Here is a 212,555-nt window from a genome sequence, read left to right as displayed (position 1 = left end):
GTGCGCGATGGCCGGGGGGCGGCTGAGCATCGTCTTCCACGCGGGGGCCTTCCGTGTGCCGGCACACGGCGGATAGGGAGAGGACGCCTGAGAGCGGGGCATGGGCGGGGAGGCGTCCGGTGGGACGGCTCCCCGCCCGGCCGGGGGACGGTCAGGGGGTGGTCAGACCGAACCAGTACTCGAAGGTGTCGAGCAGGCCGTAGAACGTGTTCAGGTCGGCGATGCTGCCGGTGACCACGGTCAGTTCGCCGTTCGTGACGAGCTCGTCGGGGGTGGCAGCGTCGGTCACGAGGCTGTTCAGACCGTCACGGGTGATGGTGTACGTCGAGGTGGCGGTGTCCGTGTCGGCGGCTTCGGCGGTGTAGACGAGGACTCCGTTGCGGAGTTGGACCGTGACCTGGTCCGGGTCGTCGGCCAGGCCGCCGGAGACGGTGAACCCCAGAGTCAGGGGGTGGTCCGCGGCGTCCGGGCCGTTGAGGCGGATGCCGAGGTAGTCGAAGACCATGTCCAGCGGCATCGCGGCCAGCACGGGCCCGGTGATGATCTGCGGGGCGGGCAGGCCGGGCGGGCTGCCGTCGGCGGCGCGGGTCCGCAGCTCGTGCGCGGCGGCGAGGTAGAAGTTGCGCCACGGGCCGCTCTCGGCCTGGTAGCCGAGCTGTTCCAGGACGTCGGCCTCCAGCTCACGGGCCTCGGTGTCCGAGGAGTCCGCGAACACGGCGTGGCTGAGCAGCTCGGCGGCCCAGCGGTAGTCCTCCGCGCTCTTGGCGTTCTCGTACGCTGCCCTGGCGATCTCCACGACCTTGGCGGAACCGCCCATCGCCTCGACATAGCGGGGGCCGGCCGCCTCGGGCGGGAGGGTGTGCAGATGGGCCGCGTTACCGTCGTACCAGCCCAGATAGCGCTGGTAGACCGCCTTCAGATCGTGGTTCGTGGTGCCGTAGTAGCCGCGGTTGAACCACTGCCCGGACAGCGATTCCGGGACGTTGGTGTCGAGGTCCTCGGCGATCTCGGTGATGGTCCGGCCGTGGTTGGCCAGCCGCAGCGCCTGGTCGTGGAGGTAGCGGTAGAGGTCGGCCTGGCTGAGGACGAAGGAGGTGATCGCGTCCGGCGACTCGTCCGTCTTCCAGCGGGGCCAGAAGTGGGAGGCGAAGAGGGTGTCGGAGCGGTCGCCGAACCACTCGACGGACTGCCGCAGATACTCCGACCACGCCTTGGCGTCCCGGACCTGCGCGCCGCGCAGGCTGTAGAGGTTGTGCAGGGTGGGCGTGGCGTTCTCCGCCATGCACAGGGCCTTGACGTCGGGGAGGTAGAAGTTCATCTCCGCCGGGGCCTCGGTGCCGGGAGTGAGCTGGAACTCCAGGTTCACCGGCCCGAACGGGTACACCTCGCCCTGGATGGCGACGTCCGTGGTGACCGTGAACGTCGGGGTGGCCAGGCCGGACAGACCGGCGGAGTTGGTCTTGCCGAGCCCGGCGTCCACCTGACCCTGCGCGGAACGCTCCAGCAGCGTGCCGTACATGAACAGCGCCCGGCGCTGCATCGCGTTGCCCGCGTAGACGTTCTCGCTGACCGCGTGCTCCAGGAAGCCGTCCGGGGCGATGATGTCCACGTCCGGGGGCACCACGCCGTCCTCGAAGAGACCCAGCACACCGCCGTAGTGGTCCAGGTGGGAGTGGGTGAACAGGACGGCCTTGATGACCCGGTCCTCGCCGCGGTGCCGCCGGTACAGTTCCAGGGCCGCGGTCGCGCACTCCTCGCTGATCAGCGGGTCGACGACCACGATCTCCGGGGACTGCTGGAGGGGGTCCTCCAGGAAGCTGATGTTGGAGAGGTCCATCCCGCGGACCTGGTAGACGGCGTTCTCCACGACCTCGAACAGCCCGGTGTTCATGTTCAGCAGCGCGTTGCGCCACAGGCTCGGATTGACGGTGTCGGGCGCGACCGGGTTCCCCTCCAGGAACTCGGAGTACGGGCCCAGCCGCCAAGCCGGGAGGTGGCCTCCCTCCCGGTACACGGTGAAGTCCGGGGGCAGCGCCTCTACCAGCCCCTTCGCCGCGAGGTCCGCCTCCACGTCCCCGCCGGGGGGCGGAAGGGGGACGGCGGAGTTCAGGTCTCTCGTCAGCGTGGTTGCGGGCTGCGGCGCGGTACGGGATAAAGCGGAATCTGCGGAATCGGCCATGGGCGTCCCTCTCCCTTGCTCCGCCGGACAGAGCCGGCGACGGCGTACACGTGCCCGGTCCGACGCGGGCACGGTCGGCACCGCGGCCCCGGGCATCGGCTGCGCTCGATCTTGACAGTCCGCCGACCGCCCCCGACAGCCCCCGAATCAGCCAGGTCAACACGGCTTACATCGCAGCTCAGAGGCATGATTCCAGCCATCCGAGCCCATGGGTACGGCCGCTCACTCACACATGCACTCGATGCTCTCCGCCCGTTGGTCCCGCTGTTCCCGTCCGACGCACCCGCCCCGTGGAGCACCGCGCTGCACGCTGTCCGGGATCGGATGCTTGACCTGGCGGGCTCACTCAGCGAGGTGAAAACGGAATGACCGCGCCCGGTGACTTGAGGGTCAGACGCCGGGCGCGGTGGGTGCGCGGGGGTCGGTGGTGCCGGGGGTGTCGGAGACGACGGTGTTGTCGAGTTTGAGGTCTCCGAAGGTGCGGTGGTTGGTCTTGAGGGTGAAGGTGATGGTGGCGCTCTGGCCGGGCTGGAGGGCGCCGGTCCAGGTCAGTCCTCGTTGTTGCCCGGGTCGAGGCCGGAGTCTTTGCCCTCGACGACCGCCGTCCGTTCGGCACCGGAAGCGCCCGTAGACGCGCACTCGGCCGGACCCTCCACACTCCGCACCCGGGTCAGCATCACCTGCGCGTACTGTCCCCGGGGCCATGCTGCTGGGACTGCCGGTACTCACGAGGTGTCATTCCGTACGCTCTGCGGAAGGAGCGACTGAACTCGGCGGACGTCAGACACCATCGCGCCGCGATGGCGTGGAGGGGCTCACGCTCCCTGACAGGGTCGGCCAGTTCGGCGCGGGCTCGTTCCAGTCGGGACCGGCGGATCAGGGCGGCGATGGTGACGCCCTCCAGACGGAACAGCCGGTGCAGATGCCTTGTCGACATGCCATGCGCCGTCGCCACGGTGGCCGGGCTCAGTCCGGGATCGCCGAGGTGCCGCTGGATGAACGTCTTGATCTGGCGCACCGTCAGATACTGATGGGTGTGCGGCGGCAGCTCGCCCTCGCGCTCCGCCACATGGGCGAGCGTCGCGGCCAGCAGATCGGCGGCCACCAGCCCCAGCCGGGGCCCGTCAGCGAGCCAGTAGTCGTCGACATTGCGCACCGTGTGCCGGAGGAACTGTGCCAGCAGCGCCCCCGGACCCTCGTCGTCCCGGATCGGCAGACCGATGGCGCGGTCAGCGAACTGTCGGGGCAACGGAACAAGAGATTTGGGTACTTCGATCCCGATGGTGACGATGGCACCCCCCTCATCCCCGGCCTGGATGTCCACGGGACGTGAGCTGTCGGTGCTGTGATAGATCCCTGGCCTCGGCCGGAGGCTGCCGCTGCGCCAGGAGACCTCCGCCTCTCCCTGGAGGACGAGGGAGAGGTGGTAGCGCTCGGGGTCGGAGCGGCGGATCAGCTTGGCTGTGCGCTGGAGTGTCACCGGCGGGAAGGCCGAGTCCCAGACGGCCACATCACCCAGTGAGATGAGGTGTTGGTGGGCCAGGAAGTCGTCGGCGTGCGGGCTCGACACATACATGGGGTTGTGGGGGCTGCCGCACCGGTCCAGCCAGTGTCCCAGCCGGTCCTGCGGGACGGTGTGGAGATTGCTGAACATGACGGAAGGCAGCGGCTGACGCGGGGGAGGCTGAGCCGGCGTCGGGCCGCGCGATGGATGCGGCGACCGCCAGAACAGAACCGCGCAGCACGGTCTTCCTCATCGCGGCTGACCCTGTCGGAGCCACGAACCGACCGCGACCCCGACCGTCGACTGGACACGCCGCATGTGCCCCTACCGAGGGGGAGGTCACTCTGGCACAACGTTCCTGTCTCTTCACGCCAATGACTGGACCTGACCAGCCCGAATAGTCTGTGCACCGGACCGAGGGCCAGGATCGGGCGCCACCTGGACTCCGGTTGGCCATGGTCGCTGGACGGGTGACATGGCCCGAAAGGGGAGCGGCCTCACACCGGCCTGCTGCGGTGTGCACTCGTTCTCGTCCAGAAGCCTGGGCCAGTCTCCCCGGCGTGCGCCCTGGCCCACCCATGGACGCTGATCGGAAACGTTGTTGAGCGCGCTCCCGACGGCGCGCTTGGCATGGGAGTTCAGTGAAGGCGACAAGAGCTACGGGCACGAGGACTGTGGGTGTTCTGGCAGCGGTGGTGACTCTCGTGGCGGCGATGCTGGCCATCGTCCGTACCGAGGAGCGTTCGTCGTGGCCAAGGCGTCGTCCTCCGACCCGGCTACCCGGACGGGCATCGTGGCCCGCGAGGGTGCGGGGGGCACCTGGACCTTTGGCGCCCCCTCCCACCCATGGCGGCTCTGCGACGGCAGCCCATGTGCCGGATGGGTCCAGCCGAACAGCACCTGCTCCGGCACGAACAAGAAGCGTGTCCGGTACATCGCCGAGATCGGCGGCGGTCGGCGCAACACAGAGGAGTACTGGTGCCAGTCCCTGGCCCAGGGCGAGCCCTGCTACACCCATAACTCCCACCCTCGTCCGATGCTCCAGATCATCGACGACTCCGGAGAATTCCAGGGCTGGGTAGGGGTGGAGGCATTCACCCATGTGGCCACCAGCACCGGACTCCCGGACGGCAGTTGGGTCGAAGGCTACTGGGGACTGTTCGACATGGTCTCAGCAGACCTCCGTCCCGAACTCCAGGTATGACGAAATCCAGGTATGACGAAATCCAGGAATGACCACCTTCCGCCGGGACACCTCTCATCAATCGAACCAGACAGTCGAAGGAGATCACGTGAGTAGAGCGGTCAAGCACGGACTTCGCATGCTCCTCGTCTCAGCAATAGCGGCCACATCCGTCAGCGTTCTCGGCTCGCAACCAGCCGCAGCGGCGGGCAGCCCATTCACCGGGTGCAAGTACAGCGGCAGCGGAAACAATCTGAAATGGTCGAACGCCACGACCCGGTACGAGTACTCGAACCCCGGGCAGGTGGCCGTGGAAGCCTGGAACTCCACGTCGACTCAGTTCAACTTCGCCAACGTCAACACCGACGCCAATCTCGTCGTCGCGGACGGAAACTTCGGCGACACTGAATTCGTCGGTCTGGCTGAGATGGTATGCCATGGCGGCTATCACCAAGTGACCGTCAAAACCTGGTGGAATCGCTACCACACGGACAGCTACTCCGGTCAGGCACGCAAGTACGTCATGGTCCACGAGATAGGTCATGCCTTGGGACTGGCGGATCTGGAGGGCCAGTTTACCTGCGCCAACATGCCCATCATGTACGCCAACACCAAGGCGTACGACGAATGCGGCTTCACGGAACCCAGACCGATCGATGTATCTCGCGTCAACTCGCTCTACTGAACGGACCCATAGATAGGAGTGTGAGTATGCGAAGAACAACAGTGACACTGGCCATCCTGCTCGCGACGGTGACGGCGGGCACGGCATGTAGCAGCAGTAAAGGCGAAGACTCCGAGGGAAAGGCGGCCACGACAAGAATCCACCTGAGCAGGGCCGTGGAATACACAGAACTCACCGGGCTGGCCGCGAACAGCAGCGCGGTCGTCAAAGTCACGGCCGGGACCGCGACCGGCGGAGAGATCAACGGCGTTCCCACGACCGTGACGGAGGTCCGCGTCACCCAGCTCGTCTCGGGGGAAATTCCCGGTGACACCCTGTCCGTCCAACAGTTCGGGAACGGCGAGACCATCGTGGAGAACTCCGCTCCGATCCTCAAGCAGGGGAACGAGTACCTCCTCTTCGTGCGACCCTTCCATTTCGAGGAATCGGACGAGACAGGGCTCCACTCCATCACCGGTGGCAGAGGAGAGTACGTCTACGACAAGGAGCGTGACACCTACCGGCTCCAAGGGGGTGAGGACGCCCGGATCCCGCCCACTCTGTCCTCGTCAGAGATAGCGAAGATCAGCAGGCTTCCACTCGCCACGTGATCTCTGCGCTCCGCAGCCCGCTCGTGAAGGGGCCGGTTCCACGGAGTACACCAGGCGTGCTGTAGTCCCGGCGTCGGCGGCCGGGGGCAGGAGCCGATCCGTTCCCGCCCCCGGCCGCACCTCCAGGTTCAGCCCGTCGGCACGTGCTCCGCGTCCACCAGTTCGGCCAGCGCGGACAGCGGGCGGCCGTCCAGGATGTCGGCCGGGGAGACACGTACGCCGTACCGTTTGCGGATCGCCGCGACGATCTGCGTGGCCGTCAGGGAGTCGCCGCCCAGGTCGGTGAAGCGGTCCTCGCGGCCCACGTTGTCCAGGCCCAGCAGTTCGGACCAGATCGCGGCGAGGGCCGCCTCCGTGGTGCCGGTCGGCGCCGTGTACGCGTACGGCAGCTCGGGGCGGTGTCGGGCGGTGGCGGACGGGCGGTGGGAGAGGACCTGTTCCGCGACGAGGAAGTCCGCCTCGCGGGTGGCGGTGCCCCGGCGGCTCACGAGCACCTGTGGGAGGCCGAGGGCGAGGGCCTCGCGCACCGCGCGGGTCCCGGTGGCGTTGGTGATGCCGTCGTCCAGGGGGATGAGACCGCCGGTGGCGGCCGGTTCCGTCTCGTCCGCGCCGGGGCGGGTGACCACGATCTTGCCGATGTGGCGCGCCCCGGCCATGTACTGGAACGCCTCGCCCACCGCGCCCTCGGCGAAGGTGCGGACCGGCAGGGCGGGCAGCTCGCCCGTGCGCAGCAGCCCGGCGACCTCGGCCCAGCCATCGGCGAGGGACGCGCCGAGGAGGTCCGGGTAGTACACGGAGAAGGTCACCCCCCGCTCCAGCAGCCGCAGATCGAGCGCCGTGCCCGCAGCGACGTCCCGTCGGCCGATCTCGATGAACCGGCCGTCGGGGCGGAGCGTGCGCAGCCCGGCCGCGATGCGTTCGCCGCCCAGGGAGTTGAGGACGACGTCGACACCGCCCGCCTCCGTGGTCTCACGTTCGAAGGCGAGGGTGCGGGAGTCCATGACCGTGGTGACGCCGAGACCGGTGAGGTGGGCGCGTTTGTCGGGGGAGCCCGCCGTCGCGAGGATCTCCGCGCCCACCCGCCGGGCGATGTGCACGGCCGCGAGGCCGACCCCGCCGGTGGCGGCGTGGATGAGGACCCGCTCACCGCGCCGGAGCCCGGCCCGCCGCACCAGGCAGTCGTACGCCGTCGTGTACGCCACCGGGAGGGCCGCGGCCTCGGCGAAGGACATGCCGTCGGGCACGGGGTGGGCGAGCCGGGCCGGGAGGGTGATGTGGCGGGAGAAGCACTCCGCGCCCATCACCATCACGCGGTCCCCGACGGACACACCCGTTGTCCCGGGGCCGAGGGCGGTGACGGTCCCGGCCGCCTCCAGGCCGTAGGCGTGGGAGGTCGCGCCACCCGGGTCGGCGGTCTCGGTGTCCAGCATTCCGGCCGCCGACAGCACCTCCTTGAAGTTGAGGCCCGTGGCACGGACATCGACTTCGATCTCGCCGGGGCCAGGGGCCACCCGTTCCCCGGGCACGAACTGGAGCGAGCGGAGGTCCCCGGGCTCGGTGCTGACGAGACGTACGTTCGAGGCGGCGGGGGCCGTGCGCGGTGCCCGCCGCAGCCGGTAGCCGTCGATCTCGACCAGGACACGGCCCTCGTCGTCGGTGATCAGGCTGTCGATACGGACCGTGCCGGTGGCGGGGTCGTCGTGGCCTCGGATGCGGCCGTGGACCCGGGGGCCCAGGCGTCCGTGGACCGCGATCCGCTCGTAGGACAGCGGCAGGTGGTCGTCGTGGTCCCCGTCCCAGAACGGCTCGCCCGCCGCGTTGTCCAGCAGCGCCGGGTGCAGGGCGAACCGTTCGGTGTCCGGGGCGAACCGGGCGTCGAGCGCGCAGGTCAGCAGGGCCTCGCGGGGGCCGGTGCGGGTCGTGTGGCGGATGTTCTGCCAGCGGGGGCCGAAGGTGAGGACCCCGGAGCGGAGCGCGGTCCCGGGGACATCGGTGATCGGCCCGGGGTGGTCGGGAGGGGGTGCCATGGGGGCCGGGGAAGTCGGCGGCAGGGGCCTGACGCGGGCCTGCGCGTGTGTGGTCCACGGGCCCCCGGCGGCGGGGCGGGCCCGCAGGGTGGCCTCCAGCACCGGCCCGGGATCGGGATCGGGATTGGGCGCGGAAGTCGGCTCGTCGAGTCGTACGGCGAACTCGACCGGTGTCCCGGCGGGCACTGTCAGCGGGGCCAGGATGTCGACGCCGAGCAACTCCAGGCGCTCGGTGCCGAGTTGGCGGGCGCCCGCCGCGTACAGGAACTCGACCGCCGCCGAGCCCGGCAGCAGGCCGTCGTCGCCGACGCGGTGGTCCCGTACCAGCCAGGCGGTGTCGTCGTCCGGGGCGAGCGTGCCGCGGTACTCGGTCGAGGGAGAGGACGACGAGGCGGTGTCCGGGTGGGTGTGGGTGAACACCGGGCCCGGGTCGGGGAGCGGCACGCCCTCAGGCTCGTGCCCGCCGGTGGCGCCGTGCGCCGCGTCGACCGCCATGCCCGACTCGCTCCACGCGTCGAAGTCCAGCGAGAGAGTGTGCCGTCCGCGCGCGGTGCGCCACTGGGCGAACGCGTCGAGGAAGGCGCTGGCACCGGTGTAGTCGGCCTGGCCGAGGCCGCCGAAGATCGCGACCATCGAGGAGCACAGGACGAGCCAGCGGGTGTGGTCGTCGGCGACGGCCCGGTCCAGGACGAGGGTGCCGTCGACCTTGGGGGCGAGGACGCGGCGCAGGTGCTCCTCGTCCATCGCTTCGACGAGCCGCCCGCCGGGGACGCCCGCGCAGTGTGCGATGCCGTCGAAGGGGCCGTGGTCGGCGCGTACGCGGCGCATGGCGTCCTCGTCGCAGACATCGGCGCGTACGCATTCCACCGAGGCGCCGGACGCCTCGATCCGGGCCAGCGCCGCCAGCCGGGCGCGGGTGCGGGGCGGGGTCGCGGGGTCGGTGGCGCGGGTGCGCCAGATGTCGCGCGGGGGGAGTGGGGCGCGGTGGGTCAGGACGATCCGTACGCCCTGGGCTGTGCGGGCGGCGTCCTCGGCGAGCGCGAGGCCGATACCGCCGAGGCCGCCGGTGATGAGGTAGGTGCCGCCGTCGGTCCACAGGGCTGCGCCGGAGTCGGTGGCGGTGGTGGCGGGTTCGTGGCCGAGGGTGAGGCGGGTGTCCGCGCGGAGGGCGACGACGGTGTTGGGGGTCAGGGCGTCGAGTTCGGCGGCGACGGAGGCGCCGGTGTCGGTGGCCGGGTCCAGGTCGACCTCGGCGAGCCGGACGTGTGGGTACTCGTGCGGGATCACCTTCGCGGCGCCGTCCAGCAGCGCCAGTTCCGGGCGGGCGTCGCCGCTGTCGGCGGGGCCGGTCCGGTGCCGTCCCCGGGTGAGGACGAGGACGTCGAGGGGGGTGGAGCGGTCGCGCTGGGCCGCCGTGGCGACGGTCCGCAGCAGGGGCAGGAGGCTCGCGGTGAGCGCTTCGGCGCGGGCGGCGAGTTCGCTGCCCGGGGCGGCCGGGGTGAGTCCCCAGGCGCAGACGACGGTGTCGAAGGGCGGACCGGACCGCAGGGCGGCGAGGAGCCTTTCGAGGTCGGCGGTGTTGTGCGGGCGGATCGCCGCCGGGGTCTCCGTGGGGGAGGGGTTCATGGGCTCCGGCGGGTCCCAGACGACCGTGACGACCTGGTGGCCCCGGTCCTTGAGTGTGTCGGCGATGTCGGGGAGGCCGGGCGGGACGAGCGCGAGGACACGGCGGGCGCGGCCGGGTGTCGGCTGGGCGGGGCGCGGCGCGGGGGTCCAGCGGGGGATCTGGAGCCAGCCGCGGGGGGCGGGTGCGGTGCGGTCGGCGTTCGCTTCGTCCGTCACCGATGGCGTCACGGACGGCGTGACCGGTGGGAGCGGTTCGATCCAGTGCGTCCGTCGTTCGAACGGATACCCGGGCAGCGGTACGCGGCGCGGGGCGCGCCCCACGAAACGGACGTCCCAGTCGACCCGGGCGCCCCGCGTCCACAGGCCGCCCACCACGTCCAGGACGGACGAGGCGGAGTCGGCCGGCGAGCCCCAGGGCGAGAGCACGGAAAGCGCGACCTGGGGGCCTCCCTCCGCCGTACCGTGCTGGACGGTCCTGCGCGCCATGTCGCCGAGGCCGTGTCCGGGCCCGGCCTCCAGGAGCACGGCCGGTCCGAGGTCGGCGGCGACGGCGGCGAGGCAGTCCGCGAACCGTACGGCGGCACGGGTCTGCCGGACCCAGTGGCCGGGGTCGGCGAGCGCGTCGGGGTCGGCCCAGGTGCCCGTCGCGTTCGCGGCGACGCGGAGCGTGGCCGGCTCGCGCCGGGCGGTGGCCACGACGTCGCGGAACTCGTCGAGAACCGGGTCCATCAGCCGGGAGTGGAAAGCGTGCGCGGTGCGCAGCCGGGTGAACGGGGTCCCGGCGGCGGCGAGTTCCGCCTCGAAGTGGTCGACGGCGGCCGGGGGACCGGCGACCACGCACCGGCCGGGGGCGTTGAGCGCGGCGATGTCGAGCGCGGGCGGCAGGACGGCGCGCAGCTCCGCCTCACCGAGGGCAACCGCCGTCATCGCGCCGGGCCCGGTGGAGCCCATCAGCCGCCCCCGCGCCTCCACGATCCGCAGGGCGTCCTCCAGCGGGAACACCCCGGCGAGACAGGCCGCCACGTACTCGCCGACGCTGTGGCCGAGCAGCGCGGCGGGCACGATCCCGGCGGCCGTCAGGGCGCGGGCGACGGCGTACTCCAGGGTGAACAGGGCGAGTTGGATCCAGCGGGTCTCCCATGACGCGTCCGGCCGGGCGTCGGCGGGGCGGCCCGGCACCGCGCCGAACATGATCTCGCGTATGTCCTGACCGGTCAGCGAACGGATGACGGCGGCGCAGCGGTCGACCTCGGCGCGGAAGGCCGGGTCGCCCTTGTACAGGGCGCTGCCCATGCCCTCGTACTGGGAGCCCTGTCCGGGGAAGGCGAGGATCACCGGCAGGTCGGGGCCGGGGGCCGGGGTCATGGGGAGGATCGCGGCGGTGAGGCGGGCGGCGGCCTCGCCGGTGGTTCCGGCGGCGACGGCGAGTCGGTACGGGAGGACGGCGCGACCCCGGGCCAGAGTGTGGGCCACCGAGGCGGGCGGGAGGGGGTCGTGGGCGCGTAGGTGGGTGGCGAGGCGGGTGCGTTGGGCGTCGAGTGCGGTGGGGGTGCGGGCGGACAGGATGTACAGCTCGTCGGCGGAGGCGGAGGCGGAGGCGGAGGCCGGGCCCTCCAGTGACATGAGTGACACAGGGGATAGAGGTGACACAGGTGACGCGGACGCCTCTGGAGTCTCCGGGATCGCCCGCAGTCCTGCCGTCCCCGGTATCTCCGGCAGCCCTGCCGTCTCCGACATCTCCGGCACCTCAGATGTCTCAGATGTCTCAGGTATCTCAGACATGCCCAGTACCTCCGGTGCCTGTTCGATCACCGCGTGGGCGTTGGTGCCGCCCAGGCCGAAGGAGCTGACTCCGGCCCGGCGCGGGTTGTCCGGGCCGCCCGGCCAGGGGCGTGACGCGCGCGGGAAGTGGAAGGGCGAGCCTGTGAGGGGGAGGTGGGGGCCGGGCTCGTCGAGATGGACCGCGCGGGGGATGCGGCCGTCCGCGACGGCGAGGAGGGCCTTGATGAGTCCGGCGGTGCCCGCCGCCGTGGTGAGATGGCCGATCTGGGCCTTGACGGAGCCGACGGCGCAGAACGGCCGTTCGACCGGACCGAGCCCGAAAGCGGTGGTCAGTCCGGCGATCTCGATCGGGTCGCCGAGCGGGGTCCCCGTGCCGTGGGCCTCGACATAGCCGATGGTGCGCGGGTCGACCCCGGCGACCCGGTGGGCGCGGGCGATGGCGCGGGCCTGGCCCCCGGCGCTGGGCGCGGAGTACGCCATCTTGTCGGCACCGTCGTTGTTGACGGCGGTGCCCTTGATGACCGCGACGACGCGGTCGCCGTCGGCCAGCGCGTCGGTGAGCCGTTTGAGGAGGACGACTCCGCCGCCGTCGCCGAAGACCGTCCCGGCGGCGGAGGCGTCGAAGGGGCGGCAGTGTCCGTCGGGCGAGGTGATCGACCCCTCCTCGTACAGGTAGCCGCGTCCGTGGCGGGTGTTGACGGCGACTCCGCCCGCGAGCGCCATGTCGGACTCCCCGGCGAGCAGGCTCTGGACGGCCAGATGGACGACCACGAGCCCGGAGGAGCAGGCGCTCTGGGCGCTCAGGGCGGGGCCGCGCAGCCCGAGCCGGTGGCTGACGCGGGTGGCGAGGTAGTCGCCGAGGTTGCCGATGTCGGCCTGGAGCCCGAGGACGGAGCCGTCCTGGCGGGCGGCGGCGCCGAGGGTGGGCAGGACGTGGTCACGGAAGTAGGTGGGGCGTGCGGCGGTCGCGAAGACGCCGATGTCACCTGGGTGGCGGGCGGGGTCGTAGCCGCCGTCCTCCAGGGCGAGCCAGCACAGTTCGAGGAAGATCCGCGCCTGGGGGTCGGTCAGTTCGGCCTCGCGCGGCGAGATACCGAAGAACTCGGCGTCGAAGGCACCGGGGTGCTCCAGGGGACGTCCGGCCGGGATGTACGAGGGATCGGCGCGGAGCGCGTCGGGTACCTGGGCGGCGCGCAGTTCGTCGTCGGTGAAGAAGGTGACGGTGTCGGTGCCCTCGTCGATCAGACGCCGGAAGGCGTCGATGTCGGGGGCTCCGGGGAAACGGCAGGCCATGCCGATGACGGCGATGTCGGTGGGGCGTACGGCGGGGGACTGCGGGGTGCTTCCGGCGGTACGGGGCGCCGGGACCCGGGCGGTCGCGGTGAGGGGCGCCTCGGCGACCGGGACTGCCCCCGGTTCCGCGCGGAGTTCGCCGAGCAGACCGGCGAACGCGGCGGCCGTGGTGTGCCGGAACAGCTCGTGCACGGGGAAGTCGACGTCGAAGGCCCGGCGCAGTGCGAGGTAGAGCCGCATGAGCTGGAGCGAGTTGCCGCCCGCGGCGAAGAAGGTGGTGTGCGGGGAGGTCACCGGCCGCCCCAGCACCTCCTCCCAGGCGCGCAGCACGCGTGCCTCGACAGCGCCGACGGGTTCGCGCGAAGCGGCGGGCGCGGGGCGGGCGGGAGCGGGCAGCGCACGGCTGTCTATCTTGCCGTTGCGGGTGACCGGCATCCGGCCGAGGATCTCGACGTGGGCCGGGACGGCGTACTCGGGCAGCGCGGCGCGGGCGTGTTCCCGCAGCTCGTCAGGGGTGGGGCCGCCGGTTCCCGCGTCCGGTGCCACGGGTTCGACGTATGCCACCAGGTCGAGTCCGCTGTCGCCGAGCGGCAGGGCGCGGACCACGCAGTGCCGTACGCCGGGGTGGCGCAGGAGCACGGTGGCGACCTCGGCGGGCTCGACGCGGTGGCCGCGTATCTTCGTCTGCTCGTCGGCGCGCCCGACGAACTCGACCGCGCCGTCCTCCTCCCTGACCCGGACGATGTCCCCGGTCCGGTAGGTGAGGGCGCCCGTGGCCGGGCCGGGGAGGAACCGCTGCCGGGTACGGGGGTCGAGGCCGGTGGCGGCGGCGTAGCCGAGGGCGACCGCGGCGCCGCCGACGCTCAGTTCGCCGGGGGTGCCGAGGGCCACCGGGCGGCCGAGAGGGTCGAGGACGTGCGCGGTGGTGTTGGGCAGGGCGTGTCCGACGGGCGGACGGTCCGGCCAGGCGGCGGGGTCGGGGCCGAGGCGGTGGCGCAGGACGACATGGGTCTCGGTGGGGCCGTACTGGTTGATCACCTCCGCGCCGGTGGCCGCGCAGAAGCCGCGGACGGCGTCGGTGACGACGAGGGCCTCCCCGGCGGTGACGACGTACCGCAGTCGGCCGGGTGTGACACCGAACGCCTTGTGGGCGAGGGCGAGTTGGGAGAGCGCGACCACCGGCAGGAAGGCGACTTCGATCCGTTCGCGGTCCAGGAAGGAGAGGAGTTCCTGGGGGTTGCGGCGGACGTCGTCCGGGACGGTGACGAGGGTGCTGCCGGAGGCGGCGGCGCAGGCCAGCTCCTGCACGGAGACGTCGAAGGACAGCGCGGCGAACTGACTCATCCGCCGGGGACGGGCGAACTCGGGCTCGGTGAGCTGCCAGGAGACGAGGTTGGCGATGCTCCGGTGCGGCATGTTCACCGCCTTGGGCTCCCCGGTCGATCCGGAGGTGAACAGGACGTACGCCTCGCTCTCCGGGTCGGCGAGCGTCCAGGAGCCGAGGTCGAGCTCGGGATCGGGCGTGCCGGGGGTCTCGGCATCCACGCCGGTGAGGACGGCTTCGGGGCCGTCCCAGGCGAGGGGGCCCGGGTCGATGCCCGGTGAGCGCAGGGCGGCGGCGCAGCCGACCAGGGCGAGCTGGGCGCGACGGCGGGCCGGGGGCAGCGTGGGGTCGACCGGCACATAGGAGGCGCCGACACTCCAGACGGCGAGGAGCGCGACGAGCGGGTCGGGGCCGCGTTCGAGGAAGCAGGCGATCCGGGTACCGGGGCCCGCGCCCATGGCGAGGAGGGCGTGGCGGGTGCGGGTGACGCGGGCGGCGAGTTGGTGGGCGGTCTCGCGGTGGACGGTGGCGGGTTCGCGGAACTCCTGCACGATGTCGGGTCCGGATGCCGTGGCGGGACCGGAGCCGGGGGCGTCCGCGGAGTGGGTCAGGGGACCGGCCCCGGTATCGGTCGCGGCTCTCAGCCGGGCGACGACCCGGGCGAGGACGGGCACGGTGGCGCCCGCAGTGGTCTCCCCGGCCGCCGCGACGGCGGTCAGGCCGTGCTCTCCGGCCCACCGGGCGAGGGCGTCGACGACGGGTTCGCCGGGGGCCGTGACCGCGTGCCGCAGCAGCCTGCCGTACAGCGCGGCATACCGTTCGGCCTGTTCGCGGGGGATCACGGCGGGCGGGTGGTGGAGGGTGACACGAGTGCGTCCGGCCGCGGGTTCCTCCAGTACGGAGACGAGCAACTGGAAGTAGTCGGTGCGCTCGTGGAGGCGTACGTCCGTGATCCGCAGGCCCGTCGCGGGCGGTGGGTCGAGGGGCGGGAGTTCGGTGTGGGAGAACTCGGTGGGGCAGATCCTGGCTCCGGTGTCCGCCTCTATGAGGGCGAAGGGGTAACGGTGGTGAGGCTGGGCGGCTTGCTCGGCGGCGGCCACCGCGCGGATCAGCTCCCGCCAGGTCCGGCGGCCGACGTCGAGACGGCAGGGGACGATGTTGACGAAGAAGCCGGGGGGTGTGACGGGGTCTGTGGCTCGGGCCCCCGGGGTGCCGGGCGGTGTGGCGGCGACCAGGCCGGTCACCACCTCGCGCTCGCCGGAGACGAAGGACAGGAGCGCGAGGTGGGCGGCGGCGTGGACGGTCCGGGAGGGGACGCCCGCGTCGGCGGCGAGGGAGCGGAGGGCGGCCGTCAGGTCGGGCGGGACGGGTACGGTCGCCTCCGCCTCGGCGGTGGTGGGGCGGCCCGGGGGCCGCGCGGGCAGCGGGATCTCGGTGGGCCTCGCGCCCTCCAGGAGGTCTGTCCAGTAGCGGCGGTGGTCGTCGGAGCGCTCCGCCGCGCGCTCGCTGAGGAGGTGGGCACGGTGGGTGCCGGAGGCGTCATCGATGACGACGGTGTCGATGTCGGCGCTGGTGGCGCGGCTGAGGAGTTCGGCGGTCAGGGCGGCGGCGGAACGGGTGTCGAGCAGCGCGTGGTGGTACGCGAGGGACACCACCGACTGCCGGTCCGCGATCCGGTGGACAGCCACTCTGACCAGGCCCGGGACCTCGATGTCGAACGGGTTGGCCCGCTCGGCGGCGACCCACCGCTCCACCGCCGCGGGCCCTTCGTCCCGTGCGTCGTGGAGGACACAGGGAATCTCCGCGACGGCGTAAAGGACCTGGAGGGGACTGCGGGGCCCCTCCACGACGAAAGCCGTACGGAGCGCGGGCCGGTCCGCGACGAGTGAGGCGAGGGCGGTGCGGACGGCTGTCCCGTCCAGCCCGCCGGTCCCCGGAGCGTGGTCGACCGTGCAGCTGAGGACGTCGTGGTAGACGTGCGAGTCCCCCTTGACGTTGTGGTAGAGCACACCGGTCTGGAGCCGCGAGGCGGGCCAGGCGTCGAGGGCGCCCGTGGGCACCCATCGCCTGTCCTCCCGGTCCACGGGAGAGCTGTTCGTTCCGTCGTGAGCAGGCATGTTCCAACCTCCGGCGCCGTTGTCCCGGTGCAAAGCGGAGGGATTATGCTCCGGCGGCGCCGACGACTGCCATGGGGACGCCTGTAGTTGGTCAACTACAGGTCAAAAACGAGAGGCTTCCGCAGGTCGCCGGGGGTTCGCCTGCCGGGCGGCGAGGTGTCGGGGAGTGACAAGACGCGCCGGGGCGGCCGGGGCCGGGTCACGCCCGCCGACGGTCGCTCGCGCGCCGGGGGCTGTTCCGCCGCGCGGCCTGGGGCCTGCCGTGCGCGGGATGGCACGTGCCGGGGGCACGGTCGGCCGCGTGGCGACCGGAAGGGGTGCGGCAGGGGCCTGATGAGCCACAAGTGACAGCGCCTGCACCGAAGGTGAACGGAAAATTTTCATGAGAAGAATGGCGGAAGAACTTGGGTGGGGAGAAGCTGGCAGTTTCTCTGGCGGTCCGATGAATCCCCGGGCCGGGAACGCCCTGACTCCTCCGGTCACCCTCCGGAACCCCTCACGGACGCTGCCACACAGTCACTTTCAGATTCACGTACGTGGGCCCTTCGTCCTGCTCCGCCACCTCAATCAGCGCGACGATCTCGGGACCGGTGAGGCAGAGGATCTGCCCTATGGTGAGGCGGTCGGCATCAACATCGTGTACGAATCGCGTTGAATCTCGGCACCGGGCATACGAGGACGACCCGTCGTTCGTCAGCTTCAGTCCGTCGCCGGGCCGGAAGCGATCTTGAGAGGAATCCCAGTAGAAGTCGGGTGTCCAGCCAGGGGATTCCTCAAAGGGCCGCACGGGGTCATCAGTGACCCTGAACCCGTAGTCCCGGACCATGTCGAACGTGGCGGTCCGGGCAGCCCCGACCGTCTCACTCGCGGGGCTCCCCGATGATGGCGGCGGTTCCGCTTGCCCACTGTCGGTGTCAGGGTTCCCTGCCGGTGTCACGGTGACCGTCGCGGTGACCGTCGGGCCTGGCTCGACCTTGGCGGTGGGGGGCCTCCACACGGCAGGCAGACCAAGGAATCCCACCACGAGGCCCACAACAGCGGCGAGGGCGGAGATGAGTGCTGCGATGTCCCCCATCCGTCGCGGCGTTGTGCCTCCTGGCCCGCTACCCGTGCTGCTGTCCATGACATCTCCCCGTGACCATCAAACGACAGACTGTGTGCATGACACCTTGTCATGACGAGGAGGTGCGGGCACGCGGTTCCGGGACTCGCTCGGCGTCCGCCGTCGCCGGGCGCGATCAGGCCGGCGGCTTCGGCACTGCCCCGGAGGAGTTCGAGGGCCGCACCGATCTCGTCGTCCACGAGGGTCGCCGGCGGGCGGCCCTCACCGAGCGTTTCAGCTCTTCGCCCAGCCCGTCAGCCCGAAAGGGGCTCGGCCTCGGCCATCCGGCAGCGCGTCCTCCAAGTCCCGTCAACTCCCAGGCACCGGCCTGCCACGGCAAGGGCACGACCCGCACCGTCACCGATGCCGCAGCCCCCTGGAAGCACGGCGCTCCCGGCGACCGCACACGCTGAGCGAGCCCCCTCGAACGACGCGCGGAGCGAAGGACCACACCTCCCGGACGGCTTCCCCCACAGTGGTGTCCATGCTGAACCGAGTAGCCGTCCTGTCCGACATTCACGGAGTCCTGCCTGCCCTGGAGGCGGTGCTCGCCGAACCAGACGTCAGCACCGCCGACCGCATCGTGCTCACCGGCGACATCACCGCCGGCCCGCAACCGACGCAGGTTCTCGACCTGCTGACCAGCCTCGGCGACCATGTCGTCTGGATCAGCGGCAACGCCGACCGTGAACTCCTCGAACACCGCAGGGGGCAACGCGACACCATCCCCGACCCGATCGCCCCCTGGGCAGCCGCACAACTGCGCGAGGACCACCTCGACCTGCTCGGCTCGCTGCCACGATCACTCTCCCTGACCCTGAACGGGCTGGGAAAGGTGCTGTTCTGCCATGCCACCCCTCGCGACGACGAGGAGGTCGTCCTGGTCGACTCCCGTCTCGACCGATGGCAGGAAGTCTTCGACGGACTCGACACCGACATCGGCACCGTGGTCTGCGGCCACACCCACATGCCGTTCGTCCGCCTCGCTCACGGCCGACTCGTGATCAACCCCGGCAGCGTCGGCATGCCCTATGGGCGGACCGGAGCACACTGGGCGCTCCTGGGTCCGGGCGTCGAACTCCGCACCACGCACTTCGACCTCCAGGCCGCAGCCACCCGGCTCAGCCAGGAGTCGTCCTACCCCGACATCGCGCAGTGGGCCGACTACTTCCTGTACGCCCGCGCGACCGACGCCGATGCCCTCGCCACCTTCGCCCCCCGGGACGGACGCGACCACGCACCCTGACACCGCCTCCGCGCCGGGAAAGGAAGCCGGAACGACGCCTTCTGTCCCGGACCCCGGCCGCCTCTGGGTCATGCGGGGGGTGTCCCCGTACGGGAGTCGGTGGCCCGCAGCAAGTCCTGGAGGGCGAGGGCCGCCGGGAGCGGGGTCGTGGGCAGGGCGATGTGGAGGGTACGGCGCAGGGCGGGGTCGGTCAGGGGGCGCAGGACGAGGCCGTCGGGCAGGGCGTGGGCGGCGAGGGCCGGGACGAGGGCGACCCCCAGCCCGGCGGTGACGTAGCCGAACTTGGCGGTCCACTCCGCGATGCGGATGACCTTCCGGGGAGTGAAGCCCGCGCGGGCGCAGGCGTCGGCGAGCAGGGTGGGGCGGTCGGCGTAGTCGCCCTGGACCCAGACCTCGTCGCGCAGGGCCCGCAGGTCGATGGCCTCGGCGTCGGCCAGCGGGTGGTCGTGGGAGAGGGCGACGAGGAGTTGGTCGTCGCGGAGCGCGCTGGTGGTGACGCCGTCGGCGGCGGGTAGTCCGCTGGGGTAGTCGCTGACCACCGCGAGGTCCAGCGTGCCGTCCGAGAGCCGGGACATCAGGGACGCGGTGGGGCTTTCGACGGCGATGACCTCGACGTCCGGCCGGGCCTTCCGGAGCGCCCGCAGCGCGGCCGGGACCAGGCGGATGTGGGCGGTGGCGAAGGCGCCGACGTGCAGCAGCCCGCCCTGTCCCGCGTGCAGCACGGCCAGTTCACGCTCGGCCCGCGCCAGGCGGTCGAGTACGTCGAGGGCGTGCCGGTGCAGGGTGTGCCCGGCCGGGGTGAGCCGTACGCCTCTGGGGAGCCGTTCGAAGAGGGGGCCGCCCGCCCGCTGTTCCAGGGTGGCGATACGCCTGGACACCGCGGACTGGGTGTAGTTGAGCCGGGCCGCCGCCCCGGTGAAGGACCGGGTCTCGGCGACGGCCACGAGCAGCCGCAGCGCGTCGGTCTGGAACATGCCGCCCACCCATTCCGTCGAGTCATTGATCCCATGCAATGTAGTCGCTGGTGGAATGGGAGGGGGACTTCTAGCGTCGGTGGCAGGTCCAACGGCGGTGCGTGACCGAGGAGATGGGACCACACCTCGGCCGCCGCCCCCCATCCTTGTCTTCAGATCCTGGAGAGCCCTGTGCCGGTGTCCATGCCTGAGCCCCGACTGCCCGCGATGCTCGATGACCTGCGGGAACTCGTCTGCTGCGAGTCCTTCTCCGCCGACCACGCGGCCGTGGCCCGCAGCGCCGAGGTGGTCGCGGCGCTCGGCGCACGGCTGCTGGGCACCGCACCGCAGACGCTGGTCAGCGGTGGAGTGACCCATCTGCGCTGGCGGTTCGGCAGCCCGCGGGTGCTGCTGCTCGGGCACCACGACACCGTGTGGCCCATGGGCTCGCTCGCTTCGCACCCCTGGTCGCTGGACGGCGGGATCGCCCGGGGCCCCGGTGTCCTGGACATGAAGGCCGGACTGGTGCAACTGTTCCACGCCCTGGCCACGCTGCCCACGCTCGACGGGGTGTGCGTACTGGTCAACGGTGACGAGGAGGTCGGCTCACCCACCTCCCGGCAACTGATCGAGGAGACCGCCCGCGACTGCGCCGCCACCTTCGTACTGGAGGCCGCCGCCGACGGCTCCGGCACCCTCAAGACCGCCCGCAAGGGCACCGGCCGCTACGAGATCGTCGTCCACGGAAAGGCGGCGCACGCCGGTCAGGAACCGCACCGGGGCGTCAACGCCGCCGTCGAGGCCGCCCATCAGGTACTGGCGCTGGCCGGGCTGCGGCCGACGGACACCGGCACGACGGTCACACCCACCCTCCTGACCGCCGGCACCTCCCGCAACACCGTCCCCGCGCGGGCCCGGCTGGCGGTCGACGTACGCGTACCCGACCTCGCGGCGCAGCGGCAGGTCGACGCCCTGCTGCGGGGCCTCGCCGCCCGGACGCCCGGCGCCCGGCTGGAGGTGCTCGGCGGCAGCCGCCGGCCCCCCATGGAACCGGCGTCCTCGGCCGCCCTGTTCGCCCTGGCCGGCGAACTCGCCGCCGCACTGGGCCAAGAACCACCGCGCGGCACGGCCGTCGGCGGCGCCTCGGACGGCAACTACACCGCCGCGGTCGGCTGTCCGACGCTGGACGGACTCGGTGCGGTCGGCGGCGGCCCGCACGCGGACACCGAACATGTCGAGGTGGCGTGGATGGTCCCGAGGGCACGGCTGCTCGCGGCACTCGTCGAACGGACCCGGACGGGGACCGGCGGACGGCACCTCCCGGCGAAGGCGGTCTGACCATGCCGACCGTGCGTCATATGACGGACCGCTTCGGACCCACCCTCGGCGAACGGATCGGGACCTACCCGGTCGCCGGCCAGGCGGGCGCCGTACTCCAGGCGCTGCGCCGCATCCTCGTCGGGTTCCTCGGCACGCTCCTCGTCCTGCTCGTCTTCCGCCGACCTGAGGGGGCGCTCACCTCGGGCGCGATCCTGGCGACCGTCCTGCTCGTCGTGTACGGACTGCGGCTGGCCTGGGGGCGGCTGGCCGCCCGGCTCGGGATCCGCCGCTGCCATCTCTTCACGGGCGGCCTGGTCGTCACCGGCCTGCTCGGCGGAGTGCGGGAGGTGGTGGCGTGGCCGCAGGTGACCGTGGTCAACCAGTCGGCCACCGTGTCCCTCTGGCTCACCTTCCACCGCATCGAGCTGGTACGCGGCTGGACGGCCCCACCGGTCACCCTCCTCGCGCTGGGACGCGCACCGGCACTGGCATCTGACCTGAGGAGGGTGGTGACAGGGGAGTGAGCGGCGGTACGACGGCCATCGCGGGCCGCCGCCATAGGAAACCTGGACCGGCATCGGTGTGACCCCTCGTGGGGCGATGAGGACCAGGTGCCGTCATGCTGCTGATAGGGCTCATACGACGCGGGGGCGGGCCTGTCGGCCTCGCCCCCGCGCCCCAACCTCGCGTCCGGTCCGCTCAGCCGGTCGGCATCAGATGTGGACCTGGTTCGCCGGTACGCCGACGCCGGTGGCGATCGTGCCTGCCGCCGTCCAGCCGCCGCTGAGCGCGGCGCCGTTGTTGGTCCACGCCTGGATCGATCCGTCCGCGGCCACCGCCAGGTAGTCCGCCCGGCCGTCGCCGTTCGTCTCGGCGAACACGGGCTGGGTGCCGGTGGCGCCGAGGGCCGGGGCGTAGGCGCCGAGCGTGGTCCAGCCGCCGTTGCCGTTGCCGCCCTTGTTCAGCCATGCCTTCGCGGAGCCGTCGGCAGCGAGCGCCAGATAGTCGGCCCGTCCGTCGGCGTTCAGGTCGGCGAAACGGACCTGCGGGCCCGCCGTGCCCGTCCCCGACGCGTACGTGCCGAGCGCGGTCCAGCCGCCGTTGCCGTTGCCGCCCTGGTTGAGCCATGCCTTGACGGAGCCGTCGGGGGCGACGGTCAGGTAGTCGGCGCGTCCGTCGGCGTTGAGGTCCGCGAAACGGACCTGGTCGCCGGGGGCGCCGGTGCCCGAGGCGTAGGTGCCCAGCTCCGCCCAGCCGCCGCCTCCGACGCCGCCCTGGTTGAGCCATGCCTTGACGGAGCCGTCGGCGGCGACGGTCAGGTAGTCGGCCCGTCCGTCGGCGTTGACGTCCGCGAAACGGACCTGCGAGCCGGGGGCTCCCGTCGTGGTGGCGTAGGTCCCCAGCGCGGTCCAGCTACCGGGCGTGCCGTTGTTCAGCCAGGCCCGCACCGAGCCGTCGGCCGCGACCGCCAGGTAGTCGTCCCGGCGGTCGGCGTTGATGTCGGCGAAACGCAGGTCGGCGGGGGCCGCGCCGGTACTCGTCGCGAAGGTGCCGACCGTGGTCCAGCCGACTCCGCCGACGCCGCCCCCGTCACCGCCCTTGTTCAGCCACGCCCGCACCGCGCCGTTGGCCTCGACCACCACGTAGTCCGCCCGCCGGTCGGCGTCGATGTCGGCGAAGCGGACCGTGGAGCCCGGGGCGTCGGCGCCCGAGGCGATCTGTCCCGCGGCCGTCCAGCCCGCGGTGCCGGTGCCGCCCTTGTTCAGCCATGCCTGGACGGCGCCCGCCGCGTCGACGGCGAGATAGTCGGCGTAGCCGTCCGCGTTGACGTCGGCCAGCCGGACCTGGTCGCCCGAGACGCCCACGCCCGAGGCGATCCGCCCGGCGTCGGTCCAGCCGGCCGTGCCCGTACCTCCCTTGTTGAGCCAGACCCGCAGGGCGCTGTCCGGGTCGACGACCACATAGTCGGCGTACCGGTCGCCATTGATGTCGGCGAAGCGGACCTGACCCCCGGCCAGTGTCACCCCGGAGGCGATCTGCCCGGCGTCGGTCCAGCCCGCGATCCCGGTGCCGCCCTTGTTGAGCCACGCGCGGACGGCCCCGTTGGGGTCGACCACGAGGTAGTCGGCGTACCGGTCGCCGTTGACGTCGGCGAAGCGGACCTGACCGCCGTTCAGCGGGACACCCGAGGCGATCTGCCCGGCTTCGGTCCAGCCCGCCGTACCCGTACCGCCCTTGTTCAGCCACGCCCGTACGGCGCCCGCCGCGTCGACCGTGAGGTAGTCGGCGTAGCCGTCCGCGTTGACGTCGACCTGGTAGTCACCGAGACCGGCGCGCGGGGGCGCCGGATTGACGGTCACCTGCTCGCTGATCCAGCCGCTGCGGCCCGCGGCGTCCACGCCCCCGGCGAAGGCGGCGGCCATCTTGGCGTAGCCCGCGTCGTTCGGGTGCAGCCGGTCGGCGATGTCGGCGTTGGTCAGTGCGTCCATGCTGACGAGGGTGACCTTGCGGCCCTGGTCCTGCCGTGCCTTCACGATCCCGGGGATCTGCGCGTTGTAGGCGTCGATCCGGGCCTGCACGGCGGGCGAGGTGGAGGGGACGAGCGTGGCCACGACGACGACGGTCTGCGGGGACGCCGTGGTGATCTGGTCGATGAGTGTGGCGAGCCTGGCCGGGGCGGAGGCGACCGCGCTGTTCCGGTCCATGTCGTTGGTGCCGATGTGGAGCAGCACCACATTGGGTCTGGCCGCCGCGAGCCAGCTGTCCACGTTCGCGGAGATGCCGTCGATGAGCCAGCCCGAATGGCCCTCGTGGTCGAGGTCGGGGAGCTGTCCGTCCCGCATGGACCCGACGAAGTCGAGGGTGCCGGCCCGGCCGGTCAGCAGCGGCCACAGCGGCGCCCGGTAGCCGGAGCGGGTGCTGCTGCCCACGCCGAGCGTGATGGAGTCACCGAGCGGCATCACGGACAGCCGCGGCACCTGCCAGTTGGGGCCCTGGACGTCGGGCGTGCCGCCGTAGCCGGGGGTGTCCGGGTGGTAGGTGTACTGGTTCAGCGCGTCGACCGTCGCCCGTACGCCGCCCACGTGGAAGTGGTCCACGGCGAGGAAGTTGGGCTTCTTGCGGGCGGCGGGCTGGCAGAACTTCCGCAGCCGTTCCATGACCTGGGCGTTGTCGGAGGACGCACGGCTGGTGAACGGCATGTCGCGGAAGTGGTTCATCACGAACAGCCGGCGGAAGCCCTTCTCCTCCTTGGCCAGCGGCACCTCGTTCCAGCGGGTCCGGCACGTCCAGTCCGGTGTGTCGGTGGTGCCGGAGCCCATGGACCAGTAGTTCTCGGCCGTCCAGTTGCGCTGGTAGTTGAAGCCCACGTCGAGGCCCGTGTTCTCCGGGAAGAGGTCCTCCTTGTCGCTCCGGTCGGAGAAGAGCACCACGCGGGTCCCGGCGGCGATCAGCTGGGAGATCCGCGGCCAGCCCTCGTTCGCCACGTTCCAGCGGGGCTCGGCCGGGTTGAACACCATCCCGGCCAGCTGACCGCCGGGAGCCAGATCGTCGCCCACCTCCGCGCGCAGATCGGCCAGATCGTCCACCTCGTCCTGGACGAAGACCGTGATGATCTCCTTCTCGTTCCCGGGCGCCTTGAGGAAGCTCGCGATGTCGGTGAACACATCGGACATCGGCCGGCTGTCCAGCGCGCAGGGGCCGTGGCACATCCGGACCCGGCCGTTGTACTGATAGGCGTCGAGCATCAGCCCACGCACGCCCTGCGCGAGCTGGTCCCGGATCGGCATCCACTGGTTCGGCGGGAGGGAGGTCCCGATCCCACCGACATCCGCGCTGTTGTAGAACGCGTTGTGGGCCGTCATGTACGTCATGTCGTCGAAGGTGGGATCCGCGGGCATTGTGCGGGTCGTCGGCTCGTACGGAGTGACGTACCACTGCTGCCGGTCGCCCGGGACCTTGATCGTCGAGAGGGTGACCTCACGCCCCTTGTCCAGCGGGGTCTCCAGGTTCTCCTGGGGGTGGCCGACCGGTTGGATGCGGTAGCGGTCGCCCTTGACCGACTCGAAGATCCAGTCGGTCCCCGGTCCGGCGCAGTCACGGAACGCGAGCCGGGCGTTGCCCGCCGCGTCCGAGTCCCGGCCCATGCAGCCGCTCTTGGTACGGCTCTTGACCTTGTACGCGCCGCCGCTGGAAGCCTCCAGGTACCACAGCTGGTTGTCCTGGTCGCCCTTCGGCTCGGAGGCCCGGAAGAGGAGTTCCGTACCGGATATCTGCAACCCGTTGCCGTCCGCGTACCCGACGTTGCTGTTCTCCTCCGCGCCGTCGCCCACGCTCTGCAGGACGACGGTGGTACCGAGCGGCGGGCCGGTGGGAGCCGCGGCGGCGGGCGTCGGCGCCACGGCCGCCCCCGCCGTACCCGCGACCAGCGCACCTGCCACGGCGAGCGCCACCCTCCGCAGCCCACGCCGCACGCGACCCGGCGACGGGCCTCCCGGCCGACCGGGAGCCCTGGAAAGACGTGTCATCGCGTACCCCTTGTGCGTTCAGGCAGCCCGACGGAGGCACGGCGGCCGTCCGTACACGGCCGCAGCCGAGAATCCCGGCTAGTTCATCACGGGCGACGGCACGGACATGAGGCGGCCCCATCGGTCGAAGTGCGGTTCTGTGTAGGTCTGTTGGGCTTCCGGGTGTCGTGCGGCTCATGGTCGGGTGGGCACGGATTCCGCCGCGTGGGGGAGGCTTGCGCGGTGCGTACGGCCGGTTCCGCCGCCGGGGGTTCCCCTTATCTGCGGTTCTCGTGGTCTGACAGGAGCGCCCGCGTGGCCGTGGGCCCACTGCTCTCCCGCAACCGGGTGCGCAGGTCGAAGGCACAGGGTCATGGGGGCGACAGCAAGATGACGAGGAATTCCTGATCGCGCGTGCCAGAGCAGCGGCTCAGGGCGACTTCAGCACCGGCTGTGGTGTCCTGGCCCCGGATGGCAAGGCAGCGACCATTGGCAGCGGAGCGGAGTCTGAAGCGTGCCGAGTCAGGAGGGCCACTGGGATCAATGCGGAATTGCTGAGCCGGGTTGTCCTCGGAGCACTCGTTCTTGGGTTCGATGAGACTGCGGCCCGGACCTTCACCGACAAGAGTCAGACAGCCGATGCGGTAGCCCGGATGATGCCAGTGGATCTGGATCAGATTCTCACCGACAGGTTCGATGTAGGTGCGAGGCGGAACAGCTTTGGCGCACGAGACCTGGGCCGCGACCGCCGTCGGATAGCGGTTCGTGCGGTCTCGTCCTTCCGCGACGCACAGTCCCGGAGTGCGGGCGGGCTTGATCTGCGCCCAACTGCCGACGGTCAGGATGTCCAACCCGTCCACGAGGTGAGTAGAAGTCGCGGTGCCTTCCGGTGACGAACTCGTCGGCACCAGCGCCCCCACGCCCAACGCAACCCCCGCGCCCAGTATCGCCGCCACGCTGAGATGCCAGTACCCGACCCACCTCACGGAAGTGGAGCGGCCGTCGCTGCCCGCCTTGTCCGATGCCACCGGCTCGACGAGGCCGGGCACATCGGGATCGGCCCGGGGAACAGGTGCCCGTTGCGCCATGGCCAGACTCTGACGGGCTTCGCGCCACTGCCGGATGTCGTCCTCCGCCAGTCCGCAGGCCCGAGTGAACGCGACGACGAACGCTTCGCGAGGAAGCGTGGAACGGCTGAGAGCCGTCGCGATGGTGCTGGCAGGGAGTGAGTCGGCGTGCGCGGTCGCCTTGTCCTCAAGCTGCCGATAGGTCAGTCCGGACAGGATCCGCAGTGAGCGCAGGGCCGCAGTGAACTCGGTAGGAGTCCGGGCCTGTGCCGGCTGTGGCGCACCCTCCGGTAACTCAGCTAAGCCGCCCCCCTTGTCGGTCATTGATTCAGCATGCCGCACAGTTGGTGACCTGGCACTCCTTAAATCGGCCGTGTTCGGAACACTGGTGAGCCCTGTTCCGAACAGACGCGAACGCTGATTCTCCTTGTCACGCCCGTGGCCGTGCGGACAGTCTCGGAATCACCCGGGTTCGGCGAACGCCTCACGCCAAGGACATGCGAGGCAGGGGCAGACCCGATCTCCACACCACATCCGGCACATATCTCGAAGGAGCATCATGCGTACTCGTACATGGATCGCGGGCCTCGCGACGGGAGTCGTTCTGCTGGCCGGCGGTTCCGTCGCCACGGCACAGGCGGCTCCCGAGCCTTCACCGGTCAGCACGACAGCGGCTGTGCCGGGGTACTGGAAGTACGACGGCAGCTACTCGGAGTCGACGTGCTACTCGCTGGCGGCGTCCTACGCTGGCCCCGCCTACTGCACCCCGCACGGCAGCAAGTGGGCCCTGTACATCTGGGTCGAGTAAATCGTCCGTTCCTCATCACAGACACAGGCAGTCCCTTCAGACAGACGGGCCTGTGTCGCGCCGTCCGGAGCACTGAATCACCGGGCGACACCCCATGAGCTGCTGTGGGGGAAGCAGCCACGACCCCGGCCGCCTCGATCACAGGGGAGGCGGCCGGGGTCGTGGCAGTCAGTCTTGGATCAGGGAACGGACCAGCTCAGACGGCCGGCAAGTTGAGCGCGGTGCCCGGACCGGTCTCCTTGGTCAGGAGCACCTGGCCACGCTGATCTCCTTGGTCTGTGAGGTGTCCGCGGTCCGGTTCGGGGAGTCGTTTCCGGCGACGTGGGTCGACGACATCTCGAACTTCCACGTCCCGGTGGAGCAGGGCACGTCAGTGCTGCTCACGGAGTCGAAGAAGTAGGCCCGCTTGTCCTCCATCGATCCGGAGTACTTGGTCGTCTTGTCGGGTGCCGTCAGCCGCCACTTGAGGTCCTTGGCATCGCATTCCGCCCTGGGCCAGTTCCCCCAGTCGTCGTGGTACTTGCACTCCGTCACGAGGATCGGCGTCAGCCTTCCCAACTGCTCGCTCAGACACAGCTCGGTCCGGATCTCGAAGGCCGGATTGGGATAGGTCCACTGGGACTCGGCGCAGGTCCGGACAGGCGCCGCTGCCTGCTCCGGAACGGCCTGGGCGCCTGTCGGCACCGCGGCGGACAGCAGAACCGCCCCCGCGATGAGGAGGGTCCTGTTGATGTGTCGGACAGCCATTGCTGCTCCTTGAACTCAGCACGGAGCGACACCCTGCCGGGGTGCACCGCGCGAGTGGTTACTGTCCGGCTGTGGCTGCCCGTCGCCGTACGGGGCAACCGCATGGCTCCTCAACATCATCCGAGCTAGCGAGCGCTTCCCTTGCGTACACTCCGGCGTGCACTCCCTCCTCCATCCCGCTCGACAGGACTTCGCGGGGTGATGGTGGAGCGGTCCGCGTCGAACCGGCGGGCGGGGACGTCGTGCGTGACGCCTTGGCGCAGCCGGTCGGTGAGGACGAGACGGTGCTTCGCGCGCGACGCGTTCCCCAGCACGCGACCGTGATCCACCATCAGTAACTCGACACTGACGCCGATCAGGTGGGCAGCAGGGGAATCCCGTCGTACGCGGTGACGTCATGGGAGGGCACGATCTCCATCGTGTCCGCGAGCGCGATCATGCGGAGCATGTCCTCACGCACGAGTTTGGGGTCAGTGTCGGCGAGGATCCGCAGTAGGAGCGGTCGTTCGGCGCGTAGCCGGATGGCGTCGAGCTGCCAGGTCAGGTCGCCGATGAAGGCGTACCGCTTACCGGTCGGCAGGGTGACGAAGGTGATCACGGAGCCGGTCGTGTGTCCTCTGGCGGGGACGACGACCACCGAGCCGTCGTCGTACACATCGAGGCTCGACGAGAAGCCGAGATAGGGTCCGCCCTTGAACTCGTATCGGTGCATCGGGTGGCTTGAGGTGACCTCGCGGAAGACTCTGCCGCCCTTGTCCTTGCCCGCGTACTCCAGCTCACCCTCATTGATCCAGACGGGTACCTGGAGATCGTCGAGACCGCTGACGTGATCCCAGTGAGAATGAGTCACCAGCACACCGCGGAGCTGGCCACGGTCGTAGCCGCTGGCCTTGAGCTGCTCGCTCACGGTGCTGCCCAGCCGGTACGGAGCGCGCTCGATCCGGGGGAGGGACTGGATGTGCGCCGCGACCTGTGAGCCAAAGCCCGCGTCGATCAGCAGATCGCCCTTGGGGTGTTGCACCAGGACCGAGGTCGCGGCGAAATCGCGCTTGTCGCTGAACGAGCCGCCCTTGAACGCGAAGACCGCTCGGGTTTCGTAGGTTCCCGTGGGTAGTTGGTGCAGAGCCATCTCCCGGGGCGGGGCGGCCTCGGGGAGGGGTTCCGACCAAGCGGTGGGCAGGTGAAGAGGTGACATACGGATATCGTCCGGCGCTGCCGATCGGCGTGTCCAATACCTGTGTGGAGGGTCTGATACCTCAGGGGTATCGGGCCCTTCACCCGCCGACCCCGAGCACCTCATGCGCCGACTCCGACAGGGTCTCCGCCAGATCCAGAACCACGGGGCGCGCCGGGCCTGGCTATGCCGTGGCGCTGATGACAACGCAGGTCATGCCCAGCGTGCCACCACAGTCACCCTGGTGAGCGTCGGCGGCGGTCGGCCGGCGCCGCGAGTTCGACGAACGAATGGACCAGGGGATTGGCATCCCCGGTGCGCCAAGCGACGATCACCCGGCTTGGCGGCATATCGGCCAGGGGGACGACGGTGAGGCCGTCGGGGGTTTCATGGCCGAGTGATCCCAGCTCATGGCCGAGAGGAGCCAGTCCCAGGGTGCCGTTCCACAGAACGGCCCGGATGCATTCGTGGACGGTGCGTACGACGGGGCCCTCGCGCAGGGGCTCGCCGGGCTTCACGCCGTTCCAGTAGGCGCGCCACAGGGGGTCGGTGCCGTCGGGGAACTGGAACCATGTGCGGTCGTCGAGGTCGGCCAGATGCAGGAGGGGGCGCTCGGCGAGGGGATCGTCGGTGCGCAGGACCACGCCGACGGGTTCGGAGCGGATGACGCGGGTGCTGATTCCGGTGTCGTCGAACGGTGCCCGGGTCACGGCGACGTCGACCAGACCGGCGCGCAGTCCCGTGGTCGGATCGGTGAAGTCGGCTTCCAGGACGCGGACGTTGGCGCCGGGGTGGCGGTGGCGGAACGCGGTGGCGAGGGATGTGCCGGCGTAGGCTCGCTCGATGCTGTCGCCCAGGGTTCCGATGGTGAGGCTCCCGGCGCCCGCTTCAGCGGTGACCCGGGCGCGAGCGTGATCGGCCTGCGCGAGCAGGGCACGCGCCTCGTCGTACAGTGTGCTCCCGGCCGCTGTCAGTGTGATGCCGGAGGCCGAGCGGAGCAGCAGCGGCGTACCCAGGTCCGCTTCCAGTTGCTGGATGGCGCGGGTCAGGGGCGGCTGGGTCATGTGCAGCCGGGTGGCCGCCCGGCCGAAGTGACGCTCCTCGGCGACGGCCACGAAGTACCGCAGTAGGCGAAGGTCCATCGTCAGCCACGATACCCGAAGGGTATCGGGCGTGCTCAAGAGGTATTGGACGCTGAAATCGACGCGGCGGGACACTGCGCTGGGTCCACTGAGCCGCGCGGTGGGAGCAGGGACGCGCCCTGCGCGGGCGACGCGGATCATGAGCCCCCTGACGAGGACTTTCCCATGCGCGAACACACCCAGCTCCTTGACAGGTCCGCCAAGAACCGGGCAAGCCGGGTGAGGCGACCTGAGATCGAACTCGCCTGGCACCGAGCACGCATATCGGGGCTCGACCCTGGGATGGAGGTCCGGGAGTCGGTGTGTGCCGGTGTCGACCGGCGCAGTCGGCTGGCTGTCGCCGCCAAGCCCGTGCTGGACCGTCTCGCGCGGGATCTGACCGACAGCCGGTTCACTGCGCTGCTCGCGGACCGTCAGTCGGTGATTGTCGACTGGCGGCGCGCGCGGATGAGCCTCACTCCGTCGCTGGAGCAGGTCAAAGCGGTGCCGGGCAGCCGCTATCTCGAATCCGTGGCCGGTGCCAACGCCCTCGCCACCGCCTTCGAACTCCGGCAACCGATCGCCGTCACCGGTGGGGAGCACTTCCTCGAAGCACTGCGAGGTTTCGCCTGTTACGCGGCACCGATCTTCCATCCGGTGACTCGGCGCCTGGAGGGGGTTCTCGACATCACGGGGCATGTCGACGACGCGAGCGCGCTCATGGCACCCCTCGTTCGCTGGGCTGTCCGCGACATCCAGCAGAACCTGCTGGACGGGGCGCGCCGGAACGAACGACGCGTCCTGGACGCGTTCCACGAGCACGCGGCCCGTCGCACACACCCGGTGATCGTCCTGGGAGCAGGCATACTCCTGGCCAACGAGCGCGCCAGCGGAGTCCTCGACGGTGACACCGAGACCGCCCTTCGCGCACTGGCGGCCGACGCGCCGCATCGGGGTTCCCGTACCGCGCGCGTCGACCTCGCCACGGGGCGCACGGTCACCGTGTGCGTGCGGCGGATCGAGGACAGTACGGACGGTGTGGTCTTCGACTTCGGGATTTCGGTCCCCGGTGGGCGACCACGGCGGTCCGGGGCAGAAGTGCGGGCGCGGATCGCGAGCGGCGGTTCGGGTCGCGTCAGCACGCCTCGACGGGGGCAGCCGGTGCTCGTCCACGGGGAGCCCGGCAGCGGTCGTACCACCGAGGCCCGTCGGCTCGCGGCGTCGGTACTCGGTCAGCAGGGCGGCGTGCGGATGTTGTCGGCGATCGATGACGAGTCCTCCGTCGGGGAGTGGCTGGGACGGGCTCGGGCGGCGCTGGAATCGGCGGCGGAGGCGGAGGCGGAGGCGGTGGTGGTCGTGGATGATGTGCACCTGTTGTCCGAGCGGTCCGCCGCGGGACTGGCCCAGCTCCTGGCCCGCTGCACCGAGACCGTCGTCGTCCTCACCAGTGACCCTGTCGCAGATCTCACCGGCTCCCGCCGGGGGCTCGCGGCGCGCTGCCCCCGCCATGTCGAGCTGGCTCCGCTCCACCGCCGCGACGACTTCGCCGACGTGGTGCGTGCCATGCTCACCGCCGTCTGCGGGCCCGGACGCCGGATCACTCCGAACGCTCTCAGTACCCTCGCCGCCCAGCCCTGGCCGGGCAACCTGCAAGAACTGCACGCGGTGCTGAGCCAGGCCGCCGCCGCGATGAGCAGCGGCGACATCACTCCGCGGGACCTGCCGGCGGCGTATCGCCGCAGTCCGGCCCGGCGTCGGCTGAGCCCGCTGGAGCAGGCGGAGCATGATGTGATCGTGGCCGCGCTCGCCGCGTGCGACGGGAACAAGTCACGCGCCGCGCTCCGCCTGGAGATCGGCCGGAACACCCTCTACGCGCGGATTCGGCGGCTGGGTATCCCTGGGTGAGTGCGAGGGCCTGTCTCGGTGCCGCGGGGAGAGTTCGACAGCTGGGCATCCCCGGCTGAGCGCCAGAGCCGGGCCCGACGCCACAGGGAGTGTTCGACATCGGAACACCGCGGCGCCCCGTATCACGGTCACTCTGAATCAACGGTATGCGCCTGAGAGGGGAAGCGGGATGGCTCTCACCACGGAATATGCGACAGCACGCATCAGCTTCGACACCGACTACGTATCGACCATCGACGGCACCGCGGTGACGTCTCCCACGACCGCCGATGTGTTCAACCCCGCGACGGGGCAGGTCATCGCCTCCGTACCGGTCACCACCGAGGCCCAGCTCGACGAGGCGATCGGGGCGGCGCGGCGGGCCTTCCCCGGCTGGGCCGCGACCCCGCTCCGGGAACGGCAGGCCATCGTGTCGGCCATCGGCGACCGGCTCGCCGAGCACGCCGAGGACTTCATGGCGCTCCTCACCAGGGAGCAGGGCAAGCCCCGGGCGGGCGCCGAATGGGAGGTCCTGGGGTCGGCCGCCTGGTTCAAGGAGATCGCCACGCAGTCGCTGCCCGAGGAGACACTGCTGGACACCGAGGAGCGGCGGGTCGTCACCCGCGCCACACCGGTCGGTGTCGTGGGGGCGATCGTGCCCTGGAACTTTCCGATCCTGCTCGCCGTGTGGAAGATCGCCCCGGCGCTGGTCGCGGGCTGCACGATCGTCGTCAAGCCGTCGCCCTTCACCCCGCTGTGTGATCTGAAGCTGGTCGAGCTGGTGCAGGACCTGCTGCCGCCCGGTGTCCTGAGCGCCGTATCGGGCGACGACGACCTCGGCAAGTGGATGACCGCACACCCCGGCCTCGACAAGATCGCGTTCACCGGTAGCTCGGAGACCGGCAAGCACGTCATGGCCTCGGCGGCCGGCACCCTCAAACGGCTCACACTCGAACTCGGTGGAAACGACCCGGCGATCGTGCTGCCCGACGTCGACCCGCAGAAGGTCGCCCCCGCGGTCTTCTGGGCCGCGTTCCAGAACAACGCGCAGTTCTGCAACGCCGCCAAGCGCGTCTTCATCCATGAGGACGTGTACGACGCTGTCCGTGACGCGCTCGTCGCCTACGCACGCACCGTCAAGGTCGGAGATGGTGGCGAAGCGGACACACAGCTCGGTCCGATCCAGAACGAGCCGCAGTTCCGCAAGGTCCGTGAGTTCTTCGACGACTGCCACGCTCAGGGGCACACGTTCGCGCTGGGCGGCGAGATCACCGACGGCCCGGGATGGTTCGTCCCGGTCACCCTTGTCGACAATCCCCCCGAGGACTCCCGGCTCGTGGTGGAGGAGCCCTTCGGCCCCATACTGCCGCTGCTGAAGTGGAGCGACGAGCAGGACGTCATCCGGCGGGCCAACGACACGCCCTACGGCCTCGGCGCCTCCGTCTGGGGCAAGGACCTGGCCGCCGTCGAGCGCGTCGGACGGCAGATCGACGCGGGCACGGTGTGGCTCAACGAGGTGCACCAGTACAGCCCGCATCAGGTCTTCGGCGGACACAAGGAGTCCGGCATCGGCGCGGAGAACTCCCTGCACGGACTCGCCGAGTACACCAACTGGCAGACCATCACGCTCAACAAGGCCCCGGACGCCGTCTGAGGCGCCCCATGGGCCCGCCGACCGGGCCCGTCGTCGAACTAGCCCGCCGTACGTACCACCAGGGAGGAATGCGATGGCCATCACCGCGACCGCGGCAGTACTGCGAGCGCCGGGCGGTCCGCTCAGTGTCGAAGAGGTTGTCGTGGAGGATCCTCGGCCGGATGAGGTGCTCGTCCGTATCGTCGGCTCCGGCATCTGCCATACCGACCTCGGCATCGTCACCACGGCGAGTCCCGAGCAACTGCCCCTCATCCTCGGCCACGAGGGCTCGGGCGTCATCGAAGCGGTCGGCGACCGTGTCACCACGCTGGCGCCCGGGGACCATGTCGTCCTCAGCTACGCCTACTGCGGCGAGTGCGACAACTGCCGACGCGGTGTGCAGCGGCACTGCCGGTCGTTCATGGCGGTCAACTTCGGCGGCGGCCGGGCGGACGGCACCACCGCCTACCGGGCCGGCGACGAGGCGGTGCACGGTCACTTCTTCGGACAGTCGTCCTGGTCGCGGTACGTGGTCACCAGCCCGCGCAACGTCGTCAAGGTGGATGCGTCGCTTCCGCTGGAGCTTCTCGGGCCGCTCGGCTGCGGTATCCAGACCGGGGCGGGAGCCGTGCTCAACACGCTCGATCCGGAGCCCGGCAGCTCCCTCGCCGTCTTCGCGGCGGGATCGGTGGGGCTGGCGGCCGTCATGGCAGCCAAGGCGGCCGGGTGCGCCTCCGTCATCGCCGTCGATCCACAGCCCGACCGGCGCGCGCTGGCCCTGGAACTCGGTGCCACCCACGCGCTGGACTCCGCCGGGCCGGATGTCGTGGAGGAGATCAGAGAGATCACCCAGGGCGGTGCCCAGTACTCGGTGGACTGCCTCGGTCTGCCCTCGGTCGTGCGCCAGGCGCTGGAGTGCCTCGCCTCTCCGGGGGTGTGCGCGTCGGTCGGCTTCCAGGGCGTGGACAACGAGGTCACCCTCAACCAGGGGCATCTGCTCTTCGGCCGCACGCTGATCGGTGTCATCGAAGGGGACGCGGACCCGCACACCTTCGTCCCGCGCATGCTCGACCTCTTCCAAGCCAAGCAGTTGCCGTTCGACCGGCTCGTCCAGACCTTCCCGATCGGCGAGATCAACGAGGCGGTCGAGGCGGCGCACCAGGGCCAGGTCGTCAAGGCGGTCATCACATTCGGTCACTGACCGTCGAGCCCGCACGGTCGCTGACTGTCGAGATCGCAGGTTCAGTGACCGTCGAGATCGCACGCTCACCGGCCGTCGATACCGCACGCTCACCGGCCGCCGGCGGGCCCATCCGTCGGCGGCCGGTGACGGCGCAAGGGTGAAAGGAAGGCCCGTACGTGACTGTCCACCCGACCGGCTTCACCACCTCAAGTCCGCACCCGCTGAACGGGCCCGGCGACATCATCCCGGCCGTCTCCCCCGGCTTCGCCACAAGGACGGCGCTGGTCACCGAGACCGCCCGGTTCAGCTACACCGAACTCGACGACCTGACCTCCCGGGCCGCACAGGGACTGCGTGACCGAGGCATCCGCCCGGGGCAGATCGTGTCGCTCTACGGACCCAACTCCTGGCAGTGGGTGGTCGCCTATCACGCGGTGCTGCGGGCCGGTGCCGTCGTGAATCCCATCAACACCATGCTCACCGAGGAGGAAGTCGCCTTCATCCTCAAGGACTGCCGAGCGGCGGCGCTGCTGACCCGGACCGACCGCCTCCCGGCCATGAGAGCGCTGTCCGCCGGCCTGCCGGACCTCTCCCTCCTGCTCGGCCTCGACCACGACGGCGACGGCGGATTCGAGTCGCTGCTGACCACGCGGGCGAGGATCGAGCAGAAGCCGGTCGACCCCCTGGCGCTGTCCACGATCGGCTACACCTCGGGAACCACCGGACACCCCAAGGGAGCGATGCAGTCACAGCAGGCGGTCCTCCTCAACTGTCAGCTGACCGCCCTGATGCACAGCCGGCACAGCGGCGACACCATGGTCACCGCACTGCCCGCACCGCACGTCTACGGCAATGTCGCCATCAACAGCACGTTCCTCAGCGGCGGCACCGTCGTCCTCATGGAACGCTTCTCGCCGGAGCGGGCGCTGGCACTCATCGAGGAGCACCGGGCGACCCTGTTCGAGGGCGTTCCGGCGATGTACTCCATGATGCTGGCGCACGAGCGGCTGCCGTCGACCGACCTCAGCTCCCTGACCAGAAGCACCGTCGGCGGACAGACGATCGCCCTGTCCACGATCGAACGATGGCAGGAACACAGCGGCGCCCCCCTGATCGAACTCTGGGGTATGACCGAACTGTCCGGCCTGGGCACGACCCACCTCCTGGGCGCCGAGGCATGCCCCGGCTCCATCGGGGTGGCCCTGCCCGTCATCGACGTCCGCATCGGCGACCTGGACGACAGCACCCGCACCGCACCCCCCGGCACCCCGGGCGAACTCCTCGTCCGGGGACCACTGGTCATGCTGGGCTACCACGGCAACGCACAGGCCACGGCCGACACCATCGACACGGACGGCTGGCTGCACACCGGGGACATCGCCTATGTCGACGACACCGGTCACTTCTTCATCGTCGACCGGCGCAAGGACATGATCATCACCGCCGGATACAACATCTATCCCGCCGAGATCGAACGAGTCCTGGCCGCGCACCCCGATGTGTCACTGGTGGCCGTCGGCGGGATACCGGACGCCCTCAAGGGCGAAACGGCGCGAGCCTACGTCGTCACGGTCCCCGGAGCGACCGTCACCGGCCCGGAACTGATCGACTTCTGCCGCGCCCGGCTCGCCGCGTACAAGGTGCCCCGGTCCGTGCAGTTCGTCGCGGCGCTGCCCCAGACATCCACCGGAAAGATCATGAGGCGACGACTCATCGACATGAAGACCCCATGAGGCCCCCGGTTCAGCCACTCGCCCAGCAGAGGAGAAGCCCGATGCCCGAAAGAGTGCTCGACGCCCAGCAACTCGGCCACCTGCGACACTTCGACAATCTGTCCCGCCAACTGCCCAACGACTGGTCACTCATGCAAGGCAAGGGCATCGGCCAGGACGACTTCGGCGGCTACCGCTTCCAGCTCGCCTACATGGCCTACGCGCTGGCACTGACCCACGTCCATCGACTGCCGGCCGCCCCCGGACTGTTCCAGCCGACCATGCAGCGACTCATCGAGAAGATACTGCTGCCCGAGGTCTGGATGTACTGGCGTGACGTCAGCCGCGGCGGAGCGGTGTTCAACGCGCAGCTGACGGACTCACTGGGCGAGGAGTGGGACCCCGTCGTCCGGGACAACATCATGTACAGCGCGTACGTCCAGTCGATGGCCTTGACGCACGACCACCTCTTCGCCAGCGACCGCTACGCCGCCACCGGCGCGCTCACGTTCAAGCACTGGTCGTTCTTCTGGGGCGGCCAGGAGAAGCGCTTCTCATACGACCGTGACTCGCTCAACGACCACATCTACTGGCAGATGGTCGAGAACGGCTACCTCGGCGTGGCGTGCGAGCCGAACTGCGTGTTCCAGATCTGCAACCAGCCCGCCATCCTGGGCTTCCGGATGCACGACCTGATCACGGGCGCGGACCGCGCCACCGAGGTGGTCGCCGGGTACGAGCGGGCCTGGGCCGACTTCGGCCGGCTCGACACAAACGGCCACTTCAACACCATGGTCCTTGAGGACTCCAGGACGGTCGCTCCCAACGAAGCGCCCTCGGCATGGGTGGACGCCTGGCTGGGCTCCCTGATGAACATGTGGAACCGCGACTTCGTCCACGAGCACTACCCGCGACAGGTCCAGACGTTCCTCGTGCCCGGCCCCGACGGCACCCTGTCCGTACCCATCAGATCGCGGCGCGTCGTGATGGGCCAGGAGCTGATCAACGACACCTGCGACTTCGGCTGGGTAGCAGCGTGGGCCGCCGAGATGGGCGACCAGCGCACACGCGATGGTCTCCTCGCCCACGCCGACCGGTTCATGAACCCGACATGGCGCGACGGCGGCCTGTACTACCCCCGCAACGACCACGTCCAGGACCAGGACGGGCACCTTGTCGAGATGTACCCCCTGACCGGCAATGTGCTGCTCGGGTACGCCCGCCTCAACGTGCCGGACGGGCTGTGGAAGCTGTACAACGAGCCCTGGGGGCCGGACCACTTCGAGGAGCCAGCGCTGACCACCGTCGACCGTGACGTCGAGGTCAGTCAGGCCGAGGTGGTCGACGGTGTCCTGTCCGCACGGCTGCGCCGCACCCCGGACGTGCCCGGCGACGGCACCGTCGCGATCAGCAGGCTCATCGGCCGCGGCGGCTGGACCGTCGCCGTCGACGGGCAGCCCGTCGCCCGCATAGACGGCACAGCGATCGAGGCCGAGCCCGGTCCGTTCGCCGATGCCCTACAGATACGGGGCAGCGAAGTCGTGCTGCACTGCCCGGAGAACCCGCACACCTTCACGTTCAGGCAGGACTCATGACACCACCGGAAACCACACTCGGAACGCCGCCCTTCGCCCTCATCCACCACCACGGCACGCCGGTCACCGAGCGGTCCTATCGGGGCAAGTGGCTGCTGGTGTTCTTCGGCTTCACCCACTGCAAGATGGTGTGCCCACGGGCGCTGAGCAAGCTGACCCTCGTCCTCGACGAGCTGGGAGAGCTGGCGGACGAAGTGTGCCCGTTGTACGTCACCGTCGACCCCGCGCGGGACACTCCGGCCGCGCTCCGGGAGTTCCTCGAGCCCTACCCGCGCTATACCGGGCTGACCGGCTCGGTCGAGGCGATCGAAGGGACCAAGCGGGAGTTCCGGGTGTTCGCCCGGCGCAAGGACGATCCCGACGACCCGGACGGCTACTCCGTACCTCACACCGCGATCACCTACCTGCTGTCCCCGGAAGGGGAGTACGTGGCGCACTTCCCGGACGCCCTCACCACGGAGGAGGTCACCGCCCGGCTTCAATCCCTCCTCGCCCCGCGATCCCGGTAGCACTCAGGCCAGGATCACGCTCAGCGCCGGAGTCACAGAGTCACCAGCATGACGGTCATCGCGATCCCCATGGACAGTCGGCTCACCTTCACCAGCTCCGGCCGGTTGCCCCAGCCGACGGCCCTGCTGCTGGCCGCCGCCGCAGGCAGCAGCCGGACGCCGGAGTGCAGCACGTACCCCACGAAGTACAGGAACAGGGCCCACGTCAGGAGGGGGACTCCGGCGCCTCCATGTCCGGTGTGCTGCCCGGGGGAGGCGGCCATCGCCATGGCCATGTAGATCATGGCGGACGCCCCCACCAGGTGATGGGTGCCCGCTCCGGCCACCCACAGCGTGCGCAGGGCAACCGCGCCGGTCACGGCGGCGTAGCCGGGCCAGGTCCACGAGGGCGGTGTGAACACTGTCGCGGGCAGGGCCATCACCGCCATACCGAACCCCATGAGCGCCTCGTCGCCCGCGCCACGGCGCTGTTCCGCCGCGTTGCTCCGCATCCGCAGCAGGCCGTAGACGCCGTTGGCCGCGCAGAGTGCCACCAGGAGCCAGCCGGGCCACGCTGATCCGGGAAGCATGTGGAAGTACATGGTCAATGTCCTGTACGTGGGTGGCGGGCAAGGTACCTGTGGGGTACCGGGCCCGAAACCGGTGGAGTACCGGGTGCGAAACCGGTGGGGTACCGGGTCCGAAGCCTGTGGAGTACCGTGCCCGAAACCGGTGGGGTATCGGGCCCGAAACCTGTGGAGTACCGCGCCCGCCACCCACGCAGGCCCCGGCCCGGCATCCGTCGAACCCCCGCCCGTTCCGCTTCAGCCGGTGAAGCGCTGACTCAGCGTCCCGATCCCCTCGATCGAGCTGACCAGCAGGTCACCCGGTGCGATACGCCGCTGAGGCGTGCGGCTCACGCCGACCCCGGCGGGCGTTCCTGTGAAGAGGACGTCGCCGGGCAGCAGCGGCAGCACTTCCGAGATACCGGCGATGAGTGCGGGCACGGAGTAGACGAGGTTGCCGGTGCGGCCCTTCTGCACCTGCTCGCCATTGAGTGAGCAGCGCAGCTCCAGGTCGTCCGGATCGTCGAACTCATCTGGGGTGACCAGCCACGGACCCATCGGGGCGAAACCCGGATACGACTTGCCCATGCTGAACTGCGGAGCCGGGCCCGCGAGCTGGAGGATGCGCTCGGACAGGTCCTGGCCGACGCACAGCCCCGCGACATGGGACCAGGCGGCGTCGACGGTGATGTCGTGGGCGTGTGCCCCGATGACGGCCACGAGTTCGACCTCCCAGTCGACCAGGCCGTGCTCCGGCAGGCGTACCTCGCTCACCGGCCCGGAGATGCTGGTGACGAACTTGGTGAAGACGGGTGGCAGGCTCTCCGGCAGAGAGAACCCGGCCTCTTCGGCGTGGTCACGGTAGTTCAACCCGATCGCGAAGAGCTGCCGCGGCCTGGGCGCCGGTGCTCCCAGGTCGGTGGGGTCGAAGGCTATGCCGACCGGCAGTTCCGTGTCCGTGGCCCAGTTCTGGAACTCCGCCCACTGTCCGTAGACGGCCTGCGGATCGGCTGCGAACCGGCCTTCACTGAGCTGTTCGACGTCGACGGCCTTGCCCTCGCTGGTGATGAGGGCCAGACGGCCGGAGAGGTTGGCGATACGCATGAGCGATCCCTCCGAAGTGAGGGCTCAGGCAACCGCGGTTCCCGGTGCCGTATCCCGGCTACCGATTCCGCAGGGCAGCTGAACCCTCAGTTGGTGACTTTGATGACGGGAGTGACGTGGTCGTGGGTCCGACGCGGTGGCGCGGGGGCTGTCGGCTTGCGTCAGCCGGCCCGGTGGGCGCCGGTCATGAGGGCGGCGAGGTCGTCGGGACGCAGGAACGAAGGTGGCGGAGGCGGCCCCCAGTCGAAGAGTCCCTTGGCGCCTTCGAACGCCTCCGGTTTCCATAGCTGGTCCTCAAGGACGCAGTCCATGTCGGAGTAGTACTCGGAGAAGTTGCCTGCCGGGTCCTTGAGGTACCAGAAGAAGTTCGAGCCCGCGTGATGGCGGCCCAGTCCCCACACATGACGCTCCGGGTTGCCTTCGAGCATGGCGGACGCGCCCCGGCCGACATCGTCGATGTCGTCCACCTGCCATGACGTGTGGTGAAGGAAGTTGACCGGAGCGCGTAGGACCAGCACGTTGTGGTGGTCGGTCGAACAGCGCAGGAAGGCGCCTTCGCCTTTGATCTCGTCGGAGACTTTGAAGCCCAGGCCCTCGGTGAAGAAGGCCCTGGTCGCACCGTAGTCCGTCGACCCCATCACGACGTGCCCGAGCTTGCGCGGGCGGACTCTGTCCTCGCGCAGGACGCCCGGCGCGCGGGTGCCCTGGCGCTCGATGCGGCCCGGTCCGTTGTAGGGCGTGGGCGGCACATGGGGTTGGGTCAGGCGTGGTGCGACCCGTACGACCGCTCGGAACCCGGCGATCGGTTCGCGGACGCCGACCGACTCCGGATCGGCGTCCACCAGCAGACCGAGCCCGCGCAGGCGACCTGCCACACGGGCGAGATCGTCGGGGTCGTCCGCGCCGATCACGACCTCGACCAGACGCCGGGTGGGCGCGGATATCAGCCGCAGTTGATTTCCGCCGTCACGGGTTGCCAGCCAGCCTTCCCGTCCGGGCTTCAGCCCGAACTGGGTGTAGTAGTCCCTGGTCGCACGCGGGTCGGGGACCCCGATCGTGACCGAGGACAACTGGTGCAGGGCCATGCGCGCCTCCTTTCACGGTTGACCGTGGTGGGGCCCAGGTGGCCGGACCACGTCGAACGGCTCGGACATCACTCGCCGTCGCGCTGATCACTTCCGTATGTCTGGGCTGTTGCAAGTGTATCCAACAATCCGTACTGTATCCAAAAAGTTGGCGCGGCCACTGGAGGTGCGCAGATGTCCGACCGGGTTCCTGAGGCCGTGTCGGTGATGGCTTCGGACGGGCCGACAAGCGAAGGCTCGCCCGTCGGCGAGCGGTGGTTGTCCCCAGAAGACCGCCGACGCGGTGTACGCGATCCCCGACCACCGCGTCGCGCGAATTCCCGTCACCGCCACGGGGGAGTGGGCGAGGGCCGGGATCATGTGGTGTGTCTGAAGGAGGCTCGCGGGAAGCGGGCTGGCGAGGGCCAGGACCCGGGCGCGGTGGTCGGCGCCCTCATACCGCGGGTCCGGGGTCGTCACCCGGAGCCGGGGCGGAGCTCCGCCGACGCCACGAACCTCCCCGTCCGGTGAGCCGCGTGGAGATGCCGGCCCCCCACGCACCGGCGGACGCGACCGAGTACGCGGCGCCCCTGGTGCGGGGCGAACCGGTCGAAGTGGCCGACAGGGTGTATGTCATACCCGACCAGCGTGTGCCGCTCGTTCCGAACATCGGGATCGTGGTCGGTGACCGTGCCGCCCTGGTCATCGACACCGGAGCCGGTCCGGGCAACGGTGCCCATGTACGGGAGGTCGCCCGCGAGCTGGCCGACGGCCTGCCGCTGTACCTCGCCCTCACCCAGCTCGACCCCGGCCACGGCTTCGGAGCGCAGGCGTTCAAGGGCCACGCCACGATCGTCTACAGCGAGGCACAGCGCGACCGGTCCCGACACCACGCACCCGCCTACATCACGACGTTCCGCGGCATGGGCCGTGCCGTGGCCGGTCAACTGGACGGCATGGAACTGGTCGAGCCCGATGTGACCTACCAGGACGAATACGAGATCGACCTGGGAGGAGTGCGGGCGGTACTGCGCCAGTGGGGCCCGGCACACACCGCGGACGACCAGACCGTGCTGATCGACCGGCGAGTGCTGTTCGCCGGAGATCTGCTCCAGGACCGGATGTTCCCGATCCTGCCGTACTTCCCGCCGTTCGACACGCACTTCGACGGCGACCGCTGGATCGAGGCGCTGGACGAACTGATCGCGCTCGACATCGAGACCGTGGTACCCGGCCACGGCGACATCACCGGCACCCAGCACATGCGTGAGGTACGGGAGTACCTCAGCCATGTGCACGAGAAGACCGCGAGCGCCCGTGCCCGCGGAGTGCCGTTCGACACCGCCGTCGAGGGCATCGAGAAGCACGCCCTGGCCCGCTGGCCTGACTGGGAGGTGCCCGGCTGGATCACCTACGCGGCCTTCGCCTACTACCACGACGGCGGAGGCGTGCGACGGACCGGCGCCCAGGAGCGCCAGGACGAGGCGGGGCAGTGAGAGTCATCGGCCTGGAAGAGCATTTCGTGACCGGCGAGGTGATCGACGCCTGGCTCCGGCTCGATCCGCGCTGGAGGGACCTGTCACTGCGGCCGTCCACCCAAGGAGAGCCCGCCCGCCGACTGGCGGACCTGGGCGAGGAGCGGTTCGCCGCGATGGACGAGACCGGCATCGACACACAGGTCCTTTCGCTGACCACCCCGGGCCTACAGAACCTCGCGGCGGCCGACGCCGTGGCGCTCCAGAGCGGGGTCAACGACCAACTCGCGGAGTCGGTACGGGCCCACCCCGACCGGTACCAGGGCTTCGCGGCACTGGCGACACCACGGCCCGACGCCGCCGCCGACGAACTGGTCCGCGCGGTCACCCGACTCGGACTCAACGGAGCGATGCTGTTCGGCCGCACCCGGGAGCGGAGCCTCGACGACCCGTTCTTCTCACCGATCCTCGAAGCGGCACAGGAACTGCGGGCGCCGCTGTACCTGCACCCGCAGTCACCCCCGCCCGAAGTCCGCTCCGCCTACTACCGCACGCACGACGACCGGACGACGGCCGCGCTGTCCACCTTCGGCATCGGCTGGCACTACGACACCGGCATAGCCCTGCTGCGGCTGATCCTCACCGGGGTCTTCGACCGGTACCCGCGGCTCCAGGTCATCGTCGGGCACTGGGGCGAGGTGGTGCTGTTCTACCTGGAGCGGATCGCGAGGATCCCCGCCCTGGCGGCCCTCGACCGCCCACTGCTGGACTACTTCCGCACCAATGTGTACCTCACCCCCAGCGGCATGTTCAGCCGCAGATACCTCAGTTGGGCGGCGGAGGTGGTCGGCGCCGACCGGCTGCTGTTCGCCACCGACTACCCCTTCGAGTTCGCACCCGCCGGCGGCGCCCGCGCCTTCCTGGAACAGGCGGACCTGACCGACGCCCAGCGCGCTGACATCGCGTCGGGCACATGGGACCGGCTGTGCGCCGGTATCCGGCGCGCACCACTCGCCCGCGTCAGCGGGCACGACACGACATCAGGAGTGTGACCCACGATGACCGGACTCGATCTGCGCATCGGCGTCTTCGACTACGACCGTACGCGTGCCCTGCTCGACGGCAGCGTGAAGATCGACGGAGTCAATGCCCACTTCGAGGGCGCCGGCCTCGTCTCGGAGATCTTCGAGCGGATGGTCCGCGACCGCGCCTTCGACGTCGCCGAACTCGGCATGACCTTCTTCCTGCGCACCCTCGGCATGCCGGACTCGCCGTTCATCGCCCTGCCGATCTTCCCCAACCGCAACTTCCGGCACTCGGCGATCTTCGTGAACACCGACAGCGGGATCAAGCACCCGACCGACCTGATCGGAAAGACCGTCGGCGAGTTCGCCACCTATGGACACGACGCCGGGCTGTGGCCCAAGGGCGTCCTCTCCGACGACTACGGAGTCACACCCGACCAGTGCCGCTGGGTCGTCGGCGGCGCCGACTGGCCCATGGAGCCCTTCGACTTCGTACCCTTCGTGTACCCGCCGGACGTCGAGGTGGTGCGAGCGCCCGCGGGCAAGGCGCTCGGGCCCATGCTGGAGGCCGGGGAGATCGACGCGATGATCTCCGCCCTGGTACCGCGCTGTGTGCGCGAGGGCTCCCCGAAGGTCGCCCGGCTCTTCCCCGACTACGAGACCGTCGAGCGCGAGTACTACGACCGGACCCGCATGTACCCGATCATGCACACCGTCGTGATGCGCAAGGAACTCGTCGCCGAGCACCCCGGCCTGGCCCGCGCGGTCTACGAGGGCTTCCTCGAAGCCAAGGACTCCGCCGCGGAGCGCCACCGGCACGCCCTGCTGGAACAGCACATGAACGTGATGATCCCGTGGTTCAGCTCACTCTACGAACGCAACCAGCGCCAGATGCCGCACGACTGGTTCCCGTACGGAGTCGGTGCCAACCGCCACACCATCGACACCTTCCTGCGGTACTTCCACGAGCAGGGCTTCTCGGAGCACCGGCTGACCTGCGAAGACATCTTCGTCCCGGAACTCCTCGACACCTGACCTCCCGCGCCGGGCGCCCGCCCGGCCGTACCAAGGAGCAACCGTCATGCCCCAGCAACCCACACCCGACCAGCACCCGGCGCTCTCCGCACCAGACCAGGACCCGGCGCACTCCGCACCCGGCTCGGCACCGGAACCCGCGCCACCCGCGCGCCCGACCCCACCCGCGGTCAACGTCTCGAAGATCGGCTACGTCGGCTTCCAGACACCGGACCTGGACCGGCTCGTGGAGCACTACACCAAGACCCTGGACTTCGTGCTCGTCGAGCGCGACACCCGGCGGGCCTTCCTCACCACGTCCTTCGACCACCACTGCGTGGTCCTGGAACAGGCGCCGCGGAAACAGTCCCGCAGCTTCGTCGGCTACCAGATCACCGAAGACCTCGACTCGGCGGCCCGCCGACTGCGCGCCTCCGGCTACCAGGTGGAGCAGCGCAGCGACATAGCACCGTCCACACCGAACGTCCTCATCGTCGAAGAGCCCCTCACCGGCGCCCCGATCCACCTCTACGACGCCCAGGCCGGCAGCGGTGTGGACGGCCAGGAGACCCTGAGACCGACCAAACTCGGCCATGTCGCCGCCTTCACCCCGCAACTCGCCCCGCTCCAGGACTTCTACCAGGACCTACTGGGCTTCCGCTGGTCGGACACCATCGGCGACTTCTTCGTGTTCCTGCGTTGCAATTCCGACCACCACGCCGCGAACTTCATGGCCTCCACCAAGTTCTCCGGGATGCACCACGTGGCATACGAGACCCGCGACCTCACCCACCTCCAGACGATGCTGGACCACTTGGCCACCCGGAGCACCCGGCTGGAGTGGGGACCGGGACGGCACGGACCGGGCCACAACATCTTCACCTACCACCGCGACCCCGACGGCAACAACATCGAACTGTTCACCCAGCTCGACACCATCACCAACGAGGCCAACGGCTACTTCGAGCCGCGCCCCTGGCACGAGGACTACCCGCAGTATCCCAAGACATGGGAGGCGGACCTCGCCGCCATCAACAGCTGGGGACCGATCCACGAAGGCCAGATCGACCATTGAACCCCGGCAGCGAGGGAGCGTCATGTACGACGAGCACGACGGTGACGACGGGGACGAGGCCGACGGCGGCCCTGACACCGAGGCGGTCGATGTCGTCATCATCGGCTACGGACCCGTGGGACAGGCGACGGCCGCCCTGCTCGGCAGCAAGGGCCACCGCGTCGCCGTCTTCGAGCGGTGGCCGAGTCTGTACGGCCTGGCACGGGCCGGACATGTCGACCACGAGATCATGCGGATCTTCCAGTCACTGGGCGCGGCCGAGGCCGTCGAGCGCGACGCCCACCTCGCCGACCAGTACGTCTTCCGCAACGGCAGCGGCGAGACCTTGATGGCCTTCGACTACGGCGCGAAGGGCGTCTCCGGCTGGCGGAGCGACTACATCGTCTACCAGCCCCGGGTGGAGGACGCCCTGCACACCGCGGTACGGGCATGTCCGACGGTCACCGTGCATCAGGGCTGGGAGGCGATCGACGTCCGGCAGAACGCCGAGGGCATCGAGGTCGACGTCCGCGAGGTCGAGTACGACGACCACGACGAGCGCACCGGTGCCGGTCGGCCGCGCACTGTCAGGGCCCGCTACCTGGTGGCCGCGGACGGCGCGAACAGCGCGGTGCGCTCCGCGCTGGACATCGCCTGGCACGACCTCGGGTTCCGCTCGACCTGGCTGGTGGTGGACCTGGTGCCGACCGGTCCGATGTCGTTCGACTTCGACAACGGCCAGGTCTGCGACCCGGCCCGGCCACACTGCCTGTTCCAGCTCGGCAAGGACCACCGGCGCTTCGAGTTCGCCGCCCTGCCGGGCGAGGACCCGGCCCGGCTGACGGAGGAGAAGACCGCCTGGGAACTGATGGCGCGCTACGACGTCACCCCGGCGAACGCCCGCATCGAACGGCAGGCCGTCTACACCTTCGGCTCGTGCGTCGCGGAGCGCTGGCACTCCGGCCGGGTCTTCCTGGTCGGCGACGCCGCCCACCTCATGCCGCCGTTCATGGGACAGGGCATGTGCACCGGCATCCGCGACGCCATGAACCTCACCTGGCGCCTGGACGCCGTACTGACCGGCCGCCAGGACGAGGAACTGCTGACGGGCTACGAGACCGAACGCTCCCCGCACGCCGAGACGCTGGTACGCATGTCCATCGCGGCCGGACAGGTCTCGTGCACCTTCGACCCCGACATCGCCGCCGCGCGCGACGAAGCGTTCCGCACCGGCACAGCCCCACCGGTCGACCCTTTCCCCGCGCTCACCACCGGACTGCTCGCCGGCAGGTCCGACCGGCTGTCCGGCCGACTGGCCCCACAGGGACGCATCCGCCTGGGGGAACGCACCGGGCTCTTCGACGACGTCGCCGGACGCGGCTGGGTCCTGCTCAGTACCCGCCCGGTCCCCGGCCCCGCCGACGCCCCGGTGCGCGGCCATCTCGACCGGATCGGCCTGCGCACCGTCGTCATCGACGCCACGGCGGATGTCGACGGCTTCTACGCCGCCTACTTCAAGGCCGAGGACGTCACCGCGATCCTCTACCGGCCCGACTTCTACGTCTTCGGCAGCGCACGCCACGCCGACGACGTGCCCGCCTTGCTCGAACGCCTCGCGGCGATGCTGCCGCAGCGGTCGGGGGACGCCAGTGGCCCGGATGGGGCGATGGTGCCGCGGCGGCTGGGGGACGCCACTGGCCGGGACGGGGCGATGCTGCCGCAGCGACCGGCGGATGCCAGTGGCCGGGATGGGGCGATCGGGCCGCAGCGACCGGCGGAGGCCACCGGCCCGGACGCGCCCGCCCAGGCGTACTCGACTCAGGGAGAGCAGTGATGGAAGCGCATCCGGAGTCCGCCAGGGAGCATGGCGTGATAGTCGTCGGCGGCGGCCCGTCGGGACTGGTCGTCGCGGCCGAACTCGCCCAGGCGGGCGTGGACGTGGTGGTCTACGAGCGCCGGACCGATGTCGTACAGTCCAGGGCGGGCACGATTCTGCCGCGTGTGCTGGAACTCCTCGACGCACGCGGCTGGGCCGAGGAACTCATCGCGCGGGCCCGCGAGATTCGACCCAACCCGCTGTTCCGGACCCACATGTGGGCTGGCATGAAGCCGGTCGAATGGCGCCATCTGGAGTCACGCTACGGCTACCGGCTCATACTGCCGCAGAACATCACCGAAGAGGTGCTGATCAAGCGGGCCGTGGAGTGCGGCGTCATGTTCCGGCGCGGGATGACCGTTGAGACCGTCCGGCAGGACGACACCGGCGTGGAGATCACCGCGGTCGACGCCGACGGCGTCCGCGACATCGCGCGGGCCGCTTACGCCGTGGGCTGCGACGGCGGTCGCAGCGTCGTACGCGAGCAGCAGGGCATCGCCACCACCGGCCACGCGGCGACCTTCACCGGCATCGTCGCGGACATCGTCCTCGACAACCCATGGCCCGAGGGCCGGCGGATCACCGACAACGACCGGGGCTGGCTGGCCTCCTTCCCGTTCGGAGAGGGAGTCACCCGCTTCAATCTCGTCCATGCCGAGCGTATGCACGCCGACCCCTCCGAACCCGTCACTCCCGAGGAAGTCCGTACCTGCCTGCGCGAGATCCTGGAGACGGACCTCGACTTCGCGTCACTGCACTGGGCCTCGCGGTTCACCGACGCCACGCGCATCGCCGACCGATTCGCACAGGGCCGCGTCTTCCTGGTCGGCGAGAGCAGCCGTATCCACTACCCGGCCAGTGGCGTCGGCATGAACTTCTGCATCCAGGACGGCTTCAACCTCGGCTGGAAGCTCGCCGCCGTCGTCAACGGCCACGCAGACCCCTCCCTGCTGGAGACCTATGACGCCGAGCGGCGGCCGGTGGCCCAGGAACTGCTGCGCAGCGTCGCGGCGCAGTGCGCCGTCCAGTTCGCCTTCTCGCCGGAGGCCGTGACGTTCAAGCGCTGGTTCGAGTCGGCCGTCATGCCCCACCCCGCTATCAACCGCTGCCTGGGACTCGAACTCAACGGCCTGGCCCTGACCTACCCGACCCCGCCCGGCGCCGGCCCCCTTGCGGGCAGGCGGATGCCCGACCTGGACATCCAACTCCCCGGCCACCTCACCACCGTAGGGACCCTGCTGCGCGACCAGCGCCTGCTGGTCCTCGACCTGACGGGCGACGACCGACTACGCGGCCTGGAGTACACCACCGCGCCGGTCGACGTGGTCAGCGGTGTGCCGGTACGGCTGCCGGAGGAACTACGCTCGGCCACCACCGTCCTGGTGCGTCCCGACGCGTATGTCGCCAGGACATGGGAGGGCGGCGAGCAGACGGCGGACGTCCGGACAGAGGTGCGGCGGTGGCTGGCACACGCCCGGTGAACACGCTCGGGCGGGCCCGCCGCGCACAGGGACCGGCCTCATGACCACCGGCACGGAGTTGGGCCCCGTACTGCTTGAGCGTGGCCGGGTGCGCGGCGCCGTCGCGATACTGGGCCCGGCGTTCGTCGCGGCCATCGCCTATGTGGACCCGGGGAACTTCTCGACCAACATCGCCGCCGGAGCGGAGTTCGGCTACCAACTGGTGTGGGTCGTCATCCTGGCCAACCTCATGGCGATGCCGGTGCAGTTCCTGTCGGCGAAGGTCGGCATCGTCACCGGCCGTTCGGTGCCGCACCTGTGCCAGGACCGCTACCGCGCCCCGGTGCGCTGGGCCCTGTGGGGACAGGCCGAGGTGGTCGCGATGGCCACGGATCTCGCGGAGTTCGTCGGTGCCGCCCTGGGCCTGAACCTGCTGTTCGGGGTGCCGATGGTGATGGCAGGGCTGATCACCGCCGTCGTGGCGTTCGTGGTGCTGGCCCTTCAGGCGCGGGGCTATCGACCCTTCGAGCGGGCCATCGCCGCGCTGTTGCTGCTGGTGACGGCCGGTTTCGGCTACCAGGTGATCGGCGCCGCACCGAGCGCGGCGGACGCCGCCCACGGGCTGTGGCCCTCGGTGCCGCAGGGCGACGGGCTGTTCCTGATGGTTGGCATCGTCGGCGCCACCGTCATGCCCCATGTCGTCTACCTGCACTCCGCCATGACGAGTGGCCGGGTACACCCCCGCGACGACGCCGACCGGCGAAGGCTGATCCGCTTCGCACACTGGGACGTCATCATCGCGCTCGGTCTGGCGGGCCTCATCAACCTAGCGATGCTGCTGACCGCGGCGAAACTCTTCCACGGGTCCGGCATCGGCACGGTCACCACCCTCGAAGCGGCGCACACCGGATTCGCCCAGCTCATCGGCGGCGGCGCGGCGACGGTCTTCGCCGTCACCCTGCTCGCCTCCGGCATCTCGTCCTCGGCGGTCGGCACCTTCTCCGGGCAGGTGGTGATGGCCGGCTTTGTCGGCCGCACCTTCCCGCTCCTGCTGCGGCGTCTGGTCACCATGCTGCCATCGCTGGTGGTCCTCGCGGCCGGCATCGACAGCACGACGGTCCTGAACGCCAGCCAGGTCCTCCTGAGCTTCGGAATTCCCTTCGCCCTCATCCCGCTGATCGCCGTGGCCCGGGACCGGAAGGTCATGGGACCGTTCGCCACCAGTCGCCCGGTCACCGCGGTCGTCTCGGCCATCGCGGCGTTGATCACGGTGATGAACCTCGTCCTGATCATCCGCACCTTCACGGGCTGAGCCCCGGCGGGGGCTCAGTGAGTCTGTGCCTGGTTCGTCCAGGGGCGGCGGCCAGGAGAACGGGGGACGGCGTCAGGAGAGCGGACTCAGCGCGTCCTCGGCCCCGGGAGCCAGTGAACGGACGCACGTCCTCAACCGCTCAAGATCGCGATCCGGGTCCAGCGCGCCGAAGACCAGGGCGGCCGAGCGCGCGTAATGCAGGACCAGCTCCCGCACCGCCCGCTCCGCGTCGCCGCTCTTTGCCGCGTCGAGGACCGCCCGGTGCTCCACCCGGCGCTTGGCACCGGTCCCCGGCTCCGCGAAGCGGAGCCGGTAGCGCTCCGAATGCTCGGCCAGCCGGGAGATCTCGCCGGCCACCCGCTCTCCGGCGCCGGCCACCAGCCCTTGGTGCAGCGCACGGTGCGGCGCACGGGCTCCGACCGGGTCCGCGGCCTGCTCGTAGTGGTCCATCCTGGCCATGCTCGCCTCCAGCTCGGCGAGGTCGTCGGAGGTCAGCCGCGGCACGGTCAGCCGGATGGCCGTGGCCTCCAACGAGACGCGCATGATGTAGAGCTGCTCGAAGTCCTCCGCCGACAGCTCGGCGACACTCACCCGGCGGTTCGGCTCGGCGACCACGAGCCCCTCACGCTGAAGCAGCCGCAGCGCCTCACGCAACGGGGTGCGTCCCACGCCGAAGCGGTCACCGAGGGCGGCCTGCGAGAGGCTCAGACCGGCTTCCAGCTCGCCGTACAGGATCGCGGTGCGCAACAGGTCGTGGGCCGCGGCCACGCTCTGCCCGTCCCGCTTGCGCGCGGCGCCGCCACTCACCATGTCCTGGCCGACCGGAACGGACTCTTGGCCGTCCGCCGGTACGTGCTCATCGGCGGACGCGCGGGTGGTTCCCCGGCCGTCGGCCGTGAGACGTGAGGGGCTCATCTGCTCTTCCCACCTGGATATATCGGCACTCATGAGGCGACGCGCAGTGCGGACGCTTGCGGGGGCGGCTGGGCGGGCGTCGCCCTGTTGAGCGAGCCTGCATAGCCGTCCGCGACGGCGGATGCACTGCACATGTATCTAGAAGATACGAGTATATCCAATTTTGATTTCTGGGTGCTATCGAGCGAATGGCGGGCGGAGCGCGACTGTGTCTGCGGGGGCTTATGGTGTCGCTCGCGGCATTGGGGGGATGCCTGCTGCATTGGGGGAGGCGGCGGCCCGGTGCCCGCGCGACTGAGACGTTGCCGAGCCTCCAAGTCTGGGGACCATCGAGGCTACGTCCCTTTGGTCAGCACCGTGTCCAGATGAGGATGGCGGCGGGGTGGAGAACGGCGTGGGGGGCGAGTCCGGACGAGCGCGTGGCCAGGCCGCGCCCTGCTGCTTGAGGGGCCCACGCCGTACCGTCGCGAAGCAGCCACCAGGCGCGCCTGCTTCGGGTCCGCCCGGGGCTAGGGTCACGCCGGTTCGATGTCCAGGCCGTCGCCGCCGCCGCCTCGCCCTCACTCACCAAGTGCCCCTGCCTGGACCGGCACCGCAGAAGAAGCAGCCGATGTTCCCCCCGGTGACGCGGAGCACGATGTGCCCTGAAGCCGAACCCTCCTGTACGGAAAGTACCGCTCGAAGACATCGGGCGCGCAGATACTGTTGACGACCACCTGCGGCCTACGCCCACCCGTGGCGAGCGCGACGGGATCCGCGCGCTCATCGAGGTGCTGCTGCTCGGACGTCACATGACACACGGACACGTCGTCGCCGGCCTGACTGCAGCCCTGAGGGCCGGGGCCATGACGGCGGATGCGGTCGTGCTGGAGGCCCGCAAGGCCGCTCAGGCCGAGACGGAGCCCGCCCCGAATGCCTGGAGCCTCGGCCAGCCGTCGGCGACGGTGACGTCCCTGCACGAGTGGCGCCTGGCGCATCTTCCGCCGGACACCAGGCCGCTGCCCTCGGTGTCTCACTACGACCAGTTGCTCCGACGCCGCTTCACCAGCGGCAGCAGCCAACGTGGGGGAGAGGCGCAGTGACCATGCCCCGACGGCGAGGCTCGACCGAGCAGGCCGCCGACGCCGCCGCCTTCTGCGGCTGCCGTCGATCCGCATCGCCGATCGGGCGCTCAAGGACCAGATGATCTACCGCGGCTTCCTCGCCGAACCGCGGATGGCCGAGTGCGACGACCGCGCCCGCCGCAGGTCGGAGAGGCAGATCACGGCAGCCGGCTTCCCTCGGGAGAAATCCCCGCAGATAACTGGGGTAACGGTGAAGGCGTCTTGCAAAGTCGCTGTTCACCGCGGTGCGGACGCGTCGGGAAGGCGGCTGAGGCTCATCCTCTGCCCAGGGTGCCTGCTCTTGGAGGCAAGCCCGCTGTCCTGTTGGAGTGGTGCTTCCGTAGGATCACGTCATGACTGACGATGCCCTGCTCACCCGAGAGTCGTTCCGGCGCCTCCATCCGATCAACACGCCCCGGCCGGTTACTCAGTTGCCAGATCGAGTCTGGACTGACGAGGACTGGGACCGGATCCGGCGCGGATATCGAGCCCGGGACATGGATGAGAAGTGGAACGTCTTTGGTGAAGGCGATGTCCTTTTCATGCACCGGAGTTGGACCGGTCGCGGCGTCTATGAGGTGTCCTTTGCCCCAGTGACTGGAGGTGGGAGGAAGATCACCTCCGCTGTGGTGGAGGCCGATCGCGAGCGCTATCGGAGTGTGGGGGACGAGTACGACTGTCTGATGCTGGAGCTGATCATCAGCGCGATCGTCCTCGGTGAGCCCGCCACCGAACTCCGAGCCGGGCTCGTGGAGTTGACTGCTCGGGCTTCGGGAGAGAGCGATCTTTCCGCAGGCGTGGTGGAGCACAGTGCTCTGGGATTGCGCTCTGGATCGTAAGCTCTGCAGCCCGGCGAGTGCTGTCACGAGGTCGGGCCATGTGACGAGATCACCCGTTGCGAGCGCAGGATCTCGCCGTGTGCGGCGGCCAGTCGTTGTTCGAGTTCTTGGACACGCTCGCGGTGGGTGGTGCGCTCACGGCGGAGGGCGTCGGTAAGGGCATGGACCACGTTCACCGACCCTCGCCGCTACGCGGCCATCGTCGACCGCCTCACCTTCAACGGCACCATCATCAACACCGGCACCGACTCCTACCGCCTTGCCAGCACCCGAGCTGGTCGTCGTGAAGGTGGCAGCCCTGGCACATCGCGGTTCTCCGGCGTGTGGTCGAGGTTCGCGACCGTCAGGACTGACCTTGGAGCCGGTGCCGTACGCGGACTGTCCGTTGATGTTGGGGCAGCGGCTGGTGTGAGTGCCACGTCCGCATTCGCCGGGGCATTCGCAGCGTCCGGAGGCCCGGACCGTGCGGATACGGAGGCTGATCGCTTCCAGTCGGCGGGGTAGCGGTCGCGGTTCTCGGGTCGGATCGACACGTGGTCACCGCTCCGTGGCGTCGAGCGGTTGGGGACGGCGCTGGCGCGTGGTTCGCGCAGGTCGGGGACGTGGTTGTCGAGGGTGCCCGGGGAGACGTTCAGGTGCTTGGCGATCGAGGTGATGGAGGGGCCCGGTCGGACAGGAGGTCGCGGCTGCCTTGATGGCCTCCGCGGTGGCGACGGTGGGGTGGCCGCCGACCCGGCCGCGGGCGCGGGCGGCGACCGGGCCCGCGCGGGTGCCCTGGACAAAGAGTTCGCGGATGGCACAGCCGGATGGTCGTGTCCTGGCCCACCCGGACCAGGACACGAACCGTTGATCAGCCCGTCCTCGGCGGTGTCGTCATACGACCCGCGGCGAAGCCCCGCTCCCCGTCGCTAGACGCGGCGCGAGGGCTGCTGCGCCCGCCGTCGGCGCGCGCAGCAGGTGGTGCGGGGTGCCTCTACGCGTGCGTGGGGCGACGGCCCGGCCTGCGGCCTAGCCGTCGTAGACGCCCCAGTCGCGTACCGATCCGTGGCCGGCGCAGTTGCCGCCGAACTGCCAGTAGCCGGGGCCTACCAGCGGGCCCCAGATCTCGGTGAAGTCCGAACACTGGGTCCACGCACCGGAGCGGCCGTAGTCGACGTTGCAGTTCGCCGCCCACCGCGTGCCGTAGTTGACGAAGTCGTTGCAGTAGTTCACGTGCTTGGTCGAGGGCCCCTCGCCGCCGTCGCCCTTGACGATGCTTACCGGCCCGGCGCGTAACTGCATCGGCTCCGCTGCCGCCACCGACGAGGTGGGCTCGGTGGCGCCCTCCGGCGCGGCCACGGCGGAGGTGGTTCCCGCCGCAAACAGCAGCGAACTGGCTGCCACTACCAAGTAGCGTTTCACTTTCCCTCCAAATGGAATGCACACGTCCTATAGGTGATGGACGAGTTACCTGCTGGAATTAATGCAGCCATGACGCTAGGGGCAGAAGAAGGTGGAAGGAATAGTTCCTGCGCACTACCCAGAGAATGTCTGGAAAGGGTCCAAGAAGGGATAGAGTCGGCTAGCTGACTGGTTTCAGTCCATCCCTTTGCGTCGAGGTGGCGGACTGGGCCTGACCGCTGTCTCGGCCCTGTTTTCGTATAGCTACAGCCAGGTGGTGTGTAGCACTGCGTGATGCTCAGGTCTGGGGTGTGTGCGAGGGTCGACCGTGCAGCGGTTGGCGGTGGCGGCTGTTCCGGTTCGAAGTCTGCTTAGCGGGCTTTCGGTGCCTGATGGTTGTCAGAGTGGAGCCGCAGCAATTGACGGATCTACTGCGGCAGCGTCTGACGGTCCGCCAGTGGCCGGAAGTCCGATAAACCGGAGAGGACCTTCTCGTTCGCCTTCACCTCGGCAACCAGCCAGGTCGCGCAGCGTCCTCTCGCCCACGACCGGGTAGCTGAGTGTCTGCCGTTGCCGCAAGGTCCCCCTCATCTGTGTCCAGACTTGGCGTGAGGTCGTCGAACTCCCTCCGTCGGTTGTCGGGGGGACGGGCACCTCCCCGGCAGGGCTCAAGCACGCGGACGTCGTTTCCGTCCTGGAACGGGATCGCTGTTCCTGGGAGCCGTATGCTCCGCTGACCTTCGGCAACCAGGGCTCGCTCAGGGCGATCACGTCAGGAGCGAAGGAGCGAACTTCACCTTTGAGATCCCCGAGGGCGAGGAATCCGTGCTGAACGTCATGGGCCTGCCCGGCGATGGACACGACTGCTCCGCACGGACCGCAGGCCAAGATCAGTGACGCGAAGCACCGTCAGAACTCATGAAGACCTATCGCCCCAGAGATCGCTATCCGCCGCTCAAACTGATCGACAAACGCTGTCGCCAAAGGCCAACGAAGCCAGACCTGTCTCGCGCGTGCAGGTGATGCGTCCTACTTGAGAGCGTGATGCACCCACGTCCGCCCCTCCGCGAGGCCGGCGAGTTCGCGTCCGGCCGACTGGAGGATGATCCGGGACGACGAGATGTGCTGGGTACCTCCGTGCATGTCGCGGAAGAGCCGCTGAACGGTGCCGTTCCGCAAGGCGGCGGTGCCGCTCGCCGCGTAGACGAACTGGGCGACCTCGTGGCTGCGCCAGGTCGCGTTGTTGAGAGCCGCCCGGATCAAGGTATGGGCCCGGAGGGGAAGCGGCCCACCTCCGGCCAGCAACTCCTCGACCTCCTCCCATACCTCGTAGAGGAAAGCCTTGGCTGCCCGCAGTCTCACTTCCGCGTCGGCGTAGTCCTCCATGAACGCGTCACCAGCGGCGTGCCCGCCCTTGATGCGGACGTCGGCCGCCAGTTCGTCGAGCAGCCGTCGGCCGACCCCGATCGCCCAGGCGCCGTGGTTGATGCTCGCGAAGTTCCCGATGCCGATCCTGTACAGATCGCCACCGGTGACCGGCTCGGTGCTGAGCGTCGCGAAACTGTAGTTCGTCGGGACAAAGGCGTCCTGGAGGGTGTAGTCGATGCTTCCCGTGCCGCGTAGTCCCAGGACATCCCAGTTGTCCACCACGTTCACCCGCTCCAGAGGAAGGATGAAGCAGCGCGGCTCGCCGGTGCCGCTGACGTTGGCGGCAGTGAGTACATGGTTGGCATGCCGGATGCCCGAGGCGAAACTCCACGCTCCGCTGACCAGGTAGCCACCGTCCACCGGTACGGCGGTACCGGCCCGGGTGCCCTGTCCCGCAATGCCCAGGCGCGGTGTGGCATACAACTCCTCGGCCGTGTCCCGGTCGAGGAACGCACCTGCCAGTCCCGTGGCGAAACCCAGGGCGAAGGTGACCCAGCCCGTGGAAGGGTCCGCGTAGGACAGTGTCCGGAGCAGGTCCATCGCTTGTCGGGGAGTCATCTCCGCGCCGCCCAGGGCACGGGGTGAGAAGACGCCGATCGCACCGATCGCGTACAGCTGGTCCATGACCGGTGCGGCGATCCGGCCCTCCCGGTCATTGCTCGCACCATGGTCACTGATGAGGTCATGGAGGTGTCCGGCTGCCCTGAGGACGTCCTCCGGCTCGGGCGCCGGGGTCTGTAGAGCGTTGCTGCGCTGACGTGCATCGGCCATGTCGGGCTCAGCCCCTTGGGTAGTCGGCAGGTAGGTGTTCGTCATCGTTCGGCTCGTACGGTGAGGACATCCCCGTACGAAGGAAGGCGCAGGTGATCCCCTCGTGAGCTGGGATGCGGGGCAGGCGTGACGGCGGAAACCAAGTCGCCACCGTGCCCCGGCTATGACAAGTCACGCCCCTCGGTGAGCACGGTGTGGGTTCCGAACGACCGCAGGTGATACGTGAGCGGCGCCCCGGCGCCAGCCTCGGCCGCCCGGACGAAGCCCTGCACCACGGTGTGGTCACCGCCACTCACCAGCTCCGCGACGTCGCAGACCAGGAAACCGCAGGTGCCCGCAATCCGTGGCACACCGTCCTCGATGTCCCATCGCACACCGGTGAATCGCCCGGCGTCGCCCTTGCGGGCAAAGGTGAGCGCCAGTTGGGCCTGGTCGCTGGCCAGGATGTTCAGCCCGAAGCGGCCGGTCTGCCGGATGAGACCGAGCAGTTCCGATGTGTGCGCGAGCGAGACAAGCACCATCGGCGGACTCATCGACAAGGACGCGAACGCATTGACGGTGGTGCCGTGCGGGGCTTCCCCTGACAGTGCCGTCACCACGGAGACGGGCGTACACACGCCGGCCATCGTGTCGCGGAAGACGGTCTCCAGGTCGTCCGGCTGGCTCACGGCGTTGACCATCGTTGATCATCTCCAGTCATCAAGCCGTCCGGCCGTTGCAGGGCACATGGTTGAGGATCACCTGCGTGGCGACCCACTCCGGAGGACGGCACGGCGTTCGTATGGGCCGCGCAGGACGCCGTCGACCACCTCACGCCGGCGCCGGTCACATCGGACCGGCGGCGGCATAGGGTGTGTCGGTGTCCGCGATCATTCGGGACAGAGGATCGACCTGCGCAGACGCGATCATGCCTGCAAGTCTTGCGGGGGAGGGCGGCGCCGCAGAACAGCGATTTCATTCATTGAAATGTTCAGCGGAGGGATGGACGCATGGCAGAGGCCCCCGGGGCACGGCCACGAGGCAAGAAGCCGGTCAAGGGCGAACCCGTCGTCGACCGCGCACTACGTCTGCTGTCGGCGTTCGAGCAACACAACGAGGCGCTCTCACTGGACCAGTTGAGCACCCGTGCGCGACTGCCGAAAGCCACAGCCCTCCGGCTCGCCGCGCGACTCACCGCATGGGGTGCTCTGGAGCGTACCGACGATGGTGCCTTCGTCATCGGTCTCCGCCTGCTGGAGGTCGCCACCCTCAGCCCGCGTGGCCATGGCCTACGCGCTGCCGCACTCCCGTTCATGGAGGACCTGCACCACGCTACGCGCCAGCATGTGCTCCTGGCCGTCCGCGACGGACGGCACACCGTCCTGGTCGAGCGCCTCTCCGCACACAGGGCGGGACCGGTGATCTTTCGTGTCGGCGGGCGGGCCCCCGTGCACGCCACCGGCGCCGGGCTGGTCCTGCTGGCCCACGCTCCACATGACCTTCAGGAAGAGGTACTGGCCGCCAACTTGACGGTGCCTCAGCAACGGCGCAGTTCCACCCCCGACGAACTACGGCGGACTCTCGCCCAGGTGAGGCGGGAAGGCGTCGCGACGTTCTCCTACCAATACCCGGAGCCCATGTCATCAGTCGCGGCACCGATCTACGGCGCCCGGCAGTCGGTGGTGGCTGCGCTCTCGGTCGTCGCACCGACCGCATCGTTCGAGCCACCCAGCCTGGCACCCGCGGTGATCACCGTCGCAGGTGCCGTCTCCCGCGCCGTGCAGCACAGCACCGGCAGCCCGTGACCCACGGCCCACGCCGACGCACACGGCCGCCAGGTCGGAGCCGTCGGTTTCTGAGCGGCGCATGGACGTTCCCGGCAGGAGCACGTCCCGTGGAGCGGTGAAGCATCCGACATCAGGGGCCTGCCCGACCTGGAAGGCGATCACTCGCGACAGTGCGGAAGCCGTTCCGAAGTGCTGACCCCATGGCAGCCGGAGATTCCCGCATGTGATCCCGCCATCGCCCCAAAGGCACCGTACTCGCCCTCATCACCCATACGCACGGGCGTCGAGCAGGTCACAGGAGTCCGGCAGGACCGAAGCACGGGGAACGGCGCTGAGCGCGAACCAGACATCCGCCCCCACCTGCACGGGTGTTCGGGTTTGTGGCGGTAAGGCCGGTTGGTAGCCCCGCTCCAGGATTCCCGGCATCCAGCTGTGGTCCGGGGAGGGCGCTGCCGAGGAAGCAGGGGCCGAGCCGTGGCACGGAGGTCCGGCTGACGTTCGAAGGGGAGAGCACATGACTGACATCGAGGCCGCCGTGGTGCGAGCACGGGCGTTGCAGGCGGTGGTGTGGGGGATGCCGGCGGTGAACTACCGGCTGATGTACGACGCCGCCACCACGGCGGGCATGGACGGGGAGAACCAGGTCCTATGGTGGCCGGGGCTGATGGACTGGCAGAACCAGAGCCTGACCCCGAACCCCGATGTGATCTATGTGATGCCGTTCTACAACACCGAGGACGGCCCGGTGGTGCTGGAGGTCCCGCCCGCCGACGACACGCACAAGATCAACGGCAGTGTCATGGACTACTGGCAGGCCGCGATCGAGGACGTCGGCCCCGCCGGACTCGACGCCGGCGCGGGAGCCAAGTACCTGATCCTGCCGCCCGGCTACCGCAGCACCGTCCCGGAGGGCTACACCCCGTTGTGGAGCGACACCTACCGGGGCTACGCGCTGCTGCGCTCCCTCCCGGCCGGGCAGAGCGACAGCGACATCAGCGACGCCGTCGCGTACGCGAACCAGATCAAGTTCTACCCGTACACCCCGGACGGCGCCCCGGGCACCACGGTCCGGGTGGACGTACTGAAGCAGCCCTACGACTCGACGATCCGCTACGACGCCTCGTTCTTCGAGACCCTCAACGCCATGGTTCAGGCCGAACCGTGGCTGGAGCGGGATCGCGCGCTCATCGACCAGCTCGCCTCCCTCGGCATCAGGCAGGGCGAGCCGTACGCCCCCGACCAGGCGACCCTTGACCTCCTTACCGCCGGAATCGGTGATGCGAACACCTGGCTGGACGAGCGCTACCGGGCCTTGTTCGACTCGCCCTACTGGGAGGGCACCCACTGGACCATGCCCGCCATGCGCGACCTGGTGGAGTCCACGAACGCCGGGTTCACCCTGCCGTACGCCTACCCGGTCGACGACCGCGGCCTGGGCTACACCTTCGCCTTCTTCTCCTCCCGCCACCTCGGCAAGGGCCAGTCCTATCTGATGGCCATCGCCGACGCGGACGGCCAGGACCTCGACGGCGGTCAGAACTACCAGCTCACCGTCACCGCGAACGTCCCCGTCAGCCAGTACTGGTCACTGACCGTCTACGACCGCGACACCCACACCTTCCTCCAGGGCTCCGACCGGCTCAGCCGCTCCTCCCTCGACCCCGACCTGATCACCAACACGGACGGCACGGTCGACCTGTACTTCGGCCCCACGGCCCCCGCCGGTCACGAGTCCAACTGGATTCCCACCCTGTCCGGCACCGGGTTCGAGGTCATGTTCCGCCTCTACGGCCCCGAGCAGGCATACACCGACAAGACCTGGACTCTGCACGACCTCCACCGCAGCTGACCCGTCCCGACATCCGACAGAGGTGAAGCCATGAGCCCGTCCCCGTCCGACCAGGACATCCAGACCACCGCGACCGACGTGTATGTCTTCGGGTACCCGCTGGTGCTGGCCGACATCACCCGCCAGTCGCAGACCAACACCGTCCACGTGACCGACGAGTTGGCACCGGTCAACCAGTTCTGTCACCACAGCAAGCTGCCCGACCCCGACATGAAGATCGTCGTCCGCCCCAACCTGGACACCTTCTACTCCCAGGCATGGCTGGACCTGACCGCCGAGCCCCTGGTGCTCTCCGTCCCCGTGATGGACGACGATCCGGACCAGCCCCGGTACTGGCTGATGCAGATGATGGACTTCTGGACCAACACGGTCCAGGACCCCAGCAGCCTCGTCCCCCTCATCGCCTCGCAGGACGGCAGCCCCTACAACTACCTGATCACCGGCCCCGGATGGCAGGGCGTGGTACCCGCGGACACCATCCAACTCGCCGTCCCCACCGACACCCTGTGGATCGTCGGCCGCACCGAGGTCCGCAGCGGCGAGCAGTCCGAGATCGACACCGTCACCGGCTACCAGCAGCAGATGAAGCTCATCCCCCTGAGCCACTGGTCCGACCCCGACGGCTACGTCCCCCCGGACGGCACCTACGACCCTGACCTGCCGACCGACGCCCCCGCCGACCAGATCGCCGCCATGGACGGCCGAACCTTCTTCGACCGCCTCAAGGCCCTGCTCGCCACCACCCCGCCCAGCCCGGCGGACGCCGCGATCACGGCCGATCTCGCCGCCATCGGACTCCTCCCCGGCAGTTCCCAGCCCCTGCCCGACGACACTGTCCTCGACCAGGCCGTCAGCGACGGCAAGAACACCATCGCCAACTGGCCGCAACCGGACCCCGTCAACGGCTGGAACCTCACCACCACCGACATCGGCACCTACGGCACCGACTACGGCCAGCGTGCCTACATCGCCCTGACCGCCCTCGGCGCCAACCTCCCCAACGACGCCCTCTACCCCTCCACCGCCGCCCCAACCGCCGACCCCGACGGCAACCCCATCCGCTACACCCTCAAGTTCGACGCGGACGACTTCCCCGTCAACGCCTTCTGGTCCCTCACCGCCTACAACGAACAGGGCTTCCTCATCCCCAACAACCCCGACGGAAACCCGGACACCGACGACAGCGTCTACTCCATCGGCCACCGCAACCCGGTCCCGTCGCGCGATCCCGACGACCACTCCCTCACCCTGTACATCCAGTACGACAATCCCGGAGACAGCGTCCCCGTCGGCAATTGGCTCCCCATCGGTGACACCGACACCTTCACCCTCATGCTCCGCCTCTACGCACCCCAGACAGCCAAGATCACCCCGCTCGGCCCCTGGAAGCCCCCGCCCCTCACCCCCACCACCTGAGACACCAGCAGACACCGACGCCGGGCCGTCAGCCACCCCGGGAGACCGGGCGAGAGGGTGCATTGGAAGCTGAGCCAGTCGAGTCCGGTGACGAGCGCCTCGCAGGCGGCGTCGGACGACCTCACCCGCGCGGAACTCCCTCGTGCTCCGGAGGGCGGCCTGGTCCCGCACACCGATGGCTGCCGCTTCGGCGGCACAGGCTCCCAAGGCCCGCGCGTTCTCACGCGAGCCGGACCTCGGCCCGGCACCGGCCGGAACCCCAGCCCAGGCATCAGCCGCGGGCTCATGAAGACGCGCATGGCCTGAGGTAGGCGGGCGCGTGTGGCAGTCCCAGCAACTTCAGGACGTTCACCTTGACCATGATCTCGTCCGGTCTGCGGCGTGTGGCGGTGGTGTCCACCGCCGTCACCGTGTCGCTGCTGGTGACCAGCACCGCGTACGCCGCCCCAGCGGGTCCTGTCGTCGAGCGGTTCGACAGTCCTGGCACGTATGCGGTCACCGTGCCGGACGGCGTCAGTGAGGTCGTGATCCACGCGGTGGGCGGCGGGGGCGGCGGCGGAGGCGGGGGCAAGAACGGTTTCGTGACCCCGTACGGTGGCGGGGGAGGAGAAGGGGGCGGCGGCGCCGTGGTCTCGTGCACCCTTCACCTCTCGGGACCGACGAGGAAGCTGGCCGTCACGGTCGGTGGACCCGGCAAGGGAGGCGAGGCAGGCGCCTGGAGCAGTGCCGGGGGCTTCGGGGGGAAGGGCGCACCCTCCAGCGTGGAGATCGGCGGCGCTACCGCGGTGCAAGCCAGCAACGGATGGCATGGCTGGCACGGATACGGAGCATCCGCCTTCAGCGGCGGCAGCGGCGGCAGCGGCGGCAGCGGCGGCAGCGGCGGCAGCGGCGGTCCGGGAGGCCATGCCGGAACTGTGGACGACAGCCGCTGCGACGGAACCGACGTCGGCATCACCCAGGGGCTGACCGGCGAGAACGGAACGGCCGGGGGCCATCGCGTGGGCAAGGGCGGCATCGGTGACGTGCCCAGCCCCTCCCGTCAGTGCCCGGCTGCGGGCGACGGCGGCCAAGGAGGAGACGGTGGGGGTCTTGTGAGCGATCTGATTCCCGACCAGTCCGCCAAGGCAGGCCAGGACGGGACCGCTGGATGCGTCGTGCTGACCTACACCAAGGCTTCCAGGACGTCCTGACCACCAGCCCCGCCATGGGCGAGTTCCGGAGCCAGGATGGTGCTCGCCCCTGAGGGCCGGCGTACCGCCGCCGCCGGTCAAGCCCAGTCCGCCCCGGCCTAGCTGCTGGCAGACTGACCCACGGTTCCGCACCTTACGGCGGTCACCGTCACCTCGCCGTCCGGCACCTGGCCTGCTGAATGCCGCGCGACGGTGTGGCGTCGGACTCGGACACACTCACCCATTTCTGCCTCTGTCGCGACACATCCTTCATGCCGGACCACCACCGGCCGAGCCGGGCGTCGTCCGAGCCAAACGCGTGACGTGCGGTCTGTGTCCTCGGCGGCGCCACACCGTTGCAGTGGGTGACGGCTTGGCTGAACGAGGATCGGGTCGCGCGCTCGCAGGGTGTCGTTGTCGCGACATCACGAGCGCGCCCGGTCCCTGTCGGGCTGAGGCTTCCTGGTGACGCTGTGTCCGTCCGTTCACCGCCGCGTCGGCGGACGGTAGCCGGCTGTACACGGCGAACCAGTTCTCCGACAGCGTCTCCGTGATCGACGCGACGACCCTCACCGACACGGTCGTGGCCACCGTGGCGGTGGGCGACGGGCCCAGCGACGTCGTCCTGTCCCCGGACGGCACGCGGCTCTACGCCACCCTGCCTGACGTCGGCTATGTGAACGTGTACGACACCGCCGCCGACAAGCACATCGAAACGCTGGATGCACGTGGTCGGCCGCACAGCCTGGCCGTCTCTACGGACGGCGGACGCCTGTACCTGGCCAACCAGCGCGACGACGCCCTCGACGTCCTCGACCTCGCCGCCAAGAAGGTCACCGCCAGCGTCACTGTCGGCCACAGCCCCGAAGGCGTGACCCTGTCCGCCGACGGTGCCACCGCCTACACCGCCGACCAGAGCGCCAACACGATGTCCGTGGTCGACACCGCCACCCTGACCCGCACCGCCAACGTGGGTGTCGGCAAGCAGCCGCGTGCCATCGTCATCGCCACACCGCCCCCCACACCGCCCGCCGACCTCGCCGTCTCCCTGACCGCCACCCCGGTGCCGGGCCTGACAGGCCGGATCGACTACACCCTCACACTCACCAACAACGGCCCCGGCGCCGTGATCGACGCGACCGCGACCACCACCCTCGACCCGGCCACCGACCCCACGAGCACTGACTGCACCACCACTACAGCCACCGTCACCTGCACCCTCAGCGGCCTCGCACCAGGCACCAGCACGACCCGCACCTTCAGCGTCCCCGTCGCCGCCCTCACCTTGGGCGCGCCCTACACCGCCACTACACACACGGTCAGCAGCCCCACCGACCCTGACCCCGCCAACAACACCGCCACCCGCACCTGCACCGCCACCACCCCCCTGAGCATCACCTGCTCCTGAACACCTGCCGCCGTCTCTCCAGCGGGCCCTGTGGCCACGCTGGAAGGACGGCGGCGCACACGTGCCAGCCGGTGCCGAGGATGGGGGACAGGGAGTGGTGAGTGCAGCGGCCGGGATCGGAGTCGGCGCTGTGGTCGAAGCCGCGCGGGAGAGGCATGAACTCCTGGGCGCAGCCGCACAGCGTGCACAGCCACGTCGGAAGGTTCTCCGCGACCTCCAGGGCGCGCTTCCGGTAGAGCACCAGTGCGTCCGGCGGCGATGTCTTCCCTCAGTCCCGTGCAGGCCAGACCGCACCCGGCGCCCACGTACGCAGCACCCACAAGGCCGATGCTCCCCGACCGCCCACACATGACGGCTGTCGACGGCCGCCTCGGTGCTTCGGGAAGCGGGCCCGGCCGAGGCGGACCATGTGGTCGAGGACGGTCAGGGGCGGGGCGGTGGGGGTTGTCCGGTTCTCGTTCTGGCGACATCGGTTACGGACTGCGATGATCCGTGCTGTTTGTGTTTCCGGGGCGTTTCCGGGAGCCCGTGTCGTGTGGGGAGCAGCCGTCTGCACGGCCATGGGTGGCAGGTGAAGGAGGCATCCGGTGCGCGCCGGGTGTTCCCGGCTTCAGCGAGAGGAATGTCTGTGACCGGGTCGGAACCCCTGACCACCGAGGAGACAGCGTCCGGCACAGTCAACCCACCCCTGCGGCGCAGCATGTGCACAAACGGGTTCGAGGTGGTGGAGCACACGGCCCAGCCGAAGACCTTCCGCTGGTCTCGGGAGAGCGTGGTGGTCGACCCACAGGTCAGCGAGCAGAGCACGACCGCGAGGCTGAATCTCAGCCCTGAGAACCGTGGCGAGGACCGCACCATCAGCCCCAGGCCCGGCCAGACCCAGTCCACCGCCCCTTCGGCGGCGCCGACCCCGACCTTCACCGTCACCTCGGACCCGACGGAACGAGACCGCCGGGAACGACGACAGCAAGACCCCTGAGGGGTTGAAAGGCCAGCGGTTCGGATACGCCCGGCACGGCACCGCCCACCATCACCCCCAGGCCGTCCACCAGCGGAATCCCGGCGGATACGACGGCAACACGCCCCATCTGCACGCCCCCGCCAAAGCCGTCCCAGCAGATCACCAAGAAGCCGCAGAACCAGCCGCACCGGATGCGGCACGTGTCACCGCACCGACGCGGTCCACCTCCCCCCCCATCACCACGTCCGGCACACCCCACACACCGAACCCGAACGGGATCAGGGACGACTCGCCGCACACGAACGCGACGCCAGCCTCACTCCGGCAAGGCGCTGATGTCGAGCACGACACCCGTCACACCATCCCGCAGCGAGAAACGGCACGGTCGGATCCGCTCAACACATCGAGAGGGCCCCATGAACATTCTCGGGATCAACTGCGTCTACCACGAGTCCTCGGCCGCGCTCATCGTGGACGGCGATGTGCTCGCCTCGGCCGAAGAAGAGCGGTTCAACCGGGTCAAGCACGGCAAACCCGCATCGGTGTCCAACGCCGATGTACTGCCAGAACACGCGATCGCCTTCTGCCTGGAGTGGGCCGGAATCACCCCGGACGAACTCGACCTCGTGGCCATCTCCTTCGCTCCCGAACTACGTGGCTCGGCCTTCCAGCCAGACCCTCTGAGCGTTCCAGGCGTCTGGGGAAGCCGGGAAGGTGAGGCGACCTTCCGGGAGAGTCTTTCGCGCATCCCGGGCAATCTGTCCCGTCTCCTCGGTGTGGACTGCGAGCAGATGATCCGCTGGATTCCCCATCATCTGGCCCACGCCGCGTCGGCCTACTACCCCTGCGGGGACGACAGAGCCGCGGTCCTCGTCGTGGACGGAATCGGCGAATCCACGACCGCGCTGATCGGCGGCGGCAAAGGCACCGTCATCGAACCACTCGGCAGCCTCACCTACCCGGACTCAATGGGATTCGTCTGGGAGAAGATCAGCGCCTACCTCGGATTCAGCCCGTACGACGCCTCCAAGGTGATGGGGCTGGCCTCTTATGGTGACCCGGCCGTGTGGGCGGCGCCGTTCGCGGAGATAGCCGGCGAGCGCGAGCCGAAGGTCCGCAGTGAGGCATTCGAATTCAGGCTTCCCACGTTCGGAGCGCTGGAAGAGCGCTTCGGGCCCCGGAGGCTGCCGTACGAGCCCTTGCGGCAGCAGCACATGGACCTGGCCGCGGCGCTACAGAGCTGGAACGACCGGATGGTCCTCGGACTGGCCGAGCGCACCCATGCCCTGCATCCGGCCGAGACACTGTGCTTCGCCGGCGGCGTGGCGCTCAACTGCACCACGAACTGGGTGCTCAAGGAGAAGGGACCCTTCTCAAAGGTCTTCATTCCGTCGGCGCCCCACGACGGCGGAACCGCGATCGGCGCGGCACTGGCGGCCTACTTCGAAACACCGGCGGAACTCCCACGCCTGTCCGGCGGGGCAGGGGAGTACCTGGGCCCGGATTTCACCAGCGACCGGATACGCGCGGCGTTCGCCGACGCCGGTATCCGCGCCGAGCGCTGTCCCGACATCGCGCACGAAACGGCGCGGCGCATCGCTCGTGGTGAGGTCGTCGGCTGGTTCCAGGGCCGCATGGAGTTGGGGCCTCGGGCCCTGGGCAACAGATCGCTGCTCGCCGATCCCCGTGACCCCATGATGAGGGACAAAGTGAATGTGAAGGTCAAACACCGGGAGACGTTCCGTCCGTTCGCGCCAAGTGTTCTGGCCGAGCGCGCGGGGGACTGGTTCGAGCTGGGCCGTGCATCGGAGAGTTACCGGTACATGCTGTACGCATGCCCTGTCCGCCCCGACAAGGCATCACACATTCCCGCGGTGGTCCACGTGGACGGCACCTCAAGGATTCAGACCGTCGTCGCGGACGTGAATCCCCGTTTTCACCGGCTGATCCGCGAGTTCGAGGAACTGACCGGAGTCCCGGTGGTACTCAATACCTCGTTCAACGACAGCGAACCGATCGTCTGCACGCCCAGTGACGCCCTGGCAACATTCAAGAACACCCAGATCGACGCGATCGTCATCGGCGACTATCTCGCCACCCGCTGACCACGTCCCTCCCGCCCAAGAACCGTACGCCCCTGATTCCCACGATCAGCAGATCCGAAGAGGAACACCCATGAGCCCGCTCCACCCCCCGGAGGAGCAATCTCCTTCCATGACGGACGTGGCCCCCCTGCCCCACTTCACCCTGACCCCCGGCGAACTGACACAGGTACGTTCCGTCGTCTCGACGCTCGCCGAAACCACCACCGCCTCCACCACACCGTACGAACTGATCCGGGCGGCATCCACGGCCAGACGTCTCCTGCCGGAACGACTGGCCGCGTTCGTGGAGTCCTTCCGGCGCGAGGAGCCCGCGGGCGGGTTCCGTCTGACGGGCTGGCAGGTCGACGACGACCACCTGGGCCCGACCCCCGGCCACTGGCGCCGCCCGGACGGTGCCACGGCCCCGGCACGCGGCCACGAACTGTATCTCCTCACCATGGCCTCGCTGCTCGGCGACATCTTCTCCTGGAGCACCCTGCAGGACGGCCACCTCGTCCAGGATCTCCTGCCGGTGCGCGGTGAGGAGCGGGACAAGAGCGCCGGCAGCAGCGCCAGCGAACTCGATCTCCACAACGAGGACGCGTTCTCGGCAGTGCGCTGCGACTATCTGGGTCTGCTGTGTCTGCGCAACGACGACAGAGTGCCGACGACGGTCGCGGAACACCGTCCGGACCAGCTCACCCCGGCACAGCTGAGCACCCTGTCCCAGCCGCGCTATCTGCTCATGCCGGACGAGGAACACATCCGACGTGCCGAGGAACGCGGCGAGGAACCACTCGGCCCACGCCGCACCGCCCTACTCTTCGGCGGCGAGTCGGCGCCGTACCTCGCCTTCGTCGACTACTTCACCGCGACCGATCCCGGCGACGAGGAAGCGGCCCGCGCCCTCCACGCCCTCGCCAGTTCACTCGACCACAACCGCAACGACGCCACCCTCGATCCCGGCGAGATTCTCTTCATCGACAAGTACCACGCGGTCCATGGCCGCCGTCCGTTCCAGGCCCGCTACGACGGCAGAGACCGCTGGCTGAAACGCATCAGCGTGACACGCGACCTCCGCAAATCCCGCGCGGTACGGCACGGCACACTCTCACCGGTGGTTGTTCCAGGGCTCGAAGCGTGAGCGGGACGACCGGCGCAGTGTGACCCCACGCATCGTCACGACCCGCCCGCTCCGCTCCTGACGGACCTCGGCCGTAGGAGCGGCGGGCGGGTATTCCATTCCCCTTCACCACTGGTGACCAGCACATATGTAAAGACCGCAGGACATGGTTCTTGACGACCGCCCAAGAGCTGCCCCGTAATCGACCCTTGGCTTCGGTAGGACACCTGGTGTCTCAGGCACCGTGCGACCCCGGCGCGCCATACCTGGCGAGCATGGTCAGCACCGCTTGGTCGACCGCGTCGGTGATGGCGGAGTCGTCAGGTTCCCAGCGGGCGAGCAGCATCCGTGGCCAGAACACGTAGTTGGAGATCATCCCGAGGAACTGGGTCGCTGCCATCTCCGCATCGTCAAGCCGGGCTGTACCAGCGGCGTTCTCCGCCGCCAGGTAGCGGCGGACCGATTCGAAGTAGGGCATCTTGCCCAGCTTGAACTGGGTCTCGCCGAGCTCCGGGAAGCGCGGTACCTCGGCGATGACGATGCGGAACAGGGCGGCCATGCCGGGCTGGGTGAGTAGCGCCACGTATCGGCGTCCGATGGTCTCAAGCCCTGTGCGAAGGTCCCCCGGCTCGGGGAGGGGAGCCTCCTCCTCGTCGACCTTCCAGTACTCGGTGACGATCGCCTCGAACAGGGCCGCCTTGGTGGTGAACTGCTTGAACAGTGTCGCCCTCGACACTCCGGCCGCCGCGGCGATACGGGCCAGCGAGGTGCCGTCGTAGCCGGAGTCGAGGAACAGCTCGGTGGCTGCCTCGATGATGGACGTCCGCTTCTGCGCTGCCACGCGCCGGTGGTACTCCGAAGGCTGTGCCGTCATGCCCTCAGTATGCCGCTGACCGAGAGGTGAGTCACTTGACTCACCTCTGCCTCCGCTCCTACCTTGAGAGAAGAGGTGAGTCACCCGGCTCACCATCAATGCAAGCCTGGAAGGACGCACCATGGGACGCTTCGAGGGCCAGACCGTCATCGTCACGGGCGGCAGTGGGGGCATGGGCAGCAGTCATGTGCAGGGCTACCACGCCGAGGGGGCGAACATCGTCATCGCCGGCCGCGACGACGACGCCGGCCGCGATCTCGCCGCTCAGCTCGGTCATCGGGCTCGGTCCGTTCACCTGGATGTCACCAGCGAGGACGACTGGGCGGCGGTGGTGCGAGACGTCGAAGGCCATTTCGGGCCGATCACCATCCTGGTGAACAACGCGGGCGTCCAGAACCCGGCGGCCCTCATAGAGCACACCGAACTCCGCACCTGGGAAAGCATCCTCAGCGTCAACGTCACCGGCCAGTTCCTCGGCATCAAGGCCGTGGCTCCGTCGATGCGCAGGGGCGGTGGCGGAACCATCGTCAACATCGCCTCGACCATGGCCCACCTCGGCACGGCCTTCTACGCCCCCTACACCGCCAGTAAGTGGGCCGTGCGCGGGCTGACCAGGACGGCCGCGCTGGAACTGGGGCGGGACAACATCCGGGTCAACTCCCTCCACCCCGGCGTCGTCTCCACACCGCTGGTCAACCAACCCACCGCCGTGGGCCAGCCGGCCATCGCCGACGTCTACTCGCCCGACCCCTTCGCCATCCCCCGCCTCGCCGAACCCTCGGAGATCACCCGCCTGTTGCTCTTCATGACCTCCCAGGACGCAGCTTTCGCCACCGGCTCGGAATTCGTCCTGGACGGGGGCCTGTTGCTCGGCCCTGCACTCCAACCCGAAACCACCATCGCAGCTTGAGCCGGCCTGGCGGTACGGAGCGAGCGCGCAGTTACGGGCGCCCCTCTTGTCCAAGGCGAAGCGATCTCGCTCGTGACAAGGCGGCGGCGCGCAAACTTGACGATGCGCCTGCTTGGCCCCGCTCTTCGGGACCTCGACGTCTGCGGTCGACCCCATCATGGACCACCTCGGCCCCCGGCCAGTGCTCCGGCCTCGTCGGCGGTTCCGCAAGAACACCATCCTCGTCGTGGACGGCACCCCTCGTGCCCACTCGCGACCATTCGATCGCCGAACAGTCCGAAAACCACTGCTAATCGACTGCCCATCGGGTCGCACTCGACGCCATCACCCACGTTCCCGACAAGCAGTCCGCGCAGACATGGCTCAACAGAGATCACCGGGACCGGTGCTTGCCCTGCCTCCGAGTGACGAGGGGTGAACGCGCTGTCGCCCATGGTCCGTGGAGGAGATGACGGCCGGGCACGATGGGTGACCGGTCCCGATCCTCCGGAGGCTTACATGGTCCGACGATTCCGCCCGGCGAAGCTCATGGCAGCGGCGGCGGGCTCGGTGCTCCTGCTGTGTGCGACGGGCACCGCCGACGCGGCCTCTTCGGCCGACAGGGCACCCGCCGCCCAGGTCCTCGTGGCGATCGCCTACGAGGACGCCGACTACGGCGGTGCGCAGCTCTCCCTCTACGGCGACCGGTGCACCAACCCCGGCAGGCCCCAGCACATCAACGAACTGCCGTACGGCTGGAACGACCAGATCAGCTCCATCGACCTCGTCGGAAACTCCCGGTGCGCGGTCATCCTGCACGAGAACACCCACGCGGGCGGCTCCACCAAGTCGGTCTACAGCGATGTGTCGAACCTGGGCGGCTGGGGCGACCGCGCCAGCTCGGTGTCGTACAGCTACAACCTCTAGGAAGGGCATGAGTGCCCCGGGACCGTACGAAACCCGCCAAGGGCGTCCTGGGCACGCTCTGCCGAGGGAGCCGACGAACGAGGCGGTCGCCTATGGTGACCGCCCCGCGCCGTGTCTCTCCGAGGGCGGCCGTCCGTACCCAGGACACCGACCCGACCGGGAACGCCCGGGCTTCCGCACGGTGTCGTGTCAGGCGACGTACACGCTGGAGCCGGACGGCTGGTTGGTGCGCCCGCCGGGAGCGACCACGGCCAGAACCTTCCCGGTGCAGTGGGGACGGTCGTAGACGAGGGCGTACTCGTTGGTCTGGTTCTGGAGGGAGAGCGGCCTGCTCCTGGCTTCGATGCAGCCGCTCGGGTTTGTGAACAGCTGGCTGTTCAGGACGAACCTGCCGTGGGCGGCGTAGGCCGGGCTGGGCAGGGCCAGTGCCATCGCCCCTGCGGTGACGGCGAGGGTGCCGAGCATGGTCATAGCGCGTCGCATGAGTGACTCCTGAGGGTTGAGAGGGGAGGAACACCACCATTCCATGCCATAGATCATCAAATCAGTGATATTGAGTGACTTGCGGCTCGCGGTGCCGGGTGGGTACCACCCGGGTGGCGGTACCGGAGCGGCGTGCCGTTCGTCGTCGCTCGGCTGCTCAGTCAGGAGGGACGCGCCGTGTTCGCGGGGTGCGCGGTGGCGGGAGCGGGAGGGGCTTTCCGGGTAGCCGCCTCGGGTGCTGCCGCCGGGTGACGTCAGGCGGAGCGGTCCGGTGTGGCCCGCCAGGGGACCGCCCTGGCCGCCACCCTCCTGCGCGCCCGGCGCCCGCGCCCGACGAGAACGCCTGGGCCGCCGACCACGCCGCCGCGTTCAGGGGGGACTCGGAGGGTTCGTAGCCTCGTCGACCGCGACGTGATTCCCCCCCCCCCCGACCGCACCCACCTCACCGTCGCCGAGCGCGTCCCGGGAGTGATGGACGGGCAGGTCGGCGGGAGGTGAGGTGGGTGTGGGTGGGGCTACGGGGCGTTGCCGCGTAGTTCGGTGCGGGATTCTGGCAGGCCCCTACGGTCCACGATGTAGGAGACGTTCACGGGTGCGCCCCAGTAGGGTATCCAGCCGCCCTCGGGCTCACTCCCCTTCACCAGGTGCCGGGCCTGGATCTCGGCGACGACCATGGCGCGCGAGCCGTAGCTGAAGGACTCGGCTACGCCCATGTCCGTGGTGAACTCCAGCAGGCGGGGGCCGGACGAGTTGCCCGTCGAGCCCTTCTGGACCTGGCTCTTGCGTTCCGCCTCGGTCGGCGCCCTCGGCTCGTCCGCCGTCGACCCTGGAGTCCTGCCCGCCCTCACCAGTTCGTCCGCCGCGGCCCTGGACATCCCGCGCCACAGGGTGATCCACTCCGCCGACCCACTGGCCACCGCCTTCCGCACCTCGGCCTCCGGTTTGGGCTTGGGCACCAGCTTGCCTTTGGCCACCGTCTCCGCGAAGTCGTCGTTGTCGGAGTCGTAGTCGTCGTGGTCCGGGGAGAGGCTGGTCTTCTGGGTCGTGATGATCTTCGGGTCGGACCGCCCGCCGACGGCACCGGCCGGGTCCGGCCCGCTGGACGGGCCGGGATCGGGGGCGGAGGCGCCCTGACGGTCCGGCGAATGGCTCGGGCTCACGCCACGCCGGGGGCTCGGGGAGGGCCGCCGCCCCCTGCTGCCGGCGGCCTTCTTCATCATCGCTCCGCGCACATCAGTCCCTCTCTTCTCGGTGCGCGGACCGTTCCGCGCACGTGGTGTTCCGGTGTCACTGGTCGGGGTCGGCGGGGACGCCGTAGTAGTCCGCGAGGAACGCGGCGACGTCCGCGTACCGGCTCTTCGCCAGCGTGGGCAGGTGCTCGGCGAGGGCGCGTTCGGTGGCGGCGGTCAGCTGCTGGTGGGTGGCGGTCGCGCCGCGGACGTAGGGGTCGAGGGCACGGACGAGTTCGTAGTTGCTCGGGAGGTTCACCTCACGTACGAGCTGGTCCAGGGCGGGCGCGGTCGCGGAGACGACCTTCGGCAGGACGCGGGAGACATAGGTGACCCGGTGCAGGATTCGCCAGCACGGGGGCTTGTGGACGCTCTGCCGGGCCTGGCGCAGGGCCACCGCCCGCGGATCGCTGCTCTCGGCGAGCCACTTGGGGCTGACGACCTTGTGGTAGAAGTCCTCGAAGTGGGCGGTGTCCTCGGCCAGGTAGAAGGTCATGAAGCGGTAGGCGTCGACCCTTCCGGGAGAGGTCCCCTCCTTGCCGTCGCGGGGCGGGTCGCAGAGTACGTCCAGGCGGTGGAAGCGGGTGGCCTCGCGGGTGCGGGCGCGGGTGACGGTGGTGCCGCCGCCCACCGAGGTGTCCAGCTGGAAGCCCATCCCGACACCGGCCACCTTGAAGCTGCCGGACAGGGAACCGGTGACCGCTCCCGTGACGCTGTACGAGCCGCCTTTCGTCTCGGTGACCACGTCCAGGGTGTCGGTGGTCTCGGCGAAGAAGCCGCCGTCGGCCGTCCAGACATAGGTGTTGGCGATGTCGCGAGCGGCGTGTGAGGTGGCGGCGCCGGTGGGCTGCCGGTTGCCGGGGGCGCCCGGGACCGAGCCGAGTACGCGCTCCAGGAGCCTTGCCGCGCGGTCCTGGGTGGGGTCGGCGGTGCCGGTGTCGGTGGAGACGGAGGTGTAGTAGTTCTCCAGGAGCTGGCGGTCCCGCTGGATGCGGCGCTTGAGGGCGTACGCCTCGCGGGGCTTGAAGTAGCTGTGCTCGCCGTACCCCTTGGCGGTCAGGTAGTCGGGGTCGAGGACCTTGGCACCGGTGCTGTCGAAGCCGGTACAGCCGTCGAGGGTGCCCTGCTTGGTGTACTGGGGGTTGATGGGGAAGCTGATGATGTTCCAGTCCCGGGGGATGTCCGCGTTGGGGGTCATCCGGTAGGCGACCAGCGCGCCGGAGTGGGCGAGCCGCAGGGCGTACACGTCGGCGGTCTCGGACTGGACGAGGGCGAAGCCCCGGTTGTCGGGGTAGTAGCGTCCTTCGTCTTCCTTGTCGGCGGCCTTCCCCCAGTGGCCGGTGAGGGTGGCGCTGGTGTCGCGTGTGGTTCCGGTGCCCTGGGCGAGTGTGGTCTCGTCGGTCCAGGCGTTGTTGAAGTCCAAGCTGCCGCCGACCCGGCCGGAGAACTTCACGTTCGCGGCGGGCTGGGCGGTGCCGATACCGAGCGGGGCGGTGATCAGCAGGGCCCCGGCGTCGACCTCGTTGCCCGCCGAGAACCTGAAGGAGATGTCCGTGGAGCGGGACCTGGCGGAGGAGAGTACCGAGGTGACCTCGTCCGCCTCCTGGAAGACCACCTTCGCGCGGTTCTCCAGGTCGGCGCCGCCGGTGAGGTTCTCGGCCGGGACCGGCGGGGCGCCCTCGATGTAGCCGATGAGCTGGGGGTCGTACTGGATCTGGCCGACCCACTCGCTGATCAGGTCGCCGACCTTGTAGCCGGTGGTGAGCCGCCAGACACCGTCGTGCAGATGGCTGTAGCAGCGCTTGAGCACGCCGTACGACTCGCCGGAGGGCGTGTACTGGAGGTCGGCGTACTCGGTGGCGGCGGGTGGGCCGGAGATCGGCTGGTGGAACTCGGTGTGGACGCCGGCGATGGCGGAGCGGACGGCGGCGGTGTCGGTGGAGACGGGGGCGGTGGACAGGACGAGGGCGGCGGCCTTCTGGCCGGTGGCGGTGTTCGGGCCGGTGGCGGTGTTCGGGTCGGTGAGCGCGAGGTCGTTGCCGCGCAGGGAGTGGTCGCGGACCGTGGTGTCGGTGAGGGGGCCGTCGTCCATGGGCCAGTAGCCGAGGAGGTCCTCCTTGTCGCCGTGCAGGCGGGTGAAGAGGTGGTCGAGGATCTGCTCGGAGGTACGGGCCGTGCGCCACAGACGGACGTCCTCGACCGTGCCGGTGAGGCATTCGGTGAACGTGTCACGGGCTCCGGAGGTCGTCTTCCTGCCGCCCAGGGTGAGCTGCTCCGGCCCCCAGTCGCTCAGGGCGGCGGAGTCGGTGGTCGTGCAGGGGACGGGCTCGCCGTTGCGGTACAGCGTGAGGGTACTGGCGCGGGGGTCCGGGTCGGGCACCCAGTCCGTGCCGTGCAACGTCAGGTCGAAGCCGCCGGTCGGGTCGGCGCTGGTGGTGCCGTCGTTCTCCTCGAAGGTCCAGCGGGCGAGCAGCCCCTCGCTCCGGGGCCGCAAAAGGAGGCCCAGATCCCTCGCCTCCCGGGCTGTGCCCCAGATCCGGACCTCTCCGATCGCGCCCTTGAGGCCGTGCACGTCGGTGGCGTCGCGGGCGCGGCCGATCTCCAGAGGGCCGTCATTGCCGCGGGGAGCCTTGCCGCCGTAGCGGCAGACGCCCTTCTCCTGGCCGTCGACGAAGAAGGTGAGGTCCTGCCACTCGTCGACCTTGACGCCCGTCACGGTGGTGACTTTCCTGATCTGCTTCGTGCCGTCCTGTCCGGTGTACTCGACGTCGACGCTGCCCCGCGTCTCCTGGGTCTCGCGGCGATCCTGGCGGACCACCGCGAGCCGGTGGAAGCCCGAGGTCAGTGTTCCGGTGGACGTGAAGCGCCGGATCACGATGGCGGTGTCACCGGCCTCCTCGAAGGCGAACTCCAGCTTCCCACCGGGCAGTACGGACAGCTGGTACGGCACGCTGCCGCCCTCGCCGTCGCCGAGCCGCCCCTTGGACAGCAGGCCCTGGCGGACGTCCACGGAGTCGATCCGGGCGAACACCTCGACGGTGAGGTCGCCGGTGATGTCCAGCCGGTCGGCGTCCGGGGTCTCGGCCCACGCGCTGCCGTCGAACTCCAGCGCCCAGGACTGCTCGTGGACGGCCGCGAGGTGCGCCCACTCCCGGCCGGGATGGGCGTCCCGGCTGCGCAGGGCGAGGGTGCCGCCGGAGCCGTCGCGGACAGCGGCGACGATGTGGTGGGAGGCGATGGGGGAGTCGGCGGTGAACGGGTTGCCTTTGACGGAGACGGTCCGCTGGCTTCCGGTGATGTCCTTGAACTGGCCGCCCTCGAACGTCCACGCCCCGAGCAGACCGGGTTCGGTGCTGCCGCCGCGGGCCCTGCGCTCCTTGGCGGCGCGGATCTCGGGGGCGGTGCGGGCCACGTTCCAGATCCGCAGTTCGGCGAGGTCGCCGGGCAGACGGTGGTTGTCCTTGGGGTCGGCCGGGGCGACGGTCACCGTCCCGCCGGCCGAGGGGGGCGGGGTGCCGACCCGGGCGACGGCCGCGTTCCGGCCGTTGCACAGGACGATCAGCCTGCCGGTGGCCCGGCGGTAGGTGACCGCCCAGTGGGTCCAGTCGGAGGTGGTGTACCGGCCCCAGGCGCGGGCGACGGTGTCGCCGTAGGCCGCCCGGAATCTGCCCTGGGGGTCGAATCCGATGGTGAGACCGGTCGTGGCGAGGAGGGTGTCCGTCTTGGTCCGCTGGGCATCGCGCCGGAGCCAGCATTCGACGGTGAAGTCCGAGCCGGTCAGCGGGACATCGGAGATCTGGACCGTGTCGTCGGTGCCGTCCAGGCGTATGCCACCGCCGACCGGGGCGTCGTCCAGGGCCAGCGTGGCGCACGGACCGGCCGGGGTGGCGAGGTGCAGGACGCGGTGGAGGCCCGGGGTGGTGCCCGGTTCGGGGTTCACCCAGGCTTCGGCGGTGAGGTCACCGGCCGGGTCGCCGAAGCCGCCCAGTGCCGCGGCGGCGGGGGCCGGGCGGTGTGCGGTACCGGTGAGCCGCAGGGCGCGGCCGGGTGCGTCGCCGCGCCAGCGGCTGCCGTGGCCCTTCTGCTGGGTGGTGAGGGTGTAGGTGCCGTTCGGGACGGCGGTGTCGGCGGCGGGCGCGGTGACGGTGGCCCAGCGGGAGAGACCGGCGGGGACGCCGCCGGGGCGGAACGGGGTCGCGGCGGCGGTGCCGACCAGGGACACCTCGTCGCCCTTGACCGCCGTGGGCGCGGGCTGGAGGGGGAGATGAGTGGCCGTCGGCCCGGCGCCCACCACATGGATGCTCGTGCCGACCCGGACGTAGGCGCCCTGGTGGACGGCGACGAGCCCGGGGTGGGTCAACTGCACCTTGCCCTGGGTGACGGTGTCGACCGTGCCGACCCGAGTGCCGGGGGCGCCGCTGAGGACGGCCGCGAGAGCGGCGGCCGTACGGGGCAGTTGGCGGAAGTGCGCTGTGCCGGTACCGAAGCTGAAGCCGACGTCGCACAGCTGGGGATGGCTGCTGGCGCCGATCTCGACCTTGGCGGCGCCGAGGTCGATCGTGGGGTCCTGCGCGGTGAAGGTGAGGAGAGCGGTGGTGCCCTCGGTCAGCCGGTGGACTCCGCGTACGGCCTTGGTGTCCAGGTGCCCGGCCAGGAACTCGTCGCCGACACCCTGGAAGTAGAGCGCCACCCGGCCGTTCGCGCTGTCCATCAGACGGGGGGTGGAAGTGGTGCGGGCGAAGTCGAGCAGCGCGCCGGCGTGGGTGAGCCCGTTGGGGTCGGTCCCGCGGTAGGGGATCTCCAGGAGGGCCTCGGTGGTGTTCAGCACCTGTTCCTGGGCGGTCTTGAGGTGCTGCTCGGCGGTGGTCAGCCGGGCCGCCACATCGTCCTTGTCCTTCCTGAGCCGGGTGAGGGTCACGTCGAGGGCGTCGAGTTCGTCCTGCGCCCGGGAGGTCGCCTTGAACTCGACGGCGAGCCAGGCGGCCTTCGCGTCGGTGCTGACGATCGCCGTGGGCGTGAACCATTTGTCGGTCCCGTTGGCGCTTTTGAGACGGAATTGGTTGTCCAGGCTCGGTACGACGATCCAATAGCGCTGCGCCGGCGCATAGGCGCCCGGGTCCGTGGTGAGCAGGACCGATCCCCCGGTCTGGACGAGGGTGCGGCGGGTGCCGCCGGTGAGATGGGTGAGCTGCACGATGGTGTCCGGGCCCTGCCCCGGCAACCCGGTGACCTTCGTGATCTGCCAGTGGCCCTCCGTCGGCCGGCGGGGGCCCTCCGTGAGACGGCCGCCGTCCGCGGCCGAGAGGTACTTGCTGCCGAGCGGCTCCTTGCTGATGAGATGGACGTAGGACGTGGAGAGCCAGTTGGCGACGGAGCCCGTCGGGCCGCCCAGCGCCGCCACCGCGGCGGCCCGTGCCGCCTCCGTGGCGCCGATTTCGGTGGTCAGGCCGAGTTGCCGGTCCTTCAGCCCGGCGATCTCGTCCTCATGCCTGGCGACCGCCTCGTGCTTCGCCGCCACCGGATCGACGAGCCCGTCGAGCGCGAGCACGTCCGGCACCGCCGCCAGCCGCCCGTCCAGTCCGACGCCGAAGTCGACGGTGGCGGTGCGCAGGTCGAGGGCCCCGTCGCCGCTCGCCCGGGTCGCACAGGCCAGCAGCACCCGGGCCTGGCTCTTGGCGGTCTGCTCCGCCCTGCCGTCGCCGGCCGCGGTCTTCTCCTGCCGGTGATAGAGACAGGCCGACAGACCGGAGACGACCGTACGGTCCTGGAAGGTGAAGCTGTCGCGGCGGATGCCGGGGTGGTCGCCGACCGGGGCGCTGGAGGCGACCCAGGCGGCCGTGCCGTGCAGGGTGCCGCGCAGCGTCGACTGGGTCTGGTCGTAGGCGATCGTGCCGGTGCCCTCGTCCAGCCGGTAGTAGGCCACGAGGCCCGGTTCGTCGCCGACGAGCCGCAGTGACCGGTCCTCCCTCAGTTCGGCCTCCGTACGGGCGCGGTTCCAGATCCGTATCTCGTCGATCTCCCCGGCGAAGAAGCCGCCGGACGCCGCCGAGCCGATCCGCAGCGGGTCCGTGCCGTCCTCGACCGGGTTCAGGGGGGCGGACTTCTTGTACTCGCCGTTGATGTAGAGGTTGCCGAGCTTGGTCGCCTTGTCGAAGGTCGCGGCGATGTGGGTGTAGACACCGGCCGCTACGGCGGCGGCGAAGGTGGTGACGGTCTGGCCGCCGTGGGCGAGCACCAGGGCGCCGTCGCTCTGGATACGCAGCTCGAACCCGGCCGCCGCCGACCGGCGGGCGATCACCGGACCCCCGGCCGCGTCCCGCCTGACCCACGCCTCCACGGTGTACGAGCCGCCCTTGGCCCGCAGCCGCTCCGAGGTACCGAGATCGATGTACGCCGACTTCCCGTCGAACCGCAGCGCGCTCTCCGCCAGCGGGGTGTCCGGGGTGAAGGGCACGAGGGCCGCTCCGGTGAAGGGGCACTTGCCCGGCTGCCGTTCGAACACCGACGGCCGGTACTGCGGGTCCGGGCTGGTCCAGAACCGGGTGCCGTACGTGTTGAACAGCCCGTCCCTGCCCTGCTCGACGCTGAAGCCGTTGATCCGGTCCGTGCGGTCGTTGTGCGCGAAGAACTGCCACCGCTGCTGTCCCTGGACCGCGGTCGGGACGAGGACCGCGGTGAAACGGCCGCCGGTGAGGTGGCGGACGAAGCCCAGTTCCTGGGTGGGCTCGTGGAAGGGCACACCGTCCATGTCGGCGGGGCCGAGGCTGTCGTGCGCGGACTCGGGCCGGGTCTTGTGCCGGCTCCGCTTGTAGCGGACCTCCGTCACCGGCTTCAGCTGCCCGTCGACCAGCAGGAAACGGTCGCAGAGCAAGGTGTCCTCGACGGCCGGGTGTTCGCCCCGCGCGCCGGTGACGAACACCGCGTCCGGATGGTCCGCGCCGATCGACTGCCGCAGCAGCACGACATGGGTACCGTCCGACAGCACCTGGAAGGGGGCGTCGGCGGTGAGGCGGGCGGTGGTCGACAGGAATGGGTCGATCTCCTCGGGCCTCAGCTGGTCCTCGGCCCCGGCCTCCTGCCGCGCGCCCTTCTTCACGAGCGGCATCGCGGTCAGGCCCGCCACCGCGTACCCGACCCGCTCGACCTCCTCCGGGAAGTCCAGTTCGGCCGGGTTCTGCGACCAGTAGGCGGCGTCCAGGTCGCCGCGCGTTTCGTCGTAGGCGGAGAGATCGAGGACGGAGTAGAAGATCCGCCGGTCCTGGTCCATGGCGAAGGCGAGCGCGGTGCCCTGGTGACGGGTCATCGCGGTGTGCGTGTAGGTGCGGTCGGCGTAGGTCTTGAGGAGGGTGCGATCGGGGGTCGGCATGTCAGTCGCCCATTTCTGTTATCGCGGGGGCAGGTGAACTCGTGCGCGTGTCAAAGCAGGAGTCCATGCAGACGTGAATTCGGGAATGCGTGAATTCACGGATGGGTGGGGGAGGTTCGTCGTTGATCTGCGAAATATTGCAGAAACCCAGACGTGGGTCACGACCTGCTGCGGAGCTTAGACGACACCTCGGGGTGAGAGCCCGGAGCGAAGAGCAGGTGCGGTCGTGATGATCCTTTCGGCTCTCATGGATTGCGTCGGCAATTGGTAAAGCCGATTCACCCTGGCTGGAATGGGTCGTACGCTTCAAGCCCGGTCAGCGAAATCCGGCTACCGGGACATGGAGTCGTGCCGCCGCTGTCGTCTTCGTCGTGTCGCACGAAGGCCGGCCCCGGGACGACGTCTCCAAGGCCGCGGACCCTCCCCCTCCTCGCGGGTCCGCGGTGTGCCCCGCCCGGTCCTCCACGGTCCCGTCCGGGCGGGGCACTCCACCTCTCCACCTACGCCCACGCAGGGGAAATCCATGACGCTTCCGACGACCAGGGCCACCGCCATCGCCGCGATGCTGAGCTGCGCGCTCGGCGTCCCCCTGGACCGTGACGACCCGGTGGGTGTCCGGACCGAGGCCCACGGCACCGGCATCCGGGTCACCGTGCCGGTGTCCCGCGCCCTCAGCGAAGGCATCCGGCTCGTAGTCCTCGCCTTTCTGCTGCGCACCGCCGACCGCTTCGGCCACAGCGTCCGGCCCAATGGAACGGCGGTCATCTGGGCCGACGTACGGGCGGCCGACCTGCCGGAACTGCCGGACGCGCTGCCCGGCGCCGGGACGGGAGACCGCTCATGAGCACGCCACGCGACCCCCGGCTCCCCGCCCCCGACATCCGTGCGGCCGGCGGGCTGACCCCCCGGCCGCCCACCGGCCCGTGGCACGGCACCGGGCCCACCGAACCCGCGGTCGTCCTCTACACCGTCGGTGTCAGCGCCAGGCTCGCCGTCCGCGCCCTCGCCGGTCTGCGGGACTTCGCCGCCGGGCAGGGCTGGCGCCCCGCCCACGAGGTGTACGACGTCGGTCCCGCCCACAATCCGGCCCCGCAGCGCATCGGCTGGCGGGCCGTCGAACGGCTCCTGATCGACCGCCGGGCGGTCGGCCTGGTGATGCCGACGGAGAGCGAGGTGGCCGTGACCCAGGTGGAACGGGGGCTGCTGCGGAGCTGGCTGGGCAGCCTCCCGGCGTTCGTGGCGTACCCGGAGTCCGGGTACCCCGCGGCCCCGCTCCCCGGGCCGTTCCCCGCCGCGGACCCTCCTGCCCTGCCCGAGCCGCTCTTCCTGCGCCGCTGGTCGCGGTCGTACGCCCTGAACCCGGCCAGTCTGTGCCGGGTGCGGGGGGATGTGCGGCGGCAGTTGACACTCATGGGGTGGACCGGGGACGTCCCTCGCGCCATCCAGGTGGTGTCCCGGCTCACCCACAACGCCGTCACCCACGCTCAGCCCGCCGACGGCGGCCCCGCCCGGATGACCGTACGGCTGTCCGTGCCGCCCGGCGGCGGGCTGGTCATCGACGTCCAGGACCCCCGCCCGGACCTCCCGCTCGGCAAAGCCGCACTTGCCGGAACCGGGAACGGAGGGCTGATGGACGTGCGGCTGCTGGGCGCGGAACTGAGCAGCCCGGCCCGCGCGGGGGCGCGCTCCAAGACGGTACGGGCGCGTATCCGGCCGGTGTGAGTGGGGGCACGGTGGGGATGGTGGGGCACGGCGGCCGGGTCTCGCCGAGTGCGGTGGCATGGTCGACCCAGTGGGCGTCCCGGCGCCGTGTCCGAGGGCGACGGTCGTCAACTGGGCGAGTTGCGGCAGGCCCCGGAGCCGACGACCCCGGCCCCGTACCTGACGGCTGGTCAGCCACAGCTCGACGCAGGTCACACGGCTCCCCGATCCCGCACCCACTCCCGGTCCCGGCACATCCCGGACAGCCTCCGCTCGTGGTGTGTGGCGTGGCGGACGAACGCGATGACGAGCCGGTCGACGACCGGCGATGGACGGCCGAGTACCGGTACCGGCGTCTGGCGCCCACACCCCGCTGGACCGGGAAATCCAGCGCCTGAGCCACAGGGAGCTGCTCCCGGCAGCAAGCCGGACGACGGAACGAGCGAGGCGCGAGCACGTGCCGTCGACCGGCTCACCGCACTCGTCGACGCGGCGATCGCGATCGCACTCACCCTGCTCGCGCTGGACCTCCCCGTTCCAACCGGCGGTACCACCAGCGCCATGCTCAGCTCGGCGGCAGCCCACAGTAAGGACTACCTGGCCTTCGGGATCAGCCTCGTGGTGATCGCCGCCCACTGGCGTGCCCGCCACGGGATCTTCCAGTACGTCCACGCGCTGGACAGCCGCCTGACGAGCCTGACCCTGACGTGTCTGTTCATGCAGGTCCTGATGCCGTTCGCGACCCGGGTGATCACCTCCGACGGCGTCTTCCCGCCGCGGTTCAGTCTGTACGCGCTCGTGCAGGTCCTGGCATCCACGTCGTTCGCGTTGTTCATCCGGGAGATTTGGCGCGCGCACCTGTACCGGGCGGACGCCCCGCCCCGGGTGTTCGCCGAGAGTCTGGTACGCAGCGTCTGCCTGGCCGCGGTGTTCGGGGTATCCGTTCCCGTCTCGTTCCTGCTGGGTCCCGCCGTGCGCCTGCTCGAACCGGCCGTCACCGCGGCCGTGGGACACCCAGTGCCCCTCGTCGTCCAAGATGACCTGGGGGGTGGTGTTCACCGGGCTCGGGGGTGTTCGTCGGAGACGCTGATCAGAGGTCCGGCCACCGTCCGGTCCGGTGCAACACCAGGCGGCTCGCGGGCGGCAGGTCTGCATGACGTGGATTCGCGATCACGACACCCGAGCCGGGGCCGGCACCGTCAACATCCTGGAAAGGGCGCGCTGTTCGAGATCGAAGACGTGGGCGTGTTCCTCGGCCTGGACGTCGGCAAGTCTGCTCATCACGGCCACGGGCTGACTTCTGCCGGGAAGAAGGTCTTCGACAGGCCGCTGCCCAACAGCGAGCCGAAACTGCGGGCCGTCTTCGACAGACTTGCCGCGAACTTCGGGACCGTCCTGGTCATCGTGGACCAACCCGCCTCGATCGGCGCCCTGCCTTTGTGCCGCCCGTAGAGTGTGCGGTCATGGACGAGATCCCCTGGTTCGAGTACGACGAGGACGACCTGGACATCGCGCAACGCGCGTTCGTTGACGTTCTGGCCGAACGAGCGGGCTCCTGGCAGGTGGACCCGCTCGACACGGTCGTGCTGCCATCGACGAACACCTCCAACGGCCAGCTGATCGTCTATCTGGACATAGGTGACCCACAACGCAACCAGGGAGTTCTGACAGCGGGCGCCCACTTCGACGGCTCCGTGGTCCGTGGTGGCAAACTCCACAACCAGGACTTCACCATTCTGCAGGCCGCGAGTGAGTTCACCTTCGAAGCCGCAGGCGGACCTGGAGAGCTGGCGAACAGGGCAGCAGAGTGGTTCGAGTCAGTCCTCGCGCGACCTCTCGTCCGCTGCGAATGGCATCACGCGGGAAGGATGTACGCAGTCCGCTACGAGTACGCAGATACGGGGCGAGGCCTCAGCGAGGGCTTCGAGACCCATCTGGCACCCGACGCCCTGAGGAAACGACTGGCCGCAGACGGCGTGATCCGAGGCCGAGGCCAGGTCAACCGTGCCAGCCTGGGCCAACCAGACGTGATCGCACACGTCCGGGGTGTCCGCCCCGATCGGTAGATACGGGACAGCCCGTAGACCGACGACGACGTACTCGACATGGTGGGCCCCCGCCTGCGCGCGCTGCGCCGGGACCGCGGCATCACCCTCGCCCACCTCTCGGCGACGACGGGGGTGTCCGAGAGCGCCCTGTCCCGGCTGGAGAGCGGGCAGCGCCGGCCGAGGCGTCGAGCTGATGCCCATAGGTGACGCGTGGTTCGAGAAAGCCGAGCGAGTCGAGTCCGAGTACGTCCCGCAGACCGTCGTCCACGCCGATCCGGGCCTTGGGAATCTCCACGAACAAGTCGTTCACCGGACGGGACACCACGCGCATGGCCGTGTCGCGGGTGGCGCGGCACGATCTGGTGTGGCTCGTCGCCTGGACCTCCGCCGAGTACCTGCGCACCGGAGACCCGCGCTTCGCGCCGGCCAGGAACGGGCCGTACCTCGTCGGTCGCCTCGACGGCAGCCTGTAGCAGACCGGTGTCGTCGCCGCCCGGACCGGTGCGCGGGAAGAGGGCTACCGGGTCCGCATACGAGGGCAGGTCACCCGCACCGCGGTGGACGAGCTGCGGGCGGCGGCGCGCGCCCGGTGAGGTAGTGCGCCATGCACCCCCTGTGTCGGGCAGGCTCAGGTCGCCGAGTACATGACCGCCCTGGAACGCGGCGAGGCGCCGACACGTCTTGCAGCGGTTGTCCGGCGTGAGCTGGTGCCGCCCGTTGTGTCGGTTGTGTGGTGGGTGGCGGCTTCACGCCCGGACAAGGGAACGCCGCCGTCCTCCGCGGACTCCCCCGGTCCTGACCGTGCTCGGTGCTGATTGCCCGGCGACCTGATTGTCGAGATCGGGCGCAGGCACGAGCCGTGACGGGCCGTCGGGGCGGACTGAGTCTTCCTTCGGCTCGCTGCTCGACAATGAAGACCCCGATCGTGTCGCGGGAATGTGAATTCTGACTTGGCGCCAGCAGGCTTCGGAGTACGCGAAATTATGCAGAAGCAAGGCGGCGAGCACGTCCGCCCGCTTCGGGAGTGCGGAAACACCGAGAGCCGGTCTACGCTCCCGCCATCGACGGACCGGCACCGGCTCAACCGGAGAAAATCTGAGCGAGATTCTTCGGTCGTCCGCTGATCAGCCGACCCATTCGAGGGTCCGTACGGCTGGAATGAAACGCATTCCGTGAATCGCCGTACCAATGACCGTCCCCCCCCAGCCCGTCGCCGATATCGGCGGCGGAACAATTCCCCATGGAGAAGAGAAACGTGAACCACAAGCGTATTTCGAAGCGTAAGGCAGTGATTGCGGCGGGTATCGTCGCGGCTCTCGGAGCCGCGGTCGTGCTGCTGCCGAACGCCAACGCCTCCCAGGACCGGGCGTCGGCCACGGCCGCGCCCCGGACCCTCAAGGCACAGGACGCCTCCGCCCTCGCCACCCGTCTCGCCGAGAGCCTCGGCGAGGGCTTCGCCGGTTCCTACTACGACACCGAGAAGCGACAGCTCGTGGTGAACGTCACCGGGGACGATGCCCGGCTCGTCGAGCAGGTTCAGAAGGCGGGCGCGGCCGTGCACGAGGTGGACAACAGTTCCGCCGAACTCGCCGTCGCGACCGCGGCGCTGAAGAGGGACGCCACCATCCCCGGGACCGCCTGGTCCATCGACCCGCACACCAACACCGTCGCCGTCACGGCCGACAGCACGGTCACCGGTGAGCGATGGAGCCGGCTGGAGGCGGCCGTCAAGGAACTCGGTCCCGGCATGGCCACCGTGAAGAAGATGTCCGGCACCTTCAAGCCCACCCTCTCCGGAGGCGACGGCATCACGGCCGAGGGCAAGACGCTCTGCTCGGCCGGCTTCAACGTCACGGCCGGTGACGGCACGCCCGCCTTCCTCACGGCCGGTCACTGCGGGCCCGAAGGCACTCAGTGGTCGGACCCCACGGACGGCACACCCATCGGCAGCACCGTCCGGTCCGTCTTCTCCGAAACCGGCGACTACGCCCTGGTGAAGTACACCGCCCCGGACGTCCGGGCTCCGAGCGAGGTCGACCTGGGTCCCGACGGCAGGCTCCCCATCAGCAGGGCGGCGGATGCCCTCGTGGGTGAACTCGTGCTGCGCATGGGGGTGACGAGCGGGCTCGCCTCCGGCCGGGTCACCGGCCTGGACGCCACCGTCAACTTCAAGGAGGGCACGGTCACCGGTCTCATACAGACCAGTGTCTGCGCCGAATCCGGCGACAGCGGCGGCCCCCTGTTCACCCGGCACGGCGTCGCTCTCGGCCTCACGTCCGGAGGCAATGGCGACTGCGAGACCGGTGGCGAGTCCTTCTACGAACCGGTGACCACCGCTCTGGACGACCTCGGAGCGGAACTCGGCGCCGGTCTCGGCGGAGCGGTCGGAGCCGGCTCCGGCCTCACGCCCCGGTCGTGACACCCGGGGCGGCCGGTACCGGTACGGGACCGCCGCCCTGATTCCGATCCGCTGACGGTCCCCGCCATGGGTCGGCGGACGTGGTCCGGCTCTTCTACGGGAGAGCTGGACCACGTCCCGTTCCGGCCCTGACGGGAGCGGCACATGGGCAGGAATTCGGGGGACCCTCGTACAGCGAGCGAGCGAGCGAGCGAACGAGCGGGTGACAGGCGCCCAGATGCACATCCAAGAAGCACGGATTCCGACGGCGACTCACTCGGCGACGGAGTGGTGGTACCGCCCGGAGACAGGGCGGTCGGAAGCGTCGGCGAGGTGTTGTCGTCGCGCCGTCTGCCGGGCTCCAGGTTGCTGATCGTCGCCGTGGTCGGCGCCGCTGCGCCGCCGGCTGTCGGTGTCGCGGTGCACCGCCCCGCCCTCCGAGTCGCCCACGGACGCCGCTACCGGCGCGAAGTGCCCAGACAGAAGACCTCCGTGGCGCGCGTGACACCGTGCCCCCTGACACCAGGGCTCGCAACCAGCGGCGGCCCTGCCAGGCACAGACCGATGCGAGACCCGCTCCCAGGGAACCATCACGGTGAGAAGCAACCAGCGCGCCCCGCGCCGACGGGAGGCGCCGACGCGGTCGGAGCGATACGACCTGTCCGAGACAGGGCGGGTGACCTGCGGTCACCCGATTTCAGCGGCGTCGGCCGGGCGTCCGGTGCCGTGCCCGTCGACGCGCGGGCACTGGTTCATGCCGGCCGTGCCGGTCTCCGCCACGTCTGGATCTCGCTCCGGTCCCTCATGCCCGCCACCGCAGCGAGCGTGCGGGCCGCGAAGGGGTGTCCCCGGCAACCCGGCGTGATGCGGGCTCTCGACAAGCAGATCGTCCGGACAGGCCCAGATCGTCGAGTTGCTCACCCGAAGGACAGTGAGGCCGCCGTGGGCGCGGGCGCGTGCGGCTGGTTCGTACGGCCGGCACTGCACCCCACGGCCCCCCCCGTCACGAGCTCCGCGGATGCGCTGCCGGGCCGCGAGCGCAGTGCCGACAGAGGGACGCACAACGCGCACACACCACGACGGAGCAGGGACCTTGTCTGCCACTGCTTCACGTCGGCGAGTTGTGTGGGCTGTGGTCGGAAATAGCCGGCATAGCGGGCGGAATGTCGTGCTCAGGCTCTGCGCGGCGATGGCTCGTACCCAGGCGGAAAGCTGAACTCCTCATGACCCTTGACTCCAGCGCCGTCGCGCCTTCCGGCCCGCAATACCGGCTCTGCAATTTTTCGCACGCCGCGAGGTGCAGAGGGCGAAGTCTCAGCCCGAGTGACTCGCGGGGCACGGACCCCGATGGATGAGCCGTACCTCCCGTATTCGAGATGCCGCGAGAAGGTCTTCCACGTCTCGGTCACCTTTCTTCGGTGATTCGGATACATGTAGTCCTTGGCTTTCCGTCATCCGCAATTTCTCATTCTGCTTCCCGCCTCGAAATGCTTGTCCGGGACTCAAATGGCCTCCTACGCTGTGAGTCGCCAGCACGTCAGCTCAAGCCTGGTATCGAGCCACCGGACTGAATTCTTTGAGTGTGGTCACGCTCGTGCTTGGGCGATACAACCTTGCGAGGTACCGCAATGCCTGTTAACGGAACGAAGAACAACACTTACGGGTTGGGGAACCTGGTGACCGCGAAATACACACCACTGATGAACGCCTCCTACAGCAGTGGAGAGGGTAAGGAATCCGACAAGAAGGATTCAGCCAGCCCTGATCTATTGAATTGCCGAACCAGCGTCCTGGAGGCTCTGGCCCTGACGAAGCTGCGACTGAAGCTGGTCTTGGCGGACTGGGGTGGTGCAGTTCGGGCTGAACGGGAACGAGAAGATCCGAGGCCGCCAGTGATCGTAGTGTCCAGCAGTCGGTCAGAGTGGATTGCGGAAAGGATCAAAAGATTGGAGCGTGCAGGTCCTTTTGAAGGAATTGGCGACATGAGCGCCTTTGATTGGGCAGTCGCTCCTCTGTATTCCCCGTCTCGGCTGGGAAATGATCGGGGCGTCTATGTAGTGGTGCATGAATCCGAGTACTGGGATTATCGGAACGCTTTCAACGAGCAAGGAATCAATGACGTGACCATTGTGGGTTGGAGATTTCCCTCAGTGGGAGGGGTCGGTGCTGCCAAGTCGGTCACGGTGAAGGAGAAGGTGAAGGGTGCTGAGGCGCATCCGGTGACTACGGGTGGAAGTGAACTCGTCGGATTCGGAGCCACACGATTCGCTGCCATCGAGTTCTGCAAGCAGATGCGGCAGCGAGTAGGCGCAGCGGTGTGGGACACCGCTTGGCTGCTTGACGACAATGTCGTGGCACTTGCAGGGCTCGACAGTCTCGACGGGGTCGAGGGCGAACTCGGGGAAAACATCTGCGCGGGCTTCCAGGCAGGAACGGTAGCTCTGGAGGAACCAGATGTGATCAATCAGTCCCGCCGATGGAAGAAACCCGAGACCGGCAATGAGACCACTGGCGCAAGCGGTAAAGGAGCCGAAAAGGGGGCTACTGGAGGAGTCGATAAGAAGTCCGGAAAGGGAGCGACTGGAGGAGTCGGTAAAAAGTCCGGAAAGGGGGCTACTGGAGGAACCAAGAAGGAGGGTGATGGAGAGGCCAGTAATATCGGAGGGCTCGTGAAGGAGGGTTCTCCGGGGCTTATCCAGCAGGCGGTACTGTGGAACATCGGGAAACTGGAGCAATTGCGTCTCAATTTTTGCCCGGCGTTTATCGCTTCTGCGGAAGACGTGAGTTTTGTCAACTACCTCAAGCGCAGGAAGATTCCTCTCGTGCAATACAAAGGAATTTCAGTGAAGAAGGCAGCAGTAGAATCATCGGCCGCTGCGTCATCAGCCGATGGTGCGGCGAATCTGCGAAGTGCCGTTCAGAGTCTCATCAAAACCGTGGCGGAATATGAGAGCACAAAGGGCGGGCAGGGCGGAGTAATGGCCACTGGCATGCCACCGGTGATGATAGACGGAAGAACGGTAAGTGACGCCGTCGAGGCATGGTGGGGCAGCGGCTCAAAGGAATCGAAGTCTGATGAATTCAAAGACAAGGCCAAGTGCCAGGTTCTGGAGCAGGCGGCGGCTGCGAATATCGCACCAGTAGGACTTCCCTCTTCGTCGGCCGAGGAGAATAGCCCGAAGAAGTCCGAGAAGAAGAACACCTCAGCGGAAACCTATCCTGACACTCCATTCGATGTCTTCTTCGCCATCCCGCTCAAACGCACGGGCGGTAAAGAAGTGCAAGCGAACGAGGTCGAATGCGTGGGCGCGTCCGTGCCGCAGGGGGCGACACCATGAGTGCGACGTTCAAGGATCTCACCTCGCTCGCCGCCCACCTCAACGGCTTGGCAGGCGCCGGCAAGCCAGTGGTATTGGACGGCCCACTCGTGGGCAGCGAAACCGCCGCGGCGCTGAAAGAGGCGTTCGCCTTGCCGGCCGGCCAGAGCCTGACCGTCTCCGGATTCACCACAAGCCGTGGCACCAGCCAGTCCGGCGACGTACTGACCGTCACCGGCGGCACCGCGGCCGTACTGCGCGCACAGGCGGTACCCGTCACGTTGGCGTTCTGGTTCGAGGGCGCGGCGCTCCAGATGTCGGTCACCGCGACCATGCCCGACACCTGGACTCTCACCACCGCCTTCCCCGACCTGACGCTGTTCCCGTTCGACGTACTGGGTGTGAGTCATGCGGTGTTCGCCTACACCACTGTGGACCGGCCGGGGTTCCACTGGCCGGGGGAGCCCGGAACCAAAGTCGATCTGGCGGCCGGGCAGAACCTGCTGTGCCGGATCGGTACGACCGCCGTGTCGCTCGTGGGTGAACTGCTGGGAAAGACGGCGGGTGAGACCACCTTGCTGGCGCACGGCCCCTTCGCGCCGGTCAAAGGGCAGGTCCTGCCGGTCGGTGAGCTGTCCGCCTCGATCCTCGGCAGTTCGGGGTTCAGCGTCGGCACGGCTCCCCACAACCTGACGCTGACCGTTCCGCGGCTGGCCGTCCGGATCGGCGCAGCGGACTACCTGCACCCTGCCCAGGATCGCGCTCTGCTGATCAAGGGCACGTTCCACAAGCTGGAGATCACCGTCTCCCTGTCGCCCGGTGGCGACGTCTACCATGTCTCCGTCGCCCCACTGAAACCTGGGGACGGGTCGGTTACTTCCCTGATCGAGGCCCTGCCCGGCGGCTCGGGCATCACCAGCCACCTCCCGTCAGAACTCACCACGGCCTTCTCCTCGATCGGCCTCGACGAGTTCTCCATGGCCGTACGCACCACGCCTCCCAAGGTTCTCCACGCCGGGCTGTCGGTCAGCACACTGACCGGGTGGAAGCTCATCCCGGGCGTCCTGGAGCTGGAGCGGCTGCGTCTGGTCGTGGAGACGCTGGACCCGTCCGGCGTCAACGTGAAGTGGGTCCGGGTCCTGGCCCAGGCGGAGGTCCTGCCCAAGCTGCTCCCGGGCCCTTTCATGTTCACGGTCGACGTGGACAAGCCGGAGCCGGAGTCCGGCTGGGAGATCACCTCCGTCAGTGGCACTCACCCCGGCGCCGTCAGCGTCGGCGATCTGCTGCGCCACCTCACGGGCAGCCACGACACCGTCCCGCAGGAGCTGCGGGACCTCGTCCTCTCCGACTTCGGCATCACCGCTACCCGCAAGGGCAAACAGCCCTTCTCCTACACCCTCCACGGCACCGTCGACGCCGCCCTGCCGCTCCACGGCACGAAGGTGCCCGCAACCCTGAACCTCACTGCCGAGCGCGGGGCGTCCGGCGACTACTCCGTGCAGCTCGACGGCGGTCTGGTCATAGGCGACGAGGTGTTCCGCTTCGACCTCGCCATGGGCACCTCCGGGGCACATCTGAAGGCCACCTGGAAGATGACGGAGAGCCCGCTGGAGTTCACGGACATCGCCGACGCCTTCGGCTGGACCGACATGCCGGCCCTGCCCAGTGAACTGGACCTGGCCCTGGTGAAGGCCGGTTTCCGCTACGACTTCACTACCGGCGCCCTGGTGCTGACCGCGACCTCGCAGCACTACGGCGACCTGGTCTTCGCCACCAGCAAGCCGGGCTCGGACCGGAGGTATCTGCTGGACCTGGTCGTCCCCCTGAAGATCGCCCTCTCGGACATCCCGGTCGCCGGACCGCAGATCCCCGCAGGACTGGACGCCGGCATCCAGCAGCTGGCGGTCGTCCACGCCTCCGCCGCCCTCGACCAGGACGCCATCAACAGCGTCAACACCGCCCTGTCCGAGCTGGACGGGACCCCGCTGGCCCACACCACCGTGGCCGCCGGCACCGTCCTCACCGCAGCGCTGCGCTTCGGCGGCGACGTCCACCCGTTGTCCCTGCCGCTGTCCGGTGGAACCGGGTCCGCGACCCGACCCGGCCTGGGCACGGCGCCGACCCTCGCCACGGCTGTCGAGGGGCACGGCACCGCGCCCTCGACCGAGGGGACCCCCACGCCGACCGCCACACCCCCCGCCCCCGCGAGTGCCTGGATCACCGTCGGCAAGAGCCTCGGGCCGCTGCACCTGGAGCGGGTCGGAGTCCAGTACCACGACGGTGTGCTGCTGTTCCTGCTGGACGCCGACATCGCGCTCGGCCCGCTCGCCCTGTCCCTGGACGGCCTGGGGGTGGGCTCCGAGCTGAAGGAGTTCCGTCCGGAGTTCGCCCTCAGCGGCCTCGGGGTCTCCTACGACGCCCCGCCCATCGAGATCCTGGGGGCGATGCTGCGGGTGCCGGACGCCCAGCGCGACCCCGGGGTGCGGTTCCAGTACGACGGGGAACTCCTCGTCCGGACCAGCAAGTTCACGATCGGCGTGCTCGGCTCGTACGCGCAGCTGGCGGACGGGCTGCCCTCACTGTTCCTCTTCGCCGAGCTGAAGGCACCGCTCGGAGGGCCTGCGGCGTTCTTCGTCACCGGGCTGATGGGCGGCTTCGGGGTCAACCGGCGGCTGACGATCCCCGGGCAGGACGAAGTCGATGCCTTCCCCCTGCTCGCCCTCACCAACCCGCCCGGCCAGACCGGCGGCAGAACCTCGCACACACCCAGTGAAGTCCTGGACATCCTGGAGGGCAGGTCAGCGGCGCCGAGCGGGGTCAAGAAGCAGTGGATCAAGCCGGAGGCGGGGGAGTACTGGCTGGCCGCGGGCCTGGAGTTCACCTCGTACAAGGTCGTCACGACCCGGGCCATGCTGGCGGTCGAGTTCGGGAACGAACTCACCATCGCCCTGCTGGGCCTGTCGGTGTTCCAGCTGCCCCTGCCCCTGCCCCAGTCCGGCGTCGCGACCCATCCGTACGCCTACGTCGAGATGATGATCCGGCTCGTCCTGGAGCCCTCCCGGGGCTCGTTCGAGGCCACCGCGATTCTCAGCAAGAACAGCTATGTCCTCACCCCTGACTGCCATCTGACCGGCGGGTTCGCGTTCTACCTCTGGTTCGGTGACAATCCGCACTCGGGTGAGTTCGTGACGACCCTCGGTGGATACCATCCCGCGTTCAAGGTTCCGGCCCACTTCCCCCGGGTGCCCCGCCTGGGCTTCAACTGGGCCGTCAGCGACGAGGTGAGCATCAAGGGCGAGGCGTATGCCGCCCTGACCAGTTCCTGCGTGATGGCGGGCGGTGCCCTGGAGGCCCTGTTCCACGACGGCGGGTTGCGGGCCTGGTTCACCGCGCATGCCGACTTCCTGGTGAGCTGGCACCCGTTCTTCTTCACCGGGGAGATCGGCGTCTCGATCGGCGTCTCGGTCCGCCTCGGCCTGCTGGGCACGATCACCCTCTCCCTCGGCGCGGACGTGAGCCTGTGGGGGCCGCCCACCGGCGGCGTCGTCCGGGTCCATCTCGTCATCGTCAGCTTCAGCGTCCACTTCGGCGCGGACCGTTCCGCGCTGGACACCGGCGCGCTGGACTGGAAGAGGTTCACCGAGCTGCTGCCCCATGGCTCCCTCCTGGCCATCGCCGTCACCGACGGGCTGTTCAAGACCCGTGACGACATCACCAGCATCAGCGGCAAGAAGTGGATCGTCCGCGCCAAGCAGTTCGCCTTCGACACCCGCTCGGCCATCCCCGCCAGTGTCCTCACGTACGACGGCAAAGAGGTGCACCGTTCCGCCACCGCGCCGGGCGGGATCTCCGTGAAGCCCATGGACAGGACCGGCATAGCCTCCACCCACGCGCTCACCCTGCATCGCGAGGGCTCGACCACACCGGTCGACATCAAGGGCTGGCAGCTGACCCCGCTGAAGCAGACCGTTCCCGCCTCCCTGTGGGGTACCCCGCCGGTGCCCTTCACCCAGGTGCCCGGCACGCCGTCCGCCGACGCGATGAAGGACGCGGTGTGCGGGTTCAGCGTCACCGCCCCGGCCCCTGCCCAGGGCACGAGCCGCGGCTCCATCGCCGTGGCGGAGCTGCGGGAGGAGTATCTGAAGCCGGGCGGAAGGGCACCCTGGTCCCGCACGTCCGAGGCCGCCTGGCGCTATGTGCCCACCAACTCCCGGGACGCCCTCGTCCACCTGGAGGACATGGAGCAGGGCTACGCGAAGGAGGACCGGACCGCTCTCCACGCCCTTCTCACCGGCAGCACCTTCGAGGACGGCAGCCCGGTGTTCACCGGTCCGAGCGACGATCTGCCCCTACTCGCCTCCCAGGCACGCCGGTTGTTGACCGACGTGCCTCTCCTCCAGAACGGGTGACAGCCCGGATGGGAACGAACATGACCGCATCCCCGTCCAGCGGCGAGCTGAAGTTCTATGACAACTACGTCCCCGCGCTCCCCGCCGGAGACTGGACCATCAAGGTCGACCACACCCTCGCCGGCGTGGACACCGGCACTCTGGCCGCGACCCAGAACCTGGTGGTCAGCGCGCCGCAGTTCGCCATGGACACCACCATGGTGCTCAACCGCCACCCGCCCGCGAACACCGTCGGCCAGTACGATCGCGTACTGCCGCACCTCGTCCTCAACGACGCCCTGCTCCCCTGGGAGCGGTCCATGGAGGCCGCCTCGGAGCGCGCGCCCTGGCTGGCGCTGCTCGTCCTCGAGGAGGACGAGATCACCGGCGGGAGCGGCCACCCGACGCGCGCCCAGACCAGCACCGTCACCGACTTCCTCGCCTCCCGGACAGGTGTCCTCATTCCGGGTGTCACCCTCGAGGGCGATACCGACGGCGACGACCCGTGCATGTTCATCGAGCTGTCCACCACCGTCTTCACCGAGGTGGTGCCACGGCTGGCCGAGCTGCGCTTCCTGGCCCACTGCCGGGAGTCCCACATCGGCGACAAGGCGGAGCAGGGCCTGGAGACGAACGGACTGTTCTCAGCGATCGTGGCCAACCGCTTCCCGGCCGCCCCGGACCCGGGCAGCTCCGGCGCCCGCAAGTCCATCGTCCACCTGGTCTCGCTGGAGGGACTGGAGCCCTATCTCACCGACCGGCCCGACTTCGGCGACCACACCACCGTCGCACTGGTCTCCCTGACCTCCTGGACCTTCAGCACCGCCGCCGACCCGCTCCAGGACTTCGGGACGCTCATGAAGAACCTGGTCCATGACGGGAAGTCCAGCGTCCGCCCGGACAGGCTCTGGCTCCGCCTCCCGCCCACCACTCAGCCGTTCGACGCCCACAACGCCTACGGAACGGACGCCACTCAGCGCCTCAAGGAGGGGTACGTCCCGCTCGGCTACCGGCTGCGCACCGGGGAACAGACCCTGGCCTGGTACCGGGGACCGTGCGCGCCCATACGTACCCAGGCGCCCGTCTTCGACCGCACACCGTTCCCCACCGCGGACGCCGCCCTGATGTACGACGCTCATGCCGGTGTCTTCGACGCCTCGCTGGCCACCGCGTGGCAGATGGGCCGTGCCCTCGCCCTCGCCGACCGCACCTTCGGCCAGGCCCTCCACGACCTGCGCCGCCGTATCCACCAGGTCACCGACCGGCTGCTCCAGCAACTCAACAGCGACACCTTCTCCGCCGTGCGGACCGCCGACCTGCGGCATGGAGCGCGCGCCGAGGACGAACTCCTGCCCCACCTGACGGCCGAGCTGCTCGCCGCGCTCGACACCCCCACGTCCCTCGCTCCCCTCAAGCCCCCGGCCCTGGCCTCCGCCGTGGCCTCCGCCCCGGCCGGCACCATCGAGGGCCTCTTGGCCGACCAGCCCACCCGGCAACTGATCACCACCGCCGCGGGAGCTGATCTGAAGCCCGTCGCCGCCTGGCTCGCGAAGCTGCGGCTGCTCTACCCGCTTCCGTTCTCCCTGCTGGTGCCCGATCGGCGGATGCTCGCCCCCGAAAGCCTGCGGTTCTTCCACCTGGACGAGAACTGGCTGGCCGCGCTCACCGACGGCGCGCTGAGCATCGCCTCGCACACCTCCCGGGACACTCTGGTGACCCAGGTCATGCACGGCGTCCTTCACGAGGCCGTCCAGCAGCGGGCCCGGACATTGCGCACCGAACGCATCGGCACCGGCGGCACCCCGGTGGCCCATCAGGACAACGGCCCCGTCAGCGGCATCCTGCTGCGCTCGGCCCTGGTGACCGGCTGGCCCAACCTCGCCGTGCGCGCCACCACCACCGACGGCAGCAGGCTCGCGACCCTGCGCATGGACCGGCTCGCCGCCGATGTCCTGCTGTGCCTGTTCCAGGGAGTCCCGCACCAGCTGGAACTGGCCGAACCCCAGGAGGGTTTCCGCTTCGGTGTGGACGAGAACGGCAAGGTGCCGCTCCGCCGGCCCGTCCCCACCGCCGAGGTTCCGCTGGGCAGGCAGTTGAGCGTCCCCGCACAGAACGAGCCCGCCCTGTTCCCCGGGTGTCTGCGCGGCACCGGTCGTCGGGTCCTGGACATCGGCGCCGCCCGGAACGCGATCACGTCGGCACTGACCCTCGCCAAGGCCACGGTCGAAGACTTCGGCCCCGCGGACTTCGCCCTCCAGATGCTGAAGGCACCCGAGGCGATGCAGTTCACCGACGCCCCCACTACCTGACCGCAGCGCCATCCGACGAACTAGGACTCAACCTCCATGGCCGATCAGCCGACACTCGCCGTCCCCCTCCATCTCGACGTCCTCGTGGCGAACCAGTCCGTCCTCGGCCGCGACACCTTCCGCTGGTGGCAGTTCAACTACCAGGCCCTCAAGCACGGGAAGAGCCCTCAGCCCATGGCCTTCGACCGCTCCGAGGGCGGCCCCGGGCCGGGTGTCCATCTGAGCTGGACCCTGCCCGACGCACTGCGGCACTCACCCGCCGACCAGCCCCATGGGAAGTTCCCCCTGGTGCCCAACCGCTGGCTGATCGTCCGTATACACGAGGCCGGCGCCCGGAAGGCCGCGGCATGGGTCCTGGAGAGCGACTGCCCGGTCACCTCGGCGGCGGCCACTGCCGACACCGAGCACACCTCTCAGTATCTGCCCACCCCCGAGACGATCACCGCCTGGAAGAACTCGACCCATCCGGTACGCAAGGCCACCTCGCTCGACCCGGGGACGGGCACCGTCCAGGTCGCCCGGCTCGGCGTCCCCTTCCCCCTCGCCGACTGGTCCGAACGTGCCTCCGATGTGCCGCTGTTCCTCACCGCCCTGGCGCCCGGCAACCCCCTCTTCGCCGGCTACGTCCCCCACCACGCGGGCGTCTTCTCCTTCCATGACCCACTGACCGGCATCGACAGCGCCCAGCTCAGCTACTGCGTCATCGGCTGGTACTCCAACCCGAAGCAGGACATCCTCGCGGACGGCGCCACCGACGGCGCCGCCCTCACCAAGGTGCTCAAGCACCTCGACTGGGCCCTGCCCGACGGCACCACCACCGCTCCCACCGGCCGCAGTGTCTTCCACGGCGCGTCCTTCGCCGTGGACTGGAACCGCGACGGCCCGGCACCCGCGGGCGACCCGCTCCAGACCATCAGGGACAACGGCAAGCTCAATGTCGGCATCGGCAACACCGCGACCGACGCGTTCGCCGCCCTCACCGCGCCCCAGATCGACGACCCCGCCAAGTCCCGGCTGCTGCGCGCCTTCCAGCACAACCTCCTCCCTCTGCTCAACGAGCCGGGCGGCGACGCCCTCCTGGACCAGGCGATCCGCAGAGGCTGGTACCACGCCCGCCCAGGCGGCCACTCCTGGACCATCACGGAGAAGTCCTCCCAGGGCGACACCGGAACCACCCTCACCCCCGCCGAAAAGCAGTGGCTCAACGACCTCAACAAGGACCAGGCCGACCTGGATCAGGCGCTCGCCACCCTCCACAGCCTCCAAGAACGCGTCCACGGCCTCTGGTTCAAGAAGGGCCAGCTGTCCGTACCGGAGAACCGCTGGCCCGCGCCACCCCACGGCGTCGGCGACCTCGACGCCTTCGGCACCCGGCTGGACGAGGAACTGGACCCCAAACGCCCCGGCAGCGCCGCCGCGCAACTGGTTGGTCAATTCGCCGCGATCCAAGCGCTTCTGCCCAAGGTCCCGAGACCGGGCAGGGACTCCGGCAACGCCCAGGCGGCCTGGCGGAAGGGCATCGCGGACTTCGCCGCCACCAAGAACCTCGACCTCGGCAAGACCCTCAAGCCGGTCGCCGCACCCCGTTACTGGCAGGGCAACAACCCCGTCATCGCCCTCGCCGGCGTCGAGCCCCCGCCCGCCGCCACCCGCACCCGCGGCCTGCGCGTACGCCCGGAGGGCTCGCTGATCACGGAGTTCCGGCCGAACACGACGTCGTCCATCGGCACCACACAGGTCCAGGGCCAGCTTGACCTGATCGGCGACCTGTCCAACATCCCCATCGGTGCCGTACAGCCACTGCTGCGCGAGTTCTTGCTGCTCAACCTGGCCAACGCCGCCAAGACCCCGGACGGCCCCTACACCGGCGTCCGCCCGGCCATCCCCCTCACCCCCTGGCAGCAGCCGTGGGCACCCTTGTTCCTGGAGTGGTCCGGCACCTACACCCACATCCCCCTCACCGAAGGCACCACCCGCAACTGGACCTTCGACGGGACCGACTACCACCTCACCAACCTCCCTGCCCGGACCAAGCAGCGCACCGTCGAAGGCATCACCCTGCTCAGCCCCCACACCCGCACACACTTCCGTAGCCGCCTCGACATGTTCGTCCGCCAGTACGGTGCCAAGTCGGACCTCGCCGGGATCGACGAGCTTCTCACCAAGACCGACGACTGGAAGTTCCTCACCCAGGAACTCACCGGCTTCCACCAGCTCCTCGCCCTGCGCGATACCCGCCCCTTCCGTGAGCCCGCGTCCAGCGAGACCCTCGGCACCCATCCTCTCGCCCAGCTCCTCGGCCACAGCGACAGCCCCGGGCTGCCGGCCTACGCCCAGGGGCGGGCCGACGCCTCCCCGCTTCTGCCGGACGGCCCCGCGCTGCCCTTCCACGGCACCGTGCACGGCGGCTTCCACTTCACCGACCTGCGCATCTACGACGCCTTCGGGCGCAGCCTCGACATCATGGAGTCCGGCCCGTCCAGCGGAGTCCTGGACGAGACCAACTTCCCGGTCCGGATCGACACCGCCCTCACCTCGGACCGCCCGATCGACCCTCAGATCGCGTCGATGATCCAGCTCCCGCCCCGGGTCCTCCAGCACGCCCGGCTCGACATCCGCCTCCTCGACGCCCACGACACCACGAAGGTGTACCAGCGGGACCCCGATGTGACACCGATCGCCGGCTGGATACTCCCCAACCACCTCGACAACAGCATCCTGCTCTACGCCCCGGACGGCAGCGCACTGGGCGAGTACCGCCTCTACGCCGGGACCAGCACCGCCGAAAGGGGCCGCTGGACGCCGCCACCGCACAGCCGGCTCACCCTCAAGGACGTCAGCACCCGCGCACCCGCGGTCCATGACGTCATCACCGCCCGCCGACTCGCCACCGAGGCAGGATTCACCGCATTCCTCGACGCCATCGACACCACCCTCCGGACCACCGACCCCCTCGGCAACCGTGCCGACACCCACCTCTCCCTCCTCGTCGGCCGCCCCCTGGCACTCCTGCGCACCCGACTGTCACTCCAACTCGACGGTGACCCCCTCACCGCCACCGGCTGGGCCGCCACCTTCGCCCCACCCACAGCCGACCTCACCAACCACTCGTTCGCCGTCCGCCTCGGTGACCTGAGCAATCACCAGGACGGGGTGATCGGCTATTTCAATCCCGCCATCGGCTACAACATCTTCCACAGCACGGCCGCGGCCCCTGGCCCGTACATACGACAGATCGGCCCGCCCGGAACCGGCGACAACTACCTCCAGCTGACCTTCGATCGTGGCACCCACCTCGACGCGACCGTCCTCGCCGATCCCCGCGCCGCCCTGCACGCCCACACCGGCATCCTCCCCGTCAAGCGCTACGACCTGCCTCAGGAGCACGTCGAACGGGCCCTGGCGGCCATGGAGATCACCTTCCGCACCGGCCCCCTGATGACCAGCGTCACACCCACCCACAGCGGCCCGACCAACCAACCGGAGCACCCGAACGCCGTCGCCCACCCCACCCCCGCCGAACAGAACGGCACCTGGACGTGGTGGGAGCCGAACCGGGACGGCACCTGGAACGGCTACGACCTCATCGACACCACCAACACCGCCGCCAGTGGCCCGGTCCCGAACACCCTCCGCGAAGGCGTCCTCCAACTCACCGCCGACCTGGACGACACCGCGTCGATGAAGGACTCGCCGCCCCCGCCCGCGGAAGAAGACACATCCCCCCGGAACGCAACCTGACCCCCCCCAGGCACCGCGCACAGCGAAAGAGCCACCGATGCCCCCGAACACCACCCCCCTCCTCACCTACACACCATCCGCCAACCCCGCACGCCTGCCCATCGGCGACCCCCAGGCCGAGGTGTTCATCGCGGTCCGGCCGACCGACGGCAACGCGGCCGTGTACTGCAGCCAGATCCTGGTGTCCGTCCAGGTCGGCCCAGGTGAGGCCGGCCTCTTCATCGCCCCGCCCACCGGCTTCGTCTCCACCAACACCTGGACCCCCACCACCGGCCCCCGCCGCAGCGCCGACCTCCAGCACAACCCGGACAGCTCCGAGAACTACGCCTCCACCGTCATCTACGACTCCACCTCCGGGGTGGGCCACGGTGTCCCCGCCGACCTGACCCTCGGCCTGCAAGGCGCGGTCAACAACACCCCTGGTGAGGTGACCCTCCGCATCCGCGAAACCTCCGGCACCGCACCGGACCCTGCCACTCACACCTTCAAGGAGACTCGGATCATGGTCCGTAAATCCCCCGCAGACTTCTACGTGCGGAATTTCATCGCCACTACACCGGAAGACCCAACGAAGCCCGTCACTGACTTCACAAGAGGAGGCAGGATCCGACTGGCATGGGAGAGCAACGGAAGCGACTACCAGGTCTCCTACCTGAACGAGAAGTACTCAGTCGGTACCGCCTCCTTCATTGAACTGAAGGACGGCCTCACCCGTGACGCGACCATCCTCCTCACTGCTACTCGAACCGGCCCTGGCATCACCACACCGGAGACGCGATACGCAACGCTCCCACTCACCATATCCGACCCCAAGTTCGCCAGGCTCGACGTCACCGAAAGTCTCGGGGTCAAGGGAAAAGCGACACTCCCTACCACCACGACCGACAGTCTCACAGCCGTCGGCGCCGTCACGGCGGGCAGCCTGAGCAGCAGCACACTGAACACGGATGAGATCGGCCCTAAATCTACTCAAAGCACAATGGTTCATCGACTCGACACAGAGAGTGTCAAACTCGGCACCACTTCAAATAGAGGCGGAAACATATCGCTATTCGGCGAGCCGATTGCGATTCTCAATGAGAATGCCCCGGCTAAATGGCGTAGGAAATACACAAGCCAGAGCGACGGTATCCTGGTGATGGCCTATCGACCGTTGGAGGGGAATGCAGTCCCCCAAATCAGCCTCTATTATAACCGTCAACACTATGAAATAGTCTCCACCGGTGTCGCGCGGACCATCAGTGTCCCCATCCGTGCAAACACGGAATGGATCGTTGACGTCCTCATCGGCGAGAAAATGGGAGCGGCGATCTGGTGGTACCCCTTGGGAGCCAGCGCCATCGGGCTGCTCTAGTGCGGCAAGTGAACTGCCCTGCGAGTGATCAGTCGGGTGCTGTCTGCGGCTAGGGCTGGCTGTCATCCCCGCCATCGACGGAAGCCGAGCGGCAAAGATGAGATGCCGGGCTCACTGCCGATGAATTCACGCACAGACTGCTCGACGCGCGCGGGCTCTCCGTCGATGACGACTAGCAGGACGTGGTCGACGAGGGCTCGCGGCCGAGCACCTGCAAGAGCTGTACTCCCACGGTGGACTGCGGGTGGAGGGACCCCTGAAAGCGATAGCGAAGCATCGCCAGCCGAAACGCCCTACTCGGCCCGCCGGAACCGAAACGGCTCCCCACCCTCCTGCCCGGTAAGCCTGGCCTCCAGCCGGTCCCCGTCGACCACGACCTCCAGGCTCGACGGAACGCTGACCGAGATACAGGACGAGTCAAAGGCGATGCGGTACTCCGCGCCGCCCCCGTCGCCCTCACCCCGGGACGTCACCTTCGCGCCCCCGCACAACCTCATCGGCGAAGTCCCCAGCACCGCCTTGTCGTTCTTGTCGACGCTGATCGTCGCCCCGTCCCCGAAGTCGGAGTACCCGGGCGGCTGCGGCCCGTACGCGCTCCACTCACCCTCGATGGGCTTCGACTCCTCCGAACACCCGGCGAGCAGCAGCCCGGCGGCGAGGGCGATCACGGCGAGCGTTCGACGCATACGGTTCTCCCGGTGACGGACGGAAGGCGGGCTGGCCCGCATTCAAGCAGATGCGGGCCGGGGGAGGTCACCCCGCCTCCCAGTGGTCCCGGCCGCGGAAAGGCGATGCCGCCGACGCGCTGACGCCCGTACGCTTCGCCGGGTGAGTCTGATCGAGGGGGACCGGGGCAGTCCGAACTCGTCGTGCGGGGGCCGGGGGCCGAGGCGGTCGGTGTCCGGTTGCTTCGGGAGTGAGCCGTCCCGTCAGGAATGCGCCCCGCATGGCATCGCCCGCGACCATCGCGCCCGCGTTCTCCAGAGGGCGCGTCGGCGGCGGCCGACCAAGTGTCCAGGGTCCTGGACCGGCCTCGGCCCCCGGAGCCGCCCGCGCCTCCTCCCAGCCCGTTCCCTCTCGTACCACCCCGTCGGACAGCCGTCGTCAAGGGCGGGCCCTACGTGAAGTCGTACTGGTTGACCGCCCGCCTGGTCGCATTGAGCAGCATGCCGATGTTGACCCCCCTGCGAGCCACGGCGACAGCGACGATCTCGTTGTTGGTCGGTATGCGCACGAACACATGGACCAGGTTCTCGCTGTTGACCAGCACTTCCTGGAAGTAGCGCACGTCGCTGACGGTTCCGCGGCGCTTTTTGAAGATCTCCTCGATCGTGGAGACATTCCTGCCCCGGAACAGATCGAACGTCGCTGCGGCCAGCAGGTCGAGTACCTCGGACGGATGCGAGTCGACGGTCTCCACCGCCAGGAGCATGCCGGTGGACATATCGACTACGCCGGCGGCCACGCACTCCGGTGTTTCGCTGCGCAGGACCTTGACGAGATTGTTGACCTTGCCGGACATGCTCTGATCGGTCACGGGTGACATCACTTTCTCTTTGTGCTGGGTTGTTTCCTGGGCTCCGACTTCAGGGCGCCGGAGGCATCCACCAAGGTGGTGATCCGTTTCACGGATGTTCTGGCTTCCATGTGCAGTCGGGCCAAATTGAGTCCCTGCTCCGTGAGGACGACGAGCAGGAGGCGGGGGCCCGCCGCGTAGAACGCCACGTATCCGGCCTCGCACCGGATCACGGTCTCGCAGAAGTCGCCGCGGGACACCTCGTGGGCGACTCGCTGAGCAACAGCCAGGAACGCGGCGGCCAGTGCCGCCAGTCCCTCCAGCGCGGCTCCGTCCAGTTCGACGGCGGTGATCGGCATGCCGTCCACGCTGACGAGGGCCGCTCCGATCACTTCCGCGACCTGCTCCTGCAAGGCGCGCACCTCGGACTGAAGTGCGTCGACATCCATCTCGCCGTCCCTCCGCTTGCTCGGAATCAGGAGCTTCATCCACGACAGGTTGCGGGGCCGCGCATGTACCGTCATGGCAGGGCACGCAGATAGTCGAGAATCTTGCGCATGCTTGCCTCACTCGGCGGGTCCACCTGGGCGGGCCGGGGCACGCCCGGCGGCTTTCGCGTGGCACGGACGGGCAGCGGCGCCGCGCTCGCGGACGCTGGACGCGGTGGGGAACCGGGCGGCTCCGTGGGCGCTGCCGCGTCGTTCTCGGCTGAGGTGGTGGCATTGCTACCGATTCGGGTCGGGGGGCGGGTCAGCGACCGTAAGGTCAGACGAGCCAATGCGATGTTCGTTCCGGCGGGAACCATGACGACATGGGCCAGCGTGGTGGGTTCGGCCGCCGTGGAGCCGACAGTGCTCAGGAGGTGGACGTGCCGGGCGCTGCTGACGACCATCTCCTTGAAGCGATCGGGTTGTTCCGTCTCCTGGCCTTGATCCGTGTGCAACAGACGGAGCGCGGAGTGGCGGATCTCCATCGCTGTGGGGTACGACAGCGATGTGTCACCAACGGCACTGAGTAACGTATTTGATGGCACGTCGTAAAAGCCCGCCGAGAGAACATAGGGAATGGCCATCACTTGTTGCAGCACATCGATCCATGAGCGCATGGCAGTCTCTGTCACTTCACATGGGAGCACCGGGAATTCCACTGCTGTCGAATGCATATGCCAGGAGCCTCATGACCCACTTCGAGTGGATCGGCTCCCATGCCTGAAGCACGTCAACCATGAAGTGGCGGAGTGTTAGGGCTGGTTGCGGCCAGAATCTAACTGCGATGATCGAGGAACGTCAAGAAATCAAAGAGGTGCCGAGTCCCGCCCCGGGAAGGGACCGAATGCTCGGTCCCGCGGGCGCTCCCCTTTTCACCGGGTCTCACCGTGCGGCCAGGTGTCTGGCGGTGCCGTCCGAGAGCAGCGCATAGGGGTTGAGGCCGCTGAGTTCGGCGGCGCTCGTGGTGATGCCGAGGAAGACGCGTCGGATGATGTAGCCGTCGGTGGGCGGCAGTGAGTAGGTGCGTCGCAGGGCGTGGTCGATGTCCAGATAGAGGGTTTCGTCGGCGTCGTCGGGCTGGAGGTGAGGCGCGTCGCGGTAGCCGACGACGGACTGCCGCCAGATGCGGTGCACGAGGGGGCGCAGCTCCTGGGCTGCCTTGAGGCGTGCGCCGGAGTCCGTGACCGTCGTGGCCACGAGGGTGTCGAAGAGGGCGCACCAGGCGTCGGCGAGGGTACGCAGGTCGGCTGGACGGGTGTACTGGTCGCACAGTTCCAGGACGGTTCGCGCGGATTCCTCGCAGTGATGCGTGACTGCCGGTGACATGCCGAGGGCCGAGGTGCGCGGCAGGCAGCGAGTGATGGTGCGGCGGGCCAGGAGCCCGGCCCAGCTGCTGTCCGGGCCGGAATCCGAAGGGGAGGTGTGGGTCCACAGCGGGCGCCAGTCGGGGCTGTGGAGCGTACTGCCGGGCGGGAGGGTGGTCAGGGCCACGGCTGTCAGCCTGGTGCGGGGAGGCAGCCAGGCGAAGTCCTGCTGGACCGGGCTGCCGGAGGCGCAGAAGTGGGCCACCTGGCGGCGCACCATGTACCGGGCGGCGAGCGCGAACCACAGATAGCAGCCCATGGCGAACTCGGCGGCCTCCTCATGGCCATCGGCCCCGCAGTCGCAGGTGAGGGCGTCGTCGGTGACGCGGGCGCAGGCGTCCGCATAGCCCAGGAGGGCGGGTCCGCCGCGTGCCGCCAGCGCCTGGCGGGCTCCGTTGAGGAAGTCGCCGTTGCGGTGGTCGGCCATGAGGTCGGTGATCTCGTTGTGCCAGATTCCGGTGTTGAGGGCGCGTCGGATTCTCCCGCACCGGTCCGCGGCCCGGAACGCTCCGAACTCGTCGGACAGGTGCCGGTAGTCCGCGGTGCACAGCGCGAAGCGTATGGCGAAGGCGAGGCCGCCGTCCCACCAGCGGCCCAGCAGGATCTCCTGGGGTGTCACCGGGCCGCCGAGGGCTTCGAGGTGGGCGGCCCGGCCTGCGGGGGAGCGGTGTTCGTGCCGTGCGGCCATGGCATCCTTGGCGGTCATGAGGGCGCCGACCAGGGTGATGTCCCGGAGGATCTGGGTGGCCCCGGGGCCGCTGAGGCAGGCGAGTCCTTCACCGGCTGCGGCGAGATAGGCGTCACGGCCGCCTCCTCCCGCGTCGTCGGCCGCTCCGACGTAGTCGATGGCGGTGGTGAGGCAGCCCACCGAGCCGAGAAGGTCCGGGATGCGTCCATCGGTGAGGCGGGGGAAGATCCAGACGTACCAGGAGGACCAGAAGTCACGCATGGCCATCGGGCCGGCGTGTTCGATGGATTCGGCATGGCGCCTGAGGTACTCGGGCAGGAGCCGGTTGATCTCGCCGCCCTTCTTCGGCGCCGCCGCGGCCAGGGCGGTCAGCTTCTCGCCGGTGGTGTCGTCCGTGAATCCGGCGTCGAGGGTTGCTTGCGCGGCCAGCAGGGCTGAAGCGACGAAGCCCGTTCCGGTGCCGTCGACGACATCGGGTGAGAAGGCGGTCTTCAGCACGCTGCGCCCGATGCTCTCGCCTTCGGGACGCAGGGGTACGCGCGGCGACACATAGGGGAGGTACCGGGTGGCGTCGGTGATGTAGGCGGTGGCGGCACAGGGGCCGGGTAACTCGGGTGTTCCGGCGGGGCCTATGCGGAGGGCGGTGAGCTGGGAGTGCGCGTTCTCGGTGCCGACGAGCCCGCAGGCCGCGGCGGTCCAGATGTCGGGCGGCTGGTTGCGGATCTCCGTGCGCAGCTGGTCGATGTCGTCGGGGTTGAGCGGGGACGGGGAGGGTGTGGCCACGGTGCTCATCTCTCCTTGCGGGCATACGGCGGTGGGCCGGGTGGTGTGCCGGTCGGTGCGGACCGGGGCGGTCGGAGCTGGGCCGTTCGTCGCTCAGCGACGGGACCCCGGAACTCTGGACGTCGCAGTCATGACCAGGCGGTGAGGGCGGACCAGGAGCTGCCCGGCGCCGGGACGGACCGGCCCCTCAGGGACAGGGGTCATGACCCACCTGGAGGTGATCGCGGCGAGGGCCAGTGTCATCTCGGCCAGCACGAACTTGTCGGCGACACACCTGCGTGCTCCGGCGCTGAACGGGAAGAACGCTGTCCGGAGCAGGTGTGGGGCGGTGGCGGTGTCCCAGCGGCCGGGGTCGAACTCCTCGGGCCGTTCGTACAGGTTGTCGCGGTGGTGCAGGAGATAGGGACTGAACATGACGGTGGTCCCGGCCTTGAGGTCGTGGCGGCCCAGTCGGGCGGCGGTGCTCAGCGTCCGGGTGATCAGCCAGGTGGGGGGATAGAGGCGCAGCGTCTCGGTGATGACGTGGGCGGTCAGCCGCAGGCGGGTGAGGTCCTCGAAGCGGACGGCCCTGGCCCCGACCACCGAATCGATCTCCTCATGGACGTGGCGGGCGATCCGGGGATGCCGGGAGAGGAGGTAGAGCGCCCAGGTCAGCACGCTGGCCGTGCTTTCGGTCCCGGCGATGAAGAACGTGGTGAGCTGGTTGCTGATCGCCATGTCGTCGCCATCGGCGTCGACACCGTCGGCGGCTGCGCCGAGCAGGGCGGACAGCAGGTCGGGGCGCTCGTCGCCGCTGGCCCGGCGTTCCGCGATGACCTGGGCGAAGAGTGTGCGCAGGCGGGTGGATGCCCGTTGGTAGCGGCGGTTGCCGGGTGTGGGGATCGAGGTGAGGGGGCGGGGCAGCAGTGTCTGGCGGAGGAGCCGGGTGACCAGTTCTTCCACGTCCTGGACGGCGGCCTGGCCGTCCCGGGCCGACAGCGCCCCGGAGAACATGGTCTCCACCAGCACCGCGGACACCAGATGGAGGAGTTCGCGCTGGATGTCGAGTGACTCTCCGTCCCTCCACCCGTCGATGTGCCGGTCGATCCGGGCGGACATCGCCGCTGCGTAGCCGGGTAACCGGGCGGCGGTGAACGCGGGCTGGACCAGCCTGCGCTGTGCGCGGTGGCGGGAGTGCGGGCAGGTGACGATGTTGTCCCCGATCACGTCCCGCAGCCTGTCGAACAGGGGGCCGCCCTTGTCGTACGTCTTCCCGTCCAGCAGGAGCGTATGGGTCAGCTCGGTGTCGCACACCACGACGACCTTGGCCGGGCCGAGACCGATCTCCACCAGGTCGCCGTGAGCGGGCAGGGTCCGCAGGAACGCGTAGGGATCACGGCGCAGTGCCCAGGCGTGTCCGAGCAGCGGCAGGCGGCCTGGAGCCCGGGTGATCGTGGTGTGGTTCGCTGCCATGGCTGGTGGCGACTCCGTTTCGGTGCGATGGGGTGGGTGACCGTGAGCGCGGGCGGCTTCGCCGATGCTGTCAGGAGGTCCGCAGGTCAGCGGGTCAGCGGGTCAGCGGGTCAGGAGGTCAGCGGGTCAGGAGGTCCGCAGGGCGGCATGGTGTGCGAAATTTTGCAGGGCCCTGGTTCCGTCCGCCGAGAGCAGGCCGCTGCCGGAGTCGAGGGCCTGGACGCTCTCCTCGTGGAGGCGGCGGATCATGTGTTCCGTGGCTCGGTCGGCGCCGGCCGCGCTGATGATGGCGCGGGCCTCCTCGGCCTGGGCGTCGGTGAGGAGGGGATCTCCCAGGAGTCGGCCGAGTCTGGCGGCTCCCTCGGCCGGGGCTCGTCGCATGGCCAGCACGATCAGCGCGGTGTACTTGCCCTCCCGCAGGTCGTCGTGCGCCGGTTTGCCGGTGACCGCCGGGTCGCCGAAGACCCCGAGGAGGTCGTCGCGGAGCTGGAACGCTGTGCCCAGGGGGAGCGCGTAGTGCGAGAGTGTCCGCAGGGTCTGCTGGGAAGCACCGGCCAGCAGGGCCCCCAGATGCAGGGGCCGCTCGATGGTGTACTTCGCGGTCTTGTAGCGGATCACCTGTAAGGGAACGGCGAGATCCGTCGTCGGGCAGCCGGTGGACAGCAGGTCCAGATACTGCCCGTACATGACCTCGGTGCGCATCTGGTGCAGCACCGCGAGGGCCGCGGTCCGCTGAGCGGCCGACAGGCCCGCGGTCTGGAAGAGTTCGTCGGACCAGACCAGCGCGAGATCCCCCAGAAGCACCGCGGTACTGTGCGCGCGGCGTGTCAACTGGTCGTCGTGGCAGCGGTGTTCGCCGGACAGTAGCCTGTCCCGTACGGCGCGGTGGACGGTCGGCCGGTTGCGGCGGGTGTCGGTACGGTCCATGACGTCGTCGTGGATGAGAGCGCAGGCGTGGAACATCTCCAGCGCCGCCGCCACATGGACCAGAGCCTCCGGCTCCCCCCGGCCGTGCGCCGCGTTCCAGCCGTGGAAGCACAGGAGGGGACGGAGTCTCTTCCCGCCCCCCAGCACGAAGTCCCGCAGCAGTGACACCACCTCTTCGGGCATACCCGAACGGGAAGCGTCCTGCGCCTTGCGGTCGAGGAACGAGGACAGGCACGAGTCGACGGCGGCACGGAGGGAGGCGACGTCCGACAGACTGACATCGGAACCTGACGAGGTGAACACCGGTACAGCCCTTCTCACTACGGATGGGTGATACGGATGTGGTGGCGTCAGACAGGCATGACTGAGCGGGAGCAGGACGCAGGAGTCCTGGTCATCGCGCCTGAAGACCGACCCACATCTTCCGCTCACTATTTCTTCACGGCAACCACACATGTAGGACGGGATGGCTGGAGAAGTACCCCACGTACAGGGCCCCGACGGGCCTGGTCACCCGCTGCCGGGGTCCCGTACCGCGCACCGATGAGTCAGCTCGGGGGAGAGGAGGACGACCCGTCAGGTCAGCGAAGGGCGTGGGACCGGGCGTAGCGGGATGAGCCGGATCGGTTCCTCCAGCAATTCCGTGAAGCGCCTCGCGAACGCCTGGAAGTGGGGTGTGGCCCGGTGGAAGTCGAGTGCCTCCTGGCTGGTCCAGGTCTCGCGGACGTAGAAGGTACCGGGCTCCTCCCGGAGTTCGAACAAGGCGTAGTCGAGGCATCCCGCTTCAGCGCGGGAGGGAGCGACCAGAGAGGCCAGAACGTCTTGCAGGGCTTCCCGCTGGGAAGGCTTCGCCTTCACTCGCGCGAGGGCGACGATCTGCTGGGCAGAGGGAGGTTGGCTCATGGGGAACTCCTCGAAGGATCGGCTGCGGGGCGCGGGGACCGGGCGGACCAGGTGGGGCGGCCGATCGCCCACGGCACGGACCAGCGGTTCGCCGGGACGTTTCAGAAGCCCGTGAGTGTGATCTTGCCGATGGCGCTGCCGGCTTCCATGATCCGATGCGCTTCGCGCAGATGGGCGGCGTTGATGGTGCCGAGGTCCTCGGTCGCCGTCGTCATGATGACCCCCTGGTCCACGAGCGCTGCCACCCGGGTGAGGATGTGGTGCTGCTGTGCCATGTCCGCGGTGCGGTGCAGCGACCGGGTGAACATCAGCTCCCAGTGGAAGGAGATGCTCTTCGGCTTCAGCAGGCCGATCTCCACCGGACCGAAGTCGTCGATGGCGACGAGATGACCGAACGGCTTGAGCATCTCCGCGTAGGCCCGAAGGTTCCGGTCCGTGCCGGCGGTGCTGAAGACGTGGTCAAGCCCTCCGGGGGCGAACTGAACGACCTGCTGGGCCAGCGGCCGGTGATGGTCGACCACATGCGTGACGCCCATCCTGCGGGCGTACTCGATGCTCTGCGGCCTGGAGGCAGTCCCGATCACCGTCATCGCCGTGAGGTTCTTCGCCAGCTGCGCCACCATCGCGCCCACTCCACCGGCGGCGGCGGTCACCAGCAGTGTGCCGCTCTGCTGGGCCCCCTCGGCCAGCCCCAGCCGCTCGAAGAGCCCTTCCCAGGCGGTCAGTGACGTCAGCGGCAGCGCGGCTGCTTCACCGAAGGACAGCGTGGACGGCTTCCGGCCCACGATGTTCTCGTCGACCACGTGGTACCGCATGTTGGCTCCGGGGCCGTCGATCGCACCGGCGTAGTAGACCTCGTCGCCGACGGTGAACCTCCCCACCTGGTCGCCGATCGCGACGACCGTGCCGGCCGCGTCCCACCCCAGCACCTTGGGCCGCCCACCCGGGTCGTCGCCCTGGCGCACCTTGTAGTCCACCGGGTTGACCGCGACAGCCTCCACGCGGACGAGCAGATCGTGCGGCCCAGGCTCCGGCACCGGCAGCTCGACGTCCACCAGACTCTCGTCGTCATCAAGGGGAAGGCTCTTGAAGTAGGCGACGGCCGGCATTGTCCTACTGTTCGTCAGCTCACTCATCATCGGTCTCCTTGCAAAGGATTGGACGGATCGGTCAAAGAGGTGGGCAGCGGCGAGGGAGTCCTGGCCGAGCGGTTCCCCCTCCGTTACACAGCCTCGTACCTGTGCCGCGGTGAGTCGGTCACCGGCTCGCGTCGGGATGCCCGGACACTAGCTCCGAGGGCGTAGTAACCTGCAAGATCCCCTACTTCCCCTGGGGAAGTGACCTGGTCAGGCAAGGAGACACGAGATGGTCGTGAAGTGTTCGCCGGGGCGGCACGACTGTGATGTGTACGCGGCCCAGTGCCCCTGCCGTGAGGTGCTCGACCTGCTGGCGAACAAATGGTCCGCGCTCGCGATCGGCGCCCTGGAGGAAGGGCCGCGGCGTTTCGGTGCTCTCCAGCGCCGCCTGGAAGGCGTCAGCCCGAAGGTGCTGACCCATACGCTGCGCCGTCTCGAAGTGCGGGGATTCATCGACCGGACCGTGTATCCGGCGGTTCCGCTGCACGTCGAGTACGCGCTCACGCCGCTCGGGCACAGTGTGGCCGAGCCCTTGGCGCAGCTGCGGAACTGGGTCGAGGAGCACCTCGAGGAGATCACCTGACAGGTGGCCGGATCTCCGTGTGCGCATGGGCCCGATGCGCGCGCCGGGCGCCCCGAGCGGGGGCGGTCATCCGCTTCCCTCCGGATGCCTGGACGTACCGGCCGGACAGGGCGTGGGCGACGGCGGGCCGGGCGTCGACGGATCACCCGCCTGCGGGTACGGCCCCCACTGACGTATCGCCGTGGATTCGCCTGCGTGGACCGCGCAGGAGGGCCCCGTGGAGGCGAGCGGGCGTGTCCCCGTGTCGGCCGGTGCGTCTCGGTGGATGCTGGGACCCGACGGAGAAAGGCGGCTCATGTCGTCGCAGGTGCAGGGAGCGGGCGGTTCGAAGGTGGCGGTGCCCGCCGCCCGGGACGGCACGCCCGCTCGGCGACCGGAGGGCCCGGCTGAACACCGATCGGCCGGTCGCACGACGGCGATTCTCGCGCCGTGGGCCATGGCCCGCGAGGGAGTGGCCGCACCGCCGCGCGATACCGGCCGGTGGGAGATCGATCGTGCCCGCCCTCGCGGGTGTACTCCCACTCCGACACCTCGCGAGGGGTGAGTGAGGGAACCTCCACCTCGCGAAGGGCGAGCGACCTGCCCCCCACCTCGCGAAGGGCGAGCGACCTGCCCCCCCACCTCGCGGAGGGCGACCGACCCGCCCCCCACCTCACGACAGGCGAGCGACCGGGCCCCGGACTCGCGGGTGTGCACGACGTCGACGAGAGGGAGGCAAGGGCCGGCCCCGTGCACGGGCGCGTGCTCCCTACCGATGCGAACGTGAAGGTCGACATCACCGCCCCGACGCCGTGGACGACATGCCTCGCGGACTCACCGGCCGGGGTGTCGTGCTCGCTCATCCCCGGCCAAGACCGGGTCGTGACACCGAGAGGAGCCGAGAAAGGCACATGCTGCGTCGCACGTGCCGAGCAGAAGACAGGAGGCGAGTTCATGCCGCTGGTCGGAGGTGACCCGGGTGACGACGCTCCGGCGGCCCGGCGTGGCTGGCCGCGGCGGGTCTGGTGGCTCGTCGCCGGGCTCGTGGTCGTGGCCGCGGTACTGGTGGCGATCGACCGGCGGGACGAGATCGCCGCCGCGTTCGATCTGATCACACGGGTGAAGCTGCCCCGGCTCGCGGTGGCCGCCGCGCTGGAGGCGCTGTCCGTGCTGTGCTTCGCCGCCGTGCCCCGGCTGCTGCTGCGCGCCGGGGGAGTGCGTTGGAGCCTGGGAAGGGCGACCAGCGCGACGGTGGCCGCCAACGCCGTGGCCGGCTCACTGCCGGGTGGCGCGGCCTTCTCGACCGCGTGGCTGTGGCGGTACATGTCCCGCCGCGACGCGGGACGGACCCTGGCCGCCGCCGTCCTCGCGGGGGCCGGTGTCGCCTCCGCCGTGAGCCTGTTCCTCCTGCTCACCGCCGGGGTCCTCGTGGTGGGCCCCACCGGGCCCGGGGCGTTCGTCCAGCCCGTGGTCCGGGTCCTGCTGACCGCGCTCGCCGCCGGACTGCTGCTCCTCGCGCTGTCGCGGTTCGCGCCCGTCCGGCGGGTGCTCAAGGCCGCGTGGGCACGCACCGGGCGCCGGTCCGGGCGCGTCCGGCGACTGGAGGGGGACATCCGCAGGGTCGTCGGACAGGCCCGCAGTGTCCGCCCCGGCGTGCTGCCCTGGCTCTGGCCCGTCCTCTTCGCCCTGCTCAACTGGCTGTTCGACGCGGCCTGTCTGGCCGCCGCGATGTGGGCGCTCGACATCCCCGTACCCTGGCACGCGCTGCTGTTCTGCTACGCGCTCACCCAGCTCGTGGGGAGCCTGCACCTCACACCGGGCAACCTCGGTGTCGCCGAGGCGACTCTGGCGGGCCTGCTCGTCGTCTACGGTATGCCCTCCGAACAGGCCATCGCCGCGACCTTCCTCTACCGCGTCCTCACCTACTGGGCACTCCAGCCCATCGGCTGGACATGCTGGACCGCCCTCAGCCTCGGCGACATCCGCGCGGAACGCAGGGGCGAGCGGTAGCTCGGGCGCCGAGCCCTTCCGCGCTCCGGACACCCGGCACACAATTCCCCATTGCTGATCCGATACTGACTTGGCTGCGCCCATGCCGGAAAAGTCGCAGGTCATAGCCCTGAGTGGACTGCGGGTGCGGCTCAGGCGGCGGCGTCGGACTGTACGGGCGGCAGGGCCGGCTTCACCGACATCCCCGACAGCCTCGCCGGGCAGGGCGCGGGAGGGGCGGGCTCGCTGGTGATCCGGTGCGGCCCGTTCACCCTGGGCTCGACCAACGGCAGGACCACGACTCCGGCCCATCCGACCAGCAGCTCCTCCAGCCGGGCCTTCCGTGTCTGCGCCAAGTCGACCAGCGCCGTCAGGGACTCCGGCATCACCTGCACCCCCTGGTGGTAGCCGTCCGACTCCGATGGCGGCACCTGACGTCCGGAGACCGTGCCCACCGACACTCCAGCGCACCGAGTGACACGTCCCGCACGTGCGTCGCGCGCGGCTGGAGTGGCCTGCGCCCCCCACCACCGCGACAGTCCCGAGGTGGGGGGGCTACGCGTCCGCCGCCCTACCCGGCCACCACCGCCTCCGCCGAGGACCGCGGTGTCACCAGGCGGCGCCGGGTACGGGCCAGCAGACCGTGCCGCGGGGCGACGCACCAGGTCAGTGCGAACAGTCCGGTGAGGACGACCACGATGGAGCCGCCGGCCGCGAGGTCGTACCCGTACGACACATACAGTCCGCCCAAGGTGCCCGCGCAGCCGATGCCGGACGCCAGCAAGGTCATCACGCCGAGCCGGTCGGTGAGCATCCGGGCGGTCGCGGCGGGCGTGATGAGCAGCGCGAGGACGAGGATGTTGCCGACCGCCTCCAGGGACATCACGATCGTCGTCGTGACGACGATGTAGAGGACGAGGTCGAGGCCGAAGACCGGCAGACCCGCGGCACGGGCCGTCTCCCGGTCAAGGGTCACCGCGACCAGCTCCTTGCGCAGCAGAAGGACGACGCTGACGACGACGGCGCCCAGCCCCGCGACGGTCCGAACGTCCTCGGGCCCCACGGCGAGGACCTGGCCGAACAGAAAGGAGGACAGGTCGGTCGTCCAACTGTCGCGGGTCGACACGACGACGATGCCGAGGCCGAAGGCGAAGGCGAAGAAGACCCCGATGACGGTGTCCTCCTTCAGCCGCCGGTTCTGGGAGACGAAGGCGATGAGGACCGCGGTGGTGACACCGGCCGTCGCGCCCCCGAGCAGCAGATTGCCCTCCACCGCGTAGGCGAGCGCCACGCCGGGGAACGCGGAGTGTGCCACGGCATCGCCGATGAAGGCCATGCCACGCAGCACCACATGGACGCCGACGACTCCGCAGACCATGCCGACGACCGCGGCGACCGCGAAGGCACGCTGCATGAAAGGCAACTCCCAAGGGCCGAGCAGGAACTCGATCACGACGCGGCCTCCTTGTCCGCAGTCCGCCGCCGCGGAAGGGTCGCCCGGTCCAGGCCGAAGGCTTGGAGCATACGGTCGGGGTCGGACAGGAGTCCGGGCCCGCCCTCGGCCACCACCGTCCGGTTGAGCAGGACGACACGGGTGCAGGTGCGGGCGGCTGCCGCCAGGTCATGAGTGGTGATCAGCAGCGCCGCTCCGTCCTCGGCCAACCGGCCGAACAGATCGTTGAGCAGCTCCTGCGTGGGTACGTCGACGCCGGTGAAGGGCTCGTCCAGCAGGAGGAGGCGTGGTTCGGCGGCCAGCGCGCGGGCGACGAGGACGCGTTGACGCTGGCCGCCCGACAGCTCACCGATGGGGCGGCGCCGCAGGTCGCTGAGGCCCGTGAGTTCCAGGGCCCGGTCCACGGCGGCGTGGTCCACCGCTGTGGGCCTGCGCAGCCATCCGATGCGCCGGGTGCGGCCGGACAGGACCGCGCCCGCGATGTCGACGGGGAAGTCCCAGGCGAATTCGTGCCGTTGGGGAACATAGCCGATCTCGCTCCGCACCTCGGCGACAGGTCTGTCGCCCACCACGATGCGACCGGACGACACGGCGGCCAGGCCGAGTACCGCGCGCAGGAGGGTGGTCTTGCCCGCTCCGTTGGGTCCGATCAGCCCGACCAGTTCCCCGGCGGCGACACGGAGATCAGCGTCCATCAGTGCGATACGGCCCCCGAGGGCTACGGTGACCCGCTCGGCCCGCAGCACGGGAGCGACAGCCCTCATGCGCGTCCTCCGTCGCGCCGCCGCACCCGGCGCCGGTTGAGTCCGACGAGTGCGGCTCCGGCCGCGGCGAGCGCCACCGCGCCGCCGCCCATGAGGACCGCGTCTCCCGCACCCGTACTGGCCATCGAGCCCGAGGCCCCCGTGCTCTGCCCCGCTGCGCCGTCCGCCGCCCCGGACGCGGGCGCGGTCGCCCCCGAACCGGATGTGCCGTCCGCCCCCGTGGGTGTTCCCGCGGACCCGGGGCCGTCGCCGGACGGGCTGACGGAGTCGGGATCTGTGCTGTCCCCGACCACGAACGTCAATGTCTCCGTGTCGGCGGACGCCGAGCCGTTCGCCAGGGTCCCGGCCATCGAGACGGTCAGCCGGTGGACCCCTTCGCCGCGAAAGGCCCAGCCCCCGTGCGCATGGGTGTTGGCCGGTACGTCGATGTGGTCCGGCACACCGTCCGCGCTGTCGAACAGGACGGTGGCGCCCGACAGCCCGTCGTAGGTGTACAGGGCGAATCCGCCCGGTCCTCGGGCCTTGGTCAGGCCGAACTTCACACCGCCCTCGAGTGCGCCGGTGCCGATGTTGTCGGTGGACCAACCGGGCCACAGCAGGCCCTCCTGCTGCACCTGGTCGAGCAGCCAGACGGGGTCGCCCGCTCTGCCCAGGAAGGCGAGACTGTCACCGGCCGGTATCTGCTTCTTGGCGGCGGGCTTGACGTGGAACACCACGGACGACGGTTCCCGCCAGGTGGTCTTCCCCGCGACGGTGCCGTCCTTGACCTGCATCTGGAGTCTCCCGTCGACGACCCGCGCGGCGATGTCGACGTGACCGGCCCCGAGCACCTTCCTCTCCGTGGCGGCCTGCCCGGAGGCGGCCCGCGCGGGAGCGGGCGCCTCGACGGCACGGGCCGCGGACGGCCGCGCGGCCAGTGCCGGAGCGCGCCCGGCGAGCGAGGGGACAGGCGTGAGGGCCGGTACGGGCCCGGTGGCCGGAGACGGCAGCGGCGAGGGGCGCACGGGCGGACGGGTACCGACCTGCGCGGTCAGTATCGTCGTACGGCGTACGGGATCGTCCTCGGCGGACGCTTCGGCGAGGGTGAGCCGGTAGGTGCCCGGTGCGGTGAACGACCACCGGGCGTCGGAGGGCTCGTCGGTGCCGGTGCCGGTGCCGGTGCCGGTGCCGGTGCTGGTGCTGGTGCTGGTGCCGGTTTCGCGGGGCGGGATCGGATAGCCGTCCTCGGGGAATCCACCGGCCCGATCGCTGTGCGCCAGGACTTCGGGAGCCTGTCCGTCGTCCGCCGTGCGGTGGACGACGAGTGCGCCGGGGCCCTCGACGGCTGTGAGGGTCAGTCCGGCCCCGGCCTCGGGCTCGTCGGCCTCCCACACAGGGGTCCCCGGGTCCCCCAGGAACGCGTAGGCCGGGTCGTCCGGTACCGGCGTCAGACGGGTGTCGTCGACGTCGATCGCCGGAGCGGGCACGGGTGCCTGGTGGGTCGCCGCCGGTGTCGGTCCGGCCTCGGGGGCGCCGACGGCCGTGGCTGCCACGGGGCTGAGCACCAGGGCGGTACCGAGGGCGCAGCCCACCGCGATCCGGTTCCTGACCCCGCTGTCTCGTGCGCTTCTCATGGCGTGCTGCTTCCCTTTCCGCCCAGGCACCGGGCGAGTTCACCGGCGTTGTGGCGCATCATCGCGACGTAGTCGTGGACCTTGTCGTCGAAGGAGTCCCCGTAGATCGTGCAGAGTCCGACGCCCTCGTCCCGGGCCACCCGGCGCAGGACGTCGGCACGTGCGGCGAGGTTCGGTTCGAGGAAGACGGCCGGGACCTTCTTCTCCCGGATGGTGCGCCGCAGCTTCTCGACCTCGGCCGCGCTCGGCTCCTGGTTCGGTACGGGGACGACGAAGCCGGCGACCTCCATGCCGTATGCCTTGGCGAGGTATCCGAAGGCGTCGTGCGTGGTGATGAGCTTGCGGTGGGCCGGGGGCACGGTCGCGAGGGTGTCGGCGACCTCCTTGTGCAGGGCGGCGAGGGTCCGCAGATACACCTGGGCGTTGCGCTCGTAGACGGCCTTTCCGTCCGGGTCGGCCCGGGTGAGTTCGGCCTGGATACGCCGGACGTACGCCTCGGCGTTGGAGACATCGCCCCAGGTGTGCGGGTCCATGTCGCCGTGCACATGCTTGCCGACGACGGCCTGCGGCAGGACCCAGATGTCCCGTCCGCTCTCCCCGAGGAAGCGGAACTGCTCCTGCTCGGGCACCTGCTGCCGGGCCCGGTCGGGGACGTTCAGCGCCACCGCCGCACCGGGCAGGCGCACCCGCTCACCGGTGCCCTTCTTGTCGGTCCGTACGTAGACCGACTTCCGCTGGGCGTTGAGGGTGACGTCGGCGTGTCCCGCATCGAGCGACTCACGTCCCGCGGCCGGTTCGTTGTGTTCGGCGCCCCCGACGGTGAAGGTGACGGTGCCCCCTCCCGCGTCGGTCGTCGTTCCGTCCAGGCCCTCGGTCCGGCCGCTCAGGGTCAGGTGGTAGGTGCCGGGCTCGGTGAACACCCAGTTGACGTGGGTGTGCGCCTCGGGCGGCAGGGCGAAGGAGTCGTCGGCGTCGAGGCCGTCGGCGGAGTTGATGTAGCTGGTGGGGTTGCCGAGGGTGTCGGTGAGGTAGACGTGCAGGTCCCCCGGCCCGGTGAGCTTGACGGCGGTGGTCCGGACCTGCGCTCCCGCACCGGCGACCGCACCTTCCACGGCCCAGCCGAGCCACAGCACGTCGAGTCCGAGGTCCTCCTCCAGCTTCATGACCGTGCCGCCGAACTGCTCCAGCCGGGCGGCGACCTCGACCTTGGGGACGCCCTCACGGGCATTGTTGTGGATCATCTTGATGATTCCGGGCTCTTCGAGGAGCAGCCCATTGGAGAAGACGATGTCGGCGCGGGCCACCTCGGCCGTGTCACCGGGCCCCGGCTCGTAGGAGTGCGGGTCGCCGTGGTGCGGCACGATCGAGGTGACGTCGACCCGCTCGCCGCCGACCTGGCGCACGAGGTCGGCGATCACTCCGGTGCTGGCCGAGACGTTCAGGGCGGCGTCGGACGCTCCAGGACCGATGCCCGAACAGGCCGCCAGCAGCAGCACACCTGTGGACGCGAGGACGGTTCTTCGAAGTGCGCTGTGCACGACGGAAACTCCTTGATGGGTACGGGGGAGGGCCGGCGGCGGGAGCCGGGAGCCGGCGGTCAGTGGGCGGTCGGGTCCGGCCGGTTGCCGCGGCGGCGTACGGCCAGGTAGGCCACCGTGCCGGCGCAGACCGAACCGGCTGCCAGCCCGGCCGGAAGCAGCACGGAGCTGCCGGTGGAGGCCAGGTGGCCGCCGGCCGGCCCGACGGCGGCCTGTCCGGTGTTCCCGGGGCCGCCGGTCGATCCGGCACTGCCCCGCGACGGGTTCGCCGTGCCGGTCGCCGGTGCGGAAGGCGGCGCGGACACGACGGGCGGGGCGCCGGTCGTGGTGGCACTCGGGGACCCGCCGGGCGGGTCGGTCGCGGGGGCGGAGGGTTCAGTGCCGCGCCCTGGCCTCACCGTCGTCGGGTCGGTGGCGCCGACGGCCCAGGCGATCGTCGCCGTGTCACTGACCCTGCTTCCGTCGGCGAGCGTGGCGGCGACGGTGAAGGTCGTGCGGTAGACGCCTTCTTCGGTGAAGGCCCAGGCCGAGTGGGAGTGGCTGCCGGCGGTGTGCTCGAAGGCGTCGGGCAGCCCGTCGCCGCTGTTGACGAGGGTGACACTGTCCATCGAGTTGTCATTGATCACGCCCAGTGTGCCGGGACCCTGGAGGGAGTCGACCCGGTAGGTGACTCTGCCCCTGACCTGGGCGGGAGTGAACTCTTCGGTGTTCCAGCCGGGCCAGACGAGCCCCGCGAGCTGGCTGGACGGAAGCCACCACACCGGGTCTCCTGGTCGGCCCAGAAAGTCGTACGCCTCGGTGATGCGGCGTTTGGCGGCGGGTCTGACGTGGATGACGACGTCGTCGGGGTCGAGCCACCGCGGGTTCTGGGGTGTGCCCTCCTTGATCCGGAAGGCGAGCTTGCCGGTGCCCGCCGGGCGTGCGGCCAGGTCGATGTGTCCGTCGTCGATGATCCGCGCGGCCGAAGTCGGCGTGGGTGTCGGCGTCGGTGCGGAGGTGGTGGGTGTGGAGCCGTCTCCGGGACGTACTTGTGTGGGATCGGCCGAGCCGACGGCGACGGCGATGGTCTCGGTGTCATGTGCCTTGGTCCCGTCGGCCAGTGTCGCGCTCACGGTGAGGGTGAGCCGGTGGACGCCCTCGGAGGTGAAGCCCCAGGTCGGTGCGGAACGCTCCCGGCCCTCGGGCAGGACGAACGAACGGAACGCGGGATCTTCGCTGTTGAGATGCTGGACGGGTTCCTGGTCCGACCACTCCATCTCCTCGGTGAAGGTGTAGAGGGCGAACCGCCCTTCGCCCTCGGCGCGATCGAGGGTGACCTCGGCCGACCGAGCCCCTGCCAGACCCGTGAAACCGGGGGTGAGGGCGAAGATGTCCTTGGCGTGACGGCCGTTGAGGAACCAGCCGTACAGACCGTCCCCGAGGAGGGGGCTGAGGGGCGAGAGGATCGACTCCTTGGCCTCCGGGACCACGTGCAGCACCACGTCCGACGGTTCACGCAGCACCGTTTCGCCCCCCGAGCGGTCTGCGATCCGCAGGTCCAGGCGACCGTCCGTGAGCTGCGGCGTGAAGTCGATGTCGCCCTGGGCCAGCACGACGGCGGCGCCACCGGCATGGGCGGGCCCGCCGACCGCGGCGACCAGGGCCACGGCGGCGGCGCACAGGACGGCGGCCAGCAGTCCGGCGGTCGCCGCGACGACCCGCCGTCCGGGTGTGAGGACGCTCATGGTCCCTATCTCTCCTTGCCGCGGCGGTGGACCCGCCCGCGCGCGCGGGGCACGGACGGGTCCACCGCGATCGGTGAGCCGCTCAGTGGGAAACGGTGAAGGTGTACTGGGCGGTCGCCGACTTGGCGACGCCCCCCACGGTGCCGGTGACGGTGAAGTTCACCTTGTAGGTGCCGGGCTCCTCGAAGACCCAGTTGGCGTGGTCGTGCGCACCCACGGCGAACGTCTTGTTCTTGTACGTGGTCGTCGTGCCGCTGTCCCAGTAGCGGTCGACGGTGGAGCCGTTGACCTTGTACACGCTGAAGTCGTCGGTGGCGGCGCCGTCGCGGGTCACCGCGCCGAGTCTGTACTGCACGGTGTTGCCGGCGAACACACCGGAGGCCAGGTGCTCGGTGGAGACACCGGGCCACAGGATGTTCTTGGCTGCGGCCGTGGCCTCGTTCTGGGGCAGCGCCCAGACCTGCGCGCCGGTGCCGAGGAAGGCGTACTGCGCGCCCGTCGGACGAGCGACCAGCGCGGCTGCGGGCACGGACAGCGCCGCGTCGGCCGGGTCGTACTCGACATGGTTGACCTCGTCGTGCACATGCAGCGCGAATCCGGCACCGTCCCACTCCGCGTCCAGGACGTCGACGTGGCCGGCGGAGAGCGTAGTCGCGGCGAAGGCGGTGCTGTTGAGCCCGGCCATGGCGAACGCGGCGGCCATGGCGCCTGTCACGGTCATCAGGCGCTTACGGGTATGCAAGGTAGCCCCCTCTGGGTCATGTCCATGCCGTTCATGGACAACGGGATGATAATCATGTTCATTAACGGCCCGCAAGCCTTCCCGCCACCTCTCGGCGCTGGGGGAGTGGGGCGGGGCGCGCCGGCTGGGCGGCTGCTTCCGGGGGCGCGGGGTCGGTGGGTTCGCCCTGACGGATCATCAGGGCGCAGCCGACGCGGGGCGCTTCGCATGAGGCCGGTCATCAGGTCGGCCGACGGGAACCCGTAGGTGCTCAGGCGGGGCAGCACACCGGTCGTGACGCTGCCTCCTCCGCGTCCGATCCGGCCGCGGGCGCGGCGGTTGCGGGAGCTGCGGTGACCACGGATCACGGCAGCGGCGTCGGCGGGCTGCCCAGGCTCGTGTCAGGAGGGGCCGGTGTCGTGCCTGGGTGGGTGGGAAGGGGCCGGGGCCTGACTGCGAGTACCACCCGGGCGAGTGCGTGCCGGGACGTCGCAGTCAGGCGGGAGCCCGAGGAAGCAGCTCTGGGCTACCTGTTCAGAGCGCCGTGAGCGTGCCGCCGTCGATGAGGTGGTCGGCGCCGGTGAGGTTGCGGGCGAGGTCGGAGAGGAGGAAGACGATCAGGGCCGCGACTTCCTCAGGCTCGGTGATGCGACCGGTGGCGATGCCGAAGTCCTGCGGCAGCCGCTGGAAGAAGGTGGCGTGGTCCAACCCGGCCTGGGCCGCGACCTTGCCGCCCAGGCCGGCGGGATCCGCCCAGATGAAGGTGTTGACCGCTCCGGGGGAGACGGTGTTCACTCGTACGCCCTTGGGGCCGAACTCCCGGGCCAGGGACTTTCCCAGCGAGGTGAGGGCTGCCTTGGCCGCGCTGTAGGCGATCAGGCCGACGGTGGGCTCGCGGGCGCTGATGGATGAGACGTTGACGATCGAGCCGCGGCGTTCGATCAGGCTGGGCAGGGCGGCGCGGGTGGCGCGGACGGCGCTCAGCAGGTTGAGGTCGAGGACACGGGACCACTGTGCGTCGTCGGCGTCCAGGAAACCGCGGGGCTCCATGTTGTCCTCGCCGCCCACATTGTTCACCAGGAGGTCGATGCCGCCCAGCCGGTCGAGGGCGCCGCTCATGAGGGTGGCGACGCCTTCCGCGGTGCTCAGGTCGGCCGGCACGGTGTGCGCGCCGGTGTCCTCCAGCTCGGGCGTGATGGTGCGGGCGCCACCGACGACGCGGACTCCTTCGGCTGTCAGGGCCCGGACCGTGGCGAGTCCGATGCCCCGGCTGGCACCGGTGACGACCGCTGTCTTCGAGGTGAGGTGGGGATTCACGGAACTCCGTTTCTCGAACGGTAAACACCCTTATGAGGATGGGCACTTGAGGCGTGCACGCAGCGCCACCCGATCGTCGCGTCCGGCAACCGAAAAGTCCATCGCGGACACCAGGACGTCCCCCATGAACCGCAGTCCCCTCAATCTGATCGACAGCAGGGCTCCGAAGGCCGCTGCGGCAACGCGTCCGAACGTGGTGCCCCCGATCGACAGCCGTGCTTGCCCCGTACTGTCGCCGTTCGGCGCGCAATTCGGTGGGTTGGACATGGCGCGACAACGGTGGGCGCTGCCGCCGGACCACGGCCAGTCGTCCAAGAATCAGGACTGGATGCCAGGAGGGCCCGGCTGCGGAGGGTCGCGACGGCGGGCGAGCAGGCGTCACCCAAGCAGAGGTGGTCGTGGGTCGACGGCCTCTTCCCGCGGCGGCGGGAGCGGGACGGCGTTCGGGGCCGCCGCCCCGGACGCCGAAGGCCTCCCGCCGACTCGGCGAGGCGCACTCTGTCGGGCGGGAGTCGGCGGTCCCGGAGGGGGACGGTCACGGCCGGGCAGGGCCGGGCGAGAGTCACCGTCCCGGGACGGGTCAGGGCCGCCGGGTGCTGCCGCCGAGTGAGGTCAGGCGGAGAAGTTCGGTGCGGACGCCAGGAGACCGATGAGCATGGCCGGGGCGCTGCCGGTGCGCTCGACCGTGAAGACCCCGCCACGACCGGGCCCACCAGGCGCCCCTACCGGCCGCGCTTCGGCCAGGCGGTGACCCGGTGATCGGCGGTCCATCCCTGGTCCCATGACGGCGCCGCTCAGCCGTCGATCCGATGCGTGGCCCAGAAGGAGCCCAGATCCACGCCGGTGGCCGCCTCCTGAGCGGCGGACTTGAAGGCGGACGTCGTGCTCACGCCGTAGCGGTGGGCGTGGACATAGCCGCGTAGCAGGCGTGTCATGGCGTCGGCGCCGATCGTCCGGCGCAGGTCGTGCAGGGCGCAGGCGCCGTAGCCGTAGACGACGTCCTCGTACCGGTCCGGGTGGGCGTCCCAGTACGCCATGCCGTTGGTGATCCGCTCCTGTGGTGTCGACCACTTCACGGCGCTCCAGCAGTCCGTGCCGTCGCGGCCGAGGGCGCGTTCCGTGGCGTATTCGGCGAAGGACTCGTCCAGCCAGGGCTGGTGGTACTGATCGTCGCCGACGATGCCGTACCACCACTGGTGCGCGATCTCGTGGACGAGGGCGGAGGTCTTGACCCGGTTCAGGACGAACCCCGGGTACTCCATGCCGCTGAACCAGAGGTCGTTGTCCAGGACGACGTCGAGTTCGGTGTAGGGGTAGGCGCCGAACGCGTGGGCGTGGGTGTCCATCGCGGACCCGGCGGCGGCGAGCATGTCTTGGGCGTCGGGCGGGGTGATACCGGCCGTGCTGTGGATGGTGATGGTGACCCCGGACGCGGAGACCTGGGACATGCTGGTGAACGGGCCCGCGGACCAGGCGAAGTCACGTACCGCGTGGGACGTCGATGTGGTGACGGTCCGTCCGGGGGTCCCCGGGGTGTGGGTCGCGGTGCCGGTGGCGGGGACCTCGATGGTGGACGGGTGGTCGAGCCGTACGGTGAAGTCGGCGGCCAGGGTGTAGAAGGACTCCCCGGTGTCGGTGAACGGGGGGAGATGCCATCCGGCGCCGTCCCGTACCGCGAGGACCGGCAGGGCGTTGCCGAAGTGGCTGTACGCCCCGAACCGCCCGAATCGCCCGGCGTTGCCGGTGAGGTCGGGGGCCCGCAGGGTGAGGTGGAAGCCGATCGTGTGGCGTTCGCCGGGACCGAGCGGGGTCGGGAGGGCGAGGCGCAATGCCGTGCAATCCACCCGGTGCCCGGCCTCGGTCGCGCCGGTGAGGCGTGTCACGGTGACTGCGGGCATCGAGCAGCCCCCAGGGGCGTTGCCCCACAGTCTGAGGTAGATCTCGTGGAGCGGCTCCCGCGCGGCATTGGTGAAGCTCACCCACTCGTGTCCGGACCATCGGCCGCCCGAGGCGTCAGCGGTGAGGTCGACCGTGTACGTCGCCGAGGCTGGTGTCCGGGCCTGACCTGGGTCCTGGTCGGTTCCGGGGGGCGCGCCGCCCGTCATCGTGGCGAGCAGCGCTAAGCACCCGAGAAGGGCGGCCAGGAGCCGGGCTGGCCTGCTCAAGCGGGCTTGCCCGCAGAGGGCACCGGAGCCTGGTGCGGGAGGTCCGGGCCTCCCTGCGAACGGCCGCTGTCGCTCTCCCGCTGGCGTCGGACCGCGAGGTCCACCGCCCGGTCGACGGCGGGCAGACAGGCGGCCATGTCCGTGTGGACCACGTACTCCACCGAGGCGACCGTGTGCAGGCCCTGGACCAGGAAGGTGTACTCCCGGTCCGGCTCCAGCAGCAGGACGATCGGCTTGCCGAAGGCGCTGGCCCAGCCGATCTCGATATGGGTGCCCGGCGAGGCCGGGTGGCCGGGCAGGGCCACGAAGACATCGGCCTTGCGGATCTCGTCCTGATCGAGTTTGGTGCATTGCTCGGGCCGCATCAGTTCCGCCCCCCACGCCTCGCGGCGATGGGCGTTGTGCACGGCGAGTCCCTGCGCCTCGAAGTGCTTGATCAGGACGTCGAACGGGCCCCGGGCAGCGGCCGGCATCTCTCCGGTCTCCGGGTCCAGGAGCTGGATGAACGGGCCTGCGACGAAGACCGACCGGATGCCCGGGTCCGGGCGGGAGCCGGGGGAGTCGAGGGGTGAGGTGAGGGTCATCGGAGTACCTCCTCAGAAGTGGTGGTGCGCGGTGTCGGGTGGCGGGGGACCGAAGGAACGCGGCGGGTCAGTCCTTGAGGAAGCACTGGATGAAAGCGTCGCCGGTGGTGCCGCCGTGGGTGTACTCGGTGGTGTCGTACGCGGTGAAGGGGTGACGCTCGACGCGGATGCGGCGGAAGTGCGGGAGGTACTGCCAGCGCAGCTCCGGCTTGGTGGAGAAGAACGGGATGAAGACGCCCCCGGTGCGCAGTACCCGGACGACCTCCGGCATGACCCGGGCCCACAGCTCGGAGTCCGTCCAGACCTCCAGGTCGAGGGCCGGGTCGAAGAAGATCCCGTCGAGGCTCTCCGACGGCAGCTCGAAGATCCGCTCGAAGAAGTCGCCGCGTTCGACGGTGAGGTTGTCGGGCAGGTGGGGGTGGCGGGCCCGGAAGAGGTCCTCGACCTCGTCGAAGAGTTCCAGCACCGTGTGGCTGCGGGTGGCCGGGTTCCCGGCGATACGCAGTGCGGACAGGCCGAGGCCGAGGCCGACCTCGTAGAAGTCCGTGCCGTACTCGCACAGCATGTCGGCGCTGGCCCACATCAGGTCGCGCTCCCAGGCCTGCATGGCCTGCTCGCCGCCGATGCTGAGAGTCACCTCGCCGTCCTCCTCGATCAGTTCGATCGCCGGCTTGGCTGGCTGCGCGATGTTCTGGGTTTCCATGGTCTGCTCCCTACGGGGGTGTGGACGGCTGGAGTGTCTTGGAGGGGTGGTCGGTCAGGTGGTGCGGGGCAGGACACCGAAGTGGCGGCGGGCCGTGGACACGGCGAGATCCTGGACGGCGAACACCGTGAAGTAGTACGCCTGCGGCGCGGTGCCCGGCGCGCACCGCACGCGGAACGTGACATCCTCCGCCCGCCCGCCGGGGAGGCGGCGCCGGATGGTGGCCGGTTCCACGGCGGTGTCCTCGCGGAGATAGGTCGGTACGAACAGTCCCAGGCGGACGGGGCCCGTGCGGGCCGCGGTCACCCTGGCCCGCACCTCCAGTACCCCGCCCTGCTCGACCATGTCAGGGGCGTACGCGAGCAGGGCGGGGGCCTCCGGGACGCGGAACGTGACATCGCCGCACCGCATACAGACGGCGCACGTGGTGTCCAGGATGTGCGGGAGCAGGCCGCGCCGGGTGAACTCCTGCGCGGGACGCCCGCAGTGACAGGTGACCTCCCCCACCCGGTGGTCCAGGGTGCTGCGGTCGCCGAAGTGCGCGGGATAGTTCATCAGCTCGGTCTCGGGGTCGGCCGCGACCTGCTCGGCGATGACATGGTCGAGGGACTGGAGGTCCGCGGTGAGCGAGGCCCGGATCTGCTCGGGTGACTGGTCGGCGAGTTGGGTGGGCCTGGCCACCCACAGGTCGACCTTGCGGGCCAGTTTCGTCAGCCGGGGCCGCAGCGGGTGGTTGTGCGGCAGCAGGTCCGAGGCGAGGTAGGCGGTGAGCCGGGTGCCCACGGTCAGCAGCAGCGGGTCGGGGCGGTGGTCCGCCGGAGCGGGCGGCGCCGGGGTGTCCTCCGGTGCCTCCGGCAGTCCGAAGCGCATGAACGCCGGATAGGGGTGCGAACCCGCCAGGCTGGCGTTGAGGGTGTCGACCGAGTCCGCGCCGACGAGGGCGCCGTGCATCCAGGCGACGTTCTCCGGCCGGTCGGAGTCATGCACCGACACCGCCGAGACGACCGTACGGGCCGGGCCGTCGAGGGCGTTCAGCAGCAGCTGGTACTTCGGGTCGTACAGCGCGAGGTCCGCGAGCGGGCCGCTGTTGCAGGCGCTGAGCACCAGTTCCACGGCCTCCACCTGGTGGAGCGGGACCAGCTTGTCCTCCGGCTTGTAACAGGGCAGCCCGTACGCGCAGCGCGGTCCGAGGAGTCCGGGCGTGGCCGGGGCCGAGGGGCTGAGACCGCACAGGGTGAACTCGCCGAGGTTGACGCTGTCGTCCTTGCCGTGTCCCTGGAAGCCCACCCGCAGCCACCGGGTGTTGAGGATCTCCGCCTGGATGTCCGCGCGTTCGAAGTCCCGGTCGTCGAAGACCTGCACACCGGGCAGCCGGGGCGGCCGGTCGGTGTCCGTGAACAGGCCCAGCGCGTCGACGTCCAGGGCGGGCCGTGCGTACTGTTTGGCGACGTTCCAGCAGACCGAGGCGCCGTCACGCCCACTGAGCAGCGTCAGCGCCTGCCGGGGGCCGCGATAGGTCGCCATCAGCAGGGCACGTACGGGGTCCAGGGTGAGCCGGTCGTAACAGCCGACGACCAGCAGCGAACCGCCGTGCCGGGCCCGGAACGCAGCCATGTCGCCGAGCTCCTCCTCGTCCGCCCAGGTCCGGGCGAACGGACGGGCCAGCTCCGCGAGCCCCGCCGGGAGGTCCGCCCGGCCGAGGACGATGCCGACGTCCAGGGGGTGCGGCCGGCGCAGGCCGCCGTAGAGCCGTCCGGCGCGTTCGACGCTCTCCGTCAGATCGGCGCGGTCCTCGGTCGGGACCGGCACCGGAAGGTGCTCCGGGAATGCCAGGAACTCCTGGACAGCTCGGGCGAAGTCCTGCCGGGCGACCGGACGGAACAGGGGGGCCGGGTCGGACGGCCGGTCGGCACGCTGCTCGGTGAGCGCGGCGTTCATGGTGGACCACCTCGTGTTGCCCGCGTCGGGGCGCGGGGGAAGGGGGCAGGGGACAGGGAGGGAGGGAAGGGGGAAGGGGGCGGGTGCGGAGGGCCCCGGGCCGCGGCCACGGTCGTCATACCGCCGACTTCACCTTCGGCGCCGCCCGCCGGGTCAGCAGCCCCCGGCAGACCAAGGCCACCGAGGCGGCGGCCAGGGCGGTCCCGGTCGCCACCGCGAACACCGTCCGGGGCCCGAACGGGTCCATCAGCAGCCCCCCGGCCTGCTGGCCCACCGCGTCACCCAGGACGGTGGCCAGCGACGCCCAGGTGAACGCCTCCGCCATCGAGGGTCCCTCGGCGATACCGCTGACCAGGCTCATCTCGGTCGCGGAGACCAGGGCGATGGGTGCGCTGCCCACCGCGAGGGCCAGCGCGAGGCTCACCTCGGAGCCCGCGAGCAGCGTCAGCGCGGTGCCTGCGGCGTAGACCAGCAGCAGACGGGGCAGGCGCACCTGCGGGGCCACCTCGGACTGGGATCTGCCGAGCCAGAGGGCGCCCAGCGCGCTGCCGATGCCCCAGCAGGCGTACACCACGCCGGTGGCGCCCGCGGTGCCGTGCTGGTCGACGAACGCCGGGATCGCCAGGGTCAGCAGGCCGATGGGCACCGCGGAGACGGCCATGATGACGGTCAGCGCCAGCAGTGCGGGGTCCCGCAGCGGACCCAGCGGATGGCGCGGCCCGTCCGGTGCCGTCGGCGTGTCCTCGGTGCCGGTCGGCAGCCGGGTGAAGGCGAGCCCGAGCGTGCCCAGGCCGCCCACCGCCGCGATCACGGTCACCGCCAGACCCGCCGAGCCGGCCAGCATCAGCGCCGCCAGCATCAGCGGCGCCCCGATCACCAGGACCTCGGTGAGCAGCGCCTCCCACAGGTAGGCCGTCTCGCGTTCGTCGTCCCGCAGCGGCAGCCGCGCCCACAGTGCGCGCATACAGGCGTTCGCGGGGGGCAGCGCCACGCCCGCGACGACCGCCGCCGCGGGCTGCGCCCAGCCTCCCGGGTGGGTGGCCCACACCAGGACGGCGAGCGCCGCCGGATATGTGAGGGCGGTCGCGGTCAGCACCATCGAGCGGCCGTCGCGGTCGAGACGGCGGGCGATCAGCGGGCTGCCCAGGGCCATCCCGAGGGTGTACAGCGCGGCGACCAGACCGGCCTGGGCGTAGCTGCCGCCCTGCTCACGGACGGTCAGGACCAGGGCGAGCGACATGAGATAGACCGGCAGCCGGGAGACGACGCTCCACCAGGCCGCCCCGGCCACCCGGGGACGCGTGAGGAGGTCGAGGAAGCGACGGGGCAGGCCGCTGGTCACGTGGGGGTCTCCGTTCGACGGCCGCGCGGGGTGGCCGGGGTGGGGGCTGGGCTGGTGTGTGGGTGCTCGGCGTGAGTGGTGGTGCGGGCGGGTGGTCCGGGTGGTGGCCGGGGTGGGGTGCTGGGCTGGTGTGCGGGTGTTCGGCGTGAGTGGTGGTGCGGGCGGGTGGTCCGGATGCCGGGCTGGAGTATGGGTGCTCCGGCGCGGGTCGTGGTGCGGGCAGGTGGTTCGCGCGGCGGTCGGGGTCGGGGTCGGGTGCCGGGCTGGTGTGCGGGCGCTCGGCACGAGCGGTGGCCGGGTCGGATGCCAGGCCGATAAGCGGGTGCCCGCCACGAGTGGTGGTCCGGCCAGCGGATCCGGGTGGCCATCAGGTCGGGACGGCATGGGCCTCCTGCGCCACCACCTCGATCGTGAAACGGTCGAGCACCTCACGCATCCGGCTCTCCACCTCCCCGACCGAGGCTCCCACGACATGGACGTACCCCGAGGCGTTGTGCGAGGCCCGGCGTGCCGCCACCGTGTCACCCGCGCCGGTCTTGAGGACCGCGTCGATGACCCCGGGCATTCCCAGGAGTTCGTCGCGGGAGGTGATCCGGCGGACCAGCCCCGTCCCGGGCAGCGGCAGCAGGAGATCACCGGCGCAGCGGCGCTCCCGGTACTCCAGGTCGGGGCGTTGGCCGAGGTAGACATCGAGGGTCGCGCCGAACACGTCGAAGCCGTACGCGTGGCCGTGGTTGGCGGGGATCTCGCAGCCCGCGAGCCGTACGCCGATCTCACCGGCGTACACCTCGCCGTCGATCAGGAAGAACTCCATGTGGAGGTAGCCGTGGTCGACACCGAACCCTGTGACGATGGTCTGGACGAGTGCCCGTAGGTCGACCGGTGGGCCCTCGCCGGTGCCGACGCTGATGTTGGCGTTCATCGCGCCGTCCACGATGTCCAGCGGACGGCACGGCATGGCGCTCGGCCAGGCGTCGAGGACCGTGCCGCCGAGGACGATCGCGCAGACCTCCCACTCGGTGCCGCCGAGATACGCCTCCACCATCCAGTCCCGGGCCGTGAGATCGAGCCCGGCGAGGTCGCCCGGCCCGTCGAGCCGGTAGGTGTCCACGCAGGCGAAGGAGTCCACCGGCTTGAGCACCAGCGGCCAGCCGTGCCGTGCGGCGAACCGCTCGATCTCCGTGCCCGACCGTACGCGGGTGAACTCCGCTGTGCGCAGGCCCAGTTCGCGGAAGCGGGTCTTCATGACGGCCTTGTCCCGGACCAGGGCCACCTGCCGCTCGGTCAGATGCGGCAGTCCGGCCAGCCCGGCGAACCGCTGGGCGACGGCCTGCCGTGGTTCCGACGGGTTGCAGAACCTGGTCGGCACCACCGGCAGCCCGGCCACCCAGTCCCGGTACCGCAGGGCCTCCTCGGCCACCGTGGCGCCCTCGCGCACCCAGAAGGCGGGCAGGTGCCCGGTCTCCCGCAGATAGTCCTCCGGCAGGTCGTCGCGGGCGTCGGCGAACCGCAGCAGGACCAGCCGCCCGGCCAGCTCACGTACCGCGTGGCGGGTGAACGACGACGGCCGGTCGTCGACCATCAACAGCACCTCGGCGCCGCTCACACCGCCTCCAGCACCCGGCGGATCGCCTTGGCCGCGACGACCTGCTCCTCCTCGGGGAGTTCCGGGGACAGCGGCACGCACAGCGTGCGCTCCAGCAGGTCCCTGGTCCGGGCGAAGCCGTCGCGGCTGAGGGTGAGGGACCCCTCGGGGGCGTGGTTCCAGGGGAAGCCGTCGCGGTAGAGCGAGCGGCGGCCGGTGAACACCGGATGTTCGGGCAGCAGATACTTGCCCAGTGTCCAGTTCGCGATGCCGGACGCGGTGAGCGCGGCCACCGAGGCGTCCCGCAGTTCCCTGCTCTCGCACCGGAAGCGCAGACTGACCTTCACCTCTCCGGCGGCCCGGGGCCGCACCTGAAGATCGGGCCGTCCGGGCAGGTCGGCCATCGCGATCGCGTACATCCGCTCCAGTCCGGCGAGCAGTTCGTCGAGATGGCGGAACTGCTGGCACTGGACGGCCGCGACCTGCTCGCTGGTGACGAAGTTCTCCCCGAAGTGGGCGTCGTCGTTCCACGTCGGATAGTGGCCGGGCACCCGCGCCGAGCCGTGGTCGTGGTAGCGGCGCATGGTCGCCCAGGCGCCGTCGTCGCCGGTGACCACGAGCCCGCCCTCGCCCGAGGTGAGCACCTTGTTGTGGTGGAAGCTGAACGTCCCGGCGTAGCCCGCCGTCCCGATGTGCCGCCCGTCAGGGAAGCGCGCCCCGAGTGACTGCGCGCAGTCCTCGATCAGATAGGGCACGCCCTCCGGCAGCGGTGCCACGGAGCCTTCCATATGGGCGGTGATGACCCGGCGGGCGTCGGCCGGAAGCAGCGTCGGGTCCATGGAGAGCGACTCGTCGGCGTCCACCAGCACCGGGATCAGACCGCACGACAGCACCGCTCCGGCCACCGCGACGAACGTCACCGCCGGGATGTGCACCAGGTCGCCGACGGCCGGACGGGTGGAGATCAGCGCCAGCCGCAGCGCCTCCGTGCCGTTGTGCACGGCCAGGGCATGGCCCGCGCCGAGCCGTCCGGCCACGGTCCGTTCCAGGCGCGAGGCCATGCTCTCGGTCTCGGTCTGGTACCGGAACAGGACCTGCTGCTCGATCACCTCCCGCAGTTCCGACATGTCGGACCAGTCGAGGTAGTTGGCCCCGTACGGCAGGAAGCGCTGCCCGAGCCGCTTGTCGAGGGTGCTCATCGGCTGTCCGCCTCCGTGATCGGCTGGCTCTCCCCGCCGACGACCATCTCCTCGCCCCGGTAGTTGCGCAGCAGCAGACCGTCGGAGGTGGGGGTGTAGGAGGGCCGCGCGATCGGGATCTTGCCGATCCTGGTGGTCAGGACGTACTGGGGGACACCGAATCCGGTGATGTGGCCCTGGAGCCCGTCCATGATCTCCCAGCCCTTCTCCACCGACGTCATGAAGTGCGAGACCCCGGTGACGTTGTCGCAGTGGTACAGGTAGTACGGCCGGACCCTGATCCGCAGCAGCTCGGTCATCAGGGTGCGCATCGTGGGGACGTCGTCGTTGATCCCGCGCAGCAGTACCGTCTGGTTGCCGACCGGGATGCCGTGTCGCAGCAGCCGGTCCACGGCCGCCGACGCCTCCGGGGTGATCTCCTTGGGATGATTGAAGTGGGTGTTCAGCCACACCGGGTGGTAGCGGGCCAGCATCGAGCAGAGATCCTCGGTGATGCGCTGCGGCAGCAGCACGGGGAACCTGCTGCCGATCCGGATGATCTCCACACTGGGGATCGCCCGCAGCCCGGCGACGATCTCCTCCAGCTTGCCGTCCTGGTACGACAGCGGATCGCCGCCGGTCAGCAGCACGTCCCGGATCTCGGGATGGTCGGCGATGTACCGCAGATCCTCATCGAAGGAACCGCCCTCGTCGTCCCGGAAGTAGGTGCCGTCGACGTCGGTGGTGTGGAACTTGCGTGTGCAGTGCCGGCAGTAGACGGGGCACGCCTCGGTGATCAGCATGATCACGCGGTCCGGGTACTTGTGCACCACCCGGTTGGTCCTGCGGTAGTAGGTGTCCCCGACCGGGTCGACCTCGGCCCCGGGGAACTCCGCCAGCTCCCCGAGCGCGGGCACCGCCTGCTGGCGCACCGGGCAGGTCGGGTCGTCCGGGTCCATCAGGGAGGCGTAGTACGGGGTGACACTCCAGCGGTACTTGCCCGCCACCCCGGCGATGGCCTCCTCCTCGTCGGCGCTGAGATTGATCCACTGCCGCGCCTTCTCGACATTGGTGACACGACGGCGCATGTGCCAGCGCCAGTCGTCCCAGTCGGTCTCGGAGACCCTGGGACGGATCAGTTGAGGGCGGGCGGCGGGTTCGGATTCGTGGAGGGTGTCGGACATGGCGGCTCCTGCACGGCGCGGACGACGTGGGGTGAGGTGGCCGGACCCGGCGGGGCCGGAACGGCGGGCTGGTGAGGCGGCGTGAACGGGCGCGACTAAGGCGCGGCGGGCGGCCCGGCGGGTCTCACAGGGGCGCCAGGGCGAGTTGACGGAGGGTACGGGCGACCCGCTGCGCACCGCGCAGGTCGTCCAGAGCGGAATCGAGCAGATGCCACGGACCGGCCGCGAGCGGGGGCGACCACAGCGCCGGATCACCGGGATCGTCGACCGAAGGCAACGGCAGTACCTCGGCGACCTGTGCGGCGAGGGTCCTCTGGGCGGGCCCCAGAGGCGGCAGCAGCGCCAGCGGGGCCCGCCGTGCCTGCGCCAGGGCCAGGGCCCCGAGCACCGGCGAGGCGAGGAACACGTCCGCGCCGGCATGGAGGGCGTCCGTGTCGGCGTCGGCGGCCCGGACCACCCGGACCCCCTGACGCCCCGCCAGCGCGGACCGTACGAGGCCGAGCCCGGTGTCGGCGACCACGGTGCAGCTCCCGGTACGGCGCAGCGAGGCGTCGGCCAACTCCCGCAGCGCCCCGGACGTGAACGCCCCCGCCTCGTCCGCCGGGACACGCCACAGGGACAGCAGCACGAGGGTGCCCGCGCGGGCCGGGCTCCGGCCCGCGCGCCGCGGCGCGAGGACCCCGGTGGGCCGCGCGCCCCGGGACGGGGACCCCGGCAGCCACCCCGGCCGGTGCGTCCGTACGAGCGCACGCCCCGTAGGCGTCTCCTCGGCGGACGGGGCGTCGGAGCCCGAGCGCAGGTGCACCACCGGCACGCCCAGCGCCAGGAGCCGTTCCGTGGCCGCCGAGTCGTCGCAGATCAGGGCTGCCGCCGGGGGCGGCTCCAGGTCGGAGCAGCCGGTCCGGCGCAGGTCGCCGAGGTGGGCGGCGACCCGGGCGAGGGCGAGGACCGAGTCCAACTGGTCCTCACGGGCGCTCAGCAGCACACGCGGGCCGGGGGCGACACCACGGTCCGGCGGGGTCGCGGCCGTCCCGGCCGGGTTCAGTAGTGCCATGCCCCCACCGCCCCGAGCCGGGCCACGTCGTCGCTGTACCCGGCGGCGGTCGTGGAGCACCCGTTGCACACCTCGGGGCCGCGCTCGCGGAAGTAGTCGGCGTGCGCCCGGAACACCGGGGTGTCCAGCCGGATCACGCCCCGCTCCCGCAGGGGTGCCCCACCTGGCCCGTCGTCGCCCTCCCGGTGCGGGATGCAACTGCACGCGTACATCCGCCCGTACTTGCCGTCCACATAGATGACGTCGTCGGCGACATGGCACAGCGGCTCGGCGGCACGCGGTGTGACCGAGCCGTCGAAGAACAGCGTCTGCTCCTGCGGTGTGTCCCCGTAGAAGCGCTTGCCCATGGGGACCAGCAGGGCCGCCGGATCGGCGTCGTAGATCGGGTCGCAGACCGCGCGGACCTGGGCGGCGTCGGGGTAGGTGATCGACCGGTCGAGCTTGAGCGCGGACAGTTCCCACTGCCGTACGCCCGCCCGGGTCAGTACCTCCTGGAGGCGGGGCATCTCGGTGTAGTTGTGCGGGCCCACCACGGTGTTGACCCTCGGCAGGACACCGAGCGCGGCGGCATCCCGCAGGCCCCGCAGCCCGCTGTCGAACATGCCCGGCGAACGCCGGTAGACATCATGGGTGGCGCCCGAGGAGCCGTCCAGGCTGACGATCACCTGCGCCAGACCCGCCTCGGCCAGGGGGGCGGCCATGCGCGGCAGGAGTGAGCCGTTGGTGATGAGGGACATCCTCATCCCGGCCGCAGCGCCGATCCGCACCAGTTCCACCACGTCGGGGTGCATCAGCGGCTCGCCCCCGGTGAACCGGATGTAACCCACTCCGGCGTCCCTGGCCTTCGGCACCAGATCCTCGAAGTCCTCCAGGGAGAAACGGAACGTGTCGCGGGAGAGCGCGAACTCGCACATGAAGCAGTCGGCGTTGCAGGCTTCCAGGATTCTGATGAAGAGGTAGCGAGCGCGTGTACCCACGGGGCGGTGACCTTCCAGGCGACTCACGGGACGGAGGGGACGGTACGGGGGGAACGCGGCCGGGTGGCTTCGGCGCCGACCGCGACGCCCGGCCCGGCACGGCCGGACGGGACCGGAGCGCGGGCGCCCGCGCCGAGGACGTCGAGCAGCGCGTCGGCTACCTGGGCGGCACCACCGGTACCCACCGCGGTGGCGAGCGCGTCCCAGCATGTGACCTCGGCGGACCGGCGCAGGGCGTCCAGGAGGCCGTCCCGCAGGGCGCGGCCGACGTCCTTCCGGTCCTCGCCGCGCGCCGCCGCGCCGATCGCGCCGTAGATCCGCTCCAGAGCGTGGTCCTCGCCCTGTGCGCGCAGCGTCAGCGCCTCGTCCTCGACGAGCACGTCCTCGGGCCACAGCACCCGCAGCCGGGTCCCGAGCGCCTGGCTGTGAAAGCGGCCGTTGAAGATCTGGCTGAGGTTCTGCGGCGGCAGACAGACGGTGGGGACGTTCATGCTGCCCGCTTCGAGCAGCGTGGTCAGACCGGGCGAGGTGACCAGGACGTCGCAGGCGTCCAGTCGGTCCAGGAACGCGCTGTGTCCGAGCGGGCCGGCGGTCGTGCGCGGTGGGGCGACGGACGTGTCGAGGAGCCTGGCCGCCAGGTCGGCGGGCAGATTGCCCGCGATGTGCGCCTCCTCGATCCCATGGGCGGCGAGGGCCTCCAGGACGGCCGGGACGACGAGGAGCGGGTAGTCCTCAGGACGGGCGAGCCGCGGCGCCCGCAGACCGCCCAGGTTGACCAGCGCCGTGCGGTACGGCCGGCCCGCGTCCCGCCGGGCCCCGCGCCTCGGCGCCGGTGTGCGGGGGCGGGCGATGACCGCCTCGACCCAGCGCAGCCCCTGTGCGTCGGACAGCACGGCCCTGCATTCCGGTGGCAGTTCGACGCACTTCTGCGCGCAGTACACCGTCGCGTCCAGTGGCAGTGCGGGCCGGTCGCCCTCGGACCACAGGAAGGGCAGGCTGTCGACGAACACCGTGGGGACGCCCGCGGCCAGCAGCGCCTGTGCGGCGGCGCCGTCCAGGACCACCACGGCGGCTCGCACTCCCTGCGTCCGCACGCACTCCTCGACCGCGGGGAGCAACCGGCCGGGATCGTCCGGCAGGTCGTACCAGTCGTCCACCGCGTGCTCGGTGAGCAGCGGCCGACCCAGTTCCGATGCCATTCCGATGAACCGCGGCACGGGTGCTGTCCGGTCACGCAGCGCGGAGAGCACCGCGCTCAGTTTTCCCGAACTTCCCCATCCGAATTCCGCTCCGACGACCGCGACGGTGGCGTGATCTAATCGTGTGACCGGGGCCGCGGATTCTTGGGCAGGAAGAGACATTGTCGGCTGACTCCCGCGTTTTCCTGGAGAGGTGGCACACCTGGAAGGGAGGGGAGGAGGAATGGACGAGCAGCGCACGCAACCGGATTCCCGCAGGTGCTCAGCCGCCCCAGGGAGATCCTGTGACCCTTCCCCGAGATTTCTTCGGGCACAACGCTGACAGGAGATCGGTGCAGGGCGCAAGGAGTCGGCGCGGCATCGAAACGGGTGAGTGAATAGCACGATCATGCGTATGGCGTATCAGCCGATGAGCGATGATAAGGAATTGGTCGCAGGGCCGGAAATACGCCAAGAGGGCCGCCGGAATGGAAAGGGTCCTCCCTATGTCCGGCCCTTGGCGTGTGCCTCATGGGCTGCCTCGAAGCCACCTCCCTCGGTCACGTTCTGCCTGACGGCCGCGCACTGTTCCACGATGTCTCCTTCCGGGTGACGGCAGACCAGCCCTGCTCCGGGCCCGGCCGAACTGCTGCTGCTGGACGAGCCGGACAACGATCTGGACGTCCCGGGCCTCCCGCTGCCACGCGGCCCAGAGGCGACTGGGCGAAGTCCGAGGAGGCCGGACCACCCCCCCCCGCGCCCCCGCGACGGTAGAAGGTCGCACCGGACCTCCGCGGTGGCCGGACAGGTAAGAGCGCGATCACCTGCCGCGACCGCGAACTCAGTGGCCTGATGCGCCGTTCGGCCTTGAGGTGTTCTTCGGCGACCGGATGTGCGTGCTCGGCTCGAACGGGTCTGGAAAGAGCCACTTTTGCGCCTGCTCCACGAGATCGCCACCGACTCGGCCACGACGGTGGCGCACACCGGTGAGTGCCGCCGCGAGGGGGACCGCCCGGGGCTGGACAGGTCGGGCAGGCCGCCGCTGCTCGCCCCTCGATGCAAGACGCCCCTCTCGGCTGAGCGTCATCGCCAGAGCCCCGCTGTCATCGCGTGTATGGGACCAATCCGCAGCTCGCGTGGTACCGGATTACACAGGGCTGTTCCGCCCCGCCGCGCCCATGGGAGAGCCGTTGTGAAGGAATCTGTATATATCGGCAGTAATCCTGCTGCCCAACCCGATCTGCAACAGCTGGTCCACGAGGTGGCGCTGGGTGACAAGGAGGCTTTCGCCGCGGTCTATGACGCCGTGGCCGACTTCGTCCTCGGGGTCGTACGGGCCGTTCTGCGTGATCAGGCGCAGTCCGAGGAGGTGGCGCAGGAGGTGCTGGTGGAAGTGTGGCGGACAGCCCCCCGCTACCGGCCCGAGCGCGGCACGGCCATCAACTGGATTCTCACCCTCGCCCACCGGCGCGCCGTGGACCGAGTCCGCTCCGTGGAGGCCGCGGCCGCCCGTGACACCAAGGCCGCGCTGCTGGAGCACCAGCCGGCTTACGACGAAGTGACCGAACAGGTCGAGACCCGGCTGGAGCGGGAGCAGGTGAGACGCTGCCTGCGCACCCTGACCGAACTGCAACGCCAGTCAGTCACGCTCGCCTACTACCGCGGGCTGACCTACCGGGAGGTCGCCGAAGCGCTGTCGCTGCCGCTGGGCACGGTGAAGACCCGGCTGCGTGACGGACTCATCCGGCTCCGCGACTGCCTTGGGGTGACCGTATGACCACGACCGATCTGCACGCTCTGACCGGTGCCTACGCCGTGCACGCGCTGGACGCCGAGGAACGTGCCGCCTTCGAGCGTCACCTGGCCGAGTGTGACGCCTGCCGGCAGGAGACCGCCGAGTTCACCGCCACCGCGGGGCGTCTGGCCCAGGCTTCCATGGTACGCACGCGCCCCGTCATGCGGGAGGAGGTGATGCAGCGCATCACGACCGTGCGGCAGGTGCCACCTGGTGGCGCGCCGCTGGATCGGGGACGCCGCGGCGCGCAGCGGGGACGGGGTCTGGCCCGATGGGCCCTGGCTGCCAGTGTGGCCGCCGCTGCCGCGTTCGGGGGGACCGCCGTGTGGCAGTACGAGCGCGCTCAGGACGCTGCACGCGATGCGGCCCGGGAGCAGCGGCACGTCGAGGGCCTGGCCGGAGTGCTGGCCGCGCCGGATGCCGAGTCGCGTTGGGTGAAGGTGGCGGGCGGCGCGGGCACGCTGGTGGTTTCCGCCGGCCGGAACCGAGCGGTGTTCGTCGCCTCGGGGCTTGCCGCGCCTCCGCAGGGCAAGGTGTACCAGCTGTGGTTCGCCGACGGCGGCCGGATGCGCTCGGCCGGCCTGATGGACCCCGACCGTGGCAGCCAGGCCGTTCTGATGCAGGGTGCGGTCGACGACGCCTCCGGGGTCGGCATCACCGTGGAGCCGGCCGGTGGATCGAAGCAGCCGACCTCGACGCCGGTCGCCCTGCTCGGTGTGCCGGCATGAGGGTCCGCGTGGGGTACCACGCCCGGCGGGCGCAGCACCCCACGCGGCTGTTGGCCTCGGAGTGCCGGCCGGGGGAAGGAGCCGCTGGTGCGGGCTGCGCGAGTAGCCCACCCGAGGGGGTCGGTTACGTGCTGTTCCGGGAGTTGCTTCCCGCTACCTGGTGATCAGCAGAACGCTCATCACCAGCGGTGAGCTGACGGACACGGCGGCGGCCTGCCACCTGCCGTCGCAGGCGAGGCGTCGCCGACGGCCTCGAAGCGCAGACCGCCGGAGCGAGAGCCCGGACGGCCATGCTGGCGAAGGGCAGGGCGGACGGTGGCCGGGGTGGGTACTGGGCGGCCTGCACCGGCAGCGACACCGACCCCACCTGGGCTCCCGGAGCAGGAAGATCATTCGCACGGCGTAGAGGTTCCGGTTTCCCCGCGCGCGAGCCTGTATCGCCGCACAGCGCGGATCCTCACCGTGGCCGCGGTCCCGCGGGGAGATGTGCACCGCGAGCCGCGGCCCCACATGACAGTCAGGCCTGGAGGCGCGGTGGTCACACCACCTCGCCCCCGGAGCGGCGGAGGCCTCTGCCCCGCTGCGGCAGCCGTCCTCATGGAACCCCCAGCCGTGGCAGGCGCCCGCCAACGCGGTGACGGTCCGTCTTCAGCGAGGGCAGCCGGCGCTGGGCGGCATCCGACCAAGGTGTGTAGTCGGGATGTTCGGAGATCATGCGGGCCAGCACCCGGGCGGGGTCTACGCGGTTCTGGCCGCCCATGGTGACGACATAGGTATGGGGGGCGTCCAGGCGTGGCGGCCGGTTCATGTCATGGCTCACCCGCACCCGGCCGGCACCGGCCCGGCAGCCGGGCATCGGACATGGTGGGTGCGGGCGTCGGGCGCGGTCAGGTCGTGGATGGGCGTGGCCGCCGAGCCGGTCGTCGGCGTTGGAGAGGGTGACAGGGTGGGCGCGGGCCGGGATGTGTGCCGCAGTCAGTCCTGCCACTCCGCTGCCGATGACGGCCGTACGGCGCGGGCTTCGCGCGCTCGCGCTCCGCGTGTTCAGCGTCGCATCGGACGGTCTGTTCATGGTCTTGCCCTTCTCCCCGGACGGGTGGACGGCACGCTCAGGGGGCTGGTTGGCAGGCCACAGAGGTCTGCCAACCAGCCCCCTGACGAGGGGCAGCCGTCAGGCCCTGCCGGTCGGGCAGCAGGCGGACGCCCCGGTGGAAGGACGCGTGCCGCCCGAGTCGCTCCCGTCAGGGCGACCGGGCAGGCGTGCGTCTCGGCTCGCGGTGGTGTCAGCTCGTGGGCATCAGGACGGTGTCGATGATGTAGACGTTGGCGTTGGCGGTCTCGACGTTGCCGCAGACGACCTTGGCGGAGTCGTTGACGGTGTAGGACTCGTCCGAGCCGGCCGTCGTGACCTTCGTCTTCTCCAGGGTGTCGAAGGAGCCGTTCTCCAGGTCCTTCGGGGTGAGCCGCTCGCCGACGACGTGGTAGGTGAGGATCTTCGTCAGCTGGGCCTTGTCGTTCAGGACTGTGTCCAGGGTGGCCTTCGGGATCTTGTTGAAGGCGTCGTTGGTCGGCGCGAACACGGTGATGTTCTGAGCGTTGTTGAGGGTGTCGACCAAGCCGGCCTTCTTCACCGCGGTCACCAAGGTGGACAGGGCCGGGTTGTTGGAGGCGGCCGTGGCGACCGGGTCCTTGGCCATGCCGTCGAAGGAACCGGCGCCGTTCTCCGGCACGGCGGAACAGGCCGGACCGAACGGCTGGTCCATGCCGCTCGCGTTGCCGCCCGAGCCGCCGGCCATGTCGTCGCTGCTCTTGGTGGCCGGAGCCGACGCCTTGTTCGAGGAGTCGGACGTGCCCGAGTCACCGCTGCCGCTGGAGCAGGCGGTCAGGGCCAGGGGCAGCACCGTGGCGGTGGCGAGGAGTCCGGCGATACGGCGGATACGGGTGTTCATCATGATCTCCTGTAGAGAGGTGCAGCGTGATGTGGCTGCGTCGGGGTGTTGCAGAGAGGTGGTTCAGGGGAGGGGACGGGCCCCTTGTGGTGCTGGTCAGTCGACGGTCACGACCACGGAGTGCCATCCGCTGGCGCCGTCGGGGATGGTGCGAGTGCGTGTGCCGGTCTGCACAGCGCCGGTGCGGTCGGTGGCGCGGACGGTGAGGGTGTGGCCGCCCTTGGTGGCCTGCCAGGGAAGCGACCACTGGCGCCAGGTGTCGCGCGTGTCCTCGGCGGCTAGATCGGCTTCCTGCCAGGGGCCGTCGTCGATGCGGACCTCGACCGTGTCGATGCCCCGGTGCTGGGCCCAGGCGACCCCGGCGATCATCACCGTGCCGGCCTCGGGCCGGGCGAACGGCTTGGGGGTGTCGATCCGCGAGCCGGTCTTGATCGGGGCCCTGCGGGCCCAGCCGCGTTTGACCCAGTAGGGGTCGTAGGAGTCGAACGTGGTGAGCTCGATGTCCTTGATCCACTTGCAGGCGGAGACAAATCCATACAGGCCTGGGACGACCATCCGGACCGGGAAGCCGTGGTCGAAGGGCAGCGGCTCGCCGTTCATGCCGAGAGCCAGCATGGCGTCGCGGCCGTCCATGAGGTCCTCGACCGGGCTTCCGATCGTCATGCCGTCCACGGATCGGGACACCAACTGATCCGCCGTACCTCCCTGGGACGGTGGTGTGACTCCGCATTCGGCGAGCAGGCCGGCCAGCCGTACGCCGACCCAGCGGGCATTGCCCACATACGGCCCTCCGACCTCGTTGGAGACACAGGTCAGGGTGATGTCCCGTTCGATCAGCTCCCTGCCCAGCAGGTCCTCGAACGAGTAGACGCCCGGACGGCGTACGCCCTCGCCGTGGATACGCAGACGCCAGGCAGTGGCGTCCACCTTGGGCACCACCAGCGCCGTGTCCACCCGGTAGAAATCCCGGTTGGGGGTGACGAAGGGGCTGATTCCAGCGATCCGCAGTCCGGCCCTCTGGGGGACCGGTCGCGCCGGTGACCCGGGAGACGGCAGCACGACCCTCTTGCGGGAGGCGATCGCGTCCTCGCCGCGCGAGGCGTTCAGGGACCGGCCGACCGCGCCCACCGCAGCAGAGGCCGCTGCCGCGGACGCGGCCGCGAGGACGAATCCCCGCCGGTCCCAGCCTGTGGGTGAAGACAGCCCGTCTCCCGTTTCGCCCGTCGCAGCGGCGGAAGGCGACGCTGCCGGTCGCCGCGCCGCAGTCAGGCGGCCCGCCAACACGTACAGCAGCAGCGCTCCGGTAACGGCTCCCGCGACGGACGGGAATGCGTCGGCAACCCTGGTCGAATCGGGGCGGCTCACCGCGGCCGCCGCGCCCACGGTCCCGAAGAGCAGGACCCCGCCGCCTCCGACCCGCCGAAACCGCACCGCCAGCGCACCCAGCACCAGGGCCAGCAGGGCCAGCACGGCCAGGATGCCGAGTTGCAGCACGAGCTTGTCGTGGCTGCCGAAGTGGCGGATCGCCCAGTCCTTGACCGCAGCGGGTGTAGCGTCGACGGACGCCCCGCCCACCGCGATGACCGGGCTGGACTGCGGACGCACCGCTGCCGCGACGAGTTCGGCCACCGCCAGCGACGCGAAGCCGGCCAGCACCCCGCTCAGGGCACCCAGCGCGACACGCGGCCACCCTGGCCGTACTCGCTGATCCTTCTCTTCATCCCTCACGGGGGGAATCCGGTTCTGCCCGCGGGACGGATTGGTCCTGGACCTGATCAGGTGAGAAAGGACCGCTGACCAATCCGGTACGGGTTCCGCCACGGATTACCCAGTTGAGTGCTCGCGCACATCGCCTGACCCACTCCGCCCGCGAGCGCACGTCTTGTCCTGCTCGGAGGCGTCTGTGCGGGACTGTGGGCACCCTAGGCGCAACTCGCCGTGCCGGTACCTGCCACGACACATGCCGCGGTGCCGGCGGGTGTTCGGACAGGCATCGCCGAAGCCCCGCGTCAGCAAGCCGATCACGTCGACCCTGTCGCCGCGGGCCGTGGCCGGGACACCGACCGGAGTCCGCATGACGTCAGCACGCTCCGGAGAGCCGACCGCAAGCCTGCACGCCGCTGTCCTGGCCGGAGCCGACGAGCACGGTCAGTTCGGCGGTGATCTCGTCGGCCGGCTCCAGCGGGCGCAGCGGGTGCGGCGTGGTGGGGCCGCATCCGCGATCACCGCCGCGTCGTTCGCATCGGTCTTCGCCTCGCCCGGATACAGATCGGTGATCCGGCGGATGCCAGCCCGGACAGGTGGGCGACCTGGGGTGAGGGGAGGGCGCCGATGGAGGCAGGCTGGTCCACGATGACCGGGACGGGGCCGAACTGCGCGGTCAGCTTGTCGAGGCCGACTCGAAGTCTCGGCTCGCTGCCGGGCAGTCGCTTGTGGGGGGACCTTCTTCCCGGGCGGAGTGAGCCCGTGACGGGTGCACTTGCCGACGTCCAGGCCGGTGAACACCCCCGCGTCTTCGGTGTCGAACACCGCCCCTTTACAGGGGTGTTGAGCGTGCGGGCCTCGTCGTCGGTGTCGTACTGGCGCATCCACGTGATGCGGATCTGTCATCCGCGTCCCGTCCGGCATCGTGCCGGACGGGACGCGGCCGGACCTCTGATCACCGTTCCCGACGGCATCTCCCGGGTCCGGTGACACCACCCCCCAGGTCATCTGTCCGACAGGGGGACATAGTCATGCCGGGCCCGGAGGCCAACCGTCCCGTTGCGGAGCCGTGAAGAGCGCAACGGTGACCGGTGGATGCCGGTCGCTTGGGCGCGGTCTTCCGAATGTCGGAGAGCGATGGGTCTCGGGCGTGGCTTCTGCGTGGGCCGGTGTCGCGGTTCGCGGGGGCCGTGCGGCGGTCAGCGTTCGAGGAGGGCGATGCGGATGCCTCGTTCGACGTGGGCTGCGGTGTTGGCGTGCCCTGCGGCGTTGGGGTGGACCAGGGTGATGTGTTTGCCGATGGGACCGCAGTTCAGGAGGGTGCCGGGGAGGCTGGCGGGCCAGTAGTCGGCGGCGTCGCCGCAGATTCCCTCGATCCATTTGGTACCTGCGGGCTGGCAGGCGTCGTGACCCACGCTGGAGGAGTACACGTTGATGTAGCGGTCGCCGAAGAACGACGTGACCCGCTGGATCGTGTTGTTGAGCGGGACGAGTACTTCGTCGCGCAGCCAGTCGATGTCGGCGTGGGTGATCGGGCCGAGTTCAGTGAGGGAAGCGCGGTTGCAGGCGCTGGCCTCCTGCGGCAGGACGGCCGGGTAGCCGACCGTGAGGACCTTGGCGTTGGGCGCGGCCTGGTGCACCCTTGCCAGCATCTCGATGTACTCGTCCTGGACCCGGGCGAGTTTGTCCTGGATGCTCTCCTCGCCCTCGGGCGGGTTGGTGTAGTAGTCACGACAGGACTTGCCGGCTACGCCCTGTTCGAGGCACTTGAGGAGCATGCCGCCGAAGGGCAGGCTGTTGCCGCCGACGCCGATGGTGACGACATCGGTCTGGTTGCCGAGATCGGCCCGCTGGATCTGCGGGTCCACCGCGGGCCATCCGTCGGCGGGAGGCTGGACGGGACTGATCGGTGTCTGCCTGGCCGTGGCGATGTCCGCGATGGTGGCGTTGCCGCAGCTGACGTTGGTCAGCTGGACCGGCCTGCCGGGCGGGAACTCGGCGAGCTCCCGGTCGACGACGTCGGGGTAGGCGTTGGTGGTGCGGTCGCAGCCGTCGCGCGAGGGATCGCCGAGTGCGGGCTGCGGGTCTCCGACGAAACCGCCGGCGGTGTAGGAGTCGCCCAGGGCGGCCCACTCGTACTGATCAGCCGCACCTGCGGAGCCCGGGGGCACGAGCGCGGACGCCGCGAGCGCGAGCCCCACGGCCAGTAGGCGCGTTCGCAGGCGGGAGACGGGGTGTCGCATGAATCCTCCAGGATCGGCGGAACAGGACCCGGGGCCGGAGCACCCCGGGCCGAAAGCACCTCGTCCAAGATCATCCATACCCCGGGCCGCTGCCACCGAGGAACTGGAGGGACAGTCCCCGATCGAGCTAAATGATCAGATCGTCGTGGCGCCGCCTGCCGGGCACCCGCAGGTTCGTCGAAGAGGGCCTCGCAGACGAGTGGGCGGCGTTGGCGGATGAGTTGAAGCGGGCGCGCCCAGCGGAAGGCGGCGAGCCTCGCGTGCGGGGGTGCGGGGGTGCGGGGGTGCGGGGGTGCGGGGGTGCGGGGGTGCGGGCGCGCGGGGTGCAGGCGTGCAGGCGTGCAGGTGGGCAGGCGGGCGTACGGATATGCGCGCGTGAGGCCGATGGGCCGCGCCTTCGCGCCCGTGAGGGAGCGCCATCGGCAGCGGCCCAGGCCGATGACACCGCTCGCTCACCCCACAGCAGCCGCCCGGTCGGGCGCGGGCAGGAATCCCGTACGGGTGAAGTGGCGTACGTGGCGGTGGAGGACCTCCTCGTCCATGGGCCGCAGGGCGACCCCGTGTTCCCCTGCCGCCCGCTGCCCGGCCGTCCCGTCGAACCGCAGGGCCGCGCTGCTGTCGCCGACCATCTCCGGGGCCATGACCCCGAGCAGCGGGAGCGCCGCGTTCTGCGGGTCCTGCTCGACGACCCGAGTCCATTCGGCGAGTGACATCGGGGCGAGGCGGTATCCCAGCCCGGTCAGGTGACCGGCCAGTTCGGTGAGGGGTGTCTCGGCGCCGTGGGCGAGGTGGACGGCCGGGGCGGGCGCCGGGTCCAGGGAGAGGGCGACGATCGCCGCGCTGACGTAGTCGACCGGCACCAGGTCGAAGCCGATGCCCGCGTCGGCGGGATAGCCACCGGCCTCCACGCAGCCCTTCAGCAGCAGCCACAGGAAGTCGCCGGGCTGGCACACCCCGGTCCGGGTGTCGCCGCTGATGCGGGTGGGTCGATAGACCGTCATCGGCAGCCCCCGGTCCCGTGCCTGTCGTACCAGGGACTCGGCCGCCCACTTGCTCTGCGCGTACCCGTGCCGCAGCCCGTCCACGGCGGGCACCGGTTCGTCGGCGGTGACGCCATGTCCCAGCAGGTGGGCGCCGGAGAACACACCGACGGTGGAGACATGGTGCACGGGGACCGCACGGTGCCGGGCGGCGAGGCGCAGCACTTCCGTGGTGCCGGACACGTTGGCCGCCGCCAGTTCGGCGTACGGCAGGGCGAGGTTGACGGAGGCGCCGCAGTGGTGGACGACGTCGACCTCTGCGGCCAGGGCGTCGTACCGCGCCGGGTCGAGGCCGAGCGTGGGGCGCGTGAGGTCCCCGGCGACGGCCACGGTGCGCGCCGCTGTCTCCTCCGTCCACACTCCGTACCGTTCGGCGGCCTTCGCCAGCCGGTGCCGTGCCTGCTCGGCGTCCCGCGCCCGGACCAGGCAGTGCACCGTGGCATCGGTGCGCCGGATCAGCTCCCGCAGGACGAACGCGCCGAGGAAGCCGGTCGCGCCGGTCAGCAGTACCTGCGCGGGCGCCGCCGGTGACGTCCTCGTCACGGGCCCGGGAACCACGTCCGTGGGCAGCCGAGGGTCGATCACCGTGGCCGGGCGCCGGGCGGCGGCGTCGGAGTCCACGAGCGCGGCCAGTCCGGCGACGGTCGGTGAGCCGTAGACCGCGTCGAGTCCGAGCCGTACCCCGAACTCCTCCCGGAGCCTGAGCATCAGCCGCGCCCCGAGCAGCGATTCGCCGCCGATGTGGAAGAAGTTGTCGTCCGGGCCTATGTCGGCGGGGTCCCGGCCGAGGAGCCGCGCCCACAGGGCCGTCAGCCGCCGCACGGTCGGGCCGGTGGGCGCCGCGTCGCGGCGGGGTGCGGAGGGTGCGCGCGGTGGCGTCGACGCCAGGGCCGCGCGGTCGGTCTTCCCGCTCGCCGTGCGCGGGAACGCGTCGACCGCACCGATGAGGTCCGGCACCAGAGGCGCCGGCAGCCGTGTGCGCAGTGCCGCGCGCACGGCGTCCGGGGACACGTCCGCGCCCGCGGCCGGCAGGTAGTGCGCGGCCAGCCGGGCGCCCGCCGAGGTGTCCGCGGGCAGGGCGACGACCACGGCGTCGGCCACCCCCGGCACCTGCTTGAGGGCGGCCTCGACCTCCTGGGGCTCCACCCGGAACCCACGGATCTTCACCTGGTCGTCCGCCCGCCCGAGGAAGGCGATCGTGCCGTCCGGCAGCAGCCGTCCGATGTCCCCGGTGCGGTAGAGCCGTTCCCCGTCCGGACCGGTCGTGAAGCCGCCCGGGAGCGTGGCGGCATGGCCGAGGTAGCCGTCCGCCACCGGCACTCCGGCGACGCAGATCTCGCCGGGCGCCCCGATCGGCCGAGGGTTCAGCGACGCGTCCCGTACGTCCACCCGCGCGCCGTCGATCGGGCGGCCCAGGCTCGGCCGGTCCGGCCAGGACGCGGGGTCGCCGGTCAGCCGCAGTGCCGTGACGACATGGGTCTCGGTGGGACCGTACTGATTCTGGAGGCTCGCGCGCGTCAGCTCGGTGAACAGTCGGCGGAGCGCCGGGGTGACGTACAACTGCTCGCCGGAGGTGAGGACGTCACGCAGCGAGTCGAGCGACTGCCCCTCGGCGCAGGCGTGTTCGGCCAGCTGTTGCAGCGCGACGAACGGCAGCACCACCCGCTGCACACGATGCTCGCGGAGCAGGGCGAGGAGCCGCAGCGGGTCCTTGCGGGCCGCGTCGTCGGCGATCACGAGGGTGCCGCCGCCCGCCCAGGTGGCGAACAGCTCCTGGAAGGCCACGTCGAAGGTGAGCGGCGCGAAGTGGAGAGTGCGGGCCTCAGGCCCGCACACCGCGTCGCGGCGCTGCCAGTCGACGAGGTTGGCCAGCGCCCGATGCGCCATGGCCACGCCCTTGGGACGGCCGGTCGAGCCGGACGTGTACAGGACGTAGGCGAGGGCGTCGCCGGACACCTCCGGCACGTGCACGTCCGCCGTGGGCAGCGGCAGCCGGTCGAGGGTCAGGACCGGCAGACCGGGATGGGCGGTGCGCAGCGCCTCGGCGTGCGCCGCGTCGGTCAGCACGGCCCGCGCCCCGGCGTCCCGCAGGACGAACGCGGTGCGCTCGGCGGGCTGTGCCGGGTCCAGCGGCAGACAGGCCGCCCCGGCGCGCAGGACGCCCAGCACGGCGACCGCGTGGTCGGGGGAGCGGTCCATGCACAGGGCGATCCGCTGTCCGCCGTGGCCCAGCGCGGTCAGCGCCGCGGCCACCTGGTCGGCACGGGCGTCCAGCTCCCGGTAGGTCACGACGCGGTCGCCGTGCACGATCGCGGGCCGCTCGGGGACGGTGGCCGCGTACGGGCCGACGACGAGGTGGGCCAGGGGCGGTGACACCGGCGGCCGTGGCCCGTCGGCCCACTCGGCGATCCGCGACCGCTCGTGCGGCGCCATCACGTCCAGGTCGGTGAGCGCGATGTCGGGCCTGCGCACCGCGTCCGCGAGCAGAGTGGTGAACCGGTCGGCGACCAGCCGGGCCGTCGCCGCGTCGAACACGTCGAGGGAGTACTCCAGGAAGCCGCGGTAGCCGTCGCCGTCGGGGACGAGGTTCAGGAACACATCGAACTTCGACCGGCCGCTGTGCCGGTACCAGCGCTCCGTCGTGACGCCCGGCAGACTCAGACCCTCGCCCACCTCGTCGTCAAGGGTCAGCACGACCTGGAACAGCGGGAAACGGCCGAGGACACGTTCGGCGGCGAACTCCCGCACGAGATGCCCGTACGGGATGTGCCGGTGCCGCACCGCGGACCAGACCCCCGACTTCACCGAGGCGACCAGGTCACGGAAGGTGTCGCCGTCGCCGATGCGCTGCCGCACCGGCATGACGTCGGTGAGACAGCCCACCAGCGACTTGACCTCCGTACCGGTGCGCCGCGAGATCGGAGTGCCGAGGACCACGTCGTCCTGGCCCGACAGCCTGCTGACCAGCGCCGTCAGGGCCGACATCAGCACCACGAACGGAGTGGCGCGCTGCGCCCTGGCGAACGTGCGCAGCGCGCGGCCCGTCGCCCCGTCGACGGCGAACCGGATCTCACCGCCCCGGTGACTGGGCCGGGCGGGGCGCGGCCGGTCCTTGGGGAAGGTCGACTCCTCGGGGGCGTCGGCGAGGACCGTCCGCCAGTAGTCCAGGTGCTCCGGGGACGTCACCTCGTCGTCCCGCCGCTGCCGCCGTGCATACGGGCCGAACTGCAAGGGGATCCCGGGCAGCCGCGCCGGACGCCCTTCGGTGGCGGCGCGGTAGGCGGCGCCGATCTGCTCGTCCAGCAGCCGGGCGCTCCAGCCGTCCATCACGGCGTGGTGCACGGCCAGCGCGAGCACCGCCTCACCGTCAGCTCCGCCGTCCGTCTCGCCGTCCTTGACACGCAGCAGCGTGGCCCGCAGCAGCGGCGGCTGGTCCAGGGGTACGGGCCTGGTGATGGCCCGCAGCACCTCGGCGTCCAGGTCCTCGCGCGTCACCCACCGCTCGTCGACCGGCACCGGCCGCGGCGGGAACACCGTCTGCACGGTCGCGCCGTCCACGGTGCCGAGACTGCTGCGCAGCGCCTCCTGATGGGCGACGACCGCGGTGAGGGCCGCCTCGACCGCGAACGTCTCGACCCGGCCGCGCAGATGATGGACCCACGACTCCAGATACCGCGACGGACCGCCGACGGCCTCCGCCCCCTCGTGCGCTTCCTGCACTTCGCGGAACTGATCCTGGAGCCAGATCGACTCCTGCTCGAAGGACATGGGGTAGGTGGGCCGACCGACAGACTTCTTCGATATCGCTGTCACTGATGAACTCCTTCGTGCGCGTGCAGGGTGACCGGTGGCTGAGCCACTGCCGCGGAGAGCGCGGCCCGGTCGGGTTTCCCCCGATCCGTGTAAGGGAGCGCGGCGCGTCTGAACACCCGCCGCGGCACCATGTACGCGGGGAGGCGGCGAGCCAACGCCGTACGGAGCAGGTGCGGTTCCAGTACGGGCTCGGACGCCGGGTCGGCGGTGTAGAAGAGAGAAATCCCGGTGTACGTGCCGTCCGGACCTGCCAGCGGTACGGCGACACAGTCCCGCACCCCAGGCACCTCCCGGGCGTGTGCCTCGACGTCACCGGGTTCCAGACGGTGGCCCGCGACCTTCACCTGGAGGTCCTTGCGCCCCCGGTAGTGGAGTACGCCGTCGTCGTCCAGCGAGCCGAGGTCCCCGGTGCGGTAGACACGTGTGACCACGCCGTCCACGGGCACGTCCGTGAACACCGCGGCGGTCGCGTCCGCGTCGCCGAGATACCCGTCGGCGAGGCCCTCGCCCGCGAGACAGATCTCGCCCGTGACACCGGGCGGTACCGGCAGGTCACCGTCGAGAACCAGCACCTGTGTCCGCGGGACGGGAGTGCCCACGGGGATGCCGGTGGGCAGGTCGCAGTCGGCCGCGCGGACCCGGTGCGTGGTGGCGAACACACAACTCTCCACCGGGCCATACCCGTTGAGGAGGACGATGCCGGGGTGCGCGGCCAGGAACACCCGCACATGAGGGACGGACAGCCGTTCACCGCCGGTGATCACCTGGGTGAGGCCGGTGAAACAGCCGGGGTCCTCGTCGACGAACAGATTGAACAGTGAGGCGGTCAGCCACACCGTGTCCACCCCGTGCCGCTCTTTCAGACCGCGCAACCTGCCCGGCATGAGGTACTCGCCCTCGGCGATCACCGTCGTACCGCCGGTCGTCAACATCGACCAGACTTCCAGGCCGTACGCGTCCCAGGACGCCGGTGCCGCCTGCATCATCACGCGGCCCGCCCCGAACGAGGCGAAACCGGGCGGGATGAACAGGCGGGTGGTCGCCCGGTGCGGCGACAGAACGCCTTTCGGGACGCCGCTGGTACCGGAGGTGAAGAACAGCATGGCCGGGGCCGTGCCGTCCCGGGGTAAGGAGACCGGCGCCGACCTGTGGGTGGGGCTGTGTGGCAGCGGTTCGTCGAGCGCCGGGGGACGCCACCACGGGGTACCGTCTTGCGCCGTCGGTCCGTCGGCGACCACGACCGGCGGTTTTGTCGCCGCGATCAGGCGGGCGAGGCGCTGCTCGGGCCACCGCGGGTCGAGCGCCGAGTAGGCGGCTCCGCACTTCAGGACGGCGAGCAGCGCGGTCACCAACTCCGGTGAGCGCGGCAGCAGGACGGGGACGACGGTGCCGGGACCGGCGCCGCGTTGGGTGAGGGCGGCGGCCCATTCCTGGGCGCGGTCGTCGAGTTCGCGGTAGGTGAGGGTGAGATCCGCGCCGACGACTGCCGTCGCGCCGGGCCGAAGCGCCGCCTGCTGGGCGACGGCCTCGTGGATGAGCCGGGATGTGCGGGGTGTGACGGGTTCTGCGGCGGGACTCGGACCGTTTGATGTCTGCGCGTCCGAAGTCCGTGCGTCCGAAGTGTGCGCGTCTGAAGTCTGGGCGTCTGAAGTCTGGGCTTCCGAAGGAGAGCTCTCCGCCGTCATGCCTTCGGCGGGTGTCAACGGCGTGCTTCCGGCGCCGGGTCCATCGCCCGTACCCGAGTGACGAACTCCCCGAAGTTGTCGGTCTCGAAGACCAGCTCGGGGGAGACCTCAAATCCGGTGAGCCGCTCGATGCGGGCACAGATGCGCATGGCTTGCAGGGAGGTGCCGCCGAAGTCGTAGAAACTGGAGTCCGACGTGAGGCCATCGACCTCCAGGATATCCGCCCAGATCTCAGCTATTTCCTTTTTCACATCCAGGTACGCTACAGCACTTTTCTGTGTATGAGCTAAGTGAGGCTCCTTGCAGAAGTGCGGAAAACCGCATCGGGCGAGTGCGTCGATGTCTGCTATGTGGCGTCCCGCGTTCCCCGAAAGGGGGCCTCGGCGAACCCCTGGCCAGGGCGGGGGCTCGAACCCGGCGGCGCGGTGAAAGCCGCATCGGCCACGGTGAGTTGGATATCACATCGTGCGGACAGCTGAACAGAGGCCCTTGTGGGAGGTGCTTGGCGAATCCTTGGGAGATCCTTGGGAAGTCGTATGGGAAGTCCTTATCTTCAATGTACACAGACATCTCGACTCAGCCCCACGAGTGCGCTGTTGTCGCCGTGCTTGGGGTAGGAATCCAAGCGTGATGGTGTTTTCCTGTCTTTCGGGGGACGGGGGAGTCCCCACTCCTCGGCAAACACCACTCAGCGCGCTTCCCTGAGATCTGCTTGGGGTTGTCGACTAACGGAGCGCCCTCGACGTACAGCCTTGTCCTGATGACCTTCCGCGGCGGCGGCCCGGCGGTTCGGCCCGGCGCTCCGGTCGGCCTCGGGGGTGGCTCGGGGTCAGAACCGGGGTCGGGTCATGGCGATCCCCGAGGAATCTGGTCGCCGCCACGGGTTGACTGACGATCAGGGTGCGATCGGAGCCCGCCACGGCTCCGTCCACACCTGACCGCCAAGCAATCCGGACAGGGGAGAGAGATGACCAAGGGCACGAGTACTTCTTTACGGCATGAGCGTGGACCCGGCCCCGGGCCCAAGGCGAGGTACAGGCCCCGGTCCGTCCGGCCGGGACTGCTGCTCACGGCCGGAGCCCTGCTGGCCACCACGCTCGCGGTGGTGCCACCCGCCACCGGCGCGGAAGCCGCGGCGGACAGCCCTCGCGAGGCCAACCGGATGACGATGGAGCAACGGGAACCGCGGCCCCGGACACCAGGCACCCACCAAGCCACCCAGGCCGCGCTGGACGCGATCGTGGCCGCCGGGACACCGGGCGCGCTGGCACGCGCCACCAACGGCCGCGCCCACTGGTCCGGCACGGCAGGCGTGGCGGACCTCCGCACGGGCCAGCCTCGCCGGGCCACCGACCGCTTCCGGGTCGGCAGTCTCACCAAGACCTTCACTGCCACGCTGCTGCTCCAACTCGAAGCCGAGGGGCGGCTCTCCCTCGACGACAGCGTCGAGAAGTGGCTCCCCGGCGTCATCCGGGGCCGTGGCCACGACGGTCGGAAGGTCTCCCTGCGCCAGCTCCTCAACCACACCAGCGGGATCTTCAGCTACAACCGCGACCCGGGATTCCTCGCACGCTTCACCGGTGAGCCCTTCCTCGAGCACCGCTACGACGGCGCCACGCCACAAGAGTTGGTCCGGATCGGCCTCTCCCACCCGCCGGAGTTCCCGCCCGGCACCGGATGGTCGTACTCCGACACCAACTACATCCTCGCGGGCCTGGTCGTCGAACGGGCCACGGGTCACGACTACGCCACCGAGGTCGAACGGCGTCTCATCCGTCCCCTGCGACTCCACTCGACCACCGTGCCCGGCACCTCCCCGACGGTGCCCCGCCCGCACGCACGCCACTACTCCCGGCTCTACCTGGACCACCCGGACGCGCCGATCCACGACGTCACCGATTTCAACCCGTCCGTCGCCTGGGCAGCGGGACAGATCATCTCCACCGCCGACGACCTGAACCGCTTCTTCCGCGCCCTCCTCGGCGGCGAACTGCTCCCCGCCCGGCAACAGCGGGCGCTGCTCGACACCGTCCCGACGGGCGACGGTGAGGCGCCCCCGACCGGCCACTCCTCCTCCGGCTACGGCCTCGGCATCCGCTCCGACACCCTCTCCTGCGGGGTGACCGTCTGGGGCCACGGCGGTCAGGTCCCCGGCTCCCTGTCCAGGACGGCCGCGACCCGCGACGGCCGCCACGTCCTCACGCTCAACAGGAACGGCGACTGGGGCGAGCAGACAGGGGAGGACGCGGTACTGGAAGCAGAGTTCTGCGGCGCACGCCCGGCAGCCGGGAGCGACGACGGCGACACCCCCGGCGCGGAGCGCGGCCGGATACCACGGAGCGGCGTCGAGGATCCGGCACTGGTCGTTCCGTAGCTCCCCCGGCCCGAGTCGACGGCAACGACACCCTCGCCGTCCCGCTGACCACACATGCCGCCGTCGAACGGGTCCGCGCCGAGGCCGGGCCGGTCCACATCCGAAACCGACACCTACCGGATCGGCTCGCGCACCTGCTCTGAGGGCGGTCCGTGAGCCCTTGGGCGCGTTCTTGTTTCGCGCTCGGGAAGCGCTCCTCGACCGCCCATCGGTAACCGGCGATGCGGATCAGCTCGTCCAGGGTGGTGCCGTCTGGGCAGTGAGCGACGTAGTACGAGATCTCGGACGACGATCCGGCTGTACGTCGACGGTGTCCAGCAGGGCGATCCCGTGGCGTTCGCGGTGACGCCGTGGAAGGCGTCCAGCGGGTTCCAGGTCGGCCGTGCGTGGGTTGCGGGAGCGGGCGAGGAGAACCTCATCGGGACCAACGACGAGGTGACGGTCTGGTCCTGGCGGCGCCCTGCAGGCGGAGCGGCTCGGTGTGGCCCTCGGGCCCGCCCTCGGCGCCGCGCTCCAGCCGACGGCCCCCGCCAGAAGGGGGCGCGGGTGTCGTCCGCGCCCCCTGCCGGTCACCGCCCCGCCGGTCAGCTCCGGACGTTCAGCACCGGCCGCAGCATCACATGGTGCGCCGGTCGGCCGGGGTCCTCCAGTCGCCGTACGAGCAGTTCGACCGCCTCCGCGCCCACCGCCCGGCGCGGTGGCGCGACCGCGGTGAGCGGAGGGCTGGCGAGGGCGGCCAGTTCGTCGTCGTACGTGACGATGGCCAGGTCGTCGGGGACGCGTACAAGCGGCTCGCGGCGAAGGTGAAGTCCATCGACTCCGGCAAGCGCGCCGGTGTCTATCTCACCCATGACTACAGCCTGCTGACGGGGCTTTCCTGGCAGGCGGGGGGCAAGTGGTTCGGTACCCGGGGCGACGCGTGGACCGTCGGCGTCGACGACCCGCCGTCCCGGAAGGTCGCCGGATACTGGCAGGACCTGGTCCGCGGCGACCTGGTCCGCAGCTTCCCCGAGTACAGCGAACAGTTCTGGCAGGGCGTCCAGAAGGAAGCCGTCGTCGGCTACTTCTGCGCCTCCTGGTGCGCGGGCCAGATGTCCAACCTCGTGCCCGATCAGCGCGGCGACTGGGCCGTCGCGCAGCTTCCGACCTGGGACGGGAAAAGTGCCTCCGCCATGTGGGGCGGGTCGTCCTTCATCGTCCCCAAGGGCAGCAAGAAGGCCGGCGCCGCCCTGGAGTTCATCAAGTGGATCACCACGGACCCCCAGGGCATCGCGGCCTGGTACAAGAGCGGCACCAGCAGCATGTACCCGGCGGCCCCGGCGCTGGTGCCGGTCGCCAGGAAGAACTTCGCCACCGACTACTACGGCGGACAGGACGTCTTCGAGGCCGACACGACGTCGTACGAGGCTGTCGTGCCCGGCTGGCGGTGGGGCCCGGCGATGTCCACCACCGAGGTGTCCTTCAACGACCGGCTCGGCAAGGTGACGGACGGTTCGGCCCGGCTCCCCGACATCTACGGACAGGTCCAGGACGCCACCGTCAAGGCCGTCCGTGACCGCGGACTGAAGGTCTCCGAGTGACCGTCCGCAGGCCGGAACGTGAGATTGCCGAACGTCCACGCTCCGCGCCGCGGCCGGTGCACCTGTGCGGGAGATAGTCATGGCGACCCCCCTCGTACGACGACAGCGGCGCAGCGCCGCCCTGTTCCTCGCCCCCTTCCTCGTCCTCTTCGCCGCCGTCACCCTCGCACCGCTCGGCTACGCGGCCTGGCTGAGCCTGTACAGCGAACAGTCCTCGGGCCTGGGTCTGGGCGGGGTCCAGCGCCGGTTCACCGGGCTGGGCAACTACGCCGAGGCGGTGACGGACGCGGCCTTCCAGCAGGGCTTCCTCACCATCGCCGGGTATGTGGCCGTCTACGTCCCGGTGATGATCCTCGGCGCCCTGGGTGTCGCGCTGCTGCTGGACTCCGGTCTGGCCGTCGCCCGGCGCTTCACCCAGGTCGCGGTGTTCGTCCCGCACGCGGTGCCCGGCCTGGTCGCCGCCCTCATCTGGCTCTACCTCTACACCCCCGGCCTCAGCCCCGTCACCGACTGGCTCGGCCAGTCCCCGAACACGCCGGGCCCGGCGTCCACCCACCCCCTGCTGTCGGTGGTGAACATCGCCGTGTGGGAGTGGATGGGCTACAACGTCGTCATCTTCTACGCGGCCCTCCAGGCCGTACCGGAGCAGGTCCTCGAGGCCGCGACCCTGGACGGCGCCGGCCGGGTGCAGCTCGCCCTGCGGATCAAGGCTCCGCTGATCCGGCCCGCCGTCGTCATGGCCGCCCTCTTCACCGTCATCGGCGGTATCCAGCTGTTCACCGAGCCGAAGATGCTCCTCTCCGCGTCCACCTCGATCACCAGCACCTGGACACCCAACCTCTACACCCAGGACGCGGCCTTCAGCCGCAACGACTACGGTCTCGCCGCCGCCGCGTCCCTGCTGATCGCCCTGGCCGCGGCCGGACTGTCCTTCGCCGTCATGCGGTTCGCCGACCGACGGAGCCCGTCATGACCCAGACACCGCTCCGGCGTACCCGCCCCGCCGATGACCGGGCCCCCGCTCGGTCCCCGCGCCGGACCCGTCGACGCACCCCCGTCTCCCTGTCCCGGGCAGGGGTCAACCTGATCCTGCTGCTGGTCGTCGCCTACACCCTGCTGCCGCCGCTCTGGCTGCTGCTGGCGTCCACGAAGAACCTCGCCGACCTGCTCGGCACGGACGGCTTCGCGCCCGGCCGGGAATTCCATCTGGTGGCCAACCTGCGCCACCTGTTCGCCGCCGCCGACGGCATCTATCTGCGGTGGGTGGGCAACACCCTCCTCTACGCCGGTGCCGGAGCGGTCCTGGCGGCCTTCATCTGCGCGCTGGCCGGCTACGTCTTCGAGAAGTTCAGCTTCCCCGGCAAGGGCCCGCTGTACGGCCTGGTGCTCATGGGCGTCATGATCCCCGGCGCCGCCCTGGCCCTGCCCACCTATCTGCTGGCCGCCGACCTCGATCTCACCAACACCTTCTGGGCCGTGTTCGCACCGGGGCTGGTGTTCCCCTTCGGGGTCCATCTGGCGCGGGTCTTCGCCGCCTCGTACGTCCCCGACGAGGTCGTCGAGGCGACCCGGGTGGACGGCGCCGGTGAACTCAGGGCGTTCGTATCGGTCGCGCTGCCCATGATGCGCCCCGGGTTCGTCACCATCGGGCTGTTCCAGTTCACCTCGATCTGGAACAACTTCTTCCTCCCCCTGGTGATGCTCTCGGACAAGGACCTCTACCCCGTCAGTCTCGGCCTCTACATCTGGAACTCCACGGCGCTGAGCCAGGGGCAGACGGAGAACGTCCTGCTTCCCCTCACCGGATCATTGGTCGCCATCGTGCCCGTCATCGCCCTGTTCATCGCCGTCCAGCGCTTCTGGCGCTCGGGCATGACGGCCGGAGCCGTCAAATGACCGCCCCTCAGGAGGCAGAGCCGATGACGACCGCCCCCGGACGACGGCCGCGCGCCCGACTCGCCATGCACCGCTCCGTCAAGGACGCCCTGTTCACCCCCCTCACCACCGTCCGGCTCACCCGGCTCGCGGACATCGACCCCGGCGAGGTCGTCGAGGACTTCACCGACGCGACCGGCCTGGACAGTGTGGACGTACTGATCACCGGCTGGGGCTGCCCGCCGATCGAGCGGGACGTACTGGACCGCAGCCCCCGGCTCCGGGCCGTCATCCACACCGCGGGCACCGTCAAGCACCACATCACCGACGCCTGCTGGGAGAGGGGCATCGAGGTGACCTCGGCGGCCGAGGCCAACGCCGTACCGGTCGCCGAGTTCACCCTCGCCGCCATCCTCTTCGCCCACAAGCGGGTGTGGCAGATCAACGCCCTCTACCGGCACCACCGGACGCTGGAGCCCTGGACCGACCGCTTCCCCAGCGTCGGCAACTACGGCCGGACCGTCGGCGTCGTCGGCGCCTCCCGCATCGGCCGCCGGGTGCTGGACCTGCTGCGTCCGTTCGACTTCGAGGTGCTCGTCGCCGACCCCTACCTGGACGCGGACGAGGCCGCGTCGCTCGGCGCCCGGCTCGTCGACCTGGACACGCTGATGACGGTGTCCGACACCGTCACCCTGCACGCCCCGAGCCTGCCCGAGACGGACCACATGATCGACCGCGCCCGGCTGGCGCTGCTCCCCGACGGGGCCACCCTGATCAACACCGCACGGGGATCACTGGTCGACACCGTCGCCCTCACCGCCGAACTCGCCTCCGGCCGGATTCACGCCGTCCTCGATGTGACCTGCCCCGAACCCCTCCCCACCGCCTCCGACCTGTACGACCTGCCCGGCGTGCTGCTCACCCCGCACATCGCCGGCTCGCTCGGCGGGGAACTGGACCGCCTCGCCCGCCACGCGCTCGACGAACTCGCCCGCTTCACCGAGGGGCTGCCCTTCGCCCACCCCGTACGGCGCGACCAGCTCGGCCGGTCGGCCTGAAGCCACCCGGGCGGTCCGCCGCCGACTGCGGAAGTGCCCGGGACCGGCGCTCCTCCTCGCCCCTGACTCTGTCGTCGGGGCCCCTTGAGCCAGACCTCCCCTCGCGCATGAAGGGGACGGTCATGTCCTGTCCCGCCCCGCTCTCCCGACCACCCCAACCCCTTCAGGAGGCAGAGATGCCGCTCGACCGCAGGACCGTTCTCCAAGCCGGTCTGTCCACCCTCGGTGCCGTGACACTCGTCGGCGCGTTCCCCGCCCTCGCCACCGCGGCCCCGCCCGTGTCCACGGAGATCCCCGACGCCGACTTCTTCGGCCGCTGGAACACCGCCACCGCCGGCTGGAGCACCCCGCCCGCCTTCGACTACACGGCCCACACCGGCCTCAAGCCGGTCGCCGACGCGGCCCGTGCCGGTGACTACCCCAAGGCCCGGACGGCGCTGCTCCAGTACATGAGCACCCGCGCCCAGCGCACACCCCCGCCCCGCGCCAACTTCGCCCACTTCAGCCCCTCGATGGTGCCGCTCGGCCTCGACCACATCTGGACGCTGGGCAGGGGCGAGATCTACCAGACCACACTGACCGTGGGCCCCTCCTTCACCACGGTCGACGCCGATGTCAGCGCCGCGGTGAAGGCCGCGGCCAGCGGCGGCGGTGTGGGATTCATGCTCATGGCACGCCACAAGGAGGCCGCCACCGCCGAGTTCGCCGGCCGACGCGCCGCAAGCGGCGCACCGGCGCTGACCCTGACGTACGCCGACGGCACCGTCCACCGCGTCGCGGCGAGCCAGTCCTGCTACATCGCGGCGGGCAAGGACGCCGCCACCGCCTTCGGCTCCACCCCGAACATCCAGGTCCACGACGAGGGCACCGGACCGTTCTCCCCGAACACCCGCAAGGGATACCTCTGGTTCGACCTCACCGGTGTGCCGGCTCCGGCGAGCGCGCGACTCGCGCTGTCCGGCCGTACCAGTGGCAGCAGCCAGCAGATCATGCTGTACCAGGCCCAGGTGAACTTCGACGAGACCAAGCGCTCCTGGAACAACACCCTCCAGGACACCCTGTCCTGGCAGGGCGACCCCAAGGGCTTCGACTGGAAGCAGCCCGAGGGCGCCAACGTCGGGAACGAGTTCGGCTGGCAGCTGTGCCGCCACTACTTCGTCGGCCCGCTGACCGACGCCTACAGGACCGGGCGGGACGAGAAGGTCGCGGCCGGACTCATCGGGCTGATGACCGACTTCATCACCGACGCCAACGGCTACACCGCCGACAGCTCACCCGCGGGCGCGGCGAGCTACCCCCGCAACCTGGACTCGGCCTGGCGCTACCAGAACTGGTGCTACGGCTACGAGACCCTGCGCACCAGCCCCTCCCTGACGGCCGACGCCAACACCACGATCCTGAAGGCGATCCACGCCGCCGGGGTCTTCTTCACCACCACGACCTCCGACACGCCCAACTGGATGATCTCCATCAAGGGCACCCTGCTCCATCTCGGCGTGTCCTTCCCGGAGTTCGCCGCGGCGAAGAGCTGGCGCGACGGCGCACAGGCATACCTGGTGAAGCAGATGGCCGACGCCCTGTACCCCGACGGCGGATACGTCGAGGCATCGAGCGGCTATGCCATGGGTGTCGCCCAGGGATTCATGGCCAACGTGCGCACCCTGACCGCCAACGGCTACCCGATCGACCCGCCGGCCCCCCTGCGCAGCCTCGCCTGGTTCCTGGCCGACCAGACCTACCCCAGCGGCTATAACCCGGCCTACGGCGACTCCAGCCTCACGGACTGGCGGCCCAGCCTCAAGGAACTGGCCACCTTCCTGTCGGACGACCAACTGCACCACGTGGCCACCGGAGGTACCGCCGGACCCGCTCCGCAGCACACTTCGGCCCTCTACCGGGACACCCGCGTCGCCGTGCAGCGCACCGGCTGGACCGCCGAGGACTGGTATCTGCGCCTCAACGCCGACTACGGCAACCACGGCCACCCCGACGAACTGGCCGTCCAGGTCTACGCCGGCGGGCGGATACTGCTGCCCGCCATGGGCGCCTACACCTACGCCGATGTCCCGGAGGCCAACTGGCTGCGCAAGACCACCGAGTCACACAGCACCGTCACCATCGACGGACTCGCCCAGAAGTCCACCGCCACAGGGTCGTCCATCAGCAACCACTCCATGCCGTGGGTGGACTTCGCCGAGGGCTTCACCGAAGGCACCCCCGGCGTCCGGCACGCCCGTGCCGTGCTGTTCCTGCACGGCGTGGGCTGGGTGGTCACCGACATGCTCACCCCGGCCGACACCCGGCAGCACACCTATCAGCAGAACTGGCATCTGCTGCCGGAAGCCGCCCCCGCCCTGACGGCCGGCGTCGCCCGGACCCAGTTCACGTCGGGCACCCAGCTGACCATCGTCCCGGCCGTCCCCGCCAGGGTGACCGCCGCGCTCAAGGACGGGTACTACTCGCAGGCCCTCTACCAGCTGGTGCGGTCCCGGTATGTGTCCTACTCCGTGACCGCGTCCGGCAGGATCTTCCTCGACACACTCCTCCTTCCCGTGCTGCCGGGCAGCGGCACCACCGCGACGCTGACCGAGGACGCCGCCCCCGACGGTGGCCACGCCCTGCGGCTGACCGCCTCGACCGGCGCGCTCACCGGCCACTACTTCCAGGGACCGACCGACGCGAAGAACCGCAGGTTCGGCCCCTGCGTCTCCAACGGCTCAGTCGCCTATGTGGATCAGTACCAAGGTGTCCAGCGCCTGCTCATCGCCCGCGGCACCACGATCGACCAGGGCGGGGAACGGCTGCTCTCCGTCGAGAAGCCGCTGGGGTCGACGCTGGCCGTGCGGATCGACCCGGTCAGGAAGACCATCGAGGTGACCGGACCCGCGGCGCAGGCGTTCGGCCGGGACCTGTACCTCAAGGCCCCCCGGGGGTGCACGACGGCCACGGTCGCCGGCCGGGCGGTGCCCGTCGTGTGCGCGAACGGCATGGCCAGAATCGCGGCCGTTCGGTAGCCAGGCCCCCGGGAGGTCCGTGGCCGTCCGCCGTCCGGCGGAGCGTGCGGGCCTCCCGGGGCCGGTGCCTGGGCCCGGTGTCGGCGCGCCGGGCTGCTCTCCAGGTTCCGGCGATGCCCGGGGCACTCGGCGCGACCCCCACGCGCCGGGTGCCCCGCGGTGTCCTCGTCCACGGCGACGACCCGGCGCGGACCGTGACGGCAGGCGAGCGAGAGCCGCCGCCGTATCCGGTACGCACCTTCCGTCACCTCTGCTGTGCTGACAGCTCCCGGAGCCAGACCGGGGATTCCCTCGTCCGTGTGCACAGCGCGGTCTCCTGTGCGGGGAGCGGAACGGCAGCGAGGAGCACGTGTGACCACCGTGACACGCCTCGTCGCCCCGTCGGCTGGTACGGCCCCGTGCCAGGCCACTCCGCGCAACTCCGCACGCGAGATCGGTGGGTACGTCCTGCCCGAACCCCTTGAGACGGGCGCGATCCGGACGGACACCGGCGGAAGCGGCCCCCGCCCCGGGTCCGCACCGCTCGACGCGTCCTCCGGGCGGCCCCACCCCGGCGCCTCGCCCGGCCCGGCTCCGGAGGGGACACGGCATGACCGGCCCCGGCGGAACGCCCCCCTGGCCGTCTGGTTCTGCCTCGGCCTCGGCAGCGGCTCGCCCTCCGCCTCCCGCCCCGGCCGCGACTCGCCCCCGGCGAGACCCTGGTGCGCGTCGAACTCGCCACACCGTGCGGCCGTGACCTGCGGATCGTCGCCGGTCACCGGCGCATCCCGGTGCCCACCGTGCCCGGCCACGAGGCGGTCGATGCCGTCGAGGAGGCCGGCGCCACCGTACGGCTCACGGACGGCGGCCCGGTCACCCCCGGGCTGCGGGTCGGCTGGACGGAAGCCACCTCGCGCGGCACCTGTCAGGGCTGCGCGCGCGGGGCTCCGCAGCACCGCGAGAACGCCCTCACCCATGGACACGAGTCCATGACCGGACGCTGACGGCTCAACGGGGCCCTCGCCACGCACTGCCACTGATGCCGGAGACCGGTCTGGTCGCCGTCCCCGCGACACTGCCCGCCGAGGTCGCCGCGCCCGCCGGGTGTGCCACCGCGACCGTGGTGTGCGCCGCCCGCCGTACCGGCATCGGGCCCGGCGACCGGGTGGTGGTGATCGGCTGCGGCCTGCTCGGTCCTACCGCCGTCGCCTACGCCCGGGAACTCGGTGCGGAACACATCGTCGCCTGCGACAAAGACAGGAACCGGCGTCGGCTCTCCCTCGCCTTCGGTGCGACCGACGAGTGCCCGCCCTCCGACCTGTCCCGGCTCACCGCGAAGCGCGGGGCGGACGCCGTACTCGAACTCTCCGGTGACAGCCGGGCGGTGCAGTCGGCGCTGAACATCGTGGGACCGGCGGGGCGGGTCGCTCTCGCCGGTTCGATGTCGTTCGGCCGCCGGGTCAGCTTCCGGCCCGACCTCTTCGTCCGGAACCTCTCCCAGGCCGGCGGCTGCCACAGCCACACCGCGGCCGACCTGGCCGAGGCGATCGGTTTCGTCGTGCGCACCCCGGCACAGGACCGGTTCGCCCGACTGGTGTCCGGGGCGCTGCCGCTCAGCGAGGTGGAGGAGGCCGTGGCTCGCCGGGCCACCCGCTCCGGTTCGCGGTCCACAGGGAACCGCCGGGGGAGTGGGCCGGGGCGTCCGGCGGCCCGGCGATGTCGGCCGTCTCGTAGGACGCCCGCCCCGTATGCCCGCCCCGTATGCCCGGCTGCCGGACGCGGCCTGCCGGATTCCGCCGGGCGCGGGTGCGTCCCGACCAGGCCACGAAGATCCACCGCTCCATCATCTCGCACGGCAGCAACGGCGAAACGGCGGCTGCCTGCTCTGCTGGTCCGGCCGTACCTGCCTCTGCACGCGAGCACGCCGACAGCCGCAGTCGGCCGCAGTCATCTGAGCCGGGAAAATGCCGGCGAGAGCCGCCCTGTCCGGAACGCGAAGTCGCCCGGGACGGCGATGGCGTCGCTCGGGGGCGGGTGGCAGGAGCGGAGCCACCCGCTCCCACAGGCTGTCCGCAACAAGATCAGCTCGTATTCGGATGCCCTACTGGCCAGGATCGCCTGGCGCAAGCCCCCGGCTCAACTCATTCTGGAGCGAATGGCCCTGGTAGAAGACGCGCGGGCCATGCGTCTCCGGAGCACCCACTGTTCGGATGGTGGGGCGGGTCCAGGCGGCGGCCCGGACCCGCGACGTGGGGCGATCAGGCCTTCGCTGCGGTCCCGTCCGTGGACGGTGTGTCGGCCTTCTTGTCCGGAGCGGCGGCCTTGGCGCCCTGGTTCAGCATGCCGCCGAGGGCGCTGATGCTGCCGCCTCCGCCTGCGGCTCCGCCGGTGGCGAGCGGCAGCACCTTGCCGAGGGCGTCGACCGCGATCTGGGCCATCTTCTGCGCGTGTTCGGTGGCGGTCTTCATCGCCTCCTGGGCGCGCATCCCGGCCTCCTTGTCGTTCCCGGCGGCGGCCTCGATGCCCTTGGTGAGGAACTGGCTCATGTTGTCGAGGCCGCTCATGTCGCGGAACAGGTTCGCGGTGGCGATGGCCTGCGTCGTCTGGAGGCCGACCGGGTCGGGCATCGCCACCAGCGGTGTGAACTTCGCCTGGGAGACGCCCATGCCGGCCGCCGTGGTGTCGAGGTTCTGCGCGCGAGAGGCGGTGGACACCGGGGCGATGTCGGCCGGGGTGATCTGGATGGGCGAGTCCTTCCAGTTCCAGAAGCGGGTCAGGTCGATCTTCTCGGCCGCGTTGGACCGGCCGAGGACGGCCTCGGCGAAGACGCCGTTGGTGGCGATGGCGATCGTGTCGGCCACCGGCGTGCCGAAGGTACTGTCGCTCAGTCGACGGGCCTTGGTCCACGCCTCGCGCTCCTGCTCGCTGGCGAAGTTCCAGCGGAAGCCGAGGTAGTTGCCGGTGGCCGCGATCGGCTTCGGGTCCAGCAGCATCCCGAGCGGGACCGGACCCGCGCTCGAACCCGCCGGGGTGTACGAGTAGTTGGCGAGGATGCGGCTCAAGGTCAGCTCGTCCGCGTTGGCCCACACCGCCTGGCTGTAGTGGCGCCGGTTGTCGTTCAGGTGGTCGAGGACCGGCTGGGGCACGTTCCCGCCCCGCACGTGGAAGCCGAGGGACGCGACGTAGGTGCGGCTGCCGGACTTCACCGTCGAGCCGAACAGCCCGCAGATGGCCGATCCGCCGCCGGCGCCCTCGGACAGGTCGGGCGCGACGGTGGTGGTCGCCGCGATGCCGAAGTTCGCCACGCCCGAGGTCATCTTCAGACGCAGCCCGGCGAGGCTGCCGCGGGCGGTCCTGCCGGACCAGGCTTCATAGGAGATCAGCTTGTCGGCGCCGCCGAAGGTGTAGGACGCCTGTTGCACGCCGGAGCCGCCGATGTCGCCGCATCCGAAGGTGTGGCTCGGGAAGACGACCTGGATGCCGCGGATTCCGTCGCTGTCCGACCAGACGTCGATCCTGGACGCGTAGGCGGAGTCCTCCTTCGGCTGGTCCTCGAAGGCCACCAGCGCCTCGCGTCCCAGAATCCGGCGCACGGTCCCGTTGCCCATCAGCACCCAGTAGTCTCCACCGCCGACCGAGGCGATCTGCGCCAGCCCGGTCACGCTCTGAAGGCCGCCGGCCGTGGGACGAACCAGGGTCGTCGCACCGGACTCCACCAGAAGGGGCATGGTCTCGGTGCTGGACTGGGACTGGACGACGGCCCAGAGCGCACCGTCGGATGTCGCGGACAGACGCTGCACGCCCGACCCGCCGCGCTGCACCCAGCTGGTACCACTGCGCTCGTACAAGAGCCCCTGCCGGGAGTACCACAGCTTGTCCTTGCCGGTGACGGCTATGTCGTCGGCCGTGACCCCCAGGTTCGACCATGCGCTCTGGCCACGCTGATGGATCGCGTTGTTGGTACCGATGACATAGACCGTGCCGTCCGTGGCGCAGACGATGCGCAGCGCGTAGCCGCCCCACCCGTCACCTCGCCAGGTCGTCCCGTCGAACTGAACGACCATGTTGTCGGTGGCCCTGATCGCCCAGACGGTGTCCTTGCCCGGTGCGATGCGGGTCAGGCCGCCGCTCAGTCCCGTGGTGGGCACAGGCTTCCACTGCTGAGTCGCCGGGTCGAACTTGACCGGGCTGCCGTCGGCCTTGCGCACCCCGTACACGCCCATGGCCGAAGCGGCGACGTCGGCCAGCTCCACCCCGGCGAACTCCTGAGTGGTCGGCACCTCCGGTGCCGCGCACGCGTCGAGTCTGCGCACGGCGGTGTCGAACGGGTTCGCCGCGCGGATCTTCGTCGCCCAGTCGGCCGGCGCCACCGACGCGAGCACCTCCTTGTACCGCTGGAGGCTGGTGTGGGTGAAGGTGAGCTCCTGGAGCGGTATGAACAGACAGCGCTCCAGCCGGGTCGGCCTGGTCGTCACGTTGTAGACCTGGACGACCTCGTAGTACTGCACCGACATGGCGTGCATGTGGTTGTAGTTGGTGACGACCCGGGTCAGGACCTGGTCCTGCTCCGCCTGCGACGTCTCGCGCACGACCGTCATGTTCCGGCTGCGGGCCGCGGTCGCGAGCTGCTGGGTCCGCGCGCTGATCCGCTGCGTCGCCTCCTGCGCTACCGAGCGCACGCCCGTGGAGCGTGACACCGCGCTGGCGATGCCGAAGTTCGACGACTTGCTCCAGTTGCCGCCACCGCTGAACACAACGCCGAGCGAGCCGCCGATGCTGCCGCCCTCGCTGGACGACTGGCCCACCTCGAACCCCTGGGAGCTGCCGTGCTGCTCCTCGCGGGCGATGGCGTTCGCGACCTCGCTGATCGACCGGTTCTGGTCGGTGGAGCCGGTCAGCAACTCGTTCTCGCCGGCCGTCTCGGCGCCCGTCGCCCGGGTGGTGCGCTGCCAGTCGACGACCGCGACCCGGGTGCTCTCGCCGGGCGCGAGGGCCAGGCTGTGCAGCAGCCGGCCGAGCGTGACGCCCTGGGCCGACCAGCTCTGCTCCGTCGTGACGACCATGCCCTCGGCGGGGCGGTCGTAGAACGGGAGGTTCTCCTCGCCGAGGTCGATCGCGCCGGTCAGGGCGCGCCCCGGGGCCGCCCCGGGGATGTCGGTGAGCACCACCGACTGGTACCGGACGACCTCCGTCGGGTAGTTGCCCGTGGTGGGAAGCAGATCCGTCGGCGTCGCGCCATCGAGCATCGCCTTGTCCATCCCGGACCCGGGCGGCGTACTCGCAGGTGTGGTTGAGGGCATGTCGGTGCTGGAGGTGGCCATCACGTGTCCCGTCTGAGCACAGAAGGAGTGGAAGGCGAACGACGCTTCCGGACGGCGAACCTACACAGATCAATCACAACTAGGGCACGTTGTGGAGGAAATGGCTAGAAACAGTGCTGAAGCCAACGGCTCTACCGCAGTGGGGTGTCCAAGGATGCTGCCCGCCTTCCCCGGAGCCGGATCGTCACCGCGTCAACCACCGACCCGCCTACCTCCAAGGGCAGGGGGCCTACGCACGAGACCCGCGGCGGGCACCCTCAAGAACTAATCTGGCCGCGAGGCGGTCGCACGCCACGACGCCTTGCCGTTTCAGAGCGGAGACCAGCGTGGCCACCAGCCCCCGCCTGGTCGAGGCTGGCAGCGCCTGCCTTCGGAAGATCCGAATCTCATTCTGAAACAATCAGTAATTCGCCCCTGGCCCTGCAACTTCCGTACGTCGGAGTCGAAGTCGATTTCATCGGCGGCATGGAACCGGAAGACCGCCATCACTTCGGCATCCGGCCACACCCACAGCCGAGGGCACTCAGCGTCCGCCGGACGGGACAGCACGGCCTTCGCCCGGGGCACCGGAAACACCGTCTCCCCCTCGAAGTACCGGCACTTCCACCCCTTCTCCGCGGCAAGATCGAGGACCGCCTGCCAGTCCTCCACCGAAGCGTCCGGGGCACGCCCGTCCGGCAGCGACCCCACCACGTCAGGGTCGAAGAAGCAGCTCACGTCCTCCCACAACAGATCGACCACCGCGCCATGCAGCACGGTTCCCTGGCCCGACGCACCCCGATTCTCTCGACCGAAGACACAGGGGCACTCCCGCCTTGAACGCGGCGGGGACGGGGAGCAGCTTCCGTCCATAAGACTCATCCTGAGGTTGCATGTGACGGAGGGGGCGGGGTGGTCATCGGAATCGGATTCTTTGCACTCTTTTCTCGGCGATAGGTCTGGTGATTTTCCGCAACGCCGTGCATTCGCGGCAGAACGCGGTCGACTCCACAGCCACGGTCACCGAAAGGATCTACAAGCTGGAGGCGGGAGCGCGGCCGGTCGGGGTCATCGTGAAGTTCGACGCGCGGGACGGCAGGAGTCGGGAGGCGTCGGTCGTCTGCTGCTGGTGCTCGAGGTCATCCTGCTGATCACCGTGGGCTGGATCTGAGCGCTCGGAGCCCCGTGGACCGCTTCTTGGGGGTCGTGGGGATCGCAGGGCGGCAAGGTACCGGAGCCACCCATGTCTCTGCACTGCCCACCTGGCCCGTGCAGGAGGCTCTGTTTCATTGCCCGCGATGTGGTGGGGAGCCATAGGGTCCGTCTTCAAAAGACCAGATCCAGAGCAGGATTGAGGCGATGGTGACGGCTGCCTGGGAGGACTCGCGGGTCTTGTCGTAGCGGGTGGCCAGGCCCCGCCATTGCCTCAGTCTGCCGAAGCGGCGTTCGACGACGTTGCGGAGCCGGCAGGTCCGCCGGTCGGAACCTGTTGGCCGGCCTCCGGCCGGTCCCCGGTTGAGACGGTCGAGTGTCTGGTCGACGCGTTCGGGGATGGTGTGGGGGATGCCGCGCCCGCGCAGGCAGGCGCGGATCTTGCGGGAGCTGTAGTCCTTGTCGGCGATCACGTGGTCGGGCCGGGTGCGCTGGCGTCCCGGCCCGGTCCGCGGAACCCTGCGGTGTGTGTACCGAGGCCGCCGTCATCGACGCGGCGCTGCGGGTCGCCGTGGAGGACTGGGCCTGGCACGGACCCGACCCCGCTCAGTCGCCGGACACCGTCCTCAGGAACATCCAGGCCGCCACGCTGCGTGCCCTGCGCATCGCGGCGGCGGAACTGCCCGGGATGGGGTCCGGCTGACCCGTCCCCCGGTCGCCCTCTCGTGTGCGAAGCCTCTGTGCGGACAGTCCGTCCAGCGTCCGTACTGTCCACGCGCTTCCAGCCTCGCTGGTCATCAAGGCACTGGAGCTGACGTGCGCGGTCCAGCAGCTGGAGCGCGCCGGAAACATCACCCGGGTCCCCGACCCCGACGACCGCCGCGCCCAGCGCATCGAGCTGACCGAGGCCGGGCGCGAGGCCATCGCCCGCATCCGGGACGCCGGGGCGCGCGACATGCAGGTCGCCCTCGCCGACCGGAACCCCGAGGAACTGCGCCGGCTCGCCACCCTCTTCCACCGCACGGTCGACGACTTCCTCGCCCATATGGCGGAGGAGGAGGGCGAGACGGAGGCACAGCCCACACGGCACGACGGCCGGTCACCCCCTCACCTCACCCCCTCACCTCACCCCCTCACCTCGCCCCCTCAAGACGCCGGCTCGACAAACCCACCCCCCGGCTCCTTGAGCCCCCGCACCAACATCCACGCCACCACCGGCAGCACCACCAACGGCACCAGCGCCGTCCGCAGACTCGTGGTGTCCGCCAGCGCGCCCAGCGCCGGGGCTGCCAGCCCGCCGACACTGACGGCCAGGCCAAGAGTGACCCCACTCGCGGTGCCCATGTGCCGGGGCAGACAGTCCTGCCCCAGCGTGACATGCAGCGCGAACGGCACATACAGGCCCGCCGACACCAGCGCGGTGAAGAAGAACACGGCGGGCCCCGGCACCAGCAGCAGCCCGGCCACCGCCACCGCCGTCACCGCGTACGAGTGCCGCACCACCACCAGCCGCCCGTACCGGTCGGCGAGCCGGCCGCCCACCACCGTCCCCAGCGCCCCGCCCGCGTACAGCACGAACAGCGCCGCCGTCCCCATCGCCGCGCCGCCGCCCAGCCGCTCCCGCACATACAGCGAGATGAAGGCGCTCAGGCCCACGAACACGATCGACCGGCACACGATCGCCCCCGACAGCCGCAGGAACGCCGGCCAGTCGTCCGCACCGTCCGCCCCGGCCGCCGTCACGGTCACCGAGGGCGCCCGCCGGGTGAGCAGACACAGGAACGTACCCAGCAGCGCGGGGACCACCAGCAGGGGAGTGGCCTTCAGCGTGCCCGTCGCCACCACCGCCGACACCAGCAGCGGCGCGAGCGCGAACCCCACGTTGCCGCCCAGCGAGAACCAGCCCATCGCCGTCTGACTGCCCCCGGAGGCGGCCCGCGCCGCCCGCGCCGCCTCCGGGTGGTACGCGGCCACCCCGATCCCGGACACCGCGACCGCCGCCAGCGTCGCCGCGTACGCGTCCCCGACCCCGCTCAGCGCGACCCCCGCCCCGGACACGAACACACTCACCGGCAGCAGCCACGGCATCGTCCGCCGGTCCGTCAGCACCCCGAACAACGGCTGCACCAGCGACGACAGCAACGAGGCGGCCAGTACGATCCCGGAGGCCGCCGCGTACGAATAGGCGCGCTCGGCGACGAAGTACGGCACCAGCGCCGCCACCGCCCCCTGGTAGACGTCCACACAGGCGTGGGCCACTGACATCAGGGCGATCGGCCGCCGCCGCCCCGCACCGGACGGCCGCCCCGTCGCGGCACGGGTCGGCGGCGTCGGCGTCGGTGTCGGCGGCTGGCTCGGCGCGGTGCCCGGGGACCTCCCCGGCGGTGAACTCGGCATGAGGCGATCGTCGCGCCGGGCATCACTATCGGGCTTCCAATAAACTGCCTGATTGTGTCGGACATCCGCCATGACTCGAAGGCGCCCACCCGGACCCGGACGATGCCGGCCGGGACCCGTATCGACGCCCACCGCCACGACGAGCACCAGATTGTCTACGCCGGCTCCGGAGTGCTGGCCGTCACCACCGAGCACGGAACCTGGTTCGCGCCGGGCACCCGGGCCCTGTGGGTGCCCGCCGGCGCCGTGCACGCGCACCGCGCCCACGGCCACCTCGATCTGCACAGCATGGGACTGCCCGCCGACGACAACCCGCTCGGTCTGGACACCCCCACCGTCCTCGTCGTCGGCCCGCTGCTGCGCGAGCTGATCCTCGCCTACACCCGCGACCCCGAGGACCGAGGACCCGAACGCGCCCGGCTGCTCGCCGTCCTGCGCGACCAATTGCGCGCCTCCCCGCAGCAGCCGCTGCGGCTGCCCACCGCCACCGACCCCCGTCTGTCCGCCGTCTGCGCCCTGGTCCACGAGCACCCGGACGACCCCCGCACCCTCGCCGCCCTCGGCGCGGCCACCGGCACCGGCGAACGCACCCTCAGCCGGCTGTTCCGTGCCGAGTTCGGCATGACCTACCCGCAGTGGCGCACCCAGTCCCGGCTGTACCACGCGCTGCGGATGCTGGCCGAGGGCCTGCCCGTGACGACCGTCGCCCACCGCTGCGGCTGGTCCACCCCCAGCGCCTTCATCGAGGTGTTCCGCCGCTCCTTCGGCTACACCCCGGGCACCCATCGGCGACGCGGCTGAGCGACCCCCGGTCACCGTCGCGTAGTATCCGCCGCGGAATCCCTTCCCACAGCCCACGCGCACCTACCACCACCGCGTTCGGAGGAAGCCGCCAGGCTCACTTCTGTCTGGCGTGGCTGATGAACCATCGGGCCGAGTTCGAGCACTTCGGTACGCGACCGACTCGGGGTGACGGCTGCGGCCCAGGTCCCGTGGAGCGACCCGCGCCCGATCTGCATCACCGGCGACTTCACCGCTCCGCCCTGTATGCCGTGGGTGAGCAACGACAGTCGATCTGCCTGGTCCAGAACCGGATCTTCGGCCACGACCTGCTCACACCACCTCAACACCACCCTCAGCCGGGTAGACCCGCCACCTACGAGCGAACCTGACCAAGCGCTACTCCTCCTACCTCGGTGAACACTTCGTCCACTTCATCATTCTCTGAGAACCAGCCAGCCCGCCAGGGCAACCGGCCCGGTTCCGAGGCCCCTTCGGCGACGGCAGCGGCTGGGCGGCTTCAGCAGCGGAGTCGGCCCCGCGGCTGCGAGGACGTTCGACGACCGGGCCGGGGACGGAACGCGCGGCACGGCAGCGGCTGCGGTCCCGCAGACGACGCCACTGAGCAGGACCGCGTGAGGTGACAGCCGCTGGACCTTCACTGCTGGGTGCGCAGCAGCCCGGGGACACGGCTGGTTTGCCCGAGCCGGGATGCGGCTGGGGGTGGCGGACGCAGACATGCTGATTCGGGAACTGCCGGTCGACCCGGCAACCGACCACCGTCCGAGGAGATGGAGGGAGGCCGCCGCCTGATCCGACCGCCCCGAGCGCGGCGAGAAGAGCCGGCAGAGGATCGGCTGCCACGGAGCCCGGCGTCCGTTCGCCCTTGCCCCGTAGCCGTAGCGTGTCGGAGCCGGGAGCCGGGAGCCGGGAGCCGGGAGCCGGGAGCCGGGAGCCGGGAGCCCGGAGCGCTGCCGGCCCGGTGAAGCCCTTGGGTACGGCGTAGGTTCACCCGGGTGGCCCAGTCGCGGGTGCCGTGGGCACGGGCCCGTCCGATAGTGGGGCAGGGGACCGGCATCCGGGAGGTCCCATGCGGATCGACGTTCACGCCCATGTCTGGACGGACGACTACCTCGACCTCCTCGACGGATACGGCAAAACCGACACCGCCACCCAGCGCGGTACCGGCGCCGGGCTCGGTACGGACGAACTGGCCGCCCGCCTGGAGCTGATGGACTCCACCGGGGTGACCCACCAGGTCCTGTCCCCGGCCCCCCAGTCCCCGCACTTCCAGAACCCCGACCACGCCCTGCGGGCGGCCCGGTTCATCAACGACCAGTACGCGCAGATCGTGCGCGACCACCCGGACCGGTTCCTGGCCTTCGCGTCGCTTCCACCTGGTCCATCGGCGCACCCATCGAGGACACCATCGCCATCATGCGGCTCATCCTCGCCGGAATCCCCAGCCGCTACCCAAGGATGCGGATCCTCGCCTCGCACCTCGGCGGTGCCCTGCCCATGCTGCTCCAGCGCGCCGACAACCAGGTCAGCTGGGAAGCACCCGACACCCCCGAGAAGCCGTCCGCCGCGGCCCGCCGCCTGTGGTTCGACAGCGTCGGCCACGGCCACACCCCCGCCCTGCGCGCGGCCGTGGAATCCTTCGGCGCCGACCGGATCGTCCTGGGCACCGACTTCCCCTACGAAGCCGGAGACCTCTTCCGCACCGCCATCGCGTACATCGACAATGCCGGACTCACCCCGGAGCAGTCCCGCATGATCCTCGACACCAACGCGCCCACCCTCCTCGGACTCGACCCCACCTGAATCCGGCACCACCGCCCCTGCTCCATGCAACAAGAGCCGACCAGAGAGCCCACTGCGGTGTGCGGCTACCGCGGTGTCGGAGGGAGAGTGTGGTGGCGGAGCCGGACGGCGGGGAGGCCCTCCCGATGGTGCGGCGGGACAACTCCGACAGGGCCGTCCGCCCCGCGGGCGTGGGAACGGGTGAGCGCTGCGGCGGGTTCGGGTTCGGCGGACCGTGCGCACGAACGCCGACGGGTCCGACACGAGCGCCGGCGAAGCCCCGTGGGGCGGAATGCCGGGGCTATGCATGAGGTGCGCGGCGGCTGCCCGTCCTCAGGGCGCGGCGGCAGCTTTGCGCCACGCGGTGAGGTACTCGGCCACCGCTTGGACCGCGTCCGGGGGCGGCGCCCTGCCGGACGAAACCAGGGTCGGCCCGCGGTTCACCGAGCTGAGCACCGAGACGGGTGGGCGGCCGAGGTCCGTGCCTTGCCTCTTCGCTCTGCACGCCAGACTGACAGGACGAGTTCCAGCAGCCCCCGGTGGGCATCGGATAGAGCGCTCGGATACGGGCGGTGTCGCGTCATGTTTCCGTAGTACCGTCCGGCGGCGCAGCCCGTTCCCAAGGAGCAAACGAGATCAGGCAGGGGCGCCTTGGGATTAGATGGGAGGGAACCGGGAGAAACAGATCGGCGCACGACGCCCTCCGCCGCATCCGCCACGGCAAGAGCATCTGCCCCAGTGATCCCAGAACCGCTCACTCTCTGAAACGCCGTCAAAAACCTTATCCAGGAGAACCCTATTTCAGGCGTAGTGCACGAGTAGCGCGTGGAGATACTCCTCCAGGCGGCTGGTCAGCAGGGTTGGGGTCAGATCGGCGCGGCCCGCCTCGCGCCACGGGACGGCGACCTTCTCCGCGTCCGGAGCGAAGCCCAAGGCGTCCAGCAGACGCCAGTAGAGATGAGAAGCGCGATCTTCAGCCAGTGTCCCTCCTGCCGCGACGTAGAGGTCGGCGAACTGCATGCCCGCGGGAACCCCGTGCAGCAAGGCGAGGGCCGTCGAGCAATGGGCCACGTCCAGGTCGGCCGGCCCCCACGAGGTCTCCACCCAGTCGACGACGCCGCTGATCCGCAGCCCGTCGCCGTCGCCTGTGAAGAGGACGTTGCCGGGGTGGAAGTCACGGTGCAGGAAGCAGGACCGGTACGCCGGGGGCTCGCGGCGGATCACGTCCACGGCCCATTGCCACAGCTCAGGCCGCTCGGTGTCTTCGGGCGGGCTCACCCGATCGGGAGAGGTCCACGCCTGGTACGCGCGCGGCCGTGCCTCTGCGGTCACCGACAGCCGGTGGATACGCAACAGCTGCCGGGCCAGTAGTTCGGCACGGCGGTCGGCCCCCTCGTCGCCCAGCCGCACGGTTCCGGGCAACAGAGACATCAGCAAGGAGGGGTGATCGCAGTACCGCGCTGTCGCGTCCGTGGCCACCAGCGTGGCCGCGGGTACGTCCGTGCCGTCGAGCAGACGCAGAACGGCCGCCTCGCGGTTCAGTAGGCCCTCCGCGTGCCGAACGAAGAAGGGCTTGACGAAGGACCGCAGGACCAGCGCGCGTCGGCCCGCAGGCCCGCGAACCTCCAGACGGCGCATCTCCGACGTCCAGCCGCCACGCAACCGCACGGCATCCTCGATGTGTTCCGCCTCGGAGAGCCCCTTCTCGACCCAGGCGCGCGTCGCGGCCCAGCTCGGGCCTACGAGTTCGTCACCGACGTGCTCAGTTCCCTCGCCCGCCACCATGAGGGCAGGCTACTCGCTGTACCCGACGGATGCCTTCGGCCATCCCACCCGCAACGCATGCCAATCACCGGGCCGTTGCGTCGGGAAGCGGAGATCCCACGCCCAGACACAGAGCAAGCTGGGTGCGTGTGCTGACGAGCCGAGGAGGCCATCGTCACCGGCTCCCTCGGCCGGGTCGCTCTTGAGGTGGCCGTGGCCTCTGCGGTGGGTGCGGTATCGACGTCGCTCAGGGGCTGTCGTCAGCGTCACCGGGTGAGCTGGCGGCGAGAGGCGGCCGAGGCGGCTTGTTCGGCACCCGGGCTGTGTCCTGCTCTGGGCTGAGCCCCTCCACGGCGAGGCGGAAGAGGCGGTCGGCCTGGGTGTCGGGGTGCTTGTGGTGCTCCGTGGCCAGGGCGATGCCGACGGAGAGAGTCAGCAGGTCGTGGAAGGTGACATGTGGTGCGACCGCTTTGTCGCGGATGGCCCGCTGGAGCAGAGGGGTTCCGGCCGCTTCGATTCTGCTGCCGCAACTGCTGGGGGAGGGTTCTTCGGTGGGGGGCTCGTAGCCGAGGACGTGGGCGAATCCGCGGGCTGACACGGCGTAGCGGACGAGGGCGTGGAGCCACTCCAGGAGTGCGGTGCGGCTGTCCTCGGTCGCACTCAGCCGGTGGGCGTGCTCGCACAGGCCCTCGATGCGTTCTTGGAAGACGGCTTCGAGCAGGGCCCGGCGGGTGGGGAAGTGGCGGCGCACGGTCGCCGAGCCGACGCCTGCGGTGCGGGCGATCTGCTCCTGGGAGGCTTCGGCGCCGTGTGCGGCGACCTCGGCTTCGGCGACGGCGAGGATGCGCTGGTAGTTGCGTCGGGCGTCCGAGCGCTGGCCGGTCATGGTCTCCTCCTTGCTAAACGGCGGGCCCCGCCATATCTTAGCGGCAAGCTAAATGGCGGGCCCCGCCGTTTATTCTCCCTGGTCTGTGAGGAGCAGCGATCGTGCCTGACAGCAGCGAAATCGTCCTGGTCACCGGTGCCACCGGCCAGCAAGGCGGGGCCACGGCCCGCGCGCTTCTGGCCGCCGGGGTGCCCGTACGTGCGCTCGTACGCGATCCGCGGTCGGAGCCAGCCCAGGCAATCGAGGCGCTCGGCGCCGACCTGGTACGGGCGGACCTCGGCGACCGGGCCTCGCTCGGCCCGGCGGTCGAGGGGGTCCGTGCGGTGTTCTCGGTGCAGATGCCGCCGATGTCCGAGACCGGAGTGGACTTCGCGAGCGAACTCGCCCAGGCCATCAATCTGATCGACGTGGCGAAAGCCGCAGGGGTGCGGCAGTTCGTACAGTCCTCGACGAGTGGAGTCGGGGACCACACCCGGGCCGCCGGCTGGGCCGAGGGCCGCTGGGCGGCGATGGCGGACTACTTCCACACCAAGCAGGCGATCATGGAAGCGGTACGTGGCGCGGGCTTTGCCCGCTGGACGGTGATCAAGCCCGCCTTCTTCATGGAGAACCTGCCCCTGCTGGCGCCCAAGGGGCCCCGCGGCGGACTGCTGACCGTACTGAAGCCGGACACCGAACTGGCCCTGGTGGCCGTGCGGGACATCGGTACGGCCGCGGCGCATGCCCTGCGAGATCCCGACCGGTTCCACCAGGTGGAACTGGAGCTGGCCGGTGACCTGCGCACGATGGAGCAGATCGTGCAGACCCTGTCCGCCGCCTGGGGCGTGCCAGTGACCGCGCCCTCCATGAACGTGGCAGAGGCCCTCGACGCGGGAATGCCGAAGTGGGGAGCCGGACACGAGTGGAACAACGTGGTCCTCCAGCCCGCCCGGCCCGAGTTCGCCCAGGAGTTGGGCATCGCGCTCACCACCTTCGCCGAGTGGGCGGACGAGCGGTTGACACCCGTGTCCGGCTAGCTGGAGGCGACACACGCGGTCGGGGTCACACAGGCGGCGACCTGCTGTGGCGGGCAGGTCTCGGCGCAGCCGGGCGGCTGCTCGGGGATGCGGTACCGGTTGTTCCTCACCGGCACCTGTGCCAAGGCCCTCGCTGGGACGCTGGCGCCGCTGGGCGGCGAGGGGGCTGCCGGGGCGGACGGCCTACGGACTTCGGAGCAGAGTGTTGCTCCCACCGCTGACAGGATGTCCGTGGTGAGGTTCGATCACTTCGCCATGATGATCGGCCCGTTGAGCGGCCCGTCAAGCGGCCCCTGTCTGCGGGGAGCGGGCATTGACTGCCTGGACGCGCTGTGGAACTCGGGCTTCGTGATCGAGAGCCCGAACGCGAGTGGCTCCTGCGCCTCCGGCGTCTTCTTCCGGTCCCCCCCCGAAGCGGCGCCGCAGGGGTGCCGCTCGCCTGGCTGTGCGCGCGGGACACGCCGGCCGGCTCCTCGCGCACGGCCAGGTGCCGTTCGCGTACCGTGCCGCGCACGGCGTCCTGGCCCTGGCGCTGCTGCTTACGTGCCTGTCCGGGGCCGTGCCCGGATTCGGCCCGGCAGAGGCCGCCGTATCTTGCACGTGAGGGTGGCCGATGACGTCGAACGGGCCTGGCTTCGTCCACGGGAATGGGTTCTGGCACGAGTTCTGTGGAGCGGTCACGATCAGTGATCAGCGGGTGTTTCGAGTGCTTGGAGGATCTGCCGCACCTCCTGGCGCCACTGATCGGCGTCGGCGCTGTCCACCCAGCCGGTCGCCCTCTCTGATCCGTCCCGGAGAACCCGGTTTAGTGTGAGTCTCGCCGACGCGCGAAGCGAGGCCGGTAGTTCGGGCAGAGGTCGACTGGGGCCGTCATCGGGGTCAATCACCATGGGGCTGTCGGGGAGGGTGCTGGCGACGAGAGCGCCGGCGGCAACGGCTTCGGCCTCGTTTCCGCTATCGACGCGCTCTCCCGAGTCGATGACTCGCTGGAATGCCCGCTCCAGCACGTCGATGACCTGCTGGTGGGTGAGTCCCTCAAGTGCGTCGACGAAGTCTGCGGCGAGGTCGCTGTCGAACGGACCGGTTCCCCACGTTCCCATGCATGACTCCTGACACGGCTGTCTCTGACGAAGGCATCGTTCCAGGAACCACTGACATCGGTCATGGGGCGAGGAGAACCCGCTTGCGGAGCAGTGCGAAGCCGGCGCGTCCGGACATCTGGCGCTTGAGCACCTTGATCCGATTGACGTGGCCCTCGACGACTCCAGAGTTCCTGGACATGACCGGTCAGGGCATCGAGTTCAGGGCAGTTGGCCAGGATCGTCTTGAGCCGGAGCTGTTCGGTCTCGGTCAGCGTCTCGGGTCGGATGGGGATCCCAAGCGTCACCACGCGGGGTGTCGGCGGGTGCGCCGTGACCGGCCGTGGTGAGGTGCGCTTCTCTCGTAGGTGGGCGCTAACCCGGACGTAGCTGCCGCGATAGCCCAAGAGAACACTCTCGTCCCAGAGCTTCCAGGCGTTGGTGCAACCCTCTTCCCAGCGTTCGTCCAGGTAGGGCTTGTACTCGTTGAGGACGGAGGTCCGGTTGTGCTGCCACCGTCCCCTGCGTGTGGCGTACTCATCGACACCGACCACCCGCGGGGCCGGGGCTTCGGGTTCGGGCGATGCATCGAGCAGCCGCAATACCGCGCTGCGACTGATCGACACCCCGAAGGCCCGTCAGTCCGGGCATGCCGCCCTGCTCGCGGTACTGCAGACGTCGATGTGTATCGCCTCGTGGCTCACTTCCAGCGACAGCACCGACACGTCCGCGATGGACGGTAACAGCAGGCCCTCCAGAGCAGGCGATGTCTCTTCCACGACGCTGCACTGTCGGCCACGCCAAGATCGGCCCTGGCCCGGCCCGGCCGAGTTTGATCGGTTTTCGGGCCCGGGAATGGCTGGTCGTCAGGTGAAGAGGGGGCAAGGGCTGCGGTGGTGGCGCAGGCGAGGGCGAGGACGGCGGCGAAGGCACCGGTGGCACGGGTGCAGGCCGCCGCCTCTGCCCGCCCGCCCCCTTCTGGTACGCCGCACACACCCACCTCACCCACCCCGACGACCTCAACAACCTCGCCACAGCAGCCGGAGACCGGCACCGCTTGCAATGGAGTCACCTCCTCCTCCAACGCGCCGCCGACCGAGGCCACAGCGGCGCCCTGGGCGACCTGGCCGCGATGCGGGAGAAGGCCGGGGACAGGGAGGGCGCCGAAGCCCTTGCCCGGCAGGCCGCCGACCTCCGTCGCAGCACGAATGCCCTGACCATGCTGGCACTGCTGAGGGAGAGGGCCGGGGACCGGGAGTCTGCTGCAACCCTCGCCCGGAAGTCCGCCGACCACGGTGACTCCCTCTCCCTGCCCTTCCTGGTCCGGATGCGGGAGCGGGCCGGGCAGGACAGGGAGGGCGCCGAGGTCCTTGCCCGGGAGGCCGCCGACCGAGGCTACAGCGGCGCCCTGGGCGACCTGGCCCTGATGCGGGAGGAGGCCGGGGACCCGGAGTCTGCCGAAGCCCTCGCCCGTGAGGACGCCGACCGCGGCGCCAGAGGACTCGGCCGTGAGGTGCGGCAACTGCTCGACAGACTGTGGCCGCACGGCCTGGACCCGGACGGTACACCGACACCCCCATGGCAGTGATCCACGGGATACCGGGCCCGACCCAACGAAGGCGTTCCGGCGCCGAGATCCCCGACAAGGCGACCAAGCCCGGTTCACGCGGCGGGTGTCACCGGGTGATGGGTGGGTGCGCTGAGGCGGCCCCGGCTGCTTGCCTGCGGCTCGGTCCATATGGCCCGCATGGTCTTTGCGGTGTCCCCGTCGGCGGGGGATGTGTGTCGTCCCGGGTGCGCCAGGGGCGTCGGCCGGGCTGGTGTGCGTTGTCCGGGGGCTTCAGACGACGTCGGCCGTCGGCTGCCGGGGTGCAGGGACGGCCTGGGCGGCCGGTGGTGGCTGTGGGGCCGTTGCCGTCATGTCGGTGTGCAGTGTGGTGCGTGCTTGCAGGAGGAGGAATCCCGCCAGTGACGCCGAGAGGGCGACGGCGATGCAGATCGCGGTGCGGGGGCCGTGTGTGTCGGAGACGATTCCGGCGAACACCGATCCGAGGAAGCCGCCTGTCAGGAGGGTGAACACCGGGAGGATGGCGAAGGCGTGGGCGCGCATGGTGGGCGGGGTGACCGCGGCCACCAGCGGATTGACGGCCACCAGAGCGATGCCGGCGCATACCGAGGCCAGTACATGGCAGGCGATGAGCAGAGGAGCGGGTCGCAGCCAGATGCCGGTGGCGGTGATCGTGCCGTAGCCGACGATCGCGGCGGCGGCGGCGATGACCGTACCCTGCGGTGCGGAACGGAAGCGCCGGTCGAAGAGGCGTCCGCCGATGAGCATGGCGGCGATCACGGGCAGTTGGACGAGGGAGAAGACCAGGCCACGTCCGAGGGCGTTGATGCCGTACTCCTCGTCGAGGAGCAGCGACATCTGGACCGGCACGGTGTACAGCGCCAGTCCGAGTACGCCGGCGGACAGGCAGACGCGGAGGAAGGTCCGTACCCGGGTCATCAGCCTGAACGCCTGGATGATGCCCACCGGTGCCGGGCTGGACAGGCTGTCTGGTCTGTCCGGTCCGTGTCCCGGGTCCTGGAGGAAGAGTGCTGCGGCGGCGGTCAGCAGCGCGTAGGGCACCGCCAGGGCGAGATAGGCCCAGCGCCATGCCTGTGCTTCACCGGAGAGTGAGGCGAGTGTCCCGGCGAGTGCGGGTCCGATGGCCTGTCCGGCGGGGGTTGCCGCGGCGTACAGGGCGTAGACGCGGCCGTGGCTGTGGGTGGGGTAGGTGTCGGCGAGCAGCGAGCCGAAGACGGGGCTGGAGTAGGCCGCGGCGAGGCCGGTGAGGGCGAACGCGGCAAGGAGTTGCCAGATGCTGCGGGCCGTCCCCGCTGCGATGAGGGAGAGCGTTCCGACCGCGGCGGAGGCGACCACCAGGTGCTTGCGGTTGACCCGGACGGCCAGCCAGGCCATGGGCAGGCCGCCGAGGGCCAGTGCCACACCGGCGAGACCGGCGGTGGCGACGAACACGGCGTCGGAGATGCCGAAGCTGGTGCGGATGTCGGGGGCGAGGGTGCTGGTCGCCTCGCGGCTCAGCTGCTCCATCGCCACCAGGAGAACGGCCAGCAGGCAGACGGCCCGCCCGCCGCCGTGCAGGGTGTCCCGAGGTCCGGGTGCGGTGTGTGTACGCATGACTGGTACCCGGCGCTAGAGCCGGCTGTCCAGCCAGTCGAAGGTGAACGCGGCGGCGGTGGCGGTGGCCCCGTTCTGGCAGTGTGACTGGGCGGTGCTCGCCTCGTCGAAGACCATGAATTCCTTGGGGCAGTCGAGAGCGTCGTACAGGCGGCGGGCCTGACCGGTGGAGAAGCGCTCCTGTGTGCCGTCCATCACCAGCGTCGGGCAGGTGATGAGTCCCGCGACTTCGGTGAGGTCGCAGGCGTCGAACTCGCGGAAGAGGTCATAGGGCGTCGACACCCCGTGCTTCCACGACGAGTCCCTCAGGAACCACTCGGCGAGCGGGGATCGCTCGGTGACGGCGGCGACCGCGGCGTTGAACGTCTCGGGACCGGCCGCCAGCGCGTCGTCGAGAAGGGCGGGGAGCCCGGCGCGGATGACCTCGCCCCAGTTCAGGACGCCCGGGTTGGCCACGCACACCTTGATCCGCTGCTCGAAGGCGACGGCCCGGGGCGCGAGATAGCCGCCGAAACTCAGCCCCATCAGCCCGATCCTGTCCCGGGACACACCTGGCAGACCGACGGCGGTATCCACGACCGCGGTGACGACCCGCTCCCAGTCGTGCCGGAACGTCATCCCGCTGAGCCGCAGCGCGAGGCCCTGACCGGGCCCTTGGACGGCGAGGCAGTGGTAGCCGCGCCGGATGGCGCCGTCGTAGAGCCAGCGGGTGTCCTCGGGCCACGCGTCCCGGCCCTGGAAGAACATCAGCAGCGGCGCCTCGCGCCCCGCCTCAGGGCTGCGGTACAGGTACGACGGCAGGAAACCGCCCTCGTACGGGATGCGCACCGGCTCGCCCGGATAGCCGGAGAGTTCGAGATAGCGGTCGTAGCAGTCGTACGCGCTGACGGCGTTGGCCCGGGTGCGTACGTCGTCCGGCCTGCTGAAATGCATCAGCGAGGCCCGCCAGTAGGTCGCCGCGCGCAGATAGGCGTCGCCCGCCGAGACGCGGTGGCCGTGCCTGACGGCGGTCTCGGCCCGCCGCTGGAGCGACTCGGCGCGTTCGCTCCACGCCGAGACCCAGCTCTCCTCGTCGTCGTCTCCGATCATGCGGGCGGCCTCCAGGCACTCGCCAAGATCGGACATGCCATGGGCCATCATGCTGATCTGATGCTTGATCTGGTCGTCCATGATGTCGCTGGCGGTGAAGCGGTACGAGGTCCAGTGGGGGCCGGGGAACAGCGGATTCGGCGTGGGCATCGTAGGTGCGGACATGGTCTTCCCCTTCTGTCGGCCCGGGGCCCGGATTCCGGGCGTCGATGAGGTCACGGCGGACGGCGGGGCTGGGGTTCACACCGCGCGACCAGGCATGTCGTGATCCGGCCGGTTCGCCGTGTGCGGAGGCCAGTTGCGGTGACGGGGCCGGAAGACACATCTGGTCCGGGCGCTGGACCGAGGTGAGCGCCCGGTGGCGTCATGGGCAGGACGGGGGTGTGCGGCTGTGGTCGGTCGATGAGCTGACCCTGGCCGAAAGGATGGCCGTCGCTCGCCTCGCGGGCCTCGTGGAGCGCTGGCGGGAACAGGCCTCGGTGGCGCGCTGAAGGCCATGAACGCGCTCATGGGTGATCCCGCGAGTCGGAAGCATCCCGCCGGTGTCGTCTGCGGGCCTGACGTGGCCGGCTGCTCTCCATGGAGGTAGCGCATCGCCTCAGTGGGCCTGCTTGCCCGATCCTGCCCCGGACAAGCGCCTGACGCTGAGACGCCGTGGTGTCTGTCCGGGACAGTTGGATCGCCGAGGCGCCGTCTCCCGCGCCGTCTCATGCGGCTTGCTCGGCGCAATTCCGTTGCGGCCCTGGGGTCGGCCAGGGAGCCTGGGCTGGTGCCGGGACAAGGGAAGAGACGGCGGCGGCAAGAGGCCGAACGTCAGCGGCTCGCCGCTCGCACCGCGCCGGACGCGGGACGGTGGGTAGTGGTCGTCGAGACGCGGGACCAAGCGGAGATGCGTGCGCAGTTGCGCCGCCTTCGGGAGGCCGGAGTCGACGGGTCGGTGATCCGCATCGACACGCTGTGCGGGCGCCTGGTGCTCCCGACCACCTACCGGCTGAGCCGGTTCGTGACGGACCCCGGGCGGGAGTCCGGGCACGAGGGCTCCGACCATTGATCTTGCGGCAGGTCGAGGTGAGTTGACGGACGCGGCGTGGGAGCGGATGGAGGCCCTGCTGCCGTGGGTGGATGGGCGTGGCCGTTCATGGCGTGATGGCCGAGCACTACGGGTGTTCGCAGAACATGGACGAGCGGCTCGCCCGCTGGGGACTGGAGGAGACCTGAGTGAGGCTTCCGGAACAGGTCCAGGGCCGCGCCAGCCGCATGGCGCACCGCAGGCACATCCTGACCCCAAAGATCCCAGAGTGACTGCGGCTCGGCTGGTCCGCGCGGCGGGACACCACGCGGCGGCGCACACGGGAGCACACCCGCGGAAGACGAGCGAAAAGGGCGCGGAAGCGGTCACACACTCACTCACGAAAGCACCGGCGCGCGCCGCGAACCAGCGGACCGCGGAGCGCGGCACACGGCGTTCCCGCCCGTTCATCCCCGACCTGGACTGACTCCGTCCGTCCCGCTACGTGGCGGACGGTGACCGGGCGTCGTCGGCGAGCTTGATGAGCGCCAGCGCGGAGCGGTACTCCTCGACGGAGTAACCCAAGGGGGGGTCACCTATCCTGGACGTCTCCTCGTTCAGCTCCCGCTGCCCCTCTGCGAAGGACCGCAGGACGGACCGGGCCCGGCCCGTCGTCACGTCCAGCGCGGCGGCCACCTCGTTCCAGGTGGCACCCCGCCTCATGGCGGCGTGCAAGGACCAGGCGCGGTCCGAGAAGACCTCGCGGTGGATGCTCTCACCCAGGGCGAGGACCGCGAGCGCGTCGCCCGCGGTGGCCCTCTCTCCGGGGTGGCAGCCCAAGGGCACGCACCGGTCCAGCAGGCGGTGGTGGTGCGCGACGTACTTCTCGGCCTGCCACGGCAGCTCGATCCCGTATCCCACGTCGTCGGGCCTGCGGATCACCCGGGCCTGCCACTCCTCGTGCGAGCGGGGCGAGTCGACAGGGGGTGCGGACTGCAGCGGTGCCGGTTTCGAGGGGGCACGTGTCGCACCGGTCCGCGCGCCGGGCGTGGCCGTGCCCGGCGTGGGGCCGCTGTCGCGGTCGGCCCTCCGCGTGGCGGTGTCCGGCGCCGGGCCGCTGTGACGGTCGGCCCCTCCGAGTGCCTGTGCCAGGCGCCGGGCACGGACACGCTCGGCCCTCCGCTTGGCGGACCAGGCCAGAAGGACCACCACGGCCAGCGCCCCCAGGTGCGCCCCGGCTCCCGCGAGCAGGTACCACCAGGGGGATCTGCCCCGGTCCACCGCGTCGAGGCCGAGCCTCATGGACGCCACCCACGCCACGGCCAGGCCGATCCACGGCAGCAGGAGCATCGCCACCGTCCCCGTCCTGCCCGGCTGATCGACGTTCATGGACGCGTAGAGCACGATCACATTGACCAGGACCCCGAACCCCGCGAGGACGGCTACCACGCCCAGGTAGAGCATCGGCCACTCGTCCGGCGCACCGGAACCACCGCTCGCTTGCTGGATGAGTGCGTTCATGGGCTCCCCGCCGTCCGTTCCGCTCGACCACCACCCCCGACGGTACGAGGAGTTCGGCGCCCCGCCCTGAGTAATCGTACTCAGCCGGACCGGCCCGCTACTCAGACGGTTCACGGCTTCTCCTGGAGGCGGAACCGGGCCGGAGTGGTGACGTTCGTCCGGGACCAACTCCGCCGCAGCATCCGCACCGGAAAACCTGATGACCCTACCCGGTGCCCCTGATGGTCGACTCCCAGTCCGTCAAAGCGGCCTCCCACCGTCGGCAGGGACAGCGGCGGCTACGCCCCGGGCCATTAGATCAACGGCCGCAAGAGGGATCGCGGATCACCTGCGGATCTGCCTGCGTCCCGTTCTCAGGGAGTGGCCTGTCCGGCTGATCGGATACTGCCGGACAGGCCCGGGTCTGGAGGACTCAGCGCTTGAGCGTGAAGGTGAAGTCGCCGGAGACCTTGCCGCTCAGGCGGACTGTCGACACGAGGTTCCCCTCGGCGATCAGCCTCTCTGCCTCGGCTCGCGAAGTACCGAATCCCTCCGCGATCAGTCGCACCGGCCGCACGGGAATCCGCGCCGCGAAGCGGACCGAGACCTCGATCGCCTCACCCTCTGGCTGATCCGGCTGATCCGGCCTGCCGCTGTCGAGGCGCCAGGCGTTGTCCCAGTCGAGGGCGATGCGGTTGCGGCGCCGTACGACCGGGTCCTGGAGCAGTTCGGCCGCCAGGCCGGGGTCGTTGCCGTGCAGCAGGTTCAGGAGTTCAGGCTGTACGGAACGCACGCTGGTCCGCTCCAGGACGGTGAGCTTGGTGGTGTCCCCGCACTCGGTGCACAGTGCGAGGAGCCAGGCGTCGAGGAGCTTGTGGTTCGCGTTGACGCGGAATCTGCCGCTCGCCCGGAAGCGCCCGGAGACGCACCTGTGGCAACGGCGGAGGACGATGGGCAGGCAGGTGGGCACGACCACCCAGAGTTTGGACACAGAGACACACCGGTTCCAGTGAGAGGACCGCAGCGAAAAGGAGCGCGTCGCACAGATGCGACGCGCGACGGTTCAGCGCTCGGGGGGTCTCACTTGGTGTACAACGGCACGTCCTTGCCGGGGCGACTGCGGGCGCGAGCACGGTAACGGCACACGGGAGTACCGCTCCACTGGTTTTCGGCCCCCACGCCGAACAGCCCGTCGGCACCCACTCCTGGGAATTCCGGTGAGACCGGCCGCGCACCCTCTGGGGAACGGTCATCAGCAGGCCACCGAACTGGTCGTTCATCACTCTCATACAAGACGCCTCACCCGCAGAGGCCCCTGCACCGACAACTGGAGGGAAAAGGACCCGCCCTGCCAGCAACTGACCACTTGCCCAGCCCCTCGGTTATCCCTTCTCCGCCCCCCCGTTGCCTCGCCTCCGGCGGGTCCACGGCACGCTCATAGCTGCCTCAACAACAGCCCATGTCAGACGAATCCCGCAGGTCAACGGACGCTTCGACGTGCTGATGAAGAGAAACACCTACTGGCGGTAGACAGCACGCCACCTTCTCGGAGCGGCCACGGGAGCGGGCAGGAATACCCTCGTCGGTGTGCACGTTCCCAAACGACTAGCAGCAGACTGGCAGGTGCGCCACTTCGCAGCTCTCGAAGGGGATCTTGGCCGTCCCTCGTCCGCTTCGAGCCTCGACAATGACATCCCGAATACAAAGGAGCGAGGCAATGAGCGGACACACGACCCTGATCACCGGTGCCAGTCAAGGCTTGGGGCGCGCACTGGCGATCGAGCTCGCGGCTCATGGTGGGACCCTGTTGTTGCACGGCCGAAACGATGCGCGACTTCAGACCGTGGCTGAAGAGGCGCGGGCGGCCGGTCCCGACGTCACCGTCCGTACCTACCTCGCGGACTTGTCCGATCTGGACCAGGTACATGCGCTGGCCGACCGGATACGTGACGCGGAACCGCACCTTGACGGCCTGATCAACAACGCAGCAGTGACTGCGGGTTCCGATCCGCGCAGGCGGGAGGTGAGCCGCCAGGGTTATGAACTGCGTCTTGCCGTCAACTTGTTCGCCCCCTATGCCCTCACCCTGGGCCTGCTACCGCTGCTCTCCTCTTCTGCACCCGCCAGGGTGATCAACGTTGCTTCCTCGGTCCAGGGCGCTGTCGATTTTCGGGACGTCATGATGGAGCACAACTACGACGGCCTGCGTGCCTACGGCAGAAGCAAGCTGGCACTCATCATGGCGACTTTCGACCTGGCCGTGGAACTGCAAGGCACTGGAGTCACGGTGAATGCGGTGCATCCGGCGGATTTGATGGACACCGAAAGCGTCCGCGCCTTCGGCATCCCACCCCGCACTACCCCAGAGGACGGTGCTCAGCCCGTCGCGCGGCTTCTCCTCGACCCCGAAATCGCCCTCACCTCAGGCCGCTACTTCGACCGCTTCACCGATGCGCGCGCCCATGCGCAGGCGTACGACCCCGCAGCACGCAGACGCTTGATGGAGCTGACCCGTGCCGCGAGCGGCAGCGGCCAGCGTGGCTGAGTGTTGTTCGAAGCCGATCGGGGTGACGCAAGGGTTGACTCCGAAGCAGCTTCCATAGATCGTCCAGCCCGCGAACCCGGACCGGTCGCGTCATCCGGTCTCCCTACTGGTTCAGGAAGGCATTTTCAACCGGTACCACCAGCAACCCCGCGAACCTTTCCGGTCACAGCACTACATGCGGGAAGGCCGTGGCGCGACTCCGGGCGTTGCATACCCACCCCGGCCGGGACCAACGCCCAGCGCACCCTCGCCGACGGCGCGGTCGGCATCCGCCGCCACCTCTACGCCGACCGCCAGCCGCCCGGAACCCGTTCCGCCGATCTCCGCAGCCGCGGAGCGGGGCCGTCGACTACCGCTCGCACACAGCGACCGCTCCGTCCGTTTGACCGCGACCTCATCCGGCAGCCGCCCAGTCCCGCGGCCGTCACTGCAACGGCCCGGCAGCAGGTCCGATCCCACCCTCACCCCCACCAGCACACTCATGCCTGGATCACGTCCTTGTGCCGACTGTTCACCAGGGCTGGGCTGATGTCCCGACGACAGCTTCTTCTACTTCCGGCTCTGGCTGGTTGGGCCGGGACGGACTTCACTGAGCGTGAGCGGTGGCTGGCGAGCTGCCAGGTCGGCCACGCCCTGGACTCAGGTCCTGGACGTGGTCCGGCCGGCGACGCCAGACGATCGACAGGGCCGGTGGCCCCCAGGTGGACCAGCGACCATACGGCGCCGTAGCAGCTGGCCAGGGCGTGGGCTTCCCGTGCCGTGACCGGCGCAGCGTTCGCCTCCAGCTGGTCCACCCGCCGCTCGGTCTCTTCCCCGTCGGCGTCTCAGTCGGGCAGCGGGCCACAGGGAGCGGGCGGAGATCCTGGCATCCATCGACGGCGTACGAGCACGCCTCGTTTGCTGTCGCTTTCGCACCGACGCCCCGCACGAAAGGGGGTCGGTCATCCCCCTGCGGGTTCTCTGCCACAGGGGTGAGGGATCGCGGTAGGTGCGCTGTCCTGGGGCGTTGTCGTATGGCGGGTGATGTTGTCTCAGTTTCATGCGTTCCTGCCCGTCGGCCGGGGGATGGCTGATGTGCTCGGTGCGTGGTTCGGGAGTGTCACCAGCCGCCCTCGAAGAAGGCCAGCAGCGCCGGTGCCGGGTCCGCCGAGGTGCTGATGTTCGCCACCGCGACCACGAGCACAGGCAGTGACAGCACACCCGACAGCACTGCGAATCCCGCCCATACACGCCTCGTTCGCCGGTCGGACGGATCCGTTCCCGCGAACCGCTGCCACAGCAGCACGCTGACGCCGATGAGGACGACGGTGACGATGGAGGCGAGCACGGCCATGGCGATGTGATAGCGGGCGAAGTCGCTGATCATCACCTCGATGGCAGGTTGTGCCCGCTCACCCGCACCTGGGTGGACGGCCAGGCGCGACCTGATCTCGTCGAGTGTCGCGCCGAGTTCTCCGTCGGCTGCGGTGACCCCCAGCATCGGCAGCAGCGAGGCGAAGGGTGCCACCGCGCCCTGGACATTGGCCATCACCACCGCCAGCGAGAACAGGGCGAGCACGATGACCAGAGCGCCGCTCGACGCGAGGGCCGCGCTCCTGCCCGTCCCGAGACCACCGGACCTCAGGTACGCCTTCCACAAGAGGACGCCGAGTGCGATCAGCACGATCGTCAAGAGCGCGGCGATCACGGCCTTGGCCACGTGGTAGCGGAACCAGTAGTCGACCGCTTGCTGAAGTTCCGGCGAGAAGTCCCGGTCACCGGAGTTCCAGTACGTGACGAACGCCTCGCGGACGGCTTGGACGAGGCTGCCCCGGTCGGCGAGAGCGTCGCCCGGCCCGCTCGCCGCCAGCAGGCGCGGGGCGAGGACGAAGGCGGTGACGAGGGCCACGGCGAGCGCGGTGAGTACGGCGGCGGCGCGACCGGGGGCATGCGCGGAACGCGGTGGGGCTGTGGAGCTGGGCAAGGAGGTTCCTTCGGCTCGATCGGGTGCGGGGACGGCAGACGTCGTACCGCCGTCCTGCCGACCACGGTTCCGCACCGGCGCCTCCCGGGCACCGGAGCAGGCCGGAGACCCTGGGGTATGGCAGGCCCCACCTCCGTCCCTGGGGCGAGCCCCCGCCGGGGACGGGAGTTCGCGCCGGCCGCCCCTGGGCGCCGTCAGCCCCTGAGATATGTCAGGACGGCCAGTACCCGGCGGTGCCGGGCGTCGTCCGGCGGCAGCCCGAGCTTGGCGAAGATGGTCCCGATGTGCTTCTCCACCGTGCTGGCGGTGACCACGAGCCGCTGCATGATGGCCGTGTTGGAGTGGCCTTCGGCCATCAGCGCCAGGATCTGCCGTTCTCGCGCGGTCAGTGACCCGAGGGCACTGTCCTGACGCCGCCCGGTCAGCAACTGGGCGATCACCTGGGGATCGAGCACCGTCCCGCCGCGCGCGACCCGGTCCAGGGCGTCCAGGAACTCCTCGACGCGGGCGATGCGGTCCTTGAGGAGATAGCCGACCGCGCCGGAGCCGTCCGCCAGCAGATCGTCCGCGTAGGAAGGCTCCACATACTGGCTCAGCATCAGCACCGGAGTGCCAGGCAGGTGCCCCCGCGCGGCGATCGCCGCGCGCAGACCCTCGTCCGTGTGGGTCGGAGGCATCCGGATGTCGACGATCGACACATCCGGACGGTGGTCGAGCACCGCCGCCACCAGGGCGGGACCGTCGCCGACCGCGGCCACCACCCGGTGGCCGTCCTCGACGAGCAGACGCACCAGGCCCTCGCGCAGCAGCACCGAGTCATCGGCCACGACGATCCGCAGCGCACCCCGGGCCGGGACATCGGGTGACGCTCCGGGTGCCGTCTCGTACGGGGTCAGCAGCACGGCAGTTCTCCGGTGATCGTCGTCGGGCCACCGGGCGGGCTGCTGATCCGCGACCTGCCGCCCAGAGCGAGCAGCCGGTCCTCCAGCCCTCGAAGGCCGTGCCCCTTGTCCAGCGCCGCGCCGCCCACTCCGTCGTCCGTGACCCATACCCTCAGCACGCCCGCATCGTGGCGCAGCCCGATCACACACCGCTGCGCGCCACTGTGCTTGGCCACATTGGTCAGCGCTTCCGCGGCCACGAAGTACGCGGCCGTCTCGACGGCGTCCTTGGGCCGGTGGTCCAGGGCTACGGCGTCGAGTTCCGTGAGGATGGTGGAACGCGCGGCGAGGGCGGCGAGCGCCGCGTGCAGGCCGCGGTCGACGAGGATCGGCGGGGCGATGCCACGGGAGAGCGCCCGCAGCTCGTCCAGTGCCTCCTGGGCCTGGACGATCGCGTCCGCCAGGGCCTCCCGCGCTGTCTCCGGCCGTCTGTCGAAGTGGTGTCGGACACGGCCCAGCTCCACCGCCAGACGGATCAGGCGCTGCTGGGGCCCGTCATGGATATCGCGTTCGAGCCGACGCAGCGCGGTGGCCTCGGCCGCGACCGCCGCGGCCGTCTGCGCGCGAGCCGTGTCCCGCTCCTGCTCCAGTCCGCTGATCCTGCGGTGCAGCGCGGACGTGTCACTGAGCAGCGCCTGCCCCAGCCCGCTCTGGGCGGCGGCGCACACCCGGGTCACCAGTGGCAGCGTGAACAGCGTCAGCAGACCGAGCAGCGTCCCGAAGACGACCCGCTCGATCGGTGACGAGAGCCCGAGGCTCACCGTGACGTGCGACTGGGCGTCGCCCAGGTTCAGGGAGAGCGGGCGCAGCGGCTCAGCCGGTGCGTACTGGTAGCGCAGGGAACATGTGACGCTGCCGATGCCGACGAACCACCACAGCGCGGTCACCGCCGAGGTCACCAGGACGACGGGCACCACCAGGACCGCGTGCGCCGCGTCCAGCCACGGCCCCGGGCCGGACGCCTCAGCCCTTCCCATCGCCCTTCCCGTCGGGCTTCCCTTCGGCCCTGGCAGACGGTCGACGGGCGCCCCGGCTCCGGTGATCGCGAGACGCACCCGGGCGATGCGCCACCGCTCCAGGTCGGCGAACCACCTGGCCGGTGCCAGGGCCCGAGCCACGGCCGGCGAACCGCCGGGCAACAGCAGAGCGACCGCCGCGACGAACACGCCTCCGAGCACGGACACCAGCCCGGCCACGGCGATCACCGGCGCGGTGAGCAGGTAGAGCGACCACATCAACGTGTCACGCCCTGTGCGGGAAAGGCCCCTCGTTCCCTGGTACCAGCGGTCCGGGGCCGAAGGGGCCGATGAGGAGAGCGTATCGGTCATGCGTCCACGCTAATGTCCTGCGCGCAGCCCCGTCGAGGGAGGCGCCCAGTGGTCCGCTGCCGTCCCAGCCGCGACTGCAAACGCCGCCCTCACGGTGTGCCACATCACTGGGCGGTGCGCGGTGCGTCGGGTGTGTCATCGCCGCGCTGGTGGAGCGCATGGACGATCTGCGCTGGCAGGTGCACTTGGGCGAGGGATTAGGTGAGGGGACCCGACGCGACCTGTCCGCCGCGCACCTTGATGTCCTGCTGCATAGCCTGAACATCGGCCGGTGGTAGGGCTTGGGGGAGACGACAAGGCCGGGAGCGAGGACCCGGTCGTCGCCCTCAGGGGCCGTGCTCTCCCGTTGCTTTATCTTCGAATGCGAATGTGATCCGGCGATGTCGGGTGCGCTGACGGACGCACAGCCCCATCCTGTTTTGAGCCGTCCGCCGCCACAGCGGCGAGCGGTCGCTCAGGCGGAGTCGCAGGACCGGAGCGGCGGGACCGTCGCCCGCGCGGCCCCTGCTTCGATGCCGAAGTGCCGGTACAGCTCCCGGCGTCCCTTCTCGGTGACGGCGACGGCCCGGGTCGGGCCGGTCCGGACGACCCAGCCGTCGTCGAAGGCGTGACGGCACAGTGCCGCGCCCACCGCGCCCGCGAGATGGGGGCGGCGCTCGGTGAGGTCCAGGCAGGAGCGCACCGCCGGTCTGCGGGTGGCCGGGAGGGTGATGCCCAGCCCGGAGAGGAACGCCCCGCCCTCGGGGGTCAGTGCCAGTCCGCCCCGGTCGTCGAGGAACCCGCGGCCGGTCAGCGCGTCGGTGACGCGGACCCCGAGGGCGCCCGCCAGATGGTCGTAGCAGGTACGGCCCAGCGCGAGGGCCCGGGTCGTCCGGGCCGCGGTCAGTGAACGCGGCGGGACCCGGGAGGCCGGCGGTGCGAGCGCGGCCAGCGACTCGATCAGCTCCGCGACCTCCGGGCCCGCCAGCGCCACGTACCGGTGGCGGCCCCGGCGTTCCTCGATCACTAGACCCGACGCCACGAGCTGATGGAGATGCCCGGTGGCGGTCGACGCCGCGACACCGGTGTGTCGGGCCAGCTCCCCGGCGCTCCAAGGCCGTCCGTCGAGCAGGGCCAGGCAGAACGCGGCCCGGGTGGCATCGGCGAGCAGTGAGGCGACGGCGGCGAGATCACGCCCGGATTCTCGGGTGTCCATCCTCGGATTGTCCCGCCGGAACGCTTCGGCGCCCACCGAAGTAGTGCCGACCTACGGTTCTGGCCATGGAATCAAGCTCACTGATCGTGCCGCCGAGGGTCGGGGAGTGCCCGCTCCAGTTGGAGGCACGTGCGGCGGCGGTCCGGCATGACACCGCGGGGGAGTTCCTGATTGTGGAGGCGAGTGTCCTCAGGGTGCACGCGGCGGCGGGCCTCGTCGTACCGGGCACGCAGTATGTCGACCCCGCTGCCTGGAGCCCGCTGGTCTACAACTTCCGCCACTACTTCGGCCTTGGGCCCGAACTCGGGCACAGCTCCCGCTCCCAGACTTCGCGGGGCCTCCGCCCGTGCGGGGGAGTCTCGATGTCGGCCATGAAGGCGTCCAGGCCCGACTGGACCAGGTGAGAGTCCGTGAAACCTTCCTGGGCGCATGCCTGTGCCCGCTGGGTCCTGGGGGGGGGTGCCCGTACCGGCCGTCCTCCAAGGGCTGCGGCCCGCCTGCGCTCAGCGACGACGACCTGTTGGTCGCCGTCCCGGGCGAGTCGCGGTGCGACCGCGGCGCCGGTCCTCCGGCTGCCCCCGGTCACCACAACCCTCGTCGTCATGGAACCTCTTGTCCGTCCCGGGTTGCGAGATGCCGGGGAACCGACCCGTACCGCCGGACACGGGTTGGTCGGCGGCATCGAATCCGTATGGCGGGGCGGCGCGGAAGGGCCCGCGAAGGACCGTCCAGCATCCGTAGTGACATTTAGGTAAGGCTAACCTAAGATCACGGCAGTCGACTTCGGGTCCCCACTCCGAGAAGCCGGTCCTCCCCCCTTGTCTGTGTCCGAGAACCAGGGCACGGCCGCGCCCATCGGCGTGCCGTGCTCCCTCCCCGAAGGAGACGTGCAGCGCATGTCCATGCCCCGCAGTGGCCGTCTGGCCGCCCTCGCCGCACTGACCGTCGTGTCGGTGGGCGCCGGTGGCCTCGCCGTTCCCGCCTCCGCCGCCCCGGGCGCTGTCGTCGCCGCACCCGCCGTCGCGCAAGCGGCACAGGAAGGGAGCGCGTCCGCGTCCGCTCCCATCCTGCTCACCGGACAGTCCGCCTGGGCCTTCAAGACCTCCTGGGTCAACTACGTCCTGGGGATGCGAGGCTCGATCAGCGTCGCCGACGGTGCGACCCAGGGCTCCGGCGGTCTGATCGGCTACCCCGTCAAGCACGGCTCGGTGGACCCCGCCGGGCGCGACGCCGACGTACGCTTCGGCGGCTCGGTGACCTACGCGGTGCCCGCCCATGGCATCACCGCGATCACCCTCGCCAGCCCCCGGGTTGTCCTCAAGGACGGCACGGGCACGCTCTACATGAACGTCACCACCGACCTCGTGCCCGGTCAGGCCCCCGTCACCACCGCCGACGTGCCCCTCGCCGAACTGACGGCCGCCGCCGACGCCCTGAACGGCGACACGATCGACTGGACCGGCATCACGGCCACGCTCAGCGAAGCAGGCTCGCGGATCTTCGCCCACCAGGGCCGACCCATGTACCCGGCCGGCTCCGCGCTGGAGACCCTCGCGGTCACCGGCAAGGTCAGCCTCCCGACCCTGACGGTCAGCCAGGTGAAGGGCCTGGGCGCGGAGACCGAGGTCACGGTCACGGGCAAGGGCTACCGGCCCGGCCGCGGGGTGTACCTCGCGCAGACCGTCGCCCTGCCCGGCGACACCTACCCCAGTGTCTACGGCAACGCCGTCTACATCCGCCAGGTCGGCGCCGACGGCACCTTCACCTCGACCCTGAAGCTCACCGAGAAGTTCACCGCGGCCGGTGCGACTCCTCCGCCCCCCGTGGACTGCCGCGTCACCGCGTGCTTCGTCGCCACCTTCAACTCGTACGACGGCGCCGACCGCACCTGGATGTCCTCGCGCGCCCAGGACGTGGCCCAGCCGCTCCGGTTCGGCACCCCCGCCGCGGTGACCACCCAGCCCCAGTCCGCCACCGTCCGCTCGGGCGCCAACGCCGTCTTCACCGCCGCGGCCACCGGCTCCGACTCGGTCCGCTGGGAGCGCAGCACCGACCGGGGCACCACCTGGAAGACCGTCGCCGGTGCCACCTCCCCCACCCTCTCGGTGAAGGCCACCGCCGCGCTCAGCACCCACCGCTACCGCGCCGTGTTCGTCAACGCCGCCGGTGAGACCGCCACCTCCGCCGCGACACTCACCGTCACCGCGGTCCCCACCCGGATCATCTCCCTCAACGCCGGTCCCGAACCGGTCGGCAAGGGCGGCAAGCTGACGGTGACCGGCACCCTCCAGACCGTCGGCGCGACGGACAACACCTGGCGCCCGCTGCCCCGAACCACCGTGGTGATCGAGACCCAGCCCGCCGGCAGCCGCACCTGGAGCCGCGCGGCCACGACCACCACCAGCAGCACGGGAGCCATCTCGGCGTCGGTCACCGCCACCAAGGACGGCCTCTGGCGCGCCCGCTACGCCGGGACCGCCGACCGCGCCGCCGCCACCAGCTCCAGCGACCACGTGGACGTCAAGCTGCGCACCGCCGTCTCCGGCTTCAACGCGAGCCCCGAGCCGGTCCGCAAGGGTCGCACCCTCACGGTGACGGGTACGCTGCGCAGCCTGGACGGCACCTGGAAGAACACCCCGAACGCATCCGTGGACATCCTGTTCAAGGCGGACGGCGCCCGTAGCTGGACCAAGCAGTCCACCGTGCGCACCAACAGCCGTGGCGTGTTCTCCAAGGGCTTCACCGCCCGGAAGGACGGCACCTGGAAGGCCGAGTTCAAGGCCACCTCGTCGCGGCTGGGCGTCACCAGCTCCAGCGACTGGGTCGACGTACGCTGATCCCGCACAGCCCGTCACCCGGACAGCCGGTCAGCGCAGGCGCTCCATCCGCCCGCTCACCGGCTGTGCGCTGGGCGTACCAATGGTCCCCAGGTGCACTGGGGCGCGGGCCTCTTGTCGACCCCGGCGGACCGTGCTCCTCTGGCGGCATCCTCTGACCAGACTGTCAGGTCTCCGGAGGACGCCCGTCCCCGCGGCCGTCCAAGGAAGGCCGTACCACCATGGAACGGGGGGCAGGACATCTGACTGCCCGTGCGCCGCCCACCGCGTGGTGGACGACTCCGGCTCCTGGTGGGTGCGATTCCTCCAAGGCGGCTGACGCCGCGTAGTCCATTGCGTTCGTGTGCCTGGGCGCGCGATTGATGTCACGGGGACGGGTTGTCGAACTGCGGGTTCGTGCAGAAGAGGCAGCGTTGTTGTCACCATCGGGTCGAGCTGCTTGTCACTGGCCGTCGTTCCGCCCAGGGACGACGCCGGGCAGTGCTGGCTGGGGTGCCGTGGCGAGCCAGGTCCGCCAGACGTGACGCGTAGAGGGCACCTCGGGACGGTCCAGGAGCCAGAGAACGTAGCTGGCGTGGCGCTGTGCCCATGGGTTATCCGAACGGGCGGCTCTTACGAGTCTGCCGCGCAGGTCTTCACTGTCCACGGCCCGAGCCACGCGCACGTACTCGCGGTCCTTGCAGCGGTAGGGCCGCTGTACGACGGTCTCGATCAGGTCGACAAGCTGGTGTGTGACTGCTTCATCGTGGCGAGCGGTCGCCAGGTCCCGGATGAGGCGCTCCTTCGTGCCCCACGATTTGGCGTACCGTGTCCACTCCTGCGGATATCTCGCCTCCCACTCCAGGAAGCACAGTGCGTAGGGGAGACCAGGCCACGTGCTGATGTCGGGACCGGCTGGGCGGTCCCACAACCCACTGGGCAGTGAGTACCTCAGTGCCTCCTGGTAGTTTCTGTGCGCCGCCTGCCGTCCCAATGGAAAGCCTCGACGCCATGCGTTGTTGAACCGATCCAGAGCGTCCTGGGCATTCCTCTCGGCATCAGCCAGGCGGGTGAGCGCCGCGGCCCGCTCAGCCGGATCGCTTGCTGTCAGCCCGAACGCCCATCCCAGCCGCTCGTGCCACACGTCGGCGCCATCCGCCCTCACGCCCCCACGCTCCTCTTCACTCTCAAGACCATGCTCTGCCCCAAGCCATCATCGCCTCCGCCCGCCCCCCTCGTCATGCGCGGAGCCGGTCTCGTGCTCCACCGGCACCGCCCGTGGGTCACCGGTGTCTGGAGGGAACTCTGCGCGGCCTGCGACGCGCACAGCCCGGTCGCCCACGCGTTCATCCGGTGCCACCGGTGACAGCGGCCGGATCGAGGGTCCCATGTACGGCCGGTCGGGATGTCACGCTGCGTGAGCCAGACCGAGGTCGCACTGGTCGCTCCCTCCGTAGAGGTATCCGGATCGTCCTGGCAGTTGATGCCGTTGCGCGGGCCCAGGTGGCAGGTTCTGTGTATGGCGAATACCACCGGTACCTCTGGGCGCGTGTGGGCGTCGCGGCGGCGGTCGGCCATCGGCTGGACGGCCGCCTGGGCGACGGTGTACTCCTGCTTCGGCCTGGTCTGCACGCTCAGCGGTGCGTCACTGTTCCAGATGGGTGACACTCCCGGGCCGGTGGCGCTGGGGTGGGCGGTCACCGTTGTGGGGGCGTTGGCGGCGTCGGTCTGTGGCGCCGCAGCGTGGTGCGGACCGCGGCCTGCTGTACGGGTGTTGCTGTGGACGGTCTGTGGGCTCGCCGGGATCGCCGCCTTCGGCCTGCTGATGGACATCATCACGCTGGCCTTCGGTCAGGGGGTGGACGGCCCCGTGGCCGCGGCGAACCACGTGCTGGCAGCGGTGGGTGCGGTCCTGCTCGCCGCCACCGCTCGTACCTTGCGTCATCCTCGCGTCGCGTCCGCCCCGCAGCCCCCGTCCGCGGTCCCACGGCCGGTTCAGTTCGCCGCCTGGGCCGGGACAGTGGCCTTCTTCCCCTACGCGGGGATGAAGCTCACCTGGGCGTTGGGCGGCACATTCGCCCACACCAGCGGCGCGGACATGCGCGAGATCTCCGAACGCAATGGTGCGTCGGGAATCTGGCTCACCCTGGAGTCCTGGGGCCTGGACGCCACCGTGCTGCTGGCCGCCCTCGGGGTCTTCCTGCTGTGGGGCCTGGTCCGGCCCTGGGGCCGGGTCTTCCCCCGCTGGACGCCGGGGCTGTCCGGCCGACGCGTACCGCGCTGGCTGCTGTTGGTCCCGGCGGTGCTCGGTGCCGCCACCCTGGCCCCGTACGGGGTGCTCGGTATCGGCTACTGCTCCTTGGCCACGGTCGGCGTCGTGACGATGCGGCGTGGAGACTTCCCCTCGTCCGGCGATGCCTTGACGGTCGCCTGGATCGGCATGGTCGCCTTCGCCGTGTACGGCGTCGCCCTGGTGCTGGCCGCCCGCTCGTACTGGCTCAGAACCAGCCTCCGGCAGGAGCATGACGACGCAGCGTGACCACTCACTGGCCGCCGGCGGACTCAGAACCGGCCACCCACACACCGGGACCCGGAGCAGGACCCGAAGGTGCTGCCCCGGCTGTTCGAGGACTGGGAGAGCGAGACCATGTACGCCCACGGCTGGACTCGCGACCCTGTACCCGGCGTACCGTCCGCCCCTCTTCGAGGCGAGTAGTCATGCCATCACCGTCTCAGGACGACGGCTGCGGCGTTCGGGTGCGGGTCAGTTCACGAGGTCAAGGGGGACAGTGGACCGAAGGCGTAGTAGTGGGCGAGGTCGACCGCGTCGTCGATGTCATGGGTGCCGTCGGGATTCTTGGGGTACCGGGCGAGGAACAGCGCGTACTGGACTCGCATCTGCTCTTCCGGGGTGAACGTGGTGAAGTCGACCCCGTGGAGCTGGTGATCCGTGGGCAGGTTCGCGGTGTTGGAGAACTTCCTCCACTGCATGGTGAGGCCGATGTGCTCGGTGTCGTCGACGAGCTGGCGCGACAGCTCCATGTAGCGGTAGGGCAGCTGGGCGGCGAGCTTGGCGTGGTCCGGCAGGGTGTCGCGGTCCGCGGGGTCGGTGATCCCCATGTCGAGGTAGGTGTCACGGGTGTCGAGGTCGGTGCGGTTCCGCCGGAGGTTGAGCAGGGCGGTCCGGTGCTCCTCGAAGATCTCGACCGCCTCGGGGCTGTCGGGTGGTGTCCCGTTCATGACCAAACGGATGAGGCGCCGTTCCTGCTGGATCAGGTTCAGCACCGCGATCAGCCGGTCCTGGTGGCCGCTCGGCTGGTGCTTGGCCTGCTCCAGCTTCGACACGAGCAGTTCGATCTGGGACTCGCTGCTGCCGGAGTACATCAGTGTCGGCAGTGCCTTGAGCAGGGAGTGCGCCGCCGCGATCATATGGGTCGCGTCGATCGCGCCGTTCTCATGGACTGCCAGCTTGCCGATCCAGTCATGGACCTCCCGGACCATGGTCTGGTGCTGGGTGACCCGCTTGGCGCCCAGCAGCCGGTCGGTCGGCCAGCCCTGGAGTTTTTGGTGGAAGGAGTTCCACCGCTGGGGCGCGGCGGGGTTGTAGGAGGCCGCCATGCTGCTCGTGGACTGCTCGTAGCCGGACGACCACAGCCGGGTCGACGCCCGCGTACGGAGTTCGTTGAAGCGCGCCGCCAGCCGCTGGTTGCCCGCGTGCCGCTCGGCCGCCTCCCGCACCCACCGGTCGAAGTGGAATGGCTGCCAGAAGTCGAGGCCGTTGAGGTGGGTCCCGGCCCAGTCAAATCCGCTCTCGTCGAGCAGCTTGAGATCCGTCGCGGCGTCGTTCACTCCCAGGGCGAGGCGCGACAGCTCGGCACGCCGTCCGATCCTGGAGCGCGCGTTTCTCATGAGCTGTGGCGACAGAGCGGTCTCCTTGCCGAGATCCTTGAGAATCCGCTCGAATCTCGCCTTCAACTCGTCCTCGGTGATCCGGTTCTGCTTCACCAGGTCGGGGCCGAGAAGGAGCTGGGCCTCGGCCTGGATCTCCAGGTTGTTCCGGGCACTGATCGCCAGGTTCTCCCGCTGCTGCCGGGTCAGCGGTGGCTGGTGCTGCCGCGATCCGCCCTTCTCCGTCTCGGCCTTGCGCTGCTCGTCGGCGAGGTGCTTCTGCCACATGGCCTCGGCGAGGTCGGCCTGCACCTGTGCCAACCGGGCCTTCGCCGCGTCCTTGCCTGCCTTGGTGGTGCCGGGGCCGAAGGCGGAGGTGATGAAGCGCTCGATGGTCGCCAGCATCCGCCAGTCGTGGCCGTGCATGATGCTGCCCTCCTCGACGGCGGTCATCAGCAGGTCGGCGGAGATGAGGTCGAGCACCGTGTTCGCCTTGGCCAGTTTCTCCGGGGGAGTGGCGTCGGCCATCTGGGAGAGGGCGTCCAGCAGGGCGAGGAGCTGTGTCTCGTTCTCGGAGAAATCTCCGGCGAAGAGCTTCTTGTTCTCCTCGATCTCCACCTGGACCTTCTTGTACCGCATCGCTTCAGGGTGCACGGCGAAGGAATCGACGACAAGCTGCCGGAGCCGGCGCTGCCGAGTCTTCGGATTCCCGTGCTGCTCCTTGTCCAGCGCGTTCAGGGCTGCCTTCAAGGTGGTGACCGTGTTGAAGGCCCGCTGGTACCGCTTGCGCAGCTCCGTGAACTCCTCGGTCACCGAGTTCGCCTTCTGGACCACCGCACCCATGTACTTCCTGAACTGGTCCATTTTTGCTTCGTAGGAGGCGATGGCGGTGCTCAGCTCTTCGCGCAGCAGGGCGACCTCAGGCAGGGAGTCGAACCTGTCCAGGATGTGCGGAGCCGGCTGACCGTCGGTCGAGGCATCGGGCATGTCCAGATCCGCGAGATATGCCCGCAACAGCCCCAGAGTCATGTCACGTTCGAACATCGACTGGTTCAGTACGGCGTCCAGCATCGCGGCGGCGGACTTCCAGTCCGTGGGCACGTCGGAGCCGCCCTTGGCGAGGAACTGGTTCCACTCGATCCGCGTGTTCACGGCCATGAGCCGGACGATCGCCAGGTCCGCCTGGCGCGGGGTCAGGAACGGGACGGTGGGGTCCGCGGGATCGCGCGGGCTGGCCAGCCCGGTGGCGATCTCGCCGACGGTGGCCGCCATGGCCTCGGCGTCGGCCTTGCTCAGCAGCCCCTTGCCCACCAGTTCCGGGAGGTTCCGGGCGAGGGTGCCGACGTCATGGCGGAAGTCCTGCGCGGTGTAGGAATCGGGCTGGGCGCCCTGCTTGGCCTGGGCGATCCGGAGCTGTGCCTTGAGCACCTCGACAGCCTTGATGATCTTGTCGGGCGCGCCGTCCAGAGAGTCCGTGAGCTGGTTGATCCGCTGTTCGGCGGCTGCGAAGTCCGTGGTGTGCTGGAGCACCTCCCATCCGGAGGTGAGCAGCGCCATGGCGCGGGTCTGCCGGTAGGGCTGCGGTATCAGCCCGTCGTACTTCCGTGCCGCTGTCATCGACTGGAACAGCGCCTTGTCGTCGTCGAAGAGCCGGCCTCGGTGGTACTCGGCCTCGGGGTCCGTGCCGGTGTCGGAGGCCGGGTTCAGCCAGAGGACGGCGAAGCCCTTCTTGATGTCCTTGAGCACCTTCCTGGTGGCCTTCTGGTCCCGGTCCTGGTGCTCCTTCCAGAACTGGTCCGTCAGGTCGTACAGGTCGGTGAGCGTCGTCGGTTGCGATATGAGCCGCTGGGCCGGGGCCGGTCGTCGCGGGACGGTGCGGGACTCCTGGACGTCCTCGGTGCTGTCGGTGTTCTTGCTGGTCGCCGTCGTGTCGGTGTTCTGGGTGTTCTGGGCGGGCTGGACGGGCTGCTGCGTGTCGGCCGGTGGCCGGGACTGCCCGCGGATCGGCACACTGGTCTGTACGGGGCGGCCGGTCGTGGGGGTGGTGCTGGACAGGGACGGGAAGTTCTGCTCGTTCACGAGCAGTCGCAGGGCCGCCTCTGCCTCCCTGGCGACCCTCATCTCGGCTGCGTGGTCCTGCTGCGCCTTGATCCAGGGGTTCTGCCTGGTCTGGACGCCCGGTTTCGTCATCAACGGGTAGAAGTAGAGCAGCTTGCCGTTCTTGGTGACACCGCCGATCCCGTTCCCCCATCGGTCCGTCGCCCGGAAGGTGCCGTCGGCCGGGATCTTCCCTTCGCGGGCCATCTGGCGCAGGGAGGCGGACACCACCTTCCAGGTCATGCCGGGGCCGAAGAAGGTGTGCAGCGGCTTGGTCCACACGAACGGGTGCCGCGCCTTCGGACCCGGAGCCAGACGCGCCGGAAAGACCCCGTTCCAGGTGGGGTTCTCCTGGCTGTACTCGTACTGCGGGTCCGGATTCACGACGATCTCGTCGGCCCTTCCCGGGTCGACGATGTGGTAGCCCTTCAGCTCGTAGGTCGCCGTCGCCGGGTCGAAGCGGTAGTGACCGCGGATCATGTGGAACACGGCCTCACCGGCTTCGACGCCGTCCTCGGTGAGCCGGGGCGACTCGTCTGGCCCCTCCGGGGTGTCGGTGAGCGTCATCACGGTCTCGACCTGGTCGCCCAGTGCCCGCAGATCGGCGTCGAGGGAGCGGGGCTGCTGGGTCCGGGCCCGGACATCACCGACGCCGGAGTTCTGGCCGGCCTCCGTCCGCCGGGAAGTCTCAGGGTCCGTCACGCCCCGTTCCAGCACGTTGGCGGCGTCGAAATGGCCGGGGTCCGGATCGGTGGTGACGAGATGGGTGGGGGCCGGATCGAAGGTGACCTGATTGAGGGTGATGGGTATGTCCAACTTGAAGAAGTAGCGGGCCAGGTCCGTCGCGGGGCCCGAGTCGTGGCCCGTGCCCGATTCCGAGTCCAGTCCGAGGTGCAGTGCGTACTTCAGGCGCTGCACCTTGCTGTAGCTCAGCAGATCGAGATTCAACCCGCGCAGCGGATGCCCGGGACCGCGCCGTACATCCGTGAAAGCGGCCCACTGGTCCTCCAGCAGCTTGTGCTGGGCGTCCGAGAGGTTGGAGAGCTTCAGCTCGATGTAACGCAGGTTCAGTACGAGGGCGTTGAAGGCCCGGTCCTCCAGGTGATCGATCTGGGCGGATTCGTCGTAGTCGTTCATCAGATAGCTGCTCTGATGAGGCAGACCCACGCCCCTGCTGACCGCGGTCAGCAGGACCGTGTCGTACTCCTCGAACAGCAGGGCCTCCGTGGTCACCTCCGACTCGCCGCTGAGTACGAAAGAGATCACCTCATGTTCCGACCGGATCAGTTCAAGCATCGCCGTGAGCTGTCCCTGATAGCCCTGGTCCCGCTCCGCGGCCAGTTCCAGCTTCTTGATCAGCAGGTTGGCCTCCGGGCCGAGATCACCGTTGGCCAGGAGAACCGGCAGCGCCCTGAGCAGAGCCTGGGCCCCCTGGATGGCGGTCGTGGCGTTCAGCACGCCGTTCTGCTCCACCGCCAGCTTCGCGGTCCAGTACTGGATCTTGCTGATGTGCTCGCGGGCTGCCGCGACCCGGTTCTTGGGCGAGACCCGAGGCGTCGGCCACCCGTCCACCACCTCGTACACGGGCGCCCATCTCGGCGAGCCGACATAGTCGGAGGCGTGCATGCTGGTGGCCGAGAGATTCTTTCCGTTCCAGGCGTCCCGTGCGACCGTGTTGCGCAGCACGGTCAGGCTCTCGCTGAGGTCCTGGGACGTTCCGTCGTCCATCTTGGCCAGTCCGCGCAGCCATTTGTCCAGATGCAGTGCCTGCCATTGGGAGTAGATCCCGTAAGGAGTTTGCGACCAGGTGACCCCGTGGCTTGTGGCGATCTTCACCCCGGTCGCGACATTCGACGCCAGCGGGATCTTCGACACGAAGATGCGGTTCTTGATTCTCTGCTCGGTCTCGCTGATGTCTACCTTGTAGAAGGCGCCCCATTCCTTGAGATGATTGAGAATCGTGTAGAACTTCATGTTCAGCTCGTTCGCGGTGATCTGATTGTTTTTCACCGCTTCGATCCCGAACAGCAGCTGGATCTCCGCGTGCAGCTCCATATCCATGGTGAACTTGATCTGCTGATAGGAATCGACGGTCGGATTCTCCGCCTCACTGATTTTGACCTTGTTGCGCTTGTTCTTTCCCTTGGCCGCCCGAGCCTCCTTCGCCAGCCTCGCCTCCTTCGCCCTGCTGGCCGCTTCCGCCTTCGTTGCCCGGTCGGCCTTCTCCACCAGCGTGGAGACCTCGTACTCCTCCCAGGTGCGCTGGGCGTACTCGGCGCTCAGGGTCGCCAGCCGGTTCAGTTCGACGCTCTTGGCCTCGTCAGTCGCGTCGGGCCCGTTCGCCGTGGCGATATGGCGTTCGATGTTCCCGAGGAGCTGCCACACCTGCTCCGGAAAGATCAGCATGCTGTTCTCGGCCGCGATGACCGCATCGACGTCCAGCGCGTCGAGCACGGACCGGGCGGCCACGAGTGCGCCCGCTCTCGTGCTGTCAGCCATGCGGGCGGCGGCGTCCACCAGATCGAGCAGCTTCTTCTCCGTGTCCGTGATCTGGTCACCGAGCGAGTTCCTCCCCTGCTCGATATTGCGGCGCATCCACTCGTACCGGAAGCCCTCGCGAGCGACCAGGGTCGCGTCGGACATGTATTTGTTGAAAAGGGTGGCCCTCATCTTGGCGTTGCCCGCCATCGTCGTAGGGCTCAGCAGTGCATGATTGCTCCTCGCGACCGAGATCAGGGATTTGGCTTCGGCCACCCCCTTGATGATCCCGCCCTGCACGTCCACGTTGACCCCGCCGTGGAAGGCAATGCCCTGCTCCATTAGTTTGTCGGCCTGGGCTTCGAACGTCTCGACCACGATGCCCCGCTCTTTGAGCAGCTTGTTGAACTCGACTGTCTGCTCCGGGTCCTGCCGCAACGACTGGAGCAGCGGGAACATCAAATCGCGCTCGAAGGTCAGCTGATCGATGAGGGTGCGGACGGCCTTCAGCACCACGATCTGGTTGCCGAAATTCATCTGCTTCGACCGCACCGCGGCAATGTAGGTGTCCCACTCGATTCGCTTCGGCACGCTCGCGAGTTTCACGGCCGCCTGGTCCGCCTGGTCCTGGCTGAGCCAGGGGGCGTCGGTCGGCTCGTCGACGGTGGTCTGCGCCAGCGCGTTGGCCATCTGAGTGAGGGAAAGGCTGTGGTCCTGGGCTTCGCCGCCGGTCAGCACCTTACGCTTCACCAGGGCGGGCAGGTTGCGGGTGATGGTGTCGATGTCCGTCTGGAACTGCGCGGCGGTGCTCTCCGGCGGCTGTGGACCCCTCAGAGCACGGACGATACGCACCTCGGCCTCCAGGACATCCAGCGCCCTGGTCACGTCGTCGCTCGACTTGCCGACCGACAGACGCAAATGCTCGACACGATTACGGAAGGCGTCCACGTCGGTGCCGCTGTCCTTCAGCACCGTCCAGCCGGCGACCAGCAGCGTCCGGGCCCGGCTCCACAACTCGTCGGCCGGTACCTTCCCGACGTACTGGGGTGCCTGGTCCATCAGCTCGATGAGCGCGCTGTCGTCGTCGAACAGCACACCGCGCTGGAAATCCAGTTCGCTCTTCTTGCCGCCGCCTGCGGCGGTGCCCCCCAGAGTCAGCTTCGTGAAGCCGTCACGGACCCGGGTGGTGAGGTCGTGGGTGGTCTGCTTGTCCCGGATGGGCCCGTTGCGCCAGTAGTCGTCCACCAGGTCGTAGAGCGAGGCGAGTGTCACGGGCACCGGCTGGGCCGGCGGTTCGGTGGTCGTCTGGGAGTCGGGGGTGTCCTCGGTGGGCTCCGACTGCGGCAGGTCCTGCGGTGTGGTCGGGGATACCGGTGGTGTCGAGGGGACGTCTGCCGGTACCGAGGTCACGGGGAGCGGGGTCGGTTCCGGGGTGTCGGGGCGGACCGGGGCAGCGGACTGCCTACCGGAGTTGGCCAGGTTGACCGGGGCGCTCGGCGTGGGCAGGACGGGGAAGTTGTCGTCCGTCATGGCCAGCTGCTGTGCCGCGAGCGCGTCGGCCACGGCCTTCAGCCTGGCCTCTTCGTCCAGTTTGGCCGCGATCCAGGGGTTGTCCCTGGTGGTGACGCCCTCCGGCGTGACATACGGGTAGAAGTACCAGAGCCGGCCGTTCCTGGTGGCACCGGCGATACCGTTGCCCCACCGGTCCGTCACCCGGAACGGGCCGTCGTGCGGCAGCTTTCCGTCGTCGGCCAGTTCGAGCAGCGTGTTGTACACCACCGGCCAGGTCATGAACGTACCGAAGAACGTGTGCTCCGGCTTGTTCATGACGAACCGGTACGGAGCGTTCGGCCCGGGGGCCAGCGTGGCGTGGAAGACACCGTTCCACGAGGGATTCTCCATCGTGTCCGGGTATCTGGGGTCCTCCTGGACCTGGATCTGATCGGACCAGTCCGGGTTGTAGAAGTGGTAGCCCTTCAGCTCCCAGTAGCCCGTCGCTTCGTTCAGCACATAGTGGCCCTCGATGGCATGGGTCATCGCCACCGCCTGCTTGACGCCTGCCCGGGTGAGCGGCGGGTGCTGCTGGTTCGTCTCGCCCCGCTCCAGCGGCTCGGTCCGCGACCCGTCCATGTCCTCCGATTCGGACAGACCGTCCTGCGGTGTCTCGTACGGGTCGTGACTGGATGAGACGTCCTCGTCCAGTTCGGTCAGGCTGGACATCACCTCGAACAGGTCGCTGAACCGGGAATCGACGCCGCCGCGCGAGCCGGTGTCCCCGGAGTCGCCGTCGTCCGAGCCCAGCAGCATGGTGCCGCTGCTCGCGCGGGTCGAGGGGGTCCCCGTGAAGACACTGCTGATGCTGTTCGCGCGGGTCGGGACGGTTCCCGTGAAGAGACTGCTGCCACTGTTCGCGCGGGTCGGGGGGTTGCCCGTGAAGACGCTGCTGCCGCTGTTCGTCCAGGTGGCGGTCGGCACACCGCTGGCGCTGCTCACGCTCGTGGTGCGGCGGGACCGCGGTGGGGGGCCGCCGTTCGTGGAGCCCCTCCGGCTGCCGGTGGTACGGGCGCGCAACGCCGCGACGAGGTCGCCGATCCTGGCCTGGTAGGCGTCGACATCCTTCGCCGCCTCGATCAGCAGGGGCAGGTCGGTGTCGGAGAGCTCCGCCAGATCCGGGGCGGCGGTCCGCACCCGGCGCAGGACGCTGGTCAGCGAGGGGAACTCATGGTCCATGAGATGCCACATCGAGTGCACCGCCCGGAGCCCCGCCAGGTTCGCCGGGGCGTTGATCCGGGCGAGCAGAGCGGTGAACGTGAACACGTTCGCGTGGTCCTGCTGGGACACCGGGTCGCCCTTGCGCTTGTCCAGCACATCACGGACGACGTTGCGCAGTCCGTCGGCGTTGGCCCGCCGCCGCCCCTCCTGCTGCCGGACGACATCGAAGAGCTGCCGTGCGACGAGCAGGTTGTCCAGGCTCCGCTTCCAGGGGAGGTTGCGCAGTGCCTCGCCGAGCCACACCAGCCGGGTCACCTGATCGGCCTGGTCGTCGGGTCCTTCGCCGCGGAAGACCTCGCGGGCCAGGGTGGCGAGGGCATCCAAGTCGGTGGTGTCGTCCGGCAGGCCGAACTGCTGCCGGGCGAGTGCGGCCAGCTCACGGCGCGCTGCCGCCAGTCCACCCGTGTGCTGCGGCCTCCGTACCGGTGTGGGCTCCTCCGGCGCCTGCGACACGCTCGTCCGGTCGGGGTCCGTCCGGCGTGGGGCAGGTGCGGCCGGAGATGTCGTGGGGGTCTGGGGCGTGGAGTTCTGGTCCGTCAGAGGCTCGGTCGTCGGGCGCTGGTCCGTCGGGGGCTGCTCCGGCGAAGGCTGAGGGAGATCGGTGGGTTCGTCGGTCCGCACGTCGGTGTCGGTCGGCTCGACGTTCTCGCTCGTGTCGTTGACCGCATCGGTCTCGTCCCCGTTGGTGGGGAGGTCGGGCTCGACCGGCTCATCCAGGTTGTCCGACACATCCGGCTCCTGGGCGAACCGCCGCAGCCATTCGTCCGCGTAGCTGGAGTCCAGTCCGACGTCCGCGGCCACGGTGACGACCGTGTTGCGCGTTGTCTCCTGGTCGGTGTCCGCCGTCGACCGGTAGGCGTCGCGGGCCCGCTCGTACGCCTGCTGGTAGGTCTGGGAGAAGCCCAGCAGACCCGTGTGCACCTGCTGCTCCGTCAACCGGCGGCTGGCCGCGACGGCGGGCAGGGGCATCGAGGTGCTGCCCTGCCGACCGGGGAAGGTCATGAAGCTCATGACGATCGCCGTGGCCTTCGCGCCCACGCCCACCGGGTACACCGGGGCCTCCCCGCGCTCATGCTCGTACGCGGGATTCTTCTCGCCCTCGTCGATGTCCGCGGCGCTCCGGAAGCCGAGGGGCGGAGGCGTCGGCGCGGGCTCGTCGGACTCCGTGCCCTGTCCGTGGGTCTCGGAGGTCACCGGAGCGGGCTTCTTCAGCAGGGGTGACGGCTGGTCGGGGTCAAGGAGGACCCAGGTGGGCAGCCAGTCCTGGTGGTCGGAGAGCTGGTTGACGCTCACCTCCACACCGCCGTCCGTACTCTTCGGCTGGACCCAGCCCACCGGTGCGACGACCTTGACGTGCTTGCCGCCCGCCTTGGCGAAGGCCATGGCGGGGGTGTCGGAGAAGTCGGCGACCAGTTCGCCGTCGACGTTCTTGATGGTCGGGGTGCCCGCGTGGTGGGTGGCCAGCACGACGGTGTCCCCGCCGTCCTCCAGCAGATCGCGGACCGCTGGGTCGTTCTTGACCTCCGCCATGGTGAGGGTCACGTTGGCGGACGGATTCTGGCTGGTCGGGTGGGGGACCTGCACTCCCTTGCCGTACCAGCCCATGTCCAGGAACGCCGCCTTCTTCCCGCCGAGCACCGTGGCCAGCGAGGTGGACGGCTGGACCTGCTTGCGGAAGATCGCGTCACCGGGGTTGCGCAGCGAGAGTCCGCCGCTGAACGAGCCGGGAGCCACGGAGATCGTGGCCCGCTGATTCGACGGGTTCTCGACATGCTGGTAGCGCTGGTCACCGGGGGTGCCCTTGTCCGCGCGCACCCCGACGTCTCCCTTGCCCGAGACCTGAGTGGGACGCGCGGTCGCGTACAGCCTGACGTCCGGGGACTGCTCCTCGGTGTGCTGGGGCCCGAGATTGAGGTATTGGCGCAGTTGGAGGGCGGTCATCGGGGAGGGCAGGTCGGTGTCCTCCAGCGTCCGGCAGGCGATCAGCACGACATACAGCGGCTCCTTCGCCGTGAACGCCTTCTGCGCGGCGGCCGTGGCCTCGGGCACCTGCTGGAGCAGTTCGGCGAGGTGCTGCGGGGAGACCACCGCGTGGCCCGGCTTGTCACCGCCGGGGACCAGCGACGGCTTGGTCAGGGCCGCCATGAAGCGCTGGGGACCGCCGTGGGTGTCGATGAACAGGACGTGCTGGTCGCGCCAGTCCGCGTCGGTGGCGTCCTCGATGTGCCACTGGGTGGACTTCCCGTCGTTGACGACCGAGTACGTGACGACGGACCGGGTGTCGGTGTGGGCGAGCCGCTGCGATCCATGGAGGTCGGTGTCTCCGAACAGCGAGAGGACGGTGACCTTCGGCGACGGATGGTCGATCTCGGTGAACCGGACGACATCGGGGCCGGCCGAGCTTCGGCCGTTCTCCATCTCCTTCGCCCGTTCCACGGCGCTGCTCAGTTCCTCGTCACCGTCCTCCGCCGCCTTGTGGAGCAGATAGGCGATCTCGATGACCCGCTGGTGGTGCTCCATGTGCTGCTGGTCGGTCAGGAGCCGACGCATGAGTCCCTGGGTACTGGGGAGGACCATGTCCTTCGGCGTGATCTTCCGGTACGAGGGGTGGAAGACGTCCAGCAGAGTCCTGGCCCGCAGGACGAGGGGCGCCCCGTCCTCCGCGTCGAGCGTGAGCAGTTCGTACTCCCGGGCGTAGTGCTCGGCCAGCCGGGTGACGGCGTCCCCCGTCATATGGAGGCCGACGAGGGTCAGCCGGTTGATGATCGCGTCCCTCAGATGGTCCGGGGCCTGGGACCACAGGTAGGGATAGAGCTGACCGGCTCCGGTACGCAGAGCCTCCTCGACCGCGTCCACCTCCGCCGCGTTGGCGGTACGCAGGTCGTCGAGGAACTGCTCGTCCTCGCCGGCGTTTTCGAGCAGGGTCACCAGGGAGAACGGCTGCTCCTCGGACTGCGTCCCGGACGGGGCGTTCTGGTCGGCCGGCGTGACGGTGGTGGTGCCGGTCGTGCGGGTAGGTCCGTCGGTGTTCCGCCGGGTGGGTCCGTCGGTGTTCCGCTGACCTGTCTGGCTCTGCTGGTCCTGCTGGTCCGGCTGGTCCGGCTGGTCCCGCCCGGTGTCCCGGCTCGGGTGCGGACGCGGCGGTGTGTTCCTGCCCGGGGGATCGGTGGACACTCCCCGCTCCGGCCCGTCCGAGTCACGGTCGGAGTCCGGACGGTCGCCTCCGTCCGGGTCCGAGCCGTTGCCGGACCGGTCGCTCGGCTGCCAGTCCGCCACCAGGCGGTCGAAGAACTCGGCCCGGCGCGGTGCCTTCGCCCGCAGCGCGTCCGGGGCGAGGAAGTACTGCTTCGCCGTCTCGGCCAGGTCGTCGGCGGCACTGGCGTTGCTCTTCGCGCCGAACGGCTTCTCACCGGCCGTGTTGAGCGCGCCGTCGGCGTCGAAGGTACCGACCTGGGCGGTGAAGGCGTCCAGTTCGGAGGCCAGTTGCTGGGCGATGCGCGGTGCCGCCCGCAGCACCGACTCGCTTCTGCCGCGTACGAAGGCACCGGGGTGACGGCTCGCCAGCTCACGGATGGCAGCCGCGTGCCTGGGCCGCTCGGTCAAGAACTGTTCGGTCCGCATCAGATAGGACCGGATGGACGCCACGAAGTCGGCTTCCGGGGTCGTCGCACCGTGCGGCGGCTCCACACCCTCGCCCAGGACCGGGCGGCCGTCGGCGTCCCAGGTCCCGAAGGCGGAGGTGAACTCGGGCAGCGCGTACGACAGCAGGCCGTGGGCGAGGGCGCGGACCGTCGCGCCCTCGGTCTCCTGGGCGTCCGGGCCGGTCCCGTCCCCGCCGGAGGGGTCGGCGTAGAGGTTGAGGGTTCGGTGAGAGGCGATGTACTGGCTGGTCTCCGGGGTGCCGAGGAAGCCGTTCCCCGTGGTCACCGCGCCGAGCGTGGTGACCTCCTGCTCGGTGCCGGACCGGTTCGACGTCTGGCGCCGAGCGCCGAGCAGCGGGGCGAAGTGCTCCAGCGCGGCGTTCAGGCCCTGGATCTCGGGGTCGGTGAGTGTCCGGTCACGGACCTGGGAGCGGTCCTCAGGGGAGAGCCGGGGGTTGGTCTCCTGCACCGCTCTGACCCCGGCCTGCGAGTCGAGGGTCAGGCCGAAGCGGTCCTGGAGGGAAGACAGGACGCCGGCCGGGGTGGTGTCGGCCGGTACGGCGTCGTCGTCCCCGTTCTCGTCATCGCGCTCGTCCCCGCGCTCGTTCCCGTCCCCGTTCTCGCTCCGGGTCACAGACTCCTCGTCGCTGTCACCGGTCTCGCTCTCCGGGCCGAAGTGCACGATGTCGTAGGTGTCCTCGACCGTCGTCCAGTCGCTCACCGGCGGAAGGTGGGAAGGGGCGTCGGAGCCCTCGCCCGGGGCCTTCGGGGGTCCCTGCGAGTCCTGGACGTCGCCGTTGCCCGGCGGGAGCGTCGCGAGGGTCTTGGAGATCTCGTAGGACCCGTCCTCCTTCCGTCGTCTCGCGATCTCCCACTCGTTCACGTCGTGGAGCACGGGGGTGCCGCTCTGGGAGATGGAGAACTTGGGGGTGCCGGCCAGGAACTCGCCCGGGTCCAGAGTCCCCTTCTTGGCGGCGAGCCACAGCATGCCGAGCGGGTACTGGAGGTCGGTCCGCTGCTGGCGCTCGGACAGCAGCTCCATCAGCCGGAAGACGAAGGGGCGGTTGAGCGTGCCGATCCCGCAGTTGAGCAGGGTGAGCCGCATGACGCCGTCCCAGCCGCTGTCGTCCAGCAGGGCGTTGACCATGCGTTCGGCGGTGATCTGGTTGCCCTGGGAGTCGATCGGGCGTCCCTGCTTGTCGGTGTCGGAGATCAGCAGGAACGTGTTGTCCGTGTTGGCGGGCAGGCGTTGGAAGGCATTGCGGCTCTGGAGGTCGCGTGCGTGCTTGCCGTTGAGATCGCCGAAGTACAGACCCGGCCGGTCCGAGCCGAGGTCGGTGAGCTTGGTGGCCGGTGTGCTGTTCCCGAAGCGCATGACGTCGTACGCGTCGGTGCCCTCAGGCGGATTCGGGTGTACGTCGTCGACGTGGCTGCTCTTGGTCTCCAGCGGCTCCCTGTTGTCCTGGCGCGCCAGTTCGGGCAGCGTCAGATGGTGGCTGACCTGTAGATCATTGGCCGTGTGGGTGCTCTGCCAGCGCAGCAGTTTGGACAGTACGGGGTTACCGGAATGGTCGAAGTTGATCACCGACTGGGCGACGATGTGGCCGGAGTCGGTGCTGCCCGTGCGGCCGACGAACCAGACGTCGGTCAGTGACGCGACGGCGTGGCTTCTCACGCCCGCCTGGAGCAAGCCCGCCTGCACATCGCGCACGAGGGAAGAACTGACGCTCGCCAGATTGCTGTTGAGGAAGACGAGGGAGCTGTTGCGGTCCCAGTCGCTCTTGTTCAGCAGGGCGTACACGATGTGCGCGGCGGGGATGAACTGCCCCCGGGAGTCCATGGGCAGTCCGGTGTCCGGGTCGGTGTCCGCCAGCAGGTAGTACACCTTCCCCCGGGTCTCCGTGCCGTCGTCCTTGAGCCCCGGGATCTCGCTCTGCGGGAGCCGCGCGAAGACGTTCAGCTCCTGCATCCGCTTGCCCTGGTCGGAGTCCACGCTGCCGAAGTACAGGCCCTGGACCGAGGCGCCCAGGTCGGTCAGCTTGGTGCCGCGCAGGGCGGATTCCGCGATCTGCTCCTGGATCTCATGCGCGGCCTTGACCTCGGTGGTGTTGAAGTCGTCAATCGCCTCGTTGCGCTCCTTGAGCCTCGGCGCCTCCCGCGGCTCGGGGCACGGCACGGACGGCCGGGGTCCCGGCGTCCTCCGGTCTTCCCCCTGTTCTGCCCAGCGCGTGCCTCGCA

At 70.0% G+C, this 212,555-nt stretch carries 136 protein-coding genes and 18 pseudogenes; 73 read left to right on the top strand and 81 right to left on the bottom strand.

Going from position 1 to position 212,555, the window contains the following annotated elements:
- Positions 1–151: 151 nt before the first annotated feature.
- From AB0D49_RS25850 to AB0D49_RS25840, 3 genes are all read right to left on the bottom strand, one after another.
- On the bottom strand, positions 152–2,071 hold the full coding sequence (locus tag AB0D49_RS25850; RefSeq protein WP_362761518.1) for an alkyl sulfatase dimerization domain-containing protein: 1,920 nt from the start codon (positions 2,069–2,071) through the stop codon (positions 152–154).
- 498 nt (positions 2,072–2,569) lie between these two features.
- Positions 2,570–2,818 carry a hypothetical protein gene (locus AB0D49_RS25845; RefSeq protein ID WP_362761516.1) on the bottom strand — a complete coding sequence of 83 codons (249 nt, stop codon included), beginning with the start codon at positions 2,816–2,818 and terminating at the stop codon, positions 2,570–2,572.
- A gap of 37 nt (positions 2,819–2,855) precedes the next feature.
- On the bottom strand, positions 2,856–3,833 hold the full coding sequence (locus tag AB0D49_RS25840) for a helix-turn-helix domain-containing protein (RefSeq protein WP_362761515.1): 978 nt from the start codon (positions 3,831–3,833) through the stop codon (positions 2,856–2,858).
- A gap of 598 nt (positions 3,834–4,431) precedes the next feature.
- Between AB0D49_RS25840 and AB0D49_RS25835 the strand changes: the two genes are divergently transcribed.
- From AB0D49_RS25835 to AB0D49_RS25825, 3 genes are all read left to right on the top strand, one after another.
- Positions 4,432–4,887 (top strand): hypothetical protein, encoded by a 456-nt coding sequence (locus AB0D49_RS25835; RefSeq protein WP_362761513.1) that lies wholly within the window; start codon positions 4,432–4,434, stop codon positions 4,885–4,887.
- A gap of 88 nt (positions 4,888–4,975) precedes the next feature.
- The gene (locus AB0D49_RS25830) at positions 4,976–5,551 is read left to right on the top strand and encodes a hypothetical protein (protein WP_362761511.1); all 576 of its coding nucleotides are present in this window, start codon (positions 4,976–4,978) and stop codon (positions 5,549–5,551) included.
- 41 nt (positions 5,552–5,592) lie between these two features.
- Positions 5,593–6,141, top strand: a complete 549-nt coding sequence (locus tag AB0D49_RS25825; RefSeq protein WP_362761509.1) for a hypothetical protein — start codon at positions 5,593–5,595, stop codon at positions 6,139–6,141.
- A 128-nt stretch (positions 6,142–6,269) separates the two neighbouring features.
- On the opposite strand, the gene AB0D49_RS25820 is transcribed toward AB0D49_RS25825, so the two are convergent.
- Positions 6,270–16,253, bottom strand: a complete 9,984-nt coding sequence (locus AB0D49_RS25820) for an amino acid adenylation domain-containing protein (RefSeq protein ID WP_362761508.1) — start codon at positions 16,251–16,253, stop codon at positions 6,270–6,272.
- 553 nt (positions 16,254–16,806) lie between these two features.
- The gene (locus AB0D49_RS25815; protein ID WP_362761507.1) at positions 16,807–17,433 is read right to left on the bottom strand and encodes a hypothetical protein; all 627 of its coding nucleotides are present in this window, start codon (positions 17,431–17,433) and stop codon (positions 16,807–16,809) included.
- 463 nt (positions 17,434–17,896) lie between these two features.
- Here AB0D49_RS25815 and AB0D49_RS25810 point away from each other — a divergent pair, with 463 nt between their 5' ends.
- On the top strand, positions 17,897–18,658 hold the full coding sequence (locus AB0D49_RS25810) for a metallophosphoesterase family protein (RefSeq protein ID WP_362761505.1): 762 nt from the start codon (positions 17,897–17,899) through the stop codon (positions 18,656–18,658).
- A gap of 68 nt (positions 18,659–18,726) precedes the next feature.
- On the opposite strand, the gene AB0D49_RS25805 is transcribed toward AB0D49_RS25810, so the two are convergent.
- Positions 18,727–19,632: a LysR family transcriptional regulator gene (locus AB0D49_RS25805; protein WP_362761503.1), complete on the bottom strand. Its 906-nt coding sequence runs from the start codon at positions 19,630–19,632 to the stop codon at positions 18,727–18,729.
- 183 nt (positions 19,633–19,815) lie between these two features.
- On the opposite strand from AB0D49_RS25805, the gene AB0D49_RS25800 reads away from it, so the two are divergent.
- Together AB0D49_RS25800 and AB0D49_RS25795 are read left to right on the top strand one after the other, a co-directional pair.
- On the top strand, positions 19,816–20,949 hold the full coding sequence (locus AB0D49_RS25800) for a M20/M25/M40 family metallo-hydrolase (protein ID WP_362761501.1): 1,134 nt from the start codon (positions 19,816–19,818) through the stop codon (positions 20,947–20,949).
- A 2-nt stretch (positions 20,950–20,951) separates the two neighbouring features.
- Positions 20,952–21,455, top strand: coding sequence for a hypothetical protein (locus AB0D49_RS25795; RefSeq protein WP_362761498.1), 504 nt, complete (start codon positions 20,952–20,954; stop codon positions 21,453–21,455).
- 189 nt (positions 21,456–21,644) lie between these two features.
- Here the strand turns inward: AB0D49_RS25795 and AB0D49_RS25790 are convergent, their stop codons facing one another.
- On the bottom strand, positions 21,645–25,370 hold the full coding sequence (locus AB0D49_RS25790; protein WP_362761496.1) for an FG-GAP-like repeat-containing protein: 3,726 nt from the start codon (positions 25,368–25,370) through the stop codon (positions 21,645–21,647).
- A gap of 437 nt (positions 25,371–25,807) precedes the next feature.
- Positions 25,808–26,827: an XRE family transcriptional regulator gene (locus AB0D49_RS25785; protein ID WP_362761494.1), complete on the bottom strand. Its 1,020-nt coding sequence runs from the start codon at positions 26,825–26,827 to the stop codon at positions 25,808–25,810.
- 235 nt (positions 26,828–27,062) lie between these two features.
- Here AB0D49_RS25785 and AB0D49_RS25780 point away from each other — a divergent pair, with 235 nt between their 5' ends.
- The gene (locus AB0D49_RS25780; RefSeq protein ID WP_362761492.1) at positions 27,063–27,311 is read left to right on the top strand and encodes a hypothetical protein; all 249 of its coding nucleotides are present in this window, start codon (positions 27,063–27,065) and stop codon (positions 27,309–27,311) included.
- A gap of 243 nt (positions 27,312–27,554) precedes the next feature.
- Here AB0D49_RS25780 and AB0D49_RS25775 read toward each other — a convergent pair whose 3' ends face one another.
- The 3 genes from AB0D49_RS25775 to AB0D49_RS25765 all read right to left on the bottom strand — a co-directional run bounded on the left by AB0D49_RS25775 (position 27,555) and on the right by AB0D49_RS25765 (position 30,374).
- Entirely contained in the window at positions 27,555–28,058 is a 504-nt protein-coding gene (locus tag AB0D49_RS25775) for a hypothetical protein (protein ID WP_362761490.1), read from the bottom strand.
- A 355-nt stretch (positions 28,059–28,413) separates the two neighbouring features.
- A complete protein-coding gene (locus tag AB0D49_RS25770; RefSeq protein WP_362761488.1) occupies positions 28,414–29,253 on the bottom strand; it encodes an MBL fold metallo-hydrolase in 840 nt (279 codons plus the stop codon).
- A gap of 215 nt (positions 29,254–29,468) precedes the next feature.
- Positions 29,469–30,374 (bottom strand): LysR substrate-binding domain-containing protein, encoded by a 906-nt coding sequence (locus tag AB0D49_RS25765; protein ID WP_362761486.1) that lies wholly within the window; start codon positions 30,372–30,374, stop codon positions 29,469–29,471.
- Positions 30,375–30,539: 165 nt separating this feature from the next.
- Here AB0D49_RS25765 and AB0D49_RS25760 point away from each other — a divergent pair, with 165 nt between their 5' ends.
- The 6 genes from AB0D49_RS25760 (at position 30,540) to AB0D49_RS25735 (ending at position 38,869) form a co-directional block, all read left to right on the top strand.
- Positions 30,540–32,258, top strand: a complete 1,719-nt coding sequence (locus AB0D49_RS25760) for a helix-turn-helix domain-containing protein (protein ID WP_362761484.1) — start codon at positions 30,540–30,542, stop codon at positions 32,256–32,258.
- 169 nt (positions 32,259–32,427) lie between these two features.
- Positions 32,428–33,891 carry an aldehyde dehydrogenase family protein gene (locus AB0D49_RS25755; RefSeq protein WP_362761482.1) on the top strand — a complete coding sequence of 488 codons (1,464 nt, stop codon included), beginning with the start codon at positions 32,428–32,430 and terminating at the stop codon, positions 33,889–33,891.
- 73 nt (positions 33,892–33,964) lie between these two features.
- The gene (locus AB0D49_RS25750; RefSeq protein WP_362761481.1) at positions 33,965–35,071 is read left to right on the top strand and encodes an NAD(P)-dependent alcohol dehydrogenase; all 1,107 of its coding nucleotides are present in this window, start codon (positions 33,965–33,967) and stop codon (positions 35,069–35,071) included.
- 158 nt (positions 35,072–35,229) lie between these two features.
- Positions 35,230–36,786 (top strand): AMP-binding protein, encoded by a 1,557-nt coding sequence (locus tag AB0D49_RS25745; RefSeq protein WP_362761480.1) that lies wholly within the window; start codon positions 35,230–35,232, stop codon positions 36,784–36,786.
- Between the two features lie 41 nt (positions 36,787–36,827).
- Positions 36,828–38,360: a hypothetical protein gene (locus AB0D49_RS25740; protein ID WP_362761479.1), complete on the top strand. Its 1,533-nt coding sequence runs from the start codon at positions 36,828–36,830 to the stop codon at positions 38,358–38,360.
- Positions 38,357–38,869, top strand: a complete 513-nt coding sequence (locus AB0D49_RS25735) for an SCO family protein (protein ID WP_362761477.1) — start codon at positions 38,357–38,359, stop codon at positions 38,867–38,869. Before AB0D49_RS25740 ends, AB0D49_RS25735 begins: the two co-directional genes overlap by 4 nt.
- A 32-nt stretch (positions 38,870–38,901) precedes the next feature.
- Here the strand turns inward: AB0D49_RS25735 and AB0D49_RS25730 are convergent, their stop codons facing one another.
- From AB0D49_RS25730 to AB0D49_RS25720, 3 genes are all read right to left on the bottom strand, one after another.
- On the bottom strand, positions 38,902–39,450 hold the full coding sequence (locus AB0D49_RS25730; protein WP_362761476.1) for a DUF5134 domain-containing protein: 549 nt from the start codon (positions 39,448–39,450) through the stop codon (positions 38,902–38,904).
- A 222-nt stretch (positions 39,451–39,672) separates the two neighbouring features.
- On the bottom strand, positions 39,673–40,518 hold the full coding sequence (locus AB0D49_RS25725; RefSeq protein ID WP_362761474.1) for a fumarylacetoacetate hydrolase family protein: 846 nt from the start codon (positions 40,516–40,518) through the stop codon (positions 39,673–39,675).
- Positions 40,519–40,679: 161 nt separating this feature from the next.
- A complete protein-coding gene (locus tag AB0D49_RS25720) occupies positions 40,680–41,603 on the bottom strand; it encodes a VOC family protein (RefSeq protein WP_362761472.1) in 924 nt (307 codons plus the stop codon).
- A gap of 521 nt (positions 41,604–42,124) precedes the next feature.
- Here AB0D49_RS25720 and AB0D49_RS25715 point away from each other — a divergent pair.
- From AB0D49_RS25715 to AB0D49_RS25685, 7 genes are read left to right on the top strand one after another with little or no spacing between them, the layout of a single operon-like run.
- Positions 42,125–43,078, top strand: coding sequence for an MBL fold metallo-hydrolase (locus AB0D49_RS25715; protein ID WP_362761470.1), 954 nt, complete (start codon positions 42,125–42,127; stop codon positions 43,076–43,078).
- Positions 43,075–44,109 carry an amidohydrolase family protein gene (locus AB0D49_RS25710; protein WP_362761468.1) on the top strand — a complete coding sequence of 345 codons (1,035 nt, stop codon included), beginning with the start codon at positions 43,075–43,077 and terminating at the stop codon, positions 44,107–44,109. Before AB0D49_RS25715 ends, AB0D49_RS25710 begins: the two co-directional genes overlap by 4 nt.
- A gap of 6 nt (positions 44,110–44,115) precedes the next feature.
- Positions 44,116–45,117 (top strand): 4,5-dihydroxyphthalate decarboxylase, encoded by a 1,002-nt coding sequence (locus AB0D49_RS25705; protein WP_362761466.1) that lies wholly within the window; start codon positions 44,116–44,118, stop codon positions 45,115–45,117.
- Between the two features lie 46 nt (positions 45,118–45,163).
- A complete protein-coding gene (locus AB0D49_RS25700) occupies positions 45,164–46,171 on the top strand; it encodes a VOC family protein (RefSeq protein WP_362761464.1) in 1,008 nt (335 codons plus the stop codon).
- 22 nt (positions 46,172–46,193) lie between these two features.
- On the top strand, positions 46,194–47,984 hold the full coding sequence (locus AB0D49_RS25695) for a bifunctional 3-(3-hydroxy-phenyl)propionate/3-hydroxycinnamic acid hydroxylase (protein ID WP_362761462.1): 1,791 nt from the start codon (positions 46,194–46,196) through the stop codon (positions 47,982–47,984).
- The gene (locus AB0D49_RS25690) at positions 47,984–49,507 is read left to right on the top strand and encodes an FAD-dependent monooxygenase (protein ID WP_362761460.1); all 1,524 of its coding nucleotides are present in this window, start codon (positions 47,984–47,986) and stop codon (positions 49,505–49,507) included. The genes AB0D49_RS25695 and AB0D49_RS25690 overlap by 1 nt, the downstream gene beginning before the upstream one ends.
- Positions 49,508–49,547: 40 nt before the next feature.
- Complete coding sequence (locus AB0D49_RS25685; protein ID WP_362761458.1) at positions 49,548–50,798, top strand: Nramp family divalent metal transporter; 1,251 nt, start codon at positions 49,548–49,550, stop codon at positions 50,796–50,798.
- 72 nt (positions 50,799–50,870) lie between these two features.
- On the opposite strand, the gene AB0D49_RS25680 is transcribed toward AB0D49_RS25685, so the two are convergent.
- Entirely contained in the window at positions 50,871–51,713 is an 843-nt protein-coding gene (locus AB0D49_RS25680; protein ID WP_362761456.1) for a GntR family transcriptional regulator, read from the bottom strand.
- An 845-nt stretch (positions 51,714–52,558) separates the two neighbouring features.
- Here AB0D49_RS25680 and AB0D49_RS25675 point away from each other — a divergent pair.
- The 4 genes and pseudogenes from AB0D49_RS25675 to AB0D49_RS25660 form a co-directional block, all read left to right on the top strand.
- Complete coding sequence (locus tag AB0D49_RS25675) at positions 52,559–52,795, top strand: hypothetical protein (RefSeq protein ID WP_362761455.1); 237 nt, start codon at positions 52,559–52,561, stop codon at positions 52,793–52,795.
- Positions 52,792–53,006 (top strand): annotated as a pseudogene (locus AB0D49_RS25670) (AAA family ATPase); the annotation flags it as partial. The gene AB0D49_RS25675 and the pseudogene AB0D49_RS25670, both read left to right, overlap by 4 nt.
- Before the next feature lie 163 nt (positions 53,007–53,169).
- Positions 53,170–53,655, top strand: a complete 486-nt coding sequence (locus AB0D49_RS25665; protein WP_362761453.1) for a hypothetical protein — start codon at positions 53,170–53,172, stop codon at positions 53,653–53,655.
- 168 nt (positions 53,656–53,823) lie between these two features.
- Positions 53,824–53,925 (top strand): annotated as a pseudogene (locus tag AB0D49_RS25660) (AAA family ATPase); the annotation flags it as partial.
- A gap of 738 nt (positions 53,926–54,663) precedes the next feature.
- Here the strand turns inward: AB0D49_RS25660 and AB0D49_RS25655 are convergent.
- The 3 genes from AB0D49_RS25655 to AB0D49_RS25645 form a co-directional block, all read right to left on the bottom strand.
- Complete coding sequence (locus AB0D49_RS25655; protein WP_362761451.1) at positions 54,664–55,056, bottom strand: hypothetical protein; 393 nt, start codon at positions 55,054–55,056, stop codon at positions 54,664–54,666.
- Between the two features lie 1,008 nt (positions 55,057–56,064).
- Positions 56,065–57,234, bottom strand: coding sequence for an acyl-CoA dehydrogenase (locus AB0D49_RS25650; protein WP_362761450.1), 1,170 nt, complete (start codon positions 57,232–57,234; stop codon positions 56,065–56,067).
- Between the two features lie 161 nt (positions 57,235–57,395).
- The gene (locus AB0D49_RS25645) at positions 57,396–57,902 is read right to left on the bottom strand and encodes a flavin reductase family protein (RefSeq protein ID WP_362761448.1); all 507 of its coding nucleotides are present in this window, start codon (positions 57,900–57,902) and stop codon (positions 57,396–57,398) included.
- 321 nt (positions 57,903–58,223) lie between these two features.
- On the opposite strand from AB0D49_RS25645, the gene AB0D49_RS25640 reads away from it, so the two are divergent.
- The 8 genes from AB0D49_RS25640 (at position 58,224) to gntD (ending at position 69,031) form a co-directional block, all read left to right on the top strand.
- Positions 58,224–59,018: an IclR family transcriptional regulator gene (locus tag AB0D49_RS25640; RefSeq protein ID WP_362761446.1), complete on the top strand. Its 795-nt coding sequence runs from the start codon at positions 58,224–58,226 to the stop codon at positions 59,016–59,018.
- Between the two features lie 496 nt (positions 59,019–59,514).
- The gene (locus AB0D49_RS25635; protein ID WP_362761444.1) at positions 59,515–60,849 is read left to right on the top strand and encodes a DUF1254 domain-containing protein; all 1,335 of its coding nucleotides are present in this window, start codon (positions 59,515–59,517) and stop codon (positions 60,847–60,849) included.
- A 30-nt stretch (positions 60,850–60,879) separates the two neighbouring features.
- Positions 60,880–62,265: a DUF1254 domain-containing protein gene (locus AB0D49_RS25630; protein ID WP_362761442.1), complete on the top strand. Its 1,386-nt coding sequence runs from the start codon at positions 60,880–60,882 to the stop codon at positions 62,263–62,265.
- Between the two features lie 353 nt (positions 62,266–62,618).
- A complete protein-coding gene (locus tag AB0D49_RS25625; RefSeq protein ID WP_362761440.1) occupies positions 62,619–63,455 on the top strand; it encodes a hypothetical protein in 837 nt (278 codons plus the stop codon).
- A gap of 493 nt (positions 63,456–63,948) precedes the next feature.
- The gene (locus AB0D49_RS25620; RefSeq protein WP_362761528.1) at positions 63,949–64,842 is read left to right on the top strand and encodes a cytochrome D1 domain-containing protein; all 894 of its coding nucleotides are present in this window, start codon (positions 63,949–63,951) and stop codon (positions 64,840–64,842) included.
- 628 nt (positions 64,843–65,470) lie between these two features.
- Positions 65,471–65,821 carry a hypothetical protein gene (locus AB0D49_RS25615; protein WP_362761438.1) on the top strand — a complete coding sequence of 117 codons (351 nt, stop codon included), beginning with the start codon at positions 65,471–65,473 and terminating at the stop codon, positions 65,819–65,821.
- Between the two features lie 398 nt (positions 65,822–66,219).
- Positions 66,220–67,908: a carbamoyltransferase C-terminal domain-containing protein gene (locus tag AB0D49_RS25610; RefSeq protein ID WP_362761436.1), complete on the top strand. Its 1,689-nt coding sequence runs from the start codon at positions 66,220–66,222 to the stop codon at positions 67,906–67,908.
- A 109-nt stretch (positions 67,909–68,017) separates the two neighbouring features.
- The gene (gene gntD / locus AB0D49_RS25605; protein WP_362761434.1) at positions 68,018–69,031 is read left to right on the top strand and encodes a guanitoxin biosynthesis L-enduracididine beta-hydroxylase GntD; all 1,014 of its coding nucleotides are present in this window, start codon (positions 68,018–68,020) and stop codon (positions 69,029–69,031) included.
- Positions 69,032–69,245: 214 nt separating this feature from the next.
- Here gntD and AB0D49_RS25600 read toward each other — a convergent pair whose 3' ends face one another.
- Positions 69,246–69,884, bottom strand: coding sequence for a TetR/AcrR family transcriptional regulator (locus tag AB0D49_RS25600; protein ID WP_362761432.1), 639 nt, complete (start codon positions 69,882–69,884; stop codon positions 69,246–69,248).
- A gap of 121 nt (positions 69,885–70,005) precedes the next feature.
- Between AB0D49_RS25600 and AB0D49_RS25595 the strand changes: the two genes are divergently transcribed.
- The 3 genes and pseudogenes from AB0D49_RS25595 to AB0D49_RS25585 all read left to right on the top strand — a co-directional run bounded on the left by AB0D49_RS25595 (position 70,006) and on the right by AB0D49_RS25585 (position 71,700).
- Entirely contained in the window at positions 70,006–70,794 is a 789-nt protein-coding gene (locus AB0D49_RS25595; protein ID WP_362761430.1) for an SDR family oxidoreductase, read from the top strand.
- Between the two features lie 87 nt (positions 70,795–70,881).
- Positions 70,882–71,084 (top strand): annotated as a pseudogene (locus AB0D49_RS25590) (IS5/IS1182 family transposase); the annotation flags it as partial.
- A 208-nt stretch (positions 71,085–71,292) separates the two neighbouring features.
- A complete protein-coding gene (locus tag AB0D49_RS25585; protein WP_362761428.1) occupies positions 71,293–71,700 on the top strand; it encodes a hypothetical protein in 408 nt (135 codons plus the stop codon).
- Between the two features lie 189 nt (positions 71,701–71,889).
- Here AB0D49_RS25585 and AB0D49_RS25580 read toward each other — a convergent pair whose 3' ends face one another.
- From AB0D49_RS25580 to AB0D49_RS25570, 3 genes are all read right to left on the bottom strand, one after another.
- Positions 71,890–72,183, bottom strand: a complete 294-nt coding sequence (locus AB0D49_RS25580) for a hypothetical protein (RefSeq protein ID WP_362761426.1) — start codon at positions 72,181–72,183, stop codon at positions 71,890–71,892.
- A 515-nt stretch (positions 72,184–72,698) separates the two neighbouring features.
- Positions 72,699–73,343 (bottom strand): DUF4765 family protein, encoded by a 645-nt coding sequence (locus AB0D49_RS25575; protein WP_362761424.1) that lies wholly within the window; start codon positions 73,341–73,343, stop codon positions 72,699–72,701.
- A 127-nt stretch (positions 73,344–73,470) separates the two neighbouring features.
- Positions 73,471–80,778 (bottom strand): LamG domain-containing protein, encoded by a 7,308-nt coding sequence (locus AB0D49_RS25570; protein WP_362761422.1) that lies wholly within the window; start codon positions 80,776–80,778, stop codon positions 73,471–73,473.
- Between the two features lie 523 nt (positions 80,779–81,301).
- On the opposite strand from AB0D49_RS25570, the gene AB0D49_RS25565 reads away from it, so the two are divergent.
- The 8 genes and pseudogenes from AB0D49_RS25565 to AB0D49_RS25530 all read left to right on the top strand — a co-directional run bounded on the left by AB0D49_RS25565 (position 81,302) and on the right by AB0D49_RS25530 (position 86,946).
- On the top strand, positions 81,302–81,622 hold the full coding sequence (locus AB0D49_RS25565) for a hypothetical protein (RefSeq protein ID WP_362761420.1): 321 nt from the start codon (positions 81,302–81,304) through the stop codon (positions 81,620–81,622).
- Positions 81,619–82,500 carry an ATP-binding protein gene (locus AB0D49_RS25560; protein ID WP_362761418.1) on the top strand — a complete coding sequence of 294 codons (882 nt, stop codon included), beginning with the start codon at positions 81,619–81,621 and terminating at the stop codon, positions 82,498–82,500. The genes AB0D49_RS25565 and AB0D49_RS25560 overlap by 4 nt, the downstream gene beginning before the upstream one ends.
- A 459-nt stretch (positions 82,501–82,959) precedes the next feature.
- Positions 82,960–83,202 (top strand): annotated as a pseudogene (locus tag AB0D49_RS25555) (TMEM175 family protein); the annotation flags it as partial.
- A gap of 498 nt (positions 83,203–83,700) precedes the next feature.
- Positions 83,701–83,919: pseudogene (locus tag AB0D49_RS25550) on the top strand (transposase); the annotation flags it as partial.
- Between the two features lie 23 nt (positions 83,920–83,942).
- The gene (locus tag AB0D49_RS25545; protein WP_362761416.1) at positions 83,943–84,545 is read left to right on the top strand and encodes a hypothetical protein; all 603 of its coding nucleotides are present in this window, start codon (positions 83,943–83,945) and stop codon (positions 84,543–84,545) included.
- A 39-nt stretch (positions 84,546–84,584) separates the two neighbouring features.
- Positions 84,585–84,707: pseudogene (locus tag AB0D49_RS25540) on the top strand (helix-turn-helix transcriptional regulator); the annotation flags it as partial.
- Positions 84,708–84,808: 101 nt separating this feature from the next.
- Positions 84,809–85,000 carry a YrhB domain-containing protein gene (locus AB0D49_RS25535; protein WP_362761414.1) on the top strand — a complete coding sequence of 64 codons (192 nt, stop codon included), beginning with the start codon at positions 84,809–84,811 and terminating at the stop codon, positions 84,998–85,000.
- Positions 85,001–85,857: 857 nt separating this feature from the next.
- Entirely contained in the window at positions 85,858–86,946 is a 1,089-nt protein-coding gene (locus AB0D49_RS25530; protein ID WP_362761412.1) for a S1 family peptidase, read from the top strand.
- Between the two features lie 666 nt (positions 86,947–87,612).
- Here the strand turns inward: AB0D49_RS25530 and AB0D49_RS25525 are convergent.
- Positions 87,613–87,846, bottom strand: a complete 234-nt coding sequence (locus AB0D49_RS25525) for a hypothetical protein (RefSeq protein ID WP_362761410.1) — start codon at positions 87,844–87,846, stop codon at positions 87,613–87,615.
- 779 nt (positions 87,847–88,625) lie between these two features.
- Here AB0D49_RS25525 and AB0D49_RS25520 point away from each other — a divergent pair.
- The 5 genes from AB0D49_RS25520 to AB0D49_RS25500 are packed head-to-tail and all read left to right on the top strand — an operon-like array spanning position 88,626 to position 102,034.
- Entirely contained in the window at positions 88,626–90,263 is a 1,638-nt protein-coding gene (locus AB0D49_RS25520; RefSeq protein WP_362761408.1) for a hypothetical protein, read from the top strand.
- Complete coding sequence (locus AB0D49_RS25515) at positions 90,260–94,651, top strand: DUF6603 domain-containing protein (RefSeq protein ID WP_362761407.1); 4,392 nt, start codon at positions 90,260–90,262, stop codon at positions 94,649–94,651. Before AB0D49_RS25520 ends, AB0D49_RS25515 begins: the two co-directional genes overlap by 4 nt.
- A 20-nt stretch (positions 94,652–94,671) precedes the next feature.
- Positions 94,672–96,939 carry a hypothetical protein gene (locus AB0D49_RS25510; protein WP_362761405.1) on the top strand — a complete coding sequence of 756 codons (2,268 nt, stop codon included), beginning with the start codon at positions 94,672–94,674 and terminating at the stop codon, positions 96,937–96,939.
- A 36-nt stretch (positions 96,940–96,975) separates the two neighbouring features.
- Positions 96,976–100,680: a hypothetical protein gene (locus AB0D49_RS25505; RefSeq protein ID WP_362761403.1), complete on the top strand. Its 3,705-nt coding sequence runs from the start codon at positions 96,976–96,978 to the stop codon at positions 100,678–100,680.
- Positions 100,681–100,717: 37 nt separating this feature from the next.
- Complete coding sequence (locus tag AB0D49_RS25500) at positions 100,718–102,034, top strand: hypothetical protein (RefSeq protein WP_362761401.1); 1,317 nt, start codon at positions 100,718–100,720, stop codon at positions 102,032–102,034.
- 293 nt (positions 102,035–102,327) lie between these two features.
- Here AB0D49_RS25500 and AB0D49_RS25495 read toward each other — a convergent pair whose 3' ends face one another.
- From AB0D49_RS25495 to AB0D49_RS25455, 9 genes are all read right to left on the bottom strand, one after another.
- Entirely contained in the window at positions 102,328–102,720 is a 393-nt protein-coding gene (locus AB0D49_RS25495; protein WP_362761399.1) for a hypothetical protein, read from the bottom strand.
- Positions 102,721–103,151: 431 nt separating this feature from the next.
- Positions 103,152–103,556, bottom strand: coding sequence for a hypothetical protein (locus AB0D49_RS25490; RefSeq protein WP_362761526.1), 405 nt, complete (start codon positions 103,554–103,556; stop codon positions 103,152–103,154).
- 23 nt (positions 103,557–103,579) lie between these two features.
- The gene (locus tag AB0D49_RS25485; protein WP_362761397.1) at positions 103,580–104,038 is read right to left on the bottom strand and encodes a roadblock/LC7 domain-containing protein; all 459 of its coding nucleotides are present in this window, start codon (positions 104,036–104,038) and stop codon (positions 103,580–103,582) included.
- Positions 104,039–104,070: 32 nt separating this feature from the next.
- Complete coding sequence (locus AB0D49_RS25480) at positions 104,071–104,655, bottom strand: hypothetical protein (RefSeq protein ID WP_362761395.1); 585 nt, start codon at positions 104,653–104,655, stop codon at positions 104,071–104,073.
- Between the two features lie 265 nt (positions 104,656–104,920).
- Positions 104,921–106,882: a hypothetical protein gene (locus tag AB0D49_RS25475; protein ID WP_362761393.1), complete on the bottom strand. Its 1,962-nt coding sequence runs from the start codon at positions 106,880–106,882 to the stop codon at positions 104,921–104,923.
- A gap of 84 nt (positions 106,883–106,966) precedes the next feature.
- Positions 106,967–108,325 (bottom strand): cytochrome P450, encoded by a 1,359-nt coding sequence (locus AB0D49_RS25470; protein WP_362761391.1) that lies wholly within the window; start codon positions 108,323–108,325, stop codon positions 106,967–106,969.
- 126 nt (positions 108,326–108,451) lie between these two features.
- Positions 108,452–109,555, bottom strand: coding sequence for a polyprenyl synthetase family protein (locus AB0D49_RS25465; RefSeq protein WP_362761389.1), 1,104 nt, complete (start codon positions 109,553–109,555; stop codon positions 108,452–108,454).
- A 273-nt stretch (positions 109,556–109,828) separates the two neighbouring features.
- Positions 109,829–110,155 (bottom strand): putative quinol monooxygenase, encoded by a 327-nt coding sequence (locus AB0D49_RS25460; RefSeq protein ID WP_362761387.1) that lies wholly within the window; start codon positions 110,153–110,155, stop codon positions 109,829–109,831.
- Positions 110,156–110,256: 101 nt separating this feature from the next.
- A complete protein-coding gene (locus tag AB0D49_RS25455; RefSeq protein WP_362761385.1) occupies positions 110,257–111,264 on the bottom strand; it encodes a zinc-binding alcohol dehydrogenase family protein in 1,008 nt (335 codons plus the stop codon).
- Between the two features lie 256 nt (positions 111,265–111,520).
- Here AB0D49_RS25455 and AB0D49_RS25450 point away from each other — a divergent pair, with 256 nt between their 5' ends.
- Entirely contained in the window at positions 111,521–111,874 is a 354-nt protein-coding gene (locus AB0D49_RS25450; protein ID WP_362761383.1) for a helix-turn-helix domain-containing protein, read from the top strand.
- A 933-nt stretch (positions 111,875–112,807) separates the two neighbouring features.
- Entirely contained in the window at positions 112,808–113,863 is a 1,056-nt protein-coding gene (locus AB0D49_RS25445; protein WP_362761381.1) for a lysylphosphatidylglycerol synthase transmembrane domain-containing protein, read from the top strand.
- A gap of 131 nt (positions 113,864–113,994) precedes the next feature.
- Here AB0D49_RS25445 and AB0D49_RS25440 read toward each other — a convergent pair whose 3' ends face one another.
- The 19 genes from AB0D49_RS25440 to AB0D49_RS25350 all read right to left on the bottom strand — a co-directional run bounded on the left by AB0D49_RS25440 (position 113,995) and on the right by AB0D49_RS25350 (position 137,043).
- Complete coding sequence (locus AB0D49_RS25440) at positions 113,995–114,297, bottom strand: hypothetical protein (protein ID WP_362761379.1); 303 nt, start codon at positions 114,295–114,297, stop codon at positions 113,995–113,997.
- 116 nt (positions 114,298–114,413) lie between these two features.
- Entirely contained in the window at positions 114,414–115,295 is an 882-nt protein-coding gene (locus tag AB0D49_RS25435; RefSeq protein ID WP_362761377.1) for an anchored repeat-type ABC transporter permease subunit, read from the bottom strand.
- Positions 115,292–116,059: an anchored repeat-type ABC transporter ATP-binding subunit gene (locus tag AB0D49_RS25430; protein ID WP_362761375.1), complete on the bottom strand. Its 768-nt coding sequence runs from the start codon at positions 116,057–116,059 to the stop codon at positions 115,292–115,294. The genes AB0D49_RS25435 and AB0D49_RS25430 overlap by 4 nt, the downstream gene beginning before the upstream one ends.
- A complete protein-coding gene (locus AB0D49_RS25425) occupies positions 116,056–117,672 on the bottom strand; it encodes a choice-of-anchor M domain-containing protein (RefSeq protein WP_362761373.1) in 1,617 nt (538 codons plus the stop codon). Before AB0D49_RS25425 ends, AB0D49_RS25430 begins: the two co-directional genes overlap by 4 nt.
- On the bottom strand, positions 117,669–119,210 hold the full coding sequence (locus AB0D49_RS25420; protein WP_362761371.1) for an anchored repeat ABC transporter, substrate-binding protein: 1,542 nt from the start codon (positions 119,208–119,210) through the stop codon (positions 117,669–117,671). Before AB0D49_RS25420 ends, AB0D49_RS25425 begins: the two co-directional genes overlap by 4 nt.
- A gap of 59 nt (positions 119,211–119,269) precedes the next feature.
- Positions 119,270–120,934: a choice-of-anchor M domain-containing protein gene (locus AB0D49_RS25415; RefSeq protein ID WP_362761369.1), complete on the bottom strand. Its 1,665-nt coding sequence runs from the start codon at positions 120,932–120,934 to the stop codon at positions 119,270–119,272.
- Between the two features lie 82 nt (positions 120,935–121,016).
- On the bottom strand, positions 121,017–121,655 hold the full coding sequence (locus tag AB0D49_RS25410) for a choice-of-anchor M domain-containing protein (protein ID WP_362761368.1): 639 nt from the start codon (positions 121,653–121,655) through the stop codon (positions 121,017–121,019).
- Positions 121,656–122,189: 534 nt separating this feature from the next.
- Positions 122,190–122,972 (bottom strand): oxidoreductase, encoded by a 783-nt coding sequence (locus tag AB0D49_RS25405; RefSeq protein ID WP_362761366.1) that lies wholly within the window; start codon positions 122,970–122,972, stop codon positions 122,190–122,192.
- A 794-nt stretch (positions 122,973–123,766) separates the two neighbouring features.
- The gene (locus tag AB0D49_RS25400) at positions 123,767–124,951 is read right to left on the bottom strand and encodes a M1 family metallopeptidase (RefSeq protein WP_362761364.1); all 1,185 of its coding nucleotides are present in this window, start codon (positions 124,949–124,951) and stop codon (positions 123,767–123,769) included.
- A 182-nt stretch (positions 124,952–125,133) separates the two neighbouring features.
- Positions 125,134–125,721 carry a nucleoside 2-deoxyribosyltransferase gene (locus tag AB0D49_RS25395; protein WP_362761362.1) on the bottom strand — a complete coding sequence of 196 codons (588 nt, stop codon included), beginning with the start codon at positions 125,719–125,721 and terminating at the stop codon, positions 125,134–125,136.
- A 67-nt stretch (positions 125,722–125,788) separates the two neighbouring features.
- On the bottom strand, positions 125,789–126,424 hold the full coding sequence (locus AB0D49_RS25390; protein WP_362761360.1) for a class I SAM-dependent methyltransferase: 636 nt from the start codon (positions 126,422–126,424) through the stop codon (positions 125,789–125,791).
- Between the two features lie 54 nt (positions 126,425–126,478).
- Positions 126,479–128,362: a hypothetical protein gene (locus AB0D49_RS25385; protein ID WP_362761358.1), complete on the bottom strand. Its 1,884-nt coding sequence runs from the start codon at positions 128,360–128,362 to the stop codon at positions 126,479–126,481.
- A gap of 115 nt (positions 128,363–128,477) precedes the next feature.
- Positions 128,478–129,704: an MFS transporter gene (locus tag AB0D49_RS25380; protein WP_362761356.1), complete on the bottom strand. Its 1,227-nt coding sequence runs from the start codon at positions 129,702–129,704 to the stop codon at positions 128,478–128,480.
- Positions 129,705–130,071: 367 nt separating this feature from the next.
- On the bottom strand, positions 130,072–131,310 hold the full coding sequence (locus AB0D49_RS25375) for an ATP-dependent carboxylate-amine ligase (RefSeq protein WP_362761354.1): 1,239 nt from the start codon (positions 131,308–131,310) through the stop codon (positions 130,072–130,074).
- Positions 131,307–132,488: a DegT/DnrJ/EryC1/StrS family aminotransferase gene (locus AB0D49_RS25370; RefSeq protein ID WP_362761352.1), complete on the bottom strand. Its 1,182-nt coding sequence runs from the start codon at positions 132,486–132,488 to the stop codon at positions 131,307–131,309. The genes AB0D49_RS25375 and AB0D49_RS25370 overlap by 4 nt, the downstream gene beginning before the upstream one ends.
- Positions 132,485–133,651, bottom strand: coding sequence for an arginine 2,3-aminomutase (gene blsG, locus AB0D49_RS25365; RefSeq protein ID WP_362761350.1), 1,167 nt, complete (start codon positions 133,649–133,651; stop codon positions 132,485–132,487). The genes AB0D49_RS25370 and blsG overlap by 4 nt, the downstream gene beginning before the upstream one ends.
- Positions 133,652–133,775: 124 nt before the next feature.
- Positions 133,776–134,705, bottom strand: a complete 930-nt coding sequence (gene blsF, locus AB0D49_RS25360; protein ID WP_362761348.1) for a CGA synthase-related protein — start codon at positions 134,703–134,705, stop codon at positions 133,776–133,778.
- Positions 134,693–135,682: a cytosylglucuronate decarboxylase gene (blsE, locus tag AB0D49_RS25355; protein WP_362761346.1), complete on the bottom strand. Its 990-nt coding sequence runs from the start codon at positions 135,680–135,682 to the stop codon at positions 134,693–134,695. The genes blsF and blsE overlap by 13 nt, the downstream gene beginning before the upstream one ends.
- A 23-nt stretch (positions 135,683–135,705) precedes the next feature.
- The gene (locus AB0D49_RS25350) at positions 135,706–137,043 is read right to left on the bottom strand and encodes a hydroxymethylcytosylglucuronate/cytosylglucuronate synthase (RefSeq protein WP_362761344.1); all 1,338 of its coding nucleotides are present in this window, start codon (positions 137,041–137,043) and stop codon (positions 135,706–135,708) included.
- A gap of 506 nt (positions 137,044–137,549) precedes the next feature.
- On the opposite strand from AB0D49_RS25350, the pseudogene AB0D49_RS25345 reads away from it, so the two are divergent.
- The 3 genes and pseudogenes from AB0D49_RS25345 to AB0D49_RS25335 form a co-directional block, all read left to right on the top strand.
- Positions 137,550–137,792 (top strand): annotated as a pseudogene (locus tag AB0D49_RS25345) (ABC transporter ATP-binding protein); the annotation flags it as partial.
- A 260-nt stretch (positions 137,793–138,052) separates the two neighbouring features.
- A complete protein-coding gene (locus AB0D49_RS25340) occupies positions 138,053–138,637 on the top strand; it encodes a sigma-70 family RNA polymerase sigma factor (RefSeq protein WP_362761342.1) in 585 nt (194 codons plus the stop codon).
- Positions 138,634–139,383 (top strand): anti-sigma factor, encoded by a 750-nt coding sequence (locus tag AB0D49_RS25335; RefSeq protein ID WP_362761340.1) that lies wholly within the window; start codon positions 138,634–138,636, stop codon positions 139,381–139,383. Before AB0D49_RS25340 ends, AB0D49_RS25335 begins: the two co-directional genes overlap by 4 nt.
- Positions 139,384–139,926: 543 nt before the next feature.
- Here the strand turns inward: AB0D49_RS25335 and AB0D49_RS25330 are convergent.
- From AB0D49_RS25330 to AB0D49_RS25305, 6 genes and pseudogenes are all read right to left on the bottom strand, one after another.
- Positions 139,927–140,239, bottom strand: a pseudogene (locus AB0D49_RS25330) (amine oxidase); the annotation flags it as partial.
- 42 nt (positions 140,240–140,281) lie between these two features.
- A pseudogene (locus tag AB0D49_RS25325) lies at positions 140,282–140,455 on the bottom strand (NAD(P)-binding protein); the annotation flags it as partial.
- 211 nt (positions 140,456–140,666) lie between these two features.
- Positions 140,667–141,332, bottom strand: coding sequence for a fasciclin domain-containing protein (locus AB0D49_RS25320; RefSeq protein ID WP_362761339.1), 666 nt, complete (start codon positions 141,330–141,332; stop codon positions 140,667–140,669).
- Positions 141,333–141,428: 96 nt separating this feature from the next.
- Positions 141,429–143,060, bottom strand: coding sequence for a molybdopterin-dependent oxidoreductase (locus AB0D49_RS25315; protein ID WP_362761337.1), 1,632 nt, complete (start codon positions 143,058–143,060; stop codon positions 141,429–141,431).
- 96 nt (positions 143,061–143,156) lie between these two features.
- Positions 143,157–143,408 carry a chaplin family protein gene (locus AB0D49_RS25310; protein WP_362761335.1) on the bottom strand — a complete coding sequence of 84 codons (252 nt, stop codon included), beginning with the start codon at positions 143,406–143,408 and terminating at the stop codon, positions 143,157–143,159.
- A 46-nt stretch (positions 143,409–143,454) separates the two neighbouring features.
- Positions 143,455–143,861, bottom strand: a pseudogene (locus AB0D49_RS25305) (transposase); the annotation flags it as partial.
- Here AB0D49_RS25305 and AB0D49_RS25300 point away from each other — a divergent pair.
- Positions 143,799–144,026, top strand: a complete 228-nt coding sequence (locus tag AB0D49_RS25300; protein WP_362761530.1) for a hypothetical protein — start codon at positions 143,799–143,801, stop codon at positions 144,024–144,026. The pseudogene AB0D49_RS25305 and the gene AB0D49_RS25300 sit on opposite strands and share 63 nt — an antisense overlap.
- A 209-nt stretch (positions 144,027–144,235) precedes the next feature.
- Here the strand turns inward: AB0D49_RS25300 and AB0D49_RS25295 are convergent, their stop codons facing one another.
- From AB0D49_RS25295 to AB0D49_RS25280, 4 genes are all read right to left on the bottom strand, one after another.
- Positions 144,236–145,279: an SGNH/GDSL hydrolase family protein gene (locus AB0D49_RS25295; RefSeq protein WP_362761333.1), complete on the bottom strand. Its 1,044-nt coding sequence runs from the start codon at positions 145,277–145,279 to the stop codon at positions 144,236–144,238.
- A 452-nt stretch (positions 145,280–145,731) separates the two neighbouring features.
- Positions 145,732–150,132 carry an amino acid adenylation domain-containing protein gene (locus AB0D49_RS25290; protein ID WP_362761332.1) on the bottom strand — a complete coding sequence of 1,467 codons (4,401 nt, stop codon included), beginning with the start codon at positions 150,130–150,132 and terminating at the stop codon, positions 145,732–145,734.
- Complete coding sequence (locus AB0D49_RS25285; RefSeq protein ID WP_362761330.1) at positions 150,129–151,817, bottom strand: amino acid adenylation domain-containing protein; 1,689 nt, start codon at positions 151,815–151,817, stop codon at positions 150,129–150,131. Before AB0D49_RS25285 ends, AB0D49_RS25290 begins: the two co-directional genes overlap by 4 nt.
- 14 nt (positions 151,818–151,831) lie before the next feature.
- Complete coding sequence (locus tag AB0D49_RS25280) at positions 151,832–152,068, bottom strand: acyl carrier protein (RefSeq protein ID WP_362761328.1); 237 nt, start codon at positions 152,066–152,068, stop codon at positions 151,832–151,834.
- A gap of 716 nt (positions 152,069–152,784) precedes the next feature.
- On the opposite strand from AB0D49_RS25280, the gene AB0D49_RS25275 reads away from it, so the two are divergent.
- Positions 152,785–154,191, top strand: a complete 1,407-nt coding sequence (locus AB0D49_RS25275; RefSeq protein WP_362761326.1) for a serine hydrolase domain-containing protein — start codon at positions 152,785–152,787, stop codon at positions 154,189–154,191.
- 169 nt (positions 154,192–154,360) lie between these two features.
- On the opposite strand, the pseudogene AB0D49_RS25270 reads toward AB0D49_RS25275, so the two are convergent.
- A pseudogene (locus AB0D49_RS25270) lies at positions 154,361–154,474 on the bottom strand (IS701 family transposase); the annotation flags it as partial.
- A 301-nt stretch (positions 154,475–154,775) separates the two neighbouring features.
- Positions 154,776–154,976: pseudogene (locus AB0D49_RS25265) on the bottom strand (substrate-binding domain-containing protein); the annotation flags it as partial.
- An 18-nt stretch (positions 154,977–154,994) separates the two neighbouring features.
- On the opposite strand from AB0D49_RS25265, the gene AB0D49_RS25260 reads away from it, so the two are divergent.
- The 7 genes and pseudogenes from AB0D49_RS25260 to AB0D49_RS25230 form a co-directional block, all read left to right on the top strand.
- A complete protein-coding gene (locus AB0D49_RS25260; protein WP_362761324.1) occupies positions 154,995–155,771 on the top strand; it encodes an extracellular solute-binding protein in 777 nt (258 codons plus the stop codon).
- 79 nt (positions 155,772–155,850) lie between these two features.
- Positions 155,851–156,744, top strand: coding sequence for a sugar ABC transporter permease (locus AB0D49_RS25255; protein WP_362761322.1), 894 nt, complete (start codon positions 155,851–155,853; stop codon positions 156,742–156,744).
- Positions 156,741–157,667, top strand: coding sequence for a carbohydrate ABC transporter permease (locus tag AB0D49_RS25250; protein WP_362761320.1), 927 nt, complete (start codon positions 156,741–156,743; stop codon positions 157,665–157,667). The genes AB0D49_RS25255 and AB0D49_RS25250 overlap by 4 nt, the downstream gene beginning before the upstream one ends.
- 23 nt (positions 157,668–157,690) lie before the next feature.
- Positions 157,691–158,704 (top strand): hydroxyacid dehydrogenase, encoded by a 1,014-nt coding sequence (locus AB0D49_RS25245; RefSeq protein ID WP_362761319.1) that lies wholly within the window; start codon positions 157,691–157,693, stop codon positions 158,702–158,704.
- Positions 158,705–158,880: 176 nt separating this feature from the next.
- Positions 158,881–161,718: a heparinase II/III family protein gene (locus AB0D49_RS25240; protein WP_362761317.1), complete on the top strand. Its 2,838-nt coding sequence runs from the start codon at positions 158,881–158,883 to the stop codon at positions 161,716–161,718.
- A gap of 623 nt (positions 161,719–162,341) precedes the next feature.
- Positions 162,342–162,701 (top strand): alcohol dehydrogenase catalytic domain-containing protein, encoded by a 360-nt coding sequence (locus AB0D49_RS25235; protein ID WP_362761524.1) that lies wholly within the window; start codon positions 162,342–162,344, stop codon positions 162,699–162,701.
- Positions 162,702–162,736: 35 nt separating this feature from the next.
- A pseudogene (locus AB0D49_RS25230) lies at positions 162,737–163,240 on the top strand (zinc-binding dehydrogenase); the annotation flags it as partial.
- A gap of 420 nt (positions 163,241–163,660) precedes the next feature.
- On the opposite strand, the pseudogene AB0D49_RS25225 reads toward AB0D49_RS25230, so the two are convergent.
- The 4 genes and pseudogenes from AB0D49_RS25225 to AB0D49_RS25210 form a co-directional block, all read right to left on the bottom strand.
- A pseudogene (locus tag AB0D49_RS25225) lies at positions 163,661–163,789 on the bottom strand (IS5/IS1182 family transposase); the annotation flags it as partial.
- 166 nt (positions 163,790–163,955) lie between these two features.
- A complete protein-coding gene (locus tag AB0D49_RS25220; protein WP_362761315.1) occupies positions 163,956–166,943 on the bottom strand; it encodes a hypothetical protein in 2,988 nt (995 codons plus the stop codon).
- A 384-nt stretch (positions 166,944–167,327) separates the two neighbouring features.
- A complete protein-coding gene (locus AB0D49_RS25215) occupies positions 167,328–167,759 on the bottom strand; it encodes a hypothetical protein (protein WP_362761522.1) in 432 nt (143 codons plus the stop codon).
- Positions 167,760–168,283: 524 nt separating this feature from the next.
- Positions 168,284–168,631, bottom strand: a pseudogene (locus AB0D49_RS25210) (transposase); the annotation flags it as partial.
- A 44-nt stretch (positions 168,632–168,675) separates the two neighbouring features.
- Here AB0D49_RS25210 and AB0D49_RS25205 point away from each other — a divergent pair.
- Together AB0D49_RS25205 and AB0D49_RS25200 are read left to right on the top strand one after the other, a co-directional pair.
- A complete protein-coding gene (locus AB0D49_RS25205) occupies positions 168,676–168,852 on the top strand; it encodes a hypothetical protein (protein WP_362761314.1) in 177 nt (58 codons plus the stop codon).
- 87 nt (positions 168,853–168,939) lie between these two features.
- Positions 168,940–169,215, top strand: a pseudogene (locus tag AB0D49_RS25200) (MarR family transcriptional regulator); the annotation flags it as partial.
- 80 nt (positions 169,216–169,295) lie between these two features.
- On the opposite strand, the gene AB0D49_RS25195 reads toward AB0D49_RS25200, so the two are convergent.
- A complete protein-coding gene (locus AB0D49_RS25195; protein ID WP_362761313.1) occupies positions 169,296–170,414 on the bottom strand; it encodes an MFS transporter in 1,119 nt (372 codons plus the stop codon).
- Between the two features lie 186 nt (positions 170,415–170,600).
- On the opposite strand from AB0D49_RS25195, the gene AB0D49_RS25190 reads away from it, so the two are divergent.
- Both AB0D49_RS25190 and AB0D49_RS25185 read left to right on the top strand, forming a co-directional pair.
- Positions 170,601–171,347 carry a helix-turn-helix transcriptional regulator gene (locus AB0D49_RS25190; RefSeq protein ID WP_362761311.1) on the top strand — a complete coding sequence of 249 codons (747 nt, stop codon included), beginning with the start codon at positions 170,601–170,603 and terminating at the stop codon, positions 171,345–171,347.
- Between the two features lie 1,416 nt (positions 171,348–172,763).
- Positions 172,764–173,150, top strand: a complete 387-nt coding sequence (locus AB0D49_RS25185; RefSeq protein ID WP_362761309.1) for an amidohydrolase family protein — start codon at positions 172,764–172,766, stop codon at positions 173,148–173,150.
- Between the two features lie 441 nt (positions 173,151–173,591).
- Here the strand turns inward: AB0D49_RS25185 and AB0D49_RS25180 are convergent.
- The 3 genes and pseudogenes from AB0D49_RS25180 to AB0D49_RS25170 all read right to left on the bottom strand — a co-directional run.
- Positions 173,592–173,713: pseudogene (locus AB0D49_RS25180) on the bottom strand (IS5/IS1182 family transposase); the annotation flags it as partial.
- A gap of 217 nt (positions 173,714–173,930) precedes the next feature.
- Positions 173,931–174,914: an aminoglycoside phosphotransferase family protein gene (locus tag AB0D49_RS25175; protein ID WP_362761307.1), complete on the bottom strand. Its 984-nt coding sequence runs from the start codon at positions 174,912–174,914 to the stop codon at positions 173,931–173,933.
- Positions 174,915–175,140: 226 nt separating this feature from the next.
- A complete protein-coding gene (locus AB0D49_RS25170) occupies positions 175,141–175,779 on the bottom strand; it encodes a TetR/AcrR family transcriptional regulator (RefSeq protein WP_362761305.1) in 639 nt (212 codons plus the stop codon).
- Between the two features lie 101 nt (positions 175,780–175,880).
- Here AB0D49_RS25170 and AB0D49_RS25165 point away from each other — a divergent pair, with 101 nt between their 5' ends.
- The gene (locus tag AB0D49_RS25165) at positions 175,881–176,795 is read left to right on the top strand and encodes an NmrA/HSCARG family protein (protein WP_362761304.1); all 915 of its coding nucleotides are present in this window, start codon (positions 175,881–175,883) and stop codon (positions 176,793–176,795) included.
- 683 nt (positions 176,796–177,478) lie between these two features.
- Here the strand turns inward: AB0D49_RS25165 and AB0D49_RS25160 are convergent.
- Positions 177,479–177,895 carry a DUF4259 domain-containing protein gene (locus AB0D49_RS25160; protein WP_362761302.1) on the bottom strand — a complete coding sequence of 139 codons (417 nt, stop codon included), beginning with the start codon at positions 177,893–177,895 and terminating at the stop codon, positions 177,479–177,481.
- Between the two features lie 1,036 nt (positions 177,896–178,931).
- On the opposite strand from AB0D49_RS25160, the gene AB0D49_RS25155 reads away from it, so the two are divergent.
- Positions 178,932–179,462, top strand: coding sequence for a hypothetical protein (locus AB0D49_RS25155; protein WP_362761301.1), 531 nt, complete (start codon positions 178,932–178,934; stop codon positions 179,460–179,462).
- Between the two features lie 252 nt (positions 179,463–179,714).
- On the opposite strand, the gene AB0D49_RS25150 is transcribed toward AB0D49_RS25155, so the two are convergent.
- Positions 179,715–181,055 carry an MFS transporter gene (locus AB0D49_RS25150; RefSeq protein ID WP_362761299.1) on the bottom strand — a complete coding sequence of 447 codons (1,341 nt, stop codon included), beginning with the start codon at positions 181,053–181,055 and terminating at the stop codon, positions 179,715–179,717.
- Between the two features lie 15 nt (positions 181,056–181,070).
- Positions 181,071–182,309 carry an alpha/beta hydrolase gene (locus AB0D49_RS25145; protein ID WP_362761297.1) on the bottom strand — a complete coding sequence of 413 codons (1,239 nt, stop codon included), beginning with the start codon at positions 182,307–182,309 and terminating at the stop codon, positions 181,071–181,073.
- Between the two features lie 724 nt (positions 182,310–183,033).
- On the opposite strand from AB0D49_RS25145, the gene AB0D49_RS25140 reads away from it, so the two are divergent.
- Positions 183,034–183,195 carry a hypothetical protein gene (locus AB0D49_RS25140; protein WP_362761295.1) on the top strand — a complete coding sequence of 54 codons (162 nt, stop codon included), beginning with the start codon at positions 183,034–183,036 and terminating at the stop codon, positions 183,193–183,195.
- A 459-nt stretch (positions 183,196–183,654) separates the two neighbouring features.
- On the opposite strand, the gene AB0D49_RS25135 is transcribed toward AB0D49_RS25140, so the two are convergent.
- Both AB0D49_RS25135 and AB0D49_RS25130 read right to left on the bottom strand, forming a co-directional pair.
- Positions 183,655–184,674 carry a hypothetical protein gene (locus tag AB0D49_RS25135; protein WP_362761293.1) on the bottom strand — a complete coding sequence of 340 codons (1,020 nt, stop codon included), beginning with the start codon at positions 184,672–184,674 and terminating at the stop codon, positions 183,655–183,657.
- A gap of 412 nt (positions 184,675–185,086) precedes the next feature.
- Positions 185,087–185,644: a DUF1062 domain-containing protein gene (locus AB0D49_RS25130; protein ID WP_362761291.1), complete on the bottom strand. Its 558-nt coding sequence runs from the start codon at positions 185,642–185,644 to the stop codon at positions 185,087–185,089.
- A 726-nt stretch (positions 185,645–186,370) separates the two neighbouring features.
- Between AB0D49_RS25130 and AB0D49_RS25125 the strand changes: the two genes are divergently transcribed.
- Positions 186,371–187,198, top strand: coding sequence for an SDR family NAD(P)-dependent oxidoreductase (locus AB0D49_RS25125; protein ID WP_362761289.1), 828 nt, complete (start codon positions 186,371–186,373; stop codon positions 187,196–187,198).
- 1,099 nt (positions 187,199–188,297) lie between these two features.
- On the opposite strand, the gene AB0D49_RS25120 is transcribed toward AB0D49_RS25125, so the two are convergent.
- From AB0D49_RS25120 to AB0D49_RS25105, 4 genes are all read right to left on the bottom strand, one after another.
- Positions 188,298–189,161 (bottom strand): hypothetical protein, encoded by an 864-nt coding sequence (locus AB0D49_RS25120; protein WP_362761287.1) that lies wholly within the window; start codon positions 189,159–189,161, stop codon positions 188,298–188,300.
- Positions 189,162–189,355: 194 nt separating this feature from the next.
- Positions 189,356–190,000: a response regulator transcription factor gene (locus tag AB0D49_RS25115; RefSeq protein WP_362761520.1), complete on the bottom strand. Its 645-nt coding sequence runs from the start codon at positions 189,998–190,000 to the stop codon at positions 189,356–189,358.
- A 53-nt stretch (positions 190,001–190,053) separates the two neighbouring features.
- The gene (locus AB0D49_RS25110; RefSeq protein WP_362761285.1) at positions 190,054–191,337 is read right to left on the bottom strand and encodes a sensor domain-containing protein; all 1,284 of its coding nucleotides are present in this window, start codon (positions 191,335–191,337) and stop codon (positions 190,054–190,056) included.
- A 547-nt stretch (positions 191,338–191,884) separates the two neighbouring features.
- The gene (locus tag AB0D49_RS25105; RefSeq protein ID WP_362761283.1) at positions 191,885–192,625 is read right to left on the bottom strand and encodes a helix-turn-helix domain-containing protein; all 741 of its coding nucleotides are present in this window, start codon (positions 192,623–192,625) and stop codon (positions 191,885–191,887) included.
- A gap of 68 nt (positions 192,626–192,693) precedes the next feature.
- Here AB0D49_RS25105 and AB0D49_RS25100 point away from each other — a divergent pair.
- From AB0D49_RS25100 to AB0D49_RS25090, 3 genes and pseudogenes are all read left to right on the top strand, one after another.
- Positions 192,694–193,029 (top strand): annotated as a pseudogene (locus tag AB0D49_RS25100) (flavin reductase family protein); the annotation flags it as partial.
- 492 nt (positions 193,030–193,521) lie between these two features.
- The gene (locus AB0D49_RS25095) at positions 193,522–195,462 is read left to right on the top strand and encodes an HtaA domain-containing protein (RefSeq protein WP_362761281.1); all 1,941 of its coding nucleotides are present in this window, start codon (positions 193,522–193,524) and stop codon (positions 195,460–195,462) included.
- A gap of 1,750 nt (positions 195,463–197,212) precedes the next feature.
- On the top strand, positions 197,213–197,980 hold the full coding sequence (locus AB0D49_RS25090; RefSeq protein ID WP_362761279.1) for a hypothetical protein: 768 nt from the start codon (positions 197,213–197,215) through the stop codon (positions 197,978–197,980).
- A 230-nt stretch (positions 197,981–198,210) separates the two neighbouring features.
- On the opposite strand, the gene AB0D49_RS25085 is transcribed toward AB0D49_RS25090, so the two are convergent.
- Entirely contained in the window at positions 198,211–212,493 is a 14,283-nt protein-coding gene (locus AB0D49_RS25085) for a hypothetical protein (protein WP_362761277.1), read from the bottom strand.
- Positions 212,494–212,555: the final 62 nt, after the last annotated feature.

Source organism: Streptomyces sp. NPDC048290, assembly GCF_040652095.1.
In the GTDB taxonomy this organism is placed as follows: domain Bacteria; phylum Actinomycetota; class Actinomycetes; order Streptomycetales; family Streptomycetaceae; genus Streptomyces.
This window is presented reverse-complemented; position numbering and strand designations above follow the sequence as displayed.

What these genes read in the sequence shown, in the direction of transcription:
- AB0D49_RS25505 (WP_362761403.1), top strand. Translation starts at nt 96,976, where the DNA reads ATGGCCGATCAGCCGACACTCGCCGTCCCCCTCCATCTCGACGTCCTC.
- AB0D49_RS25665 (WP_362761453.1), top strand. Translation starts at nt 53,170, where the DNA reads ATGACTGACGATGCCCTGCTCACCCGAGAGTCGTTCCGGCGCCTCCAT.
- AB0D49_RS25390 (WP_362761360.1), bottom strand. Translation starts at nt 126,424, where the DNA reads ATGGAAACCCAGAACATCGCGCAGCCAGCCAAGCCGGCGATCGAACTG.
- AB0D49_RS25430 (WP_362761375.1), bottom strand. Translation starts at nt 116,059, where the DNA reads ATGAGGGCTGTCGCTCCCGTGCTGCGGGCCGAGCGGGTCACCGTAGCC.
- AB0D49_RS25680 (WP_362761456.1), bottom strand. Translation starts at nt 51,713, where the DNA reads ATGAGCCCCTCACGTCTCACGGCCGACGGCCGGGGAACCACCCGCGCG.
- AB0D49_RS25735 (WP_362761477.1), top strand. Translation starts at nt 38,357, where the DNA reads ATGACACCACCGGAAACCACACTCGGAACGCCGCCCTTCGCCCTCATC.
- AB0D49_RS25500 (WP_362761401.1), top strand. Translation starts at nt 100,718, where the DNA reads ATGCCCCCGAACACCACCCCCCTCCTCACCTACACACCATCCGCCAAC.
- AB0D49_RS25510 (WP_362761405.1), top strand. Translation starts at nt 94,672, where the DNA reads ATGACCGCATCCCCGTCCAGCGGCGAGCTGAAGTTCTATGACAACTAC.
- AB0D49_RS25370 (WP_362761352.1), bottom strand. Translation starts at nt 132,488, where the DNA reads ATGAGCACCCTCGACAAGCGGCTCGGGCAGCGCTTCCTGCCGTACGGG.
- AB0D49_RS25150 (WP_362761299.1), bottom strand. Translation starts at nt 181,055, where the DNA reads ATGCGTACACACACCGCACCCGGACCTCGGGACACCCTGCACGGCGGC.
- AB0D49_RS25630 (WP_362761442.1), top strand. Translation starts at nt 60,880, where the DNA reads ATGAGCCCGTCCCCGTCCGACCAGGACATCCAGACCACCGCGACCGAC.
- AB0D49_RS25515 (WP_362761407.1), top strand. Translation starts at nt 90,260, where the DNA reads ATGAGTGCGACGTTCAAGGATCTCACCTCGCTCGCCGCCCACCTCAAC.
- AB0D49_RS25685 (WP_362761458.1), top strand. Translation starts at nt 49,548, where the DNA reads ATGACCACCGGCACGGAGTTGGGCCCCGTACTGCTTGAGCGTGGCCGG.
- AB0D49_RS25485 (WP_362761397.1), bottom strand. Translation starts at nt 104,038, where the DNA reads ATGAAGCTCCTGATTCCGAGCAAGCGGAGGGACGGCGAGATGGATGTC.
- AB0D49_RS25425 (WP_362761373.1), bottom strand. Translation starts at nt 117,672, where the DNA reads ATGAGAAGCGCACGAGACAGCGGGGTCAGGAACCGGATCGCGGTGGGC.
- AB0D49_RS25770 (WP_362761488.1), bottom strand. Translation starts at nt 29,253, where the DNA reads ATGTCACCTCTTCACCTGCCCACCGCTTGGTCGGAACCCCTCCCCGAG.
- AB0D49_RS25805 (WP_362761503.1), bottom strand. Translation starts at nt 19,632, where the DNA reads ATGTTCCAGACCGACGCGCTGCGGCTGCTCGTGGCCGTCGCCGAGACC.
- AB0D49_RS25195 (WP_362761313.1), bottom strand. Translation starts at nt 170,414, where the DNA reads ATGTCAGTGGCCCACGCCTGTGTGGACGTCTACCAGGGGGCGGTGGCG.
- AB0D49_RS25750 (WP_362761481.1), top strand. Translation starts at nt 33,965, where the DNA reads ATGGCCATCACCGCGACCGCGGCAGTACTGCGAGCGCCGGGCGGTCCG.
- AB0D49_RS25495 (WP_362761399.1), bottom strand. Translation starts at nt 102,720, where the DNA reads ATGCGTCGAACGCTCGCCGTGATCGCCCTCGCCGCCGGGCTGCTGCTC.
- AB0D49_RS25565 (WP_362761420.1), top strand. Translation starts at nt 81,302, where the DNA reads ATGACGCTTCCGACGACCAGGGCCACCGCCATCGCCGCGATGCTGAGC.
- AB0D49_RS25570 (WP_362761422.1), bottom strand. Translation starts at nt 80,778, where the DNA reads ATGCCGACCCCCGATCGCACCCTCCTCAAGACCTACGCCGACCGCACC.
- AB0D49_RS25640 (WP_362761446.1), top strand. Translation starts at nt 58,224, where the DNA reads ATGGCAGAGGCCCCCGGGGCACGGCCACGAGGCAAGAAGCCGGTCAAG.
- AB0D49_RS25595 (WP_362761430.1), top strand. Translation starts at nt 70,006, where the DNA reads ATGGGACGCTTCGAGGGCCAGACCGTCATCGTCACGGGCGGCAGTGGG.
- AB0D49_RS25145 (WP_362761297.1), bottom strand. Translation starts at nt 182,309, where the DNA reads ATGTCCGCACCTACGATGCCCACGCCGAATCCGCTGTTCCCCGGCCCC.
- AB0D49_RS25125 (WP_362761289.1), top strand. Translation starts at nt 186,371, where the DNA reads ATGAGCGGACACACGACCCTGATCACCGGTGCCAGTCAAGGCTTGGGG.
- AB0D49_RS25245 (WP_362761319.1), top strand. Translation starts at nt 157,691, where the DNA reads ATGACGACCGCCCCCGGACGACGGCCGCGCGCCCGACTCGCCATGCAC.
- AB0D49_RS25450 (WP_362761383.1), top strand. Translation starts at nt 111,521, where the DNA reads ATGGTCGTGAAGTGTTCGCCGGGGCGGCACGACTGTGATGTGTACGCG.
- AB0D49_RS25560 (WP_362761418.1), top strand. Translation starts at nt 81,619, where the DNA reads ATGAGCACGCCACGCGACCCCCGGCTCCCCGCCCCCGACATCCGTGCG.
- blsG (WP_362761350.1), bottom strand. Translation starts at nt 133,651, where the DNA reads ATGTCCGACACCCTCCACGAATCCGAACCCGCCGCCCGCCCTCAACTG.
- AB0D49_RS25705 (WP_362761466.1), top strand. Translation starts at nt 44,116, where the DNA reads ATGACCGGACTCGATCTGCGCATCGGCGTCTTCGACTACGACCGTACG.
- AB0D49_RS25175 (WP_362761307.1), bottom strand. Translation starts at nt 174,914, where the DNA reads ATGGTGGCGGGCGAGGGAACTGAGCACGTCGGTGACGAACTCGTAGGC.
- AB0D49_RS25840 (WP_362761515.1), bottom strand. Translation starts at nt 3,833, where the DNA reads ATGTTCAGCAATCTCCACACCGTCCCGCAGGACCGGCTGGGACACTGG.
- AB0D49_RS25780 (WP_362761492.1), top strand. Translation starts at nt 27,063, where the DNA reads ATGCGTACTCGTACATGGATCGCGGGCCTCGCGACGGGAGTCGTTCTG.
- AB0D49_RS25760 (WP_362761484.1), top strand. Translation starts at nt 30,540, where the DNA reads ATGCGCGAACACACCCAGCTCCTTGACAGGTCCGCCAAGAACCGGGCA.
- AB0D49_RS25335 (WP_362761340.1), top strand. Translation starts at nt 138,634, where the DNA reads ATGACCACGACCGATCTGCACGCTCTGACCGGTGCCTACGCCGTGCAC.
- AB0D49_RS25385 (WP_362761358.1), bottom strand. Translation starts at nt 128,362, where the DNA reads ATGAACGCCGCGCTCACCGAGCAGCGTGCCGACCGGCCGTCCGACCCG.
- AB0D49_RS25610 (WP_362761436.1), top strand. Translation starts at nt 66,220, where the DNA reads ATGAACATTCTCGGGATCAACTGCGTCTACCACGAGTCCTCGGCCGCG.
- AB0D49_RS25410 (WP_362761368.1), bottom strand. Translation starts at nt 121,655, where the DNA reads ATGACCGTGACAGGCGCCATGGCCGCCGCGTTCGCCATGGCCGGGCTC.
- AB0D49_RS25250 (WP_362761320.1), top strand. Translation starts at nt 156,741, where the DNA reads ATGACCCAGACACCGCTCCGGCGTACCCGCCCCGCCGATGACCGGGCC.
- AB0D49_RS25255 (WP_362761322.1), top strand. Translation starts at nt 155,851, where the DNA reads ATGGCGACCCCCCTCGTACGACGACAGCGGCGCAGCGCCGCCCTGTTC.
- AB0D49_RS25110 (WP_362761285.1), bottom strand. Translation starts at nt 191,337, where the DNA reads ATGTGGTCGCTCTACCTGCTCACCGCGCCGGTGATCGCCGTGGCCGGG.
- AB0D49_RS25105 (WP_362761283.1), bottom strand. Translation starts at nt 192,625, where the DNA reads ATGGACACCCGAGAATCCGGGCGTGATCTCGCCGCCGTCGCCTCACTG.
- AB0D49_RS25135 (WP_362761293.1), bottom strand. Translation starts at nt 184,674, where the DNA reads ATGAACGCACTCATCCAGCAAGCGAGCGGTGGTTCCGGTGCGCCGGAC.
- AB0D49_RS25785 (WP_362761494.1), bottom strand. Translation starts at nt 26,827, where the DNA reads ATGACCGACAAGGGGGGCGGCTTAGCTGAGTTACCGGAGGGTGCGCCA.
- AB0D49_RS25725 (WP_362761474.1), bottom strand. Translation starts at nt 40,518, where the DNA reads ATGCGTATCGCCAACCTCTCCGGCCGTCTGGCCCTCATCACCAGCGAG.
- AB0D49_RS25715 (WP_362761470.1), top strand. Translation starts at nt 42,125, where the DNA reads ATGCCGGCCCCCCACGCACCGGCGGACGCGACCGAGTACGCGGCGCCC.
- AB0D49_RS25815 (WP_362761507.1), bottom strand. Translation starts at nt 17,433, where the DNA reads ATGGACAGCAGCACGGGTAGCGGGCCAGGAGGCACAACGCCGCGACGG.
- gntD (WP_362761434.1), top strand. Translation starts at nt 68,018, where the DNA reads ATGACGGACGTGGCCCCCCTGCCCCACTTCACCCTGACCCCCGGCGAA.
- AB0D49_RS25415 (WP_362761369.1), bottom strand. Translation starts at nt 120,934, where the DNA reads ATGAGCGTCCTCACACCCGGACGGCGGGTCGTCGCGGCGACCGCCGGA.
- AB0D49_RS25720 (WP_362761472.1), bottom strand. Translation starts at nt 41,603, where the DNA reads ATGGCCCTGCACCAGTTGTCCTCGGTCACGATCGGGGTCCCCGACCCG.
- AB0D49_RS25690 (WP_362761460.1), top strand. Translation starts at nt 47,984, where the DNA reads ATGGAAGCGCATCCGGAGTCCGCCAGGGAGCATGGCGTGATAGTCGTC.
- AB0D49_RS25545 (WP_362761416.1), top strand. Translation starts at nt 83,943, where the DNA reads ATGGACGAGATCCCCTGGTTCGAGTACGACGAGGACGACCTGGACATC.
- AB0D49_RS25470 (WP_362761391.1), bottom strand. Translation starts at nt 108,325, where the DNA reads ATGGCAGCGAACCACACCACGATCACCCGGGCTCCAGGCCGCCTGCCG.
- AB0D49_RS25765 (WP_362761486.1), bottom strand. Translation starts at nt 30,374, where the DNA reads ATGGACCTTCGCCTACTGCGGTACTTCGTGGCCGTCGCCGAGGAGCGT.
- AB0D49_RS25490 (WP_362761526.1), bottom strand. Translation starts at nt 103,556, where the DNA reads ATGTCCGGCAAGGTCAACAATCTCGTCAAGGTCCTGCGCAGCGAAACA.
- AB0D49_RS25285 (WP_362761330.1), bottom strand. Translation starts at nt 151,817, where the DNA reads ATGACGGCGGAGAGCTCTCCTTCGGAAGCCCAGACTTCAGACGCCCAG.
- AB0D49_RS25310 (WP_362761335.1), bottom strand. Translation starts at nt 143,408, where the DNA reads ATGCGGACTCCGGTCGGTGTCCCGGCCACGGCCCGCGGCGACAGGGTC.
- AB0D49_RS25455 (WP_362761385.1), bottom strand. Translation starts at nt 111,264, where the DNA reads ATGCCGGCCGTCGCCTACTTCAAGAGCCTTCCCCTTGATGACGACGAG.
- AB0D49_RS25675 (WP_362761455.1), top strand. Translation starts at nt 52,559, where the DNA reads ATGACGGCGGATGCGGTCGTGCTGGAGGCCCGCAAGGCCGCTCAGGCC.
- AB0D49_RS25240 (WP_362761317.1), top strand. Translation starts at nt 158,881, where the DNA reads ATGCCGCTCGACCGCAGGACCGTTCTCCAAGCCGGTCTGTCCACCCTC.
- AB0D49_RS25170 (WP_362761305.1), bottom strand. Translation starts at nt 175,779, where the DNA reads ATGACCGGCCAGCGCTCGGACGCCCGACGCAACTACCAGCGCATCCTC.
- AB0D49_RS25600 (WP_362761432.1), bottom strand. Translation starts at nt 69,884, where the DNA reads ATGACGGCACAGCCTTCGGAGTACCACCGGCGCGTGGCAGCGCAGAAG.
- AB0D49_RS25520 (WP_362761408.1), top strand. Translation starts at nt 88,626, where the DNA reads ATGAACGCCTCCTACAGCAGTGGAGAGGGTAAGGAATCCGACAAGAAG.
- AB0D49_RS25480 (WP_362761395.1), bottom strand. Translation starts at nt 104,655, where the DNA reads ATGCGCTCATGGATCGATGTGCTGCAACAAGTGATGGCCATTCCCTAT.
- AB0D49_RS25160 (WP_362761302.1), bottom strand. Translation starts at nt 177,895, where the DNA reads ATGGGAACGTGGGGAACCGGTCCGTTCGACAGCGACCTCGCCGCAGAC.
- AB0D49_RS25585 (WP_362761428.1), top strand. Translation starts at nt 71,293, where the DNA reads ATGGTCCGACGATTCCGCCCGGCGAAGCTCATGGCAGCGGCGGCGGGC.
- AB0D49_RS25775 (WP_362761490.1), bottom strand. Translation starts at nt 28,058, where the DNA reads ATGGCTGTCCGACACATCAACAGGACCCTCCTCATCGCGGGGGCGGTT.
- AB0D49_RS25580 (WP_362761426.1), bottom strand. Translation starts at nt 72,183, where the DNA reads ATGCGACGCGCTATGACCATGCTCGGCACCCTCGCCGTCACCGCAGGG.
- AB0D49_RS25755 (WP_362761482.1), top strand. Translation starts at nt 32,428, where the DNA reads ATGGCTCTCACCACGGAATATGCGACAGCACGCATCAGCTTCGACACC.
- AB0D49_RS25740 (WP_362761479.1), top strand. Translation starts at nt 36,828, where the DNA reads ATGCCCGAAAGAGTGCTCGACGCCCAGCAACTCGGCCACCTGCGACAC.
- AB0D49_RS25350 (WP_362761344.1), bottom strand. Translation starts at nt 137,043, where the DNA reads ATGTCTCTTCCTGCCCAAGAATCCGCGGCCCCGGTCACACGATTAGAT.
- AB0D49_RS25795 (WP_362761498.1), top strand. Translation starts at nt 20,952, where the DNA reads ATGCCGACCGTGCGTCATATGACGGACCGCTTCGGACCCACCCTCGGC.
- AB0D49_RS25185 (WP_362761309.1), top strand. Translation starts at nt 172,764, where the DNA reads ATGCGGCTCATCCTCGCCGGAATCCCCAGCCGCTACCCAAGGATGCGG.
- AB0D49_RS25295 (WP_362761333.1), bottom strand. Translation starts at nt 145,279, where the DNA reads ATGCGACACCCCGTCTCCCGCCTGCGAACGCGCCTACTGGCCGTGGGG.
- AB0D49_RS25810 (WP_362761505.1), top strand. Translation starts at nt 17,897, where the DNA reads ATGCTGAACCGAGTAGCCGTCCTGTCCGACATTCACGGAGTCCTGCCT.
- AB0D49_RS25460 (WP_362761387.1), bottom strand. Translation starts at nt 110,155, where the DNA reads ATGAGCCAACCTCCCTCTGCCCAGCAGATCGTCGCCCTCGCGCGAGTG.
- AB0D49_RS25695 (WP_362761462.1), top strand. Translation starts at nt 46,194, where the DNA reads ATGTACGACGAGCACGACGGTGACGACGGGGACGAGGCCGACGGCGGC.
- AB0D49_RS25220 (WP_362761315.1), bottom strand. Translation starts at nt 166,943, where the DNA reads ATGCTCGATGGCGCGACGCCGACGGATCTGCTTCCCACCACGGGCAAC.
- AB0D49_RS25635 (WP_362761444.1), top strand. Translation starts at nt 59,515, where the DNA reads ATGACTGACATCGAGGCCGCCGTGGTGCGAGCACGGGCGTTGCAGGCG.
- AB0D49_RS25095 (WP_362761281.1), top strand. Translation starts at nt 193,522, where the DNA reads ATGTCCATGCCCCGCAGTGGCCGTCTGGCCGCCCTCGCCGCACTGACC.
- blsF (WP_362761348.1), bottom strand. Translation starts at nt 134,705, where the DNA reads ATGGCACTACTGAACCCGGCCGGGACGGCCGCGACCCCGCCGGACCGT.
- AB0D49_RS25275 (WP_362761326.1), top strand. Translation starts at nt 152,785, where the DNA reads ATGACCAAGGGCACGAGTACTTCTTTACGGCATGAGCGTGGACCCGGC.
- AB0D49_RS25445 (WP_362761381.1), top strand. Translation starts at nt 112,808, where the DNA reads ATGCCGCTGGTCGGAGGTGACCCGGGTGACGACGCTCCGGCGGCCCGG.
- AB0D49_RS25475 (WP_362761393.1), bottom strand. Translation starts at nt 106,882, where the DNA reads ATGAGCACCGTGGCCACACCCTCCCCGTCCCCGCTCAACCCCGACGAC.
- AB0D49_RS25650 (WP_362761450.1), bottom strand. Translation starts at nt 57,234, where the DNA reads ATGGCCGATGCACGTCAGCGCAGCAACGCTCTACAGACCCCGGCGCCC.
- AB0D49_RS25800 (WP_362761501.1), top strand. Translation starts at nt 19,816, where the DNA reads ATGCCTGAGCCCCGACTGCCCGCGATGCTCGATGACCTGCGGGAACTC.
- AB0D49_RS25320 (WP_362761339.1), bottom strand. Translation starts at nt 141,332, where the DNA reads ATGAACACCCGTATCCGCCGTATCGCCGGACTCCTCGCCACCGCCACG.
- AB0D49_RS25140 (WP_362761295.1), top strand. Translation starts at nt 183,034, where the DNA reads ATGCGTGCGCAGTTGCGCCGCCTTCGGGAGGCCGGAGTCGACGGGTCG.
- AB0D49_RS25395 (WP_362761362.1), bottom strand. Translation starts at nt 125,721, where the DNA reads ATGACCCTCACCTCACCCCTCGACTCCCCCGGCTCCCGCCCGGACCCG.
- AB0D49_RS25730 (WP_362761476.1), bottom strand. Translation starts at nt 39,450, where the DNA reads ATGTACTTCCACATGCTTCCCGGATCAGCGTGGCCCGGCTGGCTCCTG.
- AB0D49_RS25700 (WP_362761464.1), top strand. Translation starts at nt 45,164, where the DNA reads ATGCCCCAGCAACCCACACCCGACCAGCACCCGGCGCTCTCCGCACCA.